The organism is Kosakonia arachidis, from assembly GCF_900116535.1.
In the GTDB taxonomy this organism is placed as follows: Bacteria; Pseudomonadota; Gammaproteobacteria; order Enterobacterales; family Enterobacteriaceae; genus Kosakonia; species Kosakonia arachidis.
In genome coordinates this window covers 528,391-701,525 of the sequence record NZ_FPAU01000003.1, presented here as the reverse complement: position 1 = coordinate 701,525, position 173,135 = coordinate 528,391, and the positions used below count along the sequence as shown (strand labels likewise).

Here is a 173,135-nt window from a genome sequence, read left to right as displayed (position 1 = left end):
CCCAGACATTACTCACCCGTCCGCCACTCGTCACCCGAAGAGCAAGCTCCTCTGTGCTACCGTTCGACTTGCATGTGTTAGGCCTGCCGCCAGCGTTCAATCTGAGCCATGATCAAACTCTTCAATTTAAAGTTTGATGCTCATCGAATTAAACTTCGTAATGAATTACGTGTTCACCCGTGAGACTTGGTATTCATTTTTTGTCCGAAGACATCAAGAATCCATGTCACCTGAGTGCCCACACAGATTGTCTGATAAATTGTTAAAGAGCAGTTGCGACGCGGCTTTCAGCGCTTCGTCGCGAGGTGGCGTATATTACGCTTTCCTCTTTCAGAGTCAACCCTGATTTTCAGGATTTTTCTCTTCAACCGGCCCGGCTGTTTGTGTGAAGTGATTCACATCCGCCGTGTCGATGGAGGCGCATTATAGGGAGCCGGAGAGGAATGACAAGCGGAAAAATGCATTTTTATTTCAACCGCTCATCTTTTCGGCATAACGGTTATTTTTGGTGCTTTTTGATAGCTAAAGGCAGCTCCGCAAGGCTATTAATCACCCAATCAGCGCTTTTTTCCGCTTCCGGTGTGATCGGTTTTCCCGTGCGCACTAACACTTTCGTTCCTACTTGAGCAGCCTGTGCCGCCTGCATATCTTCTATTTTATCGCCTACCATATAAGAAGCAGACATATCGATGTGCAGGAAATCGCGGGCAGAGATCAACATCCCCGGATGTGGCTTACGGCAATCGCAAACCTGACGAAACTCTTCAACGGTTCCCTGTGGGTGATGCGGACAATAATAGATGCCGTCCAGATCCACGCCGCGATCGGCCAGCGACCAGTCCATCCACTCAGTCAGCGTTTCAAACTGCGCTTCGGTAAATTTACCGCGAGCAATACCAGACTGGTTCGTTACCAAAACCAGCGCATAGCCCATCTCTTTAAGTTCGCGCATGGCATCGATGACACCATCAATAAATTCAAAATTATCGATCTCATGCACGTAGCCATGATCAACGTTAATCGTGCCATCACGATCGAGGAAAATAGCGGGTACTGACTTTGTCACGGGTTTACTCCTGAAAAAGGCATAGAAGCTTAGTATCTCATGTTTCACAACGCAGGAAAGTGCTCATCATTGCGAGCGACATTGATTTAGACGTCTGGATGCCTTACCATCCGCTCTGTTTACGGGTACGCCCGTAACCGGCAGAACAAAATGCCACGGCTCACTCTTATACGATAAAAATAATCTAATGATTAAACTTTCGAATATCACCAAAGTGTTCCAGCAGGGAAACCGTACTATACAGGCGCTGAATAACGTCAGCCTGCATGTTCCCGCTGGTCAAATTTATGGCGTTATTGGCGCATCAGGCGCGGGGAAAAGTACCCTTATCCGTTGTGTTAACCTGCTTGAGCGTCCAACGCAAGGCAGTGTGCTGGTCGATAGCCAGGAACTGACCAAACTCTCTGAAGCGGAATTAACTAAAGCTCGCCGCCAAATCGGCATGATCTTCCAGCACTTTAATTTGCTGGCATCGCGCACCGTTTTCGGTAACGTTGCGTTACCGCTGGAGCTGGATAATACCCCGCGTGACGAGATCAATCGCCGGGTAAAAGAACTGCTTGATCTGGTCGGTCTTGGCGAGAAACATGACAGCTATCCGGCCAACCTCTCCGGAGGGCAAAAACAGCGAGTGGCGATCGCCCGTGCGCTAGCCAGCAACCCGAAAGTGTTACTGTGCGACGAAGCCACCAGTGCGCTGGATCCGGCAACAACCCGTTCCATTCTTGAATTGCTGAAAGACATCAACCGTCGCCTTGGTCTGACCATTCTGCTGATCACTCACGAGATGGATGTGGTTAAGCGTATTTGCGACTGCGTGGCCGTTATCAGTAATGGTGAATTGATTGAGCAGGATACAGTGAGCGAAGTCTTTTCCCATCCGAAAACGCCGCTGGCGCAGCAGTTTATTCAGTCCACGCTGCATCTCGATATTCCGGAAGATTATGCACAACGCCTGCAGCAGAAACCGCAGGCTGACAGCGTACCGATGCTGCGTATGGAGTTTACGGGTCAGTCGGTGGACGCGCCGCTGTTGTCTGAAACCGCGCGTCGTTTCAACGTGAACAACAACATTATTAGCGCGCAGATGGATTACGCGGGCGGCGTGAAGTTCGGCATTATGCTGACGGAAATGCACGGCACTCAGCAGGATACCGAGGCGGCCATCGCCTGGTTGCAGGAACACCATGTAAAAATAGAGGTACTCGGTTATGTCTGAGGCAATGATGTGGCTCTTTGCCCGCAGCATCTGGGAAACACTGTTTATGACCTTTGCCTCCGGTCTGCTGGGGTTTGTCGTGGGTCTGCCGTTTGGCGTGCTGCTGTATGTCACGCGTCCAGGTCAGATCATGCCAAACCCGGGCCTGTATCGGGTGATTTCTGCGCTGGTAAACATTTTCCGTTCCATACCGTTCATTATTTTGTTGGTCTGGATGATTCCTTTCACGCGCGTGATTGTCGGCACCTCAATTGGTCTGTACGCCGTCATTGTACCGCTGACGGTTGGTGCCGCGCCGTTTATCGCCCGTATGGTGGAAAACACCCTGCTGGAGCTGCCGGCAGGCCTGATTGAAGCGTCCCGAGCTATGGGCGCAACGCCAATGCAGATCATCCGCAAAGTGCTGTTGCCGGAAGCGCTGCCGGGACTCATTAATGCAGCGACTATTACGCTAATTACCCTCGTCGGTTATTCCGCAATGGGCGGTGCCGTCGGCGCAGGCGGTCTGGGGCAACTGGGCATCCAGTATGGCTACGTGACCTATAACCCATTAGTGATGAATACCGTACTGATATTACTCGTGGTTCTGGTTTACTTAATTCAGTTCGCGGGCGATCGTATCGTCCGGGCTGTAACGCACAAATAACGTTACACAACATAACGACTCTGAGAGAAGGGAAATAACATGGCTTTTAAATTCAAGACCTTTGCGGCCGTAGGGGCTCTGCTTGGTTCTCTGGCACTGGTCGGATGCGGCCAGGATGAAAAGGATCCAAATCACATCAAAGTCGGTGTGATTGTTGGTGCTGAACAGCAGGTTGCAGAAGTAGCACAGAAAGTGGCGAAAGAGAAATATGGCCTCAACGTTGAGCTGGTGACTTTTAACGACTATGTACTGCCAAACGAAGCACTGAGCAAAGGCGATATCGATGTAAACGCTTTCCAGCACAAACCCTACCTCGATCAGCAGATCAAAGATCGCGGTTTCAAACTGGTTCCGGTCGGCAACACATTTGTTTATCCGATTGCAGGCTACTCCAAAAAAATCAAATCGCTGTCTGAATTGCAGGATGGTTCTCAGATTGCCGTACCAAACGATCCGACTAACCTCGGCCGTTCCCTGCTGCTGTTGCAGAAACAAGGCCTGATCAAACTGAAAGATGGCGTGGGCTTGATGCCAACCGTACTGGATATCACCGAAAACCCGAAACACCTGAAGATTGTTGAGCTGGAAGCGCCGCAACTGCCGCGCTCTCTGGATGACGCACAGATTGCACTGGCCGTGATCAACACCACTTATGCCAGCCAGATCGGCCTGACTCCGGCAAAAGACAGTATCTTCGTTGAAGATAAAGACTCCCCATATGTGAACCTGATCGTTGCCCGTGAAGATAATAAAGACGCGGAAAATGTGAAAAAATTCGTTCAGGCTTACGAGTCAGATGAAGTGAACGAAGCAGCAAACAAAGTCTTCAATGGCGGTGCGGTGAAAGGCTGGTAATCTCCTCATCAGTCTGTAATATCATTCAAGGCGGGCTAAAGCCCGCCTTGTCATTTGTGCACGTCCCTGATTCAATATGCGGCGTTAAGAAAATCACTTTGAGGAAAGATTATGCGTGCTTTACCGATCTGTTTATTAGCACTCATGTTGAGCGGCTGCTCCTTGCTAAGCAGATCCCCTGTCGAACCGGCACAAAGTAGCGCTGTGACGCCAAAACCAGAGCCGGTAAAACCGAAAGTGATACGCCCTGCCCCGGTACGCATCATCACTGATGCACAAGATTTAGTGGGTAAACCGTTCCGCGATCTGGGTGAAGTAACCGGTGAATCCTGTCAGGCCAGCAACCAGGACTCCCCGCCGAACATCCCGACTGCCCGCAAACGCATGCAGATTAATGCGGCGAAAAAAGCCAAAGCCAATGCTGTTCTGCTGCATAGCTGTGAAGTGACCAGCGGTACTCCGGGCTGCTACCGCCAGGCCATCTGCGTGGGGTCCGCCCTCGACGTTTCGGCGAAATGAGTAGTACCTTTGCTTTCGGGCAAATAGGTGTCATTCGTTCACCGTATAAAGAGAAGTTTGCCGTACCGCGCCAGCCGGGTCTGGTGAAGCATGGCGGCGGCGAACTTCACTTGCTTCCTCCCTATAATCAACCCGATGCAGTACGCGGCCTTGAAGGGTTCAGCCATTTGTGGGTGCTTTTCGTTTTTCATCAAACGATGGAAGGCGGATGGCGTCCTACGGTGCGCCCGCCGCGGCTCGGGGGCAATGCAAGAATGGGCGTCTTCGCCACACGATCAACGTTTCGACCCAACCCGATAGGCATGTCGCTGGTCGAATTAAAAGGGATCCGCTGCCATAAAGATCAGGTGATTTTACAGCTCGGTAGCCTGGACCTGGTTGATGGTACGCCGGTGGTGGATATCAAACCTTATCTGCCCTTTGCCGAAGCCGTGCCCGATGCACAAGCCAGCTATGCGCAGCTGGCACCGGTTGCCAGCATCCCGGTTAGCTTTACAACCGAAGTGGAGTCACAGCTTAGCGGGCTGGAAAAGCGTTATCCCTACCTCAGAGTCTTTTTGCTGGAAGTTCTGGCACAGGATCCACGTCCGGCCTACCGAAAAGAGGAAGAACAAGGGAAAACTTACGCCGTCTGGCTGCTGGATTTTAATGTGCGTTGGCGCGTAACGGCGGCAGGATTCGAAGTCTTTGCGCTGGAAGCACGCTAATTTTATTCCCCTCTCTTTTGGCATCTCTGCCAGGCTGATAAACTAAACCACTTTTTTTGTGTCAGGCCTGATTTCGGGCCTGTTCCGATTGTCCAAATGGAACCGTAACAACATGCGTACTAGCCAATACTTGCTCTCCACTCTGAAGGAGACGCCTGCCGACGCCGAAGTCATCAGCCACCAGTTGATGCTGCGCGCCGGGATGATCCGCAAACTGGCCTCCGGGTTATACACCTGGCTGCCGACCGGTCTGCGCGTCCTGAAAAAAGTCGAAAACATCGTGCGTGAAGAGATGAATAATGCCGGTGCGATTGAGGTGTCCATGCCAGTGGTGCAGCCAGCCGATCTGTGGCAAGAAAGTGGTCGCTGGGAGCAGTATGGCCCGGAACTGCTGCGTTTTGTTGATCGCGGCGATCGCCCGTTCGTCCTCGGCCCGACTCACGAAGAAGTCATTACCGATCTGATCCGTAATGAGCTGAACTCCTACAAACAGCTGCCGCTGAACTTCTTCCAGATCCAGACCAAGTTCCGCGATGAAGTGCGCCCGCGCTTTGGCGTTATGCGTTCCCGAGAATTCCTGATGAAAGATGCTTACTCTTTCCATACCTCTCAGGAATCGTTGCAGGAAACCTATGATGCAATGTACGCCGCCTACAGCAAAATCTTCAGCCGTATGGGACTGGATTTCCGCGCTGTACAGGCCGATACCGGTTCGATCGGCGGTAGCGCATCCCATGAATTCCAGGTGCTGGCGCAGAGTGGTGAAGATGATGTTATTTTCTCTGACTCCTCCGATTTCGCCGCCAACATCGAGTTTGCCGAAGCGCTGGCACCAAAAGAACCGCGCGCTGCTGCCACGCAGGAAATGACGCTGGTGGATACGCCAAACGCTAAAACCATCGCCGAGCTGGTTGAACAGTTCAATCTGCCGATTGAAAAAACGGTAAAAACGCTGCTGGTGAAAGCCGTGGAAGGCAGCAGCTACCCTCTGGTCGCGCTGCTGGTACGCGGCGACCACGAGCTGAACGAAGTGAAAGCGGAAAAACTGCCGCAGGTTGCTGCACCGTTAACTTTCGCCACCGAAGCGGAAATTCGCGCCGTGGTCAATGCCGGTCCAGGCTCCCTTGGCCCGGTTAATATGTCAATTCCGCTGGTAATCGACCGTACCGTTGCCACGATGAGCGACTTCTCTGCAGGGGCGAATATCGACGGTAAACACTACTTCGGCATCAACTGGGATCGCGATGTAGTAACGCCGGAAGTAGCGGATATCCGTAACGTCGTCGCTGGCGATCCAAGCCCGGACGGTAAAGGTACACTGCTGATTAAACGCGGTATCGAAGTGGGTCATATTTTCCAGCTCGGCACCAAATATTCCCAGGCGCTGAACGCGGCGGTACAGGGTGAAGATGGCCGCAACCAGATCCTGACCATGGGCTGCTACGGCATCGGTGTAACGCGCGTGGTCGCTGCAGCGATCGAGCAGAACAACGACGAGCGAGGGATCATTTGGCCGGACGCTATTGCGCCGTTCCAGGTTGCACTGCTGCCGATGAATATGCACAAATCCTACCGAGTGCAGGAGCTGGCGGAAAAACTCTACGCCGAATTACGCGCGCAGGGCATTGAAGTGCTGATGGATGACCGTAAAGAGCGTCCGGGCGTGATGTTTGCTGATATGGAGCTGATCGGTATCCCCCACACGGTGGTGATCGGCGATCGCAACCTCGACAACGACGATATTGAATACAAATATCGTCGCAACGGCGAGAAGCAGCTCATCAAAACCGGCGACATCCTTGAATACCTGGTGAAAGCCATTAAAGGCTAAGCCGACAAAAAACCCCGCTTGTGGACTGCACCCCAAAAGTTGGATACCAACTGAGTCAGGTGCAGTTTTTTATGGCGCCGAAGGCTTAATCATCACAGTTTTTATTGGCGCTGAACCGCCCTTTCTTATTAATGACCAGCACTTTCTGTGGTGCACCGGTATCGGGGTTCGGTTCAAAGGCAAAGTGCCCTTCCACCATCAGCAGAATCGGTTTGCTTTCGGTACCGCGCGCAACCGCATAATCACGCTCAAGCTGAGCATTACTTGCCACTGCGACCTGCTTCCCGGTTGCACAGTCCGTAAAGACTGCCGCATCGGCCATATACCTGTACATACCGCGCATCGCCATCGGCGTAGCCGGAAGCGACGCGTTCACCGGTTGCAGCGTATAGTTCAGTTGTGAATGAATCGGATTGCCTTCCCGATCCAGCATCTCCAATGCATCGCCTTTCGCACGGAACCATGTTTTTTTACCCTGCGTGTCGGTAAGGATCAGTTTATCGGCCGTGCGCGCCCAGCTACCGTAAGAGCCAAAGACCACCGGACCTTTTCCGCCCTGATAGCGCTGGTTCATCACCCAACTGCCATCCTTTTCCAGAAATAGCGACGTTTCGATACCTTCACAATCGGCACAGGGTAAAACACCGCGCCAGCTCTGCTGCATCGGTTTCAGCTCTTCAATTTGCGTCGGCTGCACCATCTCGGTGTCACCCCGATTATTACAGCCGAAAAGGGTAAACAGCGTACACCCGGCCAGCAGAGATAAAATCGCTTTTTTCACACTCGATTCCTTATGCACAATTCTCTTGTTGACCGTCAGCCATCATGGCGACGGACTTTGCCACGCAGCGCTTTTACCGATGACTTTTGCGACTTACTCGTTAACCGGCGTTCTTTTGAAGCACGGGTCGGGCGCGTTGCACGGCGGCTTTTTTGCACTGCGGTCAATTCTTTGATCAATGCCACCAGGCGAGCGATCGCCGCTTCGCGGTTCATCTCCTGGCTGCGATATTCCTGCGCTTTTATCACAACCCAGCCATCACTACTGATCAGATGGTGCGAAGCCTCCAGCAAATGCGCCTTGTAATACTCCGGCAGGCTTGACGCTCGAATATCAAAACGCAGGTGGATAGCCGTCGAACTTTTATTCACATGTTGGCCACCCGCGCCCTGCGCCCGCACAGCGGTGATCTCCAGTTCATCCTCAGCAATGGAGACCGTGCGGGAGATCGTAATCATGGCTGCTGCCAGGCTTCAAGGTGGATTTCCCGATTCTGCGTTTCATCGGAAAGCCAGATGGCACCATCCTGCAAGGTAGCCTGTAGCGTCATGGTACGATCGTTGGCAAACGCGCTGAGCGCCGCCAGTTGTTCATCATCCAGATACCAGATGCTTAAGTTGCCGAAGCTCGCGCAACGGCTTTGATTTTGCTGCCACCAGATCTGCGCCGCCCGGGAATTATAGGCAAATAACGCCACGTCTTTCGCCTGTGTACAGGCTTTCTTCAACCGTTTTTCGTCCGGCAGCCCCAGTTCGATCCACAAATCAATGCCCAGATAATCATTACGCAACCAGGCTTCCGGCTCATCTTCAGCGCTCAGGCCGCGAGTGAATTGCAGCCGCTCATCGGCGTATTTAATCCACGCCAGCAGACGCAACATCATGCGCTCCTGGGTTTCGGAAGGATGGCGGGCCAGCGTCAGCGTCGCATCTAAAAACCGATTACGATCCAGATCGGCAACATTAACCATCGCTTTATAAATAGTCGCTTTTAAGGCCATAACACCACTCCTGCATAAAATGGCCGCTATTGTAGCGAATTCAGGGTTAAAGCGCTGTTATCTCTTGTGCGCATCATTCGCCATCACGCTGATAATGGCGGGTAAGCTATGTTATAGTCGCCTTGCTAAACAGTATTAATCTTCGTAGGCTTAGTGTTATCTCACAGTAAAGTCAGGTAGCTGACAGGAGGAGATGTGAACAATTATTGTGAGTTAGTACGCAAACGGTATGCGGAAATCGCCAGCGGAGATTTGGGGTATATCCCGGATGCGCTGGGGTGCGTGTTGAAAGTGCTGAATGAAATGGCGTCGGATGACACCCTTTCAGAGTCGGTCAGGGAAAAGGCGGCATATGCGGCCGCGAACTTACTGGTGAGCGATTATGTCAATGAATGATGCCTATCAACCCATCAACTGTGATGACTATGACAATCTTGAACTCGCCTGCCAGCATCATCTTTTATTGGCGCTGGAATTGAAAGACGGCGAGGTTCTCAGCGCCAAAGCCAACGATTTAGTCTCACGTAAAAACGTGGAGTATCTGGTAGTTGATATCGCAGGCGTCTCACGCGAAGTGCGCCTCGATAAAATTGCCAGCTTCAGCCATCCTGAAATCGGCACCGTCGTGGTGAGCGAGTCCTGATATTCAACGGGCAGCGCAGGCTGCCCTCTACTTTTTCCACACCAACGTCACACCTTCCTGTCCGGCCGTTTTAAGTCCTTGTTGCGTAGCAAAAACGCCCGCCGCTGCGATTAACGTTTCGCCATAAAACAGCAGCGGCGTCGTGTCACGCCGCCAGGGCGCCACGCCGAACTCCTGCCAGATTTTTTTCAGTTTACGTCCACCATGACGACCGGCGATATGTAACAAACCAGACGCCTGGAAACGCACAGAAACCCTCTCTTCCGTAGCTGGCGCCCGTAATTCTCCCCCGGCGATCAGCGACAGTTCCCCCAGCCCGGCCGGTAACAACAGCGGCGCAAAAAGTGTCGGCCAGTTCAGTTGCGTATTACGCTGGCTGAACTGCGTTTTAATCCAGTAGAGATCGCCCTGAAAACGACGTACTTCATACTCGCCCAGCCGCAGACAAGGCTCCGCATCGTCACGCGCCTGTGCCACTTCAAACCACAAGCGGCTAAGCATTGCGCGGGACGGCATCACCGCCCCCTGCTGTGCCAGCCAACGGCGTAGCAGGGCGTTGCGGCGAACATCGCTCAGCGTCTGCAGTGCCGCAATGTTCAGCGCGCCTTCCTGCGTAGTCGCCGCCGCCAGTTCGCCAGCCAGCAGTTCATCCAACAACTGCTCCTGCTCCCCACAAAGCGCAGCGCTACGCGCGACGGCATCGGCGAAATGTGGCCAGCGTGCCGTCAGTAGTGGCAGCACCTGCAAGCGCAAAAAATTGCGGTCAAAACGGACATCCGCGTTACTTTCATCCTCAATCCAGCGCAAATCATGCTGCTGCGCCCATTGATACAGTGTACCGCGCGAAAAGTTGAGCAGCGGACGGATAAGCTGCGTTCCGGCAAAAGGTAAGCTTTGCGGCATTGCGGCAAGCCCGGCCGGCCCACTGCCACGCTTAAGCGCCAGCAGCATAGTTTCGCACTGATCATCCAGATGCTGTGCGGTAAGCAGCACTTCACCGGGCTTTAACGCCTGACGAAATGCCTGATAGCGCGCTTTCCGCGCCTGCGCTTCAATGCCCTCACCATTATCGACCAGGGTCACGTATTGCACCGTTAGCGGAATCTGCCAGAGCTCACAAAGCGACTGGCAATGCTCAACCCACATATTCGCATGCGGACTCAGCCCATGATGGATATGGATTGCCCGTAGCCGGATATCGGGCTGTTGCTCGCGCCAGAGCATCATTTGGTGCAACAGCACGGTCGAATCCAGCCCACCGCTGAAGGCCACCAGAAACTGGCGTGATGCAGTGGATAATGGCGCGAAAAGTGGCGTGGTCATAGTGGTTTTCAAAACAGAATTGATGCCCGGCACGTTACCGGGCATCGCGTTGTGTGGCAAGTATTACTGCTGGTAAAGCTCCAGTGGCAAGCCATCAGGATCGTTAAAGAAGGTGAAACGTTTATCAGTGTAAGGATCGACACGTATCGCTTCACACTTCACGCCGTGCGATTCCAGATGTGCCACCGCCAGGTCGATATCATCAACGGTGAACGCCAGATGGCGCAGGCCGCAAGCTTCCGGGCGGCTGGGACGCGCAGGTGGAAACGGAAAGGAGAACAGCTCAATCACATACTGACCGTTCAGCGCCAGATCGCCTTTCCACGAATCGCGCGCCTCGCGATAAACTTCATTCTGTAGCGTAAAACCAAGGATATCGCAGTAGAACGCTTTGCTTGCAGAATAATCCGTGGCAATGATCGCAATGTGATGTACCTGTTTTAAGCCCAGCATAGTTTCTCCTTTTCTCAATGCCTGAACGTTACCCCCGCTCACAGCAAGCCGCAACAGATTAGCGGGCTTTTAGGACTCGTACCCGATAAGTGCCCTCTTCATCCCGTTTCGCGCCGTGAATATCAGTTTCAAAGCCCGGATAGTGGCGACCAATCGCGCATAGCATCAACAGGAAATCAAGCACCGGGCGGCTGGCGTCAGTAATCATTTCACCGGGCATCACCAACGGTACACCAGGCGGATAGGGCAGGATCATATTGGCCGAGATCCGCCCGATCAGTTTTTCCAGTTCTACCGTTTCCACTTCGCCCTGGATTTGCCGCTGCCATGCCTGATGTGGTGTCAACTTCATATCCGGCAATACATCGAAAGCTTGCAACATCAAACGCGGTAGATCGTGCTGGCGAATAAGCTTATGGATCCCCTGCGCCAGATCCTGAATCCGCATATTGCGATAGAAATCAGGATCTTCAGCATAGAGATCCGGCAACATGTTCTTAACCCGCAGATTAAGATCGTAGGCTCGTTTGAACTCCATCAGTCCACGTAACAACCCCATTGCCCGGGTTTTATCGATGCCGATACTGAACAGGAACAGTAGGTTATACGGCCCGGTTTTTTCCACCACCACACCGCGTTCATCAAGAAACTTCGCCACCAGCGCTGCCGGGATCCCTTCCTCGCTCATATTTCCCTGCTCGTCCATACCTGGCGTCAGGATGGTCACTTTGACCGGGTCGAGGAACATATGGTCGGCATCCGCATCGCGAAAACCATGCCATGTTTCACCCGGTGCGACCTGCCAACAGTCAGCTTCATCAATCTCTTCTGGCTGCCAGATATCAAAGAACCAGCCATCGGCTTCATCCTTAAGCCGTTGTACCTCTTTGCGAAAATGCAGCGCCCGTTCAACCGAGCGGTTAATTAAGCGCTTACCAGGGTTCCCGCGTAACATCGCTGCGGCCGTTTCGATCGATGCCACTAACGGATAGCTCGGCGATGTGGTGGTGTGCATCATAAAAGCTTCGTTAAACGTGTCCTCATCATATTCACCTTTAATATGAATCAACGATGCCTGCGAGAATGCCGCCAACATTTTATGTGTCGATTGTGTTTCAAAGAAGACTTTCCCCGGCACCCGCTCGCCGCTCATACCGCTTTTTCCGGCATAAATAGGGTGAAAATTGGTGTATGGCACCCAGGCGGAATCGAAATGGATCGACGGCACATCCAGCGTCTTTTTAATCCAGTCGGTGTTGTACAGCAGCCCATCATACGTGGAGTTAGTAATCACTGCGTGTACTGGCCAGTGCGCCCCCGCTGTGGCCACAACTTTTTGTTCGATGCTAGCATGGGTAAACTCGCGGCGCGGTATACCACCCAGAATCCCCAGTGCGTTGCGTCCTGGCTTCAGCCACAACGGCGTGACATCGCTCATCATCAACAGATGCGCCAGCGATTTATGACAGTTACGGTCAATCAGCAGGGTACTGCCCGCTGGCGCGGCATACATACCGACAATTTTGTTGGAGGTCGATGTACCGTTAGTCACCATATAGCTCTGCTCGGCCCCAAACGTACGGGCGATATACTCTTCAGCCTCCAGATGTGGGCCGGTATGATCCAGCAGCGATCCCAACTCGGTCACAGAGATCGAAACATCAGCTTTTAGCGTGTTACCACCGAAGAAATCGTAAAACAAGCAGCCTACCGGGCTTTTCTGGTACGCCGTTCCTGCCATATGTCCTGGCGTGCAGAAGGTGTATTTTCCCTCTTTTACGTAGGTGAACAGCGCCCGGGTAAACGGAGGCGTGATGTTTTCCAGATACTCTTTGGTGTACTGGACAATACGCGTGGCAATCTCATCCGCCACGCTAAGGGCGTATTCGAAAAACCACAACGCCATGCGCATATCCTGCGCGCTGACATCCATGGAGGAGTGGGTATTGATAAACGCGTACAGCGGAAGGTATTCATTTAGCTGATTAATATCGCTGCACAGATCGAGTGAGTACTCATCCCAGTCAAAGATCACACCGCAAATACGCGGGTTATGTTCGATAAACTTCAGTAAGTCGGTACTGTTTCGGGGCCAGATAATCTGAAACCCTTGCGCCTGTAGCGCCTGTTCCAGTTCCTTGATCGGCTCATCTTTATAAAAAACGCCATGGGGTCCCATGATGGCAATAATATTCACAGCTACCTCCGTTAAAAACCTAAGCTAAGCATAGTTGAGGTAAACCGCAGATATAAAAAAAGCCGCACAGCGATGCGGCTTTTCATGAATGCAACGAAACTCAGGCGTAGCCGTAGCTCATCAGACGTTGGTAGCGGCGGTTACGCAAATCGTCTTTGCTCAGCACATCCAGATCGGCGAGATCGGCCAGCAGTTGCGCTTTCAGCGAAGCAGCCATCGCTTGCGGATTGCGATGCGCGCCACCCAACGGCTCCGGAACGATCGAGTCGATCAACTTCAGTTCTTTCAGACGCGACGCGATGATGCCCATTGCTTCTGCGGCCAACGGCGCTTTGTCGGCGCTTTTCCACAGAATAGAAGCACAACCTTCCGGCGAGATAACAGAATAGGTGCTGTATTGCAGCATATTCACTTTATCGCCTACGCCAATCGCCAGCGCGCCGCCAGAGCCGCCTTCACCGATCACGGTGCAGATCACCGGTACGCTCAGGCGGGACATTTCACGCAGGTTGCGGGCGATCGCTTCCGACTGACCACGCTCTTCGGCACCCACGCCCGGGTAGGCGCCAGGGGTGTCGATAAAGGTGATAATCGGCATGTTAAAACGTTCTGCCATTTCCATCAGACGCAACGCTTTACGATAACCTTCTGGCGCTGGCATACCAAAATTACGGCGAATTTTCTCTTTGGTTTCGCGGCCTTTCTGGTGGCCGATAATCATTACCGGGCGACCGTCGAGACGCGCGATACCGCCAACAATGGCTTTATCGTCGGCATAAGCACGATCGCCAGCCAGTTCATCGAATTCATCGAACGCAAGGCGGACATAATCCAGGGTGTAAGGACGTAGCGGATGTCGCGCAAGTTGGGCTACCTGCCATGCGCCAAGATCGGCGAAAATTTTGCGCGTCAACTCTACGCTTTTTTCGCGCAGACGATGCACTTCTTCGTCGATATTTATATCCAGTTTTTCATCCTGACGGCCAACAGCAGTCAGGGAATCGATTTTCGCTTCCAGCTCAGCAATCGGCTGTTCGAAATCAAGGAAATTCAGACTCATAGTATTCCTGTATTAGTCAAACTCCAGTTCCACCTGCTCCGAACCGATGAGGCCACGCAGATCGTTGAGTAAACGATCGCTCGGAGAGACGCGCCACGTTGCGCCGAAGCGTAACCGCGCGCGTGCATCCGCCCTCTGATAGTAGAGATGTACTGGAATGGTTCCCGAACGGTGGGGTTCCAGAGACTGACGGAGTCGGTTTAAAAGCTGGTCATCAATTTGCCTGTCTGTCAGCGAGATAGCAAGCCCACGGGCGTATTTTTCCCGGGCTTCGTCAATGTCCATAACTTCACGGGCGGTCATTTTAAGTCCCCCGCTAAAGTCATCAAAGCTGACCTGTCCGCTGACAATAAGTATGCGGTCTTTTTCCAGCAACTGCTGGTATTTATCCAGGGCATCAGTAAATAACATCACTTCGAGACGCCCGGAACGGTCATCTAACGTACAGATGCCAATACGATTGCCGCGCTTGGTGACCATAACCCGCGCGGCAATGACGAGCCCCGCCGCAGTGGTAACTTTCCCACGTTCGGTCGGATGCATGTCTTTCAGCCGGTAGCCTCCGACATAGCGCTCAATTTCTTTCAAATACTGGTTAATCGGGTGACCCGTAAGGTAGAGACCTAACGTTTCACGTTCACCATCCAACACCACCTGCTCCGGCCACGGCTGGCAACTGGCGTAAGACTGCTCTATCTGCTCTGGCTCTTCGGCCAGCACGCCGAACATATCGGCCTGGCCAATCGCCTCTGCTTTCGAATGCTGATCGGCGGCTTTAAGCGCATCGCCCAGCGAGTTCATCAGCGCCGCACGATGCGGCCCAAGGCGGTCAAACGCCCCGGACATAATCAGTTTTTCCAGCACCCTGCGATTAAGCTTTTTAATGTCTGTGCGCGCGCACAGATCAAACAGTTCACGGAAGTAACCGCCGTTATTACGCGCTTCGATGATCGCCTCAATCGGACCTTCACCGACGCCTTTAATCGCCCCGATACCGTAAACAATCTCACCGTCATCGTTGACGTGGAAATGGTACAACCCGGAGTTAATATCTGGCGGCAGGATTTTCAGCCCCATGCGCCAGCACTCATCCACCAGACCGACGACTTTTTCGGTGTTGTCCATATCAGCAGTCATTACCGCCGCCATAAACTCAGCCGGATAGTGCGCTTTCAACCACAGCGTCTGGTATGAAACCAAAGCATAGGCGGCAGAGTGCGATTTATTAAATCCATACCCGGCGAATTTTTCTACCAGGTCAAAGATTTTCATCGCCAGTTCGCCGTCGACGCCATTTTTCTTCGCGCCCTCTTCAAAGGTGCCGCGCTGCTTGGCCATCTCTTCCGGCTTTTTCTTACCCATCGCACGACGCAGCATGTCCGCGCCGCCAAGGGTATAACCCGAAAGCACCTGGGCAATCTGCATCACCTGTTCCTGGTAAAGGATAATGCCGTAGGTCGGCTCCAGTACCGGTTTCAGACTTTCATGCTGCCACTGCACATCGGGATAAGAGATCTCTTCGCGCCCGTGTTTACGGTCGATGAAGTTATCTACCATGCCCGACTGCAACGGCCCCGGACGGAACAGGGCCACCAGCGCGATCATATCTTCGAAGCAGTCGGGTTGCAGGCGCTTAATCAAATCTTTCATGCCGCGAGATTCAAGCTGGAACACCGCAGTGGTCTCCGAGCGTTGCAGCATGTCGAAACTTTTTTTGTCATCCAGCGGAATAGCGGCGATATCCAGCGGCGGCTCGCCGTTCTTCTCGCGCCGGGCATTGATCATCTCCAGCGCCCAGTTAATGATGGTCAGTGTGCGCAAACCAAGGAAGTCAAACTTCACCAGCCCGGCATATTCAACATCGTTTTTATCAAACTGGGTAACCGGGTGCTGACCGGCTTCATCACAGTACAGCGGGGCAAAGTCGGTAATTTTGGTGGGTGCAATTACCACGCCGCCAGCGTGTTTACCCGCGTTTCGCGTCACACCTTCCAGCTTACGCGCCATATCGATCAGCGCTTTCACTTCTTCGTCCGCTTCGTATATTTCCGGCAATTGCGGCTCGGCTTCAAACGCTTTCGCCAGCGTCATACCAGGATCCGGCGGCACCAGTTTAGATATGCGGTCCACAAAACCGTACGGGTGACCCAGTACGCGGCCCACGTCGCGGATAACCGCTTTCGCCGCCATGGTTCCGAAGGTGATGATCTGCGATACCGCATCGCGCCCGTACATGTCTGCTACGTGCTCGATAACCTGGTCGCGCTTCTCCATACAGAAGTCAACATCGAAGTCGGGCATCGATACACGTTCTGGGTTAAGGAAACGTTCGAAGAGCAGGTCAAATTCCAGCGGGTCGAGATCAGTGATTTTCAGTGCATAAGCGACCAACGATCCGGCGCCCGAACCACGCCCCGGCCCTACCGGCACGCCGTTATCTTTTGACCACTGGATAAACTCCATCACGATCAGAAAGTAACCGGGGAACCCCATCTGGTTGATAACTTGCAACTCGATATCAAGACGCTCGTCGTATGGCGGACGTTTCTCTGCACGCACTTGCTCATCAGGGAAGAGAAACGCAAGACGTTCTTCAAGACCCACTTTCGCTTTCTCCACGAGGAAGTCTTCAGTGGTCATATCACCGGTCGGGAACTGCGGCAGGAAGTATTCACCAAGGCGTACGGTTACATTGCAGCGTTTGGCGATTTCGACAGTATTTTCCAGCGCTTCCGGGATATCGGAGAAGAGTTCGCACATCTCCTCTTCACTGCGCATATATTGCTGAGCGGAGTAATTACGCGGACGTTTGGGATCGTCCAGAGTGAAACCGTCATGGATGGCGACACGGATTTCATGCGCATCGAAGTCGCCTGCATCAATAAAGCGTACATCGTTGGTCGCCACGACCGGCAGACCGTGCTCTTCCGCCAGTTTTACCGCTTCATGCAGGTAAGGCTCTTCATCAGCACGACCCGTGCGGATCAACTCAAGGTAGTAGCGATCGGGGAAATGCTCTTTGTAGAAATCAAGACACTGTTCAACCAGCACGCTGTTGCCACGCAACAGGCTTTTACCCACGTCGCCCATGCGCCCGCCGGAGAGCAGGATCAACCCTTCGCTGAACTCCTGTAGCCAGTCGCGATCGATCCACGGTCCCAGCGCGCCATAGCCACGCTGGTAGGCACGCGAAATCAGCAATGTCAGATTCTGGTAACCAATATTGTTGGCCGCAAGGACGGTGAGCTGCGTCAGTTCATCGCCTAACAGATCGCTCTGTACATGCAGATCGGCGCCAACGATCGGTTTCATTCCGGCTCCGTGCGCCGTTCCGTAAAACTTCACCAGACCACAAAGGTTCGTAAAATCGGTGATCGCCAGCGCAGGCATGCCGAGCGCGGCCGCCTTTTTCACCAGCGGCCCGGTTTTCGCCAGCCCGTCAATCATGGAGTAGTCGCTATGCACCCGCAGGTGTACGAAACGTGGTTCAGCCATTTTCAGATCCCAGCCTGGTTATTTCACGTTTACAAGAATCAGGACACAAGGTCCAGTGCGCGTTTAACCGGCGCAAAGCTGCGCCGATGATGCACAGTTGCGCCATGTTCCACCAGCTTCGCCAGATGGAAAGCCGTTGGGTAGCCTTTATGTTGCGCAAAACCATATTGCGGAAAAAGAAGATCAAGCTCAGCCATTTCGGCATCTCGCGTGACTTTTGCGATAATCGATGCCGCACTGATTTCTGCTACCCGGCTATCACCTTTCACTACGGCCAGAGAAGGCATTGGCAATGTCGGGCAACGGTTGCCATCAATCAATACAAATTCCGGGACGATAGAGAGCCCGGCAATTGCACGCTGCATCGCCAGCATAGTGGCATGGAGAATATTCAGTTCATCAATTTCATGTGGTTCGGCGCGCCCCAGACTCCAGCACAACGCTTTCTCTTTGATCTCTTCACTCAGCGCCAGACGGCGTTTTTCAGAGAGTTTTTTCGAATCGTTCAGGCCAATGATTGGACGCTTAGGATCGAGGATCACCGCCGCCGTCACTACCGCGCCCACCAAAGGCCCGCGCCCTACCTCATCCACACCGGCAACCAAATGCGCGTGTGGATAAATAAACTCCATCATTGTGCTAACTCCAGTACTGCGTCAGCCGCCTGCTCATCGGCATTACAGCGAATCTGCTGGTGCAGTTCGCGGAAAGTGTCATGCATTTCGTGGCTGGTTTTACCGTTAGCCAATAGCGGTGCTAGTGCATCGGCCAGCGCACGCGGCTGGCACTCATCCTGCAACAATTCTTTCACCAGTTCACGTCCGGCCAGCAGATTTGGCAGCGAAACATAAGGCGTTTTCACCAGCCTTTTGGCCAGCCAGAACGTAAATGGCTTCATGCGATACCCTACGACCATCGGGCATTTCGCCAGCATGCACTCCAGTGCAGCAGTGCCGGAAGCCAGCAAGGCCGCATCGGCGGCGATCATTGCCTCACGCGCCATACCATCCAGCATATGCACTGGCAGATCGGGAGCAACTTCCGCCTTAATCCGCTCAAACTGTTCGCGCCGTTTGGCGTTGACCAGCGGTACCACCACTTTAAGATCGGAGTAGCGTTCACGCAGCAACTGCGCGGTACGCAGGAAATCAGCGCTAAGCATTTCCACCTCAGCGCCACGACTACCCGGCAGTAATGCCAGACAGTGAACATCATGGGCAATTCCCAGATGATCGCGCGCTGCACTTTTATCCGGATCCAGCGGCATCGCATCCGCCATGGTATGGCCGATAAAACGGCACGGCACGCTAAATTTGTCGTAAAACGCTTTTTCGAAAGGCAGAAATGCGAGCACCAGATCGGTGGCTCTGCCAATTTTGAAAACGCGTTTTTGCCGCCACGCCCAGACGGATGGACTGACATAATGGATGGTTTTGATACCCTGCTTTTTCAGATTGCCTTCGAGGGTAATGTTGAAATCCGGCGCATCGATACCGACAAAGACATCTGGTCGCAGCTCACTAAAGCGACGTGTTAAATCAGCACGGATATGCAACAGACGGCCCAGACGGCCAAGCACCTCAACGATACCCATCACCGCAAGCTCTTCCATCTCATACCAGGCTTCACACCCTTCAGCCTGCATACGCGGCCCCGCAACGCCGACAAAACGGGCATTGGGGACACGCGCTCTCAGTGCGCGGATAAGACCGGCACCAAGAATATCGCCGGAGGTTTCTCCGGCGACGAGGGCTATCGTAAGAGGACGATTGTCGATCATGGACGAATCAGGCCGCGCGTTGAGCGTTCGAAGAATTGCATAAACGCATCAACTTCCGGATACTTCGCAGCAAGCTCGGCAATCTCTGGTTTCGCCTCTTCCAGCGTTTTACCGCTGCGGTACAACAGTTTGTACGCATTACGGATAGCCACTAACGCTTCTTTGCTGAAACCGCGACGTTTCAGGCCTTCAATGTTCACACCAAAAGGTGTCGCATGGTTGCCCTGAGCAATCACATAAGGCGGTACATCCTGCGCCACACCGGAGCAGCCGCCAACCATCACGTGCGCGCCGATAATGCAGAACTGATGCACTGCGGTCATGCCACCAATGATAGCAAAGTCGTCGACGGAGACATGCCCCGCCAGCGTTGCGTTATTTGCAAGAATGCAGCGATCGCCAACGGTACAGTCATGCGCAATATGCGCATTGATCATCAGCAGGTTATCACTGCCCACCTTCGTCAACCCTCCGCCCTGTACTGTGCCACGGTGGATGGTGACGCTTTCGCGGATGCGGTTGCGATCGCCAATTTCCACATGAGTTGGCTCGCCAGCATATTTCAGATCCTGGTTTACCTCGCCGATGGATGCGAACTGATAGATCTCATTGTCGCGGCCAATCGTCGTATGGCCATTCACCACGACGTGAGATTTCAGAACCGTACCCTCACCAATTTCAACGTGAGGGCCAACAATACAAAACGGGCCAATATGAGCGTTGGCACCAATAACGGCACCGTCTTCAACAATAGCAGTTGGATGAATAAAGGCGGTTTTATCAATCACGTATCAGGCCTCCCGGCTACGTGCACACATCATAGTAGCTTCACAAACAACATTACCGTCTACCAGCGCGACACCTTTAAAGCGGGTCAGGCCGCGACGGGTTTTCTCGAAAGTGACTTCCATGATCATCTGATCGCCTGGCACAACGGGACGCTTAAAGCGCGCTTCGTCGATACCGGCGAAGTAGTACAGCTCACCCGGTTCCAGTTTACCAACGCTTTTAAACGCCAGAATACCGGTAGCTTGTGCCATTGCTTCCAGAATCAGCACGCCCGGGAAAATCGGTTTGCCAGGAAAATGCCCCTGGAAAAACGGCTCGTTTACCGAAACATTTTTTACTGCGCGCAGAAAATGACCTTCTTCAAAATCCAGCACACGGTCTACCAGTAAGAACGGATAACGGTGCGGCAGAAGTTCCAGAATCTCTTCAATGTGCAGAGTATGAGTGTCAGTAGTCAAAATACTCTTCCTGTCTAAATATACTAAAAGGCAATAATAATACGGCCCGCGGCAATCATCAGAAAGCCAACAGGCCGGGAAGTATACACACTTTAGGCTTCTCGTCGCAGAGGCGTTTTGCCGCTTCGCTGACGCCGGGAGGCTTTGTGTACAAGCGTTATGCTGGTGAATTATTCGTCTTGTTGATTAATCTTGCGCTCGACAGCTTTCAGGCGCTTGCTCATATCATCAATATTCATCACCAGGGCTGCGGTTTTTCGCCACACTTTATTTGGCTGAAGCGGGATACCTGAGGAGTAGACTCCTGGCTCAGTGATAGGACGCATGACCATCCCCATCCCCGTTACGGTAACCTTGTCGCAAATTTCCATATGCCCATTGATTACGCTGGCGCCGCCGATCATACAATAGCGGCCAATTTTCAGACTGCCCGCCATGATTACGCCACCGGCAACCGCCGTATTGTCGCCAATCACAACGTTATGTGCAATCTGACACTGGTTATCAATGATCACGCCATTGCCGATGCGGGTATCGTCAAGCGCGCCGCGATCAATTGTAGTACAGGCACCAATCTCAACGTTGTTACCAATGATAACGCGGCCAAGCTGCGGGATTTTAACCCAATTCCCGCGATCGTTGGCGTAACCAAAACCATCAGCGCCGATCACCGAACCCGATTGCACCAGGCAATTTTCACCGATCTCAATCTCGTGGTAAACGGTCACATTTGCCCACAAACGCGAACCTGTACCAATTTTTGTTTTTTTCCCAACAAAGCAACCCGCGCCGATAATAACGTTATCGCCCAGGATAACGCCGGATTCGATCACCGCGTTCGCGCCGATTGCTACATTGCTACCCAGAGTGGCCGTTGCGTCAATCACCGCGCCAGGCGCGATGCTGCTCGCCGGCTGCGGCGTGGTATCAAGAATTTGGGCCATACGCGCATAGGTCAGGTACGGATTTTTTACGACCAGCGCTGCGCTTTTGGCAAAAGGAAGATCGTCTTGCGTCATGACGACAGCAGACGCCTGACATTCGGTCAGGTGTTCACGGTACTTAGGGTTGACCATGAAAGTGATTTGACCTGCTTCGGCAGATTGCATGGACGCAACGCCGGTGATGACGATATCGCCATCACCGTGTAATTCTGCATCCAACTGCTGAGCTAAATCAGCCAGTCGAATTGAAGGCATTACTTATTTAACCTGTTTCAGTACATCAGCAGTGATGTCTTTTACATCGTTACTGTTGTAAATAACGGCGTTGGAAGGAATAACCAGATCAACACCCTGATCGGCAGCGACTTTTTTCACTGCAGTCTGAATGCGAGTCACCAGCTTGCCACGTTCTTCGTTAGAACGACGAGCCTGATCCTGCTCGAAAGCCTGTGCTTTTTGGGCAAATTCCTGACGACCTGTCGCGATGTCTTTTTCCAGTTTGCTGCGATCGCTAGCCTTCATGGTAGAGCCATCACGTTGCAGACGCTGGGCCTTGGCTTGCAGATCGGATTCCATACCCTGCAGTTCGCTCGCGCGACCGCCGAATTCGTTTTTCATCGTCTGAGAAACACCGGAACTTTGCGCAACCTGTTGCAACAGGCTACCCATATCAACAATCGCAATCTTGTCAGCGGCTTGCGCTGACGCTGCCATTGCTAAACCGAAACCTGCAGCTAATAACAACTTTTTCACAATTAACTCCTTACCATCCCGTTTGTACCCGGAGGTACAGCTCTTTGCGTGGCCGGGCTTTCGGTTGAAAGCCACAGCCATCACTACACTGCGAATGCATTCCGTTGCCGTGCGGAATTACCAGGTTTTACCAATGTTAAACTGGAACTGTTCCGCTTTGTCTCCATCGTACTTTTTAAACGGCTGGGCGTAGGAGAATACCAACGGCCCCAATGGGGACATCCATTGTAATGCGATACCAGCAGACATGCGGATATTAGCCGGATCACTATAATCCGGAATACCCAACGCTTTCATTTCTGCTGTATTTTGCCAATTTGTATCCCATACGCTACCGGCATCCCAGAAGAATGAGGTACGTACAGAGTTAGCATATTTGTCGCTGATGAACGGCGTCGGCGTGATGAACTCAACGCTGGCAACGCCCATAGCATTACCACCTACGGCATCGCTGGACTTACAGTATGCCAAGGCCGTTGTATTACAGTTACTCAACCCACTGCCGCCGTAATAAACAGCTTTCGGACCGATATTGTTGGACTGGAAGCCACGAACAGTGCTGGAACCACCGGCGTAGAAGTTCTCATAGAATGGCATCTCTTTGCCACCTAAACCGTCACCATAGCCCCAACGAGTACGACCCAGAATCACCCATTTGTGATCGTCGTCAATCGGGAAGTAGGAGGCGGTATCTACCGTCACTTTGTAGAACTCGTTATCGGAGCCAGGAACCGTAACTTTACCGTTCAGGTTGACGCGAGAGCCCTTCGTAGGGAAGTAGCCACGGTCGAGGTTGTTATACGTCCAACCATAGTTGAAGGTGAAATCGTCCGCCGAGTAACCGTTGTTATCACTCGTGGTGCTGGCGTTCTGACCTACAGAATCCAGATAACGCCACATTGCCACCTGAGGTTCCATTTTCGACAGGCTGTTATGGACATACCCTAAGCCCGCACGCAAGGTGTTGTACTCGTTGATCGGGAACCCAAGGGTACCATCCAGACCGTAGCTCTTGTTGGTATAAGAAGAAAGGTCTGCATTGTCAGCTTTAAAGTCGTTATAGAAGATACGACCGCCGAGGCTAACGCCGTCAACGGTGAAGTACGGGTTAGTAACGGAGAATTCAGAGTAAGTCTGGTAGTCGTTTTTAGTCCCGCTGATACCCACAGAGTAACCGGTGCCTAACCAGTTATCCTGCTGTACGCCAACCTGGAAGCTGACACCGCTCTCAGTACCATAGCCAACACCGAAGTTGAAGCTACCGGTATTACGCTCTTTCACCTTATAGACGACATCAACTTGATCCGGGCTACCCGGAACACGCTGCGTTTCGGTATCCACCGTCTCAAAATAGCCCAGACGGTTCAGACGCTCTTTACCCTGATCGACCAGATCGCTACCCAACCACGCCCCTTCCATCTGACGCATTTCTCGACGCAGAACGGAATCTTTTGAGGTGTCATTACCTTCAAAGCGTATCTTGCGAACATAAAAACGGTTGCCAGCATCCACATTGATATGCAGCTTAACCGTTTTGTCCGTATCGTTGATTTCAGGTTGAGACTGTACGCGCGGATAAGCGTAACCATAGCGACCGAGAAGCTTTTTAATATCATCTTCCATTTTGGTTACTTTGGTGCCGTTATACAGCTCGCCCGGCTCGATCTTGGTCAGACTTTCAATTTCTGCGGAGTGACCCGCCAGGTTACCGCTTACCTGTACGCCAGAGAGCTTGTACTGCTCGCCCTCGGTCACGTTGATGGTAATGTAGATACCTTTTTTATCCGGCGTCAGGCTAACCTGAGTCGAATCAATGTTAAAACGTGCATAACCGCGATCCAGATAGTAGCTGCGTAAGCTTTCCAGGTCGCCAGCCAGTTTTTGTTTCTGGTATTTGCGATCACCAATCACATTCCACCATGGCACTTCATCACGCAGCTGGAAGCTGGAGATGAGCTGTTCGGTAGTAAAAGCGTGATTACCTACGATATTGATCTGTTGGATTTGCGCGGAAACGCCTTCCTGGAATACCAGTTTCAGGTCAACACGGTTTCGCGGCAATGGGGTAACAACAGCTTTAACGCTGGCGCTGTATTTACCCACACTGTAGTAGAAATCTTCCAGTCCCTTTTCGATATCAGACAGAGTGGTGCGGTCCAGTGATTCACCTACACGCACGCCAGAAGCTTCAAGGTTCTGTTTCAGCATGTCATCTTTCACCGACTTGTTGCCGGAGAAAGTAATGCTGGCGATTGTTGGACGTTCTTTCACCTGGACAAGCAGGGTATCACCATCACGCAGGACGCGAACATCCTCGAAGTTGCCGGTGGCAAACAACGCGCGAATGGTGTTACTGATATCTTCATCATTCACCGTATCGCCAGGACGAACTGGCATACTGAGGAGGGCCGCACCAACGGCGACACGCTGCAGGCCTTCGAAATGAATGTCCTTCACTACGAACCCTTCAGCACCGTATACGGTGGCGCTGCTAAACAGCAGCGACGCTATGAGCAACTTTTTCATCGCCATCGTTATTATGCGTTCTTCCTAACAAACTCTCTTACAACCGAGAGAAATCATTGAAAAGTGCAAGCCCCATTAACAGCACCAGCAAAATAGAGCCAATGCGATAACTAAAGTCTTGAACTCGCTCGGATACCGGTCCGCCCTTCAGCTTCTCAATCGCCAAAAACAGCAGATGCCCACCATCAAGAACGGGTAATGGGAACAGGTTAATAATGCCTAAGTTCACGCTTATCAATGCGAGGAACATCAGGTAGTAAATCAACCCGAACTCCGCTGACATCCCAGCCCCCTGGGCAATTGAGATTGGCCCACTGAGGTTGTTCAGTTTTACATCACCGGTGATCAATTTCCCCAACATACTGACCGTCAGCTTCATCAATTGCCACGTTTTATCCGTGGCTTCAACGATAGCGCTAAATGGCCCGTACTGGCGTACTGTCTTATATTCATCTGGCAGTGGAATAACTTTAGGCACAACGCCCGCGAAACCCTCTGCTTTGCTACCGGGTTTTGTATCCGGTATCAGTGTTAAAGACAAGGGAGACCCCTGTCTTTCTACTTCCAACGCTAACGGCGTTCCCGGATTATCACGCACCAGAGTAACGAACGTCATCCACTGAGTTAACTGCTGACCATCGACTTTAACGATCCTGTCGCCAGCTTGCAAACCTGCTTTACTGGCCGCTGATCCCACCTGCACCTCCGCGAGGACAGGCTCAAGCTGCGCAGCGCGGGGTTGAATACCCAGCGCGGCTACCGGATCGTCTTTATCAGGTTGAAAAGCCCAGTGACGTAAATCCACGACCTTTTCCTGACGATTGTTACTGCCGAAAGGCGCTACGCTGACGGTCATCTGGCTATCGCCGATTTTTGACACCAACTGTAAGCGCACAGCATCCCAATCAGGCGTTTCGATGCCATCAATCGATTTAAGTTCCATCCCGGGCGCAATTTGCGCATTTGCGGCAATGGAATGGGGTGTTATTTCACCAACAACCGGGCGAACACCGGGAACGCCGATGATGAATACCAACCAGTAGGCGAAGATGGCAAAGATAAAGTTAGCGATTGGACCTGCGGCAATAACAGCGGCGCGCTGACCAACTGTTTTATTGTTGAAGGCGTAGTGGCGCATTTCCGGAGCAACAGGCTCAACGCGCTCATCAAGCATTTTGACGTAACCGCCCAGGGGAATAAGGGCAAGCACAAATTCGGTACCGTGTTTGTCTGTACGACGACAGAGCGCTTTGCCAAAGCCGATAGAAAAACGCTCTACCCGTACGCCACAGCGACGAGCAACCCAGAAATGGCCAAATTCATGCACGGTGATCAACACACCCAGCGCAACTATGAACGCCGCCAGATTCCAGAGAATGCTCAGCATAAAACCTTCCGTCAAATCGTCCTGAAAACCAGCAATAACAGACAGGCAAATACGGGTACTGCCGCTGTCAGACTGTCAATGCGATCCAGTATACCGCCATGACCGGGAATAAGATGACCACTATCTTTAATACCGGCTTCACGCTTGAACATACTTTCGGTTAAATCACCCAGTACGGAGGCCAATGCAGCTACTACAGAGCAAATCAGCAGAGTAGATGGTGCTATCTCAAGATTCGCCCAGGCACCGTAACCCCAGGAGATTACCCCGGCGGTCAGCAAACCGCCGAGAAAACCTTGCCAGGTTTTTCCCGGAGAGACTTTTGGCGCCAGTTTATGCTTGCCGAATAATTTACCAAACATATACGCGCCGGAATCAGCTCCCCAGACGAGGATCATGACATACAGCAACCACAGCGCGCCATCATAGTGGTTATCGTTATAGTGCCAGGCACGCAGCGCCAACATGCCCCAAAAGAAAGGCACAATCGTTAATATACCAAACACAAGACGCAAAACTCTGGAGTTGCGCCACAACACAGCAGATGCCGGGTAGCTCAGTACCAACAACAGAGCAACCACCCACCAGGCCAGCGAGGCCCAAAGCGAGAACTCCACCAGTGGTTGATGAATATTATTATGATATTGCGGCAACAACAGCAACATGAGCGCTAACATCAGCCCGCATAATACCGCCAGCCAAACCCGCTGAGAACGGTACGAAAAACCGCTCAGTTGCCCCCACTCCCACGCAGCAAGCATACAAACAGCGAGCGTAACGATAGCAAACCCCACCAGCGGCAACCAAAAAAGAGCTGCGATAACTATGGGAATTAATACAAAAGCAGAAATCAGGCGATACTTCAGCAAAAGCTACCCCCATCAGGCGTTTTCGCCACCAGGCTCGGTGCCGCCGAAACGACGCTCTCGATTGGCAAAGGCATGCAGCGCACCTTCAAAGTCTTGTTCATCAAAATCGGGCCAAAGAACATCAGTAAAGTAAAGTTCGGCATAGGCAATCTGCCAAAGTAAAAAGTTACTTATGCGATGTTCTCCACCAGTCCTAATCACTAAATCAACGGGAGCCAGCTCATGCATGCAGATTTGCTTATTAAGCGTTTCTTCATCAATTTGATCCGGGCGTAACAGCCCTTCCTGCACTTGCACGGCTAATTGCCGGACTCCCTGGACAATATCCCAGCGACCACCATAGTTCGCTGCGATATTCAGCGTCAGCCCGGTATTCTGGGCAGTCAACGCTTCTGCTTTGCGGATACGCTCCTGCAAACGCATATTAAAACGGCTGGTATCACCAATGATGCGCAAACGCACATTGTGGCGGTGCAGGCTTTTTACTTCACTATCCAACGCCCACACAAACAACTCCATCAGCGCGCTCACCTCCTGCGCCGGGCGATTCCAGTTTTCACTACTAAAAGCATAAAGCGTCAGTGCATCGATACCATTGTTGGCGGCAAATGAGACAGCACGGCGAACAGACTTTGCTCCAGCTCTGTGACCAAAGGCACGGAGCTTCCCCTGTCTTTTTGCCCAGCGACCATTGCCATCCATAATTATCGCAACATGGCGGCAGCCATGTGTTGGCAAATTTTCGCTTATCGGTTGGTTAGCTGACAACATAACGCGTTTTAGTCCCTGAAAAGGATTTAGCGGTACTCAGGAATACAAAGCCCTTACGCAAAAAAAGCCGCGCAAACCACGGCTTACTCAATCCGCCATATCATAAACTGGCAATTTTGTGGCGCAGACTATATCACCGAAGCCCAACGCTAACAAATAGCACCGTTACTCGTGACTGCAATATCACTAGCTTGAGAGACGCATCACTTGTTTTTGCGCTACCTCACGAGCTTGCGCATCCACAGCAAGTACATCATCAATACTCTGCGGCTCTCGCAAATCCATCTTCTCCAGCACAGACAGATTAAGGGCAGCGATATCGGTGAAGCGGATGGCAGATGCCAGGAATGCCGATACAGTGACCTCGTTTGCTGCGTTCAGCGCCGTTGTCGCTGCCTGCCCTTTATCGGAGGCATCAATAGCCAGTTTCAGACAAGGATAGCGATCGAAATCAGGCTCTGAGAAACTTAATGAACTCAGTTTGCAAAAATCGAGGGCATTTACGCCAGACGACACACGCTCAGGCCACGCCATTGTATACGCAATAGGGGTACGCATATCCGGCTCACCCAACTGCGCCAAAACACTGCCATCCTGATAGCGAACCATGGAGTGGATCACTGATTGCGGGTGAATCAGCACTTCCATCTGGCGGGCGGCGGCATTGAACAACCAGCGTGCTTCAATGTATTCCAGACCTTTATTCATCATAGTGGCGGAATCAACGGAGATTTTACGTCCCATTGACCAGTTCGGGTGACGACATGCCTGATCAGGCGTCATTGCTGCCAAATCAGACAGCGGCGTCTCCCGGAACGGACCACCAGACCCGGTAAGCAGAATAGACGAAACCCCATTCAGCTTAAGATCAGCGTACCCCAGGTTCTGCTGAATTGTTTCCGGTAAACTCTGAAAAATAGCGTTATGCTCACTATCAACTGGCAAAAGCCGCGCGCCGCTCTCTTTAACCGCCTCCATAAACAGACGCCCGCAGGTAACCAGCGCCTCTTTATTGGCCAGTAAAACGGTTTTACCGGCGCGAATGGCGGCCAGTGTAGGCACCAGTCCTGCTGCACCTACAATCGCTGCCATCACCTGATCGACACCATTTAGCGCGGCCATTTCGCAGGCTGCTTGTTGGCCACTGAGCAATTCAGTACGGCAACCATGCTCGCGAAGTGCCAGTTTCACTTGCTGTGCGCTATATGCGTCGTCCATTACGGCGAAACGAGGAGAGAATTCAAGACACTGCTCAATCATACGGGCAACGTTCTTACCCGCGACAAGCGCAGTAACGGAAAAGCGGTCAGGGTTATGGCGGACTACATCAAGTGTGCTGCAACCAATAGACCCCGTTGAGCCCAGAAGGGTTAAATGCTTCATTAAACGCTCACAATGTTGCGAGGATAAAAAGCAAAACGCCGCCAGCAAAGCCACCTAATTGGCTCTCTGTACGGCGTTTTAGTCGGTTTTTTTCGAATCAGAACTGCATCAGTTCTGCTTCTTTGTCCGCCAGCGCCGCTTCCACTTTTTTGATCGCAGCGTCGGTAAGCTTCTGCACGTCATCCTGTGAACGACGGTCGTCATCTTCACTGATTTCTTTATCTTTCAGCAGCGCTTTCACTTTATCGTTCGCGTCACGACGGACGTTACGTACAGCAACACGCGCCTGCTCAGCTTCACCGCGTACGACTTTAATCAGATCTTTACGACGTTCTTCTGTCAGCGCAGGTAGAGGAACGCGGATATCGCTACCTGCGGAGCTTGGATTCAGGCCCAGGTCAGAAGTCAGAATCGCTTTCTCAACAGCCGGGCTCATCGAACGATCAAACACGTTGATTTTCAGAGTACGGGAGTCTTCCACCGTCACGCTGGCCAACTGACGCAGCGGAGTCGGCGTACCGTAATATTCCACAACAATGCCATCCAACAGGCTCGGAGAAGCACGGCCAGTGCGCACTTTGCTGATTTGGGTTTTGAATGCTTCAACGCATTTTTCCATGCGTACTTCAGCATCTTTTCTGATATCACTAATCACGTTACGGATCCTTGAAATCTTGTCGCAGACAGGCCATACGGCGGGTGTGCTAAGTATAGTCTGTTCAATTAATGGCACCGCAAAGATGCCAGAAAGGACTGCTTAATAAATTAAAGCGGAATCTTACCTTTATTTATTGCTTACGGGAATTACTCCGTAATCAATGTGCCTTCTTTTTCGCCCATGACAACGCGACGTAACGCTCCAGGTTTATTCATGTTAAATACGCGAATAGGCAATTTGTGGTCGCGAGCCAGCGTAAAGGCTGCCAGATCCATCACTTTCAGTTCTTTGTCCAGCACTTCGGTATAGGTCAGTTGCTCACACAGGGTGGCTGTCGGATCCTGTACCGGATCGGCTGTGTACACACCGTCAACTTTCGTTGCTTTCAATACCACATCGGCCTCGATTTCGATGCCGCGCAGACACGCTGCGGAATCGGTGGTGAAGAACGGGTTACCGGTACCTGCACTAAAAATCACAACGCGATTATTACGCAACAAGCTGATCGCTTCTGCCCAACTGTAATTATCACAGACGCCATTCAGCGGAAAAGCAGACATTAAACGCGCGTTCACATAGGCACGATGTAACGCATCACGCATTGCAAGGCCATTCATAACCGTCGCCAGCATACCCATATGGTCGCCCACAACACGGTTCATCCCCGCTTTCGCCAGACCCGCCCCACGGAACAGGTTACCACCGCCAATCACTACGCCAACCTGAATACCCAGTTCAACCAGCTCTTTAATTTCCTGCGCCATACGGTCGAGAATACTTGCGTCGATACCGAAGCCTTCTGCTCCCTGGAGCGCTTCGCCGCTAAGCTTAAGCAGAATGCGTTTGTAGACGGGTTTTGCATTGGTAGCCATGATTCTTTCCTGAGACTGTCAACAATTGGACGGGTTTAATACTGGCGTATGATACGTCGCCTGCCAGCGCAAACACTAGTGTGCTGGCTGATTTTCAGATGAAGGACATAAAAAGAAGCCGCCCTCAGGCGGCTCCTTTTTTATGATTAAGACTGCTTGGACATGGCAGCGACTTCTGCTGCGAAGTCAGTCTCAACTTTCTCGATGCCTTCACCCACTTCGAAGCGAATGAAGCCAGTCACGTCAGCGTTATGCTCTTTCAGCAGTTGACCAACGGTTTTGCTCGGCTCCATAACGAAAGGCTGACCAGTCAGAGAAACTTCGCCGGTGAATTTCTTCATGCGGCCTTCAACCATTTTCTCTGCGATTTCTTTCGGCTTGCCAGACTGCATGGCGATATCCAACTGAACCTGGTACTCTTTTTCTACCACTTCAGGGGACACGTCTTCCGGCTTAACGAATTCCGGCTTGCTTGCAGCGATGTGCATGGCCAGCTGTTTAACCAACTCTTCGTCAGCATTTTTAGCCGCAACCAGAACACCGATGCGCGCGCCGTGCTGGTAAGAGCCCAGAACATCACCTTCCAGAGAAGATACGCGACGGATGTTGATGTTCTCACCGATTTTAGCAACCAGTGCTACACGCTCTTCTTCGAACTGTGCTTTCAGAGCTTCAACGTCAGTGATTTTGCCAGCAACAGCTGCGTCCAGAACTTTGTTCGCAAATGCCTGGAAACCGCCATCTTTAGCAACGAAGTCAGTCTGGCAGTTAACTTCCAGAATGATGCCGTAGGTGCCGTCGATTTTAGTGATGATCACGCCATCAGCAGCAACGTTGCCTGCTTTTTTCGCCGCTTTGATCGCACCAGATTTACGCATGTTCTCGATCGCCAGCTCGATGTCGCCATTCGCTTCAGTCAGCGCTTTTTTGCAATCCATCATGCCTGCGCCAGTACGTTCGCGCAGCTCTTTTACCAGGGATGCGGTAATTTCAGCCATTCTTTAATCCTCGGGAGAGATATGACCTGCACGGTTACAGGAACCAAACAGGCTTAAAAGTGAAAAAGGGGGCCATAAACAGGCCCCCTAACCAAACTCGGTACTACCTGCTCAATAAGGGGCTCAGAGAGCGTGCCTTATTATTCAGCTTCTACGAAGCTTTCTTCCGCCTGAGTAGCCAGATCCGAAGAACGGCCTTCACGAACGGTAGCAGCAACGGCATTCAGGTACAGGCTAACAGCACGGATTGCGTCATCGTTACCCGGGATAACGAAGTCAACGCCGTCCGGATCGGAGTTGGTATCAACGATAGCAAATACTGGAATACCCAAGTTGTTTGCTTCTTTGATTGCGATGTGCTCGTGGTCAGCGTCGATAACAAACAGAGCGTCCGGCAGACCGCCCATGTCTTTGATACCGCCCAGGCTGTTTTCCAGCTTGTCCAGTTCACGAGTGCGCATCAGCGCTTCTTTTTTGGTCAGCTTGTCGAAGGTACCGTCCTGAGACTGAGTTTCCAGGTCTTTCAGACGTTTGATGGACTGACGAACGGTTTTCCAGTTAGTCAGCATACCGCCCAGCCAACGATGGTTCACGAAGAACTGGTCGCAGTTCAGAGCAGCGTCTTTCACCGCTTCGCTTGCAGCGCGTTTAGTACCAACGAACAGAATTTTGCCTTTACGGGAAGCAATTTTGTTCAGCTCAGCCAGAGCTTCGTTGAACATCGGTACAGTTTTCTCAAGGTTGATGATGTGAACTTTGTTACGAGAACCGAAGATGAACGGCTTCATTTTCGGGTTCCAGTAACGGGTCTGGTGACCAAAGTGAACACCAGCCTTGAGCATATCGCGCATGGAAACAGTTGCCATGATTAAAACCTCTATATAAAAGTTGGGGTTATGCCTCCACGTATCCCATATTACCGACCCCGAAGGGCACCCCGGAATATGTGCCGATACGTGTGTGTTATTACACAAAGTGAGATTTGTGGCTCACGTCCCAAAAAACAGGAACGAAGTCCGGCGCGCTTTATACCACAAAATGCGGCAGGAAACCAATAGTTGTTGACGCAGCGTGCTGTTACCGATTCTCAATTTGGCACAAGCCGCGCCTGACTGTTACCATTGATAGCACTAACCTGGTATAGTCGAAAAATTCGACGCTGACGGACTCAATCCATGGCTATCTCTATTAAAACTCCTGAAGAAATTGAAAAAATGCGCGTCGCCGGCCGTCTCGCCGCCGAAGTGCTCGAAATGATCGAACCGCACATTAAACCGGGCGTCACCACTGGCGAGCTGGATCGCATCTGCAACGACTACATCGTTAACGAGCAGCATGCGATCTCCGCCTGCCTCGGTTATCACGGTTTCCCGAAATCCGTATGCATCTCTATTAATGAAGTGGTTTGCCACGGCATTCCGGATGACGAAAAACACCTGAAAGATGGCGATATCGTCAATATCGACGTGACCGTCATCAAAGACGAATATCACGGCGACACGTCTAAAATGTTTATTGTCGGCAAACCAACCATACTGGGCGAGCGCCTGTGCCACGTCACCCAAGAGAGCCTTTACCTGGCACTGCGCATGGTGAAACCGGGTATCCGTCTGCGTACGCTGGGCGCCGCAATCCAAAAATACGTTGAAGCACAGGGCTTTTCTGTGGTGCGAGAATATTGCGGTCACGGTATTGGCCGTGTCTTTCACGAAGAGCCGCAGGTTCTGCACTATGATGCAGACGACGGCGGCGTTATATTGCAGGCTGGTATGACTTTCACGATTGAACCGATGGTCAATGCTGGTGATTACCGTATTCGCACCATGAAAGATGGCTGGACGGTAAAAACCAAAGACCGCAGCCTGTCGGCGCAATATGAACATACCATCGTAGTGACAGAAACCGGCTGTGAGATCCTGACACTGCGTAAAGATGACACCATCAACGCAGCGCTGACTGCCGCCTAAGTTGGCGCACTTAAGCTACCTCAACGGTCCGCTCTGTGGGCCGTTTTTTTTTGCCTTTTTTCCGTCAGCGTCATAGATATAAACGACTTTTCATTTCTTACCATCTCTTTTAATTTGTCTCTACATAACCCCGTATGCCGAATGGGTGGCGATAAATGAGTAATCTCTCTTCCGAACAGTTTGTCAGTACAGTACAACCCACCCTCCCAGGCCAGCCGGCCTATCCTGGTACCTGGCCCCAGGACGAATTGCTGTGCGCCAGTATTAAAGCGCACATTGATACCTTTCAGCAGTGGCTGGGACACGTTTTCGACGCGGGCATTTCCGCGGAACAACTGATTGAAGCCCGCACCGAATTTATCGATCAACTTTTGCAGCGCTTGTGGCTGGAGTATGGTTTCGGTGAAGTCGGCGATATCGCACTGGTTGCGGTAGGCGGTTACGGTCGGGGTGAATTGCACCCCTTATCGGATATCGATCTGCTGATACTCAGTCGTAGCAAGCTACCTGATGAACAGGCACAGAAGATCGGCGAACTCCTGACACTCCTGTGGGATGTGAAACTGGAAGTCGGCCATAGCGTGCGCACGCTAAATGAGTGTTTGCAGGAGGGTTTATCGGATCTCACTGTCGCCACGAACCTGATTGAATCGCGGCTGCTAATTGGCGATGTCGCACTGTTCCTGGAACTGCAAAAGCACATCTTTAGCGATGATTTCTGGCCTTCCGAAACCTTCTTCCCGGCCAAAGTAGTGGAGCAAAATGAACGCCACCAGCGCTATCACGGCACCAGCTATAATCTTGAGCCGGATATAAAAAGTAGCCCCGGCGGGCTGCGCGACATCCATACATTGCAGTGGGTTGCTCGCCGTCATTTTGGCGCAACATCGCTGGATGAAATGGTCGGTTTCGGCTTTTTGACCGAAGCCGAACGCAATGAGCTGAATGAGTGTTTGCATCTGTTGTGGAGGATCCGCTTTGCGCTGCATCTGGAGCTAAATCGCTACGACAATCGTCTGCTTTTTGATCGGCAGCTCAGCGTTGCCCAACGTCTGAATTACGTGGGCGAAGGTAATCAGCCAGTTGAGCATATGATGAAAGATTTCTTCCGCGTCACGCGCCGCGTCGGCGAACTGAATCAGATGCTGCTGCAACTCTTTGACGAAGCCATTCTGGCGTTGACTGCTGATGAAAAGCCCCGCGCAATTGATGATGAGTTCCAGTTGCGCGGTACACTGATCGACCTGCGCGATGAGACGCTGTTCATTCGTGAGCCGCAGGCGATTTTGCGCATGTTTTATATCATGGTACGCAACAGCACTATTACCGGGATCTACTCCACCACACTGCGCCATCTGCGACACGCGCGTCGCCATCTGACACAGCCGCTGTGCTATATCCCGGAAGCGCGCTCAATTTTCCTCAGCATGCTTCGCCACCCCGGCGCGGTCAGCCGCGGGCTGCTGCCGATGCACCGCCACAGCGTACTGTGGGCTTATATGCCGCAGTGGTCGCACATTGTGGGTCAGATGCAGTTTGACCTGTTCCACGCTTATACGGTGGACGAACATACCATCCGTGTGCTGCTGAAACTGGAGAGCTTCGGCAAAGAAGAGACACGCAATAAACACCCCTTATGCGTGGAGCTCTGGCCTCGCCTGACGCACCCGGAGCTGATACTGATTGCCGCTTTGTTCCATGATATCGCCAAAGGTCGTGGCGGCGATCACTCGGTGCTCGGCGCGCAGGATGTATTGAAGTTTTCGGAATTACACGGGCTGAACTCACGGGAAACCCAGCTCGTCGCGTGGCTGGTACGCCATCACTTGCTGATGTCGGTCACCGCCCAGCGCCGCGATATTCAGGATCCGGAAGTGATCAAACAGTTTGCCGAAGAGGTGCAAACGGAGAACCGCCTGCGCTTTCTTGTTTGCCTGACCGTCGCAGACATTTGCGCCACCAATGAAACACTGTGGAATAGCTGGAAACAGAGCCTGTTGCGCGAACTCTATTTCGCCACCGAAAAACAGCTGCGCCGCGGCATGCAAAACACGCCAGATATGCGCGAACGTGTACGCCACCATCAGTTGCAGGCACTGGCGCTGTTGCGGATGGACAATATTGATGAAGAACAATTGCATCAGATCTGGGCACGCTGCCGCGCTAACTATTTTGTTCGCCACAGCCCAAATCAGCTTGCCTGGCATGCGCGACACTTATTGCAGCACGATCTGAGCAAACCGATGATCCTGCTGAGCCCGCAAGCAACGCGCGGCGGTACCGAGATCTTTATCTGGAGCCCAGATAGGCCGTATCTGTTTGCCGCCGTCTGCGCCGAACTCGACAGACGCAACCTCAGCGTCCATGACGCGCAAATCTTTACTACGCGCGACGGCATGGCGATGGATACCTTCATTGTATTAGAGCCGGATGGCAGCCCGCTCTCCGCCGATCGTCACGATGCTATCTGCTTCGGGCTGGAGCAGGCAATTACCCAGCGCAGCTGGCAGCCGCCGCAACCGCGTCGCCAGCCAGCTAAACTACGCCACTTTACTGTGGATACTGAGGTGAATTTCCTGCCGACACACACCGACAGAAAATCGTTCCTGGAACTGATTGCTCTTGATCAGCCAGGCTTGCTGGCGCGGGTCGGTCAGGTGTTCGCGGATCTGGGAATTTCGCTTCATGGTGCCAGAATTACAACCATTGGTGAGCGAGTAGAAGATTTATTCATAATCGCAACTGCCGACCGGCGTGGCCTTAATAATGCGCTACAAAAGGAGGTACAACAACGGTTGACAGAGGCCCTCAATCCAAACGATAAAGGGTGATTGATTTTTTACACTGATGGAAAGAGTAAACAATGCAGCAGTTACAGAACGTTATTGAAGCGGCTTTCGAGCGTCGCGCAGAGATCACCCCGGCAAATGTAGATACCGTAACTCGTGAAGCGGTAAATCAGGTTATTGCCCTGCTCGATTCCGGCGCACTGCGTGTCGCAGAAAAAATCGAAGGCCAGTGGGTCACTCATCAATGGCTGAAAAAGGCCGTTCTGCTCTCTTTTCGCATTAACGATAACCAGGTTATCGACGGTGCAGAAAGCCGTTACTTCGATAAAGTACCGATGAAATTTGCCGATTATGACGAAGCGCGCTTCCAGAAAGAAGGTTTCCGCGTGGTTCCACCAGCAGCGGTTCGTCAGGGCGCATTCATTGCCCGCAATACTGTGCTGATGCCGTCTTACGTGAACATCGGCGCATACGTTGATGAAGGTACTATGGTGGACACCTGGGCGACCGTAGGTTCCTGCGCGCAGATTGGTAAGAATGTTCACCTCTCTGGCGGCGTCGGTATTGGTGGTGTTCTGGAGCCATTACAGGCAAACCCGACTATTATTGAAGATAACTGCTTTATCGGTGCGCGTTCAGAAGTAGTGGAAGGCGTTATCGTTGAAGAAGGTTCAGTTATCTCGATGGGCGTTTATATCGGCCAGAGCACGCGAATTTACGATCGTGAAACTGGCGAAGTGCATTATGGTCGTGTACCGGCTGGCTCCGTGGTTGTTTCAGGCAACCTGCCATCAAAAGATGGTAAATACAGCCTGTATTGCGCTGTAATCGTGAAAAAAGTTGATGCCAAAACCCGTGGCAAAGTAGGTATTAACGAACTGCTGCGCACTATCGACTAAGTCTTTCCCTCTCCCTGTTTGGGAGAGGGTGATATATCCCGCCTTTTTTGCATTTTCATGTGGCAAAAATAGATTTTTTCGTTAATTATTCATAGGTTATGTTGAGCTTAAGGGTACCGCTATGTACGATAATCTGAAAAGTTTAGGCATCACCAATCCTGATGAAATCGATCGCTATAGCCTCCGCCAGGAAGCAAACAACGATATTCTGAAAATCTATTTTCATAAGGACAAAGGCGAGTTTTTTGCAAAAAGCGTCAAATTCAAATATCCCCGCCAGCGTAAAACAGTCGTCGCCGACGGTATAGGACAGGGCTATAAAGAAGTGCAGGAGATCAGTCCTAACCTGCGCTATGTGATTGATGAGCTGGATCAAATCTGCCAGCGCGATCGCACAGAAGTCGATCTGAAACGTAAGATCCTTGACGATCTGCGCCATCTTGAAAGCGTAGTGACCAATAAGATTAATGAAATCGAATCCGATCTTGAGAAGCTGACCCGCAATAAATAAATCTATTTCGCCGGGTGGAGCCTCCCCTCACCCGGCAAAATATCAGTGTTGTTCGTCCAGTTGCAGCGCCACGTACAGCAGCAACCTGTCATCGAAATTGCCTAAATCAAGGCCCGTCAGTTCAGAGATACGATTAAGACGATATTCCAGCGTGTTTCGGTGAATAAACAGCGCTTTCGATGTTGCCAGCGGTTGCACATTGTGACGAAACCAGGCCGCCAGCGTACGGCGCAGTAACCCGTTGTTGTCCATCGCTTTTAAACGAGACAATGGACGCGCCAGTTCATTAGCCTGCCAGCCGCCACGCAAACTATCGAGCAGCACCGGTAGCATTAAATCCTGGTAAAAATAACTTCGGTTTTCCGGCATACGCTGTTTGCCCACCATCATGGTAGTACGCGCCGTGCGATACGATCGGGCAATACTGCCCGAACCGGTGAAATAGTTGCCCAGCGCGACACGAAAGCGCAACTGGCCATTCTCTTTCATGCGGGTAATCAACTGTTCTACACGTTTGCGGTGATCCTCCGCATCCCATCGACCAAACTGATTAAGCGCCGGTTTCAGCACGACCATTTCAGTCAGCGAGACAATCGCAATCAGGTTGTTGCGTTCCGGTGTCGTCAGCGCATTTTGCAGTTGTTGTAACTCAGCCATTGCGCTATCCACACCCAACTGGCCGCTGTCCACTTCCACCACCGCAACGACACGCGGCTGATTTAAATCTATGCCGAGGCGCTGCGCCCACTCAGTTAACGCCGGTGTGTGTTCTTCAGCCTGGATCAGATTCATCACCAGTTCTTCACGCAGGCGACTATCCTGCGCCAGCAGATGCATCAGACGAGACTGTTCCAGCATCATTTCGGCAGTCATACAGACGAGTTCGCCATATTTGCGTAACGTTTCCGGCTCGCCGGTCAGACCGATAACGCCAACAATTTCGCCTTCAAGACGTAGCGGCAAGTTAATGCCCTGACGTACGCCATGCAGATGGCGGGCGACCGCATCGTCAATATCGACAACACGCCCCTGGGAGAGAACCAATAGTGCACCTTCGTGCAATTCACCAATTCGTTCACGATCGCCACTACCAATGATGCGACCACGTGCATCCATGACATTAATGTTCGTATCGATGATGCGCATCGTCCGCGCTACGATATCCTGTGCCATTTTAGTATCAAGGTGCCAGCCAGCCATGTAACCCTCCCCTGTGCAGAGCACAAGCATATGGGAGAAAGTCCTGGCAATCACTGTGCAAATGCACAAAGCAACATTCGGAAGTATGGAGTTGTGGAAGGCTTCACAAAACGGGAGGAGGGCCCTCTTCCCCGACATGGAGGAAGAGGGTCTGGTAGGTTACTGCATCAACAGGTAGATTGAAGTATCACCACGCTGAATATTCAACGCCAGTACAGAAGGTTTGCTGTCGAAAATTTTGCGCAACTCGGCGATATTTTTGACTGGCTGCTGGTTAACGCCAACAATGACATCACCTTTTTTCAGGCCAATCTGCGCCGCCTGGGAGTTGGCTTTCACCGAATTCACCACCACGCCACCATCTTTGCCTTTATTGCTCATTTCAGCGCCATTAATTCCGCTGAAAATAGTGCTGGAATCAACCTGATTCTGGCTGCTCTGTTGCAGCTCCAGCGTAATATTCACCGGTTTGCCATCACGCAACATGCCCAGTTCAACTTTACTACCAATTGGCATTGAACCCACTTCAGCACGCAGTGCGGCAAAACTGCTGATAGCCTTGCCGTTAAGCGAAGTAATCACGTCGCCTGCTTTCACCCCTGCTTTCGCGGCGGCAGAATTCGGCATAACCTGGCTGACAAACGCCCCACGCTGCGCATCAACTTTCATCGCTTTCGCCAGCTCAGAGTTCAGCTCGGTGCCCATAATACCCAGTTCACCACGGCGAACCTGACCGAACTGAACCATTTGTTCAGTGAGGTTTTTCACCATATTACTTGGGATAGCGAAGCCGATACCGATATTGCCGCCATCTGGCGCAAGGATCGCGGTGTTGATACCGATCAGCTCGCCGTTCAGGTTCACCAGCGCACCGCCTGAGTTCCCACGGTTAATCGCCGCATCGGTCTGGATAAAGTTTTCATAGTTTTCTGCATTCAGGCCACTACGGCCCAACGCAGAAACAATCCCTGAGGTCACGGTTTCACCCAGACCGAACGGGTTACCAATCGCCACAGTGTAATCGCCAACACGCAGCGCATCAGAGTCAGCAATCTTAATCGCCGTCAGGTTTTTCGGATCCTGAATTTGAATCAGCGCAATATCAGAACGCGGATCTTTACCCACTACTTTGGCATCAAATTTGCGCCCATCGCTCAGTTGTACCTTGATAGTATTCGCGTTTTCCACGACGTGATTGTTAGTCACGACATAGCCTTTCGCTGCGTCAATAATGACCCCGGAACCCAACGCCATAAATTTCTGCTGCTGGCTGTCGCCACCACCCTGCTCCCCCTGTCCGCCCTGGCAGAACGGAGAGCCCTGGAACGGTGATCCATCCTGGCAGAACGGTGAATTATCACCGAAGAACTGCTGGAAGTTGCGCGGCATACGCGGTGTGTTTACCTTGGTGGTGCCTTCAACATTGATACTCACGACCGATGGCATAACTTTTTCCAGCATCGGCGCGAGGCTTGGCATTTGCTGCGATGTGATGGTTGAGGATGCCGTTTCCGCTGCCATAGCCGACAGAGGTGACAGCGCTAAACTTAAACTCAGAGCCAATGCACTCATTGCTAACGTGGTTTTTTTCATGTCTCTCAATCTCATTACCAATTAATTCAAACTGCTGTGTATGTATCACTCAGAGTCAATTTATAGCCTGAAGTTCAAGAATCAAGTGTCCGGAAAAAGTAAAAATTTATTGGTGGTCTTTACAATTCAAAGACGTTATTCCACGGCCATCATCCGTCTATATTCATCCCATGAATAGAGATCTGTCATACCGCTAATATAGTCCTGAATTAATCGACAACGGTGATAATACTCCAGCACTGGATATGTCAAAGCATCAGGCGATAATTTTCTGACCGCTTCGACATATGCGAGCCGATGGCGCGTCGAAAGTTTATGAAACAGGCGCGATTCAATCGGGAAGCGACGCAAACTTTCTTTTTCAACTAGCTCGGTAAAATCCGCCAGTGATAATTGCAACAATGGGCGGTAAATTTCCAGCAGCCCATTAATCACGCGATACCCTTGTAATTCCAGTTGCTCGACGTCCGGGTGACTGAATACCTTTTTAATGGCAACATTTTTATATAATTCAAGTAACTGGCTGAAGTCACTATCATCCTCCAGTAAAGCATGGTTAAATTCTCCGCTGAAAATTCTCGGCAGATTATCGATAAACCGTTGCGCTGCGTAGGGCACCAGTTTATTCAGCGTGTTAACACGCAAATACATGAAGAACTGATCTTCTGCACCGCGGCTCATGGAATTAACGCGGGATTTGTCCCACGCATTTTCGACAACCTGAGCAAACAACGAACCTTTTTCATGTTGGCCCCAGGCATCATAAAGATGCTGATAAAGTTGCTCGGCAGTGAAAATACGTTTCTCAACGGCATCTTCCAGATCGGCAACGCAGTAAGAGATATCGTCGGCTGCCTCCATTATCCACGTCAAAGGAAAGCGGCTGTAAATATCAAGATCTAATTCTTTACGTAAGCGCGCAACATACGCCTCCTCGGAAAAATAATAACCCGGTTTTTTCATTAAATAACTGTGCGAATCTGGCGGTTCTCCCACCCACCACGCCGGACGGGTATATTTTAAAATACACCCCACTTGCGCCCAGGTCAGATTCATTCGCATTAATGTATGCACCAGACGAATGCCCTGCGCATTACCTTCGAAATGACTTAAATCGTGACGTACCTTGCAGCGCAGCGCGTTAAGTTCATCTTCCCCTTCGCGCAAACGTAATGCCACAACTTCGCAGCGATCGTCAGATGATGGTTGTCCGACAGCATCATCAGGTGACAAACGCTGGCGGAACCAGTCATTAATGGCCGCTTCACCAAAATGACCGAATGGCGGGTTGCCAATATCGTGCATCAGACAGGCCATTTCGACGATGCTCTCGAAGGGTCCGGTCAGCTCATCCAGGCCATAAGTTTCCAGCAGATGTTGCTCTTTCAGACGGCTGAGGATCTCTTTAGCGATATAACGCCCCACTTGCTGTACTTCCAGCGAATGCGTCAAGCGCGTACGAACCGCCGCATTTCGCTCCAGCGGAAAAACCTGGGTTTTTTGCTGCAAGCGCCGGATAGCAGGAGAGTTGATGATCCGCCCGCGATCGCTTTCAAAAATACGCAGAATTTCACGTTCGGTTTTCACCCCCTGAGGCGAACGATAACGGCGGTGCCAGTTTATCTTGTTGCGAAAATCGATCTCTGCCATTTCCTCTCCTGTCCGAAGCGTCACGGGATATCATTACAATCCTGTATGCCATGATAGACTATGCCCTGGAAACGTAATTCTGTCCTATCACATTAGCGAGTATCTCCATGAAAATTGGCATTATTGGTGCAATGGAAGAAGAAGTTACGCTGCTGCGTGACAAAATCGAAAACCGTCAAACGCTCAACGTTGGCGGCAGCGAAATCTACACCGGTACGCTGAATGGCACAGACATCGCCCTGCTGAAATCAGGTATTGGCAAGGTTGCCGCGGCGATGGGCGCGACCCTGCTGCTGGAACGTTGCCAGCCGGACGTGATTATTAATACTGGTTCCGCTGGTGGCCTTGCACCGACGCTGAAAGTGGGCGATATCGTGGTGTCTGACGAGGCGCGTTATCATGATGCCGATGTCACCGCATTCGGTTATGAGTATGGTCAGCTTCCGGGCTGCCCGGCCGGGTTTAAAGCCGATGACAAACTCATTGCTGCGGCAGAAGCCTGCATTAGTGAGCTGGATCTGCATGCTGTGCGCGGGCTGATTGTCAGCGGCGATGCCTTTATTAACGGTTCTGCGAGCCTGGCGAAAATCCGTCATAACTTCCCGCAGGCGATTGCCGTAGAAATGGAAGCTACCGCTATTGCGCACGTTTGCCACAACTATGGCATTCCGTTTGTTGTTGTGCGCGCCATCTCGGACGTTGCCGATCAACAGTCTCATCTCAGCTTTGATGAATTTTTGGCTGTGGCGGCGAAGCAGTCCAGTCTGATGGTTGAAACTCTGGTGCAGAAACTGGCTCGTGGTTAATCACTTTTCCAGGGTGCTTGCTGCCCTGCTTGTTCTGATACCGGCGTGGTTGTTCGCCACGCCGCGCGTCATTTCTCTCTCCCCGGCCAATACAGAACTTGCATTTGCCGCAGGCATCACTCCTGTAGCCGTCAGCAGCTATTCTGATTACCCCTCTGCAGCGGCAAAAATTGAGCAGGTCGCCAGTTGGCAAGGCATCAACCTCGAACGCATCGTCGCGCTGAAGCCCGATCTGGTTCTGGCATGGCGCGGCGGCAATACGGAACGTCAGGTCAACCAGCTAAAACAGTTCGGTATCACCGTCATGTGGGTGGATAACATTAGCATTGAGCAGGTGGCGGATACACTGCATAAGCTGGCTCCCTACAGCCCAAGGCCGCAACTGGCAGAACACGCGGCTCAACATCTGCTTGACGAATACCAGATGCTAAAATCCCGCTATGCCAGCCAGCCCAAGAAACGGGTCTTTCTGCAATTTGGCGCACAACCACTGTTTACCAGCGGAAAAGGATCAATTCAGAACGAGGTCCTGGAGCTTTGCGGCGGGGTGAATATTTTCGCTGCCAGCCGCGTGCCGTGGCCGCAGGTAAGCCGTGAACAGGTGCTTGCGCGTCAGCCGCAGGCGATTGTTGTGGCGGGAGAACCGGACGAAATTCCCAAAATCGAACAGTTCTGGCAAAAACAGCTGAATGTACCGATTATTTCTCTGCATGGTGACTGGTTTGAACGGGCAAGCCCGCGTATTATCCTTGCCGCTCAACAACTCTGTACTGCCCTGGCGCAGGTGAAATAACGGGGGAATCAACCATGCTGGTTTACTGGCTGGATATTATTGGCACCGCCGTATTTGCGATCTCGGGCGTTTTGCTGGCCGGGAAATTACGCATGGATCCCTTCGGCGTGCTGGTACTTGGCGTCGTGACAGCGGTCGGCGGCGGGACCATCCGCGATATGGCATTGGCGCACGGGCCGGTATTCTGGGTAAAAGATCCAACCGATCTCGTCGTCGCCATGGTGACCTGTATGCTGACAATTATGCTGGTGCGCCAGCCCAGGCGTTTGCCCAAATGGATCCTGCCGGTACTGGATGCGGTGGGATTAGCGGTTTTTGTCGGTATTGGTGTCAACAAAGCGTTTATCGCCGACACCGGCCCCCTTATCGCTATCTGTATGGGCGTATTGACCGGCGTTGGCGGCGGGATTATTCGCGATGTACTGGCGCGCGAAGTGCCGATGATCCTGCGCACCGAAATCTACGCGACGGCCTGTATTGCCGGGGGGATTGTTCACGCCACAGCGTTTTACTTCTTTGCCATACCGCTGGAAACCGCCAGTATGCTGGGCATGGTGGTGACGCTGGTTATTCGCCTGGCAGCAATTCGCTGGCACCTGAAGTTACCGACCTTTGCGCTGGATGATTCCGGGCGCTGATCGGCAGCCCTAATTAGCATGACGCGACATTATATTCATGCCCGGGGCCAAGGAGAAGCACATCAGAATCGGTGAAAATAAAAAGCCGCGTCGATAAACGCGGCTTTTCTACAGGCAACAGATGCTTCTCAGATGCTGAAAGAGGAACCACAGCCACAGGTGCTGGTCGCGTTCGGGTTGGTTACCACGAAACGGGAACCTTCCAGGCCTTCGGTATAATCTACCGAGCCGCCTACCAGATATTGCAGGCTCATTGGATCAACCACCAGGCCAACGCCCTGTTTCTCAATGGTCATATCACCATCATTGATTTGATCGTCAAAGGTAAAACCGTACTGGAAGCCGCTGCAACCACCACCGGTGATGTAGACACGCAGCTTCAGATTCGGGTTATCTTCGTCCGCAATCAGGTTCTTTACTTTGTTGGCTGCTGCGTCGGTAAACTCCAGCGGCAGCGCTACGTCATCACTCATGTCTTGCTCCCAATTGATACTGCGATCTGGGCAAATATTAACCCGATCCTTTCGGCTATTATCCAGTATGCAACTAAATCGTTCAAGTATTCTCCCGCGCCATATGGCAATCCGCGCTGGCAGATTGCCTGGCAAGCGTACGTGCCAGAATAGCCGAATAGAGCGGTTTACCACCAAGAAACTGCGCTAACAGTGTCGCACCAAGGCAGGTAATGATCATTGGCAATATAAGCTGATAATTGTCTGTCATTTCCAGAACCAGCACGATCCCGGTCAGCGGTGCGCGTAACGACGCCGCCAGTAATGCCCCCATGCCAGCAATGGCAAACGTCCCGGCATCTAGCTGATAATGCGGGAAGAGCATCGCGCTCGCGCTGCCGAACGCCATTCCCAGAACCGTGCCCAGCGCCAGCATCGGCGCGAAAATCCCCCCCGGCGCGCCGGAACTAAAACAGAGCAAGGTAGTGACAACGCGGGCAAGGAAAATGAACAACAGCATGCCCACAGTATAATTACCCGCCGTCGCTATCGGGATTAGGGCAAAACCACCGCCGGAAAGCGCAGGTGTAACCAGCCCCAAAACACCGCTCGCGCCGCCAACGATGCCACCAATCAACACCCACTTCCCGGTCTGCCCGCCATGAAGCCGCTGAAACAGATCCTGAGTACGCAGCACTAAAGCATTAAACAGTGGCCCGACACAACCAAACACCATCCCCAACAGCAGATAGAGCCACAACGTGTTCACTGGCGCATTGCTGAGTTTGCCGACATCGATCACCGCCGCCTCGCCGTTAAATAACCGGAACACAATGCTCGACATAATCACGCCGGTAAACACCGCTTTAATCGAGATCAGGTTATAGTGAAACTGCGAACGCATCTCTTCAATGATGAACAGGATCCCCGCCAGCGGTGCGTTAAAGGCTGCTGAAAGCCCTGCCGCTGCACCGGTCGCCAGCAACGTATGGCGGGCTTCACCGCTGCGCAGGCGAAATAGATCGCCCATCATTCGTCCGATATTGCCACCTATCTGCACCGTCGGCCCTTCACGCCCCAGTACCATACCCGCTCCCAGCGTTCCCATGCCGCCGATGAATTTCACCGGCAGCACGCGCCACCAGCGCACCGGGCGTAATTCTTCCAGCGCGCCTTCAATTTCAGGGATACCGGAACCGCCCGCCTCCGGTGCAAAGCGCCGCACCAGCCAGTAGCCAATCATCGCCAGGCACGCTGAACCAATAAACGCCAGCGGCCAGACCAGCACACTGTTCGCCACCTGCCCCAGCGCACCGATACGCGCGTTCAACACCGCGTTGACCGCTTTATCAAACGCCACACCAACCAAACCCGTCAGCGCACCGGCTATTGCAGCCACCACTAAAATTGCCAGCGGCGTTTTATCGCGTTGCAACATCTGACGCACGATATTCCGCCGGCGGCGCAACTCAACTTGTTGTTGTTCGAATGAAGGAGTCTCTGCTTGCATCTGATTTTCTATAGATCGTACAAAAGAGGTATTGTAACCAGCGACTGCCGCCACGTCGCGGGGGAATGTCCTGCAAAATATGTCATTTCACCGGGGCAAAACTTTCATAACATTCTCGTAATCACATAGAATGACCGGCATTGAATTTTCCACGAACCAGGAATGAAAGATGAGTAAGTCTGAAGAACTCTTTAATGCAGCGCGCGAACTGATCCCCGGCGGTGTCAATTCACCGGTACGCGCCTTTACCGGTGTCGGTGGCACGCCGCTGTTTATCGAGCATGCTGACGGTGCTTATTTGTATGACGCCGACGGTAAAGCCTATATCGATTACGTCGGTTCCTGGGGACCTATGGTGCTTGGGCACAACCACCCGGCCATTCGCAACGCCGTTATTGAGGCGGCCAGCCGCGGTCTGAGCTTTGGCGCACCAACGGAGATGGAAGTCAAAATGGCCGCGCTGGTGACCGAACTGGTACCCACCATGGATATGGTTCGCATGGTGAACTCCGGTACGGAAGCCACCATGAGCGCTATCCGCCTTGCGCGCGGCTTTACCAGCCGCGACAAAATCATCAAATTCGAAGGTTGCTACCACGGCCATGCCGACTGTCTGCTGGTGAAAGCCGGTTCCGGCGCATTGACCTTAGGCCAGCCGAACTCGCCGGGCGTTCCGGCCGATTTTGCCAAACATACGCTGACTTGTACCTATAACGATCTCGATTCCGTCCGTGCGGCTTTCGAACAGTATCCGCAGGATATCGCCTGTATCATTGTTGAGCCGGTTGCCGGCAACATGAACTGCGTACCTCCACACCAGGAATTCCTGCCGGGCCTGCGCGCGCTGTGCGACGAATTCGGCGCACTGTTGATCATTGACGAAGTGATGACGGGTTTCCGTGTTGCGCTGGCGGGCGCACAGGCTTATTACGGCGTGGAGCCGGATCTAACCTGTCTGGGTAAAATTATCGGCGGCGGTATGCCTGTAGGCGCGTTTGGTGGACGCCGCGAGGTGATGGACGTACTGGCACCGACCGGCCCGGTCTACCAGGCAGGAACACTCTCTGGCAACCCGATTGCGATGGCAGCGGGCTATGCCTGCTTGACTGAAGTGGCGCAACCGGGCGTTCACTCCACGCTAACCGAGCTGACCACTCATCTTGCAGAGGGCCTGTTGGAGGCTGCGCAACAGGCTGGCATTCCACTGGTCGTTAACCACGTAGGCGGCATGTTCGGCCTGTTCTTTACCGATGCGCCGGCCGTTACCTGCTATCAGGATGTGGTGAAATGCGACGTTGAACGCTTTAAGCGTTTCTTCCATTTAATGCTGGAAGAAGGTGTATATCTTGCGCCCTCAGCGTTTGAGGCGGGTTTTATGTCCGTGGCGCACAGTGAAGAGGATATCGATAACACTATTGATGCCGCACGTCGCGTTTTCGCGAAGCTGTAATGGTTTTTGCCGGATAAATTACACTCCTCTCCCCGGTGGGGAGAGGAGAAAGATTAGCGACTCTGTTTTCTCAGTAAATAGATAAAGTACGGCGCGCCGATAAACGTCGACAGCAACCCCGCCGGGATCTGGAACGGAAACATCAGCATCCGCCCGCACCAGTCAGCAAACACCAGTAATATTCCCCCGACCAGCGCCGAAATGACAATATGCGGGATCGTACGACGAAACCCCATCATCCGCGCGATATGTGGCGCCATCAGACCCACAAAGCTCAACGGACCGATGGTCATCGTCGCAGTAGCCGTCAATGCAGCAGCCAGCAACAACAGCGCGATACGCGAAGATGTCAGAGCCATGCCAACCGCGCGCGCCGTATCGCTGCCGAGCGGTAAAATCATCAACCAGCGACGGCAAAGCGGTGTCAACGCCAGCAGGATCACCATCATCCCACCGCTACGCAGCACCTGCTCACCCGAGGCGTTATAAGTACTGCCGGAAACCCACGTCAGGATCGCCGCCATACGCGGATCTCCGCTGGCCTGCAACATCATCAGCAGCATGGTGAAGGCAGTACTGAGCGCCATCCCCGCCAGCAGCATGCGTTGCGGTGAGAATCCTCCATGCCCGGCGGCGATCATAATGATCAGCAGTGTCAGCGCCGCGCCAAGGCTCCCGGCAGGCATTAACCAGCCAAACGCGTTGCCGTGCACCAAGAACAGCATCAGCACCACGCCAAAAGCGGCACCAGAACTGATCCCCAATACTTCCGGGCTGGCCATCGGGTTACCGGTCAGGCGTTGAATAATGCAACCAGCGACAGCCAGCATTACCCCGGCAGTCAGTGCGGCAATAATGCGCGGCCAGCGCCACGGCAGCAACTCCTGCAACAGCGTACCGCTGGCCCAGTGCCAGCCCTGAGCATCACGCCCAAAAGCCAGCGCGGCCCATATCGCCAGCAACAGCACAACCAGCCCACTCAGCACAAACCACTGCACCTGCTGACGTTCAGTCGCGACATTGTCCCCGCCATCCATGGCGGACGTATTCATACTCCGCAGACGCGGCAACAGCCACAGCAGCAGTGGTGCGCCAATCAGTGCGGTGATCGAACCGGTGGAGACTTCCATCCACACCCGCGTCAACCACCAGATGATCTGATCGGAGAGCCAGAGGATCAGCGCACCAATCAGCGGCGCTAATAGCAGACGCGACAGTAGACGACGTGCGCCCAGCATTTTTGCCAGCAGCGGCGCAAACAGGCCGATAAAGCCGATGATCCCCACCGCATTCACCAACAACGCGCTCAGAACAATCGCCAACGTCAGCGCGGCCAGGCGCGCCATCGACAGCGCAAGCCCCAGATTGCGCGCAACACCATCATCCAACCCCATCAGCGTGAGCGGGCGAAGCAACAATAACGTCAGTACGGCACAGCCGACAAGCTGTGGCCACAGACTTTGTGCCACGCTCCAGTCGGTTTGGGTCAGCGTTCCGGTGCTCCACAAAAACATGCTTTGCAATCGATCGTGGTGAAACAGCACCAACAACTGGTTGATTGCTCCGCAATAGAGACTGACCACCAGACCCGCGAGGATCAGCGTCACTGGCGACAAGCGTTTTCCCCATGCCACGCCAAATACCAGAGCGCCCACGACACCAGAGCCGATCAACGCAGCAAACTGCGAGGCCAGCACGCCCGGAATTGTCCACAGCGTCGTAATTGTGATGCCCAACTGCGCGCCCGTCGCCACGCCCAGTGTAGTCGGTTCGGCCAGTGGGTTACGCAATACCTGCTGGAACAACACGCCAACCAGCCCAAGTCCCGCGCCAACCAGCAGCGAGACGGCCAGACGCGGCAACAGGCTGTAATGGAACAGCATCTGATCGATCAGATTAATATCGGGTGCACGAAACGCCTGCCCCCACTGCGCGCGCGGCAGCGCAACGTTTAAATTGCTCCAGGTCAGCCAGATGGCGGCGGCGAACAGCAATGCCAACAAGAAGCCCGGGAAACGTGCAATACGCTGACTCATGTCCGGCCTCCCAGCGCGTTATCCAACACCCGGGTAAAGTGCATCGCCGACAGTGTCGCACCATAGAACCAGACCGCCGGAACGCGCTGGAATCGGCCAGCCCGGACAAACGGCATCGCCTGCCACAGCGGCGTCACCATCAGTTTGCGCATATCCAGTTCATTACTGTGATCGAAACAGAGCACATCCGCATCTTTGTACGCCGCCAGCCTGTCGATACCGACCGTCACGCTCCCCCAGAAGGTGGTTTCCCCCTGCCAGGCATTGCGCACACCCAGTTGATCGAGCACCGCCTGGAACAGGCAGTTCTCGGCAAACACCAGCACATGGCGCGGATCGAGCAGGGTAATCATCAATAACGGACGATCGCCGCGTCGGGCGAAATGCGGTTTTATCCCTTCAATTAGCGCATCAAACTGATCAAGATGTTTTTTTGCTGCGGACTCGAGATTCAGCATTTGCGCCATTTCGTTCAACGAACGTCGGGCCAGCGCCAGCGGTCGTTGACCGTCGCTGAAGGTAAAGCCGCGCCCTGGAGCAATCTTCGCCAGTTTGGCCTCATCCGGGCCGTAACCCGCCGACCAGACCAGCAGCGAGGGTTTCATCTGCGTGAGTAATTCGAGGTTCGGTTCAGTACGCAGCCCAACGTCAATCACCGAAGGGGGCAGCGACGGTTTGTTAACCCAGATGTTGTAATTATTCACATCGGCAATGCCATAAGGCGTGATACCCAGCGCCAGCAGCAACTCCACCGGTAGCCATTCCAGCGCAACAATACGGTGCGGATCAACGGTTGTCGCGCAAGCGCTGCGCAGGTGCCACAGCAACGGAGAGAGCGCCATCGCCGTCAGTAAGCGACGACGGCTAATAGAAGGTAGATCGGCCATCAGTAGACAAAACTCACTGGCGCGGCACCCGCCGGATGCGGCAAGATCCCCATCGGAATACCGTAAATATGTTCAAGAGTATCAGCACGCATCAGCGCGTCTGGTGTGCCTTTGGCGATCATTTCACCGCCGCGCAGCGCCACCAGATAGTCACAATAACGCGCCGCCATATTGATATCATGCAGCACAGCAATCACTGTCAGCCCGCGCTGCTGGCTTAAGCGGTGCACCAGCGCCAGCACATCAACCTGATGCGCTATATCCAGCGCCGAGGTCGGTTCATCCAGCAACAGGCAGCGGCTGTCCTGCGCCACCAGCATCGCAATCCACGCCCGCTGACGCTCGCCGCCGGAGAGGCTATCCACCAGCCGGTGCGCCAGTGGCTTGAGCCCGACCAGCGCGATTGCTTCTTCCACTTTTTCTCTGTCGGCCACACCAAAACGCCCCAGCGCACCGTGCCATGGGTAACGGCCAATCGCCACCAGCTCACGCACCGTCATCCCTTCCGCCTGCGGCAACTGCTGCGGCAGATAAGCCACTTTGCGTGCAAACGCCTTGCTGTTCCAACTCTCCAGCGGCTGCCCGTCGAGCAGAATGTCGCCTGCACAAGGCGCCTGATGACGACCGAGCATTTTCAGCAGCGTGGATTTGCCCGAGCCATTATGACCAATCAGGCCAGTGACTTTGCCCACCGGGAATGTCAGGGATAGAGGATGCAGCAGCGTACGTCCTGGCACGCTAAAAGCAACATCAGTCAGTTGAAAGGTAGTATCGGGAAGCGCTCTGTTTTCCTGCATGATAGCCAACTTATAGAAGGGCACGGCGAAGCGAGCCCGAAGAGAGAGTAGAAGCGGTAGCCACCACCTGATGTTCCGCGCCCCGGAAGCAACCGAACCGTTTGGATCGGCCATAAGGTTGTAGCAGCCTTGTATAAACAGACATACCGCTAACCGCTACCGCTGTGGCTGCTACGACTGTAATTTTTCCCAGCATGGTGTTGACTGACTGAGCAGTTTTTGGACGCGACATTGGTTTATCTCGAAATCAATGATTTAACGATAACGTAAACGATAATTATTATTATGAACAAAACATAATATGTGAAGCGTTGCACGCATAGCAAGCAGTAAGCCGCCCGAGGGCGCATGAGGGATTAAGAAATAAGCAGATAAAAAAACGGGGAGTTAAAAGGTGTTTAAGCGTTCGTTATATGAACGTTTGCAATAGCGGAAAAGAAAAAACTCCGGCCTTGCGACCGGAGTTTACAGGGTTAATTACTGCCAAACATCTCTTTGATCCAACCTGCGACACCATCGCTTTTCTGCTCTTGCTGCGGCTGTTGCTGAGGTTGCTGTTGTTGCGGCTGCTGCTGCTGCTGCTGCTGCGTTGACTGATCAAACGGGTTACCGGTTTGCGGCTGCGCCTGATTCTGCTGGCACAGCGTATCCGGGCTGGTTGTCCAGACCGGCATTGAACGCGAACCGCCGCCGCCGCAGACAAAGTTGCCCATGTCATCGACACCCATTGTGGTGATGTCTTCCGGCGGCGTCAGATCCAGCGGGATCGGAGACTCGTTTTCCAGATAACGCTGATAAATCGCCATCGCACCGCTTGCACCATAAAGCTTCGTCGGCTGGTTATTATCGCGGCCAACCCAGGTAATGGTCACTTCGCGTCCGTCGATACCGGCAAACCAGGTATCAACGTTATTGTTAGTGGTACCCGTTTTCCCTGCCAGATGCAGACCCGGGTATTTCGCGCCCAATTGACGTCCCGTACCGCGCAGAACCACCTGTTGCATGGCCCACAACGTCATGTACGCTGCCTGCGCCGGAACTGCACGTTCTGCCTGCGGGAAGCTCTGATACAGCACCGTACCGTCTTCCGCAATCACTGAGCGCAGTGCGGAAAGCGGTGCCCGATTACCCCCGCTGGCGATAGTCTGGAACGCCTGCGCCACTTCAATCGGCGTCAGGTTCAGCGCACCGAGCAGCATCGACGGCATACCGGTGAGCTGATCTTTCGGCGCACCGAGTTTCAGCCAGGTATCCGTTATCGCTGGCAGACCAACCGCCATCCCGAGGTTTACCGTCGGCACGTTCATCGAACGTGTCAGCGCATCCACCAACATAACCTGACCGCTGAAACGGTGATCATCGTTCTGCGGCGCCCAGACCTGACCATTCGATAACCGCAAAGAGATCGGCGCATCGGCAATCCAGGTATTGAGACGGTACACATTCGGCTGGCTCAGCGCCGTCAGATAGGTCGCCGGTTTCGCCAGCGAACCAATAGAGCGACGCGCCTGCATGGCACGGTTATAGCCAGCGAACTGTGGCGTCGCGCCGCCAACCATAGCCCGAACTTCACCAGTGTAACGGTCTACTACCACCATTGCCGTTTCAAGATCGCTCAGTTTGCGCTGCTTGATCAGCGCCGGAATACCTTCCACGGCAGCTTTTTCTGCCGCGTCCTGCGCGACAGAATCAAAGGTAGTGAAAATCTTCACGCCGGAGAGATCTTTCACTTTATCGCCAAGTTTCTCCTGTAACTCCTGACGCACCATCTGCATAAAGGCCGGCTGCGGTGAAATCACCCCGCCGCGAGGTTGTACGCCCAGCGGACGAGCGCTAAGCATGTCATACAGTTCCTGATCGATGACGTTTTGCTCTTGCAGCAGACGCAACACCAGGTTACGGCGCTCCAGTGCCAGTTTCGGGTTACGCCACGGGTTATAAACCGACGCCCCTTTCACCATCCCCACCAGCAACGCCTGCTGATCGAGGCTCAGCTCTTCCACCGGACGACCAAAATAGTAGAGGCTTGCCAGCGGGAAACCGCGGATCTCGTTGTCGCCACTTTGACCGAGGTAAACCTCATTCATATACAGTTCAAGAATACGATCCTTGCTGTAGCGGGCATCCATAATCAGTGCCATATAAGCTTCGTTGGCTTTACGCCAGTACGACCGTTCGCTGCTGAGGAACAGGTTCTTCACCAACTGCTGCGTCAGCGTACTTGCCCCTTGCACCGTGCGTCCGGCGGTCAGGTTGGCCAGCACCGCACGGCCAATGGAATAGAAGCTGATACCATCATGTTCATAGAAATGACGGTCTTCGGTCGCCAACAGCGTATCAACCAGCAGATCCGGGAAACCGTTACGCGGCACGAACAGACGCTGCTCGCCGTTCGGCGAAGAGAGCATCGTAATAAGGCGCGGGTCGAGACGGAAGAAACCGAACTGGCGATTGCTGTCCATATTCTCGATGGTTTCCAGACGATCGCCGTCAAAGGTCAGACGCGCGCGCACCTGCCCCTCTTTGCTGTCCGGGAAATCAAACGGGCGGCGGATCATCTCAATACTTTTCGCCTGCACGGTAAACTCGCCGGGACGCGTCATCTTCGTCACCTGGCGGTACTGCGTGGCTTCCAGCAGTTTTACCATTTCGTTCTTGCTGATCGCCATATCCGGCTCAAGGTTGACCATGCGGCCATAAACCGCAGCCGGCAACTGCCAGACTTTGCCGTCGATACGGGCGCGGATTTTTTGATCCAGATAAACACCATAAATAGCGCATAGCACGGCTAAAACGATGAAAATTTTCAACAGCAGCCAGAACCAACCGCGTTTGCCTCGTGGCTTCCCGCCTTTGCCTTTACCTTTTTTCGGCATAGGTTCTTCATCCTCATCATCATCATCGTCGTAATCGTCGTGCTCCTCTTCCCGGAGTCGGCGACGACTGATTTTTTCTTTCGCCGGACGCACAGGTTTCCCCTTACGTCCAATTGGCTCGCGGTCATTCCCCGCCATGCTTTACTCTCCGCAACATTCAGGCGCAAGGGCCTGATTCTCAGTTCTTTTGCCAGTGGGCAGAAGAAGAAATCTCTCAATTTTTAGCGCACCACGCTGCTCCGCCGGGTTTACGAATACTTCTTCGTACGCCGTGTCGGCGCGGTATTCGCCGGATCGTCCGGCCAGACATGTTTCGGATAGCGCCCTTTCATCTCTTTTTGCACTTCACGATAAGCGCCGTTCCAGAATGCGCTTAAATCCCGCGTAATTTGCAACGGCCGCTGCGCTGGGGAAAGTAGCTCCAGCACCAGCGCGACACGCCCTTGAGCAATCGTCGGCGTGGCCGCTTCGCCAAACATCTCCTGCATGCGCACCGCCAGCGCAGGTGGGTTATCTTCATGATAACGGATGGCAATCCGGCTTCCCGTCGGCACAGTGTAATGCCCCGGCAGTTCACTATCCAGACGTTGACGTAATGACCACGCCAGGGTGTTTTGTAATGCCTGCGTAACATCCAGCGCTTTTAAATCGCGCAGCGAACGGATACCGCCCATTTGTGGCAGTAACCACTGCTCCAGATTCTCCAGTAAAGAGGCCTCATCCACGGCGGGCCAGTCCTCTTCCGGTAGCCATTTCGCCGCACAGTGTAAACGTAAACGGTACTGCACTGCCTCCGGCGTCCAGTTCAAAACCTGCAAACCCTTATCTCGGATACCGTTAAGCATCGCCTGATGCAGCTCATCTTCTGAGGGTTTAGCTAACGGCTGCACTTTCATCGTTAACTGGCCAATCCGGCTCCGGCGAAAGGCTTTTAACGTGCCTTGCGCCTCGTCCCATTCGACGGTATCCGATTGCTGCAAAAGTTGCGGGCAGCGGGCGATAAGCGCCTCAATATCAAGCGGTAGGGCAAGTAAAATGCGCGCATCCGGTGACTGGCTTCCCTGCAATAACAACGGTGTGAGCAGCCACTCATGACGATTTAGCGCATCATCGGCATCCAACGTCGCCCCCATACCGTTCGCCAGTTGATAACGCCCTTCCTGCCCGCGCCTGCGCGCAATACGATCGGCAAACGCCCCGGCAAGCAGCGGCGCCACCGCGCTAATATCCACCTCTCCCCCGCTACTTTTCAGCCTACGAGCGAGCTGGCGCGCACGCTGCTGCCAGTTTGACTGCGCGCGCGAAAAGGCCGCGCTTAAATCACTGTTTCCACCACGAGGCGGTTCTTCAAGGACGGCGGCCAGCATTGCCGCCGTCGCGATCTCGTCATCCCCTTCAGCTGCCGCCAGCATTGCGGCCAGGCGCGGATCGTTACCCAGCGCAGCCATTCGCTGACCAAACGCCGTTAAACGTCCCTCTTCCAGCGCCCGCAGTTGCATGAGCAGCGTGCGCGCCGCCGCCAGATTAGTCGCCGGAGGCAGATCGAGCCAACAAAGTTGCGCAGGATCCTGGCATCCCCAGAGTAATAATTCCATCAACAGACCGGATAAATCGCTGTGCAAAATTTCCGGGCTGCTTTGTGCCGCTGCACGTTCAGCCTGCTCTTTACTTAATAAATGTACGCAAATCCCCGCTTCCAGACGCCCGGCGCGACCGGCGCGCTGCGTCATAGACGCCACGCTAATACGCTGTGTCACCAGCCGGGTTAAGCCACTGCGGGGATCAAAGCGCGCCACACGCTCCTGCGCGCTGTCCACCACCAGGCGAATACCTTCGATGGTCAGACTGGTTTCGGCAATATTGGTGGCGAGCACCACTTTGCGCTGCCCGGCGGGCGCAGGCAGAATTGCCTTGCGTTGCTCGCTGAGTGGCAATGCTCCATAGAGCGGGCAGAGCAGCACATCAGTGCCGACGCGGGTAGCCAGTTGCTCGTGCACGCGCTGGATCTCGCCCACGCCCGGTAAAAACAGTAATAAAGAACCGCGTTCCTCACGCAGCAATCCGCTAACGACCTGCGCCACGGCTTCATCAAAGCGCTGATTCACTGCCAGCGCCTGATAGCGTTGCTCGACCGGGTATGCCCGCCCAGCAGAAACGATGGCAGGCGCCTGTGGCAAAAGGATTTGCAGACGTTCATTATCCAGCGTAGCGGACATCACCAACAATTTAAGATCGTCGCGCAGCCCCTGCTGGAGATCCAGTAGCAGCGCCAGCGCCAGATCCGCCTGCAAGCTGCGTTCATGGAATTCATCGAGGATCACCAGCCCAATTCCGGTCAGCTCCGGATCCTGCTGGATCAAGCGCGTTAACATTCCTTCAGTGACCACTTCGAGGCGTGTATTCGGCCCGACGCAGGTTTCTGCACGCATGCGGTAACCTACGGTATCGCCGGGTTTCTCATTCAGCAGTTCCGCCAGCCGCTGCGCCACATTGCGCGCCGCCAGGCGACGCGGCTCAAGCAGCAAAATCCGCCCATTGATCTCCCCCTGTTGCAGCAGTTGTAACGGCAGCCAGGTGGATTTCCCGGCACCGGTCGGCGCGCTCAACAATACCTGAGAAGAGGAATGTAATGCAGCAAGGATATCGGGCAGAACAGCAGCAACCGGCAGTGAGGACACAAAAGCTCCAGAGGATTCACATAAGAAGGCCAGCTAGTATACCATCGCCATAATCCATTACCGAGAACACGCCATGGCCGAATCAAAAAGGCTGTTTTTCGCCATCGAACTGCCTGCTGATATCCAGACGCAGGTCATTCACTGGCGCGCGCAGCACTTTCCACCCGAAGCCGGACGTCCGGTAGCAGCAGCAAACCTTCATCTGACGCTGGCATTCCTCGGCGACATCAGCGCCGAAAAACAGCGAGCGCTGGAAGGGCTGGCCGGGCGCATTCGCCAGCAGGGTTTTACGCTTCATCTGGATGACGCTGGTCAGTGGCTGCGCTCCAGTGTGATTTGGCTCGGCTCGCGCCAGCCGCCACGCGGGTTGCTGCAACTCGCCGCGATGTTGCGCGCGCAGGCTTCGCGCAGCGGGTGTTATCAAAGCCCCCAACCATTTCATCCGCATATTACGCTGCTACGTGATGCCAATCGCGCAGTAACGATCCCGCCGCCGGGGTTTCGCTGGTCTTTCCCGGTCAGCGCGTTTGCCCTGTATGAATCGCAGTTTATCCAGGGACGCACGCGTTACACGCCGCTGAACCGCTGGACGCTTAAAACAGAATAATAAGGATTTCCTATGGAATTTATGCCGCCGCTTAAATCCGCCACACTGATCCAGCGCTATAAACGTTTCCTGGCAGACGTGATTACCCCGGAAGGGGACACCCTGACATTGCATTGTCCTAATACCGGAGCGATGACGGGCTGCGCGACGCCAGGCGATACGGTGTGGTATTCCACGTCGACAAATCTGAAGCGCAAATATGCACACACCTGGGAATTAACGCAAACCCGGCAGGGAGCATTTATTTGCGTTAACACTCAGCAGGCAAATGCATTAACAAAAGAAGCCATTCTCGCCGATCGTCTGGCGGAACTGACGGGATATAGCTCGCTGAAAAGCGAAGTAAAATATGGTGCGGAACGTAGCAGAATTGACTTTTTGTTACAGGCAGAGGATCGCCGTAACTGCTATATTGAAGTGAAATCGGTCACGCTCGCCGAGCAGCAGTCAGGCTACTTTCCGGATGCCGTTACCCTGCGAGGACAAAAGCATCTGCGGGAGTTAATGAGCGTCGCGGCCAGCGGCGATCGCGCGGTAATTCTGTTTGCCGTCCTGCACTCTGCCGTTGAACATTTTTCTCCAGCACGCCATATTGACGAGGAATACGCACGATTATTGAGTGACGCACAACGTCAGGGGGTAGAAGTCATCGCTTATAAAGCGGAACTTTCTGCCAATAATATCACTCTTAGGTTGCCGCTACCTTTTACGGTATAAAGGGCAAACAGTTGACGGGTCAGTGATTTGTTCGCGTGCGCAAATACGCTTTTCCTCACAGCCTTGTCAAGTGTTACGTTTAGATATTTGCCATCTGTAAAAGCATCTGTTATTTATAGCGGCCTGATTTTTCCCCCACACGGGGATCGATAGTGCGTGTTAAGGAGAAGCAACATGCAAGAAGGGCAAAACCGTAAAACATCGTCCCTGAGTATTCTCGCCATCGCTGGGGTGGAGCCGTATCAAGAGAAACCGGGCGAAGAGTATATGAACGAAGCCCAGCTGGCGCACTTCAAGCGAATTCTTGAAGCATGGCGTAATCAACTCAGGGATGAAGTCGATCGCACTGTTACACATATGCAGGACGAAGCTGCTAACTTCCCGGATCCGGTTGACCGTGCCGCTCAGGAAGAAGAATTCAGCCTCGAACTGCGTAACCGCGATCGCGAGCGCAAGCTGATTAAAAAGATCGAGAAGACGTTGAAAAAAGTAGAAGACGAAGATTTCGGCTTCTGTGAATCCTGCGGTGTGGAAATTGGTATCCGCCGTCTGGAAGCGCGTCCGACCGCCGATCTGTGCATCGACTGTAAAACGCTGGCGGAAATCCGCGAAAAACAGATGGCGGGTTAATCCCCCCGCTATCACTGATGACGCATCACTTAGGCGTGGTGCGTCTTATACGGCGGGAGTGATTCCCGCCTTATATTCTTTTGCCTGTCGATATGCCTGAATCACACTATATTGGGCGCTTTGCGCCATCTCCTTCCGGTGAACTGCACTTTGGTTCATTGATTGCTGCGCTTGGCAGCTACCTACAGGCCCGCGCTAATCGCGGCGTCTGGCTCGTCCGTATCGAAGATATTGATCCCCCTCGTGAGGTTCCCGGCGCAGCAGCGACAATTTTGCGCCAGCTGGAACACTATGGTCTGCACTGGGACGGTGAAGTGTTGTGGCAATCACAACGACATGATGCCTACCGTGAAGTACTGGCCACTTTGCAACGTGACGGTTTCAGTTACTTCTGTACCTGCACCCGCGCGCGTATCCAGAGTATCGGCGGCATCTACGACGGCTATTGCCGCACCCGCCACAACGGCCCGGAAAATGCTGCGTTACGTCTGCTGCAACATCAGCCAGTGCTGCATTTTGACGATCAGCTACGCGGCTGCATTGTGGCCGATGAAAAACTGGCGCGGGAAGATTTCATTATTCATCGTCGTGATGGGTTATTCGCTTACAACCTGGCCGTTGTCGTTGACGATCATTTTCAGGGCGTAACGGAGATTGTTCGCGGCGCGGATCTGATTGAACCGACAGTACGGCAAATCTCGCTCTATCAGCAGCTTGGCTGGCCTGTACCGGGGTATATTCATCTACCGCTGGCGCTTAATGAGCAAGGGAATAAGCTCTCCAAGCAAAACCATGCACCTGCCTTGCCTGGCGGCGATCCCCGCCCCATGATAATCAGGGCTTTACAATTTCTGAACCAGGATGTAACAAATGAGTGGCAGGATCTCAGCAGCGAAGCGTTGCTGAACCGGGCGGTCGAAAATTGGTCACTTTCCCGCGTGCCAGAGAGGCAGATGTGAATACATCATTCTCAAATGCGTCGCTCTGAGCTATGATTAGCCGCTATTTTTTTGTCCTGACGTTTGACACTACCGAGGTGTACTATTTTTACCCGAGTCGCTAATTTTTGCCGCAAGGTGCTAAGCCGCGAAGAGAGCATCGCCATTGAGGCGCTGGCTCAGCCGCAGATGACGGTTATTCCGCGTGAGCAGCACGCTATTTCCCGCAAAGATATCAGTGAAAATGCGCTCAAAGTGCTCTATCGTCTGAATAAAGCGGGCTACGACGCTTACCTGGTAGGCGGCGGCGTGCGCGATTTATTGCTGGGCAAAAAACCAAAAGATTTTGACGTCACCACCAGCGCAACGCCGGATCAGGTACGCAAACTGTTCCGCAACTGCCGGCTGGTCGGTCGCCGTTTCCGCCTTGCACATGTCATGTTCGGCCCGGAAATTATTGAAGTCGCCACCTTTCGCGGCCACCATGACGAACAGCAAACCGATCGTTCTATTTCCCAGCGCGGCCAAAACGGCATGCTGCTGCGCGACAACATCTTCGGTTCCATCGAAGAAGATGCCCAGCGTCGCGATTTCACCATCAATAGCCTTTATTACAGCGTTGCCGATTTTACCGTGCGTGATTACGTGGGTGGCATGCGCGATCTGCAAGAGGGCGTGATTCGCCTGATTGGCAACCCGGAAACCCGCTACCGTGAAGACCCTGTGCGCATGCTGCGCGCGGTGCGCTTCGCCGCCAAGTTGGGAATGCGCATCAGCGAAGAGACGGCCGAGCCGATCCCGCGTCTTGCCACATTAATTAATGATGTTCCACCCGCGCGTCTGTTTGAGGAATCCCTCAAGCTATTGCAGGCGGGCTATGGTTATGACACCTGTCGCTTGCTGCGCGAATATGGCCTGTTCCAACCCCTGTTCCCGACCATCACCCGCTATTTCACCGAAAAAGGTGACAGTCCGATGGAGCGCATTATTGAGCAGGTGCTGAAGAATACCGACAACCGTATCCACAATGATATGCGCGTCAACCCGGCGTTCCTGTTTGCCGCTATGTTCTGGTATCCGCTGCTGGAGGATGCACAGCGCATTACACAGGAAGGCGGGCTTGCCTATTACGATGCATTCGCGCTGGCGATGAATGATGTGCTGGATGAAGCCTGTCGTTCGCTGGCCATTCCAAAACGCATTACGGCGCTTATTCGTGATATCTGGCAGCTACAGCTGCGCATGTCCCGTCGTCAGGGCAAACGCGCCTGGAAACTGATGGAGCATCCGAAATTCCGCGCCGCTTACGATCTGCTGGCGCTGCGCGCCGAAGCAGAAAACAACAGCGAGCTGCAACGTCTGGTGAAATGGTGGGGCGAATTCCAGGTTTCTGCGCCGCCTGCACAAAAAGATATGCTGGATGATTTAGGCGAAGAGCCAACCGAACGCCGCCGTCACCGTCGTCCGCGCAAACGTACACCGCGCCGTGAGGGCAGTGCGTGACGCTCGCTTACATCGCGCTGGGCAGCAATCTCGCATCGCCGCTTGATCAGGTTAACGCGGCGATTGCCGCCCTCGGCGAAATCCCGCAAAGCCACATTGTGGCAGTCTCTTCGCTCTATCGCACGCCCCCACTCGGGCCGCCGGATCAGCCGGATTATCTCAACGCGGCTGTGGCGCTGGAAACAACGCTTGCGCCGGAAGCGTTGCTCGATAACACCCAACGGATTGAATTGCAGCAAGGCCGCGTACGTAAAGCGGAGCGCTGGGGGCCACGCACACTCGATCTCGATGTCATGCTGTTTGGTGCCTTAACACTGAATACGCAGCGCCTGACAGTTCCGCATTACGATATGAAAAACCGGGGTTTTATGCTGTGGCCGTTGTTTGAAATCGCACCCGATCTGCACTTCCCGGATGGCACTTCGTTGCGCGCCACGCTGGAACAGCTCAACGCACCAAAACCCGACGTCTGGTAATTCCCTCCTGCCGTCTCTTTGTGATGGCCTAAAATCATTGCCCACCTGAATGTTACTGATAGAATGCGCCAAAACACGCTTTGAACTATCAGGAAACACTATGAAACCTACCACCATCTCCTGGCTGCATAAGTGTAAACAGGATAAGAAACGCTTCGCGACAATCACCGCTTACGACTACAGCTTTGCCAAACTGTTTGCCGAAGAAGGGATCAACGTGATGCTGGTTGGCGACTCGTTAGGGATGACGGTACAAGGTCATGACTCCACCCTGCCCGTCACCGTGGCAGATATCGCTTATCACACACAAGCGGTGCGCCGCGGTGCTCCGGCATGCCTGCTGCTCGCCGATCTACCATTTATGGCGTATGCCACACCGGAACAGGCTTTTGAGAATTCCGCCATTGTGATGCGCGCAGGTGCCAATATGGTGAAAATCGAAGGCGGTCGCTGGCTGGCACCGACGGTAAAAATGCTCACCGAACGCGCGGTGCCAGTGTGCGGCCATCTCGGCCTGACGCCGCAATCCGTCAATATTTTCGGCGGCTACAAAGTTCAGGGGCGCGGCGACGCGGCTCAGGGGTTGCTTGACGATGCGCTGGCGCTGGAAGCCGCCGGAGCGCAACTGCTGGTGCTGGAGTGCGTGCCGGTTGAGCTGGCGCAGCGCATTACCGCCGCATTAACCATTCCGGTGATTGGAATTGGCGCAGGCAAGGTTACCGACGGACAAATTCTGGTTATGCATGACGCTTTTGGCATCACTGGCGGTCATATTCCTAAATTTGCTAAAAATTTCCTCAATGAGGCAGGCGACATGCGCGCAGCGGTCAGGCAGTATGTTGCCGAAGTTGAGTCCGGTGTCTATCCGGGCGAAGAACACAGTTTCCATTAAGGAGTCCTGTTGTGTTAATTATTGAAACCCTCCCGCTGCTGCGTCAGCATATTCGCCGCCTGCATCAGGAAGGGAAACGCATTGCGCTTGTCCCGACCATGGGTAACCTGCACGATGGCCATATGAAGCTGGTCGATGAAGCGAAAACCCGCGCCGACGTGGTAGTCGTGAGCATTTTTGTTAACCCGATGCAATTCGACCGTCCGGACGACCTGGTGCGCTACCCGCGTACCTTGCAAGATGATTGCGAGAAGCTGAACAAGCGCAAGGTGGATTTTGTCTTTGCGCCTGCGCCTGCCGATATCTATCCGCAGGGCACCGAAGGTCAAACCTATGTTGACGTACCGGGACTCTCCACCATGCTGGAGGGTGCCAGCCGTCCGGGGCATTTCCGCGGCGTTTCCACCATCGTCAGCAAGTTGTTTAATCTGGTACAGCCGGATATCGCCTGCTTCGGCGAGAAGGATTACCAGCAGTTGCAGTTGATCCGCAAAATGGTTGCCGATATGGGCTATGACATTGAGATCGTCGGCGTACCGACGGTACGTGCGAAAGATGGTCTGGCACTGAGTTCACGCAATGGTTACCTCACCGCTGACGAGCGTAAAATCGCTCCGGCATTGAGCAAAGTGATGAATGACATTGCGGAGAAATTGCAGGCAAGCGCAAGCGACGAAGAAGAACTGATCGCCATTGCAGCCCAGGAAATCAACGATGCAGGTCTGCGCGCTGACGATATTCAAATCCGCGATGCCGACACGCTGGAAGCACTCTCGGCCAAAAGCCAACGAGCGGTGATTTTAATGGCAGCATGGCTCGGCCAGGCGCGCCTTATCGACAATAAAGTGGTTGAACTTGCCCACCAGGCAGGGTAAAAATTTCGCCAGGACTCCACTCTCGTTACGGCTTTTTACGGTCTGCGGGAGAAAATAAGCATGCGGGGAAATGCAGTATGCGGCCCCTCATTTTTAGCTGACTTATCCGTAATGAAGGTTTAACTCATGATTCGCACAATGCTGCAAGGCAAGCTCCATCGCGTCAAAGTGACACAGGCCGACCTGCACTATGAGGGTTCCTGCGCCATTGACCAGGATTTCCTTGAGGCGGCTGGTATTCTCGAATATGAAGCCATCGATATCTATAACGTAACCAACGGCAAACGCTTCTCAACCTACGCGATTGCCGGGGAACGCGGTTCCAGAATTATTTCGGTTAACGGCGCAGCGGCGCACTGCGCTGACGTGGGCGATATCCTGATTATTGCCAGCTACGTTACCGTACCTGATGAAGTTGCCCGTAGCTGGCAGCCGAAAGTGGCCTATTTTGACGGCGACAACGAAATGAAACGCACGGCGAAAGCCGTACCGGTTCAGGTTGCCTGATTCCCCTACCCTTGCGGCTGGTTACTGATCAGCCGCGCCATCGTTTCCAGCGAATCCGTTCTTAGTACGTATAAACGCTTCAGCAAGAATGGATTATCGCCCGGTTTCACTTTCCCGCGCACGGTCGTTACCGCCATATGAAAACCCGCGTCATTAGCCGCTTTTATCGCGGTGTCGTTATAACCACCAAACGGATATGAAAGATAGAGTACGTGCGGGTTGAACTGTGCCAGCGCCCGGCGGGAACGTTTAAAATCAAACAGAATGTTGTGGTAACTACGGCTGAGCAATATCGGGTGCATTGCACCATCCACCCGGTGCAGGAAGTGCGTATGCGACTGCACGTCAAACACGTCGCGCATGCTGTTCAGTTCCGACACGCTCATAAACTGTAACGACTTTGGATCCCATTTCTGCGGCTTACGTTTAATGCGCGATGAGATAATAAATGCCGTCGCTTTAAAACCGTATTCGCGTAGGATCGGGTAAGCATAACGGTTAACCGATTTCAGGCCGTCATCAAAGGTTATTACCACTGAACGCGCAGGCAGGTTCATCCGGTTACGCACATAGCCTTCCAGCTGATACATCGACAGTGTGGTATATCTTTGATCTCGCAGCCAGTTCATCTGGTTAGTAAAAGCGCGCACCGACGTGGTAGTAGAGGTATGGCGAAAACGGGTATTTTCCTCGTCGCGCAGAATGTGATGGTAGGTTAGCACAGGAATACCGCTGTCTTCCTGTGCATCCAGGCTACTTACCCAGGCCAGTCGATTGCAGATGCGGATCTGGAACCACGTCTGATTCAGGCGATCTTTCAGTTTATCGATAATGGGATAACGCAGATTTTCCGCCAATGTACCAAACTGTTCGCTGCGGTTATCCGGCGCCGTATATAGCGGCGTATCCTGCCATGTGACCAGATTCTGGTTACTCAGCGGCTTATCCAGATCGCCAAGGCTGTCCTCAACGCGCTGATTGCCCTCCACCGCGCTCAGATGGCCTTTATCGATAAAACCGCTGCCAAAGCCAAAGCGAAAGGCATAGTAATCCTCTGCGCCCGGCACTACTGCCAGAATTTGCCCGGCGCGAATATTCCCGACCGTTACCACTCTGTCACCGACCTGCGCCCAGATATCGGCATCTTCGGTGGTTTGCATATAGCGCGCAGGAATGCGCTGTTCACTGACAATACTGGCAGAAGTGCTACAGGTAACCAGCAACAGCAGAAGGGTAATCAAACGCGACATGAGACGAACCGAGTTGAGAGACTGCCATTAGTGTAACAAAACTACACATATTCAAAGGCCGGAGTAAGTACAAAAAATAGCCCATTCAGACAAGCTGGCTCTCTTGTACAGGAGAGCCAGCCCGAAGAGATTAACTGCGCAGCCCGCGGCCGCGATCGATCAAGTACCAGCAAATCAAATAGAAGGCGATGATAAACACCACCAGCACGGCAACAGTGGTCAACAGCGGAACGTCGGTAATGCCAAGGAAACCAAAACGGAAGCCGCTAATCATATAGACTATCGGGTTCAGGTGCGACAGCGCCTGCCAGAACGGCGGCAGTAGCGTCAGGGAGTAAAACACCCCGCCCAGATAGGTCAACGGTGTCAGCACAAAGGTCGGGATCAGGCTGATATCGTCAAAGGTTTTGGCAAACACCGCGTTCAGCAGACCCGCCAGCGAAAACAGCACGGCGGTCAGCAACAGCGTTAAACCGACAAACAGCCATGAATGCACCTGAAACGGCACAAAAAACAGCGAAACGGCAGTAACCAGAATACCGACACCCAGCCCGCGCGCCACGCCGCCGCCAACATAGCCTGCAATAATCACATGCGTCGGAACCGGCGCGACCAGCAGTTCTTCAATATTGCGCTGAAACTTGGCGCTGAAAAACGACGATGCGACGTTGGCGTAAGCATTGGTGATCACTGCCATCATGATCAGCCCCGGCACGATAAACTGCATGTAGGTGAAACCATGCATTTCACCAATCCGCGAACCGATCAGATTGCCGAAAATAATAAAATAGAGCGTCATGGTGATCACTGGCGGCACCAGCGTTTGCACCCAAATCCGCATGAAACGCTGGATCTCTTTGTACCAGATACTCTTCAGCGCCACCCAATAGAGCTGCATCATGCGCTTTCTCCTTTTCTGTCATGAACCAGCGTGACAAACAGCTCTTCGAGACGGTTGGCTTTGTTACGCATACTTAACACCTGTATCCCTTGCGCGCTGAGCTGGCTGAAAACGCTGTTTACCCCCTGCTCGCGCAACACTTCAACTTCCAGCGTGGAGGTATCCACCAGACGGTACTGATACCCCTCCAGCTTCGGCAACGGGCTCTTCGGCGCCAAATCGAGAATAAAAGTTTCCGATTTCAGTTTGGAAAGTAGTGCTTTCATCGAGGTGTTTTCGATCAAATCGCCGCGCTGAATAATACCGATATTGCGGCACAGCATCTCCGCCTCTTCCAGATAGTGGGTGGTGAGGATAATGGTGGTGCCTTTATCGTTCAGATCTTTCAAAAAGCCCCACATAGAACGACGCAGTTCAATATCCACGCCTGCCGTCGGCTCATCAAGGATCAGCAGTTTCGGTTCATGCATCAGTGCGCGAGCGATCATCAGGCGACGCTTCATACCGCCGGAGAGCATCCGTGCACGTTCATTGCGTTTTTCCCACAAATCAAGCTGGTTCAGGTATTTTTCGCTGCGCACCATCGCTTCTTTGCGATCCACACCGTAGTAGCCCGCCTGGTTGACCACAATCTGCTGGACGGTTTCAAACGGGTTAAAGTTAAACTCCTGCGGAACCAGCCCCAGTTGGCGTTTGGCGTTGACCACATCTTTTTCCAGGTCATAGCCAAAGACGCTGACGCGCCCGGACGTTTTATTGACCAGCGAACTGATGATGCCGATTGTGGTGGATTTCCCTGCGCCATTCGGTCCAAGAAGCGCATAGAAATCACCAGCTTCTACTTTCAGGTCAATCCCGCGCAGCGCCTGAACGCCGCCCGGATAGGTTTTTTTAAGCTGCTCAAGCTCCAGTGCAATGGTCATGAAATATCGCTTACCTTTTTTACACTTGATGTGTGGTTTTAAAAGAGGAAGAGTTCACCTATATTAGCGCAACGCATTTACCGTTACAGGTCATCTCCTTCCATGAAAGACATAGATACACTCATCAGCAATAACGCACTATGGTCAAAAATGCTGGTGGAAGAAGATCCCGGTTTTTTTGCCACGCTGGCACAAGCACAAAAACCGCGTTTCCTGTGGATTGGATGCTCCGATTCCCGCGTACCGGCCGAGCGCCTTACCGGGCTGGAACCAGGCGAACTGTTTGTTCACCGTAATGTCGCAAACCTGGTGATTCATACCGATCTGAACTGCCTCTCCGTTGTGCAGTACGCGGTGGACGTACTGGAAGTCGAACACATCATCATCTGCGGACACTATGGCTGTGGCGGCGTGCAGGCGGCAGTTGAAAACCCTGAACTTGGGCTTATCGACAACTGGTTGCTGCACATTCGCGATATCTGGTTTAAACATAGCTCGCTACTCGGCGAGATACCGGCAGAGCACCGCTTCGATACCCTATGCGAACTGAACGTCATGGAACAGGTTTACAACCTGGGCCATTCAACGATCATGCGATCCGCCTGGAAACGCGGTCAGAAAGTGACAATTCACGGCTGGGCCTACGGCATTCACGACGGACTGCTGCGCGATCTGGAAGTGAGCGCAACCAACCGAGAATTGCTGGAGCAGCGTTATCGCCAGGGTGTCTCCAACCTCAGCAAGAAGAACAACAACCACAAATAACCATTCGGGACCAGCGGCCCCGATTTTTTTATTCGTCCAGCAGAACCACTTTGCCGACATACGGCAGATGACGGTAGCGCTGGGCGTAGTCAATCCCGTAGCCCACCACAAACTCGTCCGGAATAGCAAAACCGACAAACTCCACCGACACATCCACTTCGCGGCGGGAAGGTTTATCCAGCAGCGTACAGATCGCCAGCGATTTCGGTTCGCGCAGGCTAAGAATTTCACGTACCTTCGACAGCGTATTGCCGGAATCAATAATATCTTCGACGATCAACACATCTTTACCGCGAATATCTTCATCAAGATCCTTCAGGATTTTCACGTCACGCGTGGTGGACATACCGCTGCCGTAGCTGGAGGCGGTCATAAAATCGACTTCGTGAGAAACCTGCACTTCACGGCACAAATCCGCCATAAACATAAATGATCCGCGCAGCAGGCCCACCAGCACCATTTCGCTGCCGCTATCTTTGTAACGCTCAGTGATTTGACGACCCAGTTCAGCGATACGCGCTTTGATCTCCGCTTCCGGGATCATCACTTCCACAGTGTGTTTCATTTTACTAACCACTTGATTTAAATAGTAAATTACTCAAACGCAGTAATTTCCCGAAGAATTGAGAATTAAGACGCAAAGTATACCAGCAAATTGATTTCCATTGGCTATCGAACAAGAAAGCTAATTTTGTGATATCGATCGCATTTGTTAATGACTATAATTAATTGCTATCAAAAAATTAACAACCTGGATGAGTGTCTTTTATGGCAGAAACAAAAAATCAACAGTCACGGCTTCTGATTACGCTGACAACACTGTTTGCAGCGCTTTGCGGACTATATCTGCTAATCGGTGGGGCCTGGCTGGTCGCTATTGGTGGCTCCTGGTACTACCCGATCGCCGGTCTGGTGATGTTGGGTGTCGGCTGGCTACTGTGGAAAGGTAAACGCGCAGCGCTGTGGCTGTATGCCGCACTGCTGCTTGCCACCCTGATCTGGGGCGTGTGGGAAGTCGGTTTCGATTTCTGGGCGCTGACGCCGCGAAGCGATATCCTCGTCTTCTTTGGCATCTGGCTGATTCTTCCCTTCGTCTGGCGGCGCCTGGTTATTCCTTCCGGCGGTGCCGTCGCAGCGCTGGTGGTTGCCCTGCTGATTAGCGGTGGGATCCTCACCTGGGCGGGCTTTAATGATCCGCAAGAAGTGAATGGCACCCTGAGCGCCGATTCAACGCCTGCCGCACCTATTTCGCAGGTAGCGGATGGCGATTGGCCTGCCTATGGCCGTAACCAGGAAGGCCAGCGTTACTCACCACTGAAGCAGATCAACGCCGAAAACGTGAAGAACCTGAAGGAAGCCTGGGTGTTCCGCACCGGCGACCTGAAGTTGCCAACCGATCCGGGCGAACTGACCAATGAAGTGACGCCAATTAAAGTCGGCGACACGCTGTATCTGTGTACTGCGCACCAGCGTCTGTTTGCCGTTGATGCCGCAACCGGTAAAGAGAAGTGGCATTTCGATCCGCAACTGAATGCCAATCAATCATTCCAGCATGTCACTTGCCGTGGTGTTTCTTACCATGAAGCGCGCGCCGATAATGCGAGCCCGGATGTGGTCGCCGATTGTCCGCGCCGGATTATCCTGCCTGTGAATGATGGTCGTCTATTTGCCATCAACGCTGACAACGGTAAGCCGTGTGAAACCTTTGCCAACAAAGGTATCCTGAATCTGCAAACCAACATGCCAGACACCACGCCTGGCCTGTATGAGCCGACCTCGCCGCCGATCATCACGGATAAGATTATCGTGATTGCCGGCTCGGTAACCGATAACTACTCTACCCGTGAGACCTCCGGGGTGATCCGTGGTTTCGATGTCAACACCGGCAAACTGCTGTGGGCTTTCGATCCGGGCGCGAAAGATCCGAATGCGATTCCGGCAGACGAACATACCTTCACCTTTAACTCGCCGAATTCATGGGCTCCCGCAGCCTACGACGCAAAACTGGATTTAGTCTATCTGCCGATGGGTGTTACCACGCCGGATATCTGGGGTGGTAACCGCACGCCAGAGGAGGAGCGCTATGCCAGTGCAATCGTGGCGCTGAATGCCACCACCGGCAAACTGGTGTGGAGCTACCAGACGGTTCACCACGATTTGTGGGATATGGATATGCCGTCGCAGCCGACGCTGGCGGATATTACCATTAACGGCAAAACCATTCCGGTCATCTACGCGCCAGCGAAAACCGGTAACATCTTTGTGCTGGATCGTACCAACGGCAAATTGGTTGTTCCGGCACCGGAAAAACCGGTTCCGCAAGGCGCAGCGAAAGGTGATTATGTTAGCAAAACGCAGCCTTTCTCTGACTTGAGCTTCCGTCCAAAGAAAAATCTGAGTGGCGCGGACATGTGGGGTGCCACCATGTTCGACCAGTTGGTGTGCCGCGTGATGTTCCACCAACTTCGCTATGAAGGTATCTTCACTCCGCCGTCGGAGCAGGGCACGCTGGTCTTCCCGGGTAACCTGGGCATGTTCGAATGGGGCGGCATCTCTGTCGATCCAGACCGTCAGGTAGCCATTGCTAACCCGATGGCGCTGCCGTTTGTGTCGAAGCTGATCCCTCGCGGCCCCGGCAACCCGATGGAACCGCCTAAAGATGCAAAAGGAACCGGTACGGAATCGGGTATTCAACCGCAGTATGGCGTTCCGTTTGGCGTGACGCTGAACCCGTTCCTGTCACCATTTGGTTTGCCGTGTAAACAACCAGCGTGGGGCTACATTTCTGCACTGGATCTGAAAACCAACCAGGTTGTATGGAAAAAACGTATTGGTACGCCGCAGGACAGCATGCCGTTCCCGATGCCAGTTCCTGTACCGTTCAATATGGGTATGCCAATGCTGGGCGGCCCAATCTCCACGGCCGGTAACGTGCTGTTTATCGCCGCAACCGCAGATAACTACCTGCGCGCATACAATATGAGCAACGGTGAGAAACTGTGGCAAGGCCGGTTACCGGCTGGTGGTCAGGCAACACCGATGACCTATGAAGTGAATGGCAAGCAATATGTTGTCATTTCCGCAGGCGGCCACGGCTCGTTTGGCACGAAGATGGGCGACTATATCGTGGCCTATGCACTGCCGGATGACGCAAAATAAGTCAAAATGCCGGATGAGATTATGCATCCGGCATGCTAATTGTAAAAAGCCCGGTAAGCCATATACGCTTCCGGGCTTTTTGCCTGATGGCGCTGCCGTTTATCCGGCCTATAGATCGCGCAAGCCCGGTAAGGAACGCGCAACAGAATGTTTGAAGATATGCATTTTTACACCGTAAACCCTAACATCATGCCGGTGTCCTCATGTTCCAGCAGATGGCAGTGCGCCATATAAGCGTGCTCTTTCGGCGCATCATATTGAAAACGGACTAACACTTCACTGCGCGCGCCATAGACATTAACGGTGTCTTTCCAGCCTGCACGATGTGCGACCGGTGGCTTACCATTCTCCGATAAAATACGGAACTGAGTGCCGTGAATATGGAAGGGATGCAACATCATGTCGCCCTCGCCGGAAATCACCCAGCGCTCATACTCCCCTTTTTTTGCCGCGAAAGCGGGTGTGTTCATATCGAAAGCGTTACCGTTGATGCGGTTGGCATTGTGGAAATCAAACGCCTGCGCGCCGTGATTCATCTGCCCATGATCCATATTCATCATCTGTCCATGATCCATATTCATCATCTTTCCGTGATCCATGTTCATCATCTGACCATGTCCCATTTGCCCGTGATTCATCATCATCCCGGCCATAGCGCCATCGCCATACCTCTTCTGCAACGCCTGCATGCCCAGCATATCGAGCATCGGATCCATCGATAACTGCAACGTCCGCTGCGTTAAGCCTGTCAGCGCAGGTAAATCCGGCACTGAGACCAGCGAATCCGGCAAAGTACCAGAAGCGGTAATCTGTAGCGGTTGAATATGTAACACTGGCTGCGGTTTATCGAACGGTACGACCGTCATCCCCATCTGCTGCACCGGCAGCGTCACGATATCAAAGGGTTTGCCATCGCGCGTATCTACCAGCACTTCAAAACGCTCGCCCATCAACATCGGCAGCTCGCTCACTTTCACCGGTTCACTTAATAAACCGCCATCGCTCGCCACCACATACAACGGGCGTTTATCGCTGGTCGAGAAGTTTAGCGAGCGCGCATTACACCCATTCAGCAAGCGCAGGCGCAGCCAGCCGCGCGGAGCGGCATGTTGCGGATTGATAGCGCCATTGGTCAGCAGTGTATCGCCGAACCAGCCGACCGCGGCGCTCATCACATCCAGCTGATAATCAATCTGCCCCTGCGCGGTAAACCTTTTGTCCTGCACGATAACTGGCACATCATCAATGCCCCACTGCGTCGGCAGCCGCAACTGGCGAATAGCGTCATCTTCTATCAGCACCAGTCCTGCCAGCCCCATCGCAACCTGACGGCCTGTTTTGCCATGCTGATGCGGATGGAACCAGCAGGTCGCGGCCTGCTGCGTGGGGGTAAAAGTAACGGAACGACGACCTCCAGCTTTGATGACGCCCTGCGGCCCGCCATCAACGTCGCCAGGCACAACTACCCCATGCCAGTGTACGGTTGTGTCTTCCGCGAGGGTGTTACGAATATCAACCGTCACCTGCTGTCCCTGACGCAGTTGCAACGCCGGTCCTAACAGTGCGCCGTTGTACCCCCAAGTGGTGGCTTTATTCGTACCAAACAGTGTTTCTCCTGACTGCACCGCCAGCGCGATGCGGCCTTGCGCATCGGCAGTGAGCAGTGGGGGTATCGGCAATGCTGGACGTTCTGCGGCAAACAGCGGGCGGCTCCACAGCGGTAGCGCACTTAGCACGCCCAGCGTGGCGGAATATTTCAAAAAATCTCGGCGTTGCATGGCATTTCCTTATCTGTTGCAGACGATATTTTGAGCATAAACCTTTCCCCTGCCGGAAGGTCAAGAAAAGAGATAATAATAAATATCGTCGCCTTATGCGGACTGTGCTAACGTTTAAATCCCGTTACACCGTGGTAGAAATAATGAAGACGTTTTTCAGAACAGTACTCCTTGGCAGCCTGTTGGCTGTCTCCGTGAACAGTTATGCGCTAAGCGAATCCGAAGCCGAGGACATGGCCGATCTCACGGCAGTGTTTGTTTTTCTGAAAAATGACTGCGGTTATAACAATTTACCCAACGGGCAGATCCGCCGTGCGCTGGTATTTTTTGCCCAGCAAAACCAGTGGGATCTCAGCAACTATGATGCATGGGACATGAAGTCGCTTGGCGAAGATAGCTACCGCGATTTGAGCGGCATTGGCATTCCCACCGCCAAAAAATGCAAAGCGCTGGCCCGCGATTCCTTAAGCCTGCTCGCCTACGTGAAGTAAGCTGTCGCCATGGTTAAACTCTGACCGTGCAACCGCGGACAGAGTTAGCTATTATGTTGCGCCCGTTTCGCGGGTGTTAACAAAGGAGCAACCAATGGCCGACAAAACAATGTGGCAAGAGACGCTGCATAACCATTTTGGTCAGTACTTTGCCGTGGATAAGGTGCTTTATCACGAAAAGACCGATCATCAGGATCTGATCATTTTCGAGAACGCCGCCTTTGGCCGCGTAATGGCGCTGGATGGCGTGGTACAAACCACCGAACGCGACGAATTTATCTACCACGAAATGATGACCCATGTTCCTCTGCTGGCGCACGGCCACGCAAAACATGTGCTGATCATCGGCGGCGGCGACGGCGCAATGCTGCGTGAAGTGACCCGTCACAAAAACATCGCAACCATCACCATGGTTGAAATTGACGCGGGCGTCGTCTCTTTCTGTCGCCAATACCTGCCAAAGCACAACGCGGGCGCGTACGACGATCCGCGTTTCCAGTTAGTGATCGATGACGGCGTCAATTTTGTTAATCAGACCGACAAAACGTTCGACGTGATCATTTCCGACTGTACCGATCCTATTGGTCCCGGCGAGAGCCTGTTCACTTCAGCGTTCTACGAAGGCTGTAAACGATGCCTGAATGCTGGCGGGATCTTTGTCGCACAAAATGGCGTCAGCTTCCTGCAACAGGACGAAGCCGTCGGTAGCCACCGCAAGCTAAGCCACTATTTTAGCGACGTCAGTTTCTACCAGGCCGCAGTACCGACCTATTACGGCGGTATTATGACCTTCGCCTGGGCCACGGATAACGAGGTGTTGCGCCATCTTTCAACCGAGATCATCGCAGCCCGTTTCCGCAATGCCTCACTCACCTGCCGTTACTACAATCCGGCGATTCATACCGCAGCATTCGCTCTGCCACAATATCTGCAAGACGCGCTGTCTGCACTGTGACTCTAAGGGGGGTGATAAAAATTGAAAAAACTTAAACTGCATGGCTTTAACAATCTGACCAAAAGCCTGAGTTTTTGTATCTACGACATCTGCTACGCCAAAACCGCAGAAGAGCGTGACGGCTATATTGCCTACATTGATGAACTCTATAATGCCAACCGTTTGACCGAGATCCTGACGGAAACCTGTAACATCATCGGTGCCAATATCCTGAATATTGCCCGTCAGGATTACGAACCACAGGGCGCAAGCGTCACCATTCTGGTGAGCGAAGAACCGGTCGATCCACAGTCGATAGACAAAACAGAGCACCCCGGTCCGCTGCCAGAAGCGGTGGTGGCGCATCTGGATAAGAGCCACATCTGCGTACATACCTACCCGGAAAGTCATCCGGAAGGCGGCTTGTGTACGTTCCGCGCCGACATTGAAGTGTCCACTTGCGGCGTGATTTCACCGCTGAAAGCGCTGAATTACCTGATCCACCAGCTTGAGTCCGATATTGTCACCGTCGATTATCGTGTTCGCGGCTTTACGCGTGACATTAACGGTATGAAGCACTTTATCGATCATGAGATTAATTCGATTCAGAACTTTATGTCTGATGACATAAAATCGCTGTATGACATGGTGGATGTTAACGTTTATCAGGAAAATATCTTCCATACCAAAATGTTGCTGAAGGAGTTTGACCTGAAGCACTACATGTTCCATACCCGGCCGGAAGATCTGACCCCCGAAGAGCGCCAGGAGATCACCGAAGCGCTGTGGAAAGAGATGCGCGAGATCTACTACGGCCGAAATATCCCGGCCGTGTAACGCGCAAAGGGAGCAAGGAGGCTCCCGGTTAGCGTTGTTTCAGGAATCGACGGTAGGCTGCTACCACCTGCAAAAAGTCTTCCACGCCGCACAGTGAGAGACTCTCTTCATCGTAGTAGCTCATCCCCTCTTCTATCTCATCGCCAGAAAAATCCAGTTGGTTGGCACGAACCATCACTTCTTCGCCATCCAGCCACAGTGTGTATTCATGCCCGGCGCGTTGCCAGGATCGCTCGCTGCCCTTCACCGTTTTTGCCGCCTGCTCAACTTCGTCCAGCAGGGCCAGGTTCTCTTTCACTTCTTCATTGAACCAGTGTCCGACTGCTTCATGCCCCATCGACATGCGCACCTTAATGGCTCCGGTGACATCGCGCAGAAATTCGTAATCCATAGTTGCTTCCTCTTGCAGGCCTGATAACCGCCTATGCAGTAATTATCGCAGCACAATACAAGAAAAACAGCGTAGCGACCGGAAGCGTTGCAAAATATCCGTCTGCCTGCGCGGAAATCACCCGCAGGGCATCCCAGCTATCAGCACCCGATGATCAATCGATTTGAGCCGGACAAACATCGCCACCCACACCCGGTTAATGCGGCACGTAAGTGGCCTGGATTTTTATGGAAATAGCAGGGTTTGAGAAACATTTGCTGCGCTTAAACAAAAGGTATTTGCGCAGTGAGGCAGGAAAAGAAAGCCACCCCGAAGGGTGGCTTGTCAGTCAGACGGCGGTCTGGAAAATTACGCCGTCGGCTTTCTCGGTGTACTGATTAAGCTGGTCGAAGTTCAGGTAACGGTAGGTGTCGACGGCAGTTTTATCTACCTGCGCCATAAAGTTGAGATACTCTTCCGGCGTCGGTAGTTTACCGATCAACGCTGCAACCGCTGCCAGCTCCGCAGAGGCCAGGTAGACGTTTGCACCAGTACCTAAACGGTTCGGGAAGTTACGCGTCGAGGTCGAAACCACCGTTGCACCATCGGCAACACGCGCCTGGTTACCCATACACAGGGAGCAACCCGGGATCTCAATGCGCGCGCCACTCTTACCGAACACGCTATAGTAGCCCTCTTCCGTCAGTTGCGCAGCGTCCATACGGGTTGGCGGTGCCACCCACAGACGGGTCGGCAGCTGGCCTTTATGGCTGTCCAGCAGCTTACCGGCGGCACGGAAGTGTCCGATGTTGGTCATGCAGGAACCGATGAACACTTCATCGATGCTGGCGCCCTGTACGTCGGACAGCAGACGCGCATCATCCGGATCGTTCGGCGCACAGAGGATAGGTTCTTTAATTTCCGCCAGATCGATGTCGATCACCGCCGCATATTCTGCGTCAGCATCGGCTTCCAGCAACTGCGGATCCGCCAGCCATTTTTCCATGCCCTGAACACGACGCTCCAGCGTACGGCGGTCGCCATAGCCTTCTGCAATCATCCACTTCAGCAGCACGATGTTGGAGTTCAGATACTCGACGATTGGCTCTTTGTTCAGCTTGATGGTACAACCGGCAGCAGAACGTTCAGCGGACGCATCGGTAAGTTCAAACGCCTGCTCGACTTTCAGATCCGGCAGACCTTCGATTTCCAGAATGCGACCGGAGAAGATGTTTTTCTTGCCTTTCTTCTCAACGGTCAGCAGACCCTGTTTGATGGCATACAGCGGGATAGCATGCACCAGATCGCGCAGCGTGATGCCCGGCTGCATTTTGCCTTTAAAGCGCACCAGCACCGATTCCGGCATATCCAGCGGCATGACGCCAGTCGCGGCGGCAAATGCCACCAGGCCTGACCCCGCCGGGAAAGAAATGCCGATAGGGAAACGGGTGTGGGAATCACCGCCGGTACCGACCGTATCCGGCAGCAGCATGCGGTTCAGCCAGGAGTGGATCACGCCATCGCCCGGACGGAGGGAAACACCGCCGCGGTTCATAATGAAGTCCGGCAGCGTATGGTGCGTGGTAACGTCAACTGGCTTCGGATAAGCAGCGGTATGGCAGAAGGACTGCATCACAAGATCAGAAGAGAAGCCCAGGCACGCCAGATCTTTCAGCTCGTCACGCGTCATCGGGCCGGTGGTGTCCTGAGAGCCTACGGAGGTCATCTTCGGTTCGCAGTAAGCGCCGGGACGAACCCCGGCCACGCCGCAGGCGCGGCCCACCATTTTCTGCGCCAGCGAGTACCCGCGGCTGCTTTCCGCCACGTCTTTCGCCTGACGGAACACATCGCTGTGTGGCAAGCCCAGCGCTTCACGCGCCTTGGTGGTCAGGCCGCGACCAATAATTAGTGGGATACGGCCACCGGCGCGCACTTCGTCGATCAGCACATCGGTTTTCAGTTCGAAACTGGCCAACAGTTCGCCTGTTTCGTGGTTGCGCACTTCACCTTTGAACGGATAAACGTCGATCACGTCGCCCATGTTCAGGTTATTGACATCCACTTCGATCGGCAACGCACCGGCATCTTCCATGGTGTTGAAGAAGATTGGCGCAATTTTGCCGCCCAGTACCAGACCACCACCGCGTTTGTTCGGCACGAACGGAATGTCGTCGCCCATAAACCACAATACGGAGTTAGTAGCGGATTTACGGGAAGAACCGGTACCCACTACATCGCCAACGTACGCCAGCGGGAAGCCTTTTTTCGCCAGTTGCTCGATCTGTTTGATCGGGCCAACAGCACCCGGTTGATCCGGTTCAATGCCTTCGCGGGCATTTTTCAGCATCGCCAGCGCGTGCAGCGGGATATCCGGGCGCGACCAGGCATCAGGTGCCGGAGAGAGATCATCGGTATTGGTTTCGCCCGTTACCTTGAAGACGGTAACGGTAATTTTTTCCGCCAGAGCCGGACGGTTCAGGAACCACTCGGCATCGGCCCAGGATTGCATCACCTGCTTCGCCCAGGCGTTGCCCGCTTTGGCTTTCTCTTCTACATCGTAGAAGTTATCGAACATCAGCAGAGTATGGGACAGAGCTTTGGCAGCAATCGGTGCCAGTTTGTCGTTATCCAGCGCATCAATCAGCGGATGAATATTGTAACCGCCCTGCATGGTGCCCAGCAGTTCGATAGCTTTCTCAGGGGTGACCAGTGGGGAGGTGGCTTCGCCTTTGGCGACAGCGGCAAGGAAACCCGCTTTGACATAGGCGGCTTCATCAACGCCCGGAGGAACACGGTTGGTCAGCAGATCAATCAGGAATTCTTCTTCGCCAGTAGGCGGGCTTTTCAGCAGCTCGACAAGGCCAGCCATCTGGGTTGCATCTAATGGTTTTGGCGCAATCCCCTCAGCGGCACGTTCAGCTACGTGCTTACGGTATTCTTCTAGCACGACGGTTCTCCTCGCTCTCATTGTCATAATGCGGCAGGCGTTTCTCTTCACGCTCCTGTGAGACAGCAGTTTGTAGGGTAAATCCGCGAACCGCGTCGGGCAGCATATCAGGATTTTCAGGGGGTGTTAATCTGTTTACAAAAAAGCAACATTAAAAATTAGCTGAATCGTTAAGGGCAGAATATTCCAGCAAAAATCAGGTCTTGCAGGAACAGATTACACGTTAGAAACCATGATAAATGGCCCCGAAAGACCACTTATCATTAACCTACATATCATTCAGCAGCTTTTTAAGCGTCTCACGATTGTATTTTTCCGGTGTATTTGTCTCATCCACCAGATCACCCGTCACGTACTTCTTCATCGTCTCCAGATTATTCACCTGCGTCTGGTTGTTGATGCTCGCCAGCAGCCCCTTAGCGTTATAGTTCAGGGTAGTGGTATTCACTTCATCATTTTCCAGCGTGTGGTAAATGTAGTTTTGCGACGTCTTATCTCGATTGAGCGACAACGGAATGGACGGGTCCAGTTGTTGATACCAGGACGCGCTTAAATGGCTATGCGCCGTCTGTTTCACGCTGCGGGAACCGTCGTAGCTTCGGCTCTCCTCAGTGGTTTGTGAGGCCTGATAAGAGAAACTCTCTTTTTCATCTAAACGGGCCGGGTTGATCAATTTCGACGTCTGCGTTAACGAAAGAGAGAAATCATTCAGCCCATTCGACGGAGTACTATTGCCACTGTTGCCACTGTTACCACTGTTGCCACCGTCGGCACGGACCTCAGTACTTTTTCCAGTGACATCAATACCTTCGCTTTGCGGCGTATTTAACGCATGGAACACTGACTTGAGTAGTTCCATCTGGTTTCTGTCACCGTGCCCGGCGATACGCGCTTGATCAAACTGTTTATCGTAGGCGGCCAGCGCGATTTGCTGCGCTATCCGATCGGCAGGATCATTACTGGAGCCGCGATCGCTGGTCATTTTCAGAGAGAAATCAGCATCCTGATAACCCACCCAACTCTCACTGCTGTCAGTATGGAAGTTGAGTGACTGTAAGGAATTATCACCGTTGCGAACATCGGTTTTCAGGTCTACAGATTTCAGCACATTGCTGTTAAATTTCGTTAACTCCGTGATATCGAGTTTAGGCGGTTTTGCGCCCAAACCATTCAGCACCGACTGGAACGCGTTCCCCAATGAGGCCACAGCTTCGGCCTCATCATCATTAAGTTGATTACCTTCAGTTTTGACAGAGACCGCAATACCATCATCCTGCTGGGTCAGCGTGAGATGCACCGTGGAACCTGAGCGAGTCGTGATATCTAAAGAAACGGCTGATTTGCTGTCAGAAGCGGCGCCCGATTCCGTTTGCGTTAATGCTTGTGTTAAATCCCCCCGGTTCTCTTTCAGATTTTCGAGCAGTGCGCTGCCGAGGTTGCTAAATGATGAAACAGAATTCCCACCCATAGCCGTGTGCATCAGATCCTGAATAACCGAATTAGCCTGAGTAGACGCACTGGCGCTGATTTTCTGCGGCGACATGCTGTATATAGCGGCAATAGCCTGCGTCTGGCTGCCAAAAGTGACTTTAGCGGAAGCACTGCCTGCCGCAGGCAAGGTGGCATTACTGCTCACGCGCGGCGTCCCCACTCGGGTGGCGGTCGACAAGTTGGATAACATTGTCGGTAAAGGCAACTTAATACCCGTAACCATGACGATAAACTCCTTATCTCGCCGGGAATGGCCGTAGGCGTTACTATCGGCAAAATCTGCGTAATATTTATACCTCTTGCAGTGTAAAACTCTGTTACCTACCAAAATTGGCGTAAAAAAAACGCCTCCGAAGAGGCGTTTTTTATCTGCGAAAACTTATTTCTTTTTCGCTTTCGGGTTCGGCAGGTCGGTGATACTTCCTTCGAACACTTCTGCGGCCAGGCCAACAGATTCATGCAGCGTCGGGTGCGCGTGAATGGTCAGCGCGATATCTTCCGCGTCGCAACCCATTTCGATCGCCAGACCGATTTCACCCAGCAGCTCGCCACCGTTGGTGCCGACAATCGCGCCACCGATAACGCGATGCGTCTCTTTGTCGAAAATCAGTTTGGTCATACCATCCGCGCAGTCGGAAGCGATAGCACGGCCAGAAGCAGCCCATGGGAAGGTGGCGGTTTCGTAGCTGATGCCTTTCTCTTTCGCTTCTTTCTCTGTCAGACCAACCCATGCAACTTCTGGCTCGGTGTAAGCGATAGACGGGATAACTTTCGGATCGAAGTAGTGTTTCTTACCGGCGATAACTTCAGCGGCCACGTGACCTTCATGCACGCCTTTGTGCGCCAGCATCGGCTGACCGACGATATCGCCGATAGCAAAGATGTGCGGCACGTTGGTGCGCAGCTGTTTGTCAACGCGGATGAAGCCACGTTCGTCCACTTCAACGCCTGCTTTGCCGGCATCAAGATTTTTACCGTTCGGTACACGACCGATAGCCACCAGCACGGCGTCGTAACGCTGCGCTTCAGCAGGGGCTTTTTTGCCTTCCATGGAAACGTAGATACCGTCTTCTTTCGCTTCAACGGCAGTTACTTTGGTTTCCAGCATCAGGTTGAATTTCTTACTGACGCGTTTGGTGAAGACTTTAACGATATCTTTATCTGCTGCCGGGATAACCTGGTCGAACATTTCAACCACGTCGATCTCTGAACCCAGCGCATGGTACACGGTACCCATTTCCAGACCGATAATACCGCCGCCCATCACCAGCATACGGTTCGGTACGGATTTCAGCTCCAGCGCATCGGTGGAATCCCATACGCGCGGATCTTCGTGCGGAATGAACGGCAACTGAATCGGACGGGAACCCGCCGCGATAATAGCGTTGTCGAAGTTGATCACGGTTTTGCCGTTTTCGCCTTCAACCTCCAGGGTGTTCGCCCCGGTGAATTTACCCAGACCGGTGACCACTTTCACTTTACGGCCTTTCGCCATACCCGACAGACCACCGGTCAGTTGGGTGATCACTTTCTCTTTCCAGGTACGGATTTTGTCGATATCGGTTTTCGGCTCGCCGAAGACGATACCGTGTTCAGCCAGCGCTTTGGCTTCTTCGATAACTTTTGCTACGTGCAGCAGCGCTTTAGAAGGGATACAACCTACGTTCAGACAAACACCGCCGAGGGTGCTGTAACGTTCAACGATGACGGTTTCCAGACCTAAATCAGCGCAACGGAAGGCAGCAGAGTAACCTGCCGGGCCTGCCCCAAGTACCACGACCTGAGTTTTGATTTCAGTACTCATCATGACCTCTTATTGATTTCCGGCGGTCAGGGGTACTTCGTGTCGCCCTTCATCCACCGGGACGTTCTATCCGCTCGCAGTTTACAAAAATGTTAACAAATTTGAAACAACAAACGGCAAACGATTTGTCCTTTGCCCCTGATAACCCCAAAAGCCCAATGAGATTATCAGAAAAAAGCCGGCCGTAAGGCCGGCTTTCTCGATTACATCACCAGACGGCGGATGTCCGACAGCATGTTGTTGATGATGGTGATAAAGCGCGCACCATCCGCACCGTCAATCACACGGTGGTCGAAGGAGAGCGAAATCGGCATCATCAGGCGCGGCACGAACTCTTTACCGTTCCAGACTGGCTCCATTGCAGATTTGGAGACGCCCAGGATAGCCACTTCCGGCGCATTCACAATCGGCGCGAAGTGGGTGGTGCCCAGGCCGCCGATGCTGGAGATAGTGAAGCAACCACCCTGCATTTCGCCAGCGGTCAGCTTGCCATCACGCGCTTTTTTGGAGATAACAGTCAGTTCGCGGGACAGCTCGGTAATGCTCTTCTTGTTCACGTCTTTAAAGACCGGAACAACCAGACCATTCGGCGTATCTACCGCAACACCGATGTTGATGTATTTTTTCAGCGTCAGCTTCTGACCATCTTCAGACAGAGAACTGTTGAAGCGTGGCATTTGCTCAAGCGCCGCAGCAACGGCTTTCATGATGAAGACAACCGGGGTAAATTTCACGTCCAGTTTACGCTTCTCAGCTTCGGCGTTTTGCTGTTTACGGAACGCTTCCAGATCGGTGATATCGGTTTTATCGAAGTGCGTAACGTGCGGGATCATCACCCAGTTACGGCTCAGGTTAGCACCTGAGATTTTCTGGATACGGCCCAGCTCCACTTCTTCGATTTCACCAAACTTGCTGAAATCCACTTTCGGCCACGGCAGCAGGCCTGGCAGAGAACCACCGGTTGCACCAGCGGCAGGCGCGGATTCAGCGCGTTTGATCGCCTCTTTTACGTAAGCCTGAACGTCTTCGCGCAGGATGCGACCTTTACGGCCGGTGCCTTTCACTTTCGCCAGGTTAACACCGAATTCACGCGCCAGGCGGCGGATCAGCGGTGTCGCGTGAACGTAAGCGTCGTTTTCAGCAAAGTCGGATGTGCCTTCAGCTTTCGCCGGAGCCGGTGCAGCGGCCGGTTTTGCCGCCTGAGCAGCAGGAGCCGGAGCAGCCGCAGCTGGAGCGGCGGCAGGTGCTGCGCCTTCTACTTCAAACACCATGATCAGAGAGCCGGTGGAAACTTTATCGCCCACGTTCACTTTCAGCTCTTTAACCGTACCGGCGAACGGTGCCGGAACTTCCATAGACGCTTTGTCGCCCTCTACGGTGATCAATGACTGTTCAGCAGAGACTTTATCGCCCACTTTTACCAGCACTTCGGTCACTTCAACTTCGTCACCGCCGATATCCGGTACGTTAACCTCTTTCGGACCAGAAGCTGCTGCTGGCGCGCTTGCCGCAGCCGGAGCTGCCGCCTGTGCCGGAGCCGCTGCCGGTGCAGCGCCTGCAACTTCGAAGATCATGATCAAAGAACCGGTGGAGACTTTGTCGCCGGTATTGATTTTGATCTCTTTAACCGTACCGGCGAACGGCGCCGGTACTTCCATAGAGGCTTTGTCGCCTTCTACGGTGATCAGCGACTGTTCAGCCGCAACGGTGTCGCCGACTTTAACCAGGATCTCGGTCACTTCAACTTCGTCGCCGCCAATATCCGGTACGTTAACTTCTTTGGCAGCCGCAGCAGCAGCCGGCGCCGCTTCTTTCTTCTCTTCAGCCTTAGCAGGTGCAGCGGCTGCTGCACCCTCGGCGGAATCGAAAATCATGATCAGTTTACCCGTCTCGGTTTTATCGCCAACAGAGACTTTGATCTCTTTAACGATACCAGCCTGCGGAGACGGGACTTCCATAGAGGCTTTATCGCCCTCTACGGTGATCAGCGACTGTTCAGCTTCAACTTTGTCGCCCACTTTGACCAGGATCTCGGTGATTTCAACTTCATCAGCCCCGATGTCCGGTACATTGATTTCGATAGCCATTATCTCTTTACCTCTTACGCCAGACGCGGGTTAACTTTTTCTGCATCGATGTTGAATTTGGTGATTGCTTCCGCCACCACTTTCTTGTCGATTTCGCCACGTTTAGCCAGTTCGCCCAGTGCTGCTACCACCACATAAGAAGCATCAACTTCGAAGTGGTGACGCAGGTTTTCGCGGCTATCGGAACGACCGAAGCCATCAGTACCCAGTACGCGGTAATCATCAGCCGGTACGTAAGTACGAACCTGCTCAGCGAACAGTTTCATATAATCAGTCGATGCCACTGCCGGCGCGTCGTTCATCACCTGAGCGATGTACGGAACGCGCGGAGTTTCCAGCGGGTGCAGCATGTTCCAGCGCTCACAATCCTGGCCATCACGCGCCAGTTCAGTGAAGGAGGTGACGCTGTACACGTCAGAGCCCACACCGTAGTCGTTCGCCAGGATCTGCGCGGCTTCACGCACGTGACGCAGAATAGAGCCTGACCCCAGCAACTGAACTTTACCTTTGCTACCTGCAACGGTTTCGAGTTTGTAGATACCTTTACGGATACCTTCCTCTGCACCTTCCGGCATTGCCGGCATGTGGTAGTTTTCGTTCAGCGTGGTGATGTAATAGTAAACATTCTCTTGTTTCTCACCGTACATACGCTCCAGACCGTCATGCATGATGACAGCAACTTCGTACGCGTAAGCCGGATCGTAAGAGATACAGTTCGGGATAGTCAGCGACTGAATGTGGCTGTGGCCATCTTCGTGTTGCAGACCTTCGCCGTTCAACGTTGTACGACCAGAAGTCCCACCTACCAGGAAGCCGCGAGCCTGCTGGTCGCCCGCCTGCCAGCACAGGTCGCCGATACGCTGGAACCCGAACATGGAGTAGTAGATGTAGAACGGGATCATCGGCAAGTTGTTGGTGCTGTAAGAGGTCGCAGCCGCCAGCCAGGATGCACCAGCACCCAGTTCGTTGATACCTTCCTGCAGGATCTGACCTTTTTCGTCTTCTTTGTAGTAAGCAACCTGCTCACGGTCCTGCGGGGTGTACTGCTGGCCGTTCGGGCTGTAAATACCAATCTGACGGAACAGACCTTCCATACCGAAAGTACGCGCTTCGTCGGCGATGATCGGAACCAGTCGATCTTTGATCGATTTGTTCTTCAGCATCACGTTCAGGGCACGAACGAAAGCGATAGTGGTAGAGATCTCTTTGTTCTGCTCTTCCAGCAACTGAGAGAAATCAGACAGCGCAGGCAGTTCCAGCTTCTCGGTGAATTTAGGCTGACGAGACGGCAGGTAGCCTTTCAGCGCCTGGCGACGTTCGTGGAGGTATTTGTACTCTTCAGAACCTTCCGGGAAGGTCAGGTAAGAGAGGTTTTCAACCTGCTCATCGGTTACCGGAACATTAAAACGGTCGCGGATATAACGCACGCCGTCCATATTCATTTTCTTAACCTGGTGCGCGATGTTTTTACCTTCCGCGGTATCACCCATGCCGTAACCTTTAATGGTATGGGCCAGGATTACAGTCGCTTTACCTTTGGTTTCACGCGCTTTTTTCAGTGCAGCGTAGATTTTCTTCGGATCATGACCACCACGGTTCAGCGCCCAGATCTGCTCGTCAGTCCAGTCTGCAACCAGCGCTGCGGTTTCCGGATATTTACCGAAGAAGTGCTCACGAACGTAGGCGCCGTCTTTGGATTTGAAGGTCTGGTAATCGCCGTCAACGGTTTCGTTCATCAGTTGGATCAGTTTACCGCTGGTATCTTTACGCAGCAGCTCGTCCCAACGGGAACCCCACATCACCTTGATTACGTTCCAGCCAGCACCGGCAAAGATGCCTTCCAGTTCGTTGATGATTTTACCGTTACCGGTGACCGGGCCATCCAGACGTTGCAGGTTACAGTTGATGATGAAGCACAGGTTGTCCAGTTTTTCACGGGTGGCGATAGTGATCGCACCTTTGGATTCCGGCTCATCCATCTCGCCATCGCCGAGGAAAGCGTAAACAGTTTGTTCAGAAGTATCTTTCAGGCCACGGTGTTCCAGATATTTCAGGAACTTCGCCTGGTAGATCGCACCAATCGGGCCCAGGCCCATGGATACGGTCGGGAACTGCCAGAATTCCGGCATCAGTTTCGGGTGCGGATAAGATGACAGGCCCTTGCCGTGCACTTCCTGACGGAAGTTGTTCATCTGCTCTTCAGTCAAACGACCTTCGACGAACGCACGCGCGTAGATACCCGGAGAGATGTGGCCCTGGAAGTAAACCAGATCACCGCCATCTTTCTCATTACGGGCGCGGAAAAAGTGGTTGAAGCAAACTTCATAGACGGTCGCAGAAGACTGGAAGGACGCCATGTGGCCGCCCAGCTCAAGGTCTTTTTTAGAGGCACGCAGAACCGTCATGATTGCGTTCCAGCGGATAGCTGAACGAATACGTCTTTCCAGTTCCAGATTGCCAGGGTATTCCGGCTCATCTTCAACGGCAATAGTGTTTATATAGTTGCTCGCCCCTGTGCCAGCTGCCACTTTCACACCGCCTTTGCGGGCTTCAGAAAGGAGCTGGTCAATCAGATACTGAGCACGCTCAACACCTTCTTCACGGATGACCGATTCGATCGCCTGTTGCCAGTCACGAGTTTCGATCGGATCCACGTCATTTTGGAAACGTTCTGACATGGGGGGTATTCCTTATCTATCTAATACGTTGATTTGTCTGGAACCTGTCCCATTGAGCCCTTCGGGAAAGACGCAATAAGACAGGTTCTGTGTTTAGTTGCCGCGCTCTAAAGTTTGGCGCTGGTGTTACAACTCTTCTGGCACAAACGGCACCAGAAAATCTTAATTCTTTCTCTGCTCTAAACGCCGTAGCGAGCGTTCACGCCGGCTCTGCTCACGGCTTCTGTCCAGCAAAATCTCTTCGATAAACGCCAGGTGGCGGTGTGACGCTTCACGCGCCTCTTCCGGCTGCCCGGCCATGATCGCCGCGAAAATACTTGAGCGATGGTTACTGACCAGAGGGAGCATCTCCCGGCGTGCGTACAGCAATTCGAAGTTCTGCCGGACGTTTTGCGCCAACATGGGCTCCATGCAGCGTAGCAAATGGAGCAGCACGACATTGTGGGCCGCTTCGGTTACGGCAATTTGATACTGCACAACAGCGCTGGACTCCGCGTCCAAATCCCCGGACTGCTGCGCCAGTTCAATCGCATGGTGCAGCTCGCTGATACGCGCTTTGTCTTCATCTGTGCTGCGCAGCGCTGCGTAATAAGCCGCTATGCCTTCTAGCGCATGGCGGGTTTCAAGCAGGTCAAATTGGGATTCGGGATGATCGTTGAGCAGCTCTACCAGCGGATCGCTGAAGCTCTGCCACAGACTGCTCTGGACAAAAGTCCCGCCACCCTGGCGACGAAGGAGCAGACCTTTCGCTTCGAGGCGCTGAATGGCCTCGCGCAGTGAAGGACGAGAAACATCGAACTGTTTCGCCAGTTCGCGCTCTGGAGGAAGTTTTTCACCGGGACGTAAGGTCCCTTCGAGAATCAAAAACTCCAGTTGCTGCTCAATCACATCGGAGAGTTTTGGTTGGCGGATTTTGCTGTAGGCCATGGTTCCCTGTCTCTGCCATTCGCCGGAGTAAATTGGTCTTACCAATTTCACGTTCTTGACGCTAAAGTAACAAAGTATTCACCTCCTGTCCATACAGGTTTTGATTGAAATCAGGAAACCACGCACATTTTAACAATCATACAGAAATGACGTTTCAAAGATGTAACCTTGTACAAATGTCCCATTTACCACGAAAGAGGCAGTTTTAACTTTTATGAAACGCTGACTAAGGCATTTGAACCGATTCAGTTGATTCATTTTTGGTTTTTTATGCAATTAAACTGCATAAAAACAAAGTAAATGTTCGAGAAGGGGGTAGTTGGGGTACTGGCAAACGGTTTCTTTTTCATCAGTCGTCATCATCACTTCACAAAGCAGATGCATTCACGCCCACTTACCACTATTCTTGGCACTACGAAAGAGCCCGACGAAAAATAACGTCGGCAATTCGTAAAAAATAAAATACAAAAATGGAATTTATTCCTTACACGCAAACGACAGCGTAAACATAATAACCACACACGAGGTTTCATGATGGAAGGTCAACAGCACGGCGATCAGCTAAAGCGCGGCCTTAAGAACCGCCATATTCAGCTTATTGCGCTGGGTGGCGCTATTGGGACTGGCCTTTTTCTGGGCAGCGCATCGGTCATTCAATCCGCCGGTCCCGGTATTATTCTGGGCTACGCCATTGCAGGTTTTATCGCTTTTCTGATCATGCGCCAGTTGGGCGAAATGGTCGTAGAAGAGCCGGTAGCTGGTTCATTTAGCCACTTTGCTTACAAATATTGGGGTGGCTTTGCCGGTTTTGCTTCTGGCTGGAACTACTGGGTGCTGTATGTGCTGGTGGCGATGGCGGAACTGACTGCGGTCGGGAAATATATTCAGTTCTGGTGGCCGGAAATCCCGACATGGGTTTCTGCTGCGGCCTTTTTTGTCGTCATTAACGCCATCAACCTGACCAACGTGAAAGTGTTTGGTGAGATGGAGTTCTGGTTTGCCATTATTAAAGTATTCGCGGTTGTCGCCATGATCATTTTCGGCGGCTGGCTGCTGTTCAGCGATAGCGCTGGCCCGCAGGCGACTGTACGTAACCTGTGGGAACAGGGCGGCTTCCTGCCGCATGGTATCAGTGGATTGGTGATGATGATGGCGATCATTATGTTCTCGTTTGGTGGCCTTGAGCTGGTGGGGATCACCGCCGCAGAGGCCGATAATCCGGAACAGAGCATTCCAAAAGCCACCAACCAGGTTATCTATCGTATCCTGATTTTCTATGTTGGCTCACTGGCGGTGCTGCTCTCGCTAATGCCCTGGACTCGCGTAACGGCAGATACCAGCCCGTTTGTGCTGATTTTCCACGAACTGGGTGACTCCTTCGTCGCCAACGCGCTGAACGTTGTGGTGCTGACTGCCGCCCTCTCTGTTTATAACAGTTGCGTTTACTGCAATAGCCGTATGCTGTTTGGTCTGGCGAAGCAGGGCAATGCGCCAAAAATCCTGCAAAAAGTTGATAAACGTGGTGTCCCGGTGAACACCATCCTGACTTCCGCGCTCTTTACCGCGCTGTGCGTGCTGATCAACTACTTCGCACCTGAATCGGCATTCGGTCTGCTGATGGCGCTGGTGGTTTCCGCTCTGGTAATTAACTGGGCGATGATCAGCCTGGCGCATATGCGTTTCCGTCGCGCGAAACAGTTGCAGGGCGTGACGCCTCGCTTCCCGGCGCTGTTCTATCCGCTGGGCAACTGGATCTGCCTGCTGTTTATGGCCGCAGTGCTGGTGATCATGCTGATGACACCTGGCATGGGAATTTCGGTCTATCTGATCCCGGTATGGATTGCTGTGCTGGGTGTCGGCTACCTGTTCAAACAGAAAAGTGCAAAAACCGTAAAAGCCAGTTAATCCTTGTCTGCCCCCCCCTCTCTGCCCAGGAGAGGGGGGCTACCGCAACGTTATCCAGGTTTCGTTCCGATGCTGGTTGACCTATTTTTGCAGCCGATGCGGTTACCGACCCGCTGTGATAGACGCGATCGCTGACCGTACAATCACGTGCGGAACAACATTGAAACTGAGGACGACCGGCTCGCTCTCCGATCCTGATCGCTATACCCATCTGAAAACGATTCGCTGGTAAGAAACCGGGATGCCTGATTTCGGCATCCCGGTTGCGGATAATCAGTAAAACTGCAGTACGCTATCAGATCAACGTGCCGTAAATCGTCAACAACGCGACCACCACGACCAGCACCAGCGAGGTTTTTTTCGCCATCGACACCGCAGCTTTCGGCGTTTCGACTTTGTCCAGATGCGGCTCGCGCGCCAGTGAGAACTGTGCGAGGCGCGTCAGAACATGATATTGCGATGTATGACCGTCCCCAAGGGAAGCAAACCAGGCAGGCAACGCCTTTTCACCGTGCCCAACCAGCGCGTACACCACGCCAGCCAGCCTGACAGGTACCCAGTCCAGCACATGTAAAATGGCATCAACGCCTGACTGCTGACGTTCATTAGGCGTCTGGTAACGCGCCAGCCACGACTGCCAGGCACGCAAGAATGCATAGCCTGCAAGCAGTACCGGCCCCCAGGATGCGCCGACAATAAACCAAAACAGCGGGGCCAGATAAAAGCGGAAGTTGATCCATACCAGCGCGTTTTGCAGTTCGCGTAAAAACTCACGCTCATTACATCCCGGCGGTACACCGTGTATCAACGTTAACTCATTCGCCATCGCATTATGGGCATGACTGTCATTACGTGCCGCCGCCTTCAGATAAGCGTGGTAATGCAGACGCACCTTGCCCGCGCCAATGCATAACACACCAATCAGGATCCAGACCACCAGCAACGGTACGTTGAAAAACAGCCCCAGCAGCGCGCGCAGGATCAGAAAGGTTACCAGCATCACCAGTACTGTCATCGACAGCGTACGGAACATGGAGTAACGCTTAACTCGCCGGAACAGCACTTCCAGCCGGTTATCCAGTTGCCAATGCTCTCCCAGTTTAAACAGCCGTTCTGCTGCCAGCACCAGCAGCATGGTAAATAACGTCATGACATCTCCTTTTCTGACGAGCCGGCGACCAGCGCACGGAATCTGGCCCAGTCGAAAGCCGGTCCGGGATCGGTTTTCCGTTGCGGCGCAATATCGCTGTGACCGGTCATATTGTTAGCAATCGCCGGATAAAGCTCGATGAGTGTTCGCGTCACCGCCACCAGTTGCTGATACTGCGCATCGGTATACGGCAGATTATCGGTGCCTTCAAGTTCGATCCCAATCGAGAAATCATTGCAGCGTTCCCGACCATGATAAGAGGATACGCCTGCATGCCATGCGCGTTTATCGAAAGGCACATATTGCACAACCTCGCCATCACGGCGGATCAGGCAGTGCGCGGAAACGCGCAGATGAACAATTTCGGCGAAAAAGGGATCAGCATCGGGATCGAGCGTACCGGTGAACAACGCGTCTATCCACGGGCCGCCAAATTTACCGGGCGGCAGGCTAATATTATGTACCACCAGCAGTGAAGGCTGTTCATCGTCCGGGCGGCAATCAAAATGGGGAGACGGAACGTGCCGCGCTTCCACCAGCCAGCCCTTGCGTAACGGCATAAGGAACTCCTTTAAGAGGATGGTGCTAAAACACGCTTCAGAGTAGCATGTCCGCGCGGTGCCCCATAATGGTCTCCCGAACAGGACATCGCCTAACTTTGTGATTCGTTACCCTTTTTGGAGTTTATCATGCCGCCTCGCCGCTATAACCCCGATCTTCGACGTGACGCGCTGCAAAAACGCATCGAACTGGATATCCCTGCTGCTGTCGCTCAAGCGCTGCGTGAAGATTTGGGCGGAGAAGTTGACGCTAACAATGACATTACCGCGCAATTATTACCGCCAGAGAACCGCTCTCATGCAGTGGTTATTACCCGCGAAGACGGCGTCTTTTGCGGTAAACGCTGGGTTGAAGAGGTTTTTATCCAGCTAGCTGGCGACGACGTGACGCTGACCTGGCTCGTTGCAGATGGCGATACGATCCGTGCCGATCAACCGCTGTTCGAACTGGATGGCCCTTCCCGTGTACTCCTGACCGGTGAGCGTACGGCGCTGAACTTTGTGCAAACCCTCTCCGGTGTAGCCAGCGAAGTACGGCGCTATGTGGATTTGCTCCGCGGAACCAAAACCCAGCTTCTCGATACGCGTAAAACGCTGCCGGGCCTGCGTACCGCACTGAAATATGCGGTACTGTGCGGCGGCGGCGGCAACCATCGCCTGGGCCTTTCAGACGCTTTTCTGATCAAAGAGAACCATATCATTGCTGCTGGCTCTGTTCGCCAGGCGGTGGAAAAAGCCTTCTGGCTACACCCGGATGTCCCGGTGGAAGTAGAAGTTGAAACGCTGGAAGAGCTGGACGACGCGCTGAAAGCAGGTGCTGACATCATCATGCTGGATAACTTCGAAACCGACCAGATGCGCGAAGCGGTTAAACGCACCAACGGCCAGGCGCGACTGGAAGTTTCCGGCAATGTGACGAACGAAACGCTGCGTGAATTTGCTGAAACCGGTGTCGATTATATCTCCGTTGGCGCGCTGACCAAGCATGTGCATGCCCTCGATTTATCGATGCGTTTTCGCTGAATCATCTCTACAAAGGACGGGCCACAGGCCCGTTTTTGCGAACGCCCTTCCACAAATAATACGACACTCTGCAAAAGCGTTAAAAATGCCGGAAGTCGTTATCACAAAATCATTTTTGCCCCTCGTCCGCCTTATCATGTGCTGACACAGTGACGGCTCTGCATAAGGAGCTGTTTCATGAAACGACAACAAGGATTTACTTTAATCGAACTGATGGTGGTGATTGGCATCATTGCGATCCTGAGTGCCATCGGCATTCCCGCCTACCAAAACTACCTTCGTAAAGCCGCCCTCACCGACATGCTGCAAACGTTTATTCCGTACCGTACAGCTGTTGAACTTTGCGCGCTGGATCGCGGCGGCGTGGATAGCTGCGATGCCAGCAGCAACGGTATACCGTCCCCCACCACTACTCGCTATGTCTCGGCAATGAGCGTAACAAAAGGCGTGGTCTCGCTGACCGGACAGGAGAGCCTGAACGGACTGAGCGTAGTGATGACGCCGCAGTGGAGCAACGCTGACGGAATGCAGGGCTGGGCGCGCAATTGCAACATTCAGGCAGACAGCTCGCTCCAGCAGGCTTGTGAAGATGTTTTCCGGACCGGCAAGTAAGGAGCGCCAATGCAACCCGATAAACTCAGTGCATTATGCCAGCGTCATAATGCGGTCGTCCTCAAAAGCGAAAATGATCTCTTAACGATTGCAGTGGTTGAAACACCCAGCACCGAATTAATGGAATCACTCACTTTTGCTGCTCAGAAGCGTGTCGATATTCGCTGCTGGACGCCAGAGCAAATGGATAAACATTTGCAGATGAAAGCGCAAACCGTGGTACCGGTGGTACAGGAAGAGAGCAGTACCGCCGCGGTGGAGATCGTTGAACGTACGCTTCAACAAGCGCTAATGCTATGCGCTTCAGATATCCATTTTGAACCCGGCGAAACGCACTACACCATTCGCCTGCGCGTCGATGGCGTACTGCATCCGCTTTCGCCTCTACCCGGCACGCTTGCCAGCACGCTGACTGCAAGGTTAAAAGTGCTCGGCAATCTCGACATCGCCGAGCATCGTTTACCACAAGATGGTCAGTTCAGTCAGGAAATATGCGGGCAATCGATCTCGTTTCGCATTGCCACCCTCCCCTGCCGGCATGGAGAGAAAGTGGTCCTGCGCCTGCTGCATCAGGTTAACCAACCGCTGGAACTGGAAGTGCTGGGAATGACCGATCAACAGCGGGCACTGTTTGCCGCCGCACTGGCGCAGCCACAAGGGTTGTTGCTGGTTACCGGCCCAACAGGTAGCGGTAAAACAGTCACGCTGTACAGCGCACTGCAGGCGCGGAATAAACCAGAAGTTAACATTACCAGCGTGGAAGATCCCGTAGAGATCCCACTTGCCGGACTAACACAGACACAAATCAATCCGCGCAGCGGGCTAACCTTTCAGAGCGTATTGCGCGCGCTGTTACGCCAGGATCCGGACATCATCATGATTGGCGAAATCCGCGATGGTGAAACCGCCGAAATCGCGATAAAAGCCTCCCAAACCGGACATCTGGTACTGTCAACACTGCATACCAACTCTACCAGCGAAACGCTGGTACGCATTCAACAAATGGGCGTTGCCCGCTGGATGATCTCCTCGGCACTGTCGCTGGTGGTGTCGCAACGCCTGGTGCGTAAACTCTGCCCGCACTGCCGAAAACTTGCTATGGAGAATATCCATCTTCCCGGTACGCTGTGGCCTCGTCCGCTGCCGCGCTGGCGGGCCGAAGGCTGTGAACAGTGCTATCACGGTTTTTACGGGCGCCTGGCACTGTTTGAAGTCCTCGCCATCACACCGGAAATACGTCATGCCATTGCTGGCAATATGGGTGCGGGAGAGATTGGAATACTGGCGCGGCAGAGTGGCATGACCACGCTGTTTGAGCATGGATGCCAGGCCGTGGAACAAGGGTTGACTACCTTTGACGAACTGGTACGCATCCTGGGTTTTCCGGATGGCGAGTAAACACCTTTGGCTGTGGTCCGGGCTTGATGACAACGGCACCCTGCAAAGCGGTACGCACTGGAGCGAAAATCGCGACAGCGTGATGTTGCTATTACATCAGCGGCAAATCCATCTTCTGACGTTGAAACGCAGCCCAGTACGTCGCTCGCTCTGGCAAGCGGAACATGGATGCTCGGTGTTGCAACAACTTGCTACGCTTCTACAGGCCGGTCTGACATTACCGGAAGGGTTACAACTGCTGGCAGGGCAACACCCCGCCAGACAGTGGCAAGCGCTGTTGCATCAGATTGCACAAACGCTGGAGCAGGGGGAAACATTTTCGGCTGCGCTACGCCAGTGGCCTGATGTGTTTCCTCCGCTCTGGCTGGCGATGATTCGCACCGGCGAGTTAACCGGTAAACTGGATGAGTGCTGCTTCAAGCTCGTCAGCCAGCAGCAAGCGCAAAGGGAGCTGGCGTTGAAAGTAAAAAAAGCGCTTCGCTATCCGCTAATCATCCTCTCTCTGACAGCAGCAGTGGTGCTGGCAATGATATATCTGGTATTACCTGAGTTCTCAGCCATCTACCAGACATTTAACACCCCACTTCCGGTGCTCACACGGGGTGTCATTGCCACAGCTGACGTTATGCAGCACTGTGCCATGCCGTTGATAGTATTTACGGCGCTGGTGCTCGGCGTCATGAGATCACTACGTCATCACCCCGGTTGGCTTCGTTACCGACAGCGACTGTTACTGGGCACTCCAGTAATGGGTCAGTTGATACGCGGACAGAAGCTCAGCCAGATATTTACCGTCCTGTCGCTGACGCAGCGTGCGGGTATCGCTTTTTTGCAGGGTCTGGAAAGTGTCCAGGAGACGCTTTCTTGCCCTTACTGGAGCGATATCCTGCAACGTGCGCATCAGGAGATAACTCAGGGCATGTCGATTGCTGCCGCCCTGAAAGAAAGCGGTGAATTCCCGACGCTGTGTATTCAGTTGATTAGCACAGGAGAGGTTTCCGGCGCGCTGGATACGATGCTGTACAACCTGGCGCAGCATCATAGCGAACAAACTCAGCGTCAGGCAGATGGTCTGGCTACCGTGCTTGAACCGTTGTTGCTGGTTGTGACTGGGTTGATTATCGGGGTTCTGGTTGTGGCAATGTACCTGCCCATCTTCCATCTGGGGGATGCGATGAGCAGCGCGGGGTAAGCGAAGGCGCGGCATAACGCGGCGCCTGTTTAGCGATTACAGGCTATTGAAAACGCGGTTTTCCTGTTCCTGAACGCGAATAAAGGTAGTGCGTTTAGTCAGTTCTTTCAGACGAGAGGCACCAACGTAGGTACATGCAGAACGCAGACCGCCCAAAATATCGCGCGCAGTATTTTCTACGGGTCCACGCAGCGCCAGCTTGACGGTTTTACCTTCTGCAGCACGGTAACCGGCAACGCCGCCAACGTGGCGATTCATTGCAGATTCAGAGCTCATGCCATAGAACAGCATGAATTTTTCACCGTTCTCTTCAACCACGGTGCCGCCGCTCTCTTCATGACCTGCCAACATACCGCCCAGCATCACGAAATCTGCACCTCCGCCGAAGGCTTTCGCTACGTCGCCAGGAACAGTGCAGCCGCCATCGCTGACAATCTGTCCACCCAGACCATGCGCAGCATCAGCACATTCGATCACCGCAGAAAGCTGCGGATAGCCAACGCCGGTTTTCACACGCGTGGTGCAGACAGAGCCCGGACCAATACCCACTTTAACGATATCGGCGCCGGAGAGGATCAGTTCTTCACACATTTCACCCGTCACAACATTACCGGCGCAGATGGTTCTATTCGGCCAGGCTTCACGCGCTTTCGCAACAAACTGTACAAAATGCTCGGAATAGCCATTTGCCACATCAATGCAGACAAAATTCAGTGCGGGATGCAGCGCAAGGATCTGTTTTGTTTTATCAAAATCGGCATCAGATGTTCCGGTGGAAACCATTACATGGCGCAGCACATCCGCAGATTCGCGCGCAATGAAATCCTTCCAGTCTTCGACGGAATAGTGTTTATGCACGGCAGTGAGAATGTCGAATGAGGCCAGTGCTTTTGCCATCATAAAAGTGCCAACCGAGTCCATATTCGCGGCAATAATGGGTACGCCGGACCAGTTAACTCCAGAATGTTTGAAGGTAAACTCGCGCACCAACTCAACATCGGAACGACTTTTAAGGGTAGAACGTTTAGGGCGGATAAGAACGTCTTTGAAACCTAACTTCAGATCTTCTTCGATACGCATGTGCGGATTCCTGGGGTTAATGGCGGAAATACAAACTCACAACTCCAGTGACGCTATCATACGCGCTAATAAGGGCTGCGCAAGACTGCGAATTTCTCTTTTTTTACGCTACAATCTTATAAATTTATCTGGTGAACCGGCAAGTTTAGATTAATCGATTTCATTGTCACTTGATTAACTCACAACGCATTGATTATATTCTTAAATATATTCAGGTCTTTACGTTTTCATCCCTTTTGCAGATGATAAAAAAGCGCCATGAATAGGGCGAAAGAGAATGTGGATTGTGATGTCAGGCAGACCCATTTTGGGATGAGGTATTATGGGGTATACGGTCGCGTTAACCGGCGGCATCGGCAGTGGGAAAAGTACCGTAGCGGATGCTTTCGCACAGCTTGGGGTTAACGTTGTCGATGCGGATATTATTGCGCGTCAGGTTGTGGAACCGGGTTCGCAAGCATTAAGCGCCATCACAGCACGTTTTGGGGCAGGGGTACTTCTTGCCAACGGCTCGCTAAACCGCCGGGCATTACGTGAACGTATTTTTGCTTCTCCGGCTGATAAAGAGTGGCTCAATGGCCTGCTCCATCCGTTAATTCATCAGCAGACCCAGCGTGAGATTGCGCAGGCAACATCGCCTTATGTACTGTGGGTTGTTCCCCTGCTGGTGGAAAACCAGCTATATCGTAAAGCCGACCGGGTTTTGGTGGTGGATGTCCCGGTTGAGACTCAAATTGCACGCACCATGCAGCGTGATGGCGTCAGCTGTGAACATGCCGAACATATTCTTGCGGCTCAGGCCACACGTGAAGCGCGACTTGCCGTCGCTGATGATGTTATTGACAATGATGGCGCACCAGGTGCGATAGCATCGGATGTTGCCCGCCTGCACTCTGCGTATCTGAAATATGCTTCGCAGGCCGTATCACAGGAAAAACCGTAATGCACACCCACATCCTTTTTGAACACCCGCTTAACGAGAAGATGCGCACCTGGCTGCGTGTCGAATTTCTGCTTCAGCAACTCACCGTCCGTTTACCGCTGAGCGACCATGCTGATGCGCTGCACTTTTTCCGTAACGTCGGTGATTTACTGGATGTGTTCGAACGCGGCGATACGCGTACGGAATTATTGAAAGAGCTGGAACGCCAGCAGAGGAAATTGCGCGCATGGAGCGAAGTGGATGGAGTGGATCTCAACCGTATCGAATCCCTGCGCCAGCAGTTGAAAGAGAGCAGCAATATCCTGATGGCCGCGCCACGCATCGGCCAGCTTTTGCGTGAAGATCGATTAATTGCGCTGGTACGCCAGCGTCTGAGTATCCCCGGCGGGTGTTGCAGCTTTGATCTGCCTACGCTGCACATGTGGCTGCATTTGCCGCAGGAGCAACGTGATACGCAGGTCGCGGTCTGGCTGGAAAGCCTCGATCCGCTCAAAGCAACGCTGCAATTGATCCTTGATCTGATCCGCAACGCCGCGCCATTCCGCCATCAAACCAGCCTGAATGGTTTTTACCAGGATAATGGCGAAGATGCCGATTTACTGCGTCTGAAACTGACACTGCGGGATCGGCTGTATCCGCAAATTTCCGGGCATAAGAGCCGTTTTGCTATCCGCTTTTTACCCCTCGACAGCGAAAACGGGATCGTGCCGGAACGGCTGGATTTCGAACTGGCCTGTTGTTAAGGAGCCAATATGACTGAAACAACCATTGTTAACTGCCCAACCTGCAGGAAATCTGTCGTCTGGGGTGAAATCAGCCCCTTTCGCCCCTTCTGTTCCAAACGCTGCCAGCTTATCGATCTGGGAGAATGGGCCGCGGAAGAGAAACGCATCGCCAGCTCTGACGAGCTGTCAGACAGCGATAAATGGAGCGAAGAGCAACAGTAATGTTTTTGCCGCTGGCACACCGCTTAACGTTGTGCCAGCCGGGTAATAATGGGTTCGTTAGCCGGCGGGAAATCCTCCGCTTTCAGCATCTGCGGTGCTATCCATTCTGCTGGCTGTCCCTCTTTTCCCCACGGCTCCCCTTCCCAGCGCTCAACCAGCCAGAACCACAGCGTGATATGGCGATCGGGAAACTGATACTCCAGCTTATCAAACAGTGTTGCACCCAGCGGCGTAATACCGACTTCTTCCTGTAATTCACGGCTCATCGCCTGTTCCGGCGTTTCGCCCGCTTCAATTTTACCGCCCGGAAACTCCAGTTTATTTGCCATGTGCGCATCCGCAGCACGGCGTGTAATAAAGATTTCTCCTTGAGGATTGCGAATGATCCCGACCGCAATGTTGAGTATTTTCATTAGGCTGGCTCCATAAAAAAGGCGCAGATATCTGCGCCTTTTACATTTTTATCACAAAATTACGCTAAACGGCCGTGGCACTGTTTGTATTTTTTACCCGAACCGCAAGGGCATGGATCGTTACGACCCACTTTGCGCTCGCCCGTCTGCGCAGCAAGTTCTTCGGCCACTGCGGATTCATCATCCTGATGGCTCAACTGTTGCATTTGCGCCAGACGCTCCGCCTCCTGGCGACGCTGCTGCTCCATCTCTTCCACTTCCTCAGGCATACGCACCTGCACCTTGCTCAGCGTGCTGATCACTTCATATTTTAGCGACTCCAGCATCGCTGCAAACATAGCGAAGGATTCGCGTTTGTACTCCTGCTTCGGATCTTTTTGCGCGTAACCACGCAGATGGATCCCCTGACGCAGGTAATCCATGGCTGCCAGATGCTCTTTCCACAGGGAATCCAGCGTCTGCAACATCACGCCTTTTTCAAAGTGACGCATCATTTCCGCACCTACCACGTCTTCTTTGCGCTGGTAAGTTTCAATGGCGTTCTGCAGGATGCGCTCACGCAGCGTCTCTTCATGAAGATCCGGCTCTTTATCCAGCCATTCCGCAATCGGCAGATCGAGATCGAAGTCGTTTTTCAGACGCTCCTGCAGACCCGGGATATCCCACATCTCTTCCAGAGATTGCGGCGGAATATGTGCGTCGATGGTAGTTTTGAAAACGTCTTCGCGAATGCTGTTGATGGTTTCGCTCACGTCAGATACATCCAGCAGTTCGTTACGCTGAGTATAAATAGCACGGCGCTGATCGTTGGCAACATCATCATATTCCAATAGTTGCTTACGAATATCGAAGTTGCGGCTTTCCACCTTACGTTGTGCGTTGGCAATCGCCTTCGTAACCCACGGATGCTCAATCGCTTCACCCGGTTTCATCCCCAGCTTACGCATCATGCCGGAAACACGATCAGAGGCGAAAATACGCATTAGCGCATCTTCCATGGAAAGGTAGAAACGGGAAGAGCCGGCATCGCCCTGACGACCGGAACGACCGCGCAACTGGTTATCGATACGACGAGATTCGTGACGCTCGGTACCGATAATATGCAGGCCGCCAGAGGCAAGCACAGCATCATGGCGTACCTGCCAGTCCGCTTTCACTTTTGCGATTTGCTCTTCGGTCGGATTTTCAATCTCAGCCAGTTCTGCCTGCCAGCTACCGCCCAGCACAATATCCGTACCACGGCCCGCCATGTTGGTGGCAATGGTTACCGTGCCTGGATAACCCGCCTGAGCAACGATATCCGCCTCTTTGGCGTGGAATTTGGCGTTCAGCACGTTGTGCTTGATACCCGCCTTGTCCAGCTCCTCAGAGACAACCTCTGATTTTTCAATGGAAATAGTCCCCACCAGCACTGGCTGGCCCTTGGCGGTACGCTCTTTAATATCTTCGATAATAGCCTGGATTTTTTCCGCTTCGGTCATGTAAACCAGATCCGCCATATCTTTACGAATCATCGGACGGTTTGTTGGCACAACAACCGTATCCAGCTTGTAGATCGAACTGAATTCAAATGCTTCGGTATCCGCCGTACCGGTCATACCGGCCAGTTTTTCATACAGACGGAAATAGTTCTGGAAGGTGATAGAAGCCAGCGTCTGGTTTTCATTCTGGATTTCCACGCCTTCTTTGGCTTCAACCGCCTGATGCAGACCGTCAGACCAGCGACGCCCCTGCATGGTACGACCGGTGTGTTCATCAACGATGATGACTTCGCCATCTTTAACAATGTAATCCACATCGCGAGTGAACAGTGCATGAGCTCGCAGCGCAGCGGTGACGTGGTGCATCAGCATAATATTGGCCGGGGAGTAGAGTGACTCGCCCTCGTCCATGATATCTTCTTTTACCAGCAGCTCTTCAATCAGCACCAGGCCGCGTTCGGTCAGCGTTACCTGACGCGCTTTCTCATCCACTGAGAAATGCCCTTCGCCCTGGAAAGTGTCAGAATCTTCTTTCTCCTGGCGAATCAGAGAAGGAATGATTTTGTTCACTTTTTTATAGAGCTCAGAGCTGTCTTCCGCAGGCCCGGAGATGATCAGCGGGGTGCGAGCTTCATCGATAAGGATGGAGTCAACCTCATCCACCAGTGCATAGTGCAGTTTACGCTGTACACGCTCTTCAGGGCTGAACGCCATGTTATCGCGCAGGTAGTCAAAGCCGTATTCATTGTTGGTGCCGTAGGTAATATCGGCGGCGTAAGCTTCACGCTTGGCAACAGAAGGCATACCTGGCAGGTTAATACCGACTGTCAAGCCGAGGAACTCAAACAATGGACGATTGTTTTCGGCGTCGCGCTGCGCCAGATAATCGTTCACCGTCACAACGTGAACGCCTTTACCGCTCAGGGCATTCAGGTAAGCTGGCAGGGTCGCTGTCAAGGTTTTACCCTCACCAGTACGCATCTCCGCGATGCAGCGATCGTTCAGTACCATACCGCCCAATAGCTGTACATCAAAGTGGCGCATACCAAATACGCGCTTGCTCGCTTCGCGAACCACAGCAAAAGCTTCAGGCAACAGATTATCTACCGCCTCGCCTTTTTCCAGACGGGCGCGAAACTCTGCGGTTTTACCTTTCAGTTCTTCATCACTAAGCTGCTCCATGGCCGGTTCCATGGCATTGATCTGAATGACAACTTTACGCATGCGACGTAGTGTACGATCGTTGCGGCTACCGAATACTTTCGTTAATAACTTGATTAGCATAATAAAAATCTCAAACGCTCCGCACAGCGGAACTAAAAAATGGATAAAAGGCTCTTTTTTTAGCTAAAGCGTTGAGGACCTGCGCGAATACCCTGCACCTGGCTCACCCAGGCGGGCACGCTAAACGCATCAAGTGGCGTAGAAGGGATATAAACAGGCAGGCGGACAACCGTTGGCGGCTTGCTTTCCAGCATCAGCAATGAGCTGAGCGAATCCAGCAATGCTAAATGATGTGCCTGAATGGGCAATGACTCTTCCGTTGCTACAGGCAGCGCCTGAGGCGCCATAGCGAACGAAAGATGACGAATCACGGTACGAATGGCATGTTGATGCCAGTAATCGACAGTAAAGTTTGGGCGCCGTTTCGCTTCGAGCAAGGAGAAACTGGTAAAATTGACGTTATTGACGCCATCGTGATTGCGGGTCGTTTCACGCGCAGGCTGGTGTGGCTCAGCGCTACCGGCAAATGCAGGCAAGCCAAAACTCGCCGCAACCATCCCTAATAAGAGATGCGGCCAGAAATAGCGTCTGCCAAATTGTCGCCAGCACGTCAGTATACCGTTCACCTGCTCCACCCAAAAAATCACACTTGTCCGACTTTGCTTCTGTCAGTGTCGTTTTGCGCCCAAATCTTACCACTAAAGCCGCCAGCACCGCAGTAGTATTCAGGCTTCAAAAGGGCGAAATTGACCAGGAAAGCAGCAAACACACCGTTTAAAGCGGAAAAAAAGATAATGCTACACAGAAGAGGGAAAAGCGTGGTGGGAGAAAAGGCAATAAAATCGACTGGTTTCCCTGACCGGAGAGAGTGCCAGGTTAACCAGTCGATTTTGTGGTTATGGTGTTATGCCAGAACCATTGACGGTGCTTTAAATGCCAGTGGCAATTCGGCATCGTCTTCGAAGGTCACATATTCCCAGGCTTCCTGTTTTGCCAGAACAGCCTGCAGTAGTTTGTTGTTTAATGCGTGGCCCGATTTATATGCGGTAAACGCACCAATGATATTGTGACCACACATGAACAAGTCGCCAATAGCATCCAGCATTTTATGACGAACAAATTCATCTTCGAAACGAAGTCCGTCTTCATTCAGTACGCGATAATCGTCAACTACGATGGCACAATCGAAGCTACCGCCCAGGCACAGTCCGCGAGACTGGAGGTATTCAATATCACGCATGAAACCGAAGGTACGCGCACGACTAATCTGGCGCATAAATGCGTCGGCAGAGAAGTTCATTGCGTAGCGTTGAGTGCTTGCATCAATCGCCGGGTGGTTAAAATCGATGGTAAAGTCGAGCGTGAAACCATTATGCGGTCTGAACTCAGCCCATTTATCACCGTCTTTAACACGCACCGTATCTTTGATACGAACGAATTTTTTGGCGCTGTTAAGCTCTTCGATCCCTGCATCCATTAGCAGATAAACGAAAGGTGCAGCACTGCCATCCATAATGGGAATTTCCGGTGCATCGACTTCAACAATAATATTGTCGATACCCAGCCCCGCCAACGCAGCATTTAAGTGCTCAACGGTGGAAATCCGCACGTCATGCTCGTTGACCAGACAAGTACAGAGCATAGTATCACGCACAGATTTAGCATCAGCCGGAAAATCTACCGGTGGATTCAAGTCAGTGCGACGATAGATGACCCCGGTATTTGCCGGCGCAGGGCGCAACGTCAGTGTGACTTTCTTGCCGGTATGCAAACCGACGCCAGTCGCCTGAACGATACGTTTAAGTGTCCTTTGTTTGATCATCGTATAATCTCGCCTTATTACCAATCCATCCGAAGTGTATAACACAAGTCGGTAGGCCAGTTTAGCACAAAGAGCGACGAAGCCCAACTTCCAGTAAATTCTTAATCCGCTTGCTTGCGCAGGAACGCCGGAATGTCCAGATAATCGGGTTCTTTAGTGGTTTGCGGTGTATTGTCGTTAACCACTTTCGCCGGTTTCTGTTCCTGTTGCATCGGCTGCATGCCGTGCTGCTGATAGCGATCCATCACTGGCTGCTGCGTCTGTTTGTTGGTCACCAGCGTAATTTCTGGGCGTTTGTCCATGCCGATGCCTGTCGCAACGACGGTCACGCGCAGCTCATCATTCATATCCGGATCAAGAGACGTACCAATAACCACAGTCGCGTTATCAGATGCGAAAGCACGGATAGTGTTACCCACCGTTTCGAACTCATCCAGACGCAGGTCGAAGCCAGCAGTAATGTTAACCAACACACCGCGAGCGCCAGAGAGATCAATATCTTCCAGCAACGGGCTGGAAATCGCCATTTCTGCCGCTTCTTCCGCGCGATCTTCACCGCTGGCCACACCAGAACCCATCATCGCGTAGCCCATTTCGGACATTACGGTGCGCACGTCAGCGAAGTCAACGTTCATCAGGCCAGGACGCGTAATCAGTTCAGCGATACCCTGCACAGCGCCTTTCAGCACATCGTTCGCTGCACCGAATGCATCGAGCAGAGAAATACCACGGCCAAGCACTTTCAGTAACTTGTCGTTCGGGATAGTGATCAGCGAGTCCACATGTTTGGACAACTCAGTGATACCCTGCTCAGCAAAGGCCATGCGCTTCTTGCCTTCGAAATTGAAAGGCTTGGTCACCACAGCAACCGTCAGGATACCTAAATCTTTAGCGACTTCAGCCACAACAGGAGCTGCACCCGTACCGGTACCGCCACCCATGCCTGCCGCGATAAAGACCATATCAGCGCCTTCGAGCGCAGCGCGCAGGGCTTCACGATCTTCTTCAGCCGCATTGCGACCAACTTCAGGGTTTGCTCCAGCGCCCAGGCCTTTGGTGATCCCACCGCCGATCTGAATGGTTTGCCCCACCGCTGTTTTACGCAACGCCTGCGCGTCAGTATTTACAGCGAAAAATTCAACACCTTCAATGCGCTCGCGCACCATATGCTCTACGGCGTTGCCGCCGCCGCCACCGACGCCGATGACTTTAATCACCGCGTCGTTGGTTAATTCCATCGGTTCAAACATAATCTCTCTCCGTTTTGTGCCTGTCGCCTGAGACCGCTAATTTTCTGCGTTCTCTGAAAAAAACTAAAACTCTTTTCGCAGCCAGCTGTTGATTCGTTTGAACCATGACCCTACTGACACGCGTTTTTCCACTTCAGCTTCACCACTGAGATGCGTTTCTTTCCCGTAGTGCAGCAACCCTACCGCCGTTGAGTAATACGGTTCCTGGGCATAATCGGTCAAGCCAGTAATATTGAGCGGTGCACCAATACGCACCTGCGTATGGAAAACCCGCTGCGCACAGGCCGCAAGGCCTTCCATTTGCGCAGCGCCACCGGTCAACACAATCCCCGCCGCAAGGTGATGCTTTACTCCCTGCTGGCGAAGCTGTTCCTGCAACTGCAAAATCTCATCGTTAACCAGATTGAGCAACTCGGTATAGCGGGGCTCAATCACGTCTGCCAGCGTCTGACGCTGCAAACTGCGCGGCGGGCGACCGCCCACGCTGGGTACTTCAACGCTCTCATCTTTGCCGACTAACGACCCCAGCGCACAACCGTGGCGAACTTTGATGGCTTCAGCATCACTGGGCGGCGTACCGAAAGCGTAAGCAATATCGCTGGTGACCACATTCCCTGCATAAGGGATCACTTTCGTATGGCGCAGCGCGCCGCCAGTATAGACCGCCATGTCCATTGTACCACCGCCGATATCAACAACGCAGACGCCCAGTTCTCGTTCATCTTCCGTCAACACCGAATAGCTTGAGGCCAGTCCGGCGAAAATAAGTTGGTCAACTTTCAACCCACATCGTTCCACGGCTTTAACGATGTTTTTTGCCATATCGTTATGGCAAGTAATCAAATGTACTTTGGCCTGCATACGCACGCCAGAGAGCCCAACCGGGTTTTTGATCCCTTCCTGGTAGTCAATGGCATACTCCTGCGGAATCACATGAAGAACACGGTGTTCGTCGCGTACACGCACCGATTTGGCAGTATGCACAACGTTCTCCACATCTTCCTGCGTCACTTCCTCTTCCGAAATCGGCACCATCCCAATTTCGTTCTGGCAACTAATGTGCTTCCCCGAAAGCGCCAGGTAGACAGAAGATATCTGGCAATCTGCCATCAATTCAGCCTGATCGATAGCGCGCTGTACGCATTTCACTACCGATTCCAGATCGTTTACTCCGCCTTTATCCATACCACGGGACGGGCAACTGCCCACACCAATGATATTCACAATACCGTCGGGCAGAACTTCCCCTACTAAAGCGGCTACCTTTGCGGTGCCAATCTCCAGTCCAACCACCAGTTTTCTGTCCGTCGCCTTGATCATTGTTGCTCTGCCTGTGCCTGATTCTGTTGTGCCTGATTTTGCTGCTGATTCGGTTCCTGAACAGGGGCTGCTTTCCAGCCTACAGCCGCGCCTGAGTCATAGCGTAAATCCACGTAACTGATCATTTTACCGTCTGTTTGCGCCTGTTGCAGCAGCACCGGGTAGAGTTCCACGAAGCGCGCCAGACGTTTCATCGTATCGCCACGACCCAGGTTGAGCCTGATATCGTTAGTCAGCGTGACCTGCCATGAACGTCGCGCCGTCATCGCCGCCTCTTTTAACGTGAATTTATCCTTCGCCAACAATTGGCCCATATCGCGGTAGCCCTGCAATACTTCGCTTTCACTGCCTTCAGGGCCATACAACATGGGCAAAACCTGCTTACTGGTTCGTTCGGACGGCACGCTGAATTCATTACCATCGGCATCGACCATATGCTGATCATTCCACCGCGCAATCGGCACGTATTCAACCAGATGAATCTTCAATTCGTCTGGCCACTGCTTTCTAACGCTTGCCTGCTTTATCCAGGGCAGGCGCTCGATCTGACTCTGAATAATATTAACATCCTGCGTCATGAAGGTGCCGGGTGCCCCCAACGCCAGAATTGACTGACGAATATCATCATTACGGGTGTAATGACGATCGCCCGTCACTACCAGCTTTGACAACGGCAAGCGTTGTGCATCCTCCATCCAACCCAAAACTACCCAGCCGCTAGCAAACACGGTGCACAGCACCGCCAGCAGGAACAAAATCCCTGCAATACGCGTTCCATTGTTACGGCGAGAGGTGGTTACGGCCTCCGCTTCGCGGTTTCGCGTGTTCAGCGCAGCCTGTGACATATCACTCCGCCAGATCCAGAATACGAACAACAAGTTGCGAGAAGCTCAAACCCGCCTGGCGAGCAGCCATCGGCACGAGGCTATGGCTCGTCATCCCTGGAGATGTATTCGCTTCCAACAAATAAAACTGACCGTCGCTATCCAGCATGGCATCTATTCGTCCCCAGCCTCGGCAACCTAAAAGACACCATGCTTTCAATACCAGAGACTGTAATGCTGCCTCTCGTTCCACTTCCAGACCTGACGGGCAGAAATATTTTGTCTCATCAGAGAGATACTTCGCCTCATAATCATAGAAGATTCCCGCTGGTTGGATACGAATTGACGGTAAAATCTCGTTTCCAAGCATCGCCACGGTAAATTCCGGGCCACTTAGCCATTTTTCGATCAGAACTTCATCATCATATTGAAATGCAAGCGCTAACGCTGCCTGCAGATCTTCACTTTTGTCTACCTTCGACATGCCAACACTGGAGCCTTCACGGCTGGGCTTGACAATAACAGGTAACCCCAGTTCATCAATGCGTTGAATATCATCACAACTTAGGCCTGATTCAAATTCACTGCGTTCGAATGCGACCCATGGTGCAACCGGTAATCCGGCCCCCTGCCACAGCAATTTGCTGCGCAGTTTATCCATGGAGATAGCGGATGCCATAACGCCGCTACCGGTATAAGGCATATTGATCAGTTCAAGTAGCCCCTGCAGGGTGCCGTCTTCGCCGCCACGACCATGCAACGCAATAAATGCTTTACTAAATCCCATCTCTTTCAGGCGGGTAACATCCACATCGCGTGGATCCACGCCGTGCGCGTCCACGCCACCTTCCCGCAAACCCACCAGCACCGCTGCACCGGAATTAAGCGAAACTTCACGCTCGGCGGAGGTACCGCCCAGCAGAACCGCTACTTTCTCAGCCACGGCGCTCCTCCTCTGTGCTCTGCGGTTTCAGTTTGCACTCAGCCAGGCTACGGGCGATTTTGCCGATATTCCCTGCGCCCTGAATCAGGATCAAGTCATTACCGGTCAGTACCGGTGCCAGCATTGCCGCAACCTGTGCCGGATCGGACACAAGGATCGGATCAATTTTGCCACGTCCGCGAATAGTACGGCATAGCGAACGGCTATCAGCGCCCGGGATAGCTGCTTCGCCAGCCGGATAAACCTCCAGCATCAGCAGGGAATCAACCTGCATCAACACATTGGCGAAATCGTCGTACAAGTCGCGAGTACGGGTAAAACGGTGCGGCTGAAACAGCATGACCAGGTTTTTATCCGGCCAGCCCGCGCGCGCTGCTTTAATCGTGGCATCCACTTCCGTCGGGTGATGGCCATAGTCATCTACCAGCATGGCAGTACCGCTTTTGCCATTCACAGCTTCCAGCGGGAATTCGCCAAGGAAATCAAAACGGCGACCGGTACCCTGGAAACTTTCCAGCGCACGAAGGATCGCTTCATCTTCGATCCCCTCTTCTGTCGCTACTGCTACCGCCGCCGCCGCGTTCAGCGCATTGTGACGGCCAGGCGCATTCAGCGTGACACGCAGTTCCGGTTTATCCTGACGCACCAAAGTGAAGTGCCCCTGTGGCCCGACCTGGCGATAATTTTCTACCCGAATATCCGCATCATCGCTAAATCCGTACGTTGTCGTCTGACGTCCTACACGCGGCAGCAATTCGCGGATAACCGGATCGTCCACACACATTACCGCACGGCCGTAGAACGGCAGGTTGTGCAGAAAATTGATAAACGTTGTTTTTAAATTCTCGAAGTCACCATGGTAAGTATCCATGTGATCGGCTTCGATATTGGTGACAATCGCTACCATCGGTTGCAGATGCAGGAAGGAAGCGTCACTTTCATCAGCTTCTGCAATCAGGTAACGGCTGTGTCCCAGACGCGCATGCACCCCGGCAGCTTTCACCAGACCACCGTTAACAAAAGTCGGGTCCAGCCCGGCTTCTGCATAAATACTGGCCACCATCGCTGTCGTGGTCGTTTTACCATGTGTACCGGCAATCGCGATGCCATGACGGAAACGCATCAGTTCAGCCAGCATCTCCGCGCGACGGATAACCGGAATACGTGCTTCATGCGCCGCGACAATTTCAGGGTTATCGGCAGAAATAGCGCTGGAGACAACAACAACACTGGCATCGCTCACATTTTCCGGACGATGATTGAAATAAATAGTGGCACCGAGCGACGCCAGTTGCTGGGTCACCGGGTTTGGCGCCAGGTCGGAACCACTAATCTGGTAGCCTTCATTGGCCAGCACTTCGGCAATACCGCCCATGCCAGCACCGCCAATGCCGACAAAGTGAATGTGCCGGACACGTCGCATCTCGGGCACGATTGAACGCAGTTTCGCCAGTTCTTGTGTATTCATTCTCTAAACGCCATCGACTACTTAAATTTGCGCGACGCCAATGCGCCGCCAGTATTTACGCCTGAGCTGCCAGGCTGACTTCATTCGCCACTCGTTCGGTGGCATCCGGGATGGCCGCCGCACGCGCACGTTCCGCCATCGCCAGTAATGCTTCGCGATCCCAGCCCGCCAGCGTCGCGGCTACCGCATCAACGGTGAACTGCGGCTGTTCGAGGATCTTCGCGGCGCCCGCTTTTTCCAGCGGTAATGCATTCCAGTACTGCTGACGATCTTTGTGCTGGAAAGGCACAAACAGCGCCGGTAAACCTGCGGCTGCAATTTCGCTGACCGTCAGTGCACCTGAACGGCACACCACCACATCTGCCCACGCGTAGGCTTGCGCCATATCGTCAATAAATTCCGTCACTTTATGCTGCGGTTCGCCCGCGGCAGCATACGCCTGCTCAACATCCTGTTGCGCGCCTTTGCCACTCTGATGCCAGATAGTGACAGCATTGCCCAGTTTCGCCGCGACCTGCGGCATTGTCTGGTTCAGCACGCGCGCACCCTGGGAGCCACCAACGACCAGCACGCGAACCGGCCCTTCGCGGCCCGGTAAACGCTCCTGAGGTAGTGGCAATGCCAGCACATCAACGCGCACCGGGTTTCCAACGACTTCCGCTTTTGGAAACGCGCCGGGAAATGCCTGCATCACTTTGGTAGCGATTTTCGCCAGCCATTTATTGGTTAACCCAGCAATTCCGTTCTGCTCATGGAGCACTACCGGAATACCGAGCGACCAGGCAGCCAGCCCGCCTGGGCCAGAAACATAACCGCCCATTCCCAGCACCACATCCGGCTTAAAGCGCTGCATGATGGCACGAGCCTGACGCCAGGCATTAAAAATACGCACCGGGGCCATCAACTGCGCTTTGATCCCTTTGCCTCGCAGGCCGGAAATACGGATAAAATCGATCTCGATACCGTGTTTGGGCACCAGATCGGCCTCCATGCGATCGGCGGTTCCGAGCCAGCGCACTTGCCAGCCCTGATCCATCAAATGGTGTGCAACCGCCAGCCCGGGGAAGACATGCCCGCCGGTACCGCCCGCCATCACCATTAACCGCTTTGGTTGACCACTCATCACAAACCTCGTGTAAACGCCTGAGCTTTTTCCAGACGCGTTTCATAATCTATGCGTAGCAGTAGCGTAATCGCCACTGACATAATCAGTAAGCTGGAACCACCGTAACTGATAAGCGGCAGAGTCAACCCCTTGGTCGGCAGCATGCCTGCCGCCGCACCGACGTTAACCAGAGCCTGGAAGCTAAACCAGATACCAATTGAGCAGGCCAGGAAACCAGAGAAACGATGATCAATTTCCAGCGCTTTTCGCCCGATAGACATGGCGCGGAAAGCGACGAAGAATACCATTAAAAGTGCCACTACCACACCGATATAACCCAGTTCCTCCCCGATAATGGAGAAGATAAAGTCCGTATGTGCTTCAGGCAGATACTCCAGCTTCTGTATCGAGTTTCCAAGCCCCTGGCCCCATAACTCACCGCGACCAAATGCCATCAACGACTGCGTTAACTGATAACCGCTACCAAAGGGATCTTCCCATGGGTTCCAGAAAGACGTTACGCGGCGAATACGATACGGCTCGGCGAGGATCAGCAGCACTACCGCTGAAATTCCCATACCGATGATGGCAATGAACTGCCACAGTTTCGCCCCAGCGAGGAACAACATCGACAGTGTGGTGATAAACAGCACCACCACCGTACCGAGGTCTGGCTGTGCCAGCAACAGAACCGCCAACACCAGAATCACGCCCATCGGTTTGAGGAAGCCGCGCAGGTTATTACGCACTTCATCTACCTTACGCACCAGGTAGTTAGCCAGGTAACAGAACAGCGACAGCTTGGTGAACTCCGCTGGCTGGAAGCGCATGACACCGAGATCGATCCAGCGAGAGGCCCCGTTGATCGAACTCCCCACGACCAATACCACCAGCAGCATAATGATCGCGGCGATCAACATCGCCGAGCTGTATTTCTGCCAAAAATCCATTGGCAAACGCAGCGTGATCATCGACATACAAAACGCCAGGAACAGATACAGCGCATGACGCTTGGCAAAGAAGAAAGGATCATCCGTCAGGCGTTGCCCTACCGGCATCGAGGCCGAAGTCACCATAATGAAACCGATCGCTGCCAGGCCCAGCGTCAACCACAATAGCGTGCGGTCGTACATCACCAGGCTGTCGGAATCTTTTTGCCGTGATCCCATAACCCAGCCCTTCAATGCCGTAAATAACCATGCCAGGAGGCTAAATCCCGGCAGGCGCGGCATTCTCGGGCGTGGGAGCGTTAAACGCATCAGCCTAACTCCTGCGCCAAACGGGTAAAGACATCACCCCGTTGTTCGAAATTCTTGAACTGATCGAGGCTGGCGCAGGCAGGTGACAGCAACACCATATCGCCCGGCTGTACACGCGTGGCGATCAGACGCATCGCCTCTTCCATCGTTTCTACCTGATCGGCGATTTCCGGACGTAAATCCGCCAGCTCGCCACCATCGCGACCAAAGCAATAAAGACGAATACGATCACCGCCGAGATAGCGCTTCAGCGGTGAGAAATCGGCAGATTTACCGTGCCCGCCCAACAGAAGGTGCAGCGTACCGTCAACCTGCAAACCGTTCAGCGCCGCCTCAGTGCTGCCGACATTGGTCGCTTTTGAGTCATTAATCCAGCGTACGCCGTTATGATCCAGCGCCAACTGGAAGCGGTGCGCCAGTCCGGTAAAGGTTGTCAGTGCCTTCAGGCTGCTGGCCCGCGGTAAACCCACGGCATCCGCCAGCGCCAGCGCCGCCAGTGCGTTGGTATAGTTGTGCTGGCCGCTCAGCTTCATCTCTTTAACATTCAGAACCTTTTCACCTTTTACACGCAGCCAGGTCTCGCCCTGTTGGCGGTTCAGGTGATAGTCGCCTACGTCAACGCCGAAGCTCACGCAGCGCTCATCGGCACCCCGTACCGGCATAGTCAGCGCGTCGTCCGCATTTACCACACAGACTTTCGCATTTTCGTAAACGCGCAGTTTTGCGGCGCGATACTGTTGCAACCCGAACGGATAACGATCCATATGATCTTCCGTCACGTTCAGGATGGTTGCAGCAGCAGCGTGCAGGCTGAAAGTGGTTTCCAGTTGGAAGCTGGAAAGCTCCAGCACATAGAGTTCGCGAGCGTCATCAAGCAACATCAGCGCAGGCAGGCCAATATTGCCGCCAACGCCCACATTAACGCCTGCCGCTTCGGCCATTTCGCCCACCAGTTTGGTGACGGTGCTTTTACCGTTTGAACCGGTAATCGCAATGACTGGCGCTTGCGCTTCGCGGCAGAAGAGTTCGATATCACCGACAATCTCAACGCCAGCATCGGCTGCCGCGCTCAGAGAAGGATGAGCCAGTGCGACGCCGGGGCTTGCGACAATCAGGTCAGCCGCCAGCAACCAGTCATCATTGAGACTACCAAGATGGCGCTCTACCGCCTCTGGCAACTTATCGAGCCCTGGTGGCGAAACGCGCGTGTCCATAACGTATGGCGTAACGCCGCGCGCGAGGAAAAAGTCAACGCAGGAAAGGCCTGTCAGCCCGAGACCGATAATGACGACTTTTTTACCCTGGTAATCTGCCATGATTAACGTACCTTCAGCGTTGCCAGGCCAATCAGCACCAGCATCAGCGAAATAATCCAGAAACGCACGATCACGCGTGGTTCTGGCCAGCCTTTCAGTTCATAGTGATGGTGAATCGGTGCCATGCGGAAAATACGCTGGCCACGCAATTTAAACGACCCCACCTGCAAAATCACCGACAGGGTTTCCACCACGAACACCCCGCCCATAATCACCAGCAAAAACTCCTGGCGCAGCAGCACAGCGATAATCCCCAACGCGCCGCCGAGAGCCAGTGAACCCACATCCCCCATGAAGACCTGTGCCGGATAAGTGTTGAACCACAAAAAGCCCAACCCGGCACCGACAATCGCCGTGCAGACGATCACCAGCTCGCCCGCGTGACGCAGATAAGGAATATGCAGGTAATTAGCAAAATTCATGTTACCGGTAGCCCAGGCCACCAGCGCAAAGCCCGCAGCGACAAACACCGTAGGCATAATCGCCAGACCATCGAGACCGTCCGTCAGGTTAACGGCGTTGCCGGTACCTACAATCACAAAGTAGGCCAGCAGAATGTAGAAAATGCCTAGTTGCGGCATCACATCTTTAAAGAACGGCACCACCAGTTCTGTCGCTGGCGTATCTTTCCCCGCGAGGTAAAGCGCAAACGCAACGCCCAGCGCAATCAGTGACATCCAGAAATATTTCCAGCGAGCAATCAGGCCTTTGGTATCTTTACGCACCACTTTGCGGTAGTCGTCAACAAAACCAATCGCCCCATAACCTACCAGTACAAACAGCACACACCAGACATACGGGTTAGAGGGATAAGCCCATAGCAGTACGGAAACCACGATTGCCGTGAGGATCATAATTCCCCCCATCGTTGGCGTACCGCGTTTACTAAAATGCGACTCAGGACCGTCATTACGCACAACCTGGCCGAAGGAGAGTTTTTGCAGACGGGCAATCATGCGCGGCCCCATCCACAGAGAGATGAAGAGCGCGGTCAGCAGGCTGACAATGGCGCGAAACGTCAGATAGGAAAAGACGTTAAAGCCGGAATAATATTTGACCAGATGTTCGGCCAGCCACACTAACATGTTCCATTCTCCTGTAATTCGCGAACCACCTCTTCCATGGCGGAACTACGTGAACCTTTTACCAAAATGGTAATAATCTGCTGTTCTGCAATCAGCGCCTTCAAACGCGCCACTACTGCCGCTTTATTGTTAAAATGTTCGCCAACACCACTGGCTGTGCTCAGAGCCTTGCTCAGCTTACCGACACTCAGAACTTTATCGATGGCGAGGCCTTTCGCCGCTTCACCCACCTGAATATGGCAAGCTTCGCTCTCATCGCCTAACTCTGCCATATCACCCACCACCATCACCCGGTAGCCCGGCATTTCCGCCAGCACATGCACGGCGGCGGTCATTGAACCAACGTTGGCGTTATATGTGTCATCGAGCAGCAGTTTATTTTCGCCAAGTTGTACCGGAAACAGACGCCCCGGCACCGCTTTCAGGTTTGCCAACCCTTTTTTCACTGCCGCCAGGCTGGTGCCCACCGCCATCGCCAGCGAGGTCGCGGCCAGCGCATTGGCAATATTGTGTCGTCCCGGCAATGGTAGCGTCACATCCACATTACCCATTGGGGTTTGCAGCGTGAACTCAGTCCCGTGAGAGGTCACATGAATGTTGGTAGCCGTAAAATCACTGTTCACCGCATTTGGTGAGAAACGCCACACTTTGCGATCGCCAATAATGCTCTGCCAGTTCAGCCAGTCATTATTGTCAGCATTCATGATTGCCACACCGTTGGCAGGCAAGCCGGTGTAGATTTCACCTTTAGCTTTGGCCACGCCCGCAAGCGATCCGAAACCTTCCAGGTGTGCTGCCGCCAGGTTATTAACCAGAGCCGCTTCCGGACGGGTAAGCCCGACGGTCCAGGCGATTTCCCCCTGGTGATTCGCGCCCAGCTCAATCACTGCGTATTGATGTTCTTTGGTTAAGCGCAGGAGTGTCATCGGCACGCCGATGTCGTTGTTAAGGTTCCCTGCGGTATAAAGCGTGTTGCCACATTCACTCAGAATTGCGGCCGTCATCTCTTTCACCGAGGTTTTACCGGAAGAACCGGTTAACGCCACCACACGCGTCGGCACCTGCTGACGTACCCAGGCACCCAGCTCGCCGAACGCCTGGCGAGTGTCTTTCACCAGCAGTTGCGGCAGATCGCAGTCCAGCTTACGACTAACCAACAGCGCACCAGCGCCACCCGCTTTGGCTTGATCGGCAAAATCATGAGCGTCGAAGCGCTCGCCTTTCAGCGCCACAAACAAGCAGCCCGGCGTGAGTTTGCGGGTATCGCTGGTTACTGCATCAATCGTCACATTCTGACCGTGCAACTCACCGCGCAGAATGCCGGCCAGTTGGCTGAGGGTTACGCTAATCATGCCACTACCCCCAGCAAACGTGCCGCGGTGACACGATCGGAGTAATCCAGCCGTTGCGTCCCGACAATCTGATAATCTTCATGGCCTTTGCCAGCCAGCAGAACTACATCATTCTCTTTCGCCTGCATAATGGTGTTAGTCACGGCTTCCGCACGGCCTTCGACCACATGCGCGCGTCCCGCATCCAGCATACCGGCGAGAATATCGTTGATAATCGCGCGCGGCTCTTCGGTGCGCGGGTTATCGTCCGTCACCACCGACACATCGGCGAACTGCTCGGCAATTGCGCCCATAAGCGGGCGTTTACCTTTATCGCGATCGCCGCCGCAACCAAACACACACCACAGTTGACCAGTGCAGTGCAGGCGTACAGCCTGTAAGGCTTTTTCCAGCGCATCTGGCGTATGGGCATAATCCACTACCACCGTCGGTTTACCCGGCGCACTAAATACTTCCATTCGTCCACAAACCGGCTGCAACTGTGAAGCGGTTTTCAGCAAATCGCCTAACGGATACCCCAACGCCAGCAGCGTGGCCAGCGCCAGCAGCAGGTTACTGACGTTAAAGGCGCCCATCAGACGGCTTTCGATTTCACCTTGACCCCATGAAGAGTCAAAACGAATAGTCGCGCCACTATCGTGGTATTCCACGCCGGTAGCCTTAAGCCAGCGGCCGTGACAATCCGGGTTGATATGGTCTTCCATTGATACCGCAACCGCATCCGGCAGATTCGCTAGCCAGCGGCGGCCGACTTCGTCGTCGGCATTGATAATTGCCTGCCCGTAGTGGTGAGAGGAGAACAGCAGCCATTTCGCTGCTTCGTAATGCACCATATCACCGTGATAATCGAGATGATCGCGGCTTAGATTGGTAAATACGCCAGCGGCAAACTTCAGCGCCGCGACGCGATGCTGCACCAGACCGTGGGAAGAGACTTCCATCGCGGCAAACGTCGCTTTCTGCGCAACCAACCCTGCAATCACATGCTGAACATCAACCGCAGAGCCAGTGGTATTTTCCGTCGGGATAACTTTACCCAGCAGACCATTTCCAACCGTACCCATTACGGCGCTGGTTTCGCCCACCAATTGGCTCCACTGCGCCAGCAACTGCGTGGTCGTTGTTTTGCCGTTGGTACCGGTTACACCTATCAGGCGCAATTGTTCGGATGGCTCGCCGTAAAAACGGCCCGCCAGCGCGGAAAGGCGCTCATTCAACTGGCTGAGGTAAATGACTGGAACGCCGTGCATTTCACGAATTTCACCGTCATTTGCTTCGTCTTTCGCTTCAGCAATAATGGCAGCAACACCTTGCGCAATCGCCTGCGGGATATATCGACGCCCGTCCGCCTGATGACCGACCACCGCCACAAAGAGATCGCCCGATGCAGCCGCACGGCTGTCGAGTGTCATCTCCCGCAGTGCTCGCTCCGGTGCGCCTGGCACCCACGGAGCGAGAAGGTCGCGCAAATTACGATCTGCCACCTGTACCCTCGCCTTGATTAATTACAAACTCACTTTTTTCGCCCGTGGTCAGCGCGTCCGGCTCAATGTTCATGGTGCGCAGAACGCCGCCCATGATGGCACCGAAGACCGGTGCGGACACGGCACCACCGTAGTATTTACCCGCTTGCGGATCGTTAATCACCACCACCAGCGCAAAGCGCGGGCGGCTGGCAGGCGCGACGCCAGCGGTGTAAGCAATATATTTGTTGATATAACGACCATCCGGGCCGACTTTTTTCGCCGTCCCGGTTTTGATAGCAATGCGATAGCCTTTGATGGCTGCTTTCACCCCCCCACCGCCCGGTAGCGCAACGCTCTCCATCATATGCACCACTGTGCGCACGATAGACTCATTGAAAATGCGCTCACCCGGCACGGGCGGGTCAACTTTGGTAATCGACAGCGGACGGTAGATACCGTAACTGCCAATCGTTGCGTAGACTCGCGCTAACTGTAACGGCGTTACCATTAGCCCATAGCCGAAAGAGAAGGTGGCCCTCTCTATGTCAGACCACCGTTGTTTTTGAGGAAATAAGCCACTGCGTTCCCCGACCATCCCCAAATTGGTCGTTTTTCCCAGTCCAAACCGTGAGTAAGTATCTACTAACGCTGAGGAGGGCATCGCTAACGCCAACTTCGAAACACCGACGTTACTCGACTTTTGTAGCACCCCGGTAAGGGTCAATTCGCTGTAGCGCGCCACGTCTTTGATTTCGTGACCGTTAATTCGGTAAGGAACGGTATTCAGCACGGTATTAGGTGTGACGACACCGCGCTGCAGTGCGGTCATTACCACCATCGGTTTCACCGTTGAACCCGGTTCAAAAACGTCAGTGATCGCGCGGTTACGCATTGCATCTTTCGACGTACCGGTGAAGTTGTTCGGGTTGTAGGAAGGGCTGTTGGCCATCGCCAACACTTCGCCAGTGTTAACATCGACCAGCACTGCGCTTCCTGATTCTGCCTTGTTAAACGCCACTGCGTTATTCAGCTCGCGATAAACCAGCGCCTGCAAGCGTTCATCAATACTCAGCGCCAGGTTATGCGCTGCCTGGCTGTCGGTGGAAGAAATATCTTCTATTACACGCCCGTAGCGATCTTTACGCACAATACGTTCGCCAGGTTGACCGGTAAGCCATTTGTCAAAGCTCTTCTCAACACCTTCGATCCCCTGACTATCTACGTTAGTAAAACCGATAAGGTGAGCGGTCACTTCTCCGGAAGGGTAGTAACGCCGGGATTCTTCACGCAGATGAATCCCCGGCAACTTGAGTTTTTTAATGTAATCGCCGAGATCGGGGTTGACCTGACGCGCCAGATAGATAAAACGCATCTTCGGGTTGGCGTTAATACGGGAAGCCAACTGATCCAGTGGCATGTTCAGCGCGTCAGAGAGCGCTTTCCAGCGGTTATCCAGCGTGACGCCGCCAGCATCATGTAACTCTTTTGGATCGGCCCAAATCGCTTTCACCGGCACGCTGACTGCCAGTGGACGCCCGGATCGGTCGGTAATCATTCCACGCGACGTTGCGACTTCCTGCACGCGTAGAGAACGCATATCCCCTTCACGCACCAGCATCTCAGGATTGATAACTTGCAGCCAGGCGACCCGTCCAAGCAGAAACGCCATCGCCAGAAGGATGCAACCGCAAAGCAACGCAAAACGCCAACTCACAAAGTTGGCCTGTTCTTCCTGGCGTTTCGGTTTAAGCGTTTTCACCGCTGCTTTCATGCGTCGCGTAATTCCTTATTCATTTCTATTTCTGCACTACGATATTTTCCTGAGAGGGATCTACGTGCTGCATTTGCAGCTTTTCCGTCGCAATCCGTTCAACCCGGCTGTGATCGCCGAGCGCATTCTCTTCAAGAATCAGGTTGCGCCATTCGATATCCAGCGCGTCGCGCTCGAGCACCAGTTGTTCGCGCTGCGCGGTTAATAAACGTGTGTGGTGAGAGGTAGTGACAACCGTCACTGCCGTCATAATGATGCAAATGAACAGACAGAGTGGCAGTTTCCCAAATCGCAAAAGATCGTCGCCGATCACGCCAGGCAAGGCATGGCGCTCGTTGCTTCCTAACGATCCTTTCACTTTGCTTAGGGTTTCTGTCACTCTGCCGATCATGCGTTCGTCCTCTCTGCAATGCGCAGAACTGAACTACGGGCACGTGGGTTTTCAGCCACTTCTTCTTCACCCGGCATCAACTTTCCTAAGGCTCGCAACTGACGGCCACCCAGTTTCCTGAGTTGCTCTTCGGTCATCGGCAGCCCGGCAGGAACCTGCGGGCCGCGGCTTTGCTCACGCATGAAGCGTTTCACAATGCGATCTTCCAGAGAATGGAAGCTGATTATCGAAAGCCGCCCTCCCGGGGCAAGCACGCCGAGCGAGTTTTTTAGCGCCAGCTCTATTTCCTCCAGTTCACTGTTTACCCAAATGCGCACCGCCTGGAAGGTACGGGTCGCGGGATGTTTGAACTTATCTTTGATCGGTGTTGCCGCCGCAACGACTTCAGCCAGCTCTTTAGTGCGGGTCATTGGGTTGAGGCGGTTACGCTCTACAATGGCGCGCGCGATACGTTTAGCAAAACGCTCCTCGCCAAAGGTTTTCAGCACCCAGGCGATATCCGCCTCTTCGGCTGTTTGCAACCATTCTGCAGCAGACTGGCCGCGAGTGGGATCCATCCGCATATCGAGCGGGCCATCGCGCATAAAGGAGAAGCCACGCTCAGGATCGTCAAGCTGCGGTGAAGAGACACCAAGATCGAGAAGGATACCGTCGATCTTGCCAACAAGTTCGCGCTCGCTAACATAATCAGCAAGCGCAGAGAAAGGTCCATGAATGATGGAGAAGCGGCGATCATCAATGGTTTGGGCTACAGCAATTGCCTGCGGATCGCGATCGATCGCCAACAGGCGTCCTTCCGCCCCCAAATGGGAGAGGATCAGGCGCGAGTGACCACCGCGACCAAAAGTGCCATCGATGTAGATGCCATCCGGACGAATATTCAGGCCATTAACGGCCTCATCCAGCAGCACCGTTGTGTGTTTAAAATTTTCCATCATCATTACAGAGACAAATCCTGCAACCGATCTGAAAGTCCTTCAGAACCCGATTGCTCAGCGTCGATATCTTCCTTGACCTGTTGATACCAGGTCGTTTCGTCCCACAGCTCAAATTTATTGAACTGCCCGACCAGCATCACTTCTTTGGTTAGCCCGGCATGCTGCCGTAAAACAGGCGCAATCAATAAACGCCCGGCGCTATCCATCTGGCACTCGCTGGCATGCCCCAGCAATAAACGTTGTACGCGTCGCTCAAGCGGGTTCATGCTCGACAGGCGCGCCAGTTTTTGCTCAATAATTTCCCATTCAGGAAGGGGATAAAGCAGCAGGCATGAATGGCGAATGTCGATGGTACACACCATCTGACCAGAGGCATTCTCCAGCAGCAAATCCCGATAACGAGTCGGAACGGCTAACCGCCCTTTACTGTCGAGATTGACTAACGTCGCGCCACGGAACATGCCCGATTCACCCCCAAGTGACCCTTTTCACCACTTTATCCCACAAATCCCCACTAAGGGAGTTTACGGAGCGAAGGAAAAGCTTGTCAAGCCAGCGCAAAGGCTAACCAGAACAAAAGATCTCTTATTTACAGTGAATATCTGCAAAGGTGAATTAGTGCTCAACGTACGAGGCAAATTAACGTCATGAATATTTGCAAGAAAAAAACAGAATATGCGTATCCGCGTTTAAAACCATTTGATTCCTGCGCGCGAAATATAAAGTGTCAGTTTGCGACGCGGGCGGCATTTTAAGACATATCGCCCCAACTGAACAGCACCAATTGCACCCCTTCATACTGAGCGCAACGGCCTCATCACCAGGAAATAGCCCTACATCGATAATGTGTGCTAATAGAAAAAGGTAACACTTTTCTGAGATGTAACAATTTAAGACAGAAATCATAATTGCTGCTTTAAAAATATCCTTTTAAAACTCTCTTTAAAAAAGCAGCTGGAATTAACTTATCTCGCCCCCGTATAAAAATTAAGGATTTCTCTTAAAAGCCAGCAGGTAATAATTTGAGTAAAGGCAAGATAACAAAACAAAAAAGGCAGCCTACGCTGCCTTTATCTGAACTTATACGCGACTTAATATCCCGCGACGGTAAAGATTACGCCGGATACGACTAAGACCCGCTTTCGGTTTACGCGGTTCGTCGAGGCTTGCCAGCACAATTTCCAGAACCCGCTCCGCAACATCGCGATGGCGCTGCGCCACAGCAAGAACCGGGCATTGCAGGAAATCGAGCAGTTCGTGATCGCCAAAAGTCGCAATCGCCAGATCCGACGGCAATTTACCGTCGCGACGTAACGTAACGTCAAGCACACCCTGCAATAACGCAAACGACGTTATAAACATCGCCTGTGGCATAGGATTAGTTTCCAGCCATTTATCAAATAGCTGAGCGGCGGCTTCACGCTCGTAGCTATTGGCATAGAGATATTGCACTTCACGCGGATCGTCTTTCCACGCGGTACGGAAGCCCTGCTCACGCAGGAAACTGACAGATAGCTCCGGTAACGCCCCAAGATAAAGTACGCGCTCCGCCGGAAATTTACGCAGTTCTGCGGCCAGCATCTCCGAGTCATCCTGATCGGCACCAACAACACTGGTGAAGTGTTCACGATCCAGCGCGCGATCCAGTGCGACAATCGGGAAAGAATCATTGGCCCAGCGCTGATAGAACGGATGCTCTGGCGGCAATGAGGTAGAGACAATAATAGCGTCCACCTGCCGCTGCAACAGATGCTCGATACAGCGCATTTCATTATCGGGTTGATCTTCCGAGCAGGCGATCAGCAACTGATAGCCGCGCTGACGTGCCTGGCGCTCCAGGTAGTTGGCAATTCGGGTGTAGCTCGTGTTTTCAAGATCCGGGATCACCAGCCCAATCGAACGAGTGCGTCCTGCGCGCAGGCCAGCCGCCACCGCATTTGGGTGGTAGTTATGCTCACGAACAACCGCCATTACTTTCTCAACGGTTTTGTCGCTGACACGATACTGCTTCGCCTTACCATTAATGACGTAGCTTGCCGTGGTTCGTGAGACGCCGGCTAGCCGGGCGATTTCATCCAGTTTCACAATTGCCCCTTAAATTAATGTACTCCATAACCTTTTTAGGGATATAGGTTAAAACCCTTAACATCTAAGCGCAGAATGCTCACTCCGGCAACCGCTTTCATCTCTGGTTCCGGCGGATTTCGCAAAAAAAAACCCGGCGTAGAACACCGGGCCTGTAAAAAATATGGAAGGTTATTCTATTCAGCGCATGATTTTATCGCCGCGCGACAACCCCACCACACCGGAACGCGCAACTTCAACAATTTTCGCCACATCACGAATCGTGGCTAAAAAAGCATCCAGTTTGTCACTGGTACCTGCGAGCTGAACCGTGTAAATCGACGGCGTAACGTCAATGATCTGTCCGCGGAAAATCTCGGCATTGCGTTTCACCTCTTCGCGACCATAACCGCTGGCCTGAATCTTCACCAACATAATTTCACGTTCAACATATGCTCCCTGCCCTAGCTCGTTCACGCGTAATACATCAACCAGCTTGTGCAGTTGCTTTTCGATCTGCTCCAGAACCTTTTGATCGCCGACAGTCTGGATCGTCATCCGCGATAAGGTGGGATCGTCAGTCGGCGCAACGGTCAGGCTTTCTATGTTGTAACCGCGCTGAGAGAACAGGCCAATCACGCGCGATAACGCGCCCGATTCATTTTCCAGTAGTACAGACAGTATCCGGCGCATAATCAGGTTCTCTCCGTTTTGCTCAACCACATCTCATCCATGCCGCCGCCGCGGATCTGCATCGGATAAACGTGCTCACTACCGTCAACGGTAACATCAACAAACACCAGGCGATTGCTTTTCACCTGCTCCAGCGCTTCCGCCAGCTTTGCTTCCAGCTCATCCGGACGTGTAATACGAATTCCCACATGACCGTAAGCTTCCGCCAGGCGCGCAAAATCAGGCAACGACTCCATATAAGATTGTGAATGGCGGCCGGAATAGATCATGTCCTGCCACTGCTTCACCATCCCCAAATAGCGGTTATTGAGGTTCAATACCAGCACCGGCAGCTCATACTGCAACGCCGTGGAGAGTTCCTGAATATTCATCTGGATACTGCCATCGCCGGTCACACAGACAACCGTCTCCTCGGGCAGCGCCATCTTCACGCCGAGCGCGGCAGGTAAGCCAAAACCCATCGTGCCCAGCCCGCCGGAGTTGATCCAGCGGCGCGGTTTATCGAAATGGTAGTATAGCGCTGCAAACATCTGATGCTGGCCAACATCGGAAGTAACGTAAGCATCGCCATTTGTCAAACGCCAGATAGCTTCAATTACTGCCTGCGGTTTGATCTTTTCACTCTGGGTGTCATATTTCAGACACTGGCGTGCACGCCACTGGTCAATGCGCAACCACCAGTCCCGGATATCATCCAGCGGCTGTGGCTGCTCTTCCTGCTCCAGCAGCTCGAGCATTTGTTCCAGAACCAGCCGTGCGTCGCCGACAATGGGCACATCCGCCTGTACGGTTTTGGAAATGGAAGTGGGGTCGATATCGATATGCAGGACCGTCGCATCCGGACAGTACTTCGCCAGGTTATTGGTGGTGCGATCGTCAAAACGCACACCAACCGCGAAAATAACATCGGAATGGTGCATCGTCATATTGGCTTCATAAGTGCCGTGCATGCCCAGCATACCCAGCGCCTGTCGATGCGACGCCGGAAACGCGCCCAACCCCATTAAGGACGAGACCACGGGCAAATTCAGTTTTTCAGCCAACTGGCGTAACTGAGTTTCGCATGCGGAGTTAATCGCACCGCCTCCCACGTAAACTACCGGCCTCTTCGCCGACACCAGTGTTTGCAAAGCGCGCTTGATTTGTCCTTTGTGCCCCTGCGTCGTCGGATTATAAGACCGCATACTGACCGATTCCGGCCAGAAATAGGGCAGCTTGTTGGCCGGGTTCATAATATCTTTCGGCAGATCCACCACCACCGGCCCCGGGCGCCCACTGGCAGCCAGCCAGAACGCTTTCTTTAATACGCCGGGAATGTCTTCGGTTTGTTTGACCAGGAAACTATGCTTCACCACCGGACGGGAAATTCCCACCATGTCGCATTCCTGAAACGCGTCATAACCAATCAGCGATGTTGCAACCTGCCCGGAAAGCACCACCAGCGGGATGGAGTCCATATAAGCGGTAGCGATACCCGTGATTGCATTCGTCGCACCAGGGCCAGACGTGACCAGTACGACGCCAACCTCACCCGTTGCCCGCGCCAGCCCGTCGGCCATATGCACCGCCGCCTGCTCATGACGAACCAACACATGTTCAATACCGCCAACAGTATGCAGGGCATCGTAGATATCCAGGACTGCACCTCCGGGGTAGCCGAATACTTTCTTTACGCCTTGATCGATAAGCGATCGGACGACCATCTCGGCTCCAGACAACATCTCCATGCTTTGCCTCCAGGCTTATATTTGTTATTTGTCGACTGACGGCGGAACTCATTTCCACTCTGTCGCTCTGTTCAGAGCAGGAAGTCCTGCATTCTGATTATGAATGGCAGTTACCATAACCGCTCAAAATCTGGCAGGCAATTAGCAAACCACCGACATCAATGGCATACAAAAGAGGAATAACAATGCGAGAGCATCAGATCTGGTGGAAACATCTGTGATAAGGAAAGACGATGACCATTCATCATCCAAATGGCATGTTGTACAGGAAATCATGCATTTTTAGCACCATGCGGGAAGTCGCCGAAGACCTAAATTGAAATAAAATACTACCCATGCACAATTAAGCAGAATAAACCGACTAAAAAAGCCGATCTATTCCGTCAACACATTACAGAGTACAAACCGAGATCAGTAATTCTTCCATCCACTGATGGCCTTTATCACGGCCTGCTGCTTCATGCCATGAGAGATAGCAAGTGCGCGTATTAAGCGCCAGCGGCAGAGGTAATACCTGCAAAGGCAGGCTATAAGCAAAGCGTTCAACCAACCAACGCGGCGCAATCGTCACCAAATTCGTTTGGGCGACAATGTTCAATACACTGGTGACTGCCATCCCCTGATAAGCAATACAGTTCTTCTTTTCCGCCGTATCATACCAGGGCTGACTAAAGGAAGCATAATGGTCCAGCAAGACCACTGCATGCTGTTCATTGAAAACACTGTCTTCGGTCCCAAGATTCTCAGTGCGTGGATGTTCTTTACTGGTTACCAACACCATTTCGTCTTTAAATAATGGAACGCAAGAGAATTCCGGACGACGAAACTCTTCGTAGCCGATCACAAATTCAATTTCCTGGTAACGCAATTGATGTTCAGTACTGTGATTAAGATCTGCTTTAAAGACAAGATTAATATTAGGTGCAGTCTTTTCAACTCGATTGTAAATAATTGACGTTAAGAGGTTATCCAGCGGACTACATACACAAAGATTAAATACACGCTCACTGCTCTGTGGATCAAATCCTGGACCGGGCAACTCATTTTGTACCAACTGCAATGCCTGACGGATCGAGCCAAACAGTTGATATGAACGCGCAGTGGGCTGAATCCCACGGCCATAGCGGATAAACAGCTCGTCGTTAAACATGACTTTAAGCCGCGCAACGGCATTACTCACAGCGGGTTGTGACATTCCCAGCACATGCGCCGCACGGGTAATGTTTTGTTCCTGCATCACCGCATCAAAAACGGTTAGTAAATTAAGATCTACTGAACGCAACTGTGGTTTGACCACATCGACCACCTGATGGTTGTCAATAGATTCCCCAGGAACATTGCAATCCGTCGTCATGATAAAACTCCCTTAATTGTGTAATAATAATATTCAGGAAGATGATGTATCATGCATATAGCATTATTAGAAGCAAAGCGTGAAAAATTAGGAATATTTAAATATTTTTTTATATTTCCTCAAAGAGAAGGTGACGATAATTAATACGCTAATCAATGATTGATTAATATACCTTTACTTTATCAAACATTCCGAAACTCATCTGTTGGTAACCATAACCACCATCCACCCCCTAACGCAAATCGCAAAAGGCTTGTTCTGTAAATTGACCTTTAAACTCGTGGTCGTCCATTAACAAACACTCAATATATCGATTCGCACGAAATACGCATTTCATTCAAGATGACAGGATAATTAACTAAAAAGAAGCCATACAATCCACCTGTTCTGAAGATGGTTTTCAGGAGCAGGGGTTGACTTTGACAAGCGTATCCAGTACCACTAAAAGCATAACGTTTTTCCTGGAGCTTGATTCATGATTCGTAACGTCGGTTTCGTTGGTCTACTACTACTAAACGCATCACTTGTGCGCGGTAGACCGGCGGACGACATTCAGAGTTGAATTGTCTGCCAGTTAAGACAGAAACCCGCGCCTTGGCGCGGGTTTTTTTATGCTCGTAGCGAGGCGACCTCAGATAACAAGGACCTAAACCATGAGCCAGCAAGTCGTTATTTTCGATACTACATTACGTGATGGTGAACAGGCGTTACAGGCGAGCCTGAGCGTGAAAGAGAAGCTGCAAATCGCCCTGGCGCTGGAACGTATGGGCGTCGATGTGATGGAAGTCGGCTTTCCGGTTTCTTCCCCGGGTGATTTTGAATCCGTACAAACCATCGCGCGCCATGTGAAAAACAGCCGCGTTTGCGCCCTCGCTCGCTGTGTTGAAAAAGATATTGATGTCGCCGCGGAATCACTGAAAGTCGCTGAAGCATTCCGCATCCATACGTTTATCGCCACCTCGCCGATGCATATTGCCACCAAATTGCGCAGTACGCTGGATGAAGTGATTGAACGTGCAATTTACATGATCAAACGCGCACGTAACTATACCGATGATGTGGAGTTCTCTTGCGAAGATGCGGGCCGTACGCCAATCGACGATCTGGCGCGAGTGGTCGAAGCCGCCATCAACGCCGGGGCAAAAACCATCAACATCCCGGATACTGTCGGCTACACCATGCCGTTTGAATTCGCCAATATCATCACCGGCTTGTATGACCGCGTACCGAACATCGATAAAGCCATTATCTCTGTACATACCCATGATGACTTAGGACTGGCCGTTGGCAACGCCATCGCAGCGGTACACGCCGGCGCGCGCCAGGTTGAAGGCGCGATGAACGGTATTGGTGAACGTGCCGGTAACTGCTCGCTGGAAGAGGTGATCATGGCGATTAAGGTGCGCAAAGATATTATGAACGTGCACACACGTATCAATCACAATGAAATCTGGCGCACCAGCCAGACCGTCAGCCAGATCTGCAATATGCCGATTCCGGCGAACAAAGCGATTGTCGGCACTGGCGCTTTCGCCCACTCCTCCGGTATTCACCAGGATGGCGTGCTGAAAAACCGCGAAAACTACGAAATCATGACACCGGAATCCATTGGTCTGAATCAGGTGCAGTTAAACCTGACCTCCCGTTCAGGCCGTGCGGCGGTAAAACATCGTATGGAAGAGATGGGTTACCAGGAAGCAGATTACAACCTGGATAACTTGTACGAAGCGTTCCTGAAATTGGCGGATAAAAAAGGCCAGGTTTTCGATTACGACCTGGAAGCGCTGGCGTTCATTAACAAACAGCAGGAAGAGCCAGAGCATTTCCGCCTGGACTACTTCAGCGTGCAGTCCGGCTCCAACGACATCGCAACCGCCTCCATCAAGCTGGCCTGCGGTGATGAAATTAAAACCGAAGCCGCCAATGGTAACGGCCCTGTTGATGCAATCTACCAGGCCATTAACCGTGTCACCGAGTACGACATCGAGCTGGTGAAATATGGTCTCAGCGCCAAAGGCCACGGCAAAGATGCGCTGGGGCAAGTTGATATCGTCGCCAATTACAATGGCCGCCGCTTCCACGGTGTGGGTCTGGCGACAGATATCGTTGAGTCCTCAGCAAAAGCCATGGTGCATGTGCTGAACAATATCTGGCGCGCCGCCGAAGTCGAAAAAGAGTTGCAACGTAAAGCGCAGAACAAAGAGAACAACAAGGAAACCGTGTGATGTCGAAGAATTATCATATTGCTGTGTTACCGGGTGACGGTATCGGTCCGGAAGTCATGGCGCAAGCCCTGAAAGTACTGGAAGCCGTGCGTAGCCGCTTTGGCATGCATATCACTACCAGCCATTATGACGTGGGCGGTATCGCCATCGACCGTCACGGCAACCCGCTGCCGCAGGTAACCGTTGAAGGCTGTGAGCAGGCAGATGCCATTCTGTTTGGCTCCGTAGGCGGCCCGAAATGGGAAAATCTGCCGCCGGCACAGCAACCGGAACGTGGTGCACTACTGCCGCTGCGTAAGCACTTCAAATTATTCAGTAATCTGCGACCGGCCAAACTGTATCAGGGGCTGGAAGCTTTCTGCCCACTGCGTGAAGATATCGCCGCTAATGGCTTCGATATTCTGTGCGTACGTGAACTGACTGGCGGTATTTACTTCGGCCAGCCGAAAGGCCGTGAAGGCAGTGGTCAGCATGAGAAGGCCTTCGATACCGAGGTCTATCATCGTTTTGAAATCGAACGTATCGCGCGTATTGCTTTTGAATCAGCGCGTAAACGCCGTAAAAAAGTGCACTCAATTGATAAAGCCAACGTTCTGCAAACCTCTCTGCTGTGGCGCGAAATCGTCAATGAAATTGCCAGCGAATATGAGGATGTTGAACTGGTGCATATGTATATTGACAACGCGACTATGCAGCTGATTAAAGATCCGTCCCAATTTGACGTGTTGCTGTGCTCTAACCTCTTCGGCGATATCCTCTCCGATGAGTGTGCGATGATCACCGGTTCGATGGGTATGCTGCCTTCAGCAAGCCTGAACGAACAGGGTTTTGGTCTGTACGAACCGGCGGGTGGCTCAGCCCCGGATATCGCCGGTAAAAATATTGCTAACCCGATTGCGCAGATCCTGTCGCTGGCGCTGCTGCTGCGTTATAGCCTGGACGCAGGTGAAGCGGCTTCTGCTATCGAAAACGCAATCAACCGAGCATTAGAAGAAGGCGTGCGTACCGGTGATTTAGCCCGTGGCGCCGCGGCTGTCAGTACCGATGAAATGGGCGATATTATTGCCCGTTTTGTCGCCGAAGGGGTGTAATCATGGCTAAGAGTTTGTACGAAAAATTGTTTGATGCGCACGTTGTGTATGAAGCACCCAACGAGACTCCATTGCTGTATATCGATCGCCATCTGGTGCACGAAGTGACCTCGCCGCAGGCATTTGACGGCCTGCGTGCGCACAAACGTCCGGTGCGCCAGCCGGGTAAAACGTTCGCTACCATGGATCATAACGTCTCCACGCAGACCAAAGACATTAACGCTTCCGGCGAAATGGCGCGCATCCAGATGCAGGAATTGATCAAAAACTGCAACGAATTCGGCGTTGAACTGTATGACCTGAATCACCCATACCAAGGGATTGTCCACGTAATGGGACCAGAACAAGGTATTACCCTGCCGGGTATGACCATTGTTTGTGGCGATTCGCACACCGCAACCCACGGCGCGTTTGGCGCACTGGCCTTCGGTATCGGCACGTCGGAAGTTGAGCATGTGCTGGCAACGCAGACCCTGAAACAGGGTCGCGCTAAGACCATGAAAATCGAAGTAAAAGGTACTGCGGCACCGGGGATCACCGCCAAAGATATCGTGTTAGCGATCATCGGCAAAACGGGTAGCGCAGGTGGCACCGGTCACGTGGTTGAATTCTGCGGTGATGCAATTCGTGCGTTGAGCATGGAAGGCCGCATGACGCTGTGCAATATGGCAATTGAGATGGGTGCGAAAGCCGGTCTTGTGGCCCCGGACGACATCACCTTTAATTACGTGAAAGGCCGTCTGCATGCGCCGAAAGGCAAAGATTTTGATGAGGCTGTTGCTTACTGGAAAACGTTGCATACCGACGAAGGGGCAACTTTCGACACGGTTGTGACCTTGCAGGCAGAAGAGATCGCGCCGCAGGTAACCTGGGGCACCAATCCGGGCCAGGTGATTTCGGTGACGGATATCATTCCCGATCCGGCATCGTTCGCCGATCCGGTTGAGCGCGCCTCAGCGGAAAAAGCACTGGCCTACATGGGCCTGAAACCGGGCATTCCACTGACTGAAGTGGCGATTGATAAAGTGTTTATCGGTTCCTGTACAAACTCGCGTATTGAAGATTTACGCGCCGCAGCGGAGATCGCGAAAGGCCGCAAAGTCGCGCCTGGCGTACAGGCGCTGGTGGTGCCAGGTTCAGGTCCGGTGAAAGCGCAGGCGGAAGCGGAAGGACTGGATAAGATCTTTATCGAAGCCGGTTTCGAATGGCGTTTGCCTGGCTGCTCTATGTGCCTGGCAATGAACAACGACCGCCTGAACCCCGGCGAACGTTGCGCCTCCACCAGTAACCGTAACTTTGAAGGCCGTCAGGGTCGCGGCGGACGCACGCATCTGGTCAGCCCGGCAATGGCTGCCGCTGCGGCGGTAACCGGTCATTTCGCCGATATTCGTAGCCTGTAAGGAGCTCACCATGGCAGAAAAATTTACCCAACACACCGGCCTGGTTGTTCCGCTGGATGCCGCCAATGTCGATACGGACGCTATTATCCCGAAACAGTTCCTGCAGAAGGTTACACGTACCGGTTTTGGCGCCCATCTGTTTAATGACTGGCGCTTCCTTGATGATAAAGGCGAGCAACCGAACCCAGAATTCGTCCTGAACTTTCCGCAATACAAAGGCGCCTCCATTTTGCTGGCGCGCGAAAACTTCGGCTGCGGTTCCTCACGCGAGCATGCGCCGTGGGCACTGACCGATTACGGCTTCAAAGTAGTAATTGCGCCAAGCTTCGCTGATATCTTCTATGGCAACAGCTTTAACAACCAGTTGCTGCCGGTGACGCTGGGCGAAGAAGATGTCGATGCACTGTTCACGCTGGTACAGAACAACCCAGGTACGACCTTTGAGGTGGATCTCGAAGCACAGGTGGTAAAAGCGGGCGGGAAATCCTATAGCTTTAACATCGATGCCTTCCGCCGTCACTGCATGCTGAACGGTCTGGACAGCATTGGCCTGACGCTGCAGCATGAAGACGCGATTGCCACTTACGAAAGCAAGCAACCGACGTTTATGAGCTAACAAAAGCAGACGACTTGCCGGATGGCGTTAACGCTTATCCGGCAAGCAAACCGTCGCGATCACCGCCAGACACCTGGCAAACAAAAACTTACACCTCTTTCACGCGGCTGGTCAGCAGCAGCGCCACCACGGAAATCACCGCAATCCCTATGTACACAACCCCGTGGCTAAAACGTTGCGCCAGCGCGCCCTGAATCACCCCAGCAAGAATCACTCCGGTTGAAATACTATTGGTAAACAGCGTTGTCGCCGAACCGGCACGCCCTGGCATTAAATCCTGAAACCACAGCATACCGATACCGGCGACGATGCCGATAAAGATCGCATTGAACAATTGCAGCACCAACAGCGCCATTTGGCTGTGGAAGAAGATCAGACCCAGATAAAACACCACACCTGCGGCGACGGCAGTCACCATCATCCGCCGCTTGCCCAGATGTTTAACAAAATACCCGGCCAGGATCATCGCCGGGATCTCCAGGCCTGCTGCAGTGCCCATCAGGATCCCGGCGAGTTTATCCGGTAGCCCCAGTTCCTGGCTAATCCACAGTGGCATGTCGATAATGTACATGGTGTTGCAGGTCCACATCAGCGTTGAGGCGATAAACAGCATGCGCACGTTCTTATCATCCCAGCCGCTCACTTCCGTCACTGCGACGACGGGCTGCGCCACGCGCGGCACCGAGGGCAGCCAGAATGCAATCATCACCAGGCTTATCACAAAAAGTCCGGCAGCAACGGTGAACATAGCGGTAAAGCCGTAATTGAGCGCCAGCATAAACGCCAGCGGCGGGCCAATCACCCACGCCAGCGAGAGCTGTGCGCGCATCACCGAACTGAACATCACCACTTCCCGCGCAGAACTGTCGGCATATTCGCGCGCCAGCGCAAAGAGTTGCGGCATTGCGGTACTGGCGAGCGAGGCCAGTAGCACGCCACAGGTGATAAGCGTCAGATAGTGACGATTGAAGGCAAACAGCAGTGCGTTACCCACCGCCATCAGGCAGCAAAAGAGGATCAGCTTGCGACGATCGCCCTGGTTATCGGAACGTTTTGCCAGCAACAGGCTGATCAAGATCCCGGCTACCGCGTTGACGGTATAAAACAGCCCAATCCAGAAAGGCTGGGCACCCACTTCGCGGCTGAGAAACAGGCTAAGCGTCGGCGCCTGCACAGCACCGGCAACCCCCATCATAAACGCAACGATCATAAAAGCGACGTAAACACCGTTGAGACGGCGTCCCATCGTCATTAACCAGAGCATGAACGTTTCCTTTCCAAAAGCGGCAAAAACCGCAGAAATCATAAACGAAAAAAGCCAGCAAAAAATATTTTGCTGGCGTAGGCGGATTTGCGCCTAATACTCAGTCACACATGATGTCCGCGATTCAGTCTTTCGAGATCGGCGTTGTCACTTTCCACTGCATCAGTTCTTCCAGTATTTTCAGGCGCTGCCCTGCACTCTGACGGGCGAGCCAGCACACATCCTGTGTGGCGCGAAAATAAGCCAGATAAAACCGTCGTATGGATGATCCCGGCATACCACCTCCTCGCTTTCATCGAAGAGAAGTATTGGCTTAATATAGGGATAAATAAATTGCTGAGTTTTTATCAGGAGTTCCTCTTTTATGTCTTCTGGCCGCCTGCAACAGCAGTTCATCCGTTTGTGGCAATGCTGCGACGGAAAATCTCAGGAAACTACGCTTAATGAGCTGGCAGATCTGCTCAGTTGCTCGCGCCGCCATATGCGCACGCTGCTAAATACCATGCAGGAACGCGGCTGGCTGACATGGGATGCAGAAGCGGGCCGCGGCAAGCGTTCGCGTCTGACGTTCCTCTATACCGGGCTGGCGCTGCAGCAACAGCGGGCGGAGGATCTGCTGGAGCAGGACCGTATCGATCAGTTGGTTCAACTGGTGGGCGATAAAGAAGCGGTCCGCCAGATGCTGGTTTCCCATCTTGGACGGACCTTTCGCCAGGGGCGACATATTCTGCGCGTACTCTACTATCGTCCGCTACGCAATCTGCTGCCGGGCACGCCATTACGACGTTCCGAAACCCATATGGCGCGGCAAATCTTTAGTGCGTTGACGCGCATAAATGAGGAAAATGGGGAACTGGAAGCGGATATCGCTCATCACTGGAAGGCGATTTCCCCTTTACACTGGCGCTTTTATCTACGCCCCGGCATCCACTTTCATAACGGCCACGAGCTGGAAATGAGTGATGTGATCGCTTCCCTGCAACGAGCGACCGCCCTGCCGCTCTATTCTCATATCCGCGAGATCGTCTCCCCAACCCCCTGGACGCTGGATATTCATCTCTGGCAGCCGGATAATTGGCTTCCCTGGTTGATGGGGCATGTGCCCTCCATGATCCTGCCGCAAGAGTGGAACACCCTGCCCCATTTTTCCAGCCAGCCGATTGGCACCGGTCCGTATGCTGTGGTGCGCAATACCAGTAACCAATTGAAGATTCACGCCTTTGACGACTATTTTGGCTTCCGCGCCCTCATTGATGAAGTGAATGTCTGGGTGTTGCCGGATCTCAGCGACGACCCAACCTGCGGGCTGACGCTGGAAGGGCCGAGCGGCGATGAAAAAGCGGTCGAAAGCCGCCTGGAAGAGGGCTGCTACTATCTGCTGTTTGACGCGCGATCCAGCCGCGGCGCCAGCCAGGCGGTCAGGGAATGGGTAAGCCAGATCCTCTCCCCCGCTAGCTTGTTATGGCATGCTGACGAGCGCTATCAACGTTACTGGTTCCCGGCTTACGGCCTGCTGCCGCGCTGGCATCATGCCCGTCCCGGCGTCGGCGAGAAGCCTGCCGGGCTGGAATCGTTGACGCTCACCTTTTATCGCGAACACCACGAGCACGAGGCGCTCTCCCGTATCATGAGCAACTTACTGGCAGAACACGGGGTAAAACTTCATGTACAAAGAGTGGAGTACACCGAGTGGTACCGGGGTGAAGCGACCAGCGATCTGTGGCTTAACAGCGCCAACTTTACCCTGCCGCTCAACTTTTCGGTCTTTGCTAACCTGTATGAAGTGCCCTTGTTGCAGCACTGTATTCCAATCGACTGGCAAGCTGCTGCCACCGAGTGGCGTGCCGGAAAGATGAACCTCGCCGCCTGGTCTCAGCAGTTACTGGCCAGCAAAGCGCTGGTGCCATTAATTCATCACTGGTTGAGGATACAGGGGCAACGCAGTATGCGCGGGCTACGCATGAATACGCTGGGCTGGTTTGATTTTAAATCAGCCTGGTATGCGCCACCCGATCCATAACGCTTTCGCATTTTTTACCAAATCATTACAATAGCGGCGTTCTCAACGGGGTGCTGCGCCAACGGCGTGTGCTGAGAAAATACCCGTCGAACCTGATCCGGATAACGCCGGCGAAGGGATTTGAGGCTACCTCTCAAAATCCTTTGCCACCCATTTTTTTGAGGTGCAAAGTGTTAAAAAAATCATTGCCATTACTGCTGTTGGTTGCCGCTCCCGTTTTTGCCAAACCGGTACTCACCGTCTACACCTACGACTCCTTTTCCGCTGACTGGGGCCCCGGCCCGGCGGTGAAGAAAGCCTTTGAAGGCGACTGCAACTGCGAGCTGAAATTTGTCGCGCTGGAAGATGGCGTCTCGCTGCTCAACCGTCTGCGTATGGAAGGCAAAAACAGCAAAGCAGATGTGGTGCTTGGGCTGGATAACAATCTGCTGGAAGCGGCAGCACAAACCAAACTGTTCGCCAAAAGCGGCGTAGCGACGGATGCCGTCAACGTGCCAGGCGGCTGGAAAAACGACACCTTTGTGCCGTTCGACTACGGCTGGTTTGCCTTCGTTTATGATAAAAACAAACTGAAAAACCCGCCGAAAAGTCTGAAAGAACTGGTGGAAAGCGATCAAAAATGGCGCGTGATCTACGAAGATCCCCGCACCAGTACACCAGGCCTTGGCCTGCTGTTGTGGATGCAAAAAGTGTACGGCGACAAAGCCCCGGATGCATGGCATAAGCTGGCAGCCAAAACGGTTACGGTCACTAAAGGCTGGAGCGAAGCCTACGGTCTGTTCCTGAAAGGGGAAAGCGATCTGGTGCTGAGTTACACCACCTCGCCCGCCTACCATCTGATCGAAGAGAAAAAAGACAACTACGCAGCGGCGAATTTCAGCGAAGGGCACTACTTGCAGGTCGAAGTCGCTGCCCGAACTGCCGCCAGCAAACAGCCGGAACTGGCGGAAAAATTCTTGAAATTTATGGTGTCTCCGGCATTTCAGAACACTATCGCCACCGGCAACTGGATGTACCCGGTCAGTAATGTACCGCTACCGGTCGGGTTTGATACGCTGGAAAAACCGCAAACCTCGCTTGAATTCACCCCACAACAAGTCGCGGCTCAACGCGCATCATGGATTAATGCATGGCAACGCGCCGTCAGCCGCTGATTGCTGGCTGGCTGCTTCCGGGCCTCACCGCCGCCGCGCTGATGGTGGCGGTGGCGCTGGCCGCCTTTCTGGCGCTGTGGCAAAACGCACCGCTGACCGATCTGTCGGCCTTCTGGCACGATAGCTATCTGTGGCATGTGGTGCGTTTCTCCTTCTGGCAGGCCTTTCTCTCTTCCCTGTTCTCCGTTTTCCCGGCAATTTTTCTCGCCCGCGCCCTGTATCGACGGCGTTTTGTAGGCCGCCTCGCTCTGCTGCGTCTGTGCGCCATGACGCTGATTCTGCCAGTGCTGGTGGCAGTATTCGGTATTCTCAGTGTGTATGGCCGCCAGGGATGGCTAGCCTCGCTCTGGCATATTTTCGGGCTGGAGTGGCATTTCTCGCCCTATGGTCTGCAAGGCATTTTGCTGGCGCATGTGTTCTTTAACCTGCCGATGGCGGCACGGTTGCTGCTGCAAGCACTGGAGCAGATCCCTGGCGAACAGCGCCAGCTTGCTGCTCAGTTAGGCATGCGCGGCTGGGCATTTTTCCGCTTTGTGGAATGGCCATGGCTGCGCCGCCAGATTCCGCCGACCGCAGCGTTGATCTTTATGCTCTGTTTCGCCAGCTTCGCCACTGTGCTGTCGTTAGGCGGCGGCCCTCAGGCCACCACTATAGAACTGGCGATCTATCAGGCGCTGAGTTTTGATTTTGATCCGGCACGCGCCGCACTGCTGGCGCTGATGCAGATGATCTGCTGCCTCGGCCTGGTACTGTTAAGCCAGCGCATGAGTAAAGCCATTGCCGTCGGTAACCACCAGATCCAGGGCTGGCGCAATCCGGAAGATCGCTTATTCAGCCGAATCACGGATATCACTCTGATTGTGCTGGCGTTGCTGTTACTGCTGCCGCCGCTGCTAGCGGTGATCGCTGATGGCTTCAATTTGAGTCTGCTGAAAGTGCTGAACGAACCGGTTCTCTGGCAGGCAACAGCCACATCGCTGCGCATCGCACTGGCCGCCGGGTCGTTGTGTGTCATGTTGACGATGATGCTACTGTGGAGCAGCCGCGAGCTGCGCGCCCGCCAGCAAACAATGGCCGGACAGGCGCTGGAGCTGAGTGGTATGTTGATCCTTGCGATGCCAGGGATTGTGCTGGCAACCGGCTTCTTCCTGCTGCTCAATAACAGCATCGGGTTGCCTGCTTCCGCCGAGGGTATAGTGATTTTTACCAATGCGCTGATGGCCATCCCTTATGCATTAAAAGTGCTGGAAAACCCGATGCGCGACATTACCGCCCGTTATAGCATGCTGTGCCAGTCGCTCGGAATGCAGGGTTTCAGCCGTCTTTGGGTGGTGGAGCTACGCGCACTGCAACGCCCGCTGGCGCAGGCGCTGGCATTTGCCTGCGTATTGTCGATTGGCGATTTCGGTGTGGTGGCGCTGTTTGGTAATGACGACTTTCGCACGTTACCGTTTTATCTTTATCAGCAAATTGGTTCCTATCGCAGCCAGGATGGTGCGGTAACGGCGCTGATCCTACTGTTGCTCTGCTTTATCTTATTCACTGTGATTGAAAAACTTCCGGGCCGCCATGCTAAGACTGATTGATGTCACCTGGCTTTATCAGCATTTGCCGATGCGTTTCACCCTGACGGTGAAAGCGGGCGAGCAGATAGCCATCCTCGGGCCAAGCGGCGCGGGGAAAAGCACCTTGCTGAATCTGATTGCCGGTTTTCTACCCCCGGCGAGTGGCACATTAACCATTGCAGGCAACGATCATACCCACACGCCGCCATCGCAGCGCCCGGTATCCATGCTGTTTCAGGAAAACAATCTGTTCACCCATCTCTCCGTGTGGCAGAACATTGGACTGGGGCTTAGTCCGGGGCTGAAGTTAAACAACGAACAGCAACAAACGCTGCGCCAGATTGCCGATACAATGGGGTTGGAAGCATTACTGGATCGCCTGCCGGAACAGCTGTCTGGTGGCCAGCGCCAGCGCGTCGCCCTCGCCCGCTGTCTGGTGCGCGAGCAGCCAGTTCTGCTGCTGGATGAACCGTTCTCCGCGCTCGACCCGGCGCTGCGCCAGGAGATGTTGTTGCTGGTGCAGGAGGTGTGCCGCCGCCAGCAACTGACATTATTGATGGTTTCGCACAGCATTGAGGATGCGGTGCGCATAGCTGAACGCTCGCTGGTGGTTGCCGATGGGCGCATTGCCTGGGACGGAAAAACAGATGACCTGCTGAGCGGCAAATCATCGGCCTCTGCGCTGCTGGGTATTCGCGGTCAGTAACCGCGGATCACCTTCCCAAGAATTGAGAGATACATTGGCATCAATGGGTGATTCATCAGCGCCACCACAGCCGCGACACCCGCCACTAGCATTGCCGGTGCCAACAAAAGCAAACGCGAACGCGGCAGGTAACGGCTCAACTTATCCACTCCCGCCTTGCCGGAACGCCACAGACGCCAGCACAGCCAGCACGCCAGCCACAACAGCACGGCAGTCAGCAGCAGCAGCCATTTGAAGTTGCCGCTTTGCATATCGGCGGGAATATCAATCGCTGCACCCGCCAGAATACCGGGCAGGAAATAAAACGGCGGCCAGAGCAGGCAACCAATAATGTTCGGTGGGAGGAATTTGCGTACAGGCAGATCAAGCATACCGGCGACCATCGGCACTAGCGGACGGGTTGGCCCAACAAAACGCCCAACCAGAATAGTAAACATACTGTGTTGATGCAGCGCGTGCTCGGTCTTATCCAGCAGCGCTTTGTTCTTTTTCATAAAGGACCAGCGGTGCAACGGCGCTTTAAAGCGCCAACCCAGCCAAAACGAGAGCCAGTCGCCCAGCAAGCAGCCGATAATGCCCGCCAGCCACGCCTGCCAGAAATTGACTTCACCGCTGCCAATCAGCGCACCCAGCCCGGCCATCATCACCGTGCCGGGCAGAATCAATCCGACCAGCGCCAGCGATTCAAAAAATGCTACCAGCACAATGGCCATCAGTGAGTATGTTGCCGATTGCGTAATAAAATGTTCCAGCAGTGCTTCCATAACCTGTCCTGTTCAGCATGAAAGCTGGATTCTCCGGAGCGACTCCGTGAGCGTCAACCTTTCAATTATCTGAAAGTTTTACAGGTTATGTCGCATTGCCAAACCTTTTATTGCCAAACTTTACGTTTTATTCGCACCCCGCGCGGAATTCGCTGGGGCTGGCGCCGGTGCATTTTTTAAATACCCGGGAAAAATAGAGCTGATCGTCAAAGCCTACATTGCGTCCAACGCTGGCTATCGGCATCCGCGTGGTACTAAGCAGCAATTTTGCCTGACTAATGCGCTGATCCTCGCGCCAGCTCAGCACACTCACACCCAGTTGCTGACGGAAAAGGTGCGACAGCCGCGATGGTGACAGACAAACATGTTGCGCTACGCTTGCGATATCAAAATGGCTGTCCGCCAGGTGATCGCTGATGTACTGACAAGCGTCGCGCACACGGTTATCCAGCGGTGGATGCAACGATTCGTTGATTGCCTCCATTCGCCGCAGTAATAGCTGCTCCAGAAGGTTGATCGCCAGCAGTTCAGCGTAACGCCCGCCGCTTTGTCCGGCATCGATAATTTGCGCAAAAAGCTCACGAAAACACAACATATTGCCATCATCAGGACGATAAAACCCCGTCTGGGAAAACAATGTCGGCCAGTTAAGCCACTCGTGCCAGTAGGCACGTGGACGGAAGTAAACCCATTGGTGATACCACTCCGACGCATCGGGATGACGGCCGTAGTGGTGAATTTCCCCCGGCGGAAACAGCAAAATATCGCCAGGCCGGCAAATAAACTGCTTACCACCGTTTTTTACCACCCCTTCTCCCTTCACCGTCAGGTTGAGAATATACCCTTTCATCCCCAGCGGCCGATCGATGAAAAAGTCGAGATAGCCTTCCGAATCAATCGGCGTTAACCCCGCAACCAGATGGGCATTAAACGAGTACCCAGGCAACAGTGGATCGTTTTGTGACTCAGCCATAAACACAATACTCCCATACCCGGTAAGGAAACCAATTGTCCATATTGATAAAACCCTCATCCTGCGGCGACACGCCGCCATGAGACGCTACATACGGGCATAGATTAATCCCGCCAGATAAAAGCAATTACGCCTCTTTTCCGCATTGAAATGCCCTGAAAAGGGATAACGAAAGTGTCTATAAAGGTGGCAGAAATGTCCACATCGAATTTTTGCACAGCGTCACACTTTGCATTGCCATAGCATTTTTATCCATAAGATTAGCGAATCCTGCCTGACGGTTTTAAGCGCCGCTCACTATGGTTTTCCTAACGGTTATTTTTCATGGAGCAACATGCATGGCAATCACAATTGGCCTCGATTTCGGCAGCGATTCAGTACGTGCGCTGGCGGTAGACTGCACATCCGGAGCGGAGATCGCCACCAGCGTTGAGTGGTATCCGCGCTGGCAGGAGGGGCGTTATTGCGATGCGCCTAATAATCAGTTTCGCCACCATCCGCGCGACTACATTGAGTCGATGGAAGCTGCACTAAAAAGCGTGCTGGCTGAACTCAGCGTAGAACAGCGCGCATCGATTAAAGGTATCGGCGTGGACAGTACCGGCTCGACACCTGCGCCAATCGATGCAGAAGGGCACGTGCTGGCGTTACGTCCGGAGTTCGCCGACAACCCGAACGCCATGTTTGTGCTGTGGAAAGATCACACTGCCGTCGAAGAGGCAGAAGCTATTACCCGCCTGTGCCATAGCACCGGTAAAACGGACTACTCACGCTACATTGGCGGCATTTATTCCAGCGAATGGTTCTGGGCCAAAATCCTGCATGTCACCCGCGCCGACAGCGCCGTTGCTCAAGCGGCCGTTTCCTGGATTGAACTGTGCGACTGGGTGCCAGCCCTGCTCTCCGGAACGACACGTCCTGAGGCGATTCGTCGCGGACGTTGCAGCGCCGGGCATAAATCACTGTGGCATGAAAGTTGGGGCGGCCTGCCACCGGCGGCCTTCTTCGACGAACTGGATCCGATTATCAATAAACACCTGCGTTGGCCGTTGTTTACCGACACTTACACCGCAGACCTGCCGGTCGGCACGCTGACCGCCGAATGGGCGCAGCGACTGGGACTTTCCGAATCCGTGGTGATTTCAGGCGGTGCATTCGACTGCCATATGGGTGCTGTTGGCGCGGGCGCACAGCCCAACACGCTGGTGAAAGTAATTGGTACTTCTACCTGCGACATTCTGATTGCCGATAAGCAGAGTGTCGGCACTCGCGCAGTGAAAGGGATTTGCGGTCAGGTGGATGGCAGTGTAGTGCCCGATTTTATCGGCCTCGAAGCCGGTCAATCCGCCTTTGGCGATATTTATGCCTGGTTCGGCCGCATCCTCGGCTGGCCGCTGGAACAACTGGCGCAGCAGCACCCGGAGCTGAAAACACAAATTAAAGCGCAACAGAAACAGTTGCTACCGGCCCTGACGGATGCCTGGGTTAAAAACCCGTCACTCGAACATTTGCCAGTCGTGCTCGACTGGTTTAACGGCCGCCGGACACCAAACGCCAACCAGCGTCTGAAAGGGGTCATCACCGATCTCAATCTGGCGACCGATGCACCTGCGCTGTTTGGTGGCCTGATTGCCGCCACCGCCTTTGGCGCGCGCGCCATTATGGAGTGCTTCACCGAGCAAGGTATTGCCGTGGATAACGTGATGGCACTCGGTGGTATTGCCCGCAAAAACCTCGGCGTGATGCAGGCCTGTTGCGACGTACTTAACCGCCCCTTGCAGGTCGTGGCCTCTGAACAGTGCTGCGCGCTGGGCGCCGCGATCTTCGCCGCCGTAGCGGCAGAGGTGCATGCGGATATCCCGGCAGCACAGCACTTGATGGCCAGCGCCATCGAGAAAACCCTACAGCCTTCGGCGCAGGCGCCACAGTTTGAACGGCTCTACCGCCGCTACCAACAGTGGGCGAAAAGCGCAGAACAGCACTATCTCCCTTCCGCCGCGACAACTTCGCAGGCCGCGTTAACTCATTAAGGACAAGATCATGACTATTTTCGACAATTATGAAGTATGGTTCGTTATTGGCAGCCAGCATCTGTACGGCCCGGAAGCCCTGAAACAGGTGACAAAGCATGCCGAACAGGTGGTCAACGCCCTTAATGCAGAAGCGAAACTGCCCTGTAAGCTGGTGCTGAAGCCGCTGGGAACCTCGCCGGACGAGATCACCGCAATCTGCCGCGACGCCAACTACGATGACAAATGCGCCGGGATGGTGGTGTGGCTGCACACCTTCTCTCCGGCCAAAATGTGGATTAACGGCCTGACCATCCTCAATAAACCGCTGCTGCAATTCCACACCCAGTTCAATGCGTCCCTGCCATGGGACAGCATCGATATGGACTTTATGAACCTGAACCAGACCGCGCACGGCGGCCGCGAGTTCGGTTTTATCGGCGCGCGCATGCGTCTGCAACACAGTGTGGTAACAGGTCACTGGCAGGATAGCCATGCTCATGCTCGCATTGGTGCGTGGATGCGTCAGGCGGTTTCCAAACAGGACACCCGCCATCTGAAAGTGGTGCGCTTTGGCGACAACATGCGCGAAGTGGCGGTGACGGACGGCGATAAAGTCGCCGCGCAGATCAAGTTTGGCTTCTCGGTGAATACCTGGGGCGTTGGCGATCTGGTGCAGGTAGTGAACGCAGTTAGCGATGGTGATGTCAACGCGCTGGTGGACGAGTACGAAAGCAGCTATCGCCTGACACCAGCGGCACAGGTTCACGGCGACAAACGGCAGAACGTGCTGGATGCCGCGCGCATCGAGCTGGGGATAAAACGCTTCCTTGAGGAAGGCGGTTTCCATGCCTTTACCACCACCTTCGAAGATCTGCACGGTCTGAAACAACTGCCGGGTCTGGCGGTACAGCGTCTAATGCAGCAAGGATATGGCTTTGCCGGTGAAGGAGACTGGAAGACCGCTGCGCTGCTGCGCATCATGAAAGTGATGTCCGGGGGCTTAAGCGGTGGCACCTCCTTTATGGAGGATTACACCTACCATTTTGAGAAAGGCAACGACATGGTGCTGGGTTCTCACATGCTGGAAGTGTGCCCGTCTATCGCCCTTGATGAGAAACCGACGCTGGATGTGCAGTACCTGGGTATCGGCGGCAAAGCCGATCCGGCACGGTTGATTTTCTCGACCAAAACAGGACCGGCAATCAATGCCAGCCTGATCGATCTGGGCGATCGCTTCCGCCTGTTAGTGAACTGCATCGATGCGGTTAAAACCCCCCACGATCTGCCGAAATTGCCAGTGGCGAATGCACTGTGGAAAGCACAGCCGGATCTGCCGACCGCTTCTGAAGCCTGGATTCTGGCGGGCGGCGCGCACCACACGGTCTTTAGCCACGCGCTGACACTGGACGATATGCGTCAATTCAGCGAACTGCATAACATCGAACTGACAGTCATCGACAACGATACTCGTCTGCCGGCGTTTAAAGATACGCTGCGCTGGAACGAAGTTTATTACGGTTCAAAACGCTAACCGCAGATGTTCGCGCCGGGTGGCGCTTCGTTTACCGGGCTTGTGGGTTTCCCTGGCCGAATAAACATGAACGCCACCCGGCGACTGAAGATTCCCGTAGGCCGGATAAATGCTAGCACTATCCGGCAATAGCAGGAGAAAGAAATGCTCGAAGATCTTAAACGTCAGGTGCTGGAAGCCAACCTGGCGCTGCCGAAACACAATCTGGTGACGCTGACCTGGGGCAATGTCAGCGCGGTTGATCGCGTGCGCGACGTGCTGGTGATCAAACCTTCTGGCGTCGATTACAGCGTGATGACCGCCGACGATATGGTGGTCGTCAATATTACTACCGGAGAAGTGGTTGAAGGCAACAAAAAACCCTCGTCGGATACCCCAACGCACCGCCTGTTGTATCAGGCTTTTCCTGGCATTGGCGGCATCGTGCATACCCATTCCCGCCATGCCACCATCTGGGCGCAGGCTGGTCAGCCGATTCCGGCAATCGGCACCACGCATGCAGACTATTTTTACGGCGAGATTCCCTGCACCCGCAAAATGACCGATGACGAAATCAACGGGGAATACGAATGGGAAACCGGTAATGTGATTGTCGAAGCCTTTGAAAAACAGGGTATCGATCCCGCTCAAATGCCCAGCGTACTGGTGCATTCTCACGGGCCTTTCGCCTGGGGAAAAAACGCCAATGACGCGGTACATAACGCAATTGTGCTGGAAGAAGTGGCTTATATGGGCATCTTCTGTCGCCAGCTCGACCCACGTCTGCCCGCCATGCAGCAAACGCTGCTGGATAAACACTACCTGCGTAAACACGGCGCCAAAGCCTACTACGGGCAATAACTAATAACTGTATAAAACCACAGCATAACTGCATAAACCAGGCTATAATATCGCCTGGTTTTATTTTATGAGAGAACGCTGTGGCGCAGGCGCGAGAAGGCTTTTTATTAACCCGGCACTGGCGGGATACTACTGCCGGAACCGAGGTGGAATTCTGGCTGGCGACGGATAACGGCCCGCTACGCGTTATGCTGCCGCCGCAGGAGTCGGTAGCCTTTATCCCCGCAGAGCAGGTGGAAATGGCCCGCCGCCTGTTAAGCAATGAAAAACAGTGGCGGCTCACTCCGCTCGAACTGTGCGATTTCCACCGCCAGCCTGTGTTCGGCCTCTATTGCCGCGCTCATCGCCAACTGATGCGTCTGGAAAAGTTGCTGCGTGAAGGCGGAGTAACGCTCTACGAAGCCGATGTTCGCCCGCCGGAACGTTTTCTGATGGAGCGCTTTATCACCGCGCCGGTATGGGTAGATGGCGAAATACAGGGTGACGCGCTGATCAATGCACGCCTCAAACCCAATCCCCACTATCGCCCGCCGCTGAAATGGGTGTCGCTGGATATCGAAACCAGCCGCCACGGTGAGCTTTACTGCATTGGTCTGGAAGGCTGCGGTCAGCGTACGATCTATATGCTGGGGCCGGAAAACGGCAGCGCGCAAGGGCTGGATTTTAAGCTCGAGTATGTCGGCAGCCGTCCACAACTGCTGGAAAAACTCAACGCCTGGTTCGCCGTACACGACCCGGATGTCATCATCGGCTGGAACGTGGTGCAGTTCGATCTGCGCGTACTGCAAAAAAGTGCCGAGCGTTACCGTGTTCCGCTCAGCCTTGGACGACGAGGCAGCGAGCTTGAGTGGCGCGAACATGGTTTTAAAAATGGCGTCTTCTTCGCACAGGCCGCCGGTCGGCTGATTATCGACGGCATTGACGCGCTGAAGTCCGCTTTCTGGAATTTCTCCTCTTTCTCGCTGGAAGCGGTATCGCGGGAGCTACTCGGCGAAGGCAAAGCCATCGACAATCCGTGGGATCGGATGGATGAGATTGATCGCCGGTTCGCCGAAAATAAACCGGCGCTCGCCACCTATAACCTGAAGGATTGCGAGTTGGTGACGCGTATCTTCCATAAAACAGAGATTATGCCGTTTCTGCTGGAGCGCGCCACGGTCAACGGATTGCCGGTAGACCGACACGGTGGTTCGGTCGCCGCTTTCAGCCATCTCTATTTTCCACGCATGCACCGCGCAGGTTTCGTGGCACCGAATCTCGGTGATGTGCCTGCGCAGGCAAGCCCTGGCGGCTACGTGATGGATTCCCGTCCGGGACTTTACGATTCGGTGCTGGTGCTGGATTACAAAAGTCTTTATCCCTCGATTATCCGTACCTTTCTTATCGATCCGGTCGGTCTGGTGGAAGGCATGGCGAAGCCGGAACCCGCGTACAGTACCGAAGGCTTCCTTGGTGCATGGTTTTCCCGCGAGAAACACTGTCTGCCGGAGATTGTCGGTCAAATCTGGAACGGGCGCGATGATGCCAAACGACAGGGTAATAAACCGCTGTCGCAGGCATTAAAGATCATTATGAACGCTTTTTACGGCGTGCTCGGTACCAGCGCGTGTCGCTTTTTTGATCCCCGACTGGCCTCATCGATCACCATGCGCGGCCATCAAATTATGCGCCAGACCAAAGCGCTGATTGAAGAACAGGGCTTTAATGTCATTTATGGCGATACCGATTCGACCTTCGTCTGGCTGAAGAGGGCGCACAGTGAAGAAGAGGCGGCGCACATCGGTAGATCACTGGTGGAACATGTCAACGCATGGTGGGCGGCACATTTGCAACAAAATGAGGGGCTAAAGAGTGTGCTGGAGCTGGAGTTTGAAACCCACTTCTGCCGTTTTCTGATGCCGACCATCCGCGGTACAGAACAGGGCAGTAAAAAACGCTACGCTGGGTTGATTCAGGAAGGTGATAACCAGCGTATGGTGTTTAAAGGGCTGGAAACGGTACGTACCGACTGGACGCCTCTGGCGCAGCAGTTTCAGCAAACACTCTATCTGCGCGTATTTCGTAACGAACCGTATCAGGATTACGTAAGGGAGACGATCGCCAGACTGATGGCGGGCGAACTCGATGAGCAACTGGTCTACCGTAAGCGTCTGCGCCGCGCGCTGAGCGAGTATGAACGTAATGTACCGCCACATGTGCGCGCAGCCCGCCTGGCCGATGAAGAGAATGCAAAACGCGGCCGCCCGGCGCAATATCAGAATCGCGGCACCATTAAATACGTCTGGACCACCAGCGGCCCTGAACCGGTGGATTATCAATGCTCGCCGCTTGATTATGATCACTATCTCAGTAAACAATTACAGCCGGTCGCCGACGGAATCCTCCCTTTCATTGACGACGATTTTGCTACACTTCTTACGGGGCAACTGGGGCTGTTCTAATGGAACATTTGTATTAAAGCTGCACTTTTCAGGCTATACGAATGTAACGTCATCCAGTACCATAGCGCCCTTCCTTTTTCTGGTCCCAATTCTGTTCGCGCCCGCCTCTCTTGATGCGGCGACGAGCTATTGCCTGCAATTTGAGATATAGAGTTCATTTATGCCCTTTACACTTGGTCAACGCTGGATTAGCGACACGGAAAGCGAACTCGGACTTGGTACAGTCGTTGCCATCGATGCGCGCACAGTTACGCTCCTTTTCCCCGCCACCGGAGAGAATCGCCTGTATGCCCGTAGCGATTCCCCGGTTACCCGTGTCATGTTCAACCCCGGTGATACGATTACCAGCCATGAAGGTTGGCAGTTAACGATTGAAGACGTAAAAGAAGAAAACGGACTGCTTGCCTACACCGGAACGCGTCTGGATACCCAGGAAAACGACGTTATCCTGCGCGAAGTGCTGCTCGACAGCAAACTGGTGTTCAGCAAACCCCAGGATCGCCTGTTTGCCGGACAGATTGACCGTATGGACCGTTTTGCGCTGCGTTTTCGCGCCCGCAACTATCAAAGCGCGCAATACCGTATGCCATGGAGCGGTCTGCGTGGCCAGCGCACTAACCTGATCCCGCATCAACTGCACATCGCTCATGATGTTGGTCGCCGCTATGCACCGCGCGTGCTGCTGGCGGATGAAGTCGGTCTTGGGAAAACCATTGAAGCCGGGATGATCCTGCATCAACAACTGCTCTCTGGCGCAGCGGAACGTGTTCTGATTGTGGTGCCGGAGACCCTGCAACACCAGTGGTTGGTGGAGATGCTGCGTCGCTTCAACCTGCGCTTCGCCCTGTTCGACGATGAACGCTATGCCGAAGCGCAACACGATGCAGACAACCCGTTTGAGACCGAACAGTTGGTGATCTGCTCCCTCGATTTTGTACGCCGCAGCAAGCAGCGCCTTGAGCATCTTTGTGATGCAGAGTGGGATCTGCTGGTGGTGGATGAAGCGCATCACCTGGTGTGGAGTGAAAATGAAGCCAGCCGCGAATATCTGGCCATAGAACAGCTGGCCGGGCGCGTAGCAGGCATTTTGCTGCTGACCGCCACGCCGGAACAACTGGGCATGGAGAGCCACTTTGCCCGTCTGCGCCTGCTTGATCCAAACCGTTTCCATGACTTCGCCCAATTTGTCGAAGAGCAAAAAAACTATCGCCCTGTCGCCGATGCAGTGGCGCTACTGCTGGCAGGCGAACGACTTAGCAATAACGATATGAATACGCTGAGCGATCTGGTGGGCGAGCAAGATATCGAGCCGCTGCTGCAAACCGCCAATAGCGACCACGACGGTGCAACGGCTGCGCGCCAGGAACTGATCACCATGTTGATGGACAGACACGGCACTAGCCGCGTTCTGTTCCGTAACACCCGCAACGGTGTGAAAGGCTTCCCGAAACGCGAACTGCATACGGTTAAATTGCCTCTGCCGACCCAGTATCAAACCGCCATTAAAGTTTCCGGTATTATGGGCGCGCGCAAGAGTCTGGAAGAACGCGCACGCGACATGCTCTATCCGGAACAGATTTATCAGGAATTCGAAGGCGAGAGCGGCACCTGGTGGAACTTCGACCCTCGCGTAGAGTGGTTGATGGGCCACCTGACCAGCCATCGCTCCCAGAAAGTACTGGTGATCTGCGCCAAAGCGGCGACCGCGCTGCAACTGGAACAGGTTCTGCGCGAACGCGAAGGTATTCGCGCGGCAGTGTTTCATGAAGGCATGTCGATTATCGAACGCGACCGAGCAGCCGCATGGTTTGGTGAAGAAGACAGCGGCGCACAGGTACTGCTGTGCTCGGAGATCGGCTCTGAAGGCCGTAATTTCCAGTTCGCCAGCCATCTGGTGATGTTCGATCTGCCATTTAACCCGGATCTGCTGGAGCAGCGTATCGGTCGTCTGGATCGTATCGGCCAGGCACATGATATTCAGATCCATGTGCCGTATCTGGAGAAAACCGCGCAGTCCGTACTGGTTCGCTGGTATCACGAAGGGCTGGATGCCTTTGAACATACCTGCCCTACTGGCCGCACGATTTACGACAGCGTCCACGATGAGCTGATTAACTATCTGGCCGCGCCGGAAAACAGCGACGGGTTTGAGCAGTTGATCAAATCCTGCCGCGAGCAGCATGACGCGCTGAAAGCGCAACTGGAACAAGGGCGTGACCGTCTGCTGGAGATCCACTCTAATGGCGGTGAAAAAGCGCAAGCCCTGGCAGAAAGCATTGCAGAGCAGGATGATGACACTGCGCTTATCACGTTCGCTATGAACCTGTTTGATATTGTGGGTATTAACCAGGACGATCGCGGCGAAAACATGATCGTTCTGACACCGTCCGATCATATGCTGGTGCCGGATTTCCCTGGCCTGCCGGAAGATGGCTGCACCATCACTTTCGATCGTGATGTCGCGCTCTCCCGCGAGGACGCACAGTTCATCACTTGGGAACATCCGCTGATCCGCAACGGACTGGATCTGATCCTCTCCGGCGACACCGGCAGCAGTACCATTTCACTGCTGAAAAACAAAGCACTTCCGGTCGGTACGCTATTACTGGAGTTGATCTACGTCGTGGAGGCGCAGGCGCCAAAACAGCTACAGCTTAACCGCTTCCTGCCACCAACACCGATCCGCCTGCTGGTGGATAAAAATGGCACCAACCTGGCCGGACAGGTTGAGTTTGAGAGTTTCAACCGTCAGCTCAGCGCCGTGAACCGCCATACCGGCAGTAAGCTGGTGAATGCGGTGCATCAGGATGTACACAACATTCTGCAAAAAGGTGAAATACAGGTTGAGCAGGCTGCGCGTACGCTGATTGATGCCGCCCGCAGCGAAGCAGACGAGAAACTCTCTGCTGAACTGTCGCGTCTGGAAGCACTGCGTGCGATTAACCCGAACATTCGTGATGATGAACTGGCCGCTATTGAAAGTAATCGCCAGCACGTGCTGGAAAGCCTGGATCAGGCGAGCTGGCGACTGGACGCGCTGCGTCTGATCGTTGTGACACATCAATAACGGAGCTGTTTATGGTGATGGAGCCTTACAATCCGCCGCAAGATCCCTGGCTGGTTATTCTCTATCAGGATGAGCACATTATGGTCGTCAACAAGCCCAGCGGCTTGTTGTCGGTTCCGGGCCGTCTTGATGAGCACAAAGACAGCGTAATGACGCGTATTCAGCGCGACTTTCCGCAGGCTGAATCCGTGCATCGCCTGGATATGGCCACCAGTGGCGTGATTGTGGTGGCTCTGACCAAAAATGCCGAACGTGAACTAAAGCGCCAGTTCCGCGAGCGCGAGCCGAAAAAGCAGTATCTGGCGCGCATCTGGGGCCACCCGGAGAAAGCGGAAGGGGTGGTGGATTTACCACTGATTTGTGACTGGCCGAATCGCCCGAAGCAGAAAGTGTGTTACGAAACCGGCAAAGCGGCGCAGACTGAGTATCAGGTGTTATCGCTGGATGACGACGGCAACGCCCGCGTGCGGCTAAAGCCGATCACGGGTCGCTCGCATCAATTACGCGTTCATATGCTGGCCATTGGTCACCCGATTCTCGGCGACCGCTTTTATGCGCCACCGCAAGCGCTGGCGCTGGCACCGCGTTTACAGTTGCATGCCGAAACACTGACGATTACCCATCCGGAATTCGGCAATAGCATGACGTTCAAAGCACCGGTAGATTTTTAATCCCCCCGACCGCGCGTCGGGGAGTATTACGCTTAGCGAAAACCCTTTTGCTCGCGAATCAGCTCGTAAGCTTTCTGAATTTCCTGCGCTTTTTGTTTTGCCATCTCCATCATCTCCGGCGGCAAACCTTTTGCCACCAGCTTGTCCGGATGGTGCTCGCCCATCAATTTACGGTAAGCGCGCTTGATGGTTGTCGCATCGTCTGTCGATTTCACGCCCAGCACATTACAGGCATCTTCCAGCGTCGGACCGCGCTGCGCCTGCTGCCAGCCGCCGTTACCGCCAGCCTGCTGCTGAGAATGATAACCGCCGCCAAACTGCGCGCCACCCTGCATCATGCGCAGGAACTGATCGAATTGCAGGCGCGAGATGCCCAGTTCCTCAGCAATCACGTACAACACTTCGCGTTCGCTGGGGTGCAGGGAGCCATCGGCAAAGGCGGCCTGAATTTGAATTTCCAGAAACATCCGAATCAAATCGAAGCGGCCAAAACAGACGCTGCGGAACTGACGCATCTTGTCGCGAAGCGGGTAATTATCCGCTTTACCGTCACGAAACGCGCGTTGTGCCGCCATACGCGACTCGCCATGCAGATTCATACGATCCATAAAAAGGCTGGCAACCTGGATATCAGCTTCGGTGACGCGGCCTTTCGATTTGGTCAGATGTCCCATCACCTCAAAGGTGGTGGCAAAGAACAGCGACTGACGTTCACGCTGGTTAGCAAACCAGGCCATTTTACGGCTGCGCGCCTTATCAAACATATGACCGATAATCAGCCCGAGAACCGCGCCCCAAAAGCCGCCGCCCATGAAAAGAGCGATGACCACACCAACCACTTTTCCCCAATACTGCATATACTCCCCAAATCGTCATGCCGTCGGCTAAAATTTGCTTTATCATACCTGTCATTCTATGCCATGCACAGGCGCAGTCTTCTCTCCCTGGCTCGAACGCGGGCAGGATTAAAACTAGCGTTGCAAAGGCGAGTAAGTTAGTCTCAGACCGTTTGCCAGCGTAAAGCCACAGATGACGGAACAACAAATACAACGTATGAAAAAACGTATCCCCACCCTCCTGGCCACCATGATTGGCTCCGCCCTTTATAGTCAGCAGGGAATGGCAGCCGATCTTGCCTCGCAGTGTATGCTTGGTATCCCCAGCTACAATCGCCCGCTGGTACAGGGTGATACCAATAACCTGCCGGTGACGATTAATGCCGATCACGCAAAAGGCAACTACCCTGATGATGCCGTTTTTACCGGTAATGTGGATATTAATCAGGGCAATAGCCGCTTACAGGCCGATGAAGTTCAACTTCACCAGTTGCAGTCAGAAGGCCAGACAGACCCGGTACGCACAGTGGATGCACTGGGTAATGTGCACTATGACGATAACCAGGTCATCCTGAAAGGTCCTAAAGCCTGGTCAAACCTGAATACCAAAGACACCAACGTCTGGCAGGGTGATTACCAGATGGTGGGTCGCCAGGGGCGTGGCACCGCCGACCTAATGAAACAGCGCGGGCAAAACCGCTATACGATTCTGGATAATGGCTCCTTTACCTCCTGCTTGCCGGGTTCTGACACCTGGAGCGTCGTGGGTAGCGAAGTGATTCAGGATCGCCAGGAGCAGGTCGCGGAGATCTGGAACGCACGCTTTAAACTCGGCCCCGTGCCAGTGTTCTATAGCCCGTACTTGCAGTTGCCGATCGGTGACAAACGCCGTTCCGGTTTTTTGATCCCGAATGCCAAGTACAGCACCAGTAACTACTTTGAGTTTTACCTGCCGTACTACTGGAACATTGCGCCCAATATGGATGCGACCATCACGCCGCACTACATCCATAAACGTGGCAATATTCAGTGGCAAAACGAATTCCGCTATCTGTCACAGGCCGGGAGTGGCCTGGTTGAATTTGACTATCTGCCATCTGACAACGTCTACCAAAATGAGTATCCGACGGAGAGCAACCGCCACCGCTGGTTATTCTACTGGCAGCACGCTGGTGTAATGGATCAGGTGTGGCGTTTTAATGTCGACTACACCAAGGTCAGCGATCCCTACTATTTTAATGACTTCACATCAAAATACGGTTCCAGTACCGATGGTTACGCGACCCAGATCTTTAGTGTGGGTTACGGGGTGGAAAACTTTAACGCCACGGTATCGACGAAACAGTTCCAGGTATTTAACCGCGAAAACAGTAACTCCTATGCCGCTGAACCGCAGTTGGATGTGAACTGGTACCATAATGACCTTGGGCCGTTTGACTTAAGTGTGTATGGCCAGGCAGTTCATTTCACAAATACTAACGCTAACAATCCGGAAGCGACGCGTGTTCATCTGGAACCGACGTTAAGTCTGCCCGTCTCCAACGACTGGAGCAGCCTGAATACCGAAGTGAAAATGCTGGCGACCCACTACCAGCAGAGCAATCTGGATGATTACAACGCAAGTAATAACACGGATTACAAAGAAACGGTCAACCGCGTCATGCCGCAATTTAAGATGGACGGCAAGATGGTGTTTGAACGTGATATGAACTGGGCGGAAGGTTATACCCAGACGCTGGAGCCACGCGCGCAGTATCTGTATGTGCCGTATCGCGATCAGAGCTATATCAATAACTACGACTCAACGCTCTTACAATCCGACTACAGCGGGTTATTCCGCGATCGCACCTACAGCGGGCTTGACCGTATCGCCTCTGCAAACCAAGTTACCTCCGGCGTCACAACTCGCATTTATGATGATGCGGCAGTTGAACGTTTTAACGTTTCTGTTGGTCAAATTTACTATTTCACCGAATCCCGCACCGGTGATGACAACATTAACTGGGAGAAAGACAACAAAACGGGGTCGTTGGTTTGGGCGGGTGATACCTACTGGCGTATCTCAGATCGCTGGGGGCTGCGCGGCGGCGTGCAGTACGACACGCGTCTGAACGCCATTGCCAACAGCAGCTCGTCACTGGAATACCGTCGTGATGAAAACCGTATGCTCCAGCTGAGCTACCGTTACGCCAGCCCGGAATACATTCAGGCAACGCTGCCAAGCTACGCGACAGCCGCGCAGTATAAAGATGGTATTTCGCAGTTGGGTACTGCAGCAAGCTGGCCGATTGCCGACCGCTGGTCGATTGTCGGGGCTTACTATTTTGACACCAATACACACAAATCCGCTGACCAAATGGTTGGCTTGCAGTACAACTCCTGCTGTTATGCTCTCCGCGTCGGCTACGAGCGGAAAATTAACGGCTGGCAAAATAACCAAAGCAAGTATGACAACGTCATCGGTTTCAACATTGAGCTGCGCGGTCTGAGTTCAAACTACGGTTTGGGTACGCCACAAATGCTGCGTTCAAACATTCTGCCGTATCGTAGTTCAATGTGATCTGTTTGATTTGCAACGTAATCCGCATTGCGGTTAATTGAAATGGAAAAGCTATGAAGAACTGGAAAACGCTGCTTCTCGGTATCGCTATGGTTGCGAATACCAGTTTTGCTGCGCCTCAGGTTGTTGATAAAGTCGCTGCCGTCGTCAATAACGGCGTAGTGCTTGAAAGTGACGTTGATAGCATGATGCAATCCGTAAAGGCCAATGCAGGCCAGGCGGGTCAGCAACTGCCGGATGACGCCACACTGCGTCATCAGATCCTCGAACGTCTGATCATGGATCAAATCATTCTGCAGATGGGCACCAAAATGGGTGTCAAAGTGACGGATGAGCAGCTTGATGCCGCTATCGCCGACATAGCCAAACAGAACAAAATGTCCATGGATCAATTGCGCAGCCGTCTGGCTTACGATGGGGTGAATTACAACACCTATCGCAACCAGATCCGCAAAGAGATGATCATTTCTGAAGTGCGCAACGGCGAAGTGCGCCGTCGTGTGACGGTTCTGCCGCAGGAAGTGGATGCCCTGGCGCAGCAGGTGGGGAACCAGAACGATGCCGGCACCGAACTGAACCTGAGCCATATCCTGATCCCGCTGCCGGAAAACCCGACGTCGGATCAAGTTAACGAAGCCGAAAACCAGGCGCGTTCGATTGTCGATCAAGCGCGTAAAGGCAGTGATTTCGGCAAACTGGCGATCACCTACTCTGCCGATCAGCAGGCACTGAAAGGCGGCCAGATGGGTTGGGGACGTATTCAGGAGTTGCCAAGCATCTTCGCCCAGGCGCTGAGCACGGCGAAAAAAGGCGATATTATCGGGCCGATTCGTTCCGGCGTTGGTTTCCATATACTGAAAGTTAACGATCTGCGCGGCCAGTCGCAGAACATTTCTGTGACGGAAGTTCACGCTCGTCACATCCTACTGAAACCATCACCCATTATGAGTGACGATCAGGCTCGCGTGAAACTGGAAGAGATCGCGGCGGACATTAAGAGCGGTAAAATCACGTTTGCTAATGCAGCGAAAGAGTTCTCCCAGGATCCTGGTTCTGCAAACCAGGGTGGCGATCTGGGCTGGGCGGCGGCTGATATTTACGATCCAGCATTCCGCGATGCGCTGATGAAGTTGAAACGCGGCCAGATGAGCGGCCCGGTACACTCCTCCTTCGGTTGGCACCTGATCGAAATGCTCGATTCGCGCAACGTTGATAAAACGGATGCCGCGCAGAAAGACAAAGCGTATCGCATGCTGATGAACCGCAAATTCTCTGAAGAGGCAGCAACCTGGATGCAGGAACAACGCGCCAGCGCCTACGTGAAAATCCTGAGCAACTAAATGAAAACACAGCGTGTCGTTATCACTCCCGGCGAACCCGCCGGGATTGGTCCGGATCTCGTGGTTCAGCTCGCCCAGCGCGACTGGCCGGTTGAACTGGTTATCTGTGCAGACGCGACGCTGTTAGCAGACCGGGCAGCTTTGCTCGGTTTGCCGTTGCAGCTTCGGGATTACGATCCCGCAGTTGCTGCGGTTGCACAGCAAGCCGGTACCTTAACCGTGCTTCCTCTCCCGCTGCATGCACCCGTGACGCTGGGCGTACTCAACCCTCTTAACGGCCCTTATGTTGTGGGAACCCTTGCCCGCACTTGCGATGGTTGCCTGAACGGCGAATTTGCTGCGCTGGTAACCGGCCCGGTGCATAAAGGGGTGATCAACGACGCGGGGACACCGTTTACCGGGCATACAGAGTTTTTCGAGGAGCGTTCGCACGCCGCTAAAGTGGTGATGATGCTGGCCACCGAAGAGCTACGCGTTGCACTGGCGACCACACATTTGCCGCTCAAAGACGTAGCACAGGCCATTACGCCAGCACTGTTGCGCGAGGTTATTTGCATTCTGCACCGGGACTTACAGCAGAAATTTGGTATCCGCCATCCGCACATTCTGGTCTGCGGGCTGAATCCACACGCAGGTGAAGGCGGTCACATGGGGACGGAAGAGATCGATACGATCATCCCGGTGCTGGAGGAAATGCGAGCCAGAGGTATGAATTTGAGCGGTCCGCTACCTGCCGATACGCTATTTCAGCCGAAATACCTTGATAATGCCGATGCCGTACTGGCGATGTACCACGATCAGGGCCTGCCCGTGCTAAAATACCAGGGCTTTGGCCGCGGCGTGAATATCACCCTCGGTTTACCATTTATTCGTACATCCGTTGACCATGGTACCGCGCTGGAACTGGCGGGCCATGGAACTGCAGATGTCGGCAGTTTTATTACGGCGCTTAACCTCGCCATCAAAATGATTGTTAATACTCAATGACTAATCGAGTCCATCAGGGCCACTTAGCCCGTAAACGCTTCGGGCAAAACTTTCTCCACGACCAGTTCGTGATCGACAGCATCGTATCGGCCATCAACCCGCAAAAGGGTCAGGCGATGGTTGAAATCGGTCCAGGGCTTGGTGCGCTGACCGAACCGGTTGGCGAACGACTGGATAAGCTGACCGTTATCGAACTTGACCGCGATCTGGCTGCGCGCCTGCAAACACATCCGTTCCTCGCGCCAAAACTGACAATTTATCAGCAAGATGCGATGACCATGAACTTTGCCGAGCTGTCGCAGACACTCGGTCAGCCGTTGCGTGTTTTCGGCAACCTGCCGTATAACATCTCCACCCCCTTGATGTTCCATCTGTTTAGCTATACTGATGCCATTGCCGATATGCACTTTATGTTGCAGAGAGAGGTGGTAAATCGTCTGGTTGCAGGACCAAACAGTAAGGCGTATGGTCGGTTAAGCGTGATGGCGCAGTACTACTGTCAGATTATTCCGGTGCTGGAAGTGCCGCCGACAGCTTTCGCGCCACCGCCAAAGGTGGAATCTGCCGTGGTTCGTCTGGTGCCGCATACTACGTTACCGCATCCAGTCAAAGAGATTCGCACGCTGAGCCGCATTACCACCGAAGCCTTTAACCAGCGTCGTAAAACCATCCGCAATAGCCTCGGCAATATATTTACGGTTGAGGTACTGGCATCGCTTGGGATTGACCCAACGATGCGCGCGGAAAATATCTCTGTTGCGCAGTACTGTCAGTTAGCCAACTACCTGACGGAAAATGCGCCGCCGAAGGAGAGCTAACTCATGATCAATTCGCCCCGAGTTTGTGTTCAGGTACAAAGCGTCTACATTGAGTCTCAGTCAACCCCCGACGATGAACGTTATGTGTTTGCTTACACCATTACCATCCGGAATCTGGGGCGAACTCCTGTCCAGTTGTTGAAACGCTACTGGCTGATCACCAATGGGAATGGCCGCGAAACGGAAGTCCAGGGCGAAGGTGTCGTCGGTGAACAGCCGCACATTGAGCCGGGTGGCGAATACCAATACACCAGCGGCGCGGTTATTGAGACGCCGATGGGTACCATGCAGGGCCACTACGAAATGATCGACGCGCAGGGCACTGCGTTTCGCATCGCCGTCCCGGTCTTCCGACTCGCTGTTCCAATACTGATTCATTAATCCAATGGCTACATATCTGATTGGTGACGTTCATGGTTGCTATGATGAACTGATCGCGCTGTTAAAACAGGTTGAATTTTCACCACAGCAAGACACCCTATGGCTTACCGGCGATTTAGTCGCCCGTGGGCCGGGGTCGCTGGAGGTATTGCGCTACGTCAAATCACTGGGTGAAAGCGTACGCATCGTACTGGGCAATCACGATCTGCATCTGCTGGCTGTCTTTGCCGGTATCAGCCGCAATAAACCCAAAGATCGGCTCAATTTATTGCTGGAAGCGCCCGACGCCGACGAGCTGATCAATTGGCTTCGTCGTCAGCCGCTGCTGCAAATCGACGAAGAAAAAAAGTTGGTAATGGCACACGCCGGGATCACGCCACAGTGGGATTTACCGACGGCGATACACTGCGCGCGCGATATCGAAGCGGTGCTCTCCAGCGATTCCTATCCGCTATTCCTCGATGCCATGTATGGCGATCTGCCAAACCACTGGACGCCAGAACTCAGTGGGCTTGCCCGCCTGCGCTTTATCACTAATGCCTTTACGCGTATGCGTTACTGCTTCCCGAACGGGCAGTTGGATATGTACTGCAAGGATATTCCCGAGCGTGCACCTGCACCGCTTAAACCATGGTTCTCAATTCCGGGACCGGTTTCGCAAGAGTACAGCATCGCCTTTGGTCATTGGGCATCGCTGGAAGGCAGTGGCACACCAGAAGGGATTTACGCGCTGGATACTGGCTGCTGCTGGGGCAGTGTACTGACTTGCCTGCGCTGGGAGGACAAAATGTACTTCACGCAACCGTCAAATCGCCAGATGGATTTAGGGGATGGCGAGGCGATAGCCTCTTAAAGGGCTCCCCGGCGGTGGCCCGCCGGGGAACAACTTAGCGGCGTTCGAGGATCTCGAAACAGTAGCTATGCGAGTTCTGCGCATCAGCATCATGGAATTCGCTAAATACCGATTCCCAGTCGTCCGGTTCGTAATCCGGGAAGTGAGTATCGCCTTCCACTTCAGCATCAATGTGCGTCAGGTAAAGGCGCTGCGCCTTCGGCAGACACTGTTCGTAAACACGCCCGCCGCCGATCACCATGATCTCTTCCACATCGCCACAGGCAGCAATCGCTTCATCCACGGATTTTACCCATTCGACACGAGCGTCAGTACCCGGCTGGCTGCTGATCACAATATTCTTGCGCCCCGGTAACGGACGACCGATGGATTCCCACGTCAGACGTCCCATCACCACCGGTTTGTTTAAGGTATTGCGCTTAAACCAGGCGAGATCGGCCGGTAAATTCCACGGCATGGCGTTCTCCATACCAATCACGCGATCCACGGCTAGCGCGGCAATCAGACTGATCATTCATTCATTCCTGGATGCAAAAAAATTGTCGCCACTATACGGAAAGCGCAATCTTTCGTCGATGGGGCGCAAGGTAAAGGATGAGAAAATTTTTCATTCTGCTGGCGACACCGCAACCTGCCACTGTATCGCCAACTTTCAACTCGCTTTAATTCAAATGGTTACCCGTAAACCTGCCTGAACACGTTCACGCCTGCGGTTTCGCCGCCGGTTCGTCTGCAGGATCGCCCGTATGCCGTCCCTCTTCCGTCCCCTGCCAGCCATGACGCTGTGTTAACGAAAGATGAGCACGATCCTCTGAGATGATTTCCGTCAACATGGCGCTGGTGCGCTTAAACACGGCGGCACGGGCCTGCGCATCATTCTCAACCTGCGCCATCTCTTCTACCATCGCCGTATTGAAACGACGGAAATGGTCAGCACGTTCGCGAGCTTCATAGGGGCCTAATCCTAACCCTTCCAGCGCCAGACGCCCGGTTTTCAGCGCCGCTTCGAAGGTTTCACGTTCCGGTCTGTCGACGCCTGCCTGTCGCAGACGGATATAGTGATCAACATCGCGGGCGCGGGCAATAATGTGCAGGTCCGGGAAGTGCTCTTTTGCCAGCTCAGTCAATTGCAGGCTGGCCTGGGGATCGTCAATCGCATTAATCAACACCTCAGCACGTCCGGCACCAGCGGACTCCAGCAGATCAACGCGTGTAGCGTCACCGTAGAAGACTTTCATGCCGAATTTACGCAGCGTTTCAATATGATCAGGATCGTGGTCGAGAACTACCATTTTCACGCCGCTGGAAAGCAGCAGACGCCCGGCGATCTGACCAAAACGACCAAATCCAGCGATGATCACCCGCGCTTCTTCTTCATCGATCTCATCTGCTTCGCGCTCCTGCTGTGAACCGGCAGTCTCCAGCCGCGCCAGCAGCACCAACAGAACTGGCGTCACCGCCATTGATAATGCAACCGTCAGTGTTAACGCTTTCGCCCATTCCGAATCGAGCACCTGCGCGGTTTGCGCCGCGCCAAACACCACAAAGGCGAACTCACTCCCCTGCCCCAGTAACGCGGCAAACCACATCCGCTGTTTACCCGGCACGCGTAGTGGGCGGGCAATCAGCCACAGCACTACGCTTTTAATGACCAGGAAACCAACCAGCAACAGCAAGATACGCAGCGGGTGCGTCACCAGCGTACCAAAGTCGATGGACATGCCGACGCCAATAAAGAACAACCCAAGCAACAGGCCTTTAAACGGTTCGATGTCGCTTTCCAGCGCATGACGATATTCAGAACTGGCCAATAACACCCCGGCGAGAAAGGCGCCCATCGCCATAGACAATCCTGCCTCTTCCAGCAATAACCCAAAGCCGAACACCAGAAACAGTGCTACGGCGCAGAACACTTCCCGCAGCCCAGAGCGAGCAACAAAGCGTAGCGCCGGACGTGCGACATAACGCCCAATCAGCACCACCAGCACCAGCGCGCCCACGACTTTCAGTGCCGAAAGAGTAAAAACGCTCAACGTCATCGCACCGCCGCTGGCAGCCAGCAACGGAATCATCGCCACCAGTGGGATCGCAGCGATATCCTGGAACAGCAGCACCGAGAAGGCGCTACGCCCCATCGGTGAAAGCGTCAGGTTACGCTCATTCATCGCCTGCATGGCAATCGCGGTAGAAGAGAGCGCCAGCGTCAGACCAATCAACAGCGCCACAGGCCAGGCCAGACCCAGCAGGGCGCAAAACACACCAAGCAGCAGGCCGCAACTCACCATTTGCAGCGCACCGCCGCCAAATACCGAGGCGCGCAACTTCCACAATCGTTGCGGATCAAGCTCAAGGCCAATCACGAAAAGCATAAGCACCACGCCAATTTCGGCGAAGTGGAGAATGGATTCGGCATCAGTCACCAATCGCAACCCCCACGGCCCAATAATGCCGCCGGCAATCAAGTAGCCAAGCACCGACCCCAGCCCCAACCGTACGGCGATGGGAACAACCAGCGCGGCCGACCCCAGGTAGATCAGCGCCTGTACTAATGAATGGCTATCCATGTGCCGCCTCCTGCAACTCCAGCAAACGTTGTTTGTAATGATGCGCCTGAGCCTGCAGGGTTTCATCGTCGCAAATAAAGGTACAGTGCACAGCAAAAGGCGGTAACCAGTTCATCCCACAGTAAATAGCTGTTGCTTGTAACGGTTGTGAAAGCACATCAAAGCCGGGGTGAGATCCAATATCAAAATGGCGGTCGCCGCCGCCAGTGGTCACTGCCCACATCACATTTTTTCCCCTAAGCGCAGTGCCCTCGTGACCATAGGCCCAGCCATGCGACAACACTTTATCCAGCCAGAGTTTCAACAACGGGGGGACGCTGTACCATTGCATGGGATGTTGCCAGATAACCAGCGAAGCGCGAGAAAGCGCCTCCTGCTCAGCGGCTACATCAATATTAAAGTCAGGGTATAGCTCATAGAGAGAACGGATTTCGACGCCTTCCAGCGCCCTTGCCTGCTCAATCATTCGCTTATTCGCATGCGAATGCTGCGGATAAGGATGGGCATAAATTATAAGGATCATCGATCAACCTGTTTTTCACTGTGCTCTTTTCCTTGAGAGTGTAGAGAGTTAATCGTCTGGCTTAAAGCGACAATCTGTATGGGAATGGCAGACGCAACCATATATTCACGTAGCAATACTGAAGTCAGCAGTGAGAGGTGTGGCCGACTTGCCGCCTGAACTTAGCAAGCCGCTACGCCACTTACAGTCTGAAGAACGGGTGATTATCTTGCCACTGGAGCTACACAGCCCGATGTGCGGCCTGGCGGCTCCCACCGGAGTGGGACGCCTTCTCACAGCCTCACAGCAAGCTGGATCAATTATCCAGCTCACTCATATTTTTTACCTGGTCGCGGTTAATCTGCTCGGTTTTACCGGTTTCAGCATTTTTATAGGAAACCATCCCGGTGTCATCATCCACCTTCGGTTTACCATCGGTCACAATGGTACGTCCATCCGTGGTGCGCACAGCCTGATTTGAAGAACAACCAGCAACGGTAAACAACGCTGCAGCGGTAAAAATCGACGTCATCAGAAGTTTGTTCATTTGCATGGTTATCTCCCTGCTTTCAGTGAATTTCATTCGTCTGTTAAGCTATTTTAGGTTAACACTCTGTAAGCGTAGAGAAATGCAGAACACTCTGAAGGTTGCAGACCTGAGGGTGCTTCGCTTATCAGGTCTACAGGAACCAGAAGTCGGGAAAGGAAAACCGGCCCGCGAAACGGGCCGGTGTCAGGCTTACTTGCGGATTTGCGCGTGCATTTCCTGCACGGAAATCACTTTCTCTGTAGCGTCCGCATTCAGGGCCATCGCGGTGGCGAAGCCGCCGTTCAGCGTGGTGTCGTAGTGCACTTTGTATTGCAGTGCGCTGCGGCGAATCAGTTTGGAATCCTCAATCGCCTGACGACCTGCCGTGGTGTTAATGATGTAGGTGTACTCACCATTCTTGATACGATCCTGAATGTGCGGGCGACCTTCATGCACTTTGTTCACCAGACGCGGATTGATACCGGCTTCGCCCAGTACAATCGCTGTGCCGTGAGTTGCATCCAGTTCAAAGCCCTGTTTCAGCAGTTTAGCCGCCAGATCCACCACGCGCTCTTTATCGCCTTCGCGAACAGAGAGCAACGCACGACCATATTTCTTCATCGTTGAGTTGCTGCCGAGCTGTGCTTTGGCAAATGCTTCAGCGAAGGTGCGCCCGACGCCCATCACCTCACCGGTAGAGCGCATTTCTGGCCCTAACAGCGGGTCAACGCCAGGGAACTTGTTAAATGGCAATACCACTTCTTTCACTGAGTAATACGGCGGGATGATCTCTTTGGTATGTCCCTGCTCGGCCAGCGTTTTACCAGTCATTACGCGCGCCGCCACTTTCGCTAACTGCACACCGGTAGCTTTGGAGACGAACGGCACGGTACGCGCCGCACGCGGGTTCACCTCAATCAGGTAAACTTCGTTGTCTTTCACCGCGAACTGTACGTTCATAAGACCACGAACCTGCAACTCGAACGCCAGTTTCTGCACCTGCTGGCGCATGACGTCCTGAATTTCCTGGCTCAGCGTGTAAGCTGGCAGAGAGCAAGCGGAGTCGCCGGAGTGGACACCCGCCTGTTCGATGTGCTCCATGATGCCGCCAATCAGCACCCTTTCACCATCGCAAATGGCATCGACATCCACTTCTACCGCATCATCGAGGAAACGATCAAGCAGAACCGGTGCATCGTTGGAAACGCTCACTGCCGTCATAAAGTAGCGACGTAGATCGACTTCGTCGTAGACGATTTCCATCGCACGGCCACCCAGCACGTAGGACGGGCGCACCACCAGCGGGTAACCAATCTCTTTCGCCTTTTCTACAGCCTGCTCAGTCGCCGTGACGGTAGCATTTGCTGGCTGTTTCAGCTTCAGACGGTCAACTGCCTTCTGGAAGCGCTCACGATCTTCCGCACGGTCAATCGCATCCGGGCTGGTACCGATAACCGGCACACCAGCAGCTTCCAGCGCACGTGCCAGTTTCAGCGGTGTCTGGCCGCCATACTGCACGATGACGCCTTTCGGCTTCTCGACGCGAACAATTTCCAGCACGTCTTCGAAGGTCACCGGCTCAAAGTAGAGACGATCAGAGGTGTCGTAATCGGTCGAAACCGTTTCCGGGTTACAGTTAACCATTATGGTTTCGTAACCGTCTTCGCGTAGCGCCAGCGACGCATGTACGCAGCAGTAGTCGAATTCAATACCCTGTCCGATACGGTTTGGACCGCCGCCCAGTACCATGATTTTTTCGCGATCCTGGCTCGGGTTAGCTTCGCACTCATCTTCATAAGTGGAATACATATAGGCCGTATCCGTAGCGAACTCTGCCGCACAGGTATCCACGCGTTTGTAGACCGGATGCAGGTCATACTGATCGCGCAGTTTGCGGATTTCCGCTTCGCGTACGCCAACCAGTTTAGCCAGACGCGCATCGGCAAAGCCTTTACGTTTCAGGATAAGCAGGAAGTCAGCGTCCAGACCGTTAATGCCCACCGCCGCCACTTTCTCTTCCAGACGCACCAGCTCTTCAATCTGCACCAGGAACCAGCGATCAATATTGGTCAGGTTAAACACGCCATCAATGGAGAGACCGGCACGGAATGCATCAGCGATGTACCAGATACGCTCTGCACCTGCGTCTTTCAATTCGCGGCGGATTTTGGTCAGCGCTTCCGGATCGTCAAGGCTCACTTTCGGGTCGAAGCCAGTCGCGCCCACTTCCAGACCACGCAGCGCTTTCTGCATCGACTCCTGCTGCGTGCGGCCAATTGCCATTACTTCACCGACTGATTTCATCTGCGTGGTCAGGCGGTCATTAGCGCCAACAAATTTCTCGAAGTTGAAGCGCGGAATCTTGGTCACAACGTAGTCGATGGACGGTTCGAACGATGCCGGAGTACGGCCGCCGGTGATGTCGTTCATCAATTCATCCAGCGTATAACCCACCGCCAACTTTGCTGCCACTTTGGCAATCGGGAAACCGGTCGCTTTTGAAGCCAGCGCAGAAGAGCGGGATACGCGAGGGTTCATTTCAATCACAATCAGACGACCGTTTTTCGGGTTCACAGCGAACTGTACGTTCGAGCCGCCGGTTTCCACCCCGATTTCACGCAGTACCGCCATCGAGGCGTTACGCATGATTTGGTACTCTTTATCGGTCAGGGTCTGTGCTGGTGCCACGGTGATAGAGTCACCGGTGTGGATCCCCATGGCGTCGAAGTTTTCAATAGAGCAGACAATGATGCAGTTGTCGTTTCTATCACGCACCACTTCCATCTCATACTCTTTCCAGCCAATCAGCGATTCATCAATCAGCAGTTCATTGGTTGGCGAGAGATCCAGTCCACGAGCGCAAATCTCTTCAAACTCTTCACGGTTATAGGCGATGCCGCCACCGGTGCCGCCCATGGTAAAGGAAGGACGGATAATGCACGGGAAACCAACGTCAGCTGCGACGGCCAGCGCTTCGTCCATGGTATGAGCGATACCGGAACGCGCGGTGTCGAGACCGATTTTCTTCATCGCAATGTCGAAACGGCGGCGATCTTCTGCTTTATCAATCGCATCAGCTGTCGCGCCAATCATGGTGACGCCGAACTCTTTGAGCACGCCCTGACGTTCCAGTTCCAGTGCACAGTTCAGCGCGGTTTGACCGCCCATGGTTGGCAGTACGGCATCCGGACGCTCTTTTTCGATGATTTTGCGTACCACTTCCCAGTGGATAGGCTCGATATAAGTGGCATCCGCCATCTCGGGGTCGGTCATGATCGTCGCCGGGTTGGAGTTCACCAGGATAACGCGATAACCCTCTTCGCGCAGCGCTTTACACGCCTGGGCGCCGGAGTAGTCGAACTCACACGCCTGGCCGATAACAATCGGACCAGCACCAAGGATCAGGATACTTTTTATGTCTGTACGTTTTGGCATGGCTCTTCTTCTCCTGATTATTTGGCGGTGTTACGATACTGCTCAATGAGCTCAATAAAGTGGTCAAACAGCGGTGCGGCATCGTGCGGTCCCGGGCTGGCTTCCGGGTGGCCCTGGAAACTGAACGCCGGCTTGTCGGTGCGATGGATACCTTGCAGTGTGCCGTCGAACAGCGATTTGTGCGTCACTCGCAAATTGGCAGGCATTGAGGCTTCATCAACGGCAAAACCGTGGTTCTGCGCGGTGATCATCACGGTATTATTATCAATATCTTTTACCGGATGGTTGCCGCCGTGGTGGCCGAATTTCATCTTCATGGTGTTGGCTCCACTCGCCAGCGCAAGCAGTTGGTGACCAAGACAGATGCCGAACACCGGAATATCCGTTTCCAGGAAGGTTTTAATCGCTTCAATCGCGTAATCACACGGCGCCGGGTCACCTGGGCCGTTGGAAAGGAAGATACCGTCCGGATTGAGCTTCAGTACGTCCGCCGCAGGGGTTTTCGCCGGTACGACCGTTAAACGGCAACCGCGATCAACCAACATTCGCAGGATATTACGTTTCGCGCCGTAGTCGTAAGCGACAACGTGGAACGGTAATTCGCTCGCCGCTTTCGCCTGCGGCAGTTCACTTGCCAGCGTCCAACTGCCCTGGGTCCAGCTGTAGGTTTCCGCTGTCGTCACTTCTTTTGCCAGATCCATTCCGTTCAGACCCGGGAACGCTTTCGCTTTCTCCAGCGCCACTGCAGCATCGACATTATCACCAGCGATGATGCAGCCGTTTTGCGCGCCTTTTTCACGCAGCAAACGCGTCAGCTTACGGGTATCTATATCAGCAATCGCCACAATATTATGGCGCTTCAGGTAAGAAGAGAGGTCTTCGGTATTACGGTAGTTACTGGCAATCAGTGGCAGATCACGAATGACCAGGCCTTGCGCATGTACCTGAGAAGATTCTTCGTCAGCGGAGTTGGTGCCGACATTGCCGATATGAGGATAAGTAAGAGTAACAATTTGGCGGGAGTAGGAAGGATCAGTGAGGATTTCTTGATAACCGGTCATTGAAGTATTGAAAACGACTTCCCCAACTGCCGTGCCCGTTGCCCCAATGGCCCGACCGTGAAACTGGGTTCCGTCTTCCAGAACCAATAGCGCTGACTTAATCAAAACGTCCTCCAGAGAATATTCACTCACTTTATTTGCATATTAATTCATATCGAGATGATGAATCAATGCAAATTTGCTGGCCGTGGATTTTTGGCAAACGGCGGCATTCTGGAGAGATGTTGGTTAAAAGTCAACTTATCTCACATTTTTTTCTTGTTCTTTTACGCCACTGCCCTTCATTACTGGGTTTAACAGATAAAAAGATCAAAAAAAACCAACAACGAAAACGATTTCGTAGCAAGAAAACTTTGGGAGAGACAATCCTGTCACAAGAAAGTGGACCAAATGGTCAAAATTTATATTTTAGCGCGAAAAAAGCAGGGCATAATTGAAGATTAGACCATTTTGACCTAATAAATTGGGAAAAAAAGAGAAAATAAAAGGGCAATAAAATACTGCCCTTTGCAATCAATCAATTACGACTGCAACAACCACATCACGATGGGTAATAACTCTTACAAATTATTGAGATCAAGCACATCTCGCATATCAAAAAGTCCATTATGCTTTCCTTTTAGCCACAAAGCAGAACGCACGGCACCATTGGCGAAAGTCATGCGGCTGGAGGCTTTATGCGTAATTTCTACACGTTCGCCAATATCGGCGAACATAGCTGTATGTTCGCCGACGATGTCACCTGCACGGACCGTGGCAAAGCCAATCGAGCCAGGGACGCGCTCACCGGTATGCCCTTCACGTGAATAAACCGCACATTCTTTTAAATCTTTATTCAGTGACTTCGCGATGGCTTCGCCCATCGCCAGCGCCGTACCGGACGGCGCATCGACTTTGTAGCGGTGATGCGCTTCAACGATCTCGATATCGGTGTAATCGCCCATCACTTTCGCCGCTTTCTCCAGCAACTTCAGCATCACGTTTACGCCTACGCTAAAGTTCGCCGCGAAGACAATGGCAATGTCTTGTGAAGCATCACTAATCGCCTGTTTGCCCGCGTCGTCAAATCCGGTGGTACCAATTACCATGCCTTTTTGCTGCTGGCGACAAAAGGCCAGATGCGCCAGCGTTCCTTCCGGGCGAGTAAAGTCGATAAATATGTCGAAATCGTCTTTGACTGCATCAAGGCTGCTTTGTACTGTAACACCCGTTTTCGCCGTACCGGCCAGTTCTCCCGCATCAACGCCTAACAGAGAAGACCCTTCACGTTCCAGTGCTGCGCCAAGCGCCACGCCTTCCATCGCCAATGTGGCCTGGATCAATTGGCGGCCCATACGCCCGCCAGCACCCGCGATGGCTACGCGGGTTGGTGCATCATGCATAGTTGTACTCTTTTGTTAAAAAAATGCGTAATAATCGTTTCCAGATTAACCAGCCCACGTCGGGGCTACCAGCCGAAAACACCGATAATTAGAAATTAATGATATACAGCCGAAAATATCAGTAAAAGACATGATACATCAGGGTGCGAGCGCCAGCACTTCTGCCACCCAGTGACGAAAACCTTCCACGTCAATATCCAGTGCGACCTGCGCATTCGGTTTCTGCTTCAACTTACCGTCGATATCCACCACCGTCGTACCAGAGGTATATTTCCCCTGCGTCTCCACCGCCACAAAACATGATGTCAGCGTAAACAGCTCCGGGCGGACCAGCCAGGCAATTGCGCAGAGATCGTGCATGCGCAGCCCGGTTGCCATGCTGCCGCTGCGATAGTGGCTAAACAACGCATGCAGCATATGCCCGGTTTTGTTGAGCGCGGGTAGCGTTGCAAGGAACTCAGGCGTCAGTGTCGCCCGGTTAGTGACATCCAGCCCACACATCACGATCTCGAGGCCGCTGTGAAACACTCGGGCGGCAGCTTCCGGATCGATAGCGATATTAAATTCGGCATTTGGAGTGAAGTTACCCCGCCCGGCGGAGCCGCCCATCATCACCAGACGACGAATATTGAACTGGCACTCCGGGTAGTGCGACAGCAGCAGCGCTATATTAGTCAACGGGCCGATGGTCACCAGCGTGACGGGTTCAGCAGACACCATTAGCGTATCGCGTATTGCCTGAAATGCCGGTTTAGACAGCGGCTGGCGCTGATGCTCGACAAAGTCGTAGCCATCCATGCCGGACTCCCCGTGCACTTCGGCAGCGCTGTGCAGTGGGCGCAATAAGGGTGTCGCCGCACCTTGCGCCAGCGGGATGTCGGCCTGCCAGAAGTTGAGCAGTTGCAGGGCGTTGCGAGTGGTTTTTTCCAGCGAGACATTACCGGCAACGGTGGTAATCAGTTTAAGTTCGCACTGCGGTGCATACAGCGCGGCAGCAATGGCAATGGCATCATCAATACCCGGATCGGTGTCGAGGATCATTGGCAAACGCATAGTGCCTCCTGAAGTGAAATCCATAAAAAATGCCAGACTCAGTCTGGCATCTTCGCACAAAGTTTAGGGTAAAATGTTATTCGACCTCGCGAACATCAACCCTTAGCTCTTTTGGCACTTCAAAGACAATGTTCTCTTCACGACCTTCCAGCGGAATGGCTTCACCGCCGCCCAGCTCCTGCAGGCGGACAATCACGTTCTGCACCAGAATGTCAGGCGCGGAGGCACCAGCAGTTACGCCGACACATTTGATACCTTTAACCCAGTTCTCCTGGATATCAGAAGCGTCATCGATCAAATAAGCGCTTTTGCCCATCCGCTGCGCCAGTTCAGCCAGACGGTTGGAGTTGGATGAGTTTTTCGACCCCACCACAAGCACCACTTCCGCCTGTTCGGCCAGCGCCCGCACCGCTTCCTGACGGTTGGTCGTGGCATAACAGATGTCATCTTTACGCGGGCCAACAATCTGCGGGAAACGGGCGCGCAGCGCGTCAATGACATCAGAAGTATCGTCCACCGAGAGTGTGGTCTGCGTCATAAACGACAGTTTGCCCGCATCTTTGATATTGAGCGTAGCAACATCAGCAGGCGATTCGACCAGGTACATGCCCCCTTTTGGGTTGCTGTACTGCCCCATCGTACCTTCCACTTCCGGGTGCCCGGCGTGGCCGATCAGGATCGCTTCCTCACCACGTCGGCTGGCGCGAGCCACTTCCATATGCACTTTTGTTACCAACGGACAGGTGGCATCGAAAACCGTCAAATCGCGGCTTTTCGCTTCATTACGCACCGCCTGGGAAACACCATGGGCAGAGAAAATCAGGATTGCGCCATCCGGCACTTCACTTAACTGCTCAATAAAAATAGCCCCACGCTCGCGCAGGCTATCAACAACATAACGGTTGTGTACCACTTCGTGGCGCACATAAATTGGCGCGCCATACAGAGCCAGCGCGTTTTCAACAATGCTGATAGCGCGGTCAACGCCGGCGCAAAAACCGCGCGGGTTAGCCAACAGGATCTGCATTCGTTTCCTCCAGTACCGGATCGACTTCCAGCACATCGATATCAAAATGGACGGTTCTGCCCGCCAGTGGATGGTTGAAATCGACGGTGATAGAGTCGCCATTAATTTCACGGATCACACCCGGCATTTCGCTGCCATCCATTGCGGTAAAGAGCATAATCGCCCCGATTTCAGGCTCCCCGGCATCCATAAACTCACGGCGAGAGAAGTACTGAATCAGGTCCGGGCTCGGCGTACCGAATGCGGCATCCGGCTCGAGAGAGAAAACCTTTTTTTCCCCAGCTTTCAGACCCAGCAAGTGTTGCTCCATTCCCTCAGAGAGCGAACCATCGCCCAGACGAAATAGCGCCGGTTTGCCGTTGTTGCGGGTTGACTCGGCAAGAGAACCATCTTCGAGCTTGAGCGTAAAGTGCACCAGCACTGCGCTATCGCTCTGTACGGATTTAGACATGCAGGTTGCTCGCTTGTTTTGACTCACCTGTTTACCCGGTGACGCTTTGCTTACCAGGTAAACAGGTGGCCACAAATTCTGTAGGCCGGGCAAGCAAAGCGCCCGGCATTTACATTTATACCTGCTCTTTCGCTGCAGGTTTAGGCAAAAAGCCTTCCAGCACAATCAACGCCGCGCCGATACAAATTGCGCTATCGGCAAGGTTAAAGGTAGCAAAATGCCAGTCGCCGACGTAGAAATCGATCATATCGACGACGAAGCCATGCCATAAGCGGTCGAAGAGATTACCGAGCGCGCCGCCGATAATCAGCGCATAAGCGATGTTATTCAGCTTTTGCGTGGCTTTCCCACGGTACATCAGTACCGTCAGCACCACGCAGATACCGATAGCAATACCGGCAAAGAACCAGCGCTGCCAACCACCGCTGTCAGCCATAAAACTGAATGCCGCGCCATAGTTACGCGCATAGTGCAGATTGAGCGATGGGAACAGCGACACCGTATCCCCCAGAGCAAAGTTCTGGAGGATCAGGTATTTACAGCCCAGATCGATAATCAGCACAACCACAACCAGCCACAGCCAGCGTAGTCCTGTAGAACAGAGAGGCTTACTCATCAGGCAAACTTACGTTTTTCGCCGTCACCGGCGACGTTGCTCACACAGCGTCCGCAGATATCTGCGTGCTCCGCCACCTGGCCGACATCATTGGTGTAATGCCAGCAGCGCGGGCACTTATCACCGTCGGCTTTGCTCAGCGCGACTTTCAGCCCTTTGAGCTGTTCGCTCTGCTGAGCATCCTCTGAAGCGCTGGCATAATCCGCAACTTTGGCCCCGGAGGTCAACAGGACAAATCGCAATTCGTCGCCCAGCGCGGTCAGCTTCGCTGCCAGCTCCGGCTCGGCGAACAGCGTAACTGCCGCTTCCAGAGAGCCACCGACTTTCTTGTCAGCGCGCGCCTGCTCAATAACCTTGTTCACTTCGCCGCGCACCTTCAGTAGCTCTTCCCAGAAGGCATCGTTCATCGCTTCGCTTTCAGCCAGGCTGAACAGGCCTTCGTACCACTCGCCGGTAAAGACATACTTCTCGCGATCGCCCGGCAGGTAACCCCAGATCTCATCGGCGGTAAAGGACATGATCGGCGCCATCCAGCGTACCAGCGCTTCTGCGATATGGTACAGCGCAGTCTGGCAGCTGCGACGCGCCACGCTGTCCGCTTTCGCGGTGTACTGGCGGTCTTTGATGATGTCGAGATAGAACGAACCCATTTCGATGGAGCAAAAACGCATCAGGCGTTGCACCACTTCGTGGAAATCATAGGAATCATAGGCCTGAACAATATCTTCCTGAGCCGCTTTCGCACAGCCCACAGCCCAGCGATCCAGCACAACCATCTCTTCCGGTTTCACCATATCTTTCGCCGGATCGAAGCCGTTGAGGTTTGCCAGCAGGAAGCGAGCGGTGTTACGGATACGACGATAGCTGTCCGCTGCGCGTTTCAGGATCTCGTCAGAAACCGCCATTTCACCCGTGTAATCGGTTGAAGCGACCCACAAGCGCAGGATATCCGCGCCTAGTTTGTTCATCACATCCTGTGGGGAAACGGTGTTGCCGATGGATTTGGACATCTTGCGGCCCTGACCATCCACGGTGAAACCGTGTGTCAGCACCTGGCGGTACGGCGCTTTACCCTTCATCGCCGTGGAGATCATCAGCGAGGACATAAACCAGCCGCGATGCTGATCCGAGCCTTCCAGATACATATCCGCTGCGTGACCGGCAAACTCTGGACGCACATCAACCACGGAAGCGTGAGTTGAACCGGAATCGAACCAGACGTCCAGCGTATCAGGCACTTTGACATAGTTGTCAGCGTCATCACCCATAATATCGCGCGGGTCGAGATCCCACCATGCCTGAATACCGTCGGCTTCAACGTATTTGGCAACGGCTTCGATCAGCTCGAGCGTGCGAGGGTGCAGCTCTTCGGTGTCTTTATGCACGAACAGCGCCATCGGCACGCCCCAGGTACGCTGGCGGGAGATACACCAGTCAGGACGGTTGGCGACCATAGATTCGATACGCGCCTGTCCCCAATCCGGGATCCACTGCACACCTTTGATTTCGCTCAGCGACTGAGCACGCAAACCCTTCTGATCCATGCTGACGAACCACTGCGGCGTGGCACGGAAGATAATCGGCGATTTATGACGCCAGCAGCAAGGATAGCTGTGCTGCATTTTTTCAACGTGCAGCAGCGCGCCTTTTTCCGTCAGCAGCGCAACGATCATATCGTTAGCTTTGAACACATTGACACCATCCAGCGTCGGGTAAGTACCCGGCAGATAGGTGCCGTCCGGACCAACCGGGTTGGCGATTTCCAGACCGTATTTCAGGCTGATGGTATAGTCGTCCGGGCCGTGACCGCCAGCGGTATGTACCGCACCGGTACCCGCTTCCAGTGTAACGTGATCGCCGAGGATCGCAGGGACATCAAAATCCAGGAATGGATGTTTAAAGCGCATCAATTCCAGCTCGGAACCCTTTACCGTTCCCAGCACGTTGTATTCTGCGGTGCCGATGCGTTTCATCACGCTCTCGACCAGATCTTTCGCCAGGATCAGCGCCTGACCATCAATCTGCACCAGCGCATACTCAAATTCCGGCGCGAGAGAAATTGCGCGGTTAGCAGGCAGTGTCCACGGCGTGGTGGTCCAGATAACCAGAGACACCGGGCCGTTAACAGTTGCAACGCCAAATTTGGCTTTTACTGCGTCCTGGTCAACCGCATGGAATGCCACGTCGATGGACGGCGATGTTTTGTCATAATACTCCACTTCTGCTTCCGCCAACGCGGAGCGGCAATCGACACACCAGTGCACCGGCTTGGCGCCTTTTAGCAGGTGGCCGTTGCCGATGATTTTGCCCAGCGCGCGGATA

The 173,135-nt window shown here is 53.4% G+C and carries 149 protein-coding genes, 1 rRNA gene and 1 riboswitch (1 of these 151 running past the window's edge); of the genes, 60 read left to right on the top strand and 90 right to left on the bottom strand.

Translation table 11 applies throughout. The annotated features are described in order from the left end of the window. Both BM427_RS14960 and gmhB read right to left on the bottom strand, forming a co-directional pair. Positions 1–128: ribosomal RNA gene (locus BM427_RS14960) — 16S ribosomal RNA — on the bottom strand; the annotation flags it as partial. A 371-nt stretch (positions 129–499) separates the two neighbouring features. Beyond that, positions 500–1,066, bottom strand: a complete 567-nt coding sequence (gene gmhB, locus BM427_RS14955; RefSeq protein ID WP_090122712.1) for a D-glycero-beta-D-manno-heptose 1,7-bisphosphate 7-phosphatase — start codon at positions 1,064–1,066, stop codon at positions 500–502. Positions 1,067–1,253: 187 nt separating this feature from the next. On the opposite strand from gmhB, the gene metN reads away from it, so the two are divergent. The 6 genes from metN (at position 1,254) to proS (ending at position 6,843) form a co-directional block, all read left to right on the top strand. After that, entirely contained in the window at positions 1,254–2,285 is a 1,032-nt protein-coding gene (gene metN / locus BM427_RS14950; RefSeq protein ID WP_090122710.1) for a methionine ABC transporter ATP-binding protein MetN, read from the top strand. Continuing rightward, on the top strand, positions 2,278–2,931 hold the full coding sequence (locus tag BM427_RS14945; protein WP_090122708.1) for a methionine ABC transporter permease MetI: 654 nt from the start codon (positions 2,278–2,280) through the stop codon (positions 2,929–2,931). The genes metN and BM427_RS14945 overlap by 8 nt, the downstream gene beginning before the upstream one ends. A 39-nt stretch (positions 2,932–2,970) precedes the next feature. Next, positions 2,971–3,786: a MetQ/NlpA family lipoprotein gene (locus BM427_RS14940; RefSeq protein ID WP_090122706.1), complete on the top strand. Its 816-nt coding sequence runs from the start codon at positions 2,971–2,973 to the stop codon at positions 3,784–3,786. A 111-nt stretch (positions 3,787–3,897) separates the two neighbouring features. Further along, the gene (gene rcsF, locus BM427_RS14935; protein ID WP_090122704.1) at positions 3,898–4,305 is read left to right on the top strand and encodes an envelope stress sensor lipoprotein RcsF; all 408 of its coding nucleotides are present in this window, start codon (positions 3,898–3,900) and stop codon (positions 4,303–4,305) included. Continuing rightward, positions 4,302–5,012: a tRNA (N6-threonylcarbamoyladenosine(37)-N6)-methyltransferase TrmO gene (tsaA, locus tag BM427_RS14930; protein ID WP_090122701.1), complete on the top strand. Its 711-nt coding sequence runs from the start codon at positions 4,302–4,304 to the stop codon at positions 5,010–5,012. The genes rcsF and tsaA overlap by 4 nt, the downstream gene beginning before the upstream one ends. 112 nt (positions 5,013–5,124) lie before the next feature. Beyond that, positions 5,125–6,843, top strand: coding sequence for a proline--tRNA ligase (gene proS, locus BM427_RS14925; RefSeq protein WP_090122699.1), 1,719 nt, complete (start codon positions 5,125–5,127; stop codon positions 6,841–6,843). An 85-nt stretch (positions 6,844–6,928) separates the two neighbouring features. Here proS and nlpE read toward each other — a convergent pair whose 3' ends face one another. Genes nlpE through BM427_RS14910 form a run of 3 tightly spaced genes read right to left on the bottom strand, consistent with a single transcriptional unit; the run spans position 6,929 to position 8,624 of the window. Continuing rightward, positions 6,929–7,624 carry an envelope stress response activation lipoprotein NlpE gene (gene nlpE, locus BM427_RS14920; RefSeq protein WP_090122697.1) on the bottom strand — a complete coding sequence of 232 codons (696 nt, stop codon included), beginning with the start codon at positions 7,622–7,624 and terminating at the stop codon, positions 6,929–6,931. 35 nt (positions 7,625–7,659) lie between these two features. Beyond that, on the bottom strand, positions 7,660–8,082 hold the full coding sequence (gene arfB, locus BM427_RS14915) for an alternative ribosome rescue aminoacyl-tRNA hydrolase ArfB (protein ID WP_090122695.1): 423 nt from the start codon (positions 8,080–8,082) through the stop codon (positions 7,660–7,662). Further along, the gene (locus BM427_RS14910) at positions 8,079–8,624 is read right to left on the bottom strand and encodes a YaeQ family protein (protein ID WP_090122693.1); all 546 of its coding nucleotides are present in this window, start codon (positions 8,622–8,624) and stop codon (positions 8,079–8,081) included. The genes arfB and BM427_RS14910 overlap by 4 nt, the downstream gene beginning before the upstream one ends. Positions 8,625–8,819: 195 nt before the next feature. Between BM427_RS14910 and BM427_RS14905 the strand changes: the two genes are divergently transcribed. Then, on the top strand, positions 8,820–9,020 hold the full coding sequence (locus BM427_RS14905) for a YaeP family protein (protein WP_007373244.1): 201 nt from the start codon (positions 8,820–8,822) through the stop codon (positions 9,018–9,020). Further along, the gene (gene rof, locus BM427_RS14900) at positions 9,007–9,267 is read left to right on the top strand and encodes a Rho-binding antiterminator (protein ID WP_090122691.1); all 261 of its coding nucleotides are present in this window, start codon (positions 9,007–9,009) and stop codon (positions 9,265–9,267) included. Before BM427_RS14905 ends, rof begins: the two co-directional genes overlap by 14 nt. 27 nt (positions 9,268–9,294) lie before the next feature. Here the strand turns inward: rof and tilS are convergent, their stop codons facing one another. The 20 genes from tilS to rpsB form a co-directional block, all read right to left on the bottom strand. Beyond that, positions 9,295–10,590 carry a tRNA lysidine(34) synthetase TilS gene (gene tilS / locus BM427_RS14895; RefSeq protein ID WP_090122783.1) on the bottom strand — a complete coding sequence of 432 codons (1,296 nt, stop codon included), beginning with the start codon at positions 10,588–10,590 and terminating at the stop codon, positions 9,295–9,297. Positions 10,591–10,653: 63 nt separating this feature from the next. Continuing rightward, the gene (locus BM427_RS14890; protein WP_090122689.1) at positions 10,654–11,043 is read right to left on the bottom strand and encodes a VOC family protein; all 390 of its coding nucleotides are present in this window, start codon (positions 11,041–11,043) and stop codon (positions 10,654–10,656) included. 58 nt (positions 11,044–11,101) lie between these two features. Next, positions 11,102–13,240 carry a lysine decarboxylase LdcC gene (locus BM427_RS14885; RefSeq protein WP_090122687.1) on the bottom strand — a complete coding sequence of 713 codons (2,139 nt, stop codon included), beginning with the start codon at positions 13,238–13,240 and terminating at the stop codon, positions 11,102–11,104. A 100-nt stretch (positions 13,241–13,340) separates the two neighbouring features. Continuing rightward, on the bottom strand, positions 13,341–14,300 hold the full coding sequence (gene accA, locus BM427_RS14880; protein WP_090122685.1) for an acetyl-CoA carboxylase carboxyl transferase subunit alpha: 960 nt from the start codon (positions 14,298–14,300) through the stop codon (positions 13,341–13,343). A 12-nt stretch (positions 14,301–14,312) separates the two neighbouring features. Then, complete coding sequence (dnaE, locus tag BM427_RS14875) at positions 14,313–17,795, bottom strand: DNA polymerase III subunit alpha (RefSeq protein WP_090122682.1); 3,483 nt, start codon at positions 17,793–17,795, stop codon at positions 14,313–14,315. Positions 17,796–17,833: 38 nt separating this feature from the next. Next, complete coding sequence (gene rnhB / locus BM427_RS14870; protein WP_090122680.1) at positions 17,834–18,430, bottom strand: ribonuclease HII; 597 nt, start codon at positions 18,428–18,430, stop codon at positions 17,834–17,836. Further along, complete coding sequence (gene lpxB / locus BM427_RS14865; RefSeq protein ID WP_090122678.1) at positions 18,427–19,575, bottom strand: lipid-A-disaccharide synthase; 1,149 nt, start codon at positions 19,573–19,575, stop codon at positions 18,427–18,429. Before lpxB ends, rnhB begins: the two co-directional genes overlap by 4 nt. Continuing rightward, positions 19,572–20,363, bottom strand: a complete 792-nt coding sequence (gene lpxA / locus BM427_RS14860; protein ID WP_090122675.1) for an acyl-ACP--UDP-N-acetylglucosamine O-acyltransferase — start codon at positions 20,361–20,363, stop codon at positions 19,572–19,574. Before lpxA ends, lpxB begins: the two co-directional genes overlap by 4 nt. 3 nt (positions 20,364–20,366) lie before the next feature. Next, the gene (fabZ, locus tag BM427_RS14855) at positions 20,367–20,822 is read right to left on the bottom strand and encodes a 3-hydroxyacyl-ACP dehydratase FabZ (RefSeq protein ID WP_090122673.1); all 456 of its coding nucleotides are present in this window, start codon (positions 20,820–20,822) and stop codon (positions 20,367–20,369) included. Positions 20,823–20,992: 170 nt separating this feature from the next. After that, entirely contained in the window at positions 20,993–22,021 is a 1,029-nt protein-coding gene (gene lpxD, locus BM427_RS14850; protein ID WP_090122671.1) for a UDP-3-O-(3-hydroxymyristoyl)glucosamine N-acyltransferase, read from the bottom strand. A gap of 3 nt (positions 22,022–22,024) precedes the next feature. Further along, positions 22,025–22,519 carry a molecular chaperone Skp gene (gene skp / locus BM427_RS14845; RefSeq protein WP_090122669.1) on the bottom strand — a complete coding sequence of 165 codons (495 nt, stop codon included), beginning with the start codon at positions 22,517–22,519 and terminating at the stop codon, positions 22,025–22,027. A 117-nt stretch (positions 22,520–22,636) separates the two neighbouring features. Further along, a complete protein-coding gene (gene bamA / locus BM427_RS14840; protein WP_090122667.1) occupies positions 22,637–25,051 on the bottom strand; it encodes an outer membrane protein assembly factor BamA in 2,415 nt (804 codons plus the stop codon). A gap of 31 nt (positions 25,052–25,082) precedes the next feature. Next, the gene (gene rseP, locus BM427_RS14835; RefSeq protein WP_090122665.1) at positions 25,083–26,432 is read right to left on the bottom strand and encodes a sigma E protease regulator RseP; all 1,350 of its coding nucleotides are present in this window, start codon (positions 26,430–26,432) and stop codon (positions 25,083–25,085) included. A gap of 11 nt (positions 26,433–26,443) precedes the next feature. Beyond that, complete coding sequence (gene cdsA, locus BM427_RS14830) at positions 26,444–27,301, bottom strand: phosphatidate cytidylyltransferase (protein ID WP_090122663.1); 858 nt, start codon at positions 27,299–27,301, stop codon at positions 26,444–26,446. Between the two features lie 12 nt (positions 27,302–27,313). Further along, positions 27,314–28,072: a (2E,6E)-farnesyl-diphosphate-specific ditrans,polycis-undecaprenyl-diphosphate synthase gene (gene ispU, locus BM427_RS14825; protein ID WP_090122660.1), complete on the bottom strand. Its 759-nt coding sequence runs from the start codon at positions 28,070–28,072 to the stop codon at positions 27,314–27,316. Between the two features lie 186 nt (positions 28,073–28,258). Further along, positions 28,259–29,455 carry a 1-deoxy-D-xylulose-5-phosphate reductoisomerase gene (gene ispC, locus BM427_RS14820; RefSeq protein WP_090122658.1) on the bottom strand — a complete coding sequence of 399 codons (1,197 nt, stop codon included), beginning with the start codon at positions 29,453–29,455 and terminating at the stop codon, positions 28,259–28,261. A gap of 97 nt (positions 29,456–29,552) precedes the next feature. Then, positions 29,553–30,110, bottom strand: a complete 558-nt coding sequence (frr, locus tag BM427_RS14815; RefSeq protein ID WP_090122655.1) for a ribosome recycling factor — start codon at positions 30,108–30,110, stop codon at positions 29,553–29,555. Between the two features lie 149 nt (positions 30,111–30,259). Continuing rightward, positions 30,260–30,985 (bottom strand): UMP kinase, encoded by a 726-nt coding sequence (pyrH, locus tag BM427_RS14810; RefSeq protein ID WP_090122653.1) that lies wholly within the window; start codon positions 30,983–30,985, stop codon positions 30,260–30,262. 146 nt (positions 30,986–31,131) lie between these two features. Further along, positions 31,132–31,983, bottom strand: a complete 852-nt coding sequence (tsf, locus tag BM427_RS14805) for a translation elongation factor Ts (protein WP_090122651.1) — start codon at positions 31,981–31,983, stop codon at positions 31,132–31,134. A gap of 140 nt (positions 31,984–32,123) precedes the next feature. After that, a complete protein-coding gene (rpsB, locus tag BM427_RS14800) occupies positions 32,124–32,849 on the bottom strand; it encodes a 30S ribosomal protein S2 (protein WP_090122649.1) in 726 nt (241 codons plus the stop codon). A gap of 309 nt (positions 32,850–33,158) precedes the next feature. Between rpsB and map the strand changes: the two genes are divergently transcribed. From map to BM427_RS14780, 4 genes are all read left to right on the top strand, one after another. Continuing rightward, positions 33,159–33,950, top strand: a complete 792-nt coding sequence (map, locus tag BM427_RS14795) for a type I methionyl aminopeptidase (RefSeq protein WP_090122647.1) — start codon at positions 33,159–33,161, stop codon at positions 33,948–33,950. 155 nt (positions 33,951–34,105) lie between these two features. Beyond that, entirely contained in the window at positions 34,106–36,781 is a 2,676-nt protein-coding gene (gene glnD, locus BM427_RS14790) for a bifunctional uridylyltransferase/uridylyl-removing protein GlnD (RefSeq protein WP_090122645.1), read from the top strand. Positions 36,782–36,813: 32 nt separating this feature from the next. Continuing rightward, on the top strand, positions 36,814–37,638 hold the full coding sequence (dapD, locus tag BM427_RS14785) for a 2,3,4,5-tetrahydropyridine-2,6-dicarboxylate N-succinyltransferase (RefSeq protein WP_043954944.1): 825 nt from the start codon (positions 36,814–36,816) through the stop codon (positions 37,636–37,638). Positions 37,639–37,759: 121 nt separating this feature from the next. Beyond that, on the top strand, positions 37,760–38,149 hold the full coding sequence (locus tag BM427_RS14780; protein WP_090122642.1) for a DUF3461 family protein: 390 nt from the start codon (positions 37,760–37,762) through the stop codon (positions 38,147–38,149). A gap of 42 nt (positions 38,150–38,191) precedes the next feature. On the opposite strand, the gene cdaR is transcribed toward BM427_RS14780, so the two are convergent. From cdaR to dgt, 3 genes are all read right to left on the bottom strand, one after another. Further along, positions 38,192–39,349: a DNA-binding transcriptional regulator CdaR gene (gene cdaR, locus BM427_RS14775; protein ID WP_090122639.1), complete on the bottom strand. Its 1,158-nt coding sequence runs from the start codon at positions 39,347–39,349 to the stop codon at positions 38,192–38,194. Between the two features lie 159 nt (positions 39,350–39,508). Next, the gene (gene degP / locus BM427_RS14770; protein ID WP_090122637.1) at positions 39,509–40,942 is read right to left on the bottom strand and encodes a serine endoprotease DegP; all 1,434 of its coding nucleotides are present in this window, start codon (positions 40,940–40,942) and stop codon (positions 39,509–39,511) included. Positions 40,943–41,077: 135 nt separating this feature from the next. Next, positions 41,078–42,592, bottom strand: a complete 1,515-nt coding sequence (dgt, locus tag BM427_RS14760) for a dGTPase (RefSeq protein WP_090122635.1) — start codon at positions 42,590–42,592, stop codon at positions 41,078–41,080. Positions 42,593–42,699: 107 nt separating this feature from the next. Here dgt and mtnN point away from each other — a divergent pair, with 107 nt between their 5' ends. Genes mtnN through BM427_RS14745 form a run of 3 tightly spaced genes read left to right on the top strand, consistent with a single transcriptional unit; the run spans position 42,700 to position 44,829 of the window. Further along, the gene (gene mtnN / locus BM427_RS14755; protein WP_090122633.1) at positions 42,700–43,398 is read left to right on the top strand and encodes a 5'-methylthioadenosine/S-adenosylhomocysteine nucleosidase; all 699 of its coding nucleotides are present in this window, start codon (positions 42,700–42,702) and stop codon (positions 43,396–43,398) included. Then, the gene (btuF, locus tag BM427_RS14750) at positions 43,391–44,191 is read left to right on the top strand and encodes a vitamin B12 ABC transporter substrate-binding protein BtuF (RefSeq protein WP_090122631.1); all 801 of its coding nucleotides are present in this window, start codon (positions 43,391–43,393) and stop codon (positions 44,189–44,191) included. The genes mtnN and btuF overlap by 8 nt, the downstream gene beginning before the upstream one ends. Positions 44,192–44,205: 14 nt before the next feature. Beyond that, the gene (locus BM427_RS14745; protein WP_090122629.1) at positions 44,206–44,829 is read left to right on the top strand and encodes a TRIC cation channel family protein; all 624 of its coding nucleotides are present in this window, start codon (positions 44,206–44,208) and stop codon (positions 44,827–44,829) included. Between the two features lie 128 nt (positions 44,830–44,957). Here the strand turns inward: BM427_RS14745 and erpA are convergent, their stop codons facing one another. Then, entirely contained in the window at positions 44,958–45,302 is a 345-nt protein-coding gene (gene erpA / locus BM427_RS14740; RefSeq protein ID WP_007373210.1) for an iron-sulfur cluster insertion protein ErpA, read from the bottom strand. Between the two features lie 82 nt (positions 45,303–45,384). Then, complete coding sequence (clcA, locus tag BM427_RS14735) at positions 45,385–46,791, bottom strand: H(+)/Cl(-) exchange transporter ClcA (protein ID WP_090122627.1); 1,407 nt, start codon at positions 46,789–46,791, stop codon at positions 45,385–45,387. Positions 46,792–46,960: 169 nt separating this feature from the next. On the opposite strand from clcA, the gene hemL reads away from it, so the two are divergent. Next, positions 46,961–48,241, top strand: a complete 1,281-nt coding sequence (gene hemL, locus BM427_RS14730) for a glutamate-1-semialdehyde 2,1-aminomutase (RefSeq protein WP_090122625.1) — start codon at positions 46,961–46,963, stop codon at positions 48,239–48,241. Positions 48,242–48,294: 53 nt separating this feature from the next. On the opposite strand, the gene fhuB is transcribed toward hemL, so the two are convergent. The 5 genes from fhuB to hrpB form a co-directional block, all read right to left on the bottom strand. Further along, complete coding sequence (fhuB, locus tag BM427_RS14725) at positions 48,295–50,277, bottom strand: Fe(3+)-hydroxamate ABC transporter permease FhuB (RefSeq protein WP_090122623.1); 1,983 nt, start codon at positions 50,275–50,277, stop codon at positions 48,295–48,297. Continuing rightward, the gene (gene fhuD / locus BM427_RS14720; RefSeq protein WP_090122621.1) at positions 50,274–51,164 is read right to left on the bottom strand and encodes a Fe(3+)-hydroxamate ABC transporter substrate-binding protein FhuD; all 891 of its coding nucleotides are present in this window, start codon (positions 51,162–51,164) and stop codon (positions 50,274–50,276) included. Before fhuD ends, fhuB begins: the two co-directional genes overlap by 4 nt. Continuing rightward, complete coding sequence (gene fhuC, locus BM427_RS14715; RefSeq protein ID WP_090122619.1) at positions 51,164–51,961, bottom strand: Fe3+-hydroxamate ABC transporter ATP-binding protein FhuC; 798 nt, start codon at positions 51,959–51,961, stop codon at positions 51,164–51,166. The genes fhuD and fhuC overlap by 1 nt, the downstream gene beginning before the upstream one ends. A gap of 473 nt (positions 51,962–52,434) precedes the next feature. Further along, on the bottom strand, positions 52,435–54,975 hold the full coding sequence (gene mrcB, locus BM427_RS14710; protein ID WP_090122617.1) for a bifunctional glycosyl transferase/transpeptidase: 2,541 nt from the start codon (positions 54,973–54,975) through the stop codon (positions 52,435–52,437). 110 nt (positions 54,976–55,085) lie between these two features. Then, positions 55,086–57,515 (bottom strand): ATP-dependent helicase HrpB, encoded by a 2,430-nt coding sequence (gene hrpB / locus BM427_RS14700; protein ID WP_090122616.1) that lies wholly within the window; start codon positions 57,513–57,515, stop codon positions 55,086–55,088. 73 nt (positions 57,516–57,588) lie between these two features. On the opposite strand from hrpB, the gene thpR reads away from it, so the two are divergent. From thpR to panD, 9 genes are all read left to right on the top strand, one after another. Next, positions 57,589–58,122 carry an RNA 2',3'-cyclic phosphodiesterase gene (gene thpR, locus BM427_RS14695; protein ID WP_090122614.1) on the top strand — a complete coding sequence of 178 codons (534 nt, stop codon included), beginning with the start codon at positions 57,589–57,591 and terminating at the stop codon, positions 58,120–58,122. Positions 58,123–58,134: 12 nt separating this feature from the next. Next, a complete protein-coding gene (gene sfsA / locus BM427_RS14690) occupies positions 58,135–58,839 on the top strand; it encodes a DNA/RNA nuclease SfsA (protein ID WP_090122612.1) in 705 nt (234 codons plus the stop codon). A gap of 174 nt (positions 58,840–59,013) precedes the next feature. Further along, positions 59,014–59,469, top strand: a complete 456-nt coding sequence (gene dksA / locus BM427_RS14685) for an RNA polymerase-binding protein DksA (protein WP_007373199.1) — start codon at positions 59,014–59,016, stop codon at positions 59,467–59,469. A 92-nt stretch (positions 59,470–59,561) separates the two neighbouring features. After that, the gene (gluQRS, locus tag BM427_RS14680; RefSeq protein WP_139234415.1) at positions 59,562–60,428 is read left to right on the top strand and encodes a tRNA glutamyl-Q(34) synthetase GluQRS; all 867 of its coding nucleotides are present in this window, start codon (positions 59,562–59,564) and stop codon (positions 60,426–60,428) included. A gap of 84 nt (positions 60,429–60,512) precedes the next feature. Next, positions 60,513–61,910, top strand: a complete 1,398-nt coding sequence (gene pcnB / locus BM427_RS14675; protein WP_208809155.1) for a polynucleotide adenylyltransferase PcnB — start codon at positions 60,513–60,515, stop codon at positions 61,908–61,910. Continuing rightward, positions 61,907–62,386, top strand: coding sequence for a 2-amino-4-hydroxy-6-hydroxymethyldihydropteridine diphosphokinase (gene folK, locus BM427_RS14670; RefSeq protein ID WP_090122608.1), 480 nt, complete (start codon positions 61,907–61,909; stop codon positions 62,384–62,386). Before pcnB ends, folK begins: the two co-directional genes overlap by 4 nt. A 100-nt stretch (positions 62,387–62,486) precedes the next feature. Beyond that, a complete protein-coding gene (panB, locus tag BM427_RS14665) occupies positions 62,487–63,278 on the top strand; it encodes a 3-methyl-2-oxobutanoate hydroxymethyltransferase (protein WP_090122606.1) in 792 nt (263 codons plus the stop codon). Between the two features lie 11 nt (positions 63,279–63,289). Next, positions 63,290–64,153 carry a pantoate--beta-alanine ligase gene (gene panC / locus BM427_RS14660; protein WP_090122604.1) on the top strand — a complete coding sequence of 288 codons (864 nt, stop codon included), beginning with the start codon at positions 63,290–63,292 and terminating at the stop codon, positions 64,151–64,153. A gap of 126 nt (positions 64,154–64,279) precedes the next feature. Further along, positions 64,280–64,660 (top strand): aspartate 1-decarboxylase, encoded by a 381-nt coding sequence (gene panD / locus BM427_RS14655; RefSeq protein WP_020456583.1) that lies wholly within the window; start codon positions 64,280–64,282, stop codon positions 64,658–64,660. A 5-nt stretch (positions 64,661–64,665) separates the two neighbouring features. Here the strand turns inward: panD and BM427_RS14650 are convergent, their stop codons facing one another. From BM427_RS14650 to BM427_RS14640, 3 genes are all read right to left on the bottom strand, one after another. Beyond that, on the bottom strand, positions 64,666–65,910 hold the full coding sequence (locus BM427_RS14650; RefSeq protein ID WP_090122603.1) for a polysaccharide deacetylase family protein: 1,245 nt from the start codon (positions 65,908–65,910) through the stop codon (positions 64,666–64,668). Between the two features lie 130 nt (positions 65,911–66,040). Continuing rightward, positions 66,041–66,811: an ABC transporter permease gene (locus BM427_RS14645; RefSeq protein ID WP_090122602.1), complete on the bottom strand. Its 771-nt coding sequence runs from the start codon at positions 66,809–66,811 to the stop codon at positions 66,041–66,043. Beyond that, complete coding sequence (locus BM427_RS14640; protein ID WP_090122600.1) at positions 66,808–67,734, bottom strand: ABC transporter ATP-binding protein; 927 nt, start codon at positions 67,732–67,734, stop codon at positions 66,808–66,810. The genes BM427_RS14645 and BM427_RS14640 overlap by 4 nt, the downstream gene beginning before the upstream one ends. 102 nt (positions 67,735–67,836) lie before the next feature. Between BM427_RS14640 and can the strand changes: the two genes are divergently transcribed. After that, on the top strand, positions 67,837–68,499 hold the full coding sequence (can, locus tag BM427_RS14635) for a carbonate dehydratase (protein ID WP_090122598.1): 663 nt from the start codon (positions 67,837–67,839) through the stop codon (positions 68,497–68,499). 28 nt (positions 68,500–68,527) lie between these two features. On the opposite strand, the gene hpt is transcribed toward can, so the two are convergent. Further along, complete coding sequence (hpt, locus tag BM427_RS14630) at positions 68,528–69,064, bottom strand: hypoxanthine phosphoribosyltransferase (RefSeq protein ID WP_167518534.1); 537 nt, start codon at positions 69,062–69,064, stop codon at positions 68,528–68,530. Between the two features lie 203 nt (positions 69,065–69,267). On the opposite strand from hpt, the gene BM427_RS14625 reads away from it, so the two are divergent. After that, positions 69,268–71,658 (top strand): glucose/quinate/shikimate family membrane-bound PQQ-dependent dehydrogenase, encoded by a 2,391-nt coding sequence (locus tag BM427_RS14625; protein ID WP_090122595.1) that lies wholly within the window; start codon positions 69,268–69,270, stop codon positions 71,656–71,658. A 167-nt stretch (positions 71,659–71,825) separates the two neighbouring features. Here the strand turns inward: BM427_RS14625 and cueO are convergent, their stop codons facing one another. Then, positions 71,826–73,436, bottom strand: coding sequence for a multicopper oxidase CueO (gene cueO, locus BM427_RS14620; RefSeq protein ID WP_090122594.1), 1,611 nt, complete (start codon positions 73,434–73,436; stop codon positions 71,826–71,828). 143 nt (positions 73,437–73,579) lie between these two features. On the opposite strand from cueO, the gene BM427_RS14615 reads away from it, so the two are divergent. From BM427_RS14615 to speD, 3 genes are all read left to right on the top strand, one after another. Then, a complete protein-coding gene (locus BM427_RS14615) occupies positions 73,580–73,927 on the top strand; it encodes a YacC family pilotin-like protein (protein WP_007373185.1) in 348 nt (115 codons plus the stop codon). 94 nt (positions 73,928–74,021) lie between these two features. Continuing rightward, complete coding sequence (gene speE, locus BM427_RS14610; RefSeq protein ID WP_090122592.1) at positions 74,022–74,882, top strand: polyamine aminopropyltransferase; 861 nt, start codon at positions 74,022–74,024, stop codon at positions 74,880–74,882. A gap of 21 nt (positions 74,883–74,903) precedes the next feature. After that, positions 74,904–75,698, top strand: a complete 795-nt coding sequence (gene speD / locus BM427_RS14605; protein WP_090122590.1) for an adenosylmethionine decarboxylase — start codon at positions 74,904–74,906, stop codon at positions 75,696–75,698. A gap of 28 nt (positions 75,699–75,726) precedes the next feature. Here the strand turns inward: speD and yacL are convergent, their stop codons facing one another. From yacL to pdhR, 7 genes are all read right to left on the bottom strand, one after another. Continuing rightward, complete coding sequence (yacL, locus tag BM427_RS14600) at positions 75,727–76,089, bottom strand: protein YacL (protein ID WP_090122589.1); 363 nt, start codon at positions 76,087–76,089, stop codon at positions 75,727–75,729. 328 nt (positions 76,090–76,417) lie between these two features. Next, the gene (gene acnB / locus BM427_RS14595; protein ID WP_090122588.1) at positions 76,418–79,015 is read right to left on the bottom strand and encodes a bifunctional aconitate hydratase 2/2-methylisocitrate dehydratase; all 2,598 of its coding nucleotides are present in this window, start codon (positions 79,013–79,015) and stop codon (positions 76,418–76,420) included. 268 nt (positions 79,016–79,283) lie between these two features. Then, a complete protein-coding gene (locus tag BM427_RS14585; RefSeq protein WP_090122586.1) occupies positions 79,284–80,729 on the bottom strand; it encodes a hypothetical protein in 1,446 nt (481 codons plus the stop codon). 156 nt (positions 80,730–80,885) lie between these two features. After that, on the bottom strand, positions 80,886–82,310 hold the full coding sequence (lpdA, locus tag BM427_RS14580; protein ID WP_090122781.1) for a dihydrolipoyl dehydrogenase: 1,425 nt from the start codon (positions 82,308–82,310) through the stop codon (positions 80,886–80,888). A 203-nt stretch (positions 82,311–82,513) separates the two neighbouring features. After that, positions 82,514–84,397: a pyruvate dehydrogenase complex dihydrolipoyllysine-residue acetyltransferase gene (gene aceF / locus BM427_RS14575; RefSeq protein ID WP_090122585.1), complete on the bottom strand. Its 1,884-nt coding sequence runs from the start codon at positions 84,395–84,397 to the stop codon at positions 82,514–82,516. A 14-nt stretch (positions 84,398–84,411) separates the two neighbouring features. Further along, positions 84,412–87,075 (bottom strand): pyruvate dehydrogenase (acetyl-transferring), homodimeric type, encoded by a 2,664-nt coding sequence (aceE, locus tag BM427_RS14570; protein ID WP_090122584.1) that lies wholly within the window; start codon positions 87,073–87,075, stop codon positions 84,412–84,414. Between the two features lie 162 nt (positions 87,076–87,237). Continuing rightward, a complete protein-coding gene (pdhR, locus tag BM427_RS14565) occupies positions 87,238–88,002 on the bottom strand; it encodes a pyruvate dehydrogenase complex transcriptional repressor PdhR (protein ID WP_090122582.1) in 765 nt (254 codons plus the stop codon). Positions 88,003–88,533: 531 nt separating this feature from the next. Here pdhR and aroP point away from each other — a divergent pair. After that, a complete protein-coding gene (gene aroP / locus BM427_RS14560) occupies positions 88,534–89,907 on the top strand; it encodes an aromatic amino acid transporter AroP (protein ID WP_090122581.1) in 1,374 nt (457 codons plus the stop codon). A gap of 295 nt (positions 89,908–90,202) precedes the next feature. On the opposite strand, the gene ampE is transcribed toward aroP, so the two are convergent. Together ampE and ampD are read right to left on the bottom strand one after the other, a co-directional pair. Beyond that, positions 90,203–91,057 carry a beta-lactamase regulator AmpE gene (gene ampE / locus BM427_RS14555; protein ID WP_090122580.1) on the bottom strand — a complete coding sequence of 285 codons (855 nt, stop codon included), beginning with the start codon at positions 91,055–91,057 and terminating at the stop codon, positions 90,203–90,205. Further along, positions 91,054–91,617, bottom strand: coding sequence for a 1,6-anhydro-N-acetylmuramyl-L-alanine amidase AmpD (gene ampD / locus BM427_RS14550; RefSeq protein WP_090122578.1), 564 nt, complete (start codon positions 91,615–91,617; stop codon positions 91,054–91,056). The genes ampE and ampD overlap by 4 nt, the downstream gene beginning before the upstream one ends. 129 nt (positions 91,618–91,746) lie before the next feature. Here ampD and nadC point away from each other — a divergent pair, with 129 nt between their 5' ends. From nadC to hofC, 4 genes are all read left to right on the top strand, one after another. Then, positions 91,747–92,640, top strand: a complete 894-nt coding sequence (gene nadC, locus BM427_RS14545) for a carboxylating nicotinate-nucleotide diphosphorylase (protein ID WP_090122577.1) — start codon at positions 91,747–91,749, stop codon at positions 92,638–92,640. Positions 92,641–92,817: 177 nt separating this feature from the next. Further along, on the top strand, positions 92,818–93,252 hold the full coding sequence (gene ppdD / locus BM427_RS14540) for a prepilin peptidase-dependent pilin (protein ID WP_090122575.1): 435 nt from the start codon (positions 92,818–92,820) through the stop codon (positions 93,250–93,252). A 9-nt stretch (positions 93,253–93,261) separates the two neighbouring features. After that, complete coding sequence (gene gspE, locus BM427_RS14535; RefSeq protein WP_090122573.1) at positions 93,262–94,650, top strand: type II secretion system protein GspE; 1,389 nt, start codon at positions 93,262–93,264, stop codon at positions 94,648–94,650. After that, positions 94,640–95,842 (top strand): protein transport protein HofC, encoded by a 1,203-nt coding sequence (hofC, locus tag BM427_RS14530; RefSeq protein ID WP_090122571.1) that lies wholly within the window; start codon positions 94,640–94,642, stop codon positions 95,840–95,842. The genes gspE and hofC overlap by 11 nt, the downstream gene beginning before the upstream one ends. A gap of 36 nt (positions 95,843–95,878) precedes the next feature. Here hofC and BM427_RS14525 read toward each other — a convergent pair whose 3' ends face one another. Further along, positions 95,879–96,922, bottom strand: a complete 1,044-nt coding sequence (locus BM427_RS14525) for a GMP reductase (RefSeq protein ID WP_090122567.1) — start codon at positions 96,920–96,922, stop codon at positions 95,879–95,881. 322 nt (positions 96,923–97,244) lie between these two features. Here BM427_RS14525 and coaE point away from each other — a divergent pair, with 322 nt between their 5' ends. The 3 genes from coaE to yacG are packed head-to-tail and all read left to right on the top strand — an operon-like array spanning position 97,245 to position 98,812. Beyond that, the gene (coaE, locus tag BM427_RS14520; protein ID WP_090122564.1) at positions 97,245–97,865 is read left to right on the top strand and encodes a dephospho-CoA kinase; all 621 of its coding nucleotides are present in this window, start codon (positions 97,245–97,247) and stop codon (positions 97,863–97,865) included. Then, on the top strand, positions 97,865–98,608 hold the full coding sequence (gene zapD, locus BM427_RS14515) for a cell division protein ZapD (RefSeq protein ID WP_090122563.1): 744 nt from the start codon (positions 97,865–97,867) through the stop codon (positions 98,606–98,608). The genes coaE and zapD overlap by 1 nt, the downstream gene beginning before the upstream one ends. 9 nt (positions 98,609–98,617) lie before the next feature. Further along, entirely contained in the window at positions 98,618–98,812 is a 195-nt protein-coding gene (yacG, locus tag BM427_RS14510; protein ID WP_090122561.1) for a DNA gyrase inhibitor YacG, read from the top strand. A gap of 23 nt (positions 98,813–98,835) precedes the next feature. Here yacG and mutT read toward each other — a convergent pair whose 3' ends face one another. From mutT to leuO, 23 genes are all read right to left on the bottom strand, one after another. Next, on the bottom strand, positions 98,836–99,225 hold the full coding sequence (gene mutT / locus BM427_RS14505; protein WP_090122559.1) for an 8-oxo-dGTP diphosphatase MutT: 390 nt from the start codon (positions 99,223–99,225) through the stop codon (positions 98,836–98,838). Positions 99,226–99,284: 59 nt separating this feature from the next. Continuing rightward, positions 99,285–101,990, bottom strand: a complete 2,706-nt coding sequence (gene secA, locus BM427_RS14500) for a preprotein translocase subunit SecA (RefSeq protein WP_090122557.1) — start codon at positions 101,988–101,990, stop codon at positions 99,285–99,287. A gap of 59 nt (positions 101,991–102,049) precedes the next feature. Then, the gene (gene secM / locus BM427_RS14495) at positions 102,050–102,556 is read right to left on the bottom strand and encodes a secA translation cis-regulator SecM (protein WP_167518535.1); all 507 of its coding nucleotides are present in this window, start codon (positions 102,554–102,556) and stop codon (positions 102,050–102,052) included. Positions 102,557–102,834: 278 nt separating this feature from the next. Then, positions 102,835–103,752: a UDP-3-O-acyl-N-acetylglucosamine deacetylase gene (lpxC, locus tag BM427_RS14490; protein WP_090122556.1), complete on the bottom strand. Its 918-nt coding sequence runs from the start codon at positions 103,750–103,752 to the stop codon at positions 102,835–102,837. Between the two features lie 101 nt (positions 103,753–103,853). Further along, a complete protein-coding gene (gene ftsZ / locus BM427_RS14485) occupies positions 103,854–105,002 on the bottom strand; it encodes a cell division protein FtsZ (protein WP_090122554.1) in 1,149 nt (382 codons plus the stop codon). A 63-nt stretch (positions 105,003–105,065) separates the two neighbouring features. Then, positions 105,066–106,322, bottom strand: a complete 1,257-nt coding sequence (gene ftsA / locus BM427_RS14480; RefSeq protein WP_017457932.1) for a cell division protein FtsA — start codon at positions 106,320–106,322, stop codon at positions 105,066–105,068. Beyond that, positions 106,319–107,167, bottom strand: a complete 849-nt coding sequence (gene ftsQ / locus BM427_RS14475) for a cell division protein FtsQ (RefSeq protein WP_090122553.1) — start codon at positions 107,165–107,167, stop codon at positions 106,319–106,321. The genes ftsA and ftsQ overlap by 4 nt, the downstream gene beginning before the upstream one ends. A 1-nt stretch (position 107,168) precedes the next feature. Further along, positions 107,169–108,089: a D-alanine--D-alanine ligase gene (locus BM427_RS14470; protein WP_090122552.1), complete on the bottom strand. Its 921-nt coding sequence runs from the start codon at positions 108,087–108,089 to the stop codon at positions 107,169–107,171. Beyond that, a complete protein-coding gene (murC, locus tag BM427_RS14465; protein WP_090122550.1) occupies positions 108,082–109,557 on the bottom strand; it encodes a UDP-N-acetylmuramate--L-alanine ligase in 1,476 nt (491 codons plus the stop codon). Before murC ends, BM427_RS14470 begins: the two co-directional genes overlap by 8 nt. Before the next feature lie 55 nt (positions 109,558–109,612). Then, a complete protein-coding gene (gene murG, locus BM427_RS14460) occupies positions 109,613–110,680 on the bottom strand; it encodes an undecaprenyldiphospho-muramoylpentapeptide beta-N-acetylglucosaminyltransferase (protein WP_090122549.1) in 1,068 nt (355 codons plus the stop codon). Then, a complete protein-coding gene (ftsW, locus tag BM427_RS14455) occupies positions 110,680–111,921 on the bottom strand; it encodes a cell division protein FtsW (RefSeq protein ID WP_090122547.1) in 1,242 nt (413 codons plus the stop codon). Before ftsW ends, murG begins: the two co-directional genes overlap by 1 nt. Continuing rightward, positions 111,921–113,237 carry a UDP-N-acetylmuramoyl-L-alanine--D-glutamate ligase gene (murD, locus tag BM427_RS14450; protein ID WP_090122546.1) on the bottom strand — a complete coding sequence of 439 codons (1,317 nt, stop codon included), beginning with the start codon at positions 113,235–113,237 and terminating at the stop codon, positions 111,921–111,923. The genes ftsW and murD overlap by 1 nt, the downstream gene beginning before the upstream one ends. A 2-nt stretch (positions 113,238–113,239) precedes the next feature. Continuing rightward, positions 113,240–114,322 carry a phospho-N-acetylmuramoyl-pentapeptide-transferase gene (mraY, locus tag BM427_RS14445; RefSeq protein ID WP_090122545.1) on the bottom strand — a complete coding sequence of 361 codons (1,083 nt, stop codon included), beginning with the start codon at positions 114,320–114,322 and terminating at the stop codon, positions 113,240–113,242. Further along, positions 114,316–115,674, bottom strand: coding sequence for a UDP-N-acetylmuramoyl-tripeptide--D-alanyl-D-alanine ligase (murF, locus tag BM427_RS14440; protein WP_090122543.1), 1,359 nt, complete (start codon positions 115,672–115,674; stop codon positions 114,316–114,318). The genes mraY and murF overlap by 7 nt, the downstream gene beginning before the upstream one ends. Continuing rightward, positions 115,671–117,158: a UDP-N-acetylmuramoyl-L-alanyl-D-glutamate--2,6-diaminopimelate ligase gene (gene murE / locus BM427_RS14435; protein ID WP_090122542.1), complete on the bottom strand. Its 1,488-nt coding sequence runs from the start codon at positions 117,156–117,158 to the stop codon at positions 115,671–115,673. The genes murF and murE overlap by 4 nt, the downstream gene beginning before the upstream one ends. Further along, positions 117,145–118,911, bottom strand: a complete 1,767-nt coding sequence (locus tag BM427_RS14430; protein ID WP_090122540.1) for a peptidoglycan glycosyltransferase FtsI — start codon at positions 118,909–118,911, stop codon at positions 117,145–117,147. Before BM427_RS14430 ends, murE begins: the two co-directional genes overlap by 14 nt. 25 nt (positions 118,912–118,936) lie before the next feature. Next, entirely contained in the window at positions 118,937–119,302 is a 366-nt protein-coding gene (gene ftsL, locus BM427_RS14425; RefSeq protein WP_007373141.1) for a cell division protein FtsL, read from the bottom strand. After that, on the bottom strand, positions 119,299–120,240 hold the full coding sequence (rsmH, locus tag BM427_RS14420; protein WP_090122777.1) for a 16S rRNA (cytosine(1402)-N(4))-methyltransferase RsmH: 942 nt from the start codon (positions 120,238–120,240) through the stop codon (positions 119,299–119,301). Before rsmH ends, ftsL begins: the two co-directional genes overlap by 4 nt. 2 nt (positions 120,241–120,242) lie before the next feature. After that, positions 120,243–120,701: a division/cell wall cluster transcriptional repressor MraZ gene (gene mraZ, locus BM427_RS14415; RefSeq protein ID WP_090122539.1), complete on the bottom strand. Its 459-nt coding sequence runs from the start codon at positions 120,699–120,701 to the stop codon at positions 120,243–120,245. Positions 120,702–121,320: 619 nt separating this feature from the next. Continuing rightward, positions 121,321–122,325, bottom strand: a complete 1,005-nt coding sequence (gene cra / locus BM427_RS14405; protein ID WP_043955019.1) for a catabolite repressor/activator — start codon at positions 122,323–122,325, stop codon at positions 121,321–121,323. A 180-nt stretch (positions 122,326–122,505) separates the two neighbouring features. Beyond that, positions 122,506–122,997, bottom strand: coding sequence for an acetolactate synthase small subunit (ilvN, locus tag BM427_RS14400; protein ID WP_007373137.1), 492 nt, complete (start codon positions 122,995–122,997; stop codon positions 122,506–122,508). Between the two features lie 2 nt (positions 122,998–122,999). Next, positions 123,000–124,724, bottom strand: coding sequence for an acetolactate synthase 3 large subunit (gene ilvI, locus BM427_RS14395; RefSeq protein ID WP_090122537.1), 1,725 nt, complete (start codon positions 124,722–124,724; stop codon positions 123,000–123,002). Positions 124,725–125,115: 391 nt separating this feature from the next. Beyond that, the gene (gene leuO, locus BM427_RS14390) at positions 125,116–126,078 is read right to left on the bottom strand and encodes a transcriptional regulator LeuO (protein WP_090122535.1); all 963 of its coding nucleotides are present in this window, start codon (positions 126,076–126,078) and stop codon (positions 125,116–125,118) included. Positions 126,079–126,553: 475 nt separating this feature from the next. Here leuO and leuL point away from each other — a divergent pair, with 475 nt between their 5' ends. The 5 genes from leuL to leuD all read left to right on the top strand — a co-directional run bounded on the left by leuL (position 126,554) and on the right by leuD (position 131,410). Beyond that, the gene (gene leuL / locus BM427_RS26360) at positions 126,554–126,640 is read left to right on the top strand and encodes a leu operon leader peptide (RefSeq protein ID WP_139234418.1); all 87 of its coding nucleotides are present in this window, start codon (positions 126,554–126,556) and stop codon (positions 126,638–126,640) included. Positions 126,641–126,731: 91 nt separating this feature from the next. After that, positions 126,732–128,303 (top strand): 2-isopropylmalate synthase, encoded by a 1,572-nt coding sequence (leuA, locus tag BM427_RS14385; RefSeq protein ID WP_090122534.1) that lies wholly within the window; start codon positions 126,732–126,734, stop codon positions 128,301–128,303. Next, positions 128,303–129,394 carry a 3-isopropylmalate dehydrogenase gene (leuB, locus tag BM427_RS14380; protein ID WP_090122532.1) on the top strand — a complete coding sequence of 364 codons (1,092 nt, stop codon included), beginning with the start codon at positions 128,303–128,305 and terminating at the stop codon, positions 129,392–129,394. Before leuA ends, leuB begins: the two co-directional genes overlap by 1 nt. 2 nt (positions 129,395–129,396) lie before the next feature. Continuing rightward, a complete protein-coding gene (leuC, locus tag BM427_RS14375; RefSeq protein WP_090122531.1) occupies positions 129,397–130,794 on the top strand; it encodes a 3-isopropylmalate dehydratase large subunit in 1,398 nt (465 codons plus the stop codon). A 10-nt stretch (positions 130,795–130,804) separates the two neighbouring features. Next, complete coding sequence (gene leuD, locus BM427_RS14370; protein ID WP_090122529.1) at positions 130,805–131,410, top strand: 3-isopropylmalate dehydratase small subunit; 606 nt, start codon at positions 130,805–130,807, stop codon at positions 131,408–131,410. A gap of 88 nt (positions 131,411–131,498) precedes the next feature. Here the strand turns inward: leuD and BM427_RS14365 are convergent, their stop codons facing one another. Together BM427_RS14365 and sgrT are read right to left on the bottom strand one after the other, a co-directional pair. After that, on the bottom strand, positions 131,499–132,674 hold the full coding sequence (locus tag BM427_RS14365; protein ID WP_090122528.1) for a sugar efflux transporter: 1,176 nt from the start codon (positions 132,672–132,674) through the stop codon (positions 131,499–131,501). A gap of 124 nt (positions 132,675–132,798) precedes the next feature. Continuing rightward, positions 132,799–132,951: a glucose uptake inhibitor SgrT gene (gene sgrT, locus BM427_RS14360; protein WP_090122526.1), complete on the bottom strand. Its 153-nt coding sequence runs from the start codon at positions 132,949–132,951 to the stop codon at positions 132,799–132,801. 87 nt (positions 132,952–133,038) lie between these two features. Between sgrT and sgrR the strand changes: the two genes are divergently transcribed. From sgrR to thiQ, 4 genes are all read left to right on the top strand, one after another. Further along, entirely contained in the window at positions 133,039–134,694 is a 1,656-nt protein-coding gene (gene sgrR, locus BM427_RS14355; RefSeq protein WP_090122525.1) for an HTH-type transcriptional regulator SgrR, read from the top strand. A gap of 36 nt (positions 134,695–134,730) precedes the next feature. Beyond that, positions 134,731–134,831: riboswitch (TPP riboswitch) on the top strand. Positions 134,832–134,864: 33 nt separating this feature from the next. After that, positions 134,865–135,848 carry a thiamine ABC transporter substrate binding subunit gene (gene thiB / locus BM427_RS14350; protein ID WP_090122523.1) on the top strand — a complete coding sequence of 328 codons (984 nt, stop codon included), beginning with the start codon at positions 134,865–134,867 and terminating at the stop codon, positions 135,846–135,848. Beyond that, positions 135,824–137,434, top strand: a complete 1,611-nt coding sequence (gene thiP / locus BM427_RS14345) for a thiamine/thiamine pyrophosphate ABC transporter permease ThiP (RefSeq protein WP_090122521.1) — start codon at positions 135,824–135,826, stop codon at positions 137,432–137,434. Before thiB ends, thiP begins: the two co-directional genes overlap by 25 nt. Beyond that, a complete protein-coding gene (gene thiQ, locus BM427_RS14340) occupies positions 137,418–138,119 on the top strand; it encodes a thiamine ABC transporter ATP-binding protein ThiQ (protein ID WP_090122520.1) in 702 nt (233 codons plus the stop codon). The genes thiP and thiQ overlap by 17 nt, the downstream gene beginning before the upstream one ends. On the opposite strand, the gene BM427_RS14335 is transcribed toward thiQ, so the two are convergent. After that, on the bottom strand, positions 138,113–138,883 hold the full coding sequence (locus tag BM427_RS14335) for a DedA family protein (RefSeq protein ID WP_090122518.1): 771 nt from the start codon (positions 138,881–138,883) through the stop codon (positions 138,113–138,115). The genes thiQ and BM427_RS14335 overlap by 7 nt on opposite strands. A 127-nt stretch (positions 138,884–139,010) precedes the next feature. Next, on the bottom strand, positions 139,011–139,856 hold the full coding sequence (gene araC, locus BM427_RS14330) for an arabinose operon transcriptional regulator AraC (RefSeq protein WP_090122517.1): 846 nt from the start codon (positions 139,854–139,856) through the stop codon (positions 139,011–139,013). A 338-nt stretch (positions 139,857–140,194) separates the two neighbouring features. Here araC and araB point away from each other — a divergent pair, with 338 nt between their 5' ends. The 6 genes from araB to rluA all read left to right on the top strand — a co-directional run bounded on the left by araB (position 140,195) and on the right by rluA (position 150,418). After that, entirely contained in the window at positions 140,195–141,886 is a 1,692-nt protein-coding gene (gene araB / locus BM427_RS14325; protein WP_090122515.1) for a ribulokinase, read from the top strand. 10 nt (positions 141,887–141,896) lie between these two features. Next, entirely contained in the window at positions 141,897–143,399 is a 1,503-nt protein-coding gene (gene araA, locus BM427_RS14320) for an L-arabinose isomerase (protein ID WP_090122514.1), read from the top strand. A 144-nt stretch (positions 143,400–143,543) separates the two neighbouring features. Further along, positions 143,544–144,239, top strand: a complete 696-nt coding sequence (gene araD / locus BM427_RS14315) for an L-ribulose-5-phosphate 4-epimerase (protein ID WP_090122513.1) — start codon at positions 143,544–143,546, stop codon at positions 144,237–144,239. An 80-nt stretch (positions 144,240–144,319) separates the two neighbouring features. Continuing rightward, positions 144,320–146,680, top strand: a complete 2,361-nt coding sequence (gene polB / locus BM427_RS14310; protein ID WP_090122511.1) for a DNA polymerase II — start codon at positions 144,320–144,322, stop codon at positions 146,678–146,680. A gap of 160 nt (positions 146,681–146,840) precedes the next feature. Next, positions 146,841–149,747 carry an RNA polymerase-associated protein RapA gene (gene rapA / locus BM427_RS14305; RefSeq protein WP_090122510.1) on the top strand — a complete coding sequence of 969 codons (2,907 nt, stop codon included), beginning with the start codon at positions 146,841–146,843 and terminating at the stop codon, positions 149,745–149,747. 11 nt (positions 149,748–149,758) lie between these two features. Beyond that, complete coding sequence (gene rluA, locus BM427_RS14300) at positions 149,759–150,418, top strand: bifunctional tRNA pseudouridine(32) synthase/23S rRNA pseudouridine(746) synthase RluA (RefSeq protein ID WP_090122509.1); 660 nt, start codon at positions 149,759–149,761, stop codon at positions 150,416–150,418. Between the two features lie 32 nt (positions 150,419–150,450). On the opposite strand, the gene djlA is transcribed toward rluA, so the two are convergent. After that, positions 150,451–151,275, bottom strand: coding sequence for a co-chaperone DjlA (djlA, locus tag BM427_RS14295; protein ID WP_090122507.1), 825 nt, complete (start codon positions 151,273–151,275; stop codon positions 150,451–150,453). Positions 151,276–151,471: 196 nt separating this feature from the next. Here djlA and lptD point away from each other — a divergent pair, with 196 nt between their 5' ends. From lptD to apaH, 6 genes are read left to right on the top strand one after another with little or no spacing between them, the layout of a single operon-like run. After that, positions 151,472–153,814 carry an LPS assembly protein LptD gene (lptD, locus tag BM427_RS14290; protein WP_090122506.1) on the top strand — a complete coding sequence of 781 codons (2,343 nt, stop codon included), beginning with the start codon at positions 151,472–151,474 and terminating at the stop codon, positions 153,812–153,814. A gap of 53 nt (positions 153,815–153,867) precedes the next feature. Beyond that, positions 153,868–155,154, top strand: coding sequence for a peptidylprolyl isomerase SurA (gene surA, locus BM427_RS14285; protein ID WP_090122505.1), 1,287 nt, complete (start codon positions 153,868–153,870; stop codon positions 155,152–155,154). Then, positions 155,155–156,141 (top strand): 4-hydroxythreonine-4-phosphate dehydrogenase PdxA, encoded by a 987-nt coding sequence (pdxA, locus tag BM427_RS14280; RefSeq protein WP_090122503.1) that lies wholly within the window; start codon positions 155,155–155,157, stop codon positions 156,139–156,141. Then, positions 156,138–156,959, top strand: coding sequence for a 16S rRNA (adenine(1518)-N(6)/adenine(1519)-N(6))-dimethyltransferase RsmA (gene rsmA / locus BM427_RS14275; protein WP_090122502.1), 822 nt, complete (start codon positions 156,138–156,140; stop codon positions 156,957–156,959). Before pdxA ends, rsmA begins: the two co-directional genes overlap by 4 nt. 3 nt (positions 156,960–156,962) lie before the next feature. Continuing rightward, positions 156,963–157,340, top strand: coding sequence for a Co2+/Mg2+ efflux facilitator ApaG/CorD (gene apaG / locus BM427_RS14270; protein ID WP_035886540.1), 378 nt, complete (start codon positions 156,963–156,965; stop codon positions 157,338–157,340). Positions 157,341–157,344: 4 nt separating this feature from the next. Continuing rightward, entirely contained in the window at positions 157,345–158,193 is an 849-nt protein-coding gene (apaH, locus tag BM427_RS14265) for a bis(5'-nucleosyl)-tetraphosphatase (symmetrical) ApaH (protein ID WP_090122501.1), read from the top strand. A gap of 34 nt (positions 158,194–158,227) precedes the next feature. Here apaH and folA read toward each other — a convergent pair whose 3' ends face one another. The 6 genes from folA to carA all read right to left on the bottom strand — a co-directional run bounded on the left by folA (position 158,228) and on the right by carA (position 166,389). Further along, on the bottom strand, positions 158,228–158,707 hold the full coding sequence (gene folA, locus BM427_RS14260; protein WP_090122500.1) for a type 3 dihydrofolate reductase: 480 nt from the start codon (positions 158,705–158,707) through the stop codon (positions 158,228–158,230). A 187-nt stretch (positions 158,708–158,894) separates the two neighbouring features. After that, positions 158,895–160,757 (bottom strand): glutathione-regulated potassium-efflux system protein KefC, encoded by a 1,863-nt coding sequence (gene kefC, locus BM427_RS14255; protein ID WP_090122498.1) that lies wholly within the window; start codon positions 160,755–160,757, stop codon positions 158,895–158,897. Beyond that, the gene (gene kefF, locus BM427_RS14250; RefSeq protein ID WP_090122497.1) at positions 160,750–161,280 is read right to left on the bottom strand and encodes a glutathione-regulated potassium-efflux system oxidoreductase KefF; all 531 of its coding nucleotides are present in this window, start codon (positions 161,278–161,280) and stop codon (positions 160,750–160,752) included. The genes kefC and kefF overlap by 8 nt, the downstream gene beginning before the upstream one ends. Positions 161,281–161,575: 295 nt before the next feature. After that, positions 161,576–161,806, bottom strand: a complete 231-nt coding sequence (locus BM427_RS14245; protein WP_043956953.1) for a YgdI/YgdR family lipoprotein — start codon at positions 161,804–161,806, stop codon at positions 161,576–161,578. Between the two features lie 192 nt (positions 161,807–161,998). After that, a complete protein-coding gene (gene carB, locus BM427_RS14240) occupies positions 161,999–165,223 on the bottom strand; it encodes a carbamoyl-phosphate synthase large subunit (RefSeq protein ID WP_090122494.1) in 3,225 nt (1,074 codons plus the stop codon). Positions 165,224–165,240: 17 nt separating this feature from the next. Further along, positions 165,241–166,389 (bottom strand): glutamine-hydrolyzing carbamoyl-phosphate synthase small subunit, encoded by a 1,149-nt coding sequence (gene carA, locus BM427_RS14235; RefSeq protein ID WP_090122491.1) that lies wholly within the window; start codon positions 166,387–166,389, stop codon positions 165,241–165,243. A gap of 65 nt (positions 166,390–166,454) precedes the next feature. On the opposite strand from carA, the gene BM427_RS14230 reads away from it, so the two are divergent. Further along, positions 166,455–166,721 carry a hypothetical protein gene (locus BM427_RS14230; protein ID WP_090122490.1) on the top strand — a complete coding sequence of 89 codons (267 nt, stop codon included), beginning with the start codon at positions 166,455–166,457 and terminating at the stop codon, positions 166,719–166,721. Between the two features lie 123 nt (positions 166,722–166,844). Here BM427_RS14230 and dapB read toward each other — a convergent pair whose 3' ends face one another. The 6 genes from dapB to ileS form a co-directional block, all read right to left on the bottom strand. Then, entirely contained in the window at positions 166,845–167,666 is an 822-nt protein-coding gene (gene dapB / locus BM427_RS14225; protein WP_090122488.1) for a 4-hydroxy-tetrahydrodipicolinate reductase, read from the bottom strand. Between the two features lie 138 nt (positions 167,667–167,804). Then, positions 167,805–168,719 (bottom strand): ribonucleoside hydrolase RihC, encoded by a 915-nt coding sequence (gene rihC, locus BM427_RS14220; RefSeq protein WP_090122487.1) that lies wholly within the window; start codon positions 168,717–168,719, stop codon positions 167,805–167,807. A gap of 76 nt (positions 168,720–168,795) precedes the next feature. Further along, positions 168,796–169,746 (bottom strand): 4-hydroxy-3-methylbut-2-enyl diphosphate reductase, encoded by a 951-nt coding sequence (ispH, locus tag BM427_RS14215; RefSeq protein WP_090122485.1) that lies wholly within the window; start codon positions 169,744–169,746, stop codon positions 168,796–168,798. Next, positions 169,727–170,197, bottom strand: a complete 471-nt coding sequence (fkpB, locus tag BM427_RS14210; RefSeq protein WP_090122483.1) for an FKBP-type peptidyl-prolyl cis-trans isomerase — start codon at positions 170,195–170,197, stop codon at positions 169,727–169,729. Before fkpB ends, ispH begins: the two co-directional genes overlap by 20 nt. A 115-nt stretch (positions 170,198–170,312) precedes the next feature. Beyond that, positions 170,313–170,813 (bottom strand): signal peptidase II, encoded by a 501-nt coding sequence (gene lspA, locus BM427_RS14205; RefSeq protein WP_090122481.1) that lies wholly within the window; start codon positions 170,811–170,813, stop codon positions 170,313–170,315. After that, positions 170,813–173,135, bottom strand: the 3' portion of a protein-coding gene (gene ileS, locus BM427_RS14200; RefSeq protein WP_090122480.1) for an isoleucine--tRNA ligase. The gene runs 494 nt beyond the window's last position; the window shows 2,323 of its 2,817 coding nt (coding positions 495–2,817); the start codon falls outside the window, past its right edge — the gene reads right to left on this strand; the stop codon is at positions 170,813–170,815. Before ileS ends, lspA begins: the two co-directional genes overlap by 1 nt.

What these genes read in the sequence shown, in the direction of transcription:
- metN (WP_090122710.1), top strand. Translation starts at nt 1,254, where the DNA reads ATGATTAAACTTTCGAATATCACCAAAGTGTTCCAGCAGGGAAACCGT.
- BM427_RS14945 (WP_090122708.1), top strand. Translation starts at nt 2,278, where the DNA reads ATGTCTGAGGCAATGATGTGGCTCTTTGCCCGCAGCATCTGGGAAACA.
- BM427_RS14940 (WP_090122706.1), top strand. Translation starts at nt 2,971, where the DNA reads ATGGCTTTTAAATTCAAGACCTTTGCGGCCGTAGGGGCTCTGCTTGGT.
- rcsF (WP_090122704.1), top strand. Translation starts at nt 3,898, where the DNA reads ATGCGTGCTTTACCGATCTGTTTATTAGCACTCATGTTGAGCGGCTGC.
- tsaA (WP_090122701.1), top strand. Translation starts at nt 4,302, where the DNA reads ATGAGTAGTACCTTTGCTTTCGGGCAAATAGGTGTCATTCGTTCACCG.
- proS (WP_090122699.1), top strand. Translation starts at nt 5,125, where the DNA reads ATGCGTACTAGCCAATACTTGCTCTCCACTCTGAAGGAGACGCCTGCC.
- arfB (WP_090122695.1), bottom strand. Translation starts at nt 8,082, where the DNA reads ATGATTACGATCTCCCGCACGGTCTCCATTGCTGAGGATGAACTGGAG.
- BM427_RS14910 (WP_090122693.1), bottom strand. Translation starts at nt 8,624, where the DNA reads ATGGCCTTAAAAGCGACTATTTATAAAGCGATGGTTAATGTTGCCGAT.
- rof (WP_090122691.1), top strand. Translation starts at nt 9,007, where the DNA reads ATGTCAATGAATGATGCCTATCAACCCATCAACTGTGATGACTATGAC.
- tilS (WP_090122783.1), bottom strand. Translation starts at nt 10,590, where the DNA reads ATGACCACGCCACTTTTCGCGCCATTATCCACTGCATCACGCCAGTTT.
- BM427_RS14890 (WP_090122689.1), bottom strand. Translation starts at nt 11,043, where the DNA reads ATGCTGGGCTTAAAACAGGTACATCACATTGCGATCATTGCCACGGAT.
- accA (WP_090122685.1), bottom strand. Translation starts at nt 14,300, where the DNA reads ATGAGTCTGAATTTCCTTGATTTCGAACAGCCGATTGCTGAGCTGGAA.
- dnaE (WP_090122682.1), bottom strand. Translation starts at nt 17,795, where the DNA reads ATGGCTGAACCACGTTTCGTACACCTGCGGGTGCATAGCGACTACTCC.
- rnhB (WP_090122680.1), bottom strand. Translation starts at nt 18,430, where the DNA reads ATGATGGAGTTTATTTATCCACACGCGCATTTGGTTGCCGGTGTGGAT.
- lpxB (WP_090122678.1), bottom strand. Translation starts at nt 19,575, where the DNA reads ATGATCGACAATCGTCCTCTTACGATAGCCCTCGTCGCCGGAGAAACC.
- lpxD (WP_090122671.1), bottom strand. Translation starts at nt 22,021, where the DNA reads ATGCCTTCAATTCGACTGGCTGATTTAGCTCAGCAGTTGGATGCAGAA.
- bamA (WP_090122667.1), bottom strand. Translation starts at nt 25,051, where the DNA reads ATGGCGATGAAAAAGTTGCTCATAGCGTCGCTGCTGTTTAGCAGCGCC.
- rseP (WP_090122665.1), bottom strand. Translation starts at nt 26,432, where the DNA reads ATGCTGAGCATTCTCTGGAATCTGGCGGCGTTCATAGTTGCGCTGGGT.
- ispU (WP_090122660.1), bottom strand. Translation starts at nt 28,072, where the DNA reads ATGTTGTCAGCTAACCAACCGATAAGCGAAAATTTGCCAACACATGGC.
- ispC (WP_090122658.1), bottom strand. Translation starts at nt 29,455, where the DNA reads ATGAAGCATTTAACCCTTCTGGGCTCAACGGGGTCTATTGGTTGCAGC.
- pyrH (WP_090122653.1), bottom strand. Translation starts at nt 30,985, where the DNA reads ATGGCTACCAATGCAAAACCCGTCTACAAACGCATTCTGCTTAAGCTT.
- tsf (WP_090122651.1), bottom strand. Translation starts at nt 31,983, where the DNA reads ATGGCTGAAATTACCGCATCCCTGGTAAAAGAGCTGCGCGAACGTACT.
- rpsB (WP_090122649.1), bottom strand. Translation starts at nt 32,849, where the DNA reads ATGGCAACTGTTTCCATGCGCGATATGCTCAAGGCTGGTGTTCACTTT.
- map (WP_090122647.1), top strand. Translation starts at nt 33,159, where the DNA reads ATGGCTATCTCTATTAAAACTCCTGAAGAAATTGAAAAAATGCGCGTC.
- glnD (WP_090122645.1), top strand. Translation starts at nt 34,106, where the DNA reads ATGAGTAATCTCTCTTCCGAACAGTTTGTCAGTACAGTACAACCCACC.
- dapD (WP_043954944.1), top strand. Translation starts at nt 36,814, where the DNA reads ATGCAGCAGTTACAGAACGTTATTGAAGCGGCTTTCGAGCGTCGCGCA.
- BM427_RS14780 (WP_090122642.1), top strand. Translation starts at nt 37,760, where the DNA reads ATGTACGATAATCTGAAAAGTTTAGGCATCACCAATCCTGATGAAATC.
- cdaR (WP_090122639.1), bottom strand. Translation starts at nt 39,349, where the DNA reads ATGGCTGGCTGGCACCTTGATACTAAAATGGCACAGGATATCGTAGCG.
- degP (WP_090122637.1), bottom strand. Translation starts at nt 40,942, where the DNA reads ATGAAAAAAACCACGTTAGCAATGAGTGCATTGGCTCTGAGTTTAAGT.
- dgt (WP_090122635.1), bottom strand. Translation starts at nt 42,592, where the DNA reads ATGGCAGAGATCGATTTTCGCAACAAGATAAACTGGCACCGCCGTTAT.
- mtnN (WP_090122633.1), top strand. Translation starts at nt 42,700, where the DNA reads ATGAAAATTGGCATTATTGGTGCAATGGAAGAAGAAGTTACGCTGCTG.
- BM427_RS14745 (WP_090122629.1), top strand. Translation starts at nt 44,206, where the DNA reads ATGCTGGTTTACTGGCTGGATATTATTGGCACCGCCGTATTTGCGATC.
- erpA (WP_007373210.1), bottom strand. Translation starts at nt 45,302, where the DNA reads ATGAGTGATGACGTAGCGCTGCCGCTGGAGTTTACCGACGCAGCAGCC.
- clcA (WP_090122627.1), bottom strand. Translation starts at nt 46,791, where the DNA reads ATGCAAGCAGAGACTCCTTCATTCGAACAACAACAAGTTGAGTTGCGC.
- hemL (WP_090122625.1), top strand. Translation starts at nt 46,961, where the DNA reads ATGAGTAAGTCTGAAGAACTCTTTAATGCAGCGCGCGAACTGATCCCC.
- fhuB (WP_090122623.1), bottom strand. Translation starts at nt 50,277, where the DNA reads ATGAGTCAGCGTATTGCACGTTTCCCGGGCTTCTTGTTGGCATTGCTG.
- fhuD (WP_090122621.1), bottom strand. Translation starts at nt 51,164, where the DNA reads ATGGCCGATCTACCTTCTATTAGCCGTCGTCGCTTACTGACGGCGATG.
- fhuC (WP_090122619.1), bottom strand. Translation starts at nt 51,961, where the DNA reads ATGCAGGAAAACAGAGCGCTTCCCGATACTACCTTTCAACTGACTGAT.
- mrcB (WP_090122617.1), bottom strand. Translation starts at nt 54,975, where the DNA reads ATGGCGGGGAATGACCGCGAGCCAATTGGACGTAAGGGGAAACCTGTG.
- thpR (WP_090122614.1), top strand. Translation starts at nt 57,589, where the DNA reads ATGGCCGAATCAAAAAGGCTGTTTTTCGCCATCGAACTGCCTGCTGAT.
- sfsA (WP_090122612.1), top strand. Translation starts at nt 58,135, where the DNA reads ATGGAATTTATGCCGCCGCTTAAATCCGCCACACTGATCCAGCGCTAT.
- dksA (WP_007373199.1), top strand. Translation starts at nt 59,014, where the DNA reads ATGCAAGAAGGGCAAAACCGTAAAACATCGTCCCTGAGTATTCTCGCC.
- gluQRS (WP_139234415.1), top strand. Translation starts at nt 59,562, where the DNA reads ATGCCTGAATCACACTATATTGGGCGCTTTGCGCCATCTCCTTCCGGT.
- panB (WP_090122606.1), top strand. Translation starts at nt 62,487, where the DNA reads ATGAAACCTACCACCATCTCCTGGCTGCATAAGTGTAAACAGGATAAG.
- panD (WP_020456583.1), top strand. Translation starts at nt 64,280, where the DNA reads ATGATTCGCACAATGCTGCAAGGCAAGCTCCATCGCGTCAAAGTGACA.
- BM427_RS14650 (WP_090122603.1), bottom strand. Translation starts at nt 65,910, where the DNA reads ATGTCGCGTTTGATTACCCTTCTGCTGTTGCTGGTTACCTGTAGCACT.
- BM427_RS14645 (WP_090122602.1), bottom strand. Translation starts at nt 66,811, where the DNA reads ATGATGCAGCTCTATTGGGTGGCGCTGAAGAGTATCTGGTACAAAGAG.
- BM427_RS14640 (WP_090122600.1), bottom strand. Translation starts at nt 67,734, where the DNA reads ATGACCATTGCACTGGAGCTTGAGCAGCTTAAAAAAACCTATCCGGGC.
- can (WP_090122598.1), top strand. Translation starts at nt 67,837, where the DNA reads ATGAAAGACATAGATACACTCATCAGCAATAACGCACTATGGTCAAAA.
- hpt (WP_167518534.1), bottom strand. Translation starts at nt 69,064, where the DNA reads ATGAAACACACTGTGGAAGTGATGATCCCGGAAGCGGAGATCAAAGCG.
- BM427_RS14625 (WP_090122595.1), top strand. Translation starts at nt 69,268, where the DNA reads ATGGCAGAAACAAAAAATCAACAGTCACGGCTTCTGATTACGCTGACA.
- cueO (WP_090122594.1), bottom strand. Translation starts at nt 73,436, where the DNA reads ATGCAACGCCGAGATTTTTTGAAATATTCCGCCACGCTGGGCGTGCTA.
- BM427_RS14615 (WP_007373185.1), top strand. Translation starts at nt 73,580, where the DNA reads ATGAAGACGTTTTTCAGAACAGTACTCCTTGGCAGCCTGTTGGCTGTC.
- speE (WP_090122592.1), top strand. Translation starts at nt 74,022, where the DNA reads ATGGCCGACAAAACAATGTGGCAAGAGACGCTGCATAACCATTTTGGT.
- yacL (WP_090122589.1), bottom strand. Translation starts at nt 76,089, where the DNA reads ATGGATTACGAATTTCTGCGCGATGTCACCGGAGCCATTAAGGTGCGC.
- BM427_RS14585 (WP_090122586.1), bottom strand. Translation starts at nt 80,729, where the DNA reads ATGGTTACGGGTATTAAGTTGCCTTTACCGACAATGTTATCCAACTTG.
- lpdA (WP_090122781.1), bottom strand. Translation starts at nt 82,310, where the DNA reads ATGAGTACTGAAATCAAAACTCAGGTCGTGGTACTTGGGGCAGGCCCG.
- aceF (WP_090122585.1), bottom strand. Translation starts at nt 84,397, where the DNA reads ATGGCTATCGAAATCAATGTACCGGACATCGGGGCTGATGAAGTTGAA.
- aceE (WP_090122584.1), bottom strand. Translation starts at nt 87,075, where the DNA reads ATGTCAGAACGTTTCCAAAATGACGTGGATCCGATCGAAACTCGTGAC.
- pdhR (WP_090122582.1), bottom strand. Translation starts at nt 88,002, where the DNA reads ATGGCCTACAGCAAAATCCGCCAACCAAAACTCTCCGATGTGATTGAG.
- aroP (WP_090122581.1), top strand. Translation starts at nt 88,534, where the DNA reads ATGATGGAAGGTCAACAGCACGGCGATCAGCTAAAGCGCGGCCTTAAG.
- ampE (WP_090122580.1), bottom strand. Translation starts at nt 91,057, where the DNA reads ATGACGTTATTTACCATGCTGCTGGTGCTGGCAGCAGAACGGCTGTTT.
- ampD (WP_090122578.1), bottom strand. Translation starts at nt 91,617, where the DNA reads ATGCCGTTACGCAAGGGCTGGCTGGTGGAAGCGCGGCACGTTCCGTCT.
- nadC (WP_090122577.1), top strand. Translation starts at nt 91,747, where the DNA reads ATGCCGCCTCGCCGCTATAACCCCGATCTTCGACGTGACGCGCTGCAA.
- ppdD (WP_090122575.1), top strand. Translation starts at nt 92,818, where the DNA reads ATGAAACGACAACAAGGATTTACTTTAATCGAACTGATGGTGGTGATT.
- gspE (WP_090122573.1), top strand. Translation starts at nt 93,262, where the DNA reads ATGCAACCCGATAAACTCAGTGCATTATGCCAGCGTCATAATGCGGTC.
- hofC (WP_090122571.1), top strand. Translation starts at nt 94,640, where the DNA reads ATGGCGAGTAAACACCTTTGGCTGTGGTCCGGGCTTGATGACAACGGC.
- BM427_RS14525 (WP_090122567.1), bottom strand. Translation starts at nt 96,922, where the DNA reads ATGCGTATCGAAGAAGATCTGAAGTTAGGTTTCAAAGACGTTCTTATC.
- coaE (WP_090122564.1), top strand. Translation starts at nt 97,245, where the DNA reads ATGGGGTATACGGTCGCGTTAACCGGCGGCATCGGCAGTGGGAAAAGT.
- zapD (WP_090122563.1), top strand. Translation starts at nt 97,865, where the DNA reads ATGCACACCCACATCCTTTTTGAACACCCGCTTAACGAGAAGATGCGC.
- yacG (WP_090122561.1), top strand. Translation starts at nt 98,618, where the DNA reads ATGACTGAAACAACCATTGTTAACTGCCCAACCTGCAGGAAATCTGTC.
- mutT (WP_090122559.1), bottom strand. Translation starts at nt 99,225, where the DNA reads ATGAAAATACTCAACATTGCGGTCGGGATCATTCGCAATCCTCAAGGA.
- secA (WP_090122557.1), bottom strand. Translation starts at nt 101,990, where the DNA reads ATGCTAATCAAGTTATTAACGAAAGTATTCGGTAGCCGCAACGATCGT.
- lpxC (WP_090122556.1), bottom strand. Translation starts at nt 103,752, where the DNA reads ATGATCAAACAAAGGACACTTAAACGTATCGTTCAGGCGACTGGCGTC.
- ftsZ (WP_090122554.1), bottom strand. Translation starts at nt 105,002, where the DNA reads ATGTTTGAACCGATGGAATTAACCAACGACGCGGTGATTAAAGTCATC.
- ftsA (WP_017457932.1), bottom strand. Translation starts at nt 106,322, where the DNA reads ATGATCAAGGCGACGGACAGAAAACTGGTGGTTGGACTGGAGATTGGC.
- ftsQ (WP_090122553.1), bottom strand. Translation starts at nt 107,167, where the DNA reads ATGTCACAGGCTGCGCTGAACACGCGAAACCGCGAAGCGGAGGCCGTA.
- murC (WP_090122550.1), bottom strand. Translation starts at nt 109,557, where the DNA reads ATGAATACACAAGAACTGGCGAAACTGCGTTCAATCGTGCCCGAGATG.
- murG (WP_090122549.1), bottom strand. Translation starts at nt 110,680, where the DNA reads ATGAGTGGTCAACCAAAGCGGTTAATGGTGATGGCGGGCGGTACCGGC.
- ftsW (WP_090122547.1), bottom strand. Translation starts at nt 111,921, where the DNA reads ATGCGTTTAACGCTCCCACGCCCGAGAATGCCGCGCCTGCCGGGATTT.
- murD (WP_090122546.1), bottom strand. Translation starts at nt 113,237, where the DNA reads ATGGCAGATTACCAGGGTAAAAAAGTCGTCATTATCGGTCTCGGGCTG.
- mraY (WP_090122545.1), bottom strand. Translation starts at nt 114,322, where the DNA reads ATGTTAGTGTGGCTGGCCGAACATCTGGTCAAATATTATTCCGGCTTT.
- murF (WP_090122543.1), bottom strand. Translation starts at nt 115,674, where the DNA reads ATGATTAGCGTAACCCTCAGCCAACTGGCCGGCATTCTGCGCGGTGAG.
- BM427_RS14430 (WP_090122540.1), bottom strand. Translation starts at nt 118,911, where the DNA reads ATGAAAGCAGCGGTGAAAACGCTTAAACCGAAACGCCAGGAAGAACAG.
- ftsL (WP_007373141.1), bottom strand. Translation starts at nt 119,302, where the DNA reads ATGATCGGCAGAGTGACAGAAACCCTAAGCAAAGTGAAAGGATCGTTA.
- rsmH (WP_090122777.1), bottom strand. Translation starts at nt 120,240, where the DNA reads ATGATGGAAAATTTTAAACACACAACGGTGCTGCTGGATGAGGCCGTT.
- mraZ (WP_090122539.1), bottom strand. Translation starts at nt 120,701, where the DNA reads ATGTTCCGTGGCGCGACGTTAGTCAATCTCGACAGTAAAGGGCGGTTA.
- ilvN (WP_007373137.1), bottom strand. Translation starts at nt 122,997, where the DNA reads ATGCGCCGGATACTGTCTGTACTACTGGAAAATGAATCGGGCGCGTTA.
- ilvI (WP_090122537.1), bottom strand. Translation starts at nt 124,724, where the DNA reads ATGGAGATGTTGTCTGGAGCCGAGATGGTCGTCCGATCGCTTATCGAT.
- leuO (WP_090122535.1), bottom strand. Translation starts at nt 126,078, where the DNA reads ATGACGACGGATTGCAATGTTCCTGGGGAATCTATTGACAACCATCAG.
- leuL (WP_139234418.1), top strand. Translation starts at nt 126,554, where the DNA reads ATGATTCGTAACGTCGGTTTCGTTGGTCTACTACTACTAAACGCATCA.
- leuA (WP_090122534.1), top strand. Translation starts at nt 126,732, where the DNA reads ATGAGCCAGCAAGTCGTTATTTTCGATACTACATTACGTGATGGTGAA.
- leuB (WP_090122532.1), top strand. Translation starts at nt 128,303, where the DNA reads ATGTCGAAGAATTATCATATTGCTGTGTTACCGGGTGACGGTATCGGT.
- leuC (WP_090122531.1), top strand. Translation starts at nt 129,397, where the DNA reads ATGGCTAAGAGTTTGTACGAAAAATTGTTTGATGCGCACGTTGTGTAT.
- leuD (WP_090122529.1), top strand. Translation starts at nt 130,805, where the DNA reads ATGGCAGAAAAATTTACCCAACACACCGGCCTGGTTGTTCCGCTGGAT.
- BM427_RS14365 (WP_090122528.1), bottom strand. Translation starts at nt 132,674, where the DNA reads ATGCTCTGGTTAATGACGATGGGACGCCGTCTCAACGGTGTTTACGTC.
- sgrT (WP_090122526.1), bottom strand. Translation starts at nt 132,951, where the DNA reads ATGCCGGGATCATCCATACGACGGTTTTATCTGGCTTATTTTCGCGCC.
- sgrR (WP_090122525.1), top strand. Translation starts at nt 133,039, where the DNA reads ATGTCTTCTGGCCGCCTGCAACAGCAGTTCATCCGTTTGTGGCAATGC.
- thiP (WP_090122521.1), top strand. Translation starts at nt 135,824, where the DNA reads ATGGCAACGCGCCGTCAGCCGCTGATTGCTGGCTGGCTGCTTCCGGGC.
- thiQ (WP_090122520.1), top strand. Translation starts at nt 137,418, where the DNA reads ATGCTAAGACTGATTGATGTCACCTGGCTTTATCAGCATTTGCCGATG.
- BM427_RS14335 (WP_090122518.1), bottom strand. Translation starts at nt 138,883, where the DNA reads ATGGAAGCACTGCTGGAACATTTTATTACGCAATCGGCAACATACTCA.
- araC (WP_090122517.1), bottom strand. Translation starts at nt 139,856, where the DNA reads ATGGCTGAGTCACAAAACGATCCACTGTTGCCTGGGTACTCGTTTAAT.
- araB (WP_090122515.1), top strand. Translation starts at nt 140,195, where the DNA reads ATGGCAATCACAATTGGCCTCGATTTCGGCAGCGATTCAGTACGTGCG.
- araA (WP_090122514.1), top strand. Translation starts at nt 141,897, where the DNA reads ATGACTATTTTCGACAATTATGAAGTATGGTTCGTTATTGGCAGCCAG.
- araD (WP_090122513.1), top strand. Translation starts at nt 143,544, where the DNA reads ATGCTCGAAGATCTTAAACGTCAGGTGCTGGAAGCCAACCTGGCGCTG.
- rapA (WP_090122510.1), top strand. Translation starts at nt 146,841, where the DNA reads ATGCCCTTTACACTTGGTCAACGCTGGATTAGCGACACGGAAAGCGAA.
- rluA (WP_090122509.1), top strand. Translation starts at nt 149,759, where the DNA reads ATGGTGATGGAGCCTTACAATCCGCCGCAAGATCCCTGGCTGGTTATT.
- djlA (WP_090122507.1), bottom strand. Translation starts at nt 151,275, where the DNA reads ATGCAGTATTGGGGAAAAGTGGTTGGTGTGGTCATCGCTCTTTTCATG.
- lptD (WP_090122506.1), top strand. Translation starts at nt 151,472, where the DNA reads ATGAAAAAACGTATCCCCACCCTCCTGGCCACCATGATTGGCTCCGCC.
- surA (WP_090122505.1), top strand. Translation starts at nt 153,868, where the DNA reads ATGAAGAACTGGAAAACGCTGCTTCTCGGTATCGCTATGGTTGCGAAT.
- pdxA (WP_090122503.1), top strand. Translation starts at nt 155,155, where the DNA reads ATGAAAACACAGCGTGTCGTTATCACTCCCGGCGAACCCGCCGGGATT.
- rsmA (WP_090122502.1), top strand. Translation starts at nt 156,138, where the DNA reads ATGACTAATCGAGTCCATCAGGGCCACTTAGCCCGTAAACGCTTCGGG.
- apaG (WP_035886540.1), top strand. Translation starts at nt 156,963, where the DNA reads ATGATCAATTCGCCCCGAGTTTGTGTTCAGGTACAAAGCGTCTACATT.
- apaH (WP_090122501.1), top strand. Translation starts at nt 157,345, where the DNA reads ATGGCTACATATCTGATTGGTGACGTTCATGGTTGCTATGATGAACTG.
- folA (WP_090122500.1), bottom strand. Translation starts at nt 158,707, where the DNA reads ATGATCAGTCTGATTGCCGCGCTAGCCGTGGATCGCGTGATTGGTATG.
- kefC (WP_090122498.1), bottom strand. Translation starts at nt 160,757, where the DNA reads ATGGATAGCCATTCATTAGTACAGGCGCTGATCTACCTGGGGTCGGCC.
- kefF (WP_090122497.1), bottom strand. Translation starts at nt 161,280, where the DNA reads ATGATCCTTATAATTTATGCCCATCCTTATCCGCAGCATTCGCATGCG.
- BM427_RS14245 (WP_043956953.1), bottom strand. Translation starts at nt 161,806, where the DNA reads ATGAACAAACTTCTGATGACGTCGATTTTTACCGCTGCAGCGTTGTTT.
- carB (WP_090122494.1), bottom strand. Translation starts at nt 165,223, where the DNA reads ATGCCAAAACGTACAGACATAAAAAGTATCCTGATCCTTGGTGCTGGT.
- BM427_RS14230 (WP_090122490.1), top strand. Translation starts at nt 166,455, where the DNA reads ATGCAAATTTGCTGGCCGTGGATTTTTGGCAAACGGCGGCATTCTGGA.
- dapB (WP_090122488.1), bottom strand. Translation starts at nt 167,666, where the DNA reads ATGCATGATGCACCAACCCGCGTAGCCATCGCGGGTGCTGGCGGGCGT.
- rihC (WP_090122487.1), bottom strand. Translation starts at nt 168,719, where the DNA reads ATGCGTTTGCCAATGATCCTCGACACCGATCCGGGTATTGATGATGCC.
- ispH (WP_090122485.1), bottom strand. Translation starts at nt 169,746, where the DNA reads ATGCAGATCCTGTTGGCTAACCCGCGCGGTTTTTGCGCCGGCGTTGAC.
- fkpB (WP_090122483.1), bottom strand. Translation starts at nt 170,197, where the DNA reads ATGTCTAAATCCGTACAGAGCGATAGCGCAGTGCTGGTGCACTTTACG.
- lspA (WP_090122481.1), bottom strand. Translation starts at nt 170,813, where the DNA reads ATGAGTAAGCCTCTCTGTTCTACAGGACTACGCTGGCTGTGGCTGGTT.